Consider the following 230,686-nt stretch of genomic DNA (forward strand, 5'->3'; position numbering starts at 1 on the left):
TCTAGCGAATCACCGTGATTCAACGCCAATACCGCGCCATCATGCACTTGCCCAACGCGTTTGGGATCGCCACTGCCAATGATGATGCCTGCTGAGTTCATCACATTTACGTTGTGACCAATGATGGACATGGTTCGATCGACAATTTGCTGTGCTAGGGAGTGGTCGAGAATAACCATTTCGATTTTCCAGATTGACAATTTAATCATTCAATAAATCACAAATAGCCAACTGTCGCGATGATGCAGTTAAAAATAACTGAAGCAGCTCAAAGCATTACTCAATTAACCACACGATAAAAATGGATTAAACCCTCATTTTGAGCTGAGAGTTATATACTTAGAACAAAGGTCACCGATGCATTCGTCACTGTGCACCGATACCGCTCGTCTACCTACAGAGGAGGAAACAACATGGAATTACGTAATAAATCGGGTGAAGTCGCAAAAATTGCAGATAATCTCACTTTGAAGGAAATCACAGAAATGGGCTACACCGTAGATTTATGCGATGAAGCATTTGACCCCGGTGAGCATTGGAAAGCGGAAGGTAAAACGCAAGGTATGGGCGAGTACCCAGAGGAGTAAACGTCCTGACGGGCCAGCGCACAAAGCGCTCCATAAACAGAAAAACCGAGCGACTTAACGCTCGGTTTTTTACTTTTGAACTTCTTGAATAAACAAGCCCATCTCTTCAAGATAATTGCCGTTTGAGCATCCCCAATCGGTGACTTCAATCAGCTCGGTAACTAACTGTCCAGATTCATCATTTTGTACTCGCTGCACAAACGCTTCAAAGCGTTCTAACTGCGCCTGAGTTTTAATGCCATGCACAGCATATTCTACAAGCAAGCCGTTGTATGTCTGCCAGCGCTGTTCACCTGAAACATCACTGCTTAAAATTACGGAGCACTTTTGTTGAATGTTCTCAACCGCATCATTTCTTGGCGGCGTGACTGAAGAGCATCCAACCAAAATCGTACCTAGCGCCAATAGCGTAACTTTTGTCTTATTTATCATATCGTTTCCATATGTACTGCCGCGATATAGAAATATTATTACACATGACAAAGATCATCGAGAGCGCCTCGCAGATTAATTACCTGATGAACTGTAAAATCCGTGCCAGTCTTAACACTGCGCACTCCGAACTCATAACAACTCTTGCTAACTCATTAAAATGTAAACAAATAGTAAAATCACGTTTACGCAGTACACTACCAGCAAATTAATTTGTCCCTCCTTTATTATCAACAAGCGTGCAATAATTAGGGGTCTACTCCCAACCATTTGAAGGATCAAAATGACCGCAACGGATTATCTCAACGACCTCAATCAACGTTACCTCGCAATTCACCGCACCAAAGAAGATTTCTTTTGGGAAACTTACATGGGGATCAGCGATGACCATGATGGCTCGACGCAAGCACAAACCGCATGGACAAGCTTTTTAAGCAACGCCGAGCAAATTACTGCCATAAAACAACAGCTTGAAGCCGCGGAATCAATTACCGACCCACAAGAGAAACAGCAAACCATTACGGGTCTTTCTGGTTGGCTAGCGATGTTTGAATCTCACGCAATCGAGGGCGAAAAGGCACAAGCGTTGAAAAATCAGCTCATTGCCTTTGAAGCTGAGCTGTTCGAGAAAAAACAGAACCACGTACAAACGTTTACCGATGAAAACGGCGAGCAAGTGGAAGGTTCACTGCCAGTATTGAGCTCAACCATTCGCACCAACAATCATGAAGAAGTTCGCCAATCGGCTCATCAAGCGTTGTTGAACCTTGAACAATGGCTACTGCAAAACGGCTTTATAGAACTGATCAAACTGCGCAACCAGTTCGCTCGCTCACTTGGTTATGCGACCTTCTTTGATTACTCCGTGCAAAAAACGGAAAAGATGAGCTCTGAGCAGCTGTTTGAGATTTTGGAAGATTTCGAACAACGCACGCGAGATGCGCACCTAAACAGCTTAGAAAACTTGGCGAAAGAGAAAGGCGCAAGCGCGCTAACAGGCTTCAACTTTGTTTACTCGTTCGCGGGTGACGTCATGCGTGACCTTGACCCATACGTGCCGTTCTCAAAATCTCTGAGACGCTGGGTTGAGTCGTTTGGTCGTCTGAATATTGATTACTCTGGCGCGACGCTAACGCTGGATTTGTTAGACCGCAAAGGTAAGTACCCGAACGGGTTCTGCCACGGCCCTATCCCTTCATTCTACAATCAAGGCGAATGGGTCGCAGCACAGGTGAACTTCACCAGCAATGCCAAACCAGACCAAGTGGGCAGCGGCTACGATGGCATAAACACGCTGTTCCACGAAGGTGGTCACGCAGCACACTTTGCGAACGTAAAAATGAACGCGCCTTGTTTTTCGCAGGAGTTTGCGCCGACTTCAATGGCTTATGCAGAAACTCAGTCGATGTTCTGTGACAGCCTGTTAACCGATGCCGATTGGCTAAAACAATACGCATTGGATGATGAAGGGAATCCGGTTCCTGATGAGATCATTCAAGCGATGATCAACAGTCGTCAGCCATTCAAAGCTTATGAAGAACGTAGCATCTTGGTTGTGCCGTACTTTGAACGCGCGTTATATCAACTTAGCGATGACGAGTTAACGCCAGAGCGCATCACTAAGCTGGCTCGCGATTGTGAAAAACAGATCCTTGGTTTGGAATGCAGCCCTCGCCCACTGATGGCGATTCCACATTTGCTATCCGACGAAGCGGCTTGTGCATATCAAGGTTACCTACTCGCGCACATGGCGGTGTATCAGACCCGTGCATACTTCCTTGAGAAGTTTGGTTACCTGACGGATAACCCAGAAATTGGCCCACTGCTGGCAAAACACTACTGGCACGCAGGCAATCATTTGTCACACAACGAAACCATTTTCAGCCTGACTGGCGAGGGGTTCAATGCTAAGTACTTGGCAGATGTATGTAATCTATCGCCAGAGCAAGCGTGGGAAGTACAGCAGAAGAAAATCGACTTACTTGCAACACGAGAACGAGCACCAGTTGCTTCACTGAACGCGACGATTAAAGTCGTCGACGGCAGTAAAGAACTGGCAAGCAACGTCATCTCTGACGAACAAATGTGTGACGATTTTGAACGTTACATCGTAGAGACTTACGGTCGATAACACGCCAAGAGCCAGAAGCCACGCTTCTGGCTTTTTACTATTAAGGCACAACAAAAGGAAGCGCCATGCATCAACAAATCCTCAAGTTCTGGTTCGAAGAGCTAACGCCTCAAAACTGGTTTGAAAACGACCCAGAACTGGACAAACATATTGCGTCACGATTTGCCTCGGTACTAGAACAAGCAGCTCGCTGTGAGCTTTTTAGCTGGCGAGACAGCGTACAAGGGCGATTGGCCGAAATCATCGTGCTCGACCAGTTTTCACGGAATGTGTATCGCAACACCCCAAAAGCATTTGCACAAGACCCACTCGCATTAGCATTGGCTCAAGAAGCAATTCGGTTAGGACACGATCAAGAATTAGCGCCTGAGCAGCTAAGCTTTTTGTACATGCCGTTTATGCACAGCGAATCGCGCCTCATCCATGTCGAAGCTGAGAAATTGTTTCGCGCACCAGGGCTTGAAAATAACTACAATTTTGAGCTAAAACACAAAGCCATCATCGACCAATTTGGACGTTACCCACATCGCAACGCCATCTTGGGAAGAGAAAGCACACCTGAAGAGTTAGCATTTTTGCAGCAACCCGGTTCCAGCTTTTAACCATCAATAACAACGAGAACGTTGAATGAAATTAGACGCCATATTGTGGGATTACGATGGGACACTCGTAAACTCTGTACCGAAAAACATCGACATCACCAAAGCGATCTTATCCATCGTAGCCCCGCATTTAACTGGCGATAATTTACCGAAATATCTCCATTCAGAAGCCAACTATCACTACGCAAACCACGCGGCGAAAAACTGGCAAGAGCTCTACGTGGATTACTACGGCATGTCCCATGATGAAATGCTAAAAGCTGGTGGTTTATGGGCAGAGCATCAAGAGAAAAACCAAACACCAGTAACCCTGTTTGAAGGCATTGATGGCGTTATTAAAGAGTTTGCGCAGCTGCCTCACGGCATTTGCTCTCAAAACTCACAAAGCAATATTCATCGAGTGCTGTCCGACAACGGCATCAGCGCGCCGTTTAAATCCATCATCGGGTATGATGACGTCTCGAACGGACACCAAAAGCCCGATGCGTACAGTGGTATCAAATGCGTTGAGTCGATTTTTGGTCACGCAGAAAATAGACAGCTGATGTACATCGGTGACCATGAAGCCGACACGCAATTCGCACGCAACATCGAACAGCAGTTGGGTGGCCAAAGTAAAGTGATTGCCGTTGCAGCAGCGTACAGCGGCGCGATGCCAGAGCATTGGAGCGTGCAACCAGATTACGTGGCAAGAACGGTTGACGAGCTGTTTTCGATTATTGCTCAACACACGTAATTTTTGACTGCGGTTTAAGGCCAACACCTTGAATGCTGCCAGCACTCACCTTGCCCTTTCAGACATTGAAACAATTTTAGCCACTACACCGGAGGCCCCATGGTTACATGGCCATGTTTATTGAAACTCGATGGCGACGATGAACTTATCTATTTGCGTTCTCATGCCGATCTTGATTCCGAATGCGAAGCGCTCATTTTGGGGCCAGATGATTACGTAATTGACTCAAATGGCAACACGTTCGGGTTGCAATACAACGATTCGAACACCACCGTTTTACAACCGGAAGAACGCACTCTGTCCGTCGAGGAAGTTACGTCACTCATCCAGTCGCATGAGTTTAGTCTCGCACAAAGATGCATAATCAAAATTCACTTCACCTCGGTACAGCAAGCTATTGAGGCATTAGCCAATTAGCTCGAACTCCGCTCACATTGATTACATATAATTATTATTTTTATAATTTATGATAATTTCATGTAATTAAAATCGCACCATATACTCTCCCACATCGAAACAAAACAACGTTTAAGCACACATGTTGGGAGCAAACAAATGAAAATGAATCATGTCGGTATTATGGTCGGAGATATGGATAAAGCGGTTGAGTTTTACACGCAAGCGCTTGGTCTAAAAGTCGTTATGGGCAACACGAAAGTGATTGAAGAACGCGAAACCGCAATTGGCAGAATGTGTATTGCGGTCTTTGGTGAGGGCTTTAAAGGCTTCAACATTGCGCATCTAGTGACAAGCGATGGCATCGGACTTGAGTTATTTGAAATGAAAGAGCGTCATGCGCGCCATGAAGTGGATTTTTCTCGCATCGGTATCTTCCATTTCTGTTTGCAGACGGACGACTTTGAAGGTGCAATCAAGCGCACTGAAGCGTTTGGAGGCAAAGTTCGTATGGACATCATGCGTTACCACCCAGAAGACGATAACAAGCCTGCGAAAATGGTCTATCTAGAAGACCCATTCGGCAACCTGTTCGAGCTTTACTCGCACACTTATGAAGAAACTTACGCTTCTGAATACGAGTAATTGCATCAAGCAACACAACCGGGATCAATGCGTTATCGAACCCGGTTGTTCAAACCGTTTTACCAACCATTGTTACGACTCAATGCCTAACGACTTCATCAACGATTCAACGGTATTGTTAACCCACAATATCAACGGATCATTGCGGCGCTTTACGCTGTAAACGTAACCGAAGTTACCCTCTAATTTCGGCAGCGCATCATCAAATTCGATAAAAGAAAAACGCTTATCTAACTGATTGATCAAGTGACGCGAACAAGGAAACAGCACATCGCTATCCGCAACCAAATTCAAAATGGTGTTGATGTGCGTGGTACGCAGTTGAATTCTTGGGACAACTGAAAAAGGCTGTAATAAGCGCGAGATGTGATCTTCTTTTTCATTCCAATGTTGGATGATGTGAACCGCGTACGCGTACTCTGAAATGTCATCCAAATACATGCGTTTGCCACCATGCGGATGCGTCGCGCGACAGGCCAGAGCAAAGTCGTCCCGCCCGCCTTTTTTCTGAACCAGATGCTTCGGCAATTCCATAGGGAAATAGTTGATGCCAAAAGCGATTTCACCCGCATCGATTTTGTCTGGCGTGGTTTCCGTCCAGTCTTCGATCACCAAGTTCATAAACGGCGCTTCTTTGGCTAGCAGCTGAGTAAACGCGGCAGAAAACCATTGCGCAATGGACGAGTTGATCGCAACACGCAGAACACAGCTTTCGATCGCGGGATCAAAACTATGAGAAACATTCACTAGCTTGTCGATGTCGTTGATGATCCCAGAAAGCTGCGCTTTGATCTCTTCGGCTTTCGGCGTGAGCTCCATATTGGTGCCCTTACGCACTAAAATGTCGTCGTTAAACAAATCCCGAATTTTACGCAAGCTTCGACTCACAGCAGGCTGGCTGGTGCACAAACGCTCCGCAGCCGTTGTGGTGTTGCGTGTTTCAAGAATCACCGCAAGCACCTTGAGCAAATTGTAATCAAAGTTCATCAACGTTATCTCTTTAGCTTTTCTCAAAGCATATCACTTTTGATATAGACTAAATACTCACAATTCATTTCTGTAATAAACGGGTTAACGACTAAGCTTAGCTGGAAACATATCCTCACAAACAAATGGATGAAACCAGCCATGAAACAAAAATTACTCGTTACTCTATTGGGATTATCAGCGCTAGGAGCCAGCTCTGTATTTGCGGCTAACACCAATGTTGATCTTGCAGAAGATGCTTATATCTACGGCTACTCTATCGATGAAGCGTACAAGTTTTTCTATCACACGGCGGTAGAAAACAACTATCCACTGAACCGCTTTCAGAATATTCGTGCTCTAGCTGATGACTCTTACACCGCTCACCCAACCATTAATAACGATACGCTTCACCTTATGGGCTGGTTAGATGTTGCTGCAGAACCTGTCATTGTGAGCGTGCCTGATATGGATGAAGGCCGTTACTGGATCTTGCACACAATGGACATGGGCCACTACACCAACGCAGCGTTCAGTTCTCGTACTCGCGGCACAAAAGGCGGCCAGTTCATGTTTGCAGCACAAGATTGGCAAGGTGAAGTGCCAGCGTCTGTCGACGAAGTGGTTCGCGTAGACAGCAATCTTGTGAAGCTGATGGGTCGCATCATGGCAGTGAATGACGAAGACGCAAAAGTCGCGCTTAACTACATGGACCAATGGAACATTCGTACCCTATCGGAATATTTAGGTAAGAACGGGCCAAAACCAGTACAAAGAACGTATCCAGATCCAAAAAATTCAACATGGCTTGAACGCGTGAACTTCGTGCTATGTGATGGCTCGATGGGCAATGCAGACAAACAGTGGTTGGACAAATACCAATCTATCGGCGTTGAACCATGCAAAACTGACTTCACACCTGAGCAGCTAAAACTGGCAAAAGTTGGTGAGAAGAAAGGCATGGAACACCTCGTCGAACTTGCACCTAAAATGACAGATGCTCGTACGTTGCTTGGTACACGCGATACCTTGGGTGATGCGCCACGCGATATTTTTGCAGAAGGTACTTACCTTGGTCAGTGGGGTTTACCACCTATCGAAGCGTCTTACCGTAAATCAGATTTCGACAGCACTGGTCAAAAACTGGATGGTTCGAAGCATGATTACGTGATGCGCTTTAAAGCGCCGAACGTCAGCGAATTCTGGTCTGTTACTATTTACGGCAACGACAACCGTTTGATGGCGAAAAACGACCTAAACCGTCACAGCCGTGGCGACCGAACCATGGAAGCGGACAAAGACGATTACTACACCATTTACATGAGTGCGAACGAGAAAGGCCGAGCAGACGATCCAAACTTCTTGCCAGTACCTGAAAAACCGTTCTACGCCATCATGCGTTTTTACGGCGCAGACGATGCAATCCAAAGTGGTGAGTATCAAATGCCTGAAATCAAAGTAGTTAAATAATTCGTTTTAACGAACCACTACTCTGTCGCCTCCTTAGCTCGTAAGTGCGTTAAGGAGGCTTATTTCAAGGTGGGTGCCTAGGGCGAACATCTAGCCCAAAAATCAAAGAGACGCCCACTGAATCTAGTGATTATTTTTATTTAGGTATCGTATGGATTTTAATCTAATCCAAACCTTTTTAATTGTTGCTGAATATCAATCTTACTCTCGCGCCGCAGAGCACCTAGGGCTAACTCAGCCAGCGATTAGCGCATCCATGAAGCGTTTGGAAAAAGAAACCAACAAATCGTTATTTGTGAAGGATGGGCGACAAATCAAACTCACTTCTGTAGCGCATCAGTTGCTACCTAAATTTCATCAGGCGTTTGCGATGATCAATGATGCCATTTCCGATCAAAGCACTTTCCGCCTGAGCTGTAACGAAGCGCTGCTCCACCGCATCACACCAACCAACACGATCAGCATTTGCGCCGATACGGATTTACCTTCGTTATTGAACGATCTACGACTTAAACAGATCGATTTGATTATTAGCCCAACGACCATTCATGACCCATCATTTATCAGTGAGTCAATTTTTGAAGAGCCAATGGTGGTGATTTGTCGTCAAGATCACCCACGTATCGCAGGAAAAATCGAACAAGAACAGTTTTATTCTGAAAAGCACTGTCGGTATGTCGGAGACGAAGACTTCCCAGTTAGCAACACCGAAATTCACCAGCCAGGGCTGCAAGAGCGTGATGTGGAAATGATGACAACATCGCTCTCTGGCATGATGCTTTATGTGGCGAAACACGATTGCTTAGGCGTGCTTCCCCTGTCTTTGGCGCAGAAATGGCAATCGGCTTTGAATCTGCAAGTCATTCAAACTCCAATGTTTTCCGAGCCAGTCAGCTATAAACTGATTTTCCATAAACGAGATGAATCCAGCACTTCCCATCAATGTTTGCGAGCTTGGGCGCGTGACCAATTTGCTACAAGCCTAAACGCCTGACTCGGTCGCACATCAAGGCGTTTCGCCAAAAACTCTTTCTCTCTTCTTAAACGCACTCTTTATGACTAAATGCGCATATGTTAAAAATGGCTTAACGATCAATATGGACGTTCAGGTCGTATACTTTTCCATAACCGCACAAAAGGAGTGAAGCATGCCCACCAACAACCCAATCGCAATCCAAGCCCTTGATCATGTCGTGTTAAGAACGTGCAACCTCGACGCCATGTTGCATTTCTATCGAGATATTTTGGGCTGCCCTGTCGAGCGCGAAGTAATGGAGCTTGGTTTAACCCAGCTCAGGGCTGGTAACGCATTGATTGATGTGGTGACGGTGGACAGCGAGTTAGGGCAACTTGGCGGAAAGCCACCAGTTCAAAATGGTCGTAATATTGACCATTTTTGCCTGCAACTAGCGCCTTTTTCCGAAAATGAAATACTGGAATATCTGCGTTCGAACGGCATTGAAACCGAAGAGTTTGCGAAGCGGTATGGCGCACAAGGGTTCGGTAGATCACTCTATATACATGATCCGGAAGGAAATGTCGTCGAGTTAAAACCTCAAGTGATTGATGAGTAAGCTACACTTAACTGTGTTACTGACCATTTGTTTCTCATCATTGTAGAAGGCTCAAAAAAATGAACGCGATCTCGTTAGTCCAAGGCGACATTACCACCGCACATGTCGATGCCATCGTGAATGCAGCAAACCCGAGAATGCTCGGCGGAGGTGGCGTCGATGGTGCCATTCATCGCGCAGCAGGGCCTGCGCTTATCAATGCGTGTTATGCCGTTGATGATGTCGACGGTATTCGATGCCCGTTTGGTGACGCACGCATTACTGAGGCTGGCAATTTAAACGCGCGTTACGTCATTCATGCCGTTGGCCCGATTTACGATAAATTCGCCGATCCAAAAGCGGTGTTGGAATCTGCATATCAACGTTCGCTGGATCTCGCGCTCGACAAGCATTGCCAAAGTGTGGCACTGCCTGCGATTTCTTGCGGAGTGTATGGTTACCCGCCCCAAGAAGCAGCAGAAGTCGCGATGGCCGTTTGTCAAAGACCGGAATACGCGGCACTCGACATGCGCTTTTACTTGTTTAGTGAAGAGATGCTTTCGATTTGGCAACGCGCCCTGACCCAGCACTAAAATCTGTGTGACAAGAGACATAAAAAAACCGGACTGCCAATACAGTCCGGTTTGTCTTATTTATCAATGAATTATCGTTCGTTAAGCGCTACGAATGCTAGGTGGGTCATCCAAAGCGCCTAATGTGTGCGATCTAGTTTTTGAAGAATCCGTTGTACATCATGTACAAATGCGCCGCAGACCAAGAGAAGTTCGACGCACCTTGTACCGCGCCCGTCTCTGGGTTGTAGTTTTCACGAATTGGCATGTCACCCGTCATACCTTCTGCGTTGTTAAACAACTCATTCGCCATTGCAATCGCTTCTTCTTTGTAGCCGTAGTTTTCCATCGCACGGAAGCCAAAGTACACTTGGTCTAGCCACACACGACCACGCCAGTACACATCTTTACCGTAAGCAGGGTTGGTTTGCGATGCGGTAGGCAAAGGCACACCCGTTCCTTGGAATTTATCTGGCGTGTTGAACTCATCTTGATCACGCATTACCGCGATCACTTTATCGGCATGCTCTTGCGTTGCTGCACCATTAAACAGCGGCGACCAACCTTCAGGGCCACGTCCACGCTCTACAATCGGCAAACCCGCACAGCCATTTGCAAGAGGCGCAGGAGTAGTGCCATCTTCAGCCACATTTAAGTGAATGTCGTAGAAAAACCCTGTGCTTTCATCAAACATACATTGGTTAATGTACGTTTTGATTTTCTCGGCGCCGTTCAGGAATTCTTGCGCGCGGTCTTTACCTTCTACGCCATCGGACACCAACTTCGCCATTTCCGCTAAGTATTTGTTGTCTGAGTACATGTAAGAGGCTTGATCCACCGATTCTTGCAGCATAGAGAAGCCAAGCAGCTCACCTTCCGCTGCGTTATTGTTGGTGCGGTTTTCTGCAAAACGAACTTCCCAATCTTTCTTCGCTAGATCGAGTTTCGCTAAGTTTTCCGCTGACGTATTGCTGTACACCCACTCCTCGCCTTCCAGCTTGATGCTGTTATCAAAGCCGTACGCACTTGCCGCGTAGCGACCAAGTTGATCCACATTTCTGTCTGGATTGCTGATGTCTTCAGCTTGCGAGTTCATGTTGTGGATGTTGTAGATAAAGCCAAAGCGAGCTGCGTTATCCATGCCCGATTCCCAGCCCGCCGCTTCTTGTGCGCCGACGTGAATCGTCATGTAATCCACTTCATCGAGAATCTTATTGTAAGACGCCATGCCTTTTACTTTATAAGAATTACCGTTTTGCTCGATGATGTCTTCTGCAGGAATAATGGTCGTGAAGTTAGGATCGCGCGTTTCTACCCAAACGTACATCACGCCTTCTTCCGTGTTGTGTGCTGGGTCCACTGCCGCGCCGTATTCAGGCACACCATTTTGGTTGTGGTCGCGGTTGGATAGCCACCAATCGTGGTATGCCACCAACTTCGGATACATTTCATCAATGAATTTTTGCGCGTCTTCTGGGCGATCAAACTGGTTCACGAGAGCGTGATACACCTCCATCACAGACCATGCCGCCAACGATGGTTTCGTATTGCGTTCGTTCCAGTTTTCAGAGCCAGCACCACCACGACTAACAGGTTTGGTGTACGTCAATACATCCAGCAAGTAGCCTTTGTCTTGCGGACGAATCTTGTCATCAGCTTGAACTTGCTCTTGGAATACCGTGCGAATGTTGTCCATCGCAACATCTGGGTTGAAATGCGCCATCGCGTACGCTTGTTTCCACGAATCCCACGGCCATGTTAAGTTACCAGAGAACCAACGTGCAGTGACCGATGGCGTGACTGTCGCTTGTTCAATATCGCCCGCCGCAGAGCGCCAGTTACCGTTTAGGGTCTCCATCGCTTTTACCGCTACGCGAGCTTGGTCTGCTGTCGCTTCTTTGTTGATAAGACCATTCGCTAAATAGCCATCCCAACGCGCTTTCGACGCTTCCATGTATTGAGTTGGATTCGCCAATACATCTTGCAATTTCAACGATTCTGACTGCACTTCTTTCGCATTATGCAGGTTAGAATACGCCGTATAAACCGCCGATGTTTGCTCAGCTGGTAGGCTCATCTCCGCGGTAGAACTGAATGAGGTTTCGTTGGTGAACGTCTTCGTCGGTAGAGAACGAGTAATGCGGAACTCGGCATCGCGATCATTACGGATCGCCCAGTTGTCTTTCATCTCGCTAAAGTTAATTTTAATGCCGTTCTCGATGGTCGAAATCTGGCGCTTGTAATCTGGGTAGTACTGCGCAACGGTTTGGTCTTTGCGCGTCGACAGCGCGTATTTCACCAACTCGCCGTCCCACTCCAACGCCAAGTTCATATCACGATCAGTTTTGTTAGTGATGAGCGTTTCCACCAGCGAAGAGCGATCAGTTACGAAGCGCAGCACCATTTGCACGTGAATATCCTCCAAGTCCAACACCTGCACTAACGCACCTGGAATGGAATAGACTTTCGCTTCTGCGTTCGATAAGTCGTAAGTTTGGCCACTCACTTTGTCGGTCAACGTGAGCTTGTCGAACGTTTGGCCAGACATAAAATGCGCGTACTCTTGCGTCACTTGCATAATACCGCCGAAAGCGCCATAACCCGCCGCATCTTCAGGTAGCAAATGGCCATGCCACGCGCCGTTATCCGTCAACGCGTTGTACTTCAGGTTCGAATAACTGTCGTAATCACGCAGGTAAGTGGGATTACCAGTACGATCAATCACGTTAGTAAATTCCGAAGTTGGCGCCTGTGGTAAACGGATTTCAGTTTTATCATTGGAACCACATCCAACAAGCGAAATAGTAGCCCCGATCAGAATGGCAAGTGTGCTCTTTTTAAACATACTTTTTCCCTATTATTTACGTTATTTTTATATTCTCATTTATATAAATGAGTGTTTTTAGTGTGCAGAAGCCCGGCTCGCACTAAATAAGCACAAGCTTCCGATAATTATTCTTTTATTTTTCTTTAGCGATAGTGATGGCTTTTAATAAATCGCCATTAATATTCGGAATTGTGTCAGCCAAAAATATCTGATTACCAGGTGTAAAAGTGAGTAAAACGTTTTTTAGGCGTTGACTGTTTTCACTGGTTTTATTTTGAACATCAAACTCAATTAATTTGTTGTACACTTCATTTGCCAGTTTTTCTTCTTGTTCTTCGGTAATCGCAATGCGTCCAACACAGATTGGAGGTCGAATATCGTGGCTAAACACTTCTTCACGAAAGCGCTGTGCAAATAGCGTGTCTAAATTTGAACCTTCTTCAAAAATAAAGCGGCCTGTATCTTTAAATTGATAGTGTTTATCCCCTTTCAGTTCAATGTAATCCATCATTTCTAGTGCACGTAAATAGAGCGCAACGGAAGTATCACTCAGCTGGTATCTCCGAGCGATCTCTTCTAAAGGCCACTCAGGTCGACGCAAAAGATAAAGAAAATCAAATAAGTGAGGATATTGATGGAAAATCTCACTGTTGGTGTCGGTGATAAACTGTTCACTCTCTTGCTGCAGCTGCTTACCTCGCATGGATAACTCAACCAAATCCGTATCAAGATGCGTGGCGTACAACAAGATTTTATCTAAACCAACAGACGTATTGTGAAGCTGCCTTTTTATAGTAGAAAGCGGGATTCCAAGTCCAATAGAAAGCTCAGAATATCCAATGCCTTTTTCTTTTATTTTTTCTCGTAAAGCAGCAAGTAAATACGTTGCAGAATTATTCATCTAACAATGCCTGTATTTTATTTATTCAGCATCCATGATGATAAATTCAAGAGAGTCCTACTCTTGTGATTTTGGTCTCAATATTCTATCTTGTTGGCGTAAAACATGTCTTATCCATTAGATTTTTTACTTTTCTTTAACTGGATACATTTTACCCATCCAGAACAAGTTATAGCCATTGCTCTATGGGATTATCAAGATAATAGTCAGTATAATTGTTTTGAAGAGTAAAATTAAGATAGCAAAGATTTTTACTAAAACTTTTCTGATAAGAGCGCAAATTTTCAGATGAAAAGTATCAAAAAATGACACCAATCGATTTATAAAAGCGTGAGATCACAATTGGAAAGTGAATCTATGGCAATTTTTAATTTCAATGACCAGTAAAAACCTTGTTATATTCTGAAAATAACAAGGTTAATTTATAAAATAATTATTGAAGTAAGATCATGTTATTAAGTAAAAATTATATCTGGCTCACATATTTCTTTTTCTCGCCACCATTGTTTATTTATATGTTCTTGATGAACGTAAAAACTCTGCCCCGGCATTGGCGTCAGCAGCGTTATATGTTCTTTTTGACAATGGGTAAGCAAATCTAAAATCGGTTCGTCCCAGCGGTGAGTAAACAGTTCGTATGTAGCCCAATGTACTGGCAACAGTTTTTTCGCATTTAAATCGCGAAACGCTTGCACGGTATGATGAGCCTGCATGTGCCCCCAGTTTTCGACCGGATAACCTTGGCCTTTCACATCGGCAGCCACTTCCAAACAGGCAATGTCGATTGGCCCACATCGCTGTGCGATCTCAGAAAAGTGCGAATCGTAAGCTGAATCACCACTAAAATAGAGCGTCTCTTCTTTGCCTTTGATGACCCAAGAAGCCCACAAGGTCGAGTTTTTATCGAAATAAGTACGACCCGAATTATGGTTAGCGGGCGTACAAATCAGTTCGATTCCAGCATAGTGCACGCTATCCCACCAATCGAATTCCACGATGTTGTCTGCGCAAACGCCCCATTTTATCAGATGCTTGCCAACCCCTAAGGGAACATAAAACGTCACGGGTTTATCGGCGTAGAAACGTATGGTCGACGCTTCTAAATGGTCGTAATGATCGTGCGAAATCACGATAATTTCAGGAATCGGCAAACAATCTCTGGCGTGAGTATTGGGAATATTGCGTTCAAACCACGCTTTTGCGATGAACGGAGAAGCGTAATCAAATACCGGATCGGTCATAATTCGAATGCCATCGACCTCCACCAGCATAGTGGAATGGCCCAGCCAAGTAAGGCGCATCGATTCACTTCGCTGCGCAAACTGCGTGGGTTGAATTGGGGAATGTGGCAGATGTTCGTTAGGACTCAACGGTGTTCTACCACCAAGATAACTCCAACAAACCTGCCAGAACGATTGCGGACTAGGGACATTTGGCATCTCGTTTTTAACGCGGCCGTTTTCAAATTGAGGCGAGTGGTGAACACGGTGCGCCAACTGCGCATGGTAGGTTTGAGGCGGAATCAGTGAACTTGGCTTTTGTGTCTTTTGTTCACTCGTTAGGTATGTGCGCTTAAGTATCGTCTCAGACATATCGTAGTTTTGTCTCGCTTGCGAACGCTCAACAGTAGGTTTATTAAAACGTGCGTGTATGTCTATTTCGTGACCAAAATGAGGTGTAAGATGAAGATTCAGTTTCAATCAAACGTCTTCTATTTAAGGATACGGTTCTCAAACCTTCTGAATACTGAGTCGGTTTGAAAGGAGAAAACTATGGTGACTTGCAGCCAATACGATTTTATTGAAATCGCCTGTATGTTTAAGCTCCCTATCGAGATCACACTAAAAAATGGTGAAACTCATCAGGGCAACGCGTTCGACACAGGCTACGACATGCAGCGACAAGAGTGCTTGTTTTTAGATATGGATGGTGAGCACATCGCCTTCCCGACTGAACAATTAGTCGCAATGCGCGCGCTCAAAGCCAATCCGCATTTTGATGAAGTGACGTTTGAGTAAACGTCCTTCTTTCACTGATACCGTCCAATAAAAAACGCCTCTCAAGCTGACACAACTTGAGAGGCGTTCTCTGGCACAGTTCACCTGAACTTGTTGTTATTCACGCGACCGGATGAAAACCAGCATCGGCATCATGATCACGAACATCACTCCTACAAGCTGGAAAGTGTGTACAAACGCAACCATTTGCGATTGCTGCTGCAACATCTGTTGGTATTGGTCTAACGCAACCGGGTCGGTAATAGAAAGCCCCTGATTGGCCGCCCAGTCATGCAAGTTAGGATTATAAGGATTAATACCCTCTCCCAGCGCATGCCATTGCTGCTGACTATCACGATATTGGAACGTGGTGGCGATAGAGATACCAAACGAACTACCAATCGTACGGAACAAATTGTAAATACTTGCCGCCGCGACAGATTGCTCTTTCGGAATCGTTAAATACGCCAAGGTGGACAGCGTCGAGAAAGTTAAACCAAGCCCCATCCCCTGAATCATACTCGGCATCACAATCCAAAATGTATCGATCTGCAGTGAGTATTGCGTCATCAAATAACTACCAATCCCGATGCAGCTCAAGCCAAAGACTATTTTGATTCTGGGATCGAATTGCGGATTGAGTTTAATCACCAAAATTAACATCGCCGCTGACGCCAATCCACGCGGTGCCATTAATAAGCCAGTGGTTGAGACCGGATAATCCAGCAAACTTTCCAACAACATCGGTTGTTGAGTCGTCAGGCCAAACATCGCCATCGACACCACGGCAATCATCAATGACGAGACCATAAGGTTTCGGTCTTTAAGCAGCCATAATGGCGCTATTGGGCTTTTGGTTTTCCAGCTGCGATAAATCCACATCACCGACCCCATGACAGCGAGTAATATCGCGGTCTGGATCATGCGTGAGTTGAGCCAGTCTTCTTCGTTCCCTTTATCCAACACAAACTGCAACGCGCCCACACCTAACGCCATGTAACTGATGATCCACCAGTCAAAGTTAGGTTTAGATTTGTTGTAGATGTGGATATAACGATAAATCAAAGAGGTACAGATCAAACCGAATGGCAAGTTGATGTAAAAAATCCAACGCCAGTTGATGTTGTCGGTGATCACGCCACCCACAACTGGGCCCAAAATAGGACCAAGCAAAATGCCGATGGAGAAAATTGCCATCGCTTTGCCTTTTTGCTCATACGGATAAATCTGCACTAACGTCGACTGCGCCAATGGAATCACCGACGCGCCGAAAGCGCCTTGGATAATGCGAAATAGCACCATCTCTTCAAGCGACTGTGCTTGCCCACAAAGCGCACTGGCAATCACAAAACCGATCACGGCAACCAGCATGACTTTGCGTTCACCAAAGCGCGACACCCAGAAACTGGTCATCGGAATGAAGATCGCTTCCGCCATGCTGTAACCCGTCAGCACCCAAGTAATTTGGTCTGCTGTTGCACCCAACGCGCCCATCATGTGCGATAGCGACACGTTCGCAACGGTCATATCGATTAACACCATGATGGCAGAAAGCATCACGGCGACGGTGGCAATCCCCCGTTTGTCTGCCGTAATTTGATGACTCATTGCACGCTACTTTGCAAATCAATGGTGACTTCTGAGCTCGCACCCACGCGAAGTTGCGGCGCATCGGCCGGTACTTCTAATGCCAAACGTACAGGGAAACGCTGTTTGATTTTAACCCAGTTACCCGTTGCGTTTTCTGGTGGCATCAAGGAGAACGATGTACCACTCGCAGGCGACAGTTGTTCTACCGTTGCTTTCCACACCACGTCTGGGTACATATCAATCACCACATCCGCATGCATGCCAGGTTTAATATGAGTAAGATCGGTTTCTTTAAAGTTCGCGCGTACCCAATAGCTGTCTTTTAAAATCACAGGGAACAGCGTTTGACCCACGCTAACGACCGAGCCTACGTGCGTATTGATCTCACCAGCAATGCCATCCACTGGTGACGTAATGTCGGTGTAACTCAAGTTCAGCTCCGCTTGCGCTAACTGTGCTGCCGCTTGTTGAACAACCGCAGCCTCTGCGCCTTCTTCACCACGGTTCGCAATGGCTTTTTCTACCGTCGCGCGCGCTTGCTCTAGGCTCGCTTGGGCATTGGCAAGTTTGTTTTTCGCCGTATCTAAATCTTGGTCCGACGCCAGTTTGCGTTTCACTAGAGAATCCGTACGTTTGTACTCCACTTGCGCTTCTGTCAGGTTAGAGCGCGCCGCATCTAAGCCCGCCACAGCTTCAGTTACCTGCTTATCGGCAACGTCATGTTGCTGGACCGCCAATTGGTATGCTGCTTTTGCTTGCTTCACTGCCAACAAATATGGGCGTGAATCTATCTTCAGCAGTAGGTCACCTTTATTAACAGATTGGAAATCTTTGACATCCACAGAAACCACTTGGCCTTTTACCTGAGGCGCTACCGACAAAATTTTTGCCCTAACGTAGGCATCTTCCGTGCTTGGATGACTGTCTGAATACTGCCAAGACCAATACATCGCACCAAATGCGATAACACAGAGAGTAAAGAAGAGAGTTTTTACCAGCTTAGATCTGGAGGAAGAATGCTTCGCGATGTCGCCGCTCATTTATATTGTCCACTTGTTCAATTATGTGATCAGTGTAGGACTTTTCGATCTTCCGACAATAAAATGATCTGCAAGGTAAAGATCCAATTTTGCATGTTGCTAAGTGGAGTAAATGATGTGCAATCAAAACGAGGATAAAAAAGAGGGGCAGTCCCCGTAACCGCCCCCAAAGTCATGCCAATAATAGTAATGTGCGTGTAACTACTGGTTTTTCTTAGAACTTGTAACCGCCGCTGATCATAAATACCCAAGGGTTAATTTTGACGTCGGTTTTTTGCTTCGCTCCACCTGCTTTGTAAGTTGCTTCTGTTTCAATGTTTGCGTACCACGCAGCAGCGTTGAGGAACCATTGATCGTTGATCATGTAGTCCACACCAATATTCGCTGCTAGACCGAATGAGTCATCCAACTTAAGATCTGAAAGACCAGCGCCTTTACCCGTGCTATTGAAGCCCTCATCAAAGAACATGGTGTAGTTGAGACCTGCACCAACGTATGGACGGAACTTACTTTGTGGCTCGCCAAAGTAGTACTGCACCATAAGCGTTGGTGGAAGGTGTTTGGTGTCCGCGATATCACCAAGACCTAACAAGTCTGTTGAAATATCGTGGCTGAATGGTGTTGCTGCTAGAAGCTCTAGACTGATGTTATCTGTGAACATGTAGCCAAACGTCAAACCAAGCTGCGTATTTGAATCCACTTTCAATTCTTCTTGAGAACCAAGAATCTTATCGCTGCTGTCATTAGGAACGACAGACGCCGCACCAACACGAAGAACGAAGTCACCTTGTTTATGAGCGAAAACACTTGGTGACACGAGTGCAGCAACCACTGCTAGACTGCAGATTGTTTTTTTCATTTTTTATTTCCTTTTATAGGGCTTCGTTATGTCGTACCCAAAGGTGTGCCTGCTGACTGGCCTTAGATTTCAAGTAAACTCAGCGCCTTGAAGCACACGGGCATCTATATTTTTTGAGCTGCGCGCAATCTAGCACATAGAAACCCTACTATTTTGATGGAAATCAATTTGTGAAAAATATAGGTTTTTTGTATAGAGAAACGCCATACCGATCAACAAATTATGCAAATCGGATACAATTCTGTAATGCAAACTGTGCGTGTGAGAAGCCATGCCTACTCAAAAACACGAATCCTCTCGCTAGGGCTCGTAGCCAGCAAAAACTTTTTTCTTCCTCTACGTCTTCTATTTTCAAAAAACAACCCACTTAAAACGCTCGTTTGACCCCTTAAAATTGCGATTTGAGGGGTTTGTAAAACACTGAAATACAAGAAGTTATTTTTCTGGAAAATCAGTCACTTGGAGTGCTAGTCTGCTCGTAGCTAAGGAGAAGACATGTTAAAAACCGATCTCATTTTTGAACGAGAAAACTTTTCTCACCACGATTTTCAGAATGCCACCTTTAAAAACTGCCACTTTTATATGTGCAGTTTCGACCATGCCGATCTGCGCGATGCTAAGTTCATCGACTGTCGCTTTATCGAATCCAAAGCGCTAGAAGGGTGTAGTTTTCGCTTCGCGAACTTAAAAGACGCCAGCTTTACGAACTGTATGTTGGCGATGAGCCTGTTTAACGGCGCAAATTGTATGGGCTTGGAGCTGCGTAAGTGCGATCTCAAAGGGGCAAACTTCCAAGGTGCGAACTTTGCTAATCGCGTCAGTAACACCATGTTTTTCTGTTCTGCTTTTATTACTGGCTGCAACCTCACCTACTGTAACTTCGAGCGAGTGTTACTAGAAAAATGTGACCTCTTTGAAAACCGTTGGAACGGAGCGAACCTCGCGGGGGCAACTCTTAAAGGCTCGGATTTATCTCGCTGCGAATTCTCGCCAGAACAATGGGGAACCTTTAACGTTGAGCAATGTGATCTGACTCATGTCGAACTAGACGGGCTGGATGTTCGCCGCGTTTCTCTGTTTGGTGTTAAAATTTGTGATTGGCAACAAGAGCAATTGCTTGCGCCTTTTGGACTGATCATTATCTAAGGAAAGGCCATGAACCTGTTTAAAGACTTACCGAATAACCTCGACGAGGAAGTGTTCGAAGACCTGCTGACCCACAAAAACCTGCGTATAGAACGCATTGTCTCAACAGGGCAAACCTCGCCCAAAAGTGGCTGGTACGATCAAGAAGAACATGAATGGGTATTGGTTCTTAAAGGAACTGGAGAGCTGACTTTTGAATCAGGTGTAGTGACACGACTTGAGGCAGGCGATCACGTTACGATTCCAGCGCATACCAAACACAAAGTGAGCTGGACTGACCCAACGCAAGAAACCATTTGGTTGGCAGTGTTTTATCAATAAACACAAAACGATCTTAAATCGAAAAATAGGCGCTGAATTTGCTCGATACTACCAAGCCGTCACTGGCACTGTTTGATTTTGATGGCACCATCACCCGAGAGGATATGTTTAGCCTTTTCCTCCACTATTCTGCTTATGGCCTGCGCAAACGAGTAGGAAAGGTCGCTATCATGCCATTTTATGCGCTGTACAAACTCGGAGTGTTACCCGCTCGTCTTATGCGTCCGCTCAGCAGTTTTATTGCATTTTCAGGGAAAGAAACGCAGCAAATTGAAGCGATTGGCGCTCAGTTTGCCCATGAAGTGATCCCGCTGTACTTACGGCCAGAAGCGATGGAAAGGTTGACTTGGCATCAACACAGAGGCGATACCATTGTGGTGGTGTCGGCATCACTCAATGCGTATCTCAAGCCTTGGTGTGAAGCGAACGGTTACCACTTGCTGTGCAGTGAACTGATCTCAGAGCAGCCAAAACTGAGTGGCTTTTACCAGCAAGGTGATTGCAGTTTAGAAAGAAAAGTCTCGCGCGTTAAGGCGGCGTTTTCGCTCGACGAGTTTGAGTCTATTTATGCCTACGGTGATACACACGAAGACATTCCGATGCTCAAACTGGCAGACTACGCGATGCTCAACTGGAGCGAGTGGAGAGCAAGCGAATAACGATATGTGCTCTGATTTTCAAGACAACCACTCGACCAAAGTGGTCGTTTTAGACTGAAAAAACAAACCCTTCTCACATGAGAAGGGTTTTATTGATCAGGGCCCGAATAAATGACTTAACGCCATACCCCCCATTGACCCGTTGTGCCTGGTTCCTCACCAGACGTCCACCACTGAGCGGTCCATTCTTTACCGTTGTGCGTCACCACATCACCTTGGTCGTAAACGGCCGTCTTGTCCCATAAGTTGGTTGGTTCAACTGGTGGCGGTACATCCGCTTTGATCAGTGACAACGCATAACTGAAGTCTGCGCTTGGCGCTAATACTTGGTTCGCATTCACGTTCTTACTATCGAACATGTAGTGGTTCATCTCTTGATGCCAAATGCCCACATACCAATCGCCCGTTTGCTGCGCGTTAAATTGATCCGCAATTTCTGCCGCCCAAGTCGTCGTATTGTTTGCGCTGATTGGCAGTGAAATATCAACAATTTCATTGCCTGTCGCATTAAACGTACGGAAACGGATGGTGTCACCCGCTTCTACTGGTCCAAAACCTTGCTGAACAAAGTAGCCCAGAGATGTCAGATTATTACCCGGTTCGGTTGGATCAACGGGGTCAGTCGGCGGCGTCGTACCTGTTCCGTTTAACGTAATGTCACTACAGTTGTAGAAACCTTCACCAGCCACATCAATGCGCTGCCAACGAGTATAAAGCACTGCATCGCCCGAGCGCTCAGCTGGGAAAGTCACCTGAATACGGTAGCGTTTTTCCGCATCAACATACACATCACCTGCGGTGTCGATCAGCTCTAAATCACTCCAAGTAAGCGGTTTTGAATCATCATAGGTCGGCTTGGTGAGATAGAATTCCCAGTATGATGGGTTGTGCGGCGCCTTGCCGTAAAACACCAATTCAATCTGGTTATTTGCATCTGGCGTAACATTGGTGCGCTGCCAGTTTGGAGAAGGAATGTTCAAGCCTTTCTTAGCAGCATCGCCGGCAGAACACAGTTCGCCGTCACGGACTACGGCTTTAACATGCTCCATATCTCGGTAATTTGGTACGTTTGCTGCAATTTCACTGCGTTTCACAAACGGGTAAGCACCAGATTCTTCAAAAGCCGCTTTACACGCTTGGTTGGGGATCTCATTGGTCCAAAAACCACCGTCTAAATAACACGTATTCTGACGAGCACTTGGAAATTCTACCCAGCCGTGGGCGTTGACGTTAAATGAGCTCAATGCGGCAACAGCGCTTAAGCTCAAAAGAGGAAGTGTTACATGTAATTTCATCGTTCATCCTTAAATTTGCTGACTCGCCGCTCGTGAACACAAGCGGTTTAAGCAAAACTAGCAGGATGAGATTATTTCGAAGGTGAGAATAAAGGTGGAAATTGTAAGAGTGCCATCTGCTTTCCAGCATTTGTTGTGTACTTATCTCATACTCGACTGACTCTTTCGAGTCACTTCAAATTCATGTGCCACAAAACCATACCAATCTTGACCTACTAACGTTCGTCTTTCGGTGTGTCCATTACCACCATGGTTGTGATCGACTTAACGTGTTCGCACTCACCCAACACATCAGCGTGAAACGCTTTATAAGCGGCGAGATCTTGCGTTTCCACACGCAGCAAATACTCATTCGCGCCAGTGATGTTGTGACATTCCACCACCTCGTTTACAAAACGCACATGCTCTTCGAAACCCAGCTGCGCCTGCTTAGAGTGCGAGGCCAAACCAATCGACACATAAGCGACAAAACCTACGCCAAGTTGCTGATTATCCAGCACCGCTCGGTAGCCTTTGATCACGCCTTTACGCTCTAAATCTTGCACTCTGCGTAAGGTTGCAGACGGAGATAAACCAACGCGTTCCGACAGCTCCACATTGGAGATTCTTCCGTCTCGCTTGAGCACTTGCAATATTCTTTCGTCAAATCTATCCATGGTGATGTTTCATTGCTTATTTAGTTTCTAATCATCAAATAAAAGCACAATATTGACCTCAGTTCTACTTATAGTTGTTCTCAACTTATCGAGAACTGATTCAAGGAACAATCTATGGAATATCATCAACTGGGCGCTTTGGCGTTGTTCGCTTTTGTCTCCACTTTTACGCCGGGTCCCAATAACATTATGTTGATGACCTCAGGGGCAAATGTTGGCTTTAAACGCACCATTCCACACATGTTGGGCATTACCTTCGGTTTTGGTGCCATGCTAATTTTGGTGGGCATTGGCTTGATGAGCCTCTTCAACGCTTACCCGATTACTCACTCCATTTTGAAAGTATTGAGCTTGAGTTATTTGCTGTACTTGACGTACAAAATCGCCACGAGCGGCAAAACCGAAGCAAAACACGATTTTCGCCCAATGTCTTTTTTAGGGGCGGTGGCATTCCAGTGGGTGAACCCAAAAGGTTGGTCGATGGCGTTGACGGCCATTACGGTATACACCAGTGGCGGTTCTTGGCTTGAACTGACTTTTATCGCCGGTATCTTCTGTTTAGCTAACTTGCCATCGGTAACATTTTGGACCGCGGCAGGCATGCAACTTCAACGCTGGTTGACCACATCTAGGCGTGTAAAAGGGTTTAACTATGGGATGGCAGCGCTTTTACTGCTGTCGACTATCCCAATGATATAGAAGACAAAATAGCCGTAAAACCGTGATCTAATACAAAGTTCAGGTAGATACTGAATCAATAATCACAATCTAACGCCACTTTTGGACAATGCCAGGGTCATAGTAGCGAAGCAATGCGCTATTTATTAAAAGCACACTAATTATAAGCCACAGCTATTTTTAATGTTCGTTGCTTGCTCGCAGTAACTGCGATGAATCTATCACCCTGGCCAAAAGCTCATGAGCTTAAGGTCCTTTACACAAGGAGCGTTACACAATGCACACTCGCAAGCTTATTCTTGCTGCCACTTTTGGATTATTATTGGCGGGTTGCAGTCAAACATCCACCACAACCAATGCTGAAGTCATTCCACCCGAGTATCCAGTGGATTATTTCTTTAAAAACAGCGAAGTTTCTAGCTATCAAATCTCTCCTGCTGGTGACTACATCTCAATGATGAAGCCATGGCAAGACCGTAAGAACGTCTTTGTTTATCCCACAGATAATCCCGATCAGATAAAACGCGTCACATCCGTAACAGGGCGTGACATCGCATACTACTACTGGGTTGGCGAAGACACCGTAATTTACTCTCGTGATACGGGAGGAGATGAGAACTTTTATCTCGTGACGGTTAATGTCAAAACAGGCGAAGAGAAAACCATCACACCGACATCCGGTGTTGTGGCATACGTTATCGACACACTAGACAATCAACCCGATGACATTTTGATTTCGAGTAACGAGCGTAACCCGCAAGTCTTTGATGTTTATCGACATAATCTAAAAACAGGCGAAAATACTCTCGTCGCGCAAAACCCGGGCAATGTGCGCTCATGGGGTACCGATCACGATGGCAACATTCGTGTCATCACCACATCAGATGGTGTTAATACCTCCGTTTTATATCGCGATACGGTTGAAGATGAATTTAAGGCGCTAAAGAATCTCACTTTCAAAGAGAGCTTTAGCCCCATTTCATTCACGCCGGACAACAAAAACTTATATGTGGCATCACGAATTACGCGTGATAAATCAGCCATCGTTGAATACGATGTAAAAGCCAATAAAGAAATACGAGAAATCTTCTCTCACCCGGAAGTTGACGTGAATAGCGCTCACTACTCTGAAGCGCTTAATAAGCTGGTTTCAGTCTCTTACGTGACAGATAAAAACCACTATCACTTCTTAGATGATTCCTACCAACAAACCTTCGAGCGCCTCTCAGAGAAACTGCCAAATGTAGAAATTTCTGTAACCAGTGCGACGCGAGATGAAAGTAAAATGATTGTCGTCACCTACAGCGATGTCGATCGACCAAATTACTACTTCTACGATCGTAAAGCAGACAAATTGGAGAAATTGGCAGAAAACGCTCCATGGCATAAGCCAGAACATATGGCGAAGATGACGCCAATCCAATACACCGCTCGCGATGGAGAAACCATTCATGGGTACCTAACGCTGCCGAAGGGTCGAGAGGCCAAAGATCTACCTTTGCTTGTGCTCCCACACGGCGGTCCATGGGCTCGTGATCACTGGGGATTTCAGCCTGAGGTACAATTATTCGCTAACCGCGGTATCGCGGTGCTGCAAATGAACTTCAGGGGATCAACTGGTTATGGTCGCGAGTTTTGGGAGAAGTCGTTCAAGCAATGGGGACAATCCATGCAGGATGACATTACCGACGGTGTCAAATGGGCTACCGAACAAGGTTACGCACAAGATGGCAACGTATGTATTTATGGTGCCTCTTATGGCGGCTACGCAACTCTGGCGGGGGTGACATTCACTCCTGATTTATATAAGTGCGGAATCGACTACGTTGGCGTATCTAACTTATTTACCTTTATGGACTCCATTCCACCTTATTGGGCACCATTCCTTGCAATGTTACACGAGCAAGTAGGCAATCCGAATGATCCTGAAGACGCGAAAATGATGAAAGCCTACTCACCAGTGTTCCATGTCGACCAAATTAAGGCACCTTTATTGGTCCTACAAGGTGCACAAGATCCACGCGTGGTGAAGAGCGAGTCAGACCAAATCGTTGATGCACTGCGCGAACAAGGCGTCGAGGTCGAATACATCGTGAAGGAAAATGAGGGGCACGGATTCCGCTCTTTGGAGAACCGTCTTGATGGTTACCAAGCGATGGATAGATTCCTAAAAACACATTTACTTGAGCAGACTCAATAAGCCTTTACATCGTTAAGTTCGAAAGGGCATGTTGGCGTGCCCTTTCTTATTTTTTCTACGTATTTTGCTCGCCCCAGTCCTCAGTACCACTGCAATACTCCAATAATCCAGCTCAATTCACAGTGTAAATTTATATAAAGACACTACCCTCTTATGAGAGATCTTGATAACCTTAAATGAGAAAGAGAATAATTATCGAGTAGAGTCAAAGATGAAGAAGAAGCCTCAACCTAAAACGATTGTTGTCACAGATACAGAGACAATTACCCCAAATATGCAGCGTATTACTTTGCAAGGTGAAGCGCTAAGCCAGTTTCCACGCGACTGCGAAGGTAGCTACATCAAGCTATTGTTCAATGAGATGGGCGGTACCGATTTGAGCATGCTAAGCGACGATGACCGACCATTAATGCGAACCTATACTATTCGTCGTTTCCATCCGGAAATACACACCATCGAAATCGATTTTGTCCGCCATACAACACAAGATTTACAGTGTGGCTTTGCCGCGCGTTGGGCGATGGCCGCACAAAAAGGCGATACGATTAATATCGTAGGTCCAGGCAGTATCTCTAATTTGAATACCGAGGCTGACTGGTTCTTTATGGCCGCCGATATGACAGCACTTCCTGCTCTTTCAGCGAAAATTCGTACGCTACCAGAAGAGGCAAAAGGCTACGCCGTGATCAGTGTGATGTCTGCGGCAGACATCCAGCCTCTGCACGCACCAACTGGTATGGAGCTAATTTGGCTTACAGAAAGTCAAACCCTAGCAGAAGCGGTACGCGAACAAAAATGGCTAGATGGGGACGCCGCAGTATGGTGTGCCTGTGAGTTCGATTCAATGCGCGCGCTACGCCAATACTTCCGCAACGAGAAAGAAGTTGATCGTGAAAATATCTACATCAGTAGCTATTGGAAACAAGGCGTGTCGGAAGACGGGCACAAAGTGATTAAACGTGAAGACGCGGAATCCAATCAATAGTGGTTCATGTCTTTTCGATTCCAGCTCTCATCCCAATAAAAACGCCCAGCATCACCGGGCGTTTTTCATCATCATGTTTGACGTAATCAGTGTTTGTAAGACTCCGGCACGTCCGCAATGTAAATCGCAGGAACGCCTTCAAAGTCACTGGTAAACAACACACCATCATCGTTCGGTGTGAATGACGGATGCGGGTGAGTAATTTGGCGATCGCCATCCAACACATCCCAAGATGTGCTGTGCTTACACAGTTTTTGCGCCGATTTCGCTTTTGTGTTCAATACATACAAGAACGGGTCATTTTCGATGTTGTAGCTGTCCGCGTCTGCAACATCAACTGGCGCATCGCAACCATCACCAACCATCAAAGAACCATCGAAGTTACTCATAAGGTGAGAACAAGGTGGCATCACCATCACTTCTTCATTCTCTAATGTCTCTGGGTTGGCTTTGAAAATCACGCGATCAGTTTGACCTTTGAAGTAAGAAACGTACGCCATTGCGCTGCCATCTGGAATCCAGAACTCGTGCGTGCACGATTCACCTTCTGCGTGCTCTTTGATCTTACGAACGTTGCTGCCATCTTCATTGACCAGCCACATGCGCGCATCCACCAAATCATGCGGACCTTCATGACAGAAACCAACCGTTGAGTCATCAAACGGACGGTAAATTGGGTGACCTAGCCACGCAGTGTCTTGATGGATCACCTCCAACTCACCGGTTTCGATATCCACTTTAATTAGGCGGCAAGTTGGATTGGTGTGGTAGAACTCGGCAAACTTTTCCCACGAAGTCAGCGGTTGCCAATCACGTTTTAAAATCTCGATGCCAACTAACTTGGTACAGTCAGAATTTGCCACCCAAGTACCGTAGCCTTTCCACTCTTCATCGACCGTATAAATGACTTGTTCTTCCAGCGTCTCTAAATCGACTTTCATCAAATTCAGTTCGTTTTTCACGTAGAAAAATGCACGCTCATCCGTCGAAATGAAACCGCCAAAGGTGTTGTCACCTTTACCTTCCGTCAGTTGGACTGCTTGTTGCGTTTCAAGGTTAAGCAGGTAATAGTTGCGATTTCCGTCGAAATCACCTGCAAACAGCAGCTTTTTTCCATCCTGAGTAAAGCACTTCTGGTAAAAGTAGTTACGGTGACAAATCACGTCCGTTGGCGTTAATCGCGTCACTTTCACTTGGGTATCACTATCAACAAACGTTTCGAAGTTGAGAGTAATCACATCACCTTTAGCCATAATATATCTCCACAAAAGGGCTGCCCAAGCGAGGGCAGCCAAAACAAAAATTCAGATTATTGGGTCGTTGTCGCGGCTACTTTAGAGGGCTGCGTGTCTAGCTTGGCACTCTTCTTCAAGCCGTAGCCCACAGCAAAGACTGACGCTGCACAAGCAAGGAACAATAGGCGGCCCCATAGTGGGTTTGGAATCAACACCATCAGTGTTAAACCTGCGGCCATGTAGATAACCAGCGTACCCAATTTCGCGCGTTGCATGCGGTCAACAATGTCTTGGCCTTCTTCTGCAACACACTCGGTGTCCACATCTTTAAAGAATTCCGCCGTTGTCTCTTTGTGCGTGTCTGTTTCTTCTTTGTAGAACAGAGTCGATAAGCAGAAGAAACCAGCAGTAAAGACAAGGTGAGCAGCAATGGTGATCATTGTGCGCATTTCACCTGCTTCGCGGCGTGTTAGCTCATCCATACCGAACCAGCTACCAACAAATTCTGGAGTGAAGATTTTCACCACTGACCAAGAGACAAACATACCAACCACAACTGTTGCCCATGGTGCCCATTTCGGCGTTCTGCGAATGATGATGCCAAGGAACAATGGAACTAGGATTGGTGATTGAAGTAGCGTCGCCACTTGCATCATTAGATCAAACAAGCTTAGGTGCTTCAGTGAGTTGAAGAACTGAGCCATCATGATAACGAGGATGCCGTTCACCAAACATGCGATTTGACCAGCACGCAGTAGCTCTTTATCCGAAGCTTGGCCTTTACGCACAATGTTTGAGTAGAAGCTGCGAACGAAAATACCTGAGTTACGGTTTAGTGCAGAGTCCATCGAAGACATGGTCGCCGCAAACAGACCTGCCATGAGCAGACCAACGGTGCCTAGAGGCATTGTTTCACGAGCGAAGACAAGGTAAACCGCATCGCTTGCTTTCGCACCCAATGATGAGTATTGCGTTGCTGCATCTGGGTACAGGATTGCTGAAGCCCAAGGTGGGATGAACCAAATTACCGCGCCAAATAGCATCATCACAAGCGCCATCAGCGCAGCTTTACTTGCGTTTTTCGAGTCTTTCGCGTTAAGGAAACGGTAAGACTCCTGCATGTTGTTGATACTTTGCAGCTGTTTCACTACGAAGAAGATGAACGTACAAACTAACAGTAGTGGGTAGTTCATATCTGGGCCCATGATGAAGCCACCAGGGAAGTTCTCAACGATCTCGCCAGGGCCACCAACGACGTACAATGCAACTGCCGCACAAGCAATGGAGATAACCGCAACAACCAGCGTTTGAATAAAGTCCGACGCCACTACGCCCCACGCACCACTCAGCAATGAGATAGCCAATACCGCAAGGCCAGTCACCCAAATGGTAGTCACGATGTCGGCATTAAATACCGCAGAAGCAAACACACCCAAACCGTTTAGCCAAACACCCGCGTTAATCACACTTAACGGAATGATTACCCAAGTGAAAAACTGCTCGTTAGTGTTACCAAAGCGGCGTTTTACCCCTTCAGTCGGCGTATCGACACGCATTTGGCGGAAGCGGCGAGCAAAGTAGAAGTAAGCGAAAACGTACGCCACCATGTTGCCAACAAACACGGCCAATACCGCGAAGCCATCGTTAAACGCTTTACCCGCTGCACCGGTAAACGTCCATGCAGAGAACTGAGTCATAAATGCTGTGGCACCAACCATCCACCAAAGCATCTTACCGCCCCCGCGGAAATAGTCGCTGGTACTATTGCTTGCCATTTTTTTGAACAGCAAGCTGATTGCCACCATCAGGGCAAAGTAGCCTGCTATTACTAAGTAATCGTATTCCATAATAGAAACCTCGAAACGCTGTTTTAATTTAGATAAATTATATTTTCAAAAAACAAAACTAACTGAGACAAAAATCAAAACAACGGTTCATTTTTTATTTTTTGCGTTCAAACGTGATGAAGATCAATAGTGAGCGTCTTGTAAATAATTGCGGATCCATACTCGTCGTTGCTGCATTCCCTTAGTTAATCTTAGAACCAAAAAGAGATTGTCACTGACAAGTCGAAAAGCGTAAAAATGCGACCGTTGTAAGGTGAGTTTTGACGAAAAAAAGGGCTCCTGAGAGCCCGTGGTTACTCGTTAGTGAATAAGTTGCTTAAGCTGCATCGCCTCTTGCTTACCCGGAATGACTTGTTGGGTATCAATCACTGACGCTTGCTTTAATGGCGCGAGCATTTTGCTGTCGACCGCTTTGCCATCACTGGTGTAAGTCGTGCCATTTTCGACCAACGCATTGCCAGTCGATTTCGCACTGTTGATCACGTCGTCATATTTGCTGCTGACATGGAATCGGTAAGAACGGTTATTGGTGAACGTGCCTTGCTCAATCTCGCCGGAATATGGGCTCTTACGGAACAAGTAGTTGAAGCGCTTGTTATCAATCGACACGTTGTCGCTCAATACCAGTGCACCAGGGTTAAAGTTGTCCGTAAATCCGTCCATGTTGTTATTGAAAGACAAGCTGTTTTTCACCACATGTGGAACCGGAATCCCCTCGCCGCCTAGCTTGAAGCCGTTACCAATCGTGCCACCCTTGTTGGCAACATCGAGTGTGCGCCCGTTGCTGAACGAGATGGAATCCAAAATAGTCACCGCACCGTTTGCGCCATCTTCCACTTTGTTGAACAAGTCCCAACCGTCATCAATGTTGTGGTGAGACAAACAACGGATGAAAGTGTTGCCATCGCCGATACGCATCTTGGCCGCAAAACCGTCTGCGTTGATCTGCGAAGGATCCATGTTGTTGTAGCTTTCGCTTTCAATCACTTGGTTGTAACTTGCCCACAGTGCGCGGCCAATGTTTTCAGGAGAGGTGATCACGAAACCAGTATCTGGCGCGCCGTGTGTCACCATTTTTTCGAAGGTGTTGTGGCTACCATGAACAATGAACTGCGCACCCGCAACTTCAATACCTTGGTAATGCCAGTAATTTGCCTCGTGACGAAGTTCCGAAACAAAGCGAACATTGTCTCCTTCCGCACGTAGGTGCTTGAGCTTGTCGGCACTGCCACTCGCCGTCAGCGGGATCTCCATCCCTTGGTAGTCACCATCTTTCAAAATGATGGTGCCACCAGTAGGAAGCAGTTCTACTGCGGTAGCGAAATCAAGCGGTTTCGCTTGAGATCCATTGCCTTTGTCGCTGCCGTTTGGTGCAACATACAGCGTCATTGGGTCTGGCAGAGAAACAACGTCAACGCTGTAACGGTGCGCTTGTGTCTCTTTGTTTGGGGCGTCAATGGCGGTGAATCTCACTTCCATTTGATTCGCGCCGCTATCAAGTGTCAGCCACTGGCTGAACAACTCGCCCGCCGTCACGGTTTGCTTCGCAACCACTTTGCCATTGTGCAGAGCTTCAAATTCGCCCGAGTAGTTGGCACGAGCTTGAACCGGATACTCCTTGGTTGCAGAGCGAGGTGAAGAAGCGATTTGGAATACCAATTCTCCCTGCTTGGCCGCGTATTTTGGAGCGTCCACGGTATCCGCCGCAGCAAGCTGCAAATCGACATTGCTCACCGTCATTTTTGCATTGCGTGACGCAAAGAAGCCGACGTATTGCGAGTCTGAGTTTTGCATTTCAACGATATTGGCATTCGCGCCTTTTACCGCTTGCTCAACGAATTTTTCGCCATTACGGTAGCTGACTTTGAAACCATCATTGGTGCGTGTCAGCGTCATGCGGTAGGTTTCAGCCGTGCCGTAAGGCACCCCTTCCACATAATCGACACGGCTTAAACGGTTACCCGGCGTTCCCCAAGGTTGATAAACGCCTTCACGAAACGATGCGTTGATGTTGGTCATGCCACCGTTCGTGCGGGTGTGAGAACGCATTAGGTTCATCACCATGTTCGATGCAGACGGAAACTCTTCATGGCCCTCAGGTTGCGGCACTAAACGCTCGGCACCGAGGATGTCGCGCACCATCAAACCTGCGCCTTCTTGGCGGTTGGGTGTCGCGCCTGTTTCCGGGCCAAGCTGTTCAAGCACCACATCGGCACTGAGGGTAAAGTTCACATCGGTTGGTAGCTCGGTGTAGTAAAAGGTGAGTCCTTCATGCGAGTTGGCTAACTTGCCACCGCGGCTTTCAATGGTAAATGTGGACGCTAACTTGCCAGCAGCGACAGCCTCACCATTGACCGTCACTTGGTTCACGCCAACTTTTTCCGGCAAAATGGTTGAGCCAAAGTTCATGTCGGTCGATTGACCAAAAGTGATCGCTTTCCAAGTCAGGTCTTCGACCTTAATCTCAGCAGCGTGTGCGGCTGGGGCCAATATGGCCGCCAGACACAAGGCTAAAGTGTGTTTTTTCATGGTCACTTTTCCTTGTTAGAAGTTGTATTTCAAACCGACACGGAAACGAGGAACATATTCATCTTTAAACTCTGAGCCGTCACCCTTGTGCGTGATCGCCGCGATAGCGAAGAATGGAATCACGCCACTTTCTAACTTGGTGTATTCGCCTTTAAAGTCGATCAGCTGATCATGACCTTTGTCTTTCCAGCCACCTTCACCGCCATGAATATCTTTGTACTCCGCTTCTACGCCAAGCTTGCCCCATTCAAACTTACGGTTTGCGTAAAGGTTGAGCTGGTTGTAACGCGAGTCGTCCGTGTTTTTGTACCCATGACGAATACGCGCAGCGACATCCCACTCGTCATTGATTTTGTACGCGCCAGTCAAGTTGTACTTGAACACTGACGCACCCGATGGGCTGGCATCAATGTTAATGCCCGGCGTTAGAGAGAAATTGTCGGTCGCTTTCCAACGGTAGCTCACGCCAGTTTCATGGCCTGCATTGCCCATGTGACCATCTTTGTAGTTCCATTTTGCTTCCACGCTAAAACCGATTTGGTTGTCGAAACGGTGAGAAACGTAAATACGATCTCGATGTTCGTCACCATCACGATCAGGCACATATTCATGACGAATATCCACCGATGCGGCAGCCGCTAAACCAGAAGTCATTGCAAGTAAGAGTGCAGAAGTAAGGTATCTAACTTTCATTTTGAAACACCATTTTATTTTATAATAAATATTGTTTTAATATATTCATTATTACGTACTGATAAAGTTCTTATCGGTATTTTTGTGATCTTTAAAACGGTGTTTTAATTTTTTCGTGAGCTATGACACATGACTTTATTGGATTCGATGATCGTAATGATCTATCTGCTCTTTATTGGGATCGCTGCGTGGCTATTTCGCCGCTTTTCCACCTCGTCGAACGACTTCCTTCAAGGTGGAGGAACCATGATGTGGTGGATGGCTGGCGCGACCGCATTCATGACGCAATTTTCAGCGTGGACGTTTACGGGTGCCGCAGCCAAAGCGTATGAAGATGGCATCAGCGTGATGTTCATCTTTTGGGGAAATGCGTTGGGATTTTTCGTCGCGGCAGCATTTTTTGCGCGTCGCTATCGAAGGTTACGCGTAGAAACCGCCATGGAAGTGATTCGAGTGCGGTTTGGCCACACATCAGAACAGCTATTCACATGGTTAAGCTTTCCGCTGACTTTGATCGCCTGTGCTATTTGGATGAATGGATTGGCGTCTTTTTTCTCTGCTGTTTTTGCCATTGAGATGTCGACCACCATTCTCGCTATGGGGGTGGTCGTCACTTTGATCGCCGTGAGCGGAGGCGCGTGGACGGTGTCTGTGACGAATGTAATTCAATTAATTTTGCTGATCGCCATTACTCTAGTGATCGGCTATACCGCACTGCAACGCTTTGACTCACCAAGCGAAGTATTTGCGCACGCCACGCCAATTTATGGTGAACAGATCAGGATGCCGTCTCTGTTTGTGATGTGGGCGATCGCCATGCTGCTGCAACAAACCATGAGTAATAACCACACCTTGAGCTGCTATCGCTTTCTGACCACCGCCAACGATAAAGACGCCACCAAGGCCGCATTCGTTGCTGGTGTGCTGTTTGTTTTTGCCCCTGTACTGTGGTTTATGCCAGCGTGGTTCGTGGCAGCACAAAACATCGATTTACTGGCGATCTATCCTGCACTAGAGCAGAGTGCGAACAACGCCGCTTATCTTTACTACATCCAGCATTACATGCCTCAAGGTTTACTCGGATTGGTGATGGTGGCATTGGTGGCCGCGACCATTGCGCCGCTTTCATCAGCACACAACCGCAACGCTGGCATTGTGGTCAAAAGCCTCTACCAAGTGTGGTTCAACCCAAATGCGACCAGTCGCCAGCAGTTGATGGTTGGAAAAATTGCGACGATAGTATCTGGCGTATTAGCCACGGTCACAGCTTTGCTGCTGGCGTCTGTTGAGTCGTACAGCTTGTTCGACATGATGATTGTGTTCGCGGCGTTCATTCAGATGCCAATCAACATCCCATCTCTGCTTGCACTCGTCAGTTTGAAAACACCAAACTGGTCGGGGTGGGCCACCGTTATGGTCGGATGCGCAGTATCGCTCTTTATGATGTTTATCTTTGATGTACAGTGGCTCTCTTCCTCGCCATTAACGCCAAGAGAAAACAAAGACCTGTCCGTGGTCGCAACGCTTGCCGTTCATTTACTGGTGACGGGAGGATTCTTCCTGTCTACTCGGGTCTTTTATGCCAAAGAGCCACCATCAATCCAGCAAAGTCGCACCGCACTTTCGATTCAACTAACCACACCGATCAGCGACGAGGAGCTGTCCCCTATCAATCATAAGCAAGGACTTTATGTCGGCTCCATCACAGCGTTGGCGGGCATGTTACTGATTCTTGCCGGCGTCGTGTTAGTGGGCTCTTCTCAATCCATCTTTGTCGCAATTGGCTGCATTGTGTTGCTGTTTAGCTTGTTCCTACTACAACCTACCCAGCACTCTAAACGTGCTTGGCAGAAACAAAAAACTAAGTAAGTAAATGGGTAAGTAAACCGTATTGGGCGCGTTGTTTTGTGTCGCGCCTAGTGGAAAGCTGGCTTTTAACTCGCCAAAACTGCACATAAAAAAACGCCTACGGTGGAGCCGCAGGCGTTGGCAAATTGCTCAAAAGATCGTTCGACTATCTACGATAGTTCTCGGTGCTAACCGGGGTGAGGAATTATTCGATAATTCCCGCAACTTCACGAACCAGCTTCGCCAGTTCATCCCATTGCTCGTTGTCAATCAAATCGCCGGGTACCATCCAAGTACCACCACACGCTAAGACTGAAGAAATAGACAAGTAATCTTTAACATTGCTTGGGCTCACGCCACCGGTTGGCATGAATTTTACAGGGTAAACCGCAGATAATGCTTTTAGCATCGCGACGCCGCCTGACGGTTCTGCTGGGAAAAACTTCAGCGTACGCAGACCCATTTCCATTGCTTGTTCAACCAAGCTTGGGTTGTTGACACCAGGGACGATGGTCACGTTACGCTGTTGGCAGTATTTCACTGTAGTTGGGTTGAAACCTGGGCTCACAATAAAGTCCACGCCCGCATCAATCGCTTCATCCACTTGCGCGCTTGTCAGCACAGTTCCCGCGCCAATCAGCATCTCTGGGTACGCTTCGCGCATGTTTTTGATCGCTAAAGCGGCATCTTCAGTACGGAACGTCACTTCAGCACATGGCAGGCCATTTTCAATCAGCACCTGTGCCAATTTCACTGCCTTGCCTGCGTCTTTGATCGCGATAACAGGGACTACTTTAATTTCTGAAAGTTGTTGGTTCAGATCTTTCATTTCATCGTTCCTTAAATAGTTGGCATCGCTTGGCTTGGAATGATCGCGCCGCGATGTTGAATAACCGTGCCAGCCACTTTGTGGCCAGCAAGCGCAGACTCAGCAACGTCTCCGCCTAAAATTCGTTTTGCAAGATAACCCGCACTAAAAGAATCACCCGCCGCCGTGGTATCCACCACAGCATCAACCTTCAAGGCCGCAACGGTGTGTTGTTGATCTTGTGTTACAACAAAACAGTCGTCCGCGCCACGTTTCACGATGATCTCTTTCACGCCAAAGTTTTTCGTACGGCTGATCGCTTCATCTTCGTGCTTATCTCCCCACAGCATGACCTCGTCATCGAAGGTCAAAAATGCCATGTCGGTAACGCTGAGGATCTTTGAGTAAAAATCACGAGCTTGCTCGATGTTAGGCCAGAGCTTAGGGCGGAAGTTGTTATCGAATGCGATTTTCACACCTTCTTTACGGCACATTGTTAGCAGCTCAATCAACATCTGACGACAATCGTCCGAGATGATCGCCAAGCTAATACCACTCAGGTAGATCATTTGATGCTGACAAAGATCTTTCACCAACGACAGCAATGCTCGCTCACGCAACCAGTATTTTGCCGCCGCATCATTACGCCAGTAAAAGAAGCTACGCTCGCCATCTTCGGCGGTTTCAATCGCGTAAATGCCTGGCAATTTATCTTCAGAAAGGTAGACCATGTCCGTATTGATCCCCTCTTCACGCCATGCCGTTAGCATTTCACGACTAAACGGATCATGTCCTAATCCCGTCACATACGAAGTTTCGACCCCGTGTTGTTTGGTTAGACGAGAAAGATACACCGCGGTATTGAGCGTATCACCGCCAAAACCTTGCTGTAGCACGCCGTCATGTTTTTTAAGCTCCACCATACATTCGCCGATGATGGCGACACGACTGATTGGGTTCATGGGAAGTCTCCTCAGTATTTGATGTCGCCATTATTGCAATTACAAAACCAGTTAACAATAAAAATAAAACAACGGTTCATTTATTTCGTGAACTTGATCTATCTGCGTGCTTTCTCGGTCAGATTTTGTAGCCATGCAGAGAGCAATTGCGGCCACGCCGCGACAGGCAAACCTTGCGCATCGCGAATACCAAAACCGTGTTTACCTTGCTCAAACAAGTGCATTTCGGTCGCGATTTCGTGCTGGCGAAGTGCTTGCCAAAACACGATGCTGTTTTCCACGCTCACGGCAGTATCGTCACTGGCATGTAAAAGAAAACAAGGCGGCATGTCTGACGTCACCTGTTTTTCTAGCGAGAATCGGAGAAGGTCAGATTCACGTTCCAAATTAGCCAGTAACTCGGCACGCGAGCCCATGTGCGCAATGTCGGTGTTCATACTGATCACCGGGTACATCAAAGCGCAAAAATCGGGCTTGGCAGATACACGGTCCGCCTCATCTTGAAGAGGATAAATATCCAATGCGTGACTCGTCGCTAAGCTCGCTGCAACGTGTCCGCCAGCCGAGAAACCTAACACACCAATCGATGATAAATGAGACGCCAAAGGCAACTGACGCACCAAACGCATTGCTCGCTGCGCGTCCGCCAGTGGCGTCCAAGCTCCAAATTCATGCCCTTCATTTGGCATGCGATAGGTCATCACAAACACGGTAAAACCTGCTTGGTTCAACACGCGTGCGCTGTCCACCCCTTCTTTATCCACCGAGACTCGCTGATAACCGCCACCAGGCATCAATAAAATACCCATCCCGTTGGATTGCTCTGGTTCAAACACGACAATTTCGGGATGCGTGATCTCAAACACTGCGCGATCTGGTAACAGCTCGTTCGGATTTCTTTCTTGATAACTTTGCACCAGATGGGAGGGGATTTGAGGCTCAGACCACAAAGGCAAAACGAGATGCTCAGGAAACCAAGTCTGTAGTGAAGTAATCGGCGCAACGTGCATGGCATTCTCTCCGGCTTAAAAACAAAAAAAGCCAGCACAATGGCTGGCCTTAACCTATTTCCCGATAAAATGAGTGCTTAGTCTAGTAGCGACTTCACATATTCTGCAATTTCAGGTACTTGGCAGTGCGCGAAGAAACACTCTTGGAATTGCGTGCTGCCTACTGCAGTTTTCACTAGCTCTTGGTCGATAGCACGTAGACCTTCAACCACGTCTTTTGCTACCGCTGATTTCACGTTGTTTAGGATAGCTGCGTTCGCTTGCTGAGGTGCTGCTCGCTCAATTGGGTAACCTTCGCCGCGCTTGCCTGTGAACGCTTTTTCGAAGATGTAACGAACGTTCAATTCACCCGCCCAACCAAAACCTTTCGCAAATGCTAGAGAAATCGCGTTGCCGTTATTGATTTGGTTGAACAGGAACGCGTCTGATGGCTCTAGGCAGTAACCACAAACAACGCCAGGGTGTAGGTTGCAAGACATCAATGCACCTTGGCCAGTACCACAACCAGTTACCACGAAGTCCACAGCTTTTGAGTTCAGCAGAATGCTCGCCATGATACCTAGGTGAATGTAAGTTAGGTGATGGTCGTTTTCATCCGTCATACCAACGTTGAAAACATCGTGACCAAGGCCACCTGCTACTGAGTTAAGCTCGCCAGCCACCATTGCGTTTTTCGCTGCTTGGCTGTTTTCCATCATTAGTGCAATTTTCATGTGTTACTCCTGCGGAAACTCCGCATTCAAATTTCAATTCTTAAACAAAATCTTTGCGCATTGGGGTGAAAGTATCGATAAGTACACCCGCTTTCAGACAAACGCAGCCATGCTCAATGTTTGGCTCTTTGTACATAGTATCGCCCGTTTTGACGATTTTTTTCTCATCACCGATGGTGAATTCAAACTCACCAGAAAGCACGTAAGTCAGCTGCTCGTGCGGGTGTGAGTGCATCGCACCAATTGCACCTTCTTCAAAGTGCACTTCTACCGACATCATGTTGTCGCTGTGTGCCAGTACTTTGCGTGAAATCCCTTCGCCGAGATCTTCCATCGGAATGTCTTGGTTAAATACGAACATGGTTCACCTAATAACTTGATTGATTAATCATGGATTCTGATTGCTGACGATGTAAGCGATAAATCGTCAATAAATTCATCACGATCACGGTCATTTCTAACAGCGTTCCACCAATGGAACCCACCAGAATATTATTGGTTAGCCAGCAAGACGCGCCGAGCAAAAAGCCAATGCGCATCCTGATCCCTGACAAGCAGAACACCGAGTATGTACCAATCACCGTCCCGATAATCGGCCATAAATCACGCCATTGCTCTGCTACCCAAAAGCCACTGACTAAACTGATCACAATAAAGACAGCAGCGACTCGTTTCGACGAGACAAAAATCGCCGTGGTCGTTCTGAGCGCCGACAGCAATGCGCTCAGCGCAGAGACCATCGAACCCAGCAATAAAAAGTGGAGAAGATGATTGAGGTTAAAAATCAGCATCAAGATTTTTAGGTGCCTGTCATTCTTCTGGTAGAAGACGGAGAATCCCAAACCAAAACTAATAAACCCTAAAGCTTGCGCTAATATCGTGGTATCCACCATCACCTTCTCGCAACTCGATTAGCGCGCTAGCCAGCCACCATCTACTGCGATGGTGTAGCCGTTGATGTAATCCGCAGCTTTAGACGCTAGGAATACACAAGGGCCAGCTAGATCTTCTGGCGTACCCCAGCGAGCAGCAGGAATACGGTCTACGATTTCTTTGTTGCGCTGTTCATCGGCACGCAATGCCGCGGTGTTGTTGGTTGCCATGTAACCCGGAGCAATCGCGTTTACGTTGATGCCGTGGCTTGCCCATTCGTTCGCCATTAGGCGAGTCACACCCATTACGCCACTTTTAGACGCAGTGTAAGAAGGCACGCGAATACCGCCTTGGAAAGAAAGCATTGATGCGATGTTGATGATCTTGCCGCCTTCACCTTGCGCGATGAACTGTTTTGCAACCGCTTGAGACATAAAGAATACAGACTTCACGTTGATGTTCATTACGTCATCCCAATCTTGCTCAGAAAACTCGATGGCGTCGTTACGACGAATGATGCCCGCGTTGTTCACTAGGATATCAATGCGACCAAGTTCGGTTACTGCGCGGTCAACGATAGTTGGGATGTCGTCTAGTTTCATTAAGTTAGCGCGGATATCGACGAACTTACGGCCTTCAGCCTCTACTTTCTCAATCGTTTCTGTTGGTTCGCTGATGTTTACGCCAACAATGTCACAGCCCGCTTTTGCTAGACCAAGCGCCATACCTTGACCAAGACCAGTGTCACAACCAGTAACAATGGCCACTTTTCCCTCAAGGTTAAATGAATCAAGAATCATGTCGTTTTCCTCAATAGTAGGTAATGTCGTGATTTGGCGTCTTGGCCATGTCACTTTGTATGCATTCATCCTGACCCAAAAAGAAACTGTTTGCAATTTTTTTTGAAAAGGCGTTTTAAAAATATTGATTGCGATCTTGTTTTTCCGGATTCTTTAATTGCGCGGTTTCAAATTTTTGAAAAGGCATTTTAAAAATACTGGTTCTTAAATTTTTCAGCGATATAATGCAGAAAACTAAGAATGAAAGGGGCAACAATGGAAAAGTCGACTCAGCCTGAAGCGGTTTCGTCAGTACTTAAGGTTTTTCATATTCTTCAAGCACTTGGTGAACAGAAAGCCATCGGCGTTTCAGAGCTTTCACAACGTCTAATGATGTCGAAAGCGACTACTTACCGTTTTCTGCAAACCATGAAATCGCTCGGTTACGTGTCTCAAGAAGGCGAAGCGGATAAGTACTCTCTAACACTTAAGCTGTTCGAGTTGGGCGCAAAATCGCTTGAGTACGTCGATCTGATCGAACTGGCCGACAAAGAAATGCGCCACATTTCAGAACAAACCAACGAAGCCTTGCACCTTGGTGCGCTGGATGAAAATGCCATCATTTACATCCACAAAATCGACTCTGGCTACAACCTACGCATGCAATCGCGCATCGGTCGTCGCAATCCGCTCTACAGTACTGCGATTGGTAAAGTGCTGCTTTCTGAGCGCGATGAAAGCTTCGTTCGTGACGTATTGAGCGATGTCGAGTTCATTAAGCACACAGAAAAAACATTGGAAAACACCGATCAAGTGCTAGAAGAATTGGCGAAAGTGCGCGATTTCCACTATGCAGAAGATAACGAAGAGCAAGAACCAGGTCTTCGTTGTATCGCTGCGCCGATTTATGACCGCTTTGGTCAAATCATTGCTGGCTTGTCTATCTCATTCCCAACCATCCGTTTCGATGAAGAGAGAATGGAATATTACGTCGGCTTACTGCATCAAGCAGGTAAAAACATTTCTGAGCAATTGGGTTACCACGATTACCCGGCATAATCAGAAACAAGAGGCAGCCGCGAGGCTGCTTTTTTTGCCACTTAGAACAATGTTGAAACACCGGTTCATTTTAGAGGTAAACCATGGGCACATCCGTCACTCCAAACATCTTCGACTTTTTAATCAAAATTGACCCCTTTGATAAACTGCCAGAACCTGTGGTTGAAAGCATCGCCAACTCCGTCAAGGTCAAGTACCTCGTGAGGGGCGAAACCATCGGTTTTAGCGCCTTGTGCGATCAACGTTACCTCTACATCATCCGAACCGGCGCCATTGAACAGCGAACGCCTAACGGCGAACTGCGTGCGCGCCTTGGGCAAGATGACCAATTTGGTTTTACTTTCCTCGACCCACTCGAAAATGCCGAAGATGGTTACCAAGCGGAAGCGATTGAAGATTCATTGCTCTATTTGATCCCCCATTCTGAGCTAAAACTGGTCAGCGAAGAACACCCAGAATTTGCCGACTATTTTGCCGCCCAAGCCAATGTGCGCTTGAGTTCTGCGGTGAAGTACGTTTGTCGGAAAGAAGAAAAAGGGCTGTTCTTTCGTACTGTTGGCGAGATCGCCAGCGAAAACATTGCGATTGTCGATGTGAACGACTCTATCCGCAGTGTGGCGCAAACCATGTGCGGCAAACAACGCAGCTCCTGTGCCGTTGTGATGAAAGAAGGCGAGATTATTGGCTTAGTCACCGACCGAGATATGACGAAATCGGTCGTCGCGCAAGACATGGATACCAATCAGCCCATTGCCGACGTGATGACGCCAAACCCTGTGTTGATCGAAGACGATGCTAAAGTGATTCAAGCCATTTCCTTGATGCTGCAATACAACATTCGCTGTTTGCCCGTGGTACATGGCAAGCAAGTGAAAGGACTTCTAACGACAACACATTTAGTGCATAACCACCGCACGCAGTCTTTGTTCTTAATTGAGAAAATCAAATACGCGAGTTCACTCAATGCGCTGGCGGCTTTGAAAGAAGAACGTCAAACCATTTTCCAAGCGTTGGTGGAAAGCGGTGTGAGTGCGGAAATTCAAGGTCGAGTGATGTCGATGATCATGGACGCTTTCACGCGCCGCATCATCCAGCTCAATGAAGAACTGTTGGGCCCACCGTCGTGTGATTACGCGTGGTTGGTTGCAGGCTCTCACGCCCGTAACGAAGTGCACATGCTGTCGGACCAAGACAGTGCGATTGTGCTTTCCGATGACGCCACCGAAGAACATAAACTGTACTTCACTCACCTTGCTATGCGGGTGTGTAATGGTTTAGCGGCGTGCGGCTATCCACTTTGCGACGGCAAGTACATGGCAGCGTCACCAAAGTGGTGTCAGCCAATTCGTCGTTGGAAAGAGTACTATCAGAAATGGGTGGCCAGCCCAGAATACAACAAATTATTGAGCATTAGCGTATTCCTTGAAGTGCGTGCCATTCACGGCAACCGCGAGTTTGTCGACCAAATCCAACAACACTTGCATGATTGCATTCAAAAAAGCCCGAGCTTTATTCCGGCTTTGGTGCGCGACGCGATTGACACTCAGCCGCCACTTGGCATTTTCAACAATTTGGTGTTGGAAAAAGGTGGGGAAAACAGCAACACATTAAACATCAAAAAGTACGCCTTGAATCTGATCATCGATCTGGCGCGTATTTTCAGTCTTGCCGCTGGCGGCTCGTTAACTGGCACAGAAGAGCGTTTTCGCTACGCAGCCCAGCGCGGCACATTGTCGAAAGACAGTGTCGAAAACATCATTGGTGCGTATCGCTTTATTACTCAGGTACGTTTCCGTCATCAACTCAATGCGATTCTGGCGGGCACCACTCCAGACAACCACATCGCACCCGATGATTTCAGTAGCTTTGAGCGCAAGCACTTAAAAGATGCATTTAAGATCATCAGTGAGCTGCAAGATGTCGCGAAACTGAAGTTTGTGAAAGGGGCGTAACCATGATTAAACGTTGGTTTAAGCGGTGGGAAACGCCGCTCTCTCCTGAGCAAAAACGCCAAGCCATTCACGTTATTGACGATTGGCCAATGGTGCTGAAAGACTATCTTCAACGGCCTTTGGTGGATGACTCAACGACCTTGAAGGATTTGAGTTTTGTTGCGTTGGACTTTGAAACCACAGGCGTGGACGCACAAGGCGATAAAATCTTATCGATTGGCGTAGTTGACCTAACGCTGGACGGCATTGATATCGCCAGCTCCAAAGAGTGGTACATTTGTCATGGACAATTCATCAAACCAGAAACAGCGAAAATTAATGGCTTAACTCCGCAAGATCTCGCCAAAGGACTGCCATTGGATGAAGGGATGAATCGGTTGTTGGAACGCATCACAGGAAAAGTAGTGCTCGCCCACGGATGCTGCATTGAAAAAGCCTTCATTCACGCTTATTTTTCCTCTCGCTACCAAGTAGAGGATTTCCCCGCGTATTTTATCGACACTCTGCAAATCGAAAAGCAGTTTAGCTATGCAGGGAAAAGCGGCGTGCACAGCAGTTATCAGTTGGACGATTTGCGCCGCTACTATCACCTGCCGGGGTACTTATCGCACTCAGCCGCCAGTGATGCCTTGGCGTGCGCGGAATTGTTCTTGGTACAAAGTAAAAAACTGACCGCGCTTCCGGATGTCACGTTGCGTCAGTTGATGCGCTGATCACGCCAACTCTTGCGCCAAAAAGTCGATCAATAACCGCACTTTTGGCGACAAATTGCGACTTTGCGGATACAGCGCCCAAATGCCTTCGCGATCGTCGCGGTAATCGGTCAGTACTTCGACTAACTCACCACTGTCTAACGCTTCTTGAACGTAGTAATCCGGCAGCTGCACTAAACCAAGCCCGCGTTTCGCTGCGTCCACCAAAGCAAAACCGCTGTTGCATTTTATCCGTCCCGACACACGTAAAGATTTATCGCGTTTATTTTCCTTAAAGTGCCAATAGTCGACCGAGCCAACCAAGCATTGATGCCGTCCCAATTCCGACAACGTATGTGGCTCACCAAAACGCTCCAAGTACATCGGACTGGCACACACGTAGGTTTGACGTGAGGAAAGACGCTTGGCGATCATGCTGGAATCTTGCAAGCGGCCAAGACGAATCGCCACGTCCACACCTTGCTCAATCAAATCCAGCTTTTGGTTGGTCAGCACTAAATCAAGATCCACACGCGGGTACTTTTCCAAAAACTGATGCAAAAGCGGCGCGAGGTTCATTTCCCCATACGTCACAGGAGCCGTCACGCGCAGTAAACCGCGCGGTTCGGTCTGCATTTGCGTTACGGCAAGCTCGGCCAGTTCTAACCCTTCCACCAAATGTTTACACTGCTGGTAATAGAGTTGTCCGGCTTCAGACAGGGAGACTTTTCGCGTCGTGCGATGCAGCAATTTCACCGCAAGTCGTTCTTCAAGTGCCGATACCCGACGACTGATTTGTGCCACCGATGTTTTCAGCTTAGCTGCTGCTCCGGTAAAACTGTTGGTTTCCGCCACAGCAACAAATTCGCTGACCCCTTCCCAATTCGCCATGCTGTATTCCTGTCGACCTCTTTTAGACAAATAGTGATGAAAATGTTCTCGTCGCGCTACGCTTTGAAAACGTCAGAATTTTACGCGTCAGGCAACGGACGAAGATCGCCATACTGCGCATCAAGCTCAATGCCGAAGTATTCTTTCAATGCATCCAGGTAGGCTTGGCCCGGCTCTAACTCTAATTCTGTCTGCTCACCTTCGCTGGTGTATTTGAGTGTGTAGTTAAGCAATGTCACCAACCCACTTTCTGTTGCTTTCGCCGCGACTCTTGCGCTGGTAAAACGCGAGTGAGGAGAAGTGGAGGTAAAAAAGTTGCCACACGCGATATCACCCGCAAACACAAACTCTAAATCGAAGCTATAAAGGTTATTCCACGTGTCCGTTCCGTCCGTTGACAACACTTGAAGGAAGTAACCAAACTGGGCATCTTCAACAAAGCGGAAGGTTTGTAAATCCGTCTGAATCACTTGGTTGAGGATAAACGGCAATGGCGCGCGCGGCGTATTGGAGCCAAAGCCTACATCGACAATCCATGCTTGTTCATCCAGCGTCACCAACGTGATTTGATGGCTGCGACCTGTCGGCGTCCCCATCACGTGAACACGCCCAAGTAAGCTGCGCGCTTCAAACCCGAGGGTCTTGAGCACATCGAGCATTAAACCATTCAGTTCAAAGCAGTAGCCACCACGGGAGTGATACACGGTTTTTTGAATGATGTCTTCAATCTCAACAGAGATGCCACGCTGCAACGAAATATCAAAGTTCTCAAACGGCAGGCAACGGTGCTGCGCTACGTGAATCTTGTGCAATGACTCCAAATCGGCGGGTAACTCACTCGGCAAACCGAGCTTGGTTAAATAGGCGTTCAGATCCGTCTTATTCATAATCACTCTTACTTATCTGATGGGTTGATTGTTTTCTACTCTAGTCCCTCTACCTAACCTCAGGTCAATCGCCTTTTCCGTTTTCCCTTCTGTTTTGAGGAGGCATCACACTCTTGTTGTCCACTCACTTTAACATTATTACGTATATGTAAAAATCATTTTCAAAATGGACGGATTATCATTTTTATTGAAAGACCTAGAATGGACACCAACAAAACGACGCAGCGCAGGAAGCAAACCTTAACTACGCTTATTACGTCACTCCATATACTGAGAATATAAAGGAAAATCCAATGACTGTTGAAATCAAACCTGGTCAAACTCACATCAAATCCAAGGCAATGGTTGCATGGGCCGCTGGCGAACCACTGAAAATGGAAGAAGTGGATGTACAGCTTCCTAAAGCGGGTGAAGTGCTAGTGCGCATCGTCGCAACAGGTGTTTGTCATACTGATGCGTTCACTCTGTCAGGCGACGATCCAGAAGGCATCTTCCCTTCGATTCTTGGTCACGAAGGTGGCGGTATTGTTGAAATGGTTGGCGAAGGCGTTACCAGCGTTGAGGTTGGCGACCACGTAATTCCACTGTACACCGCAGAATGTGGCGAGTGTAAGTTCTGTAAATCGGGCAAAACCAACCTTTGTCAGGCAGTGCGTGAAACACAAGGTAAAGGTCTGATGCCAGATGGCACAAGCCGTTTTTCTATCAACGGTGAAACCATTTTCCACTACATGGGTTGTTCTACTTTCTCTGAGTACACGGTACTCCCTGAAATCTCGCTAGCGAAAGTAAACAAAGATGCACCACTTGAAGAAGTGTGTCTGTTAGGTTGTGGCGTAACAACTGGTATGGGCGCAGTTATGAATACGGCAAAAGTTGAAAAAGGCGATACGGTTGCGATATTCGGTCTGGGTGGTATCGGTCTTTCAGCGATCATCGGTGCACGCATGGTGGGTGCAAGCCGCATCATCGGTATCGATATCAACGAAAGCAAATTCGATCTTGCAAAACAGCTAGGCGCAACCGATGTGATTAACCCACAGAAATTCGACAAGCCTATCCAAGAAGTGATTGTTGAAATGACTGACGGTGGTGTTGACTACTCATTCGAATGTATAGGTAACGTAAACGTGATGCGTCAGGCACTTGAGTGTTGTCACAAAGGTTGGGGTGAGTCGGTGATCATCGGTGTTGCGGGTGCAGGTCAAGAAATCTCAACTCGTCCATTCCAGCTAGTAACTGGTCGTGTATGGCGTGGCTCGGCTTTCGGTGGTGTTAAAGGCCGCTCTGAGCTTCCAGAAATCGTAAACCGTTACATGGCTGGTGAGTTTGGCTTGCAAGAGTTCATTACTCATACAATGGGATTGGCTGACGTAAACAAAGCGTTTGATCTGATGCACGAAGGTAAGAGCATCCGTACTGTTATTCATATGGATCAATAATGCTACCTCAGGCTCTCCTTTTGGGGAGCCTGAATTCATTCTGTTGTTAGAGAGTTTATTCATGACCATTGAAAATGTAAGCCAGGCCAAAGTGTTTGGCGGTTGGCACAAACAATATACACACGAATCCAAAGCCCTAAACTGCACGATGCGCTTTGCGATTTTCTTACCACCGAATGCCACTAAATCGAACCCCGTACCCGCTTTGTACTGGTTGTCGGGCTTAACCTGCACCGATGAAAACTTTATGCAGAAAGCGGGCGCATTTCGTATGGCGGCCGAGCTTGGCATTGCGATCATTGCTCCGGACACGAGTCCAAGAGGCGAAGGTATCGCTGACGATGAAAACTATGACCTGGGTAAAGGAGCTGGCTTTTACCTTAATGCGACTCAAGCACCTTGGTCACTGCATTACTTCATGTACGATTACGTGACTAAAGAGTTACCAGAGATCATTGAAAGCAATTTCCCTGTCTCAGAAGTAAAATCCATTTCTGGTCACAGCATGGGAGGTCACGGAGCATTAACCATTGGTCTGAAAAACGCAGAACAATATCGCTCAATATCGGCGTTTAGCCCTATCTGTAACCCAGTCCAATGCCCTTGGGGACAAAAAGCCTTTACTGCTTACTTAGGCAAAGATATTGAGAGCTGGAAGCAATACGATGCAAGTGAGCTTCTCAAGCAAAAACCATCACCACTTCCTATTTTGGTTGATCAAGGTGATGCTGATGGCTTCCTTAACGAACAACTTAGGCCAGAAGCGCTGGTTGCTGCAGCAAAAGTTCATGATTCAAACCTGAACTTAAGAATGCAATCTGGTTATGACCATAGCTATTATTTCATCTCAAGCTTTATTGACGATCATCTCAACTTCCATGCGAAGTATTTGTTTGCCTAATTCATAGAAGTAACTTGATGAATTAAAAAATAAAGTCACCTACCTAGGTGGCTTTATTTTTGGTGCGTATTAACATACCAATCTTAAATAACATTGGAATAAAGATAGAGAACAATGTGAGGATGAAATCGGGTTTGCTTATACCTCAATCATTAACCCTTCTAATTCTCATTCACAATACAATTCATCGGTTGAAAATAGGACTAATTTCCATTAAAAATCTGCGAACTGACACGAATTCGTTATAGAGAGAAATAATAACGCATATTTCTGACCTTTTAATTAAGAAGTCACTTAATAACCTTGACGTACAGTAAACCGACAGTTACTTTTCAAACATAACATATTATAAAATCTCATCCGGTTGGCTCTATTATTACAATTACAAATAAAGTACCGCTAGCACCTTTGTCCTAGCTCAGCAAAAAGAATAAAACTCAAAGGGCATATGATGAAAAAGATAGTCGCGCTAGGTCTGTTTTTTGTTGCGCCATTCTTATCTGCAAGTACGATCGTATTTAGCAGTAGCCAACAACCTAGTGTCACATTAAAACTGGAAGAGATTCAATCTTTACCAACCACCAGCTACACAACCACGCTGCCTTGGATCCCTGCTTCTTCTGAATTTCTTGGGGTCAAACTTAGCACGCTCCTCACCCACGTCTATGGCAAAGTGCCAGAACAAGTTGATGTCAGTAGCTTGAATGACTATCACTCGACACTGTCTCGACAAGACATTCTTAGATACCAACCAATACTGGCTTACCAACAAGATCAACACTATATAAAAGTCAGGAATAAGGGGCCATTTTGGGTAATATACTCTCTTAGTCTCTATCCTGAGCTCAACTACAATAAATATCACGCGCAAATGGTCTGGCAAGTAAATGAGATGAAAGCAAAATAATAAGAATGAAGTTATCGGAACCCACCCATCAAAAGCAGAGAGCACCACAATACTCTACAACCAGTAAAATGTTGCTTGTGGTGTTTGCCACTTCTTTGCTTCTCGCAAATGTATTGCTTCTGCAGCAGACACGCGCACTGTCACAAAACTTTAATAATGAGCAAAAACAAGCGACCTGGTTTTTATTCCAACTCTCTAAAGAGCTTTCGGAACTTGTCGGAGAAGCGAGACGAGTCGATGAAAATGTATTAAATATCGAAGGTGCAGAGCTGCAATATGAATTGGCCTGGAGTAGATTCGATTTATTAATTAGTAGTAATGAAGCCTACACTTTTTTCTCTCGAAATAATATGCATCAGTATTTCATTGATCTTTTTGAGGAATTTCAGGGTCTGGAAGCGCAATTAGTTGAAGCAAGAACTGGCGATAGCCAAGCTGCGGCTCAATTTTATCGATCCACTCAAACACTGTACTTAAGCTTGGTCGATTTCGTTAATCAGAACTTTCGCCTAAGCAGCAAAGTCTATGAGGCACAGAAAGGAGAAACGCAACGGTTAATGCAAGCGCAGTATATGCTGTTTGCTACATTCGTTTTGTCGATCCTGTCTCTGACTTATTTCTTTTATCGTGAATCCCATTTCCATAGAAAACTGGCGCTCAGCGACCCACTGACTCATCTTGGAAATCGCAATGCACTATTTATCAACCTGAATGAGCTCACTCAAGAGAAAAGGCCTTTTTCTCTGTGGATTTTAGATTTAAATGGTTTTAAAAGCGTCAACGATACACACGGTCATCAAGTGGGAGATACCGTACTGCGTGAAATTGCTAGACGGCTTAAATCTATGGCGTTGAATGATTTTACCGTCTATCGCATGGGAGGCGATGAGTTCGCCGTCATCCTCGAAGGGGAGCATGTTGATGAAGAAGGCGTTCGTGAGCATATCAATGCGGTATTTGATGCGCCAATACTAAACTCCGACAACGTCGCAACACTATCAACCAGCATGGGCTTAGCCCAATACCCAAAAGACAGTAACAATGTTGACTTTCTTATCAGCATAGCGGATAAGCGCATGTACAAAATGAAATTTCAACGTTAAACGGTATTTATGATGAGAAAGTTCATGCAAATGCTGCTTCTACTGGCAGTCATTGCGGCAGGTGTGTTGGCTTGGGTATTTATTCCATCGCACGAAACCATCGGGCAAAAAACGCTTGAGCAGGCACTCAACGACGACTACAGCCTCGTTGGGCATCGAATCTACTCAACCGATCCGGATGCTGGCAACCGATTCGGCTACTTCGTATTGGCAACGGGACAGAGCATTGAAGAACAAGAGCCGTTTTTGGTCACTTCGGATCAGTTTATTCGCATGGAACAAACGGGTGATAACACCTTGTCTGTGACCGTCAATGGCCGTATCTACCAATACCACAACGACTTGTGGGTACCAAAATCGAATGGAAAGTTGCAGCACTTTTTGGTCAGCGCAACCGCTAAGTACGTGCGCTAAAAAACGGGAACATTACTACCCCCTCCCACCACACACACAAAAAAACAAAGCCCCGCATGCACTGCGGGGCTTTTTACGTTAACAAGAAAAGAACATCGAAAGGATGAGCGTTACTTCGCTAACACTTTCTCTTTAATCACTTTTAGTACCCCAGCCTCTTGGTTGCTTGGCGCAGAATAACGAGCGATTTTCTTAATCTCTTCATGCGCGTTAGCAACCGCGTACGAATGCTCACTGACTTGCAGCATTTCGAGGTCGTTGAGGTAATCACCAAACGTCATGGTTTCTGCCGGAGTAAAATTCATCGTCTCTTGAAGGTGCTGAATGGCCGCGCCTTTAGACGCCTCGGCATTCATCACATCCAGCCAAATTTTTGCGCTCACCACAACTTTATGCGTTGCGCCAAACTTCGCGTTCATGGTCGGGAACAGGAGCTCTTCCGAACCGTCAAAGTGACAAATTGCCACCTTAATAAACTCGTCTTCGACCTCAAGCAAATCCGGCACGTATTCACAGCGGTGGTAGTACTTTTGAAATTCTTCCAGCGATTGCTGATCATGCGTTTCGATGTACGCCGAGCGCTTGCCACACAATACGATGTTCGCCCCGTCAATTTCACGAGCCGCTTTCACAATCTCCGCCACTTCCGCTTTAGGAATGGTGCAACTGTAGAGCTCTTTGTCTTGGTACATCACCAAGGTGCCGTTTTCGGCCACATACAACACTCGATCTTTGATTGGCGCGAACGTGTCACGCAGGCTGTAATACTGACGACCAGACGCAGCGGAGAACAAAATACCTTGCTCTTCCAATTGCAAAAACAGATCGAAAAACTCTGGATCCAAACGACCGTATTGGTCAAGCAAAGTGCCGTCCATATCGGAAGCAATAAATTTGATGCGAACTTGTGACATTAACTAAAACTCTAAATGACGCTGCGAAAATATAATCCATGTAAGGTACAGGATCTTGTATGAATCTCAAGTCGGGATGACGACGCCTTTCGCGATTACCAAGGGTGCTGTTTAAAGTAATCTTCACTGTGATCGATGAAGGCTCTCACCGCAGGAGACAAGTGCTTACGCGATGAATAAAGCGCGTAAATGTTGAGATCATTTGGCTTCCAATCCGGCAACACTGACTCAAGCTGACCCGATTGCAGATAGATATTGCTCAAATAGGTTGGCAGCATCGAAATACCCATGCCTTGCAAAGCGCCATGCAATAACGCCGTGGCCTCATTGCTGGTTAGGCGACACTCAATTCCCACCGATTCGAACTGGTCGCCCTGAGACAAATGCCACACGTGACGCTCAAAGTTTTTGTAACCCAAACAGTCGTGTGAAGATAAATCTCGCGGATGCGCGATCGCGCGATGAGTTTGCAAGTATTGCGGCGATGCCACCAACACCGATTCACACACCGCAATCGGCTTACCAATCAAAGAAGGATCGGGATCTGACGCAATTCGGATTGCCAGATCGATGCGTTGCTCGGTTAGATCACTCACTGAATCTTGCAGATCTATGTCGATATGCACTTTGGGGTGCTTTTGCATAAAACTGTTTACTGCTGGGATCAACTGTGAGAACCCAAATGAAGTGCTAGACGCGAGACGGATTTTTCCGGACAGCTCACCATCAACGGCAATGTCCGACGTCAACGTATCGGCCTGTTTTAACCAACGCTCAATCTGAGGCAAGCTGCGTTCCCCTGCGGTGGTGAGCGACACCTTGCGCGTGGTGCGGTGCAACAAACGAGTTTGCAACCAGTTCTCCATCGCCTCTACATAACGAGTCACCATTGGCCGAGACATGTCTAACCGCTCTGCGGTCGCGGTAAAACTGCCAGAATACACCACATCCACAAATACTTTTGCTGCCGTTACTCTGTCCATATATTTGCTCGAAATAAGAAATAGTGATGCACATTATTGTGTATTTTTCCGAGCGTATCAATTTTCTAATATAGCTCCCGTTCCCAAGCCATCGTCGCTTGGCCCCAAATTCTTTAGGAGCTTATTATGAAAAAATTCACTTTGATTGCTGCATCCATTTTAATGGCAAGCCCTGTCCTAGCGGCAAACCACTCTCCCCTTACTCTTGAGGTTTACAACGCCGATGGTAACAGCTTCCACGTTAACTCAACCTTGGTATACGGTGAGACTGATGCCATGGTCATCGACACTGGCTTCACCAAAGCTGACGCGATGCGCATTGCCGCCAAAGTGTTGGACTCAGGCAAAACTCTTAAAACCATTTTCATCAGCCAAGCCGACCCAGATTACTACTTTGGCGCAGAGGCCTTACACCAACAGTTCCCTGATGCGCAGATCATCACAACGCCAGCGGTTCAAAAAATTATTAAAGAGAAGTTGGCTGGAAAGCTGGCGTACTGGGGACCAAAACTTGGCGCAAACGCACCGGTAAAACCAGTGATCCCTGTCGCGTACGACAAAGCATCATTGGAGCTAGAAGGCCATAAGATTGAAATCCGTGGTAACCATGGCACATCAGCACACCGCCCTTACCTATGGATTCCAGATAACAAAGCGATTCTGGGTAACGTAGCCGTGTACTCAAACGTGCATTTATGGATGGCAGATGCCGCTGACCAAACCGCTATCAATGCTTGGGAGCAGCAGCTTAGCGAGATGCTTGCGCTTAAACCTCAAGTGGTCATTCCTGGTCACATGAAAGCAGGCACAAAGCTGAACGCAGACACCATTCGCTACTCGCAACAATACTTGCAGGATTTTCAGCAAGCGAAAAAACACAGCAATAACAGTGCTCAACTCATTGACACCATGTCAGCGAAATACCCAGAAGCTCAATTGCCAATCGCGTTAGAAATCGGTGCGAAAGTGCATACTGGTGAAATGACATGGTAACCGTGCATTACTTCTTCGATCCCATGTGTGGTTGGTGCTACGGGGCATCACCACTCATCGAAGCCTTGATGGACACCTCTCAATTTAAGGTCGAGCTTCATCCCGGCGGCATGATCGAGAAACGCGCGATTGAGCCTGAATTTCGTCAGCACATCATCAACAGTGACGCTCGTATCGCAACCGAAACGGGAGCAACGTTTGGTGAGGCATATCTGCAACGCGTGAAAAGCGAAGATGCGTTTATTCTTGATTCTTATCTACCAACACAAGCGATCTTGAGTGCGGAGAAAATGGGGCTGAATCCATGGCACATTCTAAAGGCCATCCAATCCGCGCATTATCAGCTCGGGTTAAAAGTGAATGAAGCATCGACGCTCAAAGCCATTGCAGAATCGCTAGGTTTAGCAAACGATGCGTGGGAGCAAAACATGACGTTAAGCGAAGCCGAGCTAAACGAGAGAATTCGCTCTAGCCGACAGTTGATGCGCCAGTTACACGTTGGTGGTTATCCAACCCTGATTGCAGAAGTAAATGGCGAGTACCTGACCTTGCCGCACTCGACCTACTACGACAAACCGGCACAGTGGAAGCTTGCATTACGAAAACTGCAATAAGCTCTTCCCCACTCGCTCTTGTTCTTAAGCCAAGAGCGAGTGCCAACACCGACATGGCAATCCTGACTCAAACAGGTACAATCCTCGCTCGAATTTTTACTCGCGCGGATACCCACCATGCACTCGCCTGAACATTGTTTTACACGTTTTACTGCTGATACTTCTGACTATGAATTACCAACGCAGTTTACGTTTCCGTTCTACTACACGCCGCATCCTCTTTGCGTTATGGCCGCAAAGCAATTGCAACAGCACTTATTAGCGCAAACCGACTTCGAACACGATTTTGGTTTGGTTAATGAAGAAACGGGGCGAGGCAAAATGTTTGGCGTATTGCTGGTAAAAAGCCCTCAAGGCGAGCTCGGCTTTTTAAGTGCGTTTTCTGGCAAAATTGCCGACCAAAACTTGATTCCAAGATTTGTCCCTCCTGTGTACGACATGCTGACCGATGAAGGCTTCTTCCGCGCAGAAACGGATGCCATCAACGCCGCCAATGCGGAGTACAAAACCTGTGCTGCGAATCCGGAATTGGCAGATCTTAAAGCGCAAATCCAAGCCGACCGAGCCGCTTATCAGCAAGAAGAGCAAACACAGCGCCAAGTGATGATAGACGGCCGCGCCGCACGCAAACGACAGCGCCAACAGGGCGAGCAAACACTCAATGCCGATGACCTCAAAATCTTGTTGGATGAGTTGGGTAAACAAAGTGTCGCCGAGAAAAACGCTCTCAAATACTTAAAGCAAGCGTGGGATGAAAAGCTTGCAATCAAAGAAGCACGATTGGCCGAGTTAGAGCAGCAACTTGCTCACCTTAAAGAGCAGCGCAAGACGCTCTCCAACGCTTTACAGCACAAACTGCATAAACAATACCGCTTCCTAAACAGCCATGGCGAAACACGCGACTTGGTGGACATTTTTGCGGACACCACAAACCCAATACCACCAGCAGGTGCAGGGGAATGTGCTGCGCCAAAACTGCTCCAATACGCGTTTAAATACGGATTCAAACCGCTGGCGCTGGCAGAGTTTTGGTGGGGTGTTTCGCCAAAATCTGAAGTTCGCCAACACAAAAAATTCTACCCATCGTGCAACAGCAAATGTCAGCCGATTTTGGGCCATATGATACAAGGGCTGGATGTCGAACCTAACCCATTGGCGGAGAATTGGGCAGAAGACAAAGAACTAGAGATAATCTACCAAGACGACGCTATGGTCGTCGTCAACAAGCCATCGGGCTTACTTTCAGTGCCGGGTAAAACTATCAAGGACTCTGCTTATACGCGCTTACAAGCGATGTTCCCTGATGTGGAAGGGCCGTTTGTGATTCATCGCCTCGACATGGCGACCTCTGGCATTTTGGTGTTTGCCTTAACTAAGCGCGCGAACAAAAGCCTGCAAAAACAGTTTATGGCTCGCGGCGTACAAAAACGTTATATGGCACTGCTCGAAGGCGTATTGAACGAGCCGGAAGGGGAAATTTCACTGCCAATGCGTGGTGACCCAGATGACCGCCCACGTCAACTGGTGTGTTTTGAACACGGGAAACATGCAGAAACCTACTGGCAACTGATTGACGTCAAAGATGGACGCAGCAAGGTATACATGTATCCGAAAACCGGGCGAACTCACCAACTACGTGTACACAGTGCTCATCACATGGGGTTAAACATGCCGATGGTTGGTGATGGTTTATACGGCGAAAAAGCGAATCGCTTACACCTGCATGCTGAGATGCTAGAGCTGGATCATCCATACAGCAAAGAGCGCATGGTGTTCAGAGCTGAGTGCGAATTCTAACTTCTTCCAGATTTTAAAAACAAAAAGGCACTGACTATCAGTGCCTTTTTTGGTTTCTAACAACAGAATAAGCGTGATGCGTGATAAAGCAAACCGTTAGCTCACCTTAAACTTGGTCCACACCTGAGAGCGCCAACGTCTTGCCATGATGATACCACGCACCCATTCATCGAGTGCGATTGCCATCCAAGCTCCTAAAACGCCATAACCCAAGTGGATGCCAAAGATGTAAGAGAAAAGCACGCCTAGTCCCCACATACTCAAAATCCCCATTTGCACTGGGAACTTGATGTCACCCGCGCCTTTCAGCCCCGCGATAAAAATCAGGTTAAACACACGTCCGGCTTCGAGCAAAATTGAGCCCATGACTAACGAGCCTGCCAATGCGAGTATTTCCGGTTGATCGGTAAATACGCGCAGAATCTCTTCTCTAAACAGGTAAATCAGTGTGGTTGCCGCTGTTGATGCCACAAATCCCACTAAGAAGTAGATTTGTACGCGTTTTAAAATGCTGCTCACCCAACCTTTACCGATGTAGTAACCAGTCTGAATTTGCGCAGCCTGACCAATTGCCAACGCGAAAGCAAACGAGAAACGGGCAATGTTTTGTGCATAAGTGAAAGCCGCCAACGATGCCGTCCCCATTTGCACCACAAAGTACACAATGCAGATTTGCGCCACGTTATAAGACAGCACTTCACCCGCGTTCATGCCGCCGATTTTTAAGATTTTTTTGTAAATCTCTGCGGGCACTTGTTTCATGGTCGACATTGGTAGTTCAATGCTGCTGCGAGCGAGAATAAACCATAACATTAACGTACCGATGACTTGGCTGACGACAGTTGCTATTGCTACACCTTGCACACCATACACAGGTAAACCGAATGGCTGGTAAAGCGCAATGTAGTTACCAATGATGTTGAACACACCCGAGATCAAGTTCACCACCATTGGAGAGCGTGAATAGCCATGGCTACGCAGAATGGTCGTAAAAACAACGCCAATCGTAACGTTAAACGTCATCGCACCGCTGATCAGCAGATATTCACGTGCGTATTGCTCGACTTGTGCCTCCAAACCGTAATATGGGAGCAGGAATATCGCGCCAAGCACAGCAATCACACTCAATAGCACACCGATGATCACAGACAGCGCAATACTTGCAACGCCGACGCTCACAGACTCTTGCTCGCGCCCTGCGCCATTGTATTGGGCAATCAAAATCCCCGTTCCGCTGCTGACAAACGTCGAAACGATGATTAAGAAAAAGGTAATCTGCGTGATCACACCAACAGCGGATACCGCTTTGTCTGAGTATCCACTCAGCATGAACACGTCACTGGTTCCTAAAGCCGTCCGTAGCAAAATTTCGACAAGAATCGGCCAAGCTAACGCCACAATAGACATTCGCTGGTTGATGTTCTGGCTTTTAGGCATGTTTGTAACCTTTCCTACAACTAAAAACTGCCTCACAAAATGTGTGAAGCAGTTTGGAAAAAGAGTGACTCGAACGAAGCTCGATATGAGGTCGTGATTTAGCGCGGATTCTAGTCGCATATTGGTCACAACGACAACAATATTTCGCTCTGTTTCGGAAAAATATTTCTAATGCTTTTTCACAACGAAAAACTCATTGCCGGAACTTAGAGATCGTCGATTGACGAACAATGAGCTCAATCGGTAGAAGGCGCAGTTCATGCTACTCCCAACAGAGTTGAGTCAGGATAGATCCTGCAAATACGGCGGTGGAAATGCATTACTTTGAATTATAAATAGAACTATCTGAAGCCATAAAGATCCGCCATGGAAAAATTTATAAGCCTGTGTTGTGCTTTGAGCACTCTCACCAAACCACATTTCTAGGCCCATACTAAAAATGACTGACATCACATTTGGAAACTTTGTTGTTCTATTTATCGCTAAAATACCGCCTAGAATAAGCGTACACGTTAATTAAGTAAGGATACGTAATGTCGACATTGGCTGGAGCACGCTTAGAGGAAATGGCGGATATCCGCTCAACAAGAAAAAAGAAAATTGTCTTTTTATGCTCCAGTATCGCCGCGGCATGTTTAACTTATGGCTCCATTGCTCAATTGTTTGAGGATAATTGGGGATTAAGCTTTTTCCATGCTCTGTGTGCCTTAGCCTGTTTAGGTATCAGTTATGTGATAAAGGTTCAACGACATCATCAATATGCCGACCTATGGCTGAGTGCAGTCTTGATGTTCGAAGGGTTATTGCTACTTCTGTATAACGATGCCCCCTCAGGCAAACTGCTATGGCTATATCCCATTGTCGCCACTCTGGTGCTGATCAATGAGTTTAAAGTCGGTCTGCTGTTTAGTGGCACCTATATCTTACTGATCTTTTTTGGAGTCGTTTTTTTAGATCGGCTACCAACAGCCAGTGACATCATAGAACGACGATTTATGCTGACCCTAATAGCGACTGCATTTGTGTGCCACACATTCTCGTACTACTACACAAAAGTCCTCAACTACATTCAAACACTTTATCGTGAAGGGATTGAAGAGTTGGCGTATTTTGACCAACTCACAGGACTTGCCAACCGCTGGAGCTTTGAAACTTGGGCGCGTGCAAAGCTCGATGAGATCAACCATTCATCTGATGACAGTATCACTGCTCTGGTCTTCCTAGATATTGATAACTTCAAACATATTAACGACACCTACGGACACGATATTGGTGACCAAGTGCTTCAAGCCTTTGCAACTCGATTAAAAAACAATGTTCGCCATAAAGACAGAAAAACCGACAAACACGACTACTCCATCGCTCGATTTGCGGGCGACGAGTTTGTGCTCATGCTGTACGACATAAAGAGTAAAGATGACCTCGACAGCATTTTGAAGCGTATTGTGAATCTATTCCCAAAAGGCTACCGAAGCTACGATATGATTAACGAGTTAACGATGAGTGTGGGCGCTGCTATCTACAAACAAGATGCGAAGGATTTATCTGAATTGACTCGGTGCGCAGATAAAGCAATGTATGCGGCTAAACACACAGGGAAAAACCAATACGCGTATTACGAGCACTGCAATACCGAAGAGAAGTCAGCCTCTGAAACGCCGACTGTGTCAGAAGCTTGCTAACGGTTAAGCGAATACATGCATCACCCATAGCCCCAGCACCAGAAATACGATTAGCCACACAGCTTGCAGCACTCTGCTCGGCTTATCTTGCTGGCGACTGAATTGGCCTTTAAACGCACGGTCCTTCACTTTGCCCATTAAGCCTTTCCCTAGAGCACGTCGATAGAATTCACGTCTCTTATGGGCTGCATTGGCAACCTCGGTAAAACGATGTCTTTGCTCATTGGTGAGATCTTTGTCCTCATAACGAGGAGGGAGATCAGAATGCTTGCGTTGTACTGCCATCACTTCCTCCCTGGTCGATGGGTACATTTTTATTAAGTATATACCCAAATAACCAAAAGATGCGTTATAAGTGAAGCACATAGACGAAAAAACCACCCGAAGGTGGCTTTATCACAGGCAAAAAGTGCGCTTTAGAAATACTCACATAAATACGCGGTCGCGTCTTTCACTTGAAGCTCAAATGAGGAGTTCCCTTCCACTTCAAAAAACTCACCACTTTGGTAAGTCGTCCAATCACTTTCGCCGACACGCTTGACCACAAGCGCACCTTTTACAACCGTCATACGCTCAGGCGCTTGAGTGCCGAACGTGTATTCACCAGGAAGCATTACACCAACGCTAACGTCCTGATCATTCTGGTTAAAGCCTAGTGATTTTACACTACCTGCAAAATAGCTATTTTCCTTAATACTCATTATTGGTTTCCTTATCAAAAGTCCGCTCTTTTTTACCTTGTTTCTTCCTGTTACTCAAGCTCTGAAAGCCATTAAGCCAACGTTATAAAGCACATCCTTTGCTACTGAGCGAGGCCACCTTTTTCTAGGCTTAACCAGACGACGTAATTAGTGAGATAAAGTCGGTGAATTAGTTAACGCTAGCAAACAATAAAACCATCAATAAGAGTGTATCCGAATGTAAAAGTGGACATTAGATCATAATTTCTTAGTCTTAATAACGGGATTGTTTGTTTTTGAGAAGGAAGGTTTCCACCATATTAAAAAAGGGAAGAAAAGTAGACCAATGACGGACTCAGCTCGCCGAAGGCAGAAAACAAGACAGGAACCAAAACTTTCATTTTGGGCTCGCCACCAATCCAAAGTCCTCAAAAGCGCATTTGCCGTTTTCGGGGTGGGTCTTTTGACGTTTTTCAGCTATCAAATCCACCTATCCTATCAAGACCATATTGACCCGGAAAAAGTCTACGGCGAGTGGATTGAGATCGGCGCGCCACCCTACCAAACAGAACGTCTGACTTTCACAGAGGATGGGGTATATCGAAACCATCGACTCATCACGACAGAATTTGAATTCGATGGAAAGGTCATCACGTTGAACACTGGATTAGGAAAAACCGCGTACCAGATCTCGGGCTCTCACCTTTCACCTCAGATTCGCCGCATTGAGCCTCTTATTCCAGACCAACGATTCATCCGTAAGGGATTTGAGCATACCGTTCAAGGCTCAGAAACCGGAGCGGCTTCAAAACGTCGCGCTGCATTAAGTGAACATTTCAGCCGTGACTAGCACGTCTTCACGGCTATTTCTCCTTTCAATTCTCTTTCTATTTCGATGAAACAAAACCTTAATAAACAATGAAATAAGGTATTCATCGCATTTATCACACTCGCTACTGAGTAAACAATAATTTTAGTTTCTGCTGAGATTTTATAAATTATTGACTCAGTCTGACACTTTCTGTGTAACAGAGTGCGAGTTTTAGTTAAGTTCTCTCAAGTGCCTCGAAAACCGTCTTAATTTTTTTTGACGAAAAAAAACTCTCTGAAATGCTGAGTGTGATGCTTTTGCACATGGAGTAAATCCAATCATCTTATCTGGTGCAAGAGCAGCCTATGTTCTAGGTAGAACATGAATCCAAGGATTGAGAGAGAAGTTATGATTCGATTTAACCTATGTGCAGCTGGCGTTGCTTTAGCACTATCAGGTGCTGCAGTTGCGGCTCCAACCGCACCAAGTATCGATATGTACGGTTCCAACAACCTTCAGTTTTCTAAAATTGAACTCGCGATGGAAACCACGTCAGGCTACTACGACATGGTGAAATACCATGAGCAAGCGAAGATCACTGTTAAGTTTAACCAGTGGAGTGGCACGCCAGGTGATACTTACAACGTCTATTTTGATGGTGCAAAAGTAGCAACCGGCCCAATCACTGGTAGCCAAACAACAGCGACATTTGAATATGGTCAGGGCGGCCTATACCAAATGGAAATCGAGGCATGTGATGCGACAGGTTGTGCGAAAAGCGCACCAGCTGAAATCACGATTGCAGATACCGATGGTTCTCACTTGAAGCCACTGACGATGAACGTTGATCCAAACAACAAAACGTACAATACCGATCCAAGCGTCGTGATGGGTACGTATTTTGTTGAGTGGGGCATCTATGGTCGTGACTACACGGTCGATAACATGCCAGTCGACAACTTGACTCACATCCTTTACGGTTTTATCCCAATTTGTGGCCCAAATGAGTCTGTGAAGTCTGTTGGCGGCAACAGTTTCAATGCACTACAAACCGCTTGTACAGGCGTGCCTGACTACGAAGTCGTGATCCACGACCCTTGGGCCGCTTATCAGAAGAGCTTCCCACAAGCTGGTCATGAATACAGCACACCTATCAAGGGTAACTACGCAATGCTAATGGCATTGAAACAACGTAACCCTGATCTAAAAATCATCCCATCTATCGGTGGCTGGACGCTGTCTGACCCATTCTTCGATTTCGTAGACAAGAAAAACCGAGACACATTCGTCGCATCGGTTAAGAAGTTCCTGAAAACTTGGAAATTCTACGACGGTGTTGATATCGACTGGGAATTCCCAGGTGGCGGCGGTGCAGCCGCGGATAAGGGCGACCCTGTAAACGATGGCCCAGCTTACATCGCACTGATGCGTGAATTGCGCGTAATGCTTGATGAATTAGAAGCTGAGACTGGCCGTACTTACGAGCTAACGTCAGCTATCGGTGTCGGTTACGACAAGATTGAAGACGTAGACTATGCAGATGCGGTTCAATACATGGACTACATCTTCGCGATGACTTACGACTTCTATGGCGGTTGGAACAACGTTCCTGGTCACCAGACTGCGCTTTACTGTGGTTCATTCATGCGCCCTGGTCAGTGTGACGGTAGTGGCGTTGATGAGAACGGCGAACCGTACAAAGGTCCTGCTTACACAGCAGATAACGGCATCCAGCTTCTTCTTGCTCAAGGCGTTCCTGCGAACAAGCTAGTACTTGGTACAGCAATGTACGGTCGTGGCTGGGAAGGCGTCACTCCAGATACGCTAACCGATCCAAATGACCCAATGACAGGTACTGCTACAGGTAAACTGAAGGGCAGCACAGCGCAAGGTGTTTGGGAAGATGGCGTAATCGACTACAAAGGCATTAAGTCATTTATGCTAGGTGCCAACAACACTGGCATTAACGGTTTCGAGTACGGCTATGATGCACAAGCAGAAGCACCATGGGTGTGGAACCGCACAACGGGTGAGTTGATCACATTTGATGACCATCGCTCAGTGCTAGCAAAAGGTAACTACGCAAAGTCTCTAGGTCTTGCGGGTCTATTCTCTTGGGAAATCGACGCGGATAACGGTGACATTCTCAACGCAATGCACGAAGGTATGGCTGGCGGTGTAGTTCCTCAACCAAACCGTAAACCAACCGCAGCTGCTGGCGCAGATCAATCTGTAACTGGCCCAGCAAGTGTGGTTCTAGATGGTAGCCTATCGAAAGACTCTGACGGCACTATCGCGAGTTACGCGTGGGAACAAGTATCTGGCACTGCAGTGGTACTAGCAGGCGCCAACACTGCGAAAGCAAGCTTTGATGCAGCAGAAGTTACCGTTGAGGAGCAATTAACTTTCAAGCTAACGGTGACTGACAACGAAGGTGCAACGGCATCTGACCTTGTTGTAGTAACTGTGAAGCCAGCAGGTGTGGTTGACCCAGCGAACAATGCGCCAGTAGCGCAAGTTGTTGCTCCAGCAACAGCAAACGCTGGTGACGTTGTGGTTGTAGATGCGTCAGCCTCTAGCGATGCAGACAACGATACTCTTACTTTCAACTGGACGCTTCCTCAAGGTTTGAACGCAACGGTTGACGGTTCTAAAGTAACTTTCACTGCTGCTGAATACCCGCAAGACACTAGCCTAAGCTTTACCGTAAGTGTGAGCGACGGCAAAGCGTCTTCAACGGCAAGCGCAACTGTTGTTGTTGCACAGCATACCACCGATCCAAACCCAGGCACCTGTGACAACGCATGGGATGCAAGCGCAGTGTACACAGGCGGCAACCAAGTCACTCATGCAGGTAAAACTTGGGAAGCGAAATGGTGGACTCAGGGTGACGATCCTAGCCAATCTGGCGAATGGGGCGTATGGAAAGAAGTTGGCGTAGCTAACTGTAACTAAGCCCAACCTTGCAGACTTTCTGTAAAGTTAACGATGAAAGGACAGCTTCGGCTGTCCTTTTTTGTTTTTATCTCATAATGAGAAAAGCGATACCACTGACGAAAAACAGTCCGAGGTATTGCTTTCAAATCGAATTAGCCCAAAACGGATCGAGCCGATTAGTAAGAATGAAGATTACCAAGAACGATCGAGTAAACGGTCAAAACTACTGAAGACTTGTGCACACTTCATCACTCGGCCATGACCTTGACCTTGCGTTGTCACTAACTCAACATTTTCAATCTCTTCAGCGGCTTGTGCAGAGATACTGTACTTAGTGAACTTATCCTGCTCATCATGAACAATGATGGCTGGAGACGAGCGCTCAGCCAAACGCTTCAGCGGATCAATTGACTGTAATGGGTAACCAAATTGATCTTCAACTTCAGAAACTACGGCATTAAAAAGCTTCATCGAATAACCTGAACGCGCAATGCTACCGAATAGGTTCTCTACGTAATTCAATACCGGTGCAATAAGCAGTAAAGGCTTGTTTTCTAATTTGCTATGTCGGCACTCAAGAGCAGAAGCGGTGCCCATGCTGTGCCCAACTAGACCAACAATATCGTCTACCGTATCTAACACATCTTCTAACCCTTTGACAAAACCCGGAATGTGCCCATACTGCCCTTCACTCTCACCATGTGCTGGATGATCGTATGCCAAAGCGGTGAAACCTTTCGACGCAATATGTTCCATCAACGGATAAAACTGACTTGCGGTGCCAGACCAACCATGAGTTAACACCCAAATAGGTCCAGAGCCCAAAGTGTAGGTTTTGATAATGCCTGCATGTCCTTTAATTTCACCTTTGGCAAGTCCTTGAGGTTCGGTGTTTTTAGGTGCTGTGCGAGCAGGTGTCAGGAGCAACTTACGCGCGGTATTCTTTGCATGGGAAGGGGCCAGCGTATGGTGTAAACGCGTACTGATGTTCACCAAACTGCGCTTAATACTGAAACGTTGCGATGTATTAAAGTAAATTTTTTCACTCATGATTATGTCCTTAACTATCAGCTACGCACAAAAATAGAACGGTCGTGCTTTTTATGCTGATAAGAAAGAGCGAACTCAGCCGCTCTTTATGATTTTATGTCTACAAATCTGGAAAGCGAATAACTGGTATCAGTCTTTCCAGCGAGAAAATAAGTTGTCGATCCCTTGCCAAAACAGGCGCAAGCTTTCTTCCTCACCTTTAATTGAGTAAAAAACATGCGCACTCAAATAAAGACCGTATAAATCAAACGTTGCTTGGCGTGTATCTAAGTCTGCTTCAAATTCTTGCTTCTCTTTGCCTTTCGCTATTTGGATCTCCAAATAGCTCAGCCAAGTGTCTATGGATTTACGCAGTCCGGCCTGAAGTGGGCAATCTTTATCTGCCGTGTCATTCCAAGCGTCTAGAAACATACAACTTCCTTGAAATGCGTGGTTCCAAGTCATCCAAGAGTCGAGCAACCCTCGAATTTTACGTTCGATATTGCCATCCCCTGCTTCACGAACAGGCTCAATAACCCGAGCAGCGAACACTTTATTGGCGTGCTCCAATACCGATAGTTGTAAATTCAACTTCGAATTGAAGTGAGCAAACAGACCACTTTTCGACATACCGCATTGCTTGGCTAACTCACCAATCGTAAGACTTTCTAATCCGTCTTCGCTGGCGATCTCAAAAGCCCGTTGCAGAATAAACTCTTTTGTCACTTTTCCTTTTTGCATAATCTTATTTTTAGCACGATCGTTCTTTTTTGCAATCTAGAGTTAACTGGTCTAACCATACATTAGTGTCATTTTCGACTCGCTAATCATGTATTGAGTTGGTTAATAGGTTAATAATTAAGAAGTTTGAAGTAAGTCTTAAATTTAAACACAGCTTCAGTGTAAGCGCGAGTCTGTTGACTTTTTCTCGCATTAATTCAGCCACAACCTGCTACTTTCACCTAAGTTTTTTTTATTTAGGTAAGTAATGTAATGGCAAAGAAACAAAAAATAGCCAGCTTAGAGTTTGCGCGTATTATTGCGATGTTTGCAATTATAGGATTGCACTGCCAGATGGCCCTGACATACTGGCAATGGGATGGAATACCGTGGGTTGGTTATATGCTCAACCAATTGGCTCGTTTTGCTGTGCCACTGTTTTTTCTCATTTCTGGTTATCTTATCCAGCCCAAGTTAAGCCGCGCACCTATCGAAACACTAAAAAACTACGCCAAACCACTGATGAAGGTTTGGCTCATTTGGAGCGTGATCAGTTTATTGATGCCATTCCAGTGGCAAACTGTCGCTGAGGCGGGGTATCTCGCCGAAAGGCAGGGCTACTGGGGCTACTTAATGTCGACCCCGTTCAATTCACTCGTCGAAGGCGGGCTCGTTCACCTGTGGTTTATTCCAGCTCTGGTCATTGCCGTTGCCTTAATTGCCTTCCTCGTGCATATCAATATGGCTCAATTGGTACTGCCAACCGCCGTATTGCTATACATATACGGCGTGTTTGCTGGCAGTTATTCGACCATTACCGATCTGCCAGCGCCTTTCTTTACTCGTAATGGGCCGTTTTTCAGTACTTTGCTGGTAACACTGGGTTATCTAGCACGAGAAGAACAATGGCGATGGTCGCGAAACAATACGATTCGATGCATTCTTCTTGGTATGGCGCTGCATTTTGGTGAAGCTTATTGGCTAATGCAACACGAGGTCGCTTTTAATTCTCACGACTTCCTGTTTGGTACTGTTATCTGGGCCCTGGGTGTCTTCATGTGGCTGTTAGTCCACCCACATTTTGGCGATATGCCTTGGGTATTCAAACTATCTCCTAGCGTGTTAGGCATTTATGTTAGCCATCTGCTTGTGATAATTATAATGATGAATGTCGCTGGATTTATCGGGTTGCAACACCTCGCGAAAGACGCATTTATTTATCCTGCAACGATTGTCGCAACCATAATACTTGTGAAAGCAATTGAGGCTTCGCCGTTGAGAAAATGGCTGCTGCGCTAAATCCATTCAGCGCTCGATATAGCTAGCTCTAGCTCAAAAGGGTTAGAGCTAGCCAGTTAAAAATGAGATTTCTCTCTCACTGACCAATTTTTGACTTTCTAATCCTTCAGAATTTGCCGTCACTCACAAAAAACATTGTTCATTTCCTTTAAATTGGCTCGACTATTACAACATTGCTCATTAAACGGAGGCTGTATGTGGGCAGGTCAAGGACTCGTTCCTTTTTTAGAGATTAGCCATTGGTTAACTTACGGTTTGTATGCCGCTGTGGTTTTATTTGGCGCAGCAAGCATTGCGTCACTCAGAAAATAGTGGCGCACACTATCATTTCCTAACTCCTACTGTTAATTCGAGCTCTCTCACAACTAACTCATTAATTTGTGGCTAATATTTCTCCAACCAGACAAAGGAGAAATGTCTATGCCAATCTATCCAATTGTGGCTTTCTGCTGTTTGTTGTTCTCTAGCGCCACCTTTGCTGCCCCCACCAATGAACTGAACCTGGTTAATTCTGGTGTCGGTTACGCGGCTCTCATTATCTTTTCGATTGCTTACATACTGGTTATGTTGGAAGAGTATCTGAAAATGAGAAAATCCAAGCCTGTGCTGCTCGCTGCAGGGTTAATTTGGATTCTGATTGGCTACACCTTTGCTCAACACAACCAGCCAGAAATCGCCAAATCCGCACTAGAACACAACTTGTTGGAATACGCGGAACTGCTGCTGTTTTTGTTAGTAGCGATGACTTACATCAATGCTATGGAAGAGCGCAAACTCTTCGATGCCTTACAGGCGTGGATGGTCGGCAAAGGCTTTGGCTTCAAAAAGCTGTTTTGGCTGACGGGGTTTCTCGCCTTTATTATTTCACCGATTGCCGATAACTTAACCACAGCCCTCTTGATGTGCGCTGTGGTGATGAAAGTCTCTGGTGATAATCCTAGATTCGTGAATCTTGCCTGTATCAACATTGTTATCGCTGCCAACGCTGGCGGTGCATTCAGCCCGTTTGGTGACATTACGACCCTGATGGTGTGGCAAGCCGGGCATGTCAGCTTTGCTGAATTCATCCCGTTATTCGTCCCGTCACTGGTGAACTATTTGGTTCCTGCGTTTTTGATGTCACTCTTTGTTCCAAACACCAAACCGAATACGATTCACCAACACGTAGAACTGAAACGCGGCGCGAGACGTATTGTCGCACTATTCATTCTGACGATTGCCACCGCAGTCTCTTTCCACGCTTTGCTGCACTTCCCACCCGTTATGGGCATGATGATGGGCTTGGCCTACTTACAATTTTTCGGCTACTTCTTACGCCAAACACTCAAACATTCTTTGGCAAAAAAAGCGGCTATGGCAATTGCCAATGGCGACGATCACGCATTAAAACGCTTAGGTTCAGTCGTTCCGTTTGACGTGTTCCACCGTGTATCTCGAGCAGAATGGGATACCTTGCTGTTCTTCTACGGCGTAGTGATGTGTGTCGGCGGTTTGAGCTTACTTGGCTATCTCGAACTGGTTTCAAACGTCATGTACAACCAATGGAACCCTGTCTGGGCCAACGTGATGGTTGGTGTTCTATCTGCCATCGTCGATAACATTCCGGTTATGTTTGCTGTACTGACTATGGAACCAAGCATGTCGATGGGGAACTGGTTACTTGTCACATTGACTGCGGGTGTGGGGGGCAGCTTGCTTTCAATTGGCTCTGCGGCAGGTGTCGCATTAATGGGAGCCGCGCGTGGTCAATATACCTTCTTTGGCCATCTAAAATGGGCTCCCGTCATCGCCTTGGGTTATGCGGCCAGTATTGCAGTGCATTTGTGGATGAATAGCGGTTTATTTACCTAAAAGCACCGCGCGTCAGGCGCTTAACTTGCGATATAACCTAACGGTCAGATGGATGGTTAACGCCATCCATCACTTCGATAGTTCCCAATTCATATGGGTTGACGCCCTCTAAACAGCCGACATTATAGCCGTACTCACTCGGGTCAGAGCGACGCTGATGGTGCGTATAAATACCACATTCGCCACAGAATAAATACCACATTCGCCACAGAAAAAGTGCTTCGCTGTGCGAGTGTTAAATTGATACAGCTTCAAAACGTCTTCGCCTTGCACGATACGAATACCATTCAGAGGCACAGATGCCACAATCGCGCCGCGACGTCGACACATGGAGCAATCACATCGTCTCGGCTTCTCAATACCATTAGGTAATGCAAGTTCCAGCTCAACTTTTCCGCAGTGACAACTCAGTCGATGTAATGCGTTGATTTGGGTAGTGCCGACTTTCTTAATCATAACTTTTCCTTGTTGTTTTTCTACCTGTGTACATTATGTTAAACAGGCTAGCATCAGCACAATCTTGTCCAAAAACTCGACATTCATCACTTTTCGCGACATTTTATTGGCCGATTTGTTAGTTGCTATTTTGGCAACTGTTTATCTCGTTGGATGGACGTGTTGTCTCCGGCGCGGTTTTTAAACCAAGGAAAAAATTTTATGGATAAAGATCATAGCCTAAGAGAGAACCTCTTGGCTCTGATGCTCGGCAGTGCGTTAGTGTCGCTTGGGGTAATATTTTTCAGCAAAGTAGGATTGCTCACCGGAGGTACGGCTGGTTTGGCGATCTTCCTTACCAAAGTGAGTGACTTCAGCTTTGGTCAGATATTTTTCGCTCTCAACCTCCCTTTTTATATTTTGTCTGTAATGCGCATGGGATGGCGCTTCACCATTAATACTTTCATTGCGGTCTCGATTGTTTCTTTTGCGGTCGATCATCTGCACCATGTGATTGAAATTTCACGAATCGAACCTTTCTATGCAGCACTTCTAGGTGGTGGGTTAATTGGAATAGGTATGTTGGTGATTTTCCGTCACAAGATGAGTTTAGGCGGTTTTAACATTCTAGCGTTGTACCTTCAGGAACGTTTTGGAATTAGAGCGGGTAAAGTTCAGATGGCGCTCGATTGTGCCATCGTAGTGATGTCGCTGTTCATTGTGGATGCTCACCTTATCGCTCTATCCGTCCTAGGTGCCGTGGCGACAAATTTGATTTTGGCGATGAACCATAAACCAGGACGATACCAGGCAAAAGCGCAAATAGCTTAATCAACATCGTGTAATGAGTGAACTTACAAAATATGAGCCCCGAGCCATTCGCTCGGGGCTTTTTTATTCAACGTTGAGATCATGTCAACGAACTCGTTGTGCAGTATTGCTGCATCCCCACATCCACTTTAGCTTTATATTTCTGGCTAAGATGGAAGTGCACTTGCATCAGCAAATCATGCGCATGGAACAGCTCAAACGCGTCACCACCATTTTGCTGACAAATGGCTTCGCAGCGCTCGGCATGCTGCTTGGCTTGTCTGGCTTCACCCGCTTTGAGTAAACTCATCGCTAAGCGATACTCTGCACGTTCTTCTTGCATCCAACCACCCGCCACTTTCCAGTAATCCAACGCGAGCTTCGCCGCTTCTAGCATCCTCGATTTTTCCACATCCGTGCGCTCAGCCAGCGCTTCATACTGGCACGCCAAGTTGTTTGCTGTGATTGCGATAGAGCGCGCTAGCGGCCCTTCAGCATCTTGTGGTGTCATACCTAGCGCGGCTTTCTCCAGCCATTGGCTCGCCAGCTCAAGCTGAGCAAGTACAGAAAGCTCATTCGAAATCAGAGCGTAAACTCGGCGTTGGTCTTGCTCTGCTAACAACCCCACACAGTCAGTGCCATCAACGAAAAAGCGCGCAACGGCAATACTGCGTTGCAATGCCGAACTCTCGGCAACCTTGCGTTCATCAAAGCGCTCTAAACAAGCAAGAAACGGTTCTGGACGCTGGAGGTGCCCAATCGCGGTGTGCAGCATCAATGCAAATATTCGCTCGATGTGGTTAACGTTTTCCACCTCACTCAGAGCCGTTTCCAATTGAGCATAAGTTTGTTCGGGCCGTGTTTCGTGATGCTGCCAACACTCACTCATGAATGCATCAAAATCCGTTTTGAAAGGCATGTCCTTATTATCCTTTTTCTATTCGTATAACGAATATGAAACTCTACACTATCATTTCCCCTGTGCAGCACGCTTAATCACAATATGAGAATCGCCTCACTTAAAGCGGTGTACCTTGCTCCAACGCAAGTAAACGTTGCTTGCGCTCTACTCCACCAGCATACCCTGTCAATTTACCGCTTTTGCCAATAACGCGATGACAAGGTACCACGATAGAAATAGGGTTTTTTCCGTTTGCCAACCCAACAGCGCGCACAGCTTTAGGGTTGCCAATCGCGTTGGCGAGATCTTGATAGCTCCACGTCTCGCCGTATGGAATGGTCGTTAGTGCCTGCCAAACTTGATTTTGAAAATCCGTGCCTGTAGCCGCCAAAGGCAGCTCAAATTCATTACGTAGGCCAGAAAAATATTCATTCAACTGGGTAACAGCTTGGCGCAAAATCGGGTGTTGATCGTCTCGCGCTCCCAGTTCACTCGGCTTAGTGGTGCATGTTTCAAACCAAATGCCAAGCAAGCCCTCAGTGTTAGATTGGATGGTCACCGTTCCTAATGGGCTCGGCATTTCGGTATAAAATGTTTTCATGATTGATTCCATAAGTGAAACGTCGCGTAGCTTCCCCAAGGGGCCGCAGTGTGCGTATTCAGTGATGGGTAACGCTGCATCGCCTTTTTCACCACCAAGTCTTTATCTAAAAAGCAATCGGGTTGAGATTGCCCTCGCAGTTGAGCATAACTGACTGTCCAAGGTCCAATGCCTTTCAAGGCTAGCCACTTCTGGGGGTCGGCTTCTGAGTTGTCCTGCATGAACTGGGCAAAGCGCACTAGCGTCTCTTTACGGCTTTGCGGCATGCGCAAAAAGCTCACGTCGGTATTCGCTATCGCATCTGGTGTCGGGAAAAAGCGTTTTTCTGACTCTCCACTAAGTGTGGCCACCAATAAGTTAAGTTGACCAATCGCCGCTTTGACCGACACTTGTTGGCCTAAAATCGCTCGAACTCCAGCCTCCCATGCATTCCATACACCAGGAATCCGAATACCTTTACTCGACACAAGCCCCGGTGCAACATAATCCAAATGCTGCTCAACAGTACAAATATCAGCGTCAAGATCGAACATACGACGAATGTCAGACACCAAGTTTTGCAGCTTCGTTACATCTTCAATTTCAAACGCTAGCTCTAGGTACCCTTCACCTTTGGTCGCTTTAAACCATGCTTTACTGGTATCCAGACAAACGTTGCGCTGATAACTCTCATCACTCACCAGCTCAACCCCCTCAATCGCTCGTAAACGGTAGAAGTTCAGCATGTGCTGCCAATTCAATTCACCTCGATAAGGCAAGGCAATTCGATTGCTACCCATACCGTCAAACTCTTTGCGACGGACTTGAGAAGGCGTCAATTTGAGAAACTTTTGGAAAGCATCGTTAAAGCGGCGCGTACTGTTAAAACCTGACGCAAACCCCACGTCGGTGACCGACATAGAGCTGGAGTGAAGCAACTGTTTGGCGAACATTAGTTGCTGATATTGCGCATACTGCTTGGGTGACATCCCTAGATACTGCTCAAACAACATACGTAAGTAACGATCAGAAATCCCAACACGCTCTGCTAGCTCAGACACCGAATGGTGATGCAACTCCCCTCTATCAATTAACGAAATCGCCCGTTGAAAGGTCGTTTCTACGCCTTTCCATGCCCAAGAACCCGGCGCGCTATCAGGTCGACAGCGCAAACATGGACGGTACCCCGCTTGGAGAGCTTGCGCTTTATCGGTGAAGTACTCTACATTTTCTTCTTTAGGTAAATTAGCCGGACAAATTGGGCGACAAAATATCCCCGTTGTTTTCACTGCCACATAAAATCGCCCATCAAAACGGCTGTCTCGCGCGACCCGCGCCTTATGGCACTGCTCGAAAGTCAGTGAGGTATGGGGGTGAATAAACATAGTGCTTTCCTTGCTCATGCCTTTTGTCATTTATTGTTCATAGGCATCGTTCAATATAGTGTTATTGTAGCTTGCTTAAGCGCCTACCATTAGCCATTTTCGGAACTCAATATTGAGATTTATTGGCATTAGCGCTTTTGTACACTAAAGTTAGATTCAGAACATCACAACAACGTCGGCTAAAGGGAATTGGCATGGACTTACACACTTGCGTAATTGTACTAAGAAACCAAAAGGTTATTACCAGTAAATCCGTAGATCATTCAATTGGAATTATCGAACGAGACTCAGATAACGAGATCTCAGAAATTCAAATTAATGCCACGGATGGACGTAATATTCGAACCTATCACTACAACAATGTAGAGGAGTCACTAGAGAGCTTAATGAACCTCTGACGGTTTTCTTTAACACACCTTTCTCCCTTGTTAATAGCGAAAGCAATAGAGCACAGCAACCTGTGCTCTTTTTTTGTTTAACAGCAAAAATGTTTATCGAAAATAATGATGGAGCCTGATTTAAAACACGACAAAACTGGCATAAAAAAACTCATAAAAAACACTCAAGCAACTGATTAAAAATAACAAAAATCTGTTATTCAATTTTTTAGAACGAGTTTATCAAAATACTCCCGTTATTTTTATTCTCACCGCCACCTAAACTGTTCTCAACAGCACGGGAGCACACGCTTCCCACTCATTGAAAAGAGTCAGAGGACAGAATCATGAAAGCACTATTACAGAAAATTACCACATCAAACGCAGGTTACAGCGCACTATCACTTCGCGTTCCAATCGGCATTATCTTTATGGCGCACGGCGCACAAAAGCTGTTTGGCTGGTTTGGTGGCTACGGGCTAGAAGGCACAGGTCAGTGGATGGCATCTATCGGTTTAGGTCCTGGCGTGCTCATGGCGTTACTTGCGGGCAGCGCAGAGTTCTTTGGCGGCTTGTTCATTTTACTTGGTCTGCTAACTCGACCAGCAGCGGTTGCTTTGGCGTTCACGATGGTGGTAGCGATATTCTCCGTCCACTTTGAAAACGGTTTGTTCATGGCAAACAACGGTTACGAGTTTGGCTTAGCATTACTGGCAGCGAGCGTTTCTCTGGCGTTCTCTGGCGCAGGTAAAGCAGCATTAGATAACTTCTTAAACAAAAAGCTCTCTTAAGGAGGCTCTATGATTACGGTAAGACATGCAGCAGACCGAGGTCGAGCAAACTTTGGCTGGCTTGATAGCAAACATACGTTTTCTTTCGGTAGCTATTACGATCCACAACATATGGGCTTTTCTGAGCTGAGAGTCATTAATGACGATGTAGTCCAACCTGGCGCAGGTTTTGATACACATGGCCATCGTGATATGGAGATCATCAGCTATGTGCTGGAAGGTGTTATCGCGCACAAAGACAGCGAAGGTAACGTGAAAACATTACCTGCCGGGGAATTCCAACTCATGTCGGCAGGGAAAGGGATTTACCACAGTGAGTACAATGCGTCGAACCGCGACACGCTGCGCTTTCTACAAATTTGGATTCAGCCAAATACATTTGGAACCAAACCAGGTTATCAGCAAAAAGACTTTGGTCGCACGCCTGGATTAACAACTATCGCGACTCCAACAGGAGAAAACGGTACGCTACTTATTAAGCAAGATGCCACATTACATCAGTTAATTCTTGAACCAAATAGCGAACTTAACTTTGAGATAGAATCGGGTAGAAACTTATTCGTTCACCAAGTAACGGGGAGCCTTAGCATCGACAATACCACCTTGACGGCAGGCGACGGCGCGAAGATCGAACAGCAAAGTAAGGTTGTTTTGCGCAATACATCGAACGAGAGCACAACCGCCCTGCTATTTGACTTGCCATAACTATCGATTCATCGAGATAAAAAGAAAGCCGCCTGGATTTTCCAAGGCGGCTTTTTAATTTCTCTGACTTTTCACTCAACGCTATTCGTCGGAAGTGCCGGAACCAATTTGCTGAAAACTGTAAGCCGTCAGTGGATCAATCTCTTTGACAATTTCTTCCACTTGCTTAATCGCGTCTACAGACGAGCTAGCTTTACGATAGCTCAAATAAATAGGGCGACACCAATCTTCTACGCCAGACACCTTGTGAAGCTGCCCATTGGCGATAAATGGCTCTACCAGAGAGATGGGTAAGTAAGCGGCACCGCCCTTCTCCAAAATAAAGTCCAATGCTATACGCGCTGTTGACGTGCGCAGATACGGAGCCGGGATCTTAGGGTGACGTTCAGAATGTTCTGAGGAGAAACGCGTCCCCCAGTCAACGTACACGTATTTGTTTTCAAAAACGGTGTCTAAAGAATCTTTCTCGGTTGATACTAGAACGAGAACAACATCCGCCACTTTTTTACAGTTAAGCTCATCAGCTTTGATCTGATCGAACGCAAATGCCATATCTAACGTGCGCTCTAGCAAGCTACGACTGAGCATTTCCCGCCCCATCACTTCAGCCATGAAGCCATAGCCTCCAAATGAATCCGTGACGACACTTAAACAGTTCTGCAAGTAGGCGTCCCAAATATTTGGCGTACCACCTAACGTTAATTGCAGCGCTTTACCATCTTCAAGCGATAACTCTAGCTTCGCTTGTTGCAATGTGGTGACCATCACCTCTGCATAACTGATTAAGCGCTCACCTGCAGAGGTCAACTTTATGTTATTTCGATCACGAATAAACAATTGCGTATCGAAGTAACTTTCCAATTGTTTGATACGTGCGCTCACTGCAGCTTGGGTAATATAAAGATTCTCAGCGGCGCGTCCGAAGTGACGAACCCTTGCCAGCTCTAAAAATGTTCGAAAGACTTTTACATCCATAAACCATCTCCTGGTTAATATAAAACCAGATTAACAACTAATTAAAATCATGACGACAAAAAAGTTTTGTTTTTCTTTTGTTAGCTTTACGCCTAATTTTCGCCGTAGTTCACTACATTCATCAATAACGGTTACAGAGGCTGTTGACATGTCTGACACTGAATTCCGTCATGGCAAAAAACGTTTTTACGACAACGTAAAATTCCCACGCGGCTTTGCAAAGTCTGGCGATTTTACTCTCTCGGAAGAGGAAATCCTAACAATTTATGGGGATACTATGCTTGGCTTAGAGTCAGGCGAATTAACACCTGAAAATAGCGAAGAGAAACACTTCATCAAGGTGCTAGAAAACCCAGGCAAAGCAAAAACAAAACTTGAGCGTACGTGGCTAAAGTACACCCAACTTGCTCGTGGTCGCAAGCGCTTCCACACGCTAAATGGTCGTAATAAGCCTGACGCGACAGAAGATTACATTGAAGAGAGTTTGGTCGAAGACGATTAATAACCAAATAAACTAATTCTCGCCTTTTTCTAGCAGTAGGTAATAGGCGAAAGCTCGTTTGGTTTGACTGAGCGAGCAAAACAAGCTCATTTCTTCTCCTAAAGCCCAAGGGCGCGTTCTCCCAAGGGCTTTTTTAGTATTTAGTGCTAGTCTACTTGGCAAGCATTGCGATCTTTTTCAAAAAGCTCTCTTTCAAGTGCTCTTGGTCGTACTCCAATTGATAGGTATTGTGGAAGCCAACCTTTAGCTCAACACCATTCCCTCGTAAGAAAACGTTGTACCCGTCGTAATCGGAAAACGCTTCTACACCTTCATACATTTTGCCAAATTCGGTTGGTGTACCGTTGTTCATCACACATTCGTAAGCCTGTAGTACTTTGCTCGGATCTAACTCATTTTTCATACCGAATTCCTCACTGGTTTACACATTTCAATTATGGTTAAGGAATGAGCGTCGTGCCATGTCCATCCCATAATATTTGAAGTTCGTGTGCGGTTTCACACTCTGTAGGTTGTTAAAAAACAAGGTTAAGTGCGAAGACAGAACTTAATTTAGATCATAAATTTTATCTATCAATTCGTCAGTTTCATAATGCAATTTCTTTGTAAAAAATCGGCTTATAAAAGCATTTAGATATAAAAACAGTCGATAAAATCAACACTGGTTAAAGAAAAAGCAAAATTTTGACCTAAAACAATAGCAGTTCGTCATTACTTATTTTATAATGCGAATTAATGTTTCGGTACATCGTAAATTCCAATAACTAGGGGCACAAAATGAGACTTATCCCGTTAACTCGAGCAGCACAAGTAGGTAAGTGGGCAGCTGCGCATATCGCTAAGCGTATCAACGACTTTAAACCTACTGCTGAGCGTCCATTCGTTCTGGGTCTACCAACTGGTGGCACTCCTCTAGCAACCTACAAAGCCTTAATCGAGCTTTACCAAGCCGGCGAAGTGAGCTTCAAAAACGTCGTGACTTTCAACATGGATGAGTACATTGGCATCCCTGCGGATCACCCAGAGTCTTACCGCTCGTTCATGTACAACAACTTCTTTAATCACATTGATATCCAAGAAGAAAACATCAACCTACTGAATGGTAACACTGACGATCACGACGCAGAATGTAAGCGTTACGAAGACAAAATTAAGTCTTACGGTAAGATCAACCTGTTCATGGGCGGCGTGGGTAACGACGGTCACATCGCGTTCAACGAGCCAGCGTCATCTCTGTCTTCTCGTACTCGCATCAAGACACTGACTGAAGACACTCGCATTGCGAACTCTCGCTTCTTTGACGGCGATATCAACCAAGTGCCTAAATACGCACTGACTATCGGTGTGGGTACACTGCTAGACGCAGAAGAAGTGATGATTCTGGTAACAGGTCATAACAAAGCTCAAGCACTTGAAGCAGCAGTAGAAGGTTGTGTAAACCACCTATGGACGGTTTCTGCACTTCAACTTCACCCTAAAGCAGTGATCGTATGTGACGAGCCAGCTCAACAAGAACTGAAAGTGAAGACAGTGAAGTACTTCTCGGAGCTAGAAGCGGAAAACATCAAAGGTTTTTAATCCATAGGATGACAGCCTAGATGCACGCTAAAAATACGAAACCCGTGATTGATCACGGGTTTTTTCTTATCTGAACAGCGGGCTTAAGTCGTTAATAAGCTTTAATACCAAACTGACGAAGACGCTTAGGCAGCACTTCATCTAACTTGTCTAGTTCACTCGGTTCGACTTCGATAAGGTTAAAATGATGCTGCTCATACACAGTACGAATGGTCTCACGGTCAGCCTCAGCCATCTCCCCAGTATCACTTCCCCAAAACTGCAAATAGACTTTACCACCTGGCAAATAAAAGTCACTGGTGACATCTTGGTCAATCGGCAGCTGACGTTCATAAGCGTGCACCACACCAGCCAAGTACAGCCAGTTGTCGATGAGCAACTCCCCCTTAGAGCGCACGTAATGCCCATCTAATGTTCGGTGTTTGGCTTCAAACTTTTGGCGAAAGCTTGAGTACGATTTATCCGTGGAGTGTGACTCGGCATCTTGCCCTAAAAATTCAATGACAGACTGCTTAAGACGCTTATTACGCAGCACCACATCGTGCCATACGACAAAGGTATTTTGTGTCTCTTTATCGGTTCTTTGCTGGCCACCAGCGCGTATACCAGCTTCAGTGACACTCCAACCTTCTTCAGATTTGGCGATCCACCCCAACTCACTCAACAGTTGGTTCATGCGCTTCGCATTCAGTTTCAGCTTTTCACCCAGCTGCGTGGCGCTTAATGTTTTCCCTGAGCTGGAAGTCAGCTCAATATGTAAATTGGTCGGCCAGACGATGAACTGGCCAAATTTAGGGTGATCCACATATTCGCCGCCAAACTTGGCGCCTTCTTCCGTCAGAATCCATTTTTCGTCTTGACGAACAATGTAGCCAGCACGTTTGAGATCGGCAAACAACAGCTTGGCTTCAACCTTGCGCATTTTCGCTAATGCCGACGTCGATATTTTTTCAGACATGTGGGTACCTCATGCTGCTGTAGAACTGAACACTATGTCATCATAGTAACGTATTGATTTCACGGCTTGAAGTCAGAGAAACTAGATTTCGTGTTACAAATAACAAAGCCAATCTCAAGGGACTGGCTTTGTTAAGTTGAAAGAAGCGGGGGCTATTTAATAAAAGCAATGCAGCCTTGCAAAATCACTAAGTTCACAATGTCGATGAAGAATGCACCGACAATTGGTACTACCATAAATGCTTGTGGTGATGGACCATAACGACTCACGATAGAGCCCATATTCATGACCGCAGTCGGTGTGGCACCTAAACCGAAACCACAATGTCCACTGGCGATCACCGCGGCATCGTAATTACTGCCCATAATGCGGAATGTTACGTAATAAGTGAACACCGCGAGTACGGCAGACTGAATAGCAAGAATAATAAGGAATGGGATCGCAAGCTCAAAGATATTCCACAATTTCAAGCTCATCAGAGCCATGGCAAGGAACAGCGATAGCGAAACCGTACCAAGAATATCAACGGTTTCTAAATCAACCTTGCGCACCTTGGTCACTTCCATGATGTTGGTGATGACAACACCAATAAACAGCGCATAAACAAAATCTGGGATCATTAACCACTTGATGCCAAAACTGCTCACCCAACTCTCCAGATAGCTCGCGCCTGTCACGCAAAGCAAAATAATGGATAAGCTTTCTACAACTCTTTTCGCCGTGACACGATCTTCTTCATGTTCGTTATAGGTCACCAATTCAGGGAAACTCTGATGGCTTTGGTTGGTGCGTCCGTATTCCGATTCTAAGTTGTGCTTGTTGAGTAACTTTTGCGCGACAGGGCTGCCAATAATCCCGCCCATGACCAAGCCAAACGTAGCAGAAGCCATCGCCACTTCTAGGACATTGTGCAAACCATACATTTCTTGAAAAGTTTGCGACCACGCCGCACCAGTTCCATGTCCGCCAGAAAGCGTAATAGAGCCGGCGATCAACCCCATGAGTGGATCTAACCCCAATGCGGTTGCTAAGGATACGCCGACCGCATTTTGGATAAGAATGTAGACCGATGCCACAACAAGGAAGATGAAAACCTTCGCACCGCCTTTAATCAGTTGGGTGTAATTCGCGGCTAAGCCAACCGTCGCAAAAAACATCAGCATAAAGGTGTTTTGCAGTGGCAAATCAAATGATACATCCACACCATTTAAGTGCATCGTCGTGATCACGCAAGCCACGACTAGACCACCAACAATTGGCTCTGGGATATTGAATTTCTTTAAGGTTGGTAATTTGGTGTTAATGAACTGCCCTAAAAATAACACGCAAATTGCGACGAGAAACGACTCTTGTGGGCCGATAGATATTACCTGATTCATGAGACCTCTTTACTCTCCTCTTTCTCATTCATTGAGCAAGCGCTCAACGTGAGATAGGTGCCTAAGTCAATCAGATTGCCTCTCGAACCTTTTGTTTTCTAGGGTGTATTTGCCACAAATTCTCATCAAGTAAGAAATGGATGCACCCAAAATCCCACTGATTATCATTATATGAGAATACCAATACCAAGCTGGTGGTAAATACCTTGATTGGATTAGAAAAATAACACTTCTCAACTTATGAGAAGTGTCTAATTTATGTTCACAATAAAGTCTTCAAAATAGCTATCACATAGGTAGATATTTAGGGAAAGCGAAGGCTGGAACATACGCTTAATTTTAAATTATTACTTTCTCTCCGGCACACTAGGTATTATACCTATATATAACACCATTTCAGCCAAGAGATTCACTCATGACCAATTGGCATGATCGCCAACCGATTTTTCGACAGTTGGCTGACCAGATCACTCAACAAATACTGCAAGGTATCTGGCAAGAAGGCGATGCTCTACCCTCAGTTCGTAGCATCTCTGCGGATATGAAAATTAACCACCTCACCGTCATGAAAGGCTATCAATTGCTTGTTGATGAGGGGTTAGTAGAGAAAAAACGCGGTCAAGGTATGTTTGTCGCTTCAGGGGCAAAGCTCAAATTGCTCGCAGACGAGAAGGCACGTTTTCTTCAACAACAAATTCCGCAGATAGCCGGCACAATACAGCGTCTGGATATGTCACTCGACGAATTCATTCAACAACTAAAACCACACTTGAAAGGTGACCAATGAGCGCATTAGTCAGTGTAAAAAACGTCTCCAAGCAATATCAGCAACAAGGAGAAGCACTGCATGAAGTGAGTTTCGACCTACATGCAGGACAAGTACTTGGCTTACTCGGCCATAATGGCGCAGGTAAATCAACGCTTATTAATGCCCTACTCGGCGCACATGAATATCAAGGCACTGTTCGTATCAACGGATTTGAACCCATTATGCAACGCGACAAAATAATGCAGAGCTTGTCCTACATCTCGGATGTGAACGTTCTGCCAGATTGGATGACTGTCGCTCAACTGCTTAACTATACCGAAGGCGTGCATCCAGGGTTCAATCGCGTCCAAGCAGATACGCTGCTTCGTCAAACGGACATCAAACCTCGTGCGCGCATCAAATCTTTATCCAAAGGGATGAAGGTGCAATTGCACCTCGCGATTGTGATCGCGACCAACACCCAAATCCTCATATTGGATGAACCGACACTCGGGTTAGATCTCGTGTATCGTGATACGTTTTATCGTCACTTATTGGAATGGTTTCACGACGGCGAGCGCGTGTTGATCATCGCCAGTCATGAAGTATCAGAGATTGAGCACTTACTGACTGATGTGCTGATTCTCAAGCATGGCCGCCCTGTACTACAAACCTCGATGGACAGTATCAGTGAAGACTACTTTATCCTTGAGGCCAGCGACGAATACCGCACACAAATTGAAGCGATGAACCCACTCTCGTCACAAAAAGGGCTCGGTTCAACGAAATGGTTACTCACTGCCCAGTATGCCCAACAAGCAGAAACAATGGGGGCCATCCATGGGGTGAAGTTAGCGGATCTATTTTTAGCATTGCAGAAGGAGGCAGCGTAATGCGTTCAGTTGTCGCGATGTTGCAAAAAGAGTGGTTGGAAAACCCTCTTGTTTTACGTATTCCACTGTTTGTGTTGGCATGTGGACTTATTCTCTTTGTCAGTTTAATGAGCAACGACACTCTACAACACAATATGTTTTTCCAAATGAGCTTTGGTGGCGATGTCAGTGACATTCACAAAGAGCTTGGTGACGATGTAAACATGTTGATCACCGGCGGGGCGGGACTGCTGTCTATCTTATTAGCCGTTCAATACTTCCCGAGAACACTGCGCAAAGAACGCGCGGAGGGCAGTATTATGTTTTGGCGTAGTATGCCGGTCAGCGACATAAAAACTCACTTAGTGAAGCTAGGGTTTGGCTTATTGGTGATTCCGCTCGTTTGCTCGGCGCTTGTGCTCGCAGCAGATTTGATGTTGTGGTTGCTGAACATCTCTACCGATCACCAATTGGCTTTATTGTACCGCCAAGCCTCGTTAGGTTGCGTGCTGCTGCATTGGGGAGAGTTTTTAATCAGAATGTTGTTCGCCGGTATTCTACTGTTACCGCTGGCATTAACCGCAATGGCTATTTCTCAGAAAGTGAACTCACCACTGGTCATTTTGTTTATCGCCATTTATGCGCTGCGCTGGATGCCAATCGCACTATTTGGCTATTACGGCCTAGATCAGTTCTTCTCCGAAGTGCTTTACCTTCCACTGCACGCCATTGTTGCACCAAGCCCATTTAATGCAATTCCTCAAGCGGGTTGGTTAAACGTTGGCATTTACGCTTTCGTCGGCGTTCTTGGTTGGACAGCTAGTCTCAAGTTCAGCCGAACCATTCAATAATCCGTCGTTCGATAAACGGCCAAAATCGAGCCATAAAAAAACGGTCACAACCTGTGTTGTGACCGTTTTTATTTCGACCTCAGGAGATCATGAACTTAAATTTAACCAAGGAATGAAATGTAACCTTGTAAAATGATTAAGTTAACGATGTCGATAAAGAAAGCCCCCACAATTGGCACCACCATAAATGCCTGCGGCGACGGGCCAAATCGGTTAACGATAGAGCCCATGTTCATCACGGCTGTTGGGGTTGCCCCCAAGCCAAAACCACAGTGACCACCCGCAATAACCGCAGCGTCATAGTTGCGTCCCATCACTTTGAACGTAACGTAGTAAGTGAAGATAGCTAAGACCACAGACTGCACAGCCAAAATGACCAAGAATGGAATCGCTAAGTCAAAGATATTCCATAACTTCAAGCTCATTAATGCCATCGCCAAGAACAATGACAAAGAAACGGTACCGAGCATATCGACGGTTTCTGCGTCTAACTTACGAAGCTTGGTCACCTCTAAGAAGTTCGTGATGATCACACCAATGAACAGCGCATAAACAAAATCTGGAATCATCAACCATGAGATTTCATACGTGCTAACCCATTGCTCAACATACTTCGCCCCCGTAACACAGATCAGTAGGAAGAAGAGTTTCTCCACCACTTTTTTCGCCGTTACTTTATCTTCTTCGTATTCGTTGTAGGTCACCAACTCAGGGAATTTTTCGTGAGTTTTGGCATCCCGACCACCACGACCATACTCCGATTCAATGCTGTTTTTTTCTACGAGGCGCTGTGCCACTGGGCTACCAATGATACCGCCGATGATCAAACCAAAAGTGGCTGATGCCATCGCAATTTCCAAAACGTTATCCAATCCATACACGTCTTGGAAGGTTTGTGACCACGCAGCACCTGTACCATGGCCACCAGACAGAGTAATCGAGCCAGCAATTAACCCCATCAAAGGATCTAAACCGAGCGCCGCCGCGAGTGAAACGCCAACGCCGTTTTGTATGATGATGTAAAACGATGCGACAGCTAAGAAGATAAAAACCTTCGCACCTCCTTTCATCAACTGAGTGTAATTTGCGGCCAAACCAACCGTCGCAAAAAACATTAACATAAACGTATTTTGTAACGGCAAATCGAACTCCAAGTCGATGCCGTTGAAATGAAGAGCAGTAATCATGCAGGCCACAATAAGGCCACCTACAATCGGCTCAGGTATGTTGAACTTCTTTAAAATCGGTAGCTTAGCATTAATAAAATGCCCCAGGAAAAGCACACTGATTGCGACCAAGAAGGACTCCAGTGCACCTACAGATATTAAATGATTCATATCGCCTCTTATTATTGTTCTCTTCATCCTCCGTAATGATCGAGTGTTAATTTAACCTTCATTCAATAGCAAATGTTCTCGCTTTACTGTTTCGAAAATACTCAAAAGTTGGTGTAGATGCGCCTTAGGCTAGTTTAAGGGACGCTCCTTTAGCGATGTGTCAGTTTTCCGCTGTTAGCAAGCCCTTAAATGTGAAAGGAGCCGATATAGCTCCTTCAAATGCCCCCTCGCAATACCTGTGCGTGACTGCTTGGGGTATAGTGTTGTGAGTAAATTCTGGGTGACACTTTCTGAACCACGTTGGGCTCCCTTACTTAAACAGAATGTGTCAATTACTATCAAACAAAGTTCCTTCCCGTTGTAACCTCTAAACGCCGAGATCGCGTTCAAAACAATTGGGTTTGCTTGTTCCTGTCGTAGTTTTTCAACTCTGGCTCATGGTGTGTAAACGAGCCGAATCCAAGGAAACTCTCAAGCTGCAACAAACGTTTTCGTCACAACGGAGCCGGATTATAACATATTGCTGATAATTTTCTTCAATTCAGTGACATTCACCAATCCCATGATTTCATTCCATAATGATTAACTGCTGAATAGCATTTTTACAGACAAAAGAGCAAAGCCAATTCAGCTTAGCCTCACCAAAAAATAAACCTTAAAAGCCAATCACTTATCTATCGTCTCCTGAATAAAACGTGTTTTGATAGGCTTTTTGGAGGGCCCAGCAACCAAAATGTACGGTGTTGTCATGGTAGTCTTTCGAGGCTAACTACCCGATTCTGGGTGATAAAAACAATCCCAGTTATGCATCACACAAAAACATGTATAATTTTTATGTAAGTTATTCAAATAACAAGAGCCCTACATGAAAATTCATTCGCTTTTCCCTGTGCTATTACTCTGTGCCATCTCATCTGCCACTGCAGCGGAAAATATCCGTATTGAATATTCTCCCGTGGAAACAACCCATGAAAAAATCGCCCTGCAATCTATCCAAAACAGCGATGTAAACCCAATTTTTCTTGAGCTATCTCAGATCCACTTTCCATTTCGCAAACCACTCACACTGGTTTACGGCGGAGAAGATGGCCCAATGTACGATCCCGATACGCACACGATACACATTCCCTACACTTTTTATTTGGAATCACTCAATTACTTCTCCAATAACCAGTATGAAGAACGCCTTGGAAAATCCCCAAAAACAGGGGCGTTAGATACGTTATTACACACCTTGCTGCATGAAGCCGGGCATGCTTACATCGAAGATCAAAACATCCCTGTTCTCGGAAAAGAAGAAGATGCCGTCGATAATTTTGCCACGATCTTAATGATTGACTTCCTAGAAGATGGCGCAGAGATGGCCATTAGCGCCGCCGACATGTTCGCATTTGAGTCCGATGACAGACCGGACTACTACGACTTCGGTGAGTACATTGATGAGCACAGTTTTGATTTGCAACGCTACTTCTCTACCTTATGTTTGGTGTACGGCAGTGATCCGGAACAGTACAAGTCGCTTCTCGATGAAGTTGAAAAAGACTACCTACGAGATCGCAAAGACTTTTGCCAATACAACTACGAGAACATACGCGCGAATTGGAACCACTACCTGCAACATAATGAACCAAAAGAAAAATCGCCACGTAGAACTCAGTAAAACAAATAAAATAATAAGACGATCGCAATGACAAAACTCACCATATTTTATGACGGAACTTGCCCACTGTGCGCCAAAGAAATGTACGCACTTAAGCGACGAGATGTAAAACAAGCGATAAAAATCGTCGATATCTACAGCGATGACTTTTCTGATTACCCACAGATAGACGCGCAAAAAGCCAATACGATTTTGCATGCGCTGAATGACAACAATGAACTGATACTTGGTCTTGATGTGACTCACCGAGCATGGCAGTTGGTCGGTCGAGGTTGGCTATATGCTCCACTACGTTGGCCATTACTCAAGCCAATTGCCGACTGGCTTTACCTGCGTTTTGCCAACAATAGGTATCGTGTCTCATACTGGCTTACTGGTAGCTCCCGCTGCAACTCGGGCCAATGCTCTCGCTAATTGTGATCCTGCTTAAAAATGTGAGTCTCTCTCGTCCACGATCACCAACTTCCTGTACTTCTCACCCGCCAACTCGGTTAATCTGCAATCAGTACAAAAATAATTATTAACACTTTTATTTGGTAAAGCTATTGAAGTTTACCAATTTGTAACGCTGCGCCGAGACGTAAGGAAGTACCTATGAATCTAACGATAAGAAAGCGACTTTATATTCTTTCCATCATTCCCGTGTTAACGATTGCTTTGGGTATGATGTGGTTTACCTACCTCCAAACCAGTACCTACAACCAACAACAAATCAATCATACGCACACGACGATGATGGCGATGAAGAAAGCGGAACTGAAAAACTATGTGCAGATGGCTCATTCCGCACTCAAACCGTTATTGGATCGTAATGCCTCATTGCAAGAAGCTATTCCAGTGCTCAAAGAGCTAGAGTTCGGCCAATCAGGTTATATTTTTGCGTACGACTCAAAAGGCGTGCGTGTTGTTGTCGGCAAAAACAACAAAGGGGTTGGAGAAAACTTCTATAACCTTCAAGACAAAAAAGGCAACTACCTGATCCAAGACCTGTTGAAAAACGCCAAAACGGGTGACTTCACAACCTACTACTTCCCTATGTTAGGGCAAACCGAAGCATTACCAAAACTCAGCTACTCCATGTTCATTCCCAAGTGGGATATTATGATTGGCACAGGTTTTTATACTGATGATATCGATGCGATCATTACAGAGATGGAAAACACAGCAAACGATGAGCTAAACAATACCTTAGCCGCTATTGCTATGTTTTGTGTCTCTATTGCCGTTGTCGTGGCCATTTTTGCCGTACTCGTCAACCGTAGCATTATGCGCCCTATCGAACAGTTTGACAGCTCAATCCAATCTTTCGCGCAAGGTGATGCCGACTTAACCGCGCGTATGGAAGAATCTAGCGTGCCAGAATTTAAGCAGCTCGCGCATAACTTCAATATCTTCGTTGAGAGCTTGCAAGGAATTATTAAGAGCGTCAGCCATGTCGGACAAGAGGTAGTATCAGAAACGAACAACATGTCTCAACGCGCCTCACAAGTGGATGAATTGGCTTCTGGTCAACGTGAGGAAACGGAACAAGTCGCGACAGCAATGACAGAAATGACGGCCACCGCTCACGAAATCTCTGGCAATGCAAACCAAGCCGCCGATTCCGCTAAAAACGCCGATGACAACGCACAACAAGCGAAGCACATCGTAGACTCCGCCGCTAATTCCGTTGAAGCGCTAGCAAATGAGGTCTCTGAAGCAAGCACTGTAATTTCACGTCTAGAGAGTGACGTGCAGAACATCTCATCATCACTTGAAGTCATCCAAGATATTGCTGAACAAACCAACTTGCTTGCGCTAAATGCCGCCATTGAAGCGGCACGAGCGGGCGACCAAGGACGCGGATTCGCAGTTGTCGCGGATGAAGTGCGTAAGCTTGCAAGCCGCACTCAGGACAGCACAGGTGACATTCACAAGATGATCGATCAACTTAAAGCAGGATCGGATGCCGCAGTAAAAGCGATGGAATCTAGCCAAGCACGTGGCGAAGCGACAGTAGAGGAAGCACGTGCTGCATCGGTTGCGCTGCAAGATATTCAAGCAGCTATTGCGAATATCATGGACATGAACACGCTGATCGCTACCGCGACCGAAGAGCAAAGCCAAGTTGGACAAGAGATTTCACAACGCATCGAAGTCATTTCTCAGCAAAGTAGTCAATCGGCGCACCTTGCCAATCAAAATCGCTCGGGCAGCCAAAACCTCAATCACAAAGCCAACGAACTTTACGACTTGGTGGGACGCTTCACGGTTTAACTTCCTTAACCATACTTAATAGTAGAAACAGCGACGCCTTAACGTCGCTGTTTCTATTTCTGCTATCCTCAAGCGACTTAGCTATAATGCCGCCAACTAAGCACCCATAAGGGCAAAACCAGATGATTATCATGACCACCAATTTCGGTGACATCGAAATTGAATTGAATCTAGAACGAGCGCCAGTTAGCTCAAAGAACTTCAAAAAATACTGTGAAGATGGCTTTTACGACGGCACCATTTTCCACCGCGTTATCGACGGCTTTATGATCCAAGGTGGCGGTCACACCGAAGACATGGCAGAAAAGCCAACGCGCACACCGATTGCAAACGAAGCAAACCGTGGTCTAAAGAACCTTGTTGGCACTATCGCAATGGCGCGTACCGATGCACCGCACTCTGCAACGGCACAGTTCTTCATTAACTTGGAAGACAACGATTTCCTAGACCATACCGCAACCACCAACCTAGGCTGGGGTTACGCGGTATTTGGTAAAGTGACCGCAGGTATGGAAGTCGTAAACCGCATCGCGAAAGTGAAAACAACTTCTAAGCTTGGTCATGATGATGTGCCATGCGATCCAATCATTATCGAGAAAGTGACGATCAGCGAATAAGCCCATTCATCTCTTCGGAGAAGTCATCACTATAAAACGATAAAAGCGCCTAACGTCTTATGACTTAGGCGCTTTTTGTTTTTACAACTCAGCCTATTAGTTTGGCTTGTGCCGGAGTTATAGATAGAAAAGCTCGGCTTTTGCTCCAACCAAATCCAGCTCAGAGCCCTGAAAATCAGCCAGATATTCCGCGACAAGGTTGTACCCGACCCAATACCCCATGTACTTCGGCCAGCGGCTTTCATCACAGCCAAGAAAGTAAGCATCGAAGTTGTAATCTAAACTGGTCAGCTTGTCTTTCATCTCAGCATAGAAAGGACGCCAATCTTGATCTTTGATGTTCTCAAACAAGCTCGGAGTGACGCCACCATTCACCTTACGTTCGAAATGACAAGCTAACCCTTCCATAATCAGCACATCACCAAGTGCAACGCCATTCTCTCCCGCTCGCATACGGAACAGGTGATGCAACTCATGCGCTAACACCGCAGCCAGTTCTCTCTCAATAACGTTTTTAATATCAGCACGTTGAGTATCAAGCAGAATCTCTACACGATAGGCACTTAAGCAATAGCCACCAATCCCCGTCTGCGGTACGTCATTGCGATCAAACGGGCTAATGGTCAGGTCAACGTTACTTAAATCAAAGTAACTAGAAAGCTGTGAGCTCAGGTCATCAAGTTTCTGATGTAAATACTCAGCGAGTGGAGACAACTCTCCCGTCGCATTTAAGAGGGTGACGCGATAACTCATTTATCTTCCTTGATAATGTAGGTTAAGAGCAGCGAGTTTACATTGTAAAGAGTGAGCAGTTCTAGCGATTACATCCCTTTGAACAAACTTTGAGATGCACGGCTCACAGCGAGCTTGTTTTCCCCAATGTGAACAAACATTCTTCCAGAAAAGTCTTTGTTTACTTTGCTAATTTTGCACACTTGCACCACGCTTGAACGGTGCACTTGCCAGAACTGTTCTGGGTTAAGCTGCCCTATCAACTCTTTCAACGATGTGCGAATCAAATACTCCTGCACTTTACCTTGTCCTTGTTGGGCATACACAGAAACGTATTTTTCTTCCGCTTTGAAATACAGCACATCAGACGTGGCGATCAGATGAATATCTTCCCCTTGCGTTGCTTTGATCCACTGAAGATATTGCGGCGTTTGTGGCGCGGATAATTGTTGTAACTGTTCTAACAGGCTGTTCATCTGCACATTGCTGCTTTCTTGCTCTCGCTTAGCAAGGCGTGCTTTCACTCTTTCACACGTCGTCAGGAGGCGCTCATCCGAGATAGGCTTGAGCAAATAATCGGCGGCATTTTGCTCAAAAGCTTTGATGGCGTAATCATCGTACGCAGTGACAAACACAATCAAAGGTGGATTGGCGAGTTGATTGAGTTTTTGCGCTAGTGTCATGCCATCCAAAACTGGCATACGAATATCAAGAAACACAATGTCAGGTTGGTTGTGCTTAATAGCTTGCAACGCTTGTTCACCATCCGCGACTTTGGCTATTACCTCTAGCTCTGGCCACACTTCAGCTAGGCTTTTATCAAGATGACGCCTCAATAACGGTTCATCATCAGCAATAATGGCAGTAAACCCTGTATTCATTCCTTTCTTCCTTGCTTACGATTCCATTGGCCAGCTCAAGCGAACACAAACGCCACCCTGAGCAGACTCACTGATAACAACCTCTCCTTGCCCTGCGAACAAAGCTTCAACTCGCTGCTTGAGATTACTCAAACCCACGCCGGAGCCCATGTGCCCACTAACATGATTCAAGCCAACACCTGTGTCTCTAACTTCAATCTGCAAGTTCTGTTGTTCGCGCTTAATGAGCAAACTGACTTCGCCGCCTTCTCGCTTTGGCTCAATACCGTGAACAATGGCATTCTCCACCAAAGGTTGCAACATCATCGGTGGCAGTTCTGTTGTTCCTAAACCGTCTTCTACTTCAATTTTGTAGCTTAGACGTCCATCCAGACGTATCTTCTGAATACTCAAGTAGGCTTCAATTAAGGCAATTTCATTCTCAATCGTGGTGTGCTCTTCACGTGAGCTTTTTAGCGTCGCACGTAATAGTGCGGTAAGTTGATCCAACATCTGCTTGGCCTTATCAACGTCCTGGGACATCAACACGCTGATATTTGCCAAGGTATTAAATAGGAAATGCGGTTCAATCTGGCTTTGCATCTGTTTAAGCTGACTTAGCAACAGCGCACGTTCCTGCTCTGCCTTTTCACGCTTGATACTCTCTAATTCACGCTGAGCAATCGCTTCTTTCTCTCGTGAGTGAAAATAAAAGTAACACATGCCGCTGAATAACAAGCCCATCAGCAACACTGGCAGCATGCCCGAAATGCCGAAGTATTCACCGAGCCAAAACTGCGCATTAATGACGCCAAACAACAAACAGGCGGTCAGTGACAAAGCAATTTCTAGTCTACGAGGGATGCTAGGAAACAACTTGTCGACTAACCAAGAGAAGAACAAGGCGGAGTAACCAAAACCAAAGCTCACCAATACATGTACATAGTAAGGCCCCCCCCAAACAGACAATGTCATTACCGAGATAAACAAACAGAATAAAGTCGTGACAACCACACTGCGTAGCCATCCACTTTCTACCATTAACTTAGCTGAATACATTTAGAATTTCCCTTTGATGTTAAATACAATCATATGCTTATCATTGATTTGTGCGTAAGCAGATTGGTCGTCTCCGGTTAAAAAGCGTGCGGCAACTTCCACTTCTACACTTTGATCGCCGGTATCAATCCATTGGTAATTAAGCCACTGCGTGACAATCACACCGCCATCTTGTGGCGACAGCATCACATCCAACGTAGGGGTTACATCACTTAGCCAGCCCATATCCGCTTTACCGTTCCATGCAGCCCACGCTTCCACATCCCAACTCCAGTGCAGCATTACATTATGCTGAACGATATTGGCATGCTGAAACCCTTGGGCGTAGCTTGTCGGAAGTAGAGCGCTGCTAGCCAACAGAGAGTAGTTAGGTTCAGGGATCTGAGAGAGTAATTCACCACGTTCTATTGCTTGTTGCCATTCGCTTTTCGACCATGCTCGGCTGTCGTACCAATATTCAGCAATCACGTTGTGTCCGGCTTGGTTTGCCCAGTTCACCCCAACTAAAGCTTGGAATGCGCTTCCCTGCTCCTCAACTGAAACGGGTTGGTAAAGATCGTCTTGCTGAAACTGATAGCCGACACTTTGCTTTTGCCACAGCATTGATCCGTGCATGGCGATGGATTCATCCCACACGGCAATGGCACTGGCTCCAAGCAAACCTCGGCGCACATCATCGTAATAACCAATAAGTTGATACTCGGTGTCACCCACCAGCGCATAACGACGAATACCAACACCTTGTTGCTCTGCGGCTTGATCAAGTGCACTTTGGTCTTGTTGCCCCCAGCTTGAATCGGTCGCAATGACGGTCCATTCGCCTGCCATATCATAGTGTGAAAGTGAAAACACACCCGCACCCTCTTCTGCGACTAAGCCAACCGGGTTTTGTCGATACGGCTTAAACAGATCCAATGGTCGGTAGCCATAACCCACGCCCCAATCCACGCGCAACTTACCTAAGCTCACATCAAGTGTGGTATCACCGACTTGCCACTCCCCTAGCCAAGCAAGCTCACGAATCAGCAACTGGCTATCAGCTTCACTCCACCAGTCACTCTCACCTTGTTGATTGAGGTACAAACCTTGGCTATACAGAGCAAACAAGCCACTGAAGTTTTGATAGTTCACTTGCACATCCAGTAGCGCATTGAGTGAATCACGAGTACTGCCCTGCGCTTGTATAAATGCGCTATCACGCTGCTTGGCCGTTTCGTAACTGACAGCCCAATCCCACTCAAAACTCAGCTCATCATTGGCAAAAGCTGGGGCTGCCGCGCCCACACACAATGACGCAGCAATCAACAGACTGGTGCTTTTGTTAAGGTTAGGCTGGTGCGGTTTCATGTGACTTCCTTGCTCGTTTTCATGGTTCTATTTACGAAGCTCAGACTAAAGCTGAGTCGTATTGGCTTTCGGCAAATAACTTGGGTTGTAGAACTTGTTATCCAGCTGCCAAGGCACGATTTCTTGGTACTCGATAACGGTTTTTTTGCTCGGCTGAATGCTATCAAGCAAGGTCATCTCACTGACATAGTCTTCGCCATTGTCGGTTGCGCGTCCGTATTGCGCTTGCTTGGCGAGTTTGCCAGAGCGCAAGTAGAGATCGGCTTTGATTGGAAACGCATCTTGCTCAGACAACCACAAGTCGATCTTCTGATAGCTCGCCCCTTTGGTTTTCGCGGTTAAAGCAAGATGATAAGCCGCGACACTTTCTCCGTTCACCGAAACGGTTTCTGTCGCTATCCATTCACCTTGATAATCTTGGCTCCACGTCAGGGTTGAGATGTCGCCGATAGACGCTTCACCAAGCAGCTTCTGCATTGGCGTAATGCGAATCGGACGGCGGCTCTTAGGCATTTGCAGCCAGTAGTTGTCGCCCATCATCAGCATCTTTTGCCCAGCTTCGACTGCTGATTTGAACACCACCAACGATTCACGATTTGGACGCGTGTACACGTGGTAAAGACGGGTTTTATCTAACTCTTGGTCTTGATATAAGCGCACCAGTGACACCACTTTGGAGGAATCATCTTGCAAGCGGTAGCTGTCCGCCTTTTCAATCAATTGCGCAACTTGCTGTGCATCTAGCGCTGTTTCATTTGCACTGGCACTCAAGCTTGCAATGCCGCTAACCGTTAGCAGTGCAATTGGTAATAGTGATTTGAAATTAAACATAAATCAGAGCCTCCGTAATTGGCTTGTTCACCCCTTTGCGTGCCGAGAGAAACGCCGCAACCAAACAAATCATCAATACTGCGAATCCTGCGGCAGCCACCAGCTCCCAAGAGAAGTAAATCGTTAATGGGTAACCTTCTGTGCGTCCTGGCGGTGGCGGCATTTGCACATCCACGACCATCAGTAAAACGGTAACTAACGCAGTAAACAAAGCGCCGATTAAGCTGCCAATCACCGCAAGTAACCCTGCTTCGCGCAAGAACCCAGCAATGATTTCGCTAGGGTAGCTACCAAGTGCTGACAATGTGCCGATTTCACGTGTACGCTCGGTGACCGACATGGTCATGGTGTTGAACAGCGCAACAAAGACCACCAACGCCATTACTGCGCCCATGATGCCGAAGATACGGTCGTACAAACCTTTCACTTTGAGATAGAAGAACGCACGTTCTTGCCAAGGCGTAATCTCAATATCTTGATCACCAAAGTTCTGTTTTTGCTTACTCAGAACCGAAGCCACTTGTTGCTCGACTTGGCTCGTTAAACTGGTATCGAACAGAAAGACCGACAACGCGCTGACTTTGTCTGAACCGAGCAGCGATTGCGCGCTGTTGATGTGCACGTACAACTGGCGTTTATCAAGCTCTGGTACGCCGGTTGAATAGATGCCACGAACTTTGAAGTCATACGCGTTCAACGCACCGTCGGTTGTGGTCGCCAGCAAGGTAATCCAATCGCCAACGTGCACGCTTAAGTTGTTCGCCAAATCAACGCCAAGCATCACTTCTGGCTCTGCTGGGTCATAGCGCGATGCATGAATATTGGACAGCGTCTGCCCTTCACGCACATCCAAAAACGGTCCTTTCATATCGAATTCGCGCTCGTTCACACCAATGCCGATAAAGATCGAGGACTTGTTACCATTGGAAATCAACCCACTGAACTCAACTCGTGGCTGCACGCCTCGCACTTCGTTTAAGCCAATCAATTGCTTGGTGATGTCGTCTGCATGAGTTAAACCGTTACTCAGCGGCATCTCTTCTTCTTTCGCAAAGTAACCCGGCGTGGTTAACGTCAGATGCCCCGTGTCACGCGCCGTCGACTCTTTCAAACTGTCGTAGGTGTACAGACCAAAACCACCCGCACTGGTTAAGGCAAACACGGCAATGGCGATGATCAGCATCGACAACAAACTACGGCGGCGATTGCGTTGCAGGTTCAACCAAGCAAGGCGAACCGAAACAGGAATTAGCTTGCCCATGAAACCTCCTCCACACTTGCATGCGTTTGGGTAATCTTGCCATCCACCAATTCAATGGTGCGATCACAGCGGGATGCCATACGAGGGTCGTGTGTAGCGACAATAAAAGTGGTACCAAGCTCGTGTCCAAGTCCTTTCATAATGTCGATGACCTTGTTGGCAGTTTGGCTATCAAGACTTGCGGTTGGCTCATCAGCAATCACCAGCGCCGGTTTGTGCACTAAAGCACGAGCAATTGCCACGCGTTGTTGCTGACCGCCTGATAGGTTATCGGGCATGTGATGAATAAACTCGCCCAAACCAACGTGTTCTAGCATTTGTGTGGCGAGCTCGGTTTGTTCTGCTTTTGAAAAGCCGTTGAGATGCAGCGGATACGCCACGTTCTCTAACGCTGTCATCACGGGCACAAGATTGAATTTTTGGAACACAAAACCAAGCTTTTCACGGCGCATTTTCGCAGCTTGCATTTGTCCGGTTGGGTATGGGCTGCCTGCAAATGTCACCTGACCTTGGTATTGAGTATCCAGCATGCCAAGCACGTTAAGTAAGGTGCTTTTGCCTGAGCCAGACGGTCCGCATAATGCCACCATTTCGCCTGCAAATACTTCACCAGACACCTCTCGCAATGCATGCACGGTTTGGCTGCCAAGGGCGTAATCGCGACTAAGTTGATTAAAAACGATCATGACGCTCCCCCTAATACTTGGCTAGCAGCGCTTTCGCGGTTTGCGTTTCTAGATTGCTGTCACCTAATTGCTCCATTTGCGCTAACCATGTTTTGGCTTGTTGAACGTCTTCAGCGCGCAGTGCCGCTTCAATGGCGTAGCGATAAATCCAAGACGTTGCCGCAAAAGGTTGCTGACTAAAACTCGGTTCATCAAGCAGTGAAAGGTATAGCTCGTAGCCACGCTCAAAGTGATTGAACATGTCTGGCAGAGAGGTAAACGTAGTGGCTGCCATGGCGGTGGCTAATTGATATTCCGGCAAGCCTTGTAAACGTTGTTGTTCTTGAAGTGGTATTGGCTGATTCACCATTAGATCCAAACCTTTTTGGATAGTAGCAAGACCGCGCTCGGTGAACTTCATCTTGTTCCAAGGCATAAACGCTTCACGACCTTGCAACGTCTCAGCACTGCCCAAGTAAACCAAGGTCACGGGCGTTGCGCCCTGCTCTTCGAGTTGTTTGGATAGTTCGCCGTAAACGGTATCAACCAAACCAGAATCACCCTGCGCTGCTTGGTTGAATTGACTGAGTGTACGCTCGCTTGGGTTAGCCAGTACCAGATTGCTACTGAGTGCAAATGCGGCGATAAACGTACTTGCCAGTTTAAGAGCTTTGATTGAGCGAGATTGAGAAACCATCATGTACTGTCCTTAGTTGAACGTGATTTGATGGTTTCAGATTAAGGGAGAAGATCACACACTGCTTTTGCATGCGACCAATGGCAGTTATTTAGAATGAACGGTTGTTTGCTGCGATGAATGACATTCCATCCTTAAAGAGAGCATTTATCCCAGCTTGTTTGTAAGCGTCTGTCTTTCACTACAATAGGAATAAAAATACTGGCTTAAAACCTGCTTCTAGTGTATTTATCCATTCCACAGCTTTCCAAGCAGCTTACCCATAACAGACGACATCGACGCTCCTCTCATACACACCTTTGCATGATGTCTGTTATTTCCAAATAGGATTCTTAGCATCGGAATAGTTCGAACTCTCGAGTTCTGGTTGTTTTCGCGCTCGAACAGGGTGCGTTATTAGGTCGTAGAAAATGAATAAGCGTTTTTTCCCCAGGGTCGATTTGCCACTGCTGATGGCGATCATTCCGATCATGCTATTGAGTACACTAACACTTTGGAGTGCCAGTGGCTTTAATGAGGCCATGCTCTTCAAGCATTTAGCACGCTGCGGACTGACCTTGGTTTGTATATTGGTCATGTCATCGATTCCCGCCGCTAGCTATCAACGCTCAGCTCCATATCTCTACATCATTGCGGTTGCGCTGCTACTTGCTGTCGCTTTGTTTGGCGATAGCACTAATGGCTCTCAACGTTGGCTCGATATTGGCTTTTTTCGCTTTCAACCCTCGGAGCTAATCAAACTCTCGATTCCAATCATGATCGCGTGGATGCTACATATTGAAGGTGGCAGACCAGATAGTAGAAAAATCGCATTCTGCTTACTCATCACCATGATTCCTGCTGGGTTAATCGCGCTACAACCGGATTTAGACGGTGCAGTTTTTACCGTCATTTACGCCTTATTCGTTTTATTTTTAGCTGGCATGAGCTGGAAAATAATCGGTGGCTTTGTCGCGAGTATATTAACGTTGGCGCCTATTTTGTGGTTCTTCGTCATGGAAACGTATCAAAAAAGCCGCGTTACTCAGTTCTTGCACCCAGAGTCGGATCCGTTAGGTTCGGGCTACCAAATTATCCAATCTTTGATTGCGATAGGCTCCGGCGGAATGAAAGGCAAAGGTTGGATGAATGCTACGCAAGGAACACTTGGCTTTATTCCAGAAAGTCATACGGACTTTATTTTTTCGACTTATGCCGAGGAGTGGGGTTTTGTTGGTAGTTTAGTCTTGCTCGCACTGTACTTGTTTATTACCGCGCGCGTCATGTTGCTTGCATGTCAGTCTGACCACTTTTTTAGTCGGCTTGTGAGTGGTGCATTAGCGATGAGCTTTTTCCTGTATGCTTTTATCAATACAGGCATGGTGAGCGGCTTGTTGCCTGTAATGGGAAGCCCTTTGCCGTTCTTTAGTTACGGCGGCACGGCCATGCTGACGCAAGGCATCTGTTTTGGTGTGATCATGTCACTGTGTTATTCCAAATATCGCAACGCATAATGCTGCTAGCAAAAAGTACGATCAAAAAAGGCTTCCCTCGGGAAGCCTTTTTACAACGGTGGAAGCTAAGAAATTATAGCTCTGCGTTGTGGTAAACCTGCTGAACGTCGTCACAGTCATCTAGAAGATCTAAGAATTTCTGGAACTTCTCAGCATCTTCACCCGCTACTGGAGTGTGAGTTTGAGGAACGAAAGTGATTTCTTCCACATCGATCGTTAGATCTGGGAACGCACCATTTAGTGCTGTCTTCGTCTTGAAGAACTCTGTATGAGGAGCGAATACAGTGATCACACCGTCTTCTAGCTCAACGTCAGTTACGTCTACATCTTCCATCATTAGCGTTTCTAGGATGATTTCATCATCGTCGCCTTTGAACTGGAATACCGCTTGGTGATCGAACATGTGAGAAACTGAGCCCTCAACACCAATTTTCGCACCCACTTTAACAAAGCATTGGCGTACATCTTGGAAAGTACGGTTGCCGTTATCGGTCAGACAGTCAACGATAACACTAGTACCGCCAGGGCCGAAGCCTTCGTAGCGCGCTGGTTGGTAATCTTCACCACCGCCGCCACTCGCTTTGTCTAGTGCTTTGTCGATAACGTGCGCTGGTACCTGATCTTTTTTCGCTTTCGCGATCAGGTGGCGAAGAGACAAGTTCATGTCTGGGTCACTACCGCCGTTTTTCGCGCACATGTAAATTTCTTTACCGTATTTGGAATAAACTTTAATTTTCGCGCCTGCAGTTTTCGCCATAGAGGCTTTGCGCACTTCAAAACTTCTTCCCATCGGGATGTCTCTCTAAATTCAAATTTAATGCGAAGGATTTTAGCAAAAAGCGAAACCTTTTCAATTTCGCTTAGCAAAGGAATGGGGAGGTTACCTCATTCGCCACATAGTTTTATACCGTTGTCACGATTCGCGTTAAGCGACACCCATTACTCGTTTGTACTTTTCGACCGATTGCTGAAAAAACGCTTTTTCATCAGCATCGTTAATCTTGGACAACTGTTCTTCTATTGCTTCAGGACCAGATTTGGCCTCTCTGAGCTTCCAAACCAAAAACGACGCTTGTTTATCCAGTTCGATTTTGTTTTTTTCATCAGGCGGCAATAGGGATAGATTGAACGACATTTACAGCCTCAAGGTACTTTAAATACTAGCCGCGCACTATAGCATACAGAGTTACAATTGCAGAATAGAAACGCACTTAACTTGATCAATTTCAAGTTAACTATTTGGGACCCGCACTGATTTTCAGCGCTTTTGGTAAAAACTGCTCGAATATTTGATGCAACCGATCTTTGGTCACAGGTTTGGCGACAAACTCATTCATACCGACGTCAAAGCAATGTTGTTGATCTTCTTTAATAACATTGGCACTCAACGCAATAATGGGAACGTGTTTCCCCCACTCTCCCATTTGTCGAATACGCTCAGTAGTAATGAAGCCATCCATCACTGGCATTTGGCAATCCATAAACACCAAGTCAAAAGCTTGCTTCTCACATAGCTGAAGCGCTTCTTCACCATGATTTGCGACGCTCACTCGAACGCCGAGCTTTTCCAACATAATACGCACGACTTTCTGGTTTACGATGGTATCTTCAACAATCAATACCCAAGGTTGATTGTCATGCTGGAGGCTGGTTTCATTGTCTTCAACTTTTGGAAAAGTCAAAACATTAGGTCGTTCCGTGTAGGTAGACCGTGCTTTTACTACAACTGGAATCGAAAACTCAAAACAACTACCGAGCCCCAACTCACTTGTCAGCTGGATTTCTCCTCCCATTAAGTTCACCAACTGAGCACCAATCGCCAAACCAAGGCCGGTACCACCGTACTTTCTGGTTGTACTGCCATCGGCTTGTTGGAAACGTTCGAAGATCGCTTGTTGGTTCTCTTTCGCAATACCAATGCCAGAATCAACGACGCGAAATCGAATCATGGCGATATCATGCTCTTGACGTGTTAACTCAACAAGAAGCTTCACATGACCACGATCAGTAAATTTGATCGCGTTGCTCAACAAATTGTTCAATACCTGTTTTAAGCGTGCAGCATCACCTTGCACTTCCGCTGGCAAGTGAGGATCAATATCGCTAAGCAATTGCAGATTCTTCTGCTTGGCTTTGACGGCGTGTAAGCTGATCACATCATCCAAAATACGGCGCAGATCATAGCTCGCATTTTCTAATTCGACTTTACCTGCTTCGACTTTAGAAAAGTCGAGAATATCGTCGATGATCGTCATTAAAGAGTGAGAAGAACTATCGATGATCTCTACAAACTCTTTTTGCTGAGGATCGAGTTTGGTGTCACCCAGTAATGAAGCGACACCAATAATGCCATTCATCGGTGTTCGAATTTCATGGCTCATGGTGGCAAGAAATTCACTTTTTTTGCGGTTGGCGACTTCCGCTCTATCTCTTTCTTCTTCAAGTTCAGTCTGATGCTCACGGACTTTCTCAACGCTTCGGTTGTATTTCTCCGCCAACACGCTCACTTCATCAAAACACCAACGCTTTGGGAGCGTAACTTTGCTTGGGACCTTCCCGCCACTAAAATCGCTCACGGCGCCGGAAAGCAGTTGGAGAGGATTGACCAAGAGGCGGAAGGCGACCCAAAGCACGCCAATTATGAGCAATAGGATCTTGATCGCTTCTGTCGTGAGCAAGAAAAAAAATTGTTGCCAAAGATCTTCATAAATCGAGCTCAGATCCGCCTGAACAGTCAATGTCGCCAGATCATAGGTTTTATCACCAACACGATATTGCATCGGCCAACTTCTTTCTACGACATCCTCAGAAAGTGCGGTGCCCAGTTCGACGATAACTTCATCTTCATTAGCGATACGTAAATAATCCACAGAGGGCATGCGCATTGCGCCCTCTGCTTGAGTGAGTAACAGCTCCCTATCCTCCACCCATAAGCTGGCAGAAAAGCTCGATAAGTAACTGGATTCGACCTGCTTTAGCTCGACGTGCAAATGGGCTAAATCTTCGTTAAAAACTCGATATAAACTCACAGCGGAAATGATGACAGTAAAGATTAAACTCAACGTTAGCACCGCCAACATAAGTTGGTTGCCGATACTAAATCGACGTTGAGATCGCTCTTTTTCATCCATATGAAATCGCTCCGATAAACTTGCGCTACTCTAAATATAGCCACGCGCAAATAATAATCGAGGATACGATGAAAAGACTTCTACTTAGATTGGCTTTTAGTTTTATTGCGATAGGAACTTATGCTACTGCCGCTGAAGTGAACTATTACGTTATCGCCGACCAAGCAAGGCCATTTCAAATAGAACAACAGGGGCAAATGCATTCCGGGATTGTGACTGACATCGTCAGTGCCATTTTCGCTGAATCAGATTATCAGGTGAATTATCATACTTATCCGTTTAAACGAATGATCTCCATATTAGAAGAAGGTGGCGAACCAAACTGGCTAACTTACGGCAGCCCAAATTGGGGCAAGGTGCAATCAGAAAACTTGTCTGAAGAGCCCATTTACACTGTAAAACATGTATTGGTCTCTAGTAGTGAGAAACCGTTAGAGTTCAAGAATATGGACACCATGCATGGCCGATCTATCGTATTACTACTCGGTTTTGATTATCCGAATTTAATCCCATTCTTTGAGGATGGTAGTGTGAATGAAATACGCGTTAAAGATTATGATGCCGCATATCGAGTGATAACCCGAACACCAGGAGATACAGCCTTCGTCGAAATGGAATCACGCGTTATGTACAACTTAAAACGCCTCAATTTGTCGCTAGAAGATTTTCAGATCCAATCTTTCGACTCAGTTATCCCTGACTACTCGATCTATTTGGCCTTTTCGCCCCAAATGAAGCCAGAAACTCAGGACTACATCAATACACGTTTGGCTGAGTTAAAAATATCGGGTGAAATTGATGAGATCATTCAAAGATATCAATAAATGACCTAACGAACGAAAACGCCAACGATAGTATCGTTGGCGTTTTCATCTATTGAGACATAGATGATGCTTTACTTGGTGTGATTGACAAACTTAGGATCAAACATGTGCCCTAATTTACTCGCCTTAGTTTGCAAGTAGTGTTGATTGCTCGGATTATTACCTTCTTGCAAGGGCACACGCTCAATGACGTTGATATCAACCGCTTTTAACGCAGCCAGCTTACGTGGGTTGTTCGTCATTAGTCGCACCGCATCAATGCCCAAATGCTCTAACATCCCTTTACAGAACGCGTAATCACGCATATCGGCAGCAAAGCCCAAACGTTCATTGGCTTCTACAGTATCGGCGCCATCGTCCTGGAGGTGATAAGCTCGAATTTTATTAATCAAGCCAATACCACGTCCTTCTTGACGCAAATAAAGCAGTACACCACATCCCTCTTCGACAATATTTTGTAGCGCCCTGTTGAGCTGAAAACCACAGTCGCAACGCGTACTAAACAAGGCATCGCCAGTAAGGCACTCCGAATGCAACCGAATAAGCGGTGCAGCGCTGCTTGCAGGCTCTCCATACACGAGGGCAAGATGCTCTTTGTTCGTGGCAGTTTCAACGAAGCCATACATCATAAATGTGCCCCATTGGGTAGGCAATTTGGCTTTATCGATGAACTTCACGAGATTGTAGGGCTCGACATGTCTCAGCTCAGCCCGAACGTTCATCAGAATTTCTCCTAAATGATTTTCTCCTTTACCGTCTCCCCCATCCCCCCAAAAGGCATCTTTGTGAGAATGCTCTGTGAGACAAGCGTTACCCGTTCTCATTAACTGCTGCGCTAAAGGTGGATTTTGCAGAAACTTTTCTCTAACGATGAAAGCCATAACGGCCAACTTCATATCCTCCCAGTCACTTCTGACGAAATGTTCGTATTTTCGGCTTAAGGCGAATGCTTCATCGGGAGTGCTCGCGTGTTGAATTTTGCTTTGTAACTGCGCATCGAGGAACTTTTGGGCTTGATAATAATGTTCGCTGGTGGGCCAAGTTTGGGAGGATATATTGACTGGGGCATGGCAAAAATTGGAAAGAAAACCGTGGGGCTCATCGGGCTCATAAAAAAGGATTTGGTCAACCATACTCGCGCTCCTTGCTTTGTGGTCGCGATAATCAACAAAAAGCATATCGCTATTGATATATCTTTTAGTAACGCTAGGTAAGATTGTCAAACTTCTACATAGATGAAAATGAGTTTGGATCTAGAACTTTTTAGGTAAAAGAGAGGTGAATTAGAACGTTTGGATAAGAAAAATAAAGAGATGTGAGATGTTGTAGTAAGACGCAATGGCTAAAATGGAGCGAAAAATAAAAAGGGCAGCCCGACGACTACCCTATGGATTGCTATACCAAACTAGAGCAATCAGTGTATCAAGCCAAGCTCCCTTGCTTCTTCAATGGTCAATCCACTTTCACGGATTTCACGTAGCGCTTCAATGCGTCTTCTAGCTTCTGCTGATTTCACTGTTTTCTCAGGCTTCACAACGGCTTCTTCATCAGGTAATTCCCATTTGTGAGCGATGTTGGTCATCTCGTCATGGTCGATAGAATTAATGGACATATTTCCTCCGAACACACCATGTTTTCGATGCGTAATCTATAGCAAAACAGGAACGAGGTGGTAAGAAAAACAGTAGGGAAATGTGACCCCTCCCGCCCTTTCGTTAACTCCTTAATAGATCCATCATTTAAGTTTTGCCAAGGGGCAAATTTACGATTAAATTTGAGTAATTCCCCCTAAGAAAAGTGTGCTGATCCAGCTCTCAATTCTCGTCTTCCTTGACTTCATTAACAACGCCGGATACCACTTTTTATTTCGCCTAACTTTCGAGTCACTTCACTGATTCACCGCTTGCCACTTTCTAAAAATCATCACACCTGATAATGATAATGATTATCTTTTACATTGGTAAGGTATTTATATGGATGGTATTAACTTAAATCATGCATACCACAATAATCCGGTCATCCAGATCCGAGATTTATGCGTCGATTACATCACCGATAATGGTGATTTCAATGCGGTAAAATCCGTCAGCTTCGATATCGGCAAAGGAGAAGTATTTGGACTTGCTGGTGAATCGGGATGTGGCAAAAGCACGATCGCATTCTCGATCAATCGTCTCCATAAGCCGCCAGCGTTCATTTCTGGCGGTAAAATATTATTTGATGGCAAAGACATTCTTAGCCTCTCAGATTTTGAGCTAACCGCTCTGAGGTGGAGTGAAATCGCCATGGTGTTTCAAAGCGCGATGAACTCACTCAACCCTGTCTTAACGATCCAAGAGCAATTCGCAGACGTATTGCGTCATCACCAAGGACTCACCAACGCTCAAGCGAAAGATCGAGCAGAAAAACTATTGGACTTGGTCAATATTCCGCGAGAACGGTTAACGGAATACCCTCACCAATTTTCAGGTGGAATGCGTCAGCGCTTGGTGATTGCCATTGCTTTGTCTTTGAACCCTAAGCTGATCATTATGGATGAGCCCACAACCGCTTTAGATGTGGTGGTACAAAGGGAGATTTTACAACAAATCTATCAGCTTAGAGATGAATTTGGCTTCTCAGTACTCTTTATTACGCACGACTTGGCGCTGATGAGCCAATTGTGTGATCGCATTGCCATCATGCGGCATGGAGAAATCGTCGAAGTCAATCAGGCATACAAAATTCGCAATAATCCTCAACATCCCTACACACAAAAGCTATGGGCTTCTTTCCCAAACATCCACGACGTCCACAAACAACCAGAGCAACCAGGAGCGCAATCATGAATCAGCCTATCATCCAAATGAAAAACGTGATTAAAGAATTCAGAATAGGCGGTGGTTTAGCGAAAGAGGAAACCTTCCGTGCCCTCCAAGGCGTGAGCTTTGATCTGTATGCAGGAAAAACTCTGGCTTTGGTTGGAGAATCAGGCTGCGGTAAAAGTACGTGTGCTCGCTTGATCACTAAAGTCTATCCGGCAACAGAAGGCGAGATCCTTTTCAATGGCACTAATATCAATGAGATTACGTCACGCTCAGCGCTCCAAGAGTATCGCAGTAAAGTACAAATGGTGTTTCAAGATCCGTTTGGCTCACTCAATCCAACTCATACCATTCGCCATCATCTAACACGCCCTTTAAAGATTCATAAGCAAATCCAAAGCGAGCGTGACATTCCTGCCCGCTTGGAAGCGCTTTTAAAGCTGGTGGAACTACCTGAAGAGACATTAAATAAGTTTCCTCACGAGCTTAGTGGTGGACAACGTCAGCGAGTAAACTTAGCACGTGCTCTCGCCGTCGGTTCGCAAATCATTCTTGCGGATGAGCCAACATCGATGCTGGATGTCTCCATTCGCCTCGGGGTACTGAATCTAATGCAGCGCATGAAGCAAGAGCTAGGAATCGGCTTTTTGTACATTACTCATGATTTGGCGACCGCACACTACATCGCGGAAGAAACAGCTGTGATGTACAAAGGGCAAATCGTTGAATGGGGTGATACACACTCAATACTGAAGAATCCGCAGCACCCGTACACCAAACTATTGATTTCAGCCGTTCCCGATCCAGATCTTCCTTTTGGTAACTTAGTGAAAAGTGAGCCAAACTATTCGATAGATGCCGATGAAATTCGTAGTCGTAGCAGCATCATTGTCGACGAATTTGATCAAATAGGACCCAATCACTATGTAAAACAATGGACTGAGGCTGCGTAATGGAATTGAGGACTTGGCAAGATCAGATCGCCATGTGGTATGAACATCGGAAGCATGATCAAGTTGAAAACCTGGAAGCGATCTTATATCAAGCGCCCGACGGCGTGTTTGGCCCAGAACTGAACGAAGTTCAAAGCAAAGCGATTGCTTGCTGGCTAGACGGTTGTTTACGTGTGTTTCAACATGCTAGGTACCGAGATCCTAAAAAAGCGTATCAAACCTTGCTTTACACGAGCGTAAAGCTCGAGCAAGCGGCATGTCAGGTATCGACCGATATTCTGATCAAAGATTGGTGTTTAAAGCGACTTCAGCACCTTACCGTTTTAGCTTTAGAGTTTTGTAATCAGCAATGCGATCAAAATGAGTGGCAACAACAAGCACATAACCTGATCGAGTCGCATGTTGCTTTGATGCGATTTTTAAAATTGGAGATGTAGCTCAGTCTAATAAAATTGCGGGGTTATGGTACGAATAATAGAGGGCTGAAGTAGCCCTCTATTAAGGCGTAGATGCTGTTGGAGGCAGCTTCTACATTTTTCATGAAATCGTAGAAATCACTTCTACAAGACATATGATACCTCAAATACTATTACTTTTGTCAATAAAAAGTCAGGAGAATGAAATAATAAATAGTTTAAAACTCATTTCACACTCACTGATTGCACATATTAGGTTTATAATTAAAAAAACAGACTCATATCCACTAGTTTCATTACTAAATGATACAATCTCATTCAGTAATGAATTTATTTTTCTAAAAAGCCTAATAGTTCGCCTACAAAGTACAAAGATCCTCTAAGATAGGGGCTTATTGAAAAGGAAGTATAATAATTACAAGCTAGCTAAGTTTTTTAAATTATCATTTTATTTACAGTATAGAAGGTCAATTTCCATTCTCTAATAGTCTTCAATAACATTTTTAGTTTTACAGGCCTAAGCTTTCATTTGTATAACTCGAATCAACGATATATAAATATCGATATAGACAAGATTATGTGTTTTCATCCACCTTAGACTCGTTTACATGAAAAGTGAAATTATTATGTGTGATTATCACATACTTTTTAGGTTAATTCTTATTTTTAGGAGCATTAAAAATTCAATCATATAAAGATAACCAATACCAACTCTTAATATTTTCTGTTTATTTTTGTAATAAAAATCATTTTATCTAACTAAAACATACTTAGCCACATTGATATATTTATACTAATAGCTATATTTTTAAGAGATTTATTATCCACTATTTGATAGTAAGCTTCACCTTAAGTTATAAGTTTACTTTTAGAAGGTGCAACGAGTATTTATTGGCTATTTTCGTTCTATTTTTCACTTAACTCATTTGAAGTAATAATCTTATTTTTTATTAAATAAATATTATAGATTACAAAAAGTTTTATATACAATAGCAAAAGTTGGTTTTTGTTTTAATTGGAAATGCAGAAATAAAAAAAGCGAGTTTCCTGAGGAGAAACTCGCGAAGTCTATTCAGAATGAATGTAACAATATGAGCCAATCTATTAATCATCAGAAAGGACAAAAGGTTGTCTATTCGTGATAAATAATAGTCTCAAGCTTGGCTCCTAATGTCAGTGATTTGTTAGAGTTAAGTCTGTTTTTTATCATCGAAAGACATTGTTACATTTCAAATCAATACGCCACGCCTATTGCTTGATACACATCAAGCAACGCTTTTAAATCGCCATTTCATCCAGAGCGCGGAATACCATTTCATCCATGTGGCCATCGAAGATTTGACGGCACACCTTCCGACGTACCGCTAATCCAGCAATCAAGCGCTCAATGGTAAGATGCTTAATATCATTTTGAGTGTTAAACAGCTCGACGGTTTTGCTTAATGTCTCATAAGGAATTGGCTCATCCCCTACCCTTAGCCAATCAAGCTTCTCTATGTAATCAGAACACTCTTCTTTGATTGAGGCATATGAGTGCCCTGTCATCGCAGATAAAGCCGTTATACTGCGTTCTAGAGCCTCTGGTGAGGTATATTTAGATAAAGTAATGGTGATCTCGTCTGCATTGATCTCTACCAGGTGTTTTCTTTGCTTCACGCGGCGGCCTAAATTCCCTCTTGGAGATGGCGCTTTGCGTTGGATAGGCTCAAATTCGCCGTCTATGATGCCTGAGAGCTCTTCAAGCTGTTGTCGGGTAACCATCTCATTACGAAGTGGGTTTGGCAGCGTAGGCGCCATGTTACGCTTTCCTGCGTTGGTTGTTCGCGCACGTGAATAACGTAAGACTTCTTCCACATCGCATTTAATATCGATCTGGTAGTCCATAACTTTGTCATTCTCGATCACAGTTTCGATCGTCAGGTGATAACCCCACAAATTAACGACAAACAGCTCATCCGTTCCCTTACCATCCGATAAACGCTTCAGCTCTCGGATCAAATCCATCGAGAATCGTCGCCATTCGATGTTACGTGCCAGCTTCTGGTTTAATTCACTCAGCAGCATGCAGTCAGTATGACGACGCACCATGCGGCTACGAAAGAAAGAATACAGTTGGAATACCAAAGTATGTTGCTTCAAGATCTCTGGTGGGAACAAGAAGAAATAATCACGCGTTAATAGTTCTTCATAAAACGAAGGCTCCCAAACCAAAATGTACAAGTTTGGCTTGATACGAATTTCACCATCGCTTCCCTCTATAGGCGCTTCTTCAGACGCAGTGATGGTTCGAGCAAGAAAACGAAAACGATCACTTTTGAATCCTTCTGGCATGTTTTCACTTAGCCAACGACCAGTAAGTTCATGCAGCTGGAAATCGGTAAACTCAATACGATCAATACTGTCGCGAATAGAATCACGTGCTGGACCACTGTCTTTTTTGCCTCGAAGCGACAAAATATCAGTAATGTATAACGGCGTCTTGTTCGGCACGTGTGCTGCGTCGAGTTGATACTGATCTTTGTGATGATCATGGTATTGCACGGTCAACGTGAACAGAGCAAATAAGGTCATCAGATCATCCACAGTCATGATATTTTTGGATGATCGCGTTTCAATAACCGCTTTGGTACCAGAGATCGACACCATGGATTTCTGATAACTTTTTCGAGTTCTTGGTGGTGCAAGTGCTTGGTCAATGATCCCAGCCCAATTCGTTGGAGATACGACAAATTGATCGGTTTCATCTTTCATCGTTGGAGGGGTATTCAACCCATGTTCATTCAACAAACGCTTGTTCACTTGGGTTTGAGCCAATGCTTTTGAACGTTTTTGCTTTTCGTTTTGGCGTACTTTGTCTGTAACAAGACTTGTTGCACCCAACACTGAAATAAGCTGATTAGGATTAACAAACTTATGTAACATCGTCTTACCAGCAAGTCCTTCTTCAAACCGCACTGGAGTTTGAGTAAACAAACCAATGTTTACTGCTGCACGTAAGCGTTGTTGCAGAGCTGCACGAGTGAGTTGTCCGTCCGTTGCTTCCACAATCTCTGTGGTTGAAACCAATCCATCTTTGCTGCTGAAACCTCGCAATGAGATCAGATTAAGCAACTCTAAGATGCTTTTGGTCACCCCTTTGAAATGTTGGTACTGCTCTACCCAATCTGCAGAGGATTCATGTACCTCAAAAAGATGGCCATCCTTATGGCTTCTAGGTGCTTTAATCAGAATTTTTTCATCAGCCGTCATTTTAGATCCAGATCACACTAGCCGTAGTTGTGCTATGGTTCCGAAGAATAAAGAAAAACAGATCATAAATAAAGAAAAAAGATTGTTTTTTAAATAACTGATCTTTTTGATTAATCTGATCTTAATTGATTATATGATCTAATGATCTGGCTATCGTTTTCCCGCTAAGTGCATGTTCTATAAAGTGATTATTTTCATGCATGTCGGAACTATGATCATGTTAATTCTGAAACTATGATCAACAATAGCCTGAAAGCATGATCACATTTGCTCGTAAGCATGATCATTAAGTTTATGAAAAGATGATCAAAAGAGTCTTGAAACGATGATCATGATGTTTTTACAGGTTATCCACAGATGCTGTGTTTAATAATGATCTTAATGAGGATTTTATTGAGCATTGTCGATGTTATTGATACTCGGATCGATGATCAAGAGCTGAGATAGCTATCGTTCTGGAGACAATATTGATGATAAATTACTCATGTGATGAAAATGCATCCAAGTAGCTCTTATTCCGCAGTAAAACCTAGTTTCGGGCTATTCTTAGGAAGCATGATCATGAGAGTAAGATTTATCATAGTCACTTGAACAATTTCATTGTTCCGGCTTCTCTATCCACTAATTTCTTCTCCATCCCCCATTCTGACTGCATTCAACCGTAAATTAGAGACAAAAACTCATGCTTCCGAGAGATTCTATAGCTTGATCATATTTCCGATTGATGGATCTTATTTAATCCGCGAGTTTACACCCTCATCTACTCTATTTTTCCATGATCATGCTTTCGTATTTGTGTTTTATCATGGAAGCATGATCATAAGCATACCTTGATCATACTTCCATAAGAGCATCACTTGAACAGCCCTTTTTGGCTCGGATACATGATCAAGGTTGTTATTAGCGTTCATGTTGAAAGATTGCTTTCTATTTTTTGTTTAAATTAGGTTGGCCTAACACAATCCGTAATTTAGCTTAATAATATAATCGTTCCGGTAGAAAATTGATTTACATTGTAAATGAGTGACAGTGTAACACTTTTATTTTTAAGTTTAAGGTGTCCATTTATTCGAAGATTATTTAATTAAAAATAGTTATGTTTTTTACCATAAATCATAAAAGCGTCGATTTGAGTGTTTTTTTATGTGATGGTTATTCAAAATGTTCGTGCACCTTTTTGTTGTTTTTGGTCTTTACTGCTGTACAATTGCAAGCATAAATCCTTCCAACGGAATTTGGCATGAAAAGAGAAAAAACGATTGAAAACCTTCTTGAGTTGGCGGAGCTGACTCAGCAGGTTCAAGCTGACCGTATTGAAATTGTTTTAGAAGAGCGAAGCGATAACTACTTCCCACCAATGTCTAAGGCGATGATGGAAACCCGTTCAGGTTTAACTCGTCGTAAGCTCGATGACGCGATTGGTAAGATGGAAGCCGCTGGCCATCAATTTACTAAAAATAACGCGAATCATTATTCAATTACGTTAGAAGAAGCACATATGCTTATGGATGCGGCTGAAGTGCCTAAATTTCATGAGCGTAAGAAGAATTCAGGTAACAAACCTTGGATTATTAACGTGCAGAACCAGAAGGGTGGTACAGGTAAATCAATGACAGCGGTCCATTTAGCGGCATGTTTAGCGCTAAATTTGGATAAACGCTACCGTATTTGTTTAATCGACTTAGACCCACAAGGCTCGCTACGTTTATTCCTCAACCCACAAATCAGCATGGCAGAGCATGACAATATCTATTCTGCTGTAGACATTATGTTGGGTAATGTGCCTGATGGTGTAGAAATTGACAGTGAATTTTTGCGTAAAAACGTATTGCTGCCAACGCAATACCCGAACTTAAAGTCGATTTCAGCGTTTCCAGAAGACGCAATGTTTAATGCTGAAGCATGGCAAACGCTATCTGAAGACCCATCACTCGATATCGTTCGTCTGCTAAAAGAGCAACTGATTGATAAAATTGCTGATGACTTCGATATCATCATGATTGATACCGGCCCACACGTTGACCCACTAGTATGGAATGCGATGTATGCATCAAATGCGTTGTTAATCCCTTGTGCGGCTAAGCGTCTGGACTGGGCTTCAACAGTAAACTTCTTCCAGCATTTGCCTACGGTATATGAAATGTTTCCGGAAGACTGGAATGGTCTTGAGTTTGTTCGCTTGATGCCAACCATGTTTGAGGACGACAATAAGAAGCAAGTTTCTGTTTTAACTGAAATGAACTATCTTCTAGGTGACCAAGTTATGATGGCTACTATCCCTCGTAGCCGTGCGTTTGAAACCTGTGCCGATACCTACAGCACAGTATTTGATCTGACAGTAAGCGATTTTGAAGGCGGTAAGAAGACGCTAGCCACCGCACAAGATGCTGTTCATAAAAGCGCACTGGAATTAGAGCGTGTGCTGCATTCTAATTGGCCGTCATTGAATCAGGGGTAATAAGTAAATGGCTTTGAAAACGTCTGAATTAAACGCGAAATTATTTGGCAAAACGAATAAACGTCGTGTTGTGACTCCACAAGAGGCGCAAACCGCGGCAAAAGAAAAAGCTCAAACGATTGAGCTAGCTGTCGCAGGTGAAAACATTGTTCAGTTTGAACTTGTTCGTATTCCTGCAGAGAAAGTCGCGACAGAAACAACGGTGTTTGTTGATAACGCTCGTGAGCAATCGTTCTTAAACGAACATGCTTTATCTGATGTTTTAGTCACGCTCAAAGAGCGTGGCCAACAATATCCTGCTGTGGGTCGTCGCACTGACGATGGCAAAATTGAAGTGCTAGACGGTAGCCGTCGTCGCATGTCTTGTATCCTCGCTGAACAAGATTTTTTGGTTTATGTTGCTGATAACATCAATACTGACCATGCAAAGTTTTTGTCTGATGTGGCAAATGCTCACAAGCCGCTCTCTTTGTACGAAAAAGGTAAAGAGATGCAGGCTAAACTAGATAGTGGTGAAGCTGAAGATCAGAAAGCATTGGCGAAAATGTTCCAGTGTAGTGAAGCGTTAGTAAGTGGCGCTTTAAAAGCGGCGGCATTACCGTTAGAACTGCTTCAAGCGTATCCCAATGTCGGCGATCTTGGTCGTCCAACTATTGTGAAACTGCACAAACAGTTTTCAACGTTGACGCCAGAGCAGCAGCAAGAGCTGTTAGATAAGTGTCGCTCTAGCGAAGGCTTTTTATGGCAGCGAAGCACAGCTCAAGGCGTTGCTCGTCTGACAAAAGAAGTCACGGAAAGCATCGAAAACTGGATTGCTGAGCTTGCACCAGCAAAACCTGGCAAGAAGACCGAAAAAGTCGACTTAGTAAAAGGTCGAGCAAGCTACAGCCGAAAAGGTAGCAGTCTGGCGTTGAACTTGAAGAAAGTTGACGACAGCTTGATGGAAGAGATTCTTGCCTTTGTGCAAAACAAGCTGCAATAACAAAAGATGATTGAATCAACCGCCTCCGGGCGGTTTTTTTATATCTGAGAAGCGTCAAATTAAAGATGTGATACCATTGCGTCAGTTCAACGTTGGATAGACAAAATGCAGACACAATCTGATTTCCTTTCATCACTTCAACAACAAGCTCACCAATCTTTCCAAAGATTCGGCATCGTCATTCAAGGCGAGTCTTCTTGGCAAGATGCGTTGGTGTCAGAGTTCCATAAAACACAGATGTATCAACGTTGGTTTTGTGTCGGCGATTTTGGTTTGGAAAACGCATACAGTGTTTCGCCTAAACAAGGGCACATGTTGTTAGGCAGAGAGTGTGACGTTCTATTGTTTGATGCTCGAAATGGTTTTGACGCAAATAGCTTTACCGCCGCGCTTGGTTCATTGGTTGGCGGTGGTCTTCTTATTGTCATTACTGAGTCGCGACAACCTACGAATTTTGCTCAGCAATGGATGCACAAACAATGGGAGAAGCTCGTTGTTATTGAGCAAGACAAAGCATTGCCAACGGCTCCAGACATCAAGCAAGCAGAAAAAGAAAGCCACTACACGGAACAAGAACATGCCATTTCTCTAATTGAAAAGGTGGTAACTGGACATCGAAAGCGACCGTTAGTTTTGACCGCTGATCGTGGGCGCGGAAAAACAAGTGCCCTCGGCATTGCGTGTGCGAACTTATTACAGCAGAAGCCACTTAGAATCTTAATTACGGCACCATCTATAAAAGCTGTTGAGCCTGTTTACCAACATGCTTTGCGGTTACTTCCTAATGCGCAGCGTATTAGGAAGGACAGATTAGAATCAGGGCAGGGAGCCATTCAATTCATTGCTCCTGACGAACTTCTATCGAGCCGACCTGAATGTGATTTGTTACTTGTCGATGAAGCGGCTGCAATTCCAGTTCCTATGCTTAAAAGCATTACCGAACATTATCATCGACTCGTTTTTTCTACGACTATTCACGGTTATGAAGGTTGTGGCCGGGGCTTTACGATTAAATTTGTTGATTGGCTTCAGAAACAGCGTTCGGGAATGAAAACATGGCACATGACACAGCCCATCCGCTGGAGCATGAATGATGCGCTCGAATCATGGCTCTATGACGCGTTTTTGTTGGATGCGGAATTAACGCACCATCAACTTAACCAGGTCGACTCAATTCCCCTTTCTAAAGCCGATAAGAACGATTTGATATCGCAGCCTAGTTTGCTACGTGAGTGCTTCGCTCTTTTGGTTAATGCTCATTATCAGACCTCGCCGAATGATTTGATTCACCTTTTGCAAGACGACAACAGTCAGCTCTATTTTGCTAAGCAAGATAATGTGGTTGTGGGGGTAATATTAGCGGTCGAAGAGGGTGGGCTTGACGCCGAATTGGTTGAAGAAATTCAGCTTGGTAAGCGTCGTCCTAAAGGACACTTAGCCCCAGTTACGATTGCAAACCACCTAGGATTTCCGAATGTCGCGAAGTTATCGACGCTGCGAGTCATGAGAATTGCTGTTAATCCGGCATTGCAAGGAAGAGGCATCGGTCAAAAAATGCTGCAGAAACTTGAGCAAATGGCTGCTAAACACATTGCTTACTTATCCACGAGTTTCGGTGCGACTGAAGAATTGGTCCATTTTTGGCGACAATCGAACTTCCGTACAATTCGCTTAGGGTCAATGCGCGATGCTGCTAGCGGTTGTTATTCAGTCTTAATGGTCAAACCTTGTGATTCCCAACAGACGGCTTGGGTCGACCAATCTCAGGTGCTATTTGAAGAAATGTTGTCTAACAATGTGGCTGACGTCTATCCAAAATTGGAAGCCTCTATTTTTCGATCTCTATTACCGCAACCTTTGGGCATGAGTCCACTTCATCCCGCCAAGCTATTACTAATTGAATGTTATGCTGATGGTGGTAACAGTTATGAGTCCGTGTCTATCTGGCTTCAGCAGTGGTTACTTCATTTTGGATTAAATTTCGTTTCCGACTTGATGATCAGTAGGCTTTTTCTTAACCGTAGTTGGACTGAATGTGCTCAGCAATTTGGGCTACCTGGAAGAAAGCAAGTTGAGCAGCAGCTAAGGGACGAAGTAAAGCACATTTGGAACGATTTACACTGTAAACAATAAGGTGAGATTTACACTGTAAATGAAATTATTAGGAGCTGATTTTACACTGTAAATCCAGCTCCTTTTTATTTCAGTGTGTATTTTGATTGAGCTTTAGGTTAAATCGAAATGCTCTCTTAATATCTGTTTAACCGTTATTGATGGATTACTTTCTTTAGTGACGTGAGCCTTATAATAAGAAATGCGAGGTTTGTTCAGAAAACGGATTTGGGTAGACTGAAAGTGTTGATGGGAAGCAAAGTGGTAAGGGTATGTGGAAGCTGTGTCTTGAGTTATCTGAAGATAAGACCAAGGTGATAGCCCGTCTTCCGGGAGAAGTGGACCTCGGTGGTGAGCTAAATCAAAATGAATTAAACGAGCAGCTCGTCGCAATGAACGCAGAAAAGCTGTTTGTTGTAGAGGGGGAAGTCGTTAGATTCATTAACTGCGCCAAAGAACGTAAAGCCGAAGCTTACGAAGGCATCGTCATTGCAGAAAAACGCAACGCACAAGTTGAGGTCGAATTGTCGAATAATGACATGCTCGCCAGTATGAACGTTGTCGGTGCGTACGGAGGCCGAGGTTTACGTGGCCCCGAGATTGTTCAAGCTCTTGCTCAAGCGCGAGTTTCGAAAGGCATCAACAAACTGGCTTTGAAGAAAGTGTTGGTTGTCAGCACTCAGCTCAAACCTGGCGAAACTTTTTCTCAACCTGTAGCGGTTGGTAAGCAACCTATCAAAGGCAAAGACGCTCTTTTTACTCCTCTCGTTAAAGACATCACCAAACGCATCCTCAAACCCAAAGACGGCCAATCTGCTAGCGACAAAATTGATTTACGTAACCTCGGTGAAACTATCGCGGTTGACGTAGGCGATGAGGTGATGCGCCGCACGCCTGCGACCAAAGGTACGCCAGGTTTTACTGTTCAAGGGCGAGTGATTCCTCCACAAGCCGGGAAAGACAGCCCAATGAAGCCAGGCAAGGGCACCGAGATAAGCAAGCACGACCCAAACCTATTGATCGCATCGGTGTCCGGTACGCCTCTGATTAAAGACAAAACCATTGAAGTTGATAACGCACTCTGTCTCAATAGCGTTGGCGTGAATACAGGTCACGTGAAATTCAAAGGGAATGTGATTATCGGTGGCAACATTGAATCCGGAATGATTGTTAAAGCGACGGGCTCTATTACTGTAGGCGGCTTCATTGAATCGGCTGACGTACAAGCGCAAGACGACATTCAAGTTGGTAAAGGTATCATTGGCCACACCGTGAGTGATGGCCAGCCAAAGAGTTGTCACGTCAAAGCCAAAGGTTCGATTCGTGCCAGCTACGCCCAATATTGTGATTTGCAAGCCGGAGAAGATATTGAGTTGGCGGTGCACAGCATGAATAACGATATTGTTTGTGGGCGCAATCTGACGGTGCTGGATGCGAACGGTAGGAACGGCACGCTCAGCGGCGGAGATGCAAAAGTCGGTGACAAAGTGGTGTGTTTACAATTGGGCGTAGAAGGCGACACCGCCACTAAGGTAGAAGCGTTCGCGCGATATTCTGCATTTAAGGAGCGATTAGCAGAGCTCAAAGATCAATACAAACGTGCTCAAGAAGGAACGATGGATGTGATTCGTAAAGAGCTCGAATTTAAGAAACGTCCTAAAGCCGAACGTACCGACGAAGAACAAGCTCAGATTGATGTGATGAAAACACAAAACAACGAGCAGCTTGAAGCGATAAAGCAAAAGCTAGAACAAACGGAACATGACTTTGAAGTCGCGTTAGAAGAAAATATTGTCGAAGCCAAAGAGCGTGTCTTCACTCGCGTGACGGTGCAGTTTGGCGATGAGCAAGTAACGACAAAGCGCACTCATGGCGGTTGTTCGTTCCGTTTCAATCAATACGAAATTAAAGTCTCGGCGAACTTGGAAGAAGAGGACGTCGCTGCGGTTTAAGCTTTCTTACTCACTGAGCCCACACGTCGCAACAAGATGTGTGGGCTTTTTTATCTACAAATCGACAATGTGCTCTTGATAGTAGTCCGCAAGCGCACCGACTTGGTTGCTACACATTACTTTCATTGCTTGTTTAATGTGTTCTATTGGCCAGTTCCACCATTGGATATTGAGTAGAGTTTCAATCTCTTTATCGCTAAATCGTTGACGTACGACTTGGTTGTTTCCAACCACCACCGAATAAGGTTGCACGTCTTTCGTCACTATGGCGCGTGCTCCGATGACGGCTCCATCGCCGATGTTTAATCCGGGCATGATCATCGCCTCGCTGCCAATCCAAATATCGTTCCCCACCACCGTGTCTCCGGCACGCTCGAAACCGTCTTGTACGCCTTCTCCAAATTCTTCAGGAGAGAAGGGGAAGGTCGAAATCCAGTCAATGCGATGACCTTGATTTCCTGCCATCATAAAGGTGGCTCCAGAAGCGATGGAACAAAACTTGCCAATGATTAATTTGTCGATGCTATCGGGTTCTCTACTTTGCCATTCTTGAAGTGTGACGGGGTCACCCAACAAGTAGCGTACTGCTTGCTCTTCGAAGCTTTTTTGATGATAGAAGCCCGAGTAATAGCTGTAATCGCCAACGATGATATTGGGATTAGTGATGTGATCTTTAATGACTTGACCTTTTAACCACGTGTCGAAAACACTCATAACTCATCCTTTCAAATTTAGGTTGTACAGAGTTTAGAGGCTTTCTATTATTTCCAGTAGTTTGATTTTAGAGATTCAGAATTACTGTATGGAAATAAAATGGCTCAGCTACGTACCACTTTACGTCGCTTTGTGCGAGGAGCGAAGTATTGCTGGCGCAGCAAAGCGCCTGAATTGTTCGAATGCGCATGTAAGTCGGCAACTTAAACAGCTTGAAGACATATTGTCGGTGCAGCTTATTCAGCGAACTACGCGCCAGTTTAATTTGACCTACGATGGTTTGCGGTTTTATCAGCAGGTAAAGCAACTGCTCGAAGGCGCTGAGCAGATCAATGAGCAAGTCATGGCAAACGAGATCGTATCGGGAAAATTGAGAATAGCGGCGTCTGCTTCTTTCGGAGCCGCGTTACTCAGCCAAACATTGATCGAGTTTCGATTGCAACATCCACAAGTGAGCGTCGAAGTGATCTTCACAGAGACACCTCTCGACTTGATTGAGGCTGGGTTTGATATCGCATTCTACTTTACCGATAATCCTCCAGAGGGATACGTCGGCCATCAGCTACGCACTTTACACTGTAAACCAATCGCTCATCGCTCGTATTTAGCTGATAAACCAAATGTAAGTACGCCAGAGGAGCTTGGCGACTTGGAGCACATCCTTTATAAAAGTCGCGACTTGGTGTTAGATAAATGGACGTTTACGCATAAGCAAACTCAGCAGCAGTGCAGCATTGAGTTAGAAAGTACGCTGAGTTTTAATCTTGTCCAGTCCATGTTGGATGCTACTTTGGCTGGCTGTGGTGTTGCCATGTTAGATGAATTTGCACTGGCTAAACTCGACCCTGCACAAAAAGAACAACTCGTGAGTTTGCTGCCAGAATGGCAAACGGATGCGATTTTGCCGCTTTATCTGCTTTACCCAAAACGTGAGCACTTACCAAGAAGAACGCGAGCGTTCATTGATCACTTTAGGAACATATACTCTGTCGGCGAATAGCGACAATTGAGGAAGTAAAGGAATGCGAAAACACTGTATTGCGATTGGTGGTGGTGGCTGGATGATGGGAGAGCATCCGAGTCCGCTCGATCAATACATTTTGTCTTTGTCTGGTAAGGAGAATCCAAACATTTGTTTTCTACCGACAGCCACGGGAGACGCTGATGAAGTTATTGAACGTTTTTACGATGCGAAGCTTAGTGAAAACGTGACCCATTTTCCGCTGTTTAAGTTTGAAGCTGGTTGGAAAGAAACGCTATTTGAACAAGACATCATTTACGTCGGTGGCGGTAATACGCGTTCGATGTTGGCCATTTGGCGCGAATGGGGAATCGATAGAATACTCAAGCAGTGCTATGAACAAGGCATCATCATTTGTGGCATGAGCGCTGGTGCAATTTGTTGGTTTGAGTTTGCGGTGACAGACAGTGATCCCGAAGCATACCAAGTTATGCGTTGTCTTGGATTAATTGACGGTTTGGCTGCGGCGCATTTTTCCCATGTAGGTGAGAAGTTTGAGGTTTTCCAAGCCTTTGCTCGTTCTCAACCGAGCATCACTTGTTATGGCATTCACGATTATGCGGCATTGCACTTTGTAGATGGAAAATTGTTAGCTACTGTCACCAGCTTTCCTGATGCAGGCGTGTTGGTCAAAACAGGTAACGAAGAAAACATATTGCGAGGGTGAGCTTCTTCAAATCAGCATTAAAGGCAATAACTACTGACCGGACATAGAAGAAGCTCATGGATTCAGCTAACTTACATTAAGTATCGTGCTTACAGCTCGTAACGCAGACCTAAGTGGTAGTAGCTTTCGTCTGCGTGCGCACCGCCAAACGAGACTTCTTGTCCATTGCTGTAGCCACGCGAGCCGTTACGATCAACGTAGTTTGTGTAGATAGAAGAACGAGGCGTCAGTTTGTATTGCACTTCTAGCGTTGTATCTTTCAGCTCTAGCTCGTCACCATCACTGTTTTCTAAAGAACGATAACCAGCACGCAGTACCCATTTGTCATTTACACTGTAAACCGCCGTTAGTTCCATCACTTTGTCGGTACTGGTTTGTGAGTAATAACCCTCTAGTTCATCTTCCGAGTACAACGCACCCAACATCAAATCTCCTAGGTAGTAACGTGTACCTGCGCCCCAGAATGTGTAATCGGTGTCGTTGCTTTCACGTGCATCACCTTTATTTTTCTGCATCGCCACCACTGGTGCCAAGGTACCCAAATTCCCCATGTCTAGGGTATAACGCAGTGCAGCGTTGTAACCGTAGTCGAGCTCAGAAGTGTTATTTCCTAAAATGTACGCGACAGAAAAGTCGAAATTACCTAGGCTGTTTTGATATTGCAGCGTGCCATCTTGACGGAAAACTTGCGTCGCGGTTTTGTCTACTTTATTCGCTTGGCGCGCCATAGAAACATCGGAAGAGGCGAACACATCACCAATATCGGTAAACATAATCAACCCAGAAGCCACGCGACCACCAGTAATGCGACCATAATCTTTCGCATCAATACCCGCCCATACATAACGTGCGGTCAGAGACGGTTTGTCGTTTACTTGGTTTGCGTATTCAGCGGCACCCACTTGGTATTGCGCTTGGCCGATGATCGACGCGTACTCGTTGATGGTTTGTGAACCGTTTAAACCAATACGGCCATCAAACTCGCCATTTGCATCGCCGTGCTCATCATTTTTACTGGTGACATTGAAACCAAGACGAGAGTAAATATTTAAAACTGACCCATCTTCCGCTTGATACAGCTGTGCTGCCATTGCGTTTGATGCCATCAATGTAGGGAGAAGTAGAGTCAAAATGTGCTTTTTCATGATTAACGACCTTTCATTTCTATTGTTTTAGGTACGACAAAGCCCCTTCCGAGTAACGGAATAAGAAAAATTGTCGTGAAGTAGAGAGAGGGTGCGCCCTTGTTTGCCAAGGGCGCGAGCTAGTCCATTCCTATAGGGGAAGAATGATTTAGCTTAAATCGACGTCTTTGCAGCCAAAGAAGTAAGTCGCGAGGAAGCCGACGATGTAAGAGATAAGCAGGCCAGCAACAAACACCATCATGCCCGGGAAGATGCCATTTTCTGATGTCATGAGAGGAATCGCCACGATACCGGACGGGCCAAACACCGTATTAAGACCAACTGGTAAGCCAAGGTAAGAAACTAAACCGATAAAGAAGCCGCCCGCAGCGCCGCCAATACAAGCGGTAACGAATGGTTTTACGCGTGGTAATGTCACGCCGTAAATCAATGGTTCGCCAATGCCTAGAAGGCCAGGAATAATAGCGCCTTTAACTTGAGTGCGCAGTAGAGCGTCTTTTTTGGCTTTGAAATACAGCGCCATTGACGCGCCAACCTGACCGCCACCAGCCATCGCCAGGATAGGGAATAGCGAGTTAAAGCCCTGTGCTTCCATCAATGCAAAGTACACTGGAACAAAACCCTGGTGGATGCCAAATACCACAGAAATTAAGAACAAACCTGCCAAGATTGCAGCGCCTAATGGGTTATCGTTCAAGTTGAGGAACAACCAAGACATCCCTTTAAACAGCTCGCCGCCGATTGGCATGATGATCAAGAAGGTTACCGCACCCATGATCAACAGAGTGATAACGGACGTTAAGATCATGTCCAGATCATCTGGCATGTATTGACGAACCTTACGCTCGACTTGCGCACCGATGATCGCCGCCAAAAGTACGCCGATAATGTTGCCGCGCGGATCAATCGCAAAGCCGAAAAACTCGTTCATGCCAGAATAAATGCCGGATGTAGCCTCTGGGTTGTAACCCAGCACAAACAAAGAGGCGAGAATGGCACCATTAACACCAGAGCCGCCAAACGCTTGCTGCGCGTTGTAACCAATCAGAATACTTAAGAAAGCAAACAGACCCTTACCAAAGACTTTCATGTAGGCGATCAAATCCAACATAAACTGGCTTGGTGTCTGGTCGAGAACAAACATCTGTTCCAATAACGTCGCAAAACCTAGCAACAAACCAGCGGCAATAAAACCAGGGATCAACGGCGTAAAGATGGTGGCAAACTTGCTTAAAAAACGCTGAACCGCACTGGTTTGTTTGCTCTTCATCTGCTTTTTTTGCTCGGCAGCGACGGCAGAAAGATCTTGTTGCGGCATATCTGGTTCTTCACTGTCACCAGAGGTTAAGCTGTCGATCAATTGATTCATCATCTCAGCCGCTTGTTGAGCTTTTCCGGGACCGAGAATGATCTGAAACTGCTCATCGCTTTCCACCACACCCATTACGCCGGGAATTTGCTTGATAACAGACTGGTCAGCCAAGCCATTGTTGGCGAGCGATAAACGCAAACGCGTCATACAGTTACCACATTTGCTTACGTTGCTGCTGCCACCCACTGCGGACAGCAACTGCGATACTGTGTTTGAAGTTATTTTTGCCATAGGGTCTATCCTTCAGAACTCGGATTATTTAGTTATTATTTAGTGCTGCGCGAATAAAACCGTTGTGCGCGGCGAGGCGTGATTTGGCTTGTTCGGCATCCAAATCGGCCAAAATCATTAAGATGGCAGTTTTGCAGTGGCGAGCGCAGGCATTTAATGCTCGCTCTGCTTCTTCTTTTGATGCGCCAGTTGCTTCTACAACAATGTTGGTTTGGCGTTGGATGAGCTTGGCGTTAGTGGCCTCTACATCCACCATTAAGTTACCAAATACCTTACCGCTACGAATCATTGCGCCTGTCGTGAGCATGTTTAACACCAGTTTTTGTGCGGTGCCGGCTTTCATGCGAGAAGATCCAGTAACGACCTCTGCGCCAACAATCGGCAGAATCGCGATGTCGGCCGCTTTTGCCATGGCACATTCTGGATTACAGGCGATAGATGCGGTCGTAGCTCCGATGGATTTGGCGTACTCCAAACCACCTAGCACATAAGGCGTGCGGCCACTTGCAGCTATGCCTACAACCACGTCATGTTTGGTGAGGTGAAGCGCTTTTAAGTCGTCTTGACCCATTTTCACGTCGTCTTCTGCGTTTTCTACCGCTTTCAAAATCGCTTGGTGTCCACCAGCAATTAAGCCAATCACCATGTCTGGATGCGTGCCGTAGGTAGGAGGACACTCGCTCGCATCAAGAATCCCTAAGCGTCCTGATGTGCCAGCTCCCATGTAAACCAAACGGCCACCATTGGCGAACGCTTGAGTAATTGCATCAACCGTCTTTGCAATTTGTGGTAGCACTGCTTTGACCGCGAGCGCGACTTTTTGATCCTCTTCATTAATGACTTGCAGCATCTCGATGGTCGAAAGCGTATCAATCTCTGCACTGGCTGGATTACGGCTTTCTGTCACCAATCGGCTTAAATCAATTTTCATGTTTTACACTCTTCGTAATGTTCAATCTGAGGGCGATTCTATGGAATAAAATATTCTGTTTTGGTGATAAAAATCACACTTGAGGTTATTCTTTGTGCAGGAGAAATTTGGAATAATGAGAGAAAATATACGTCCATTACATCCGGTATAAACTGGCTTGGTTAGAATAATCATGGGGTTAAATCAAACTCCAATTATTTTTGTTTTGGAATAATTTATTTAAATTTTTTGAGGTTTTTGTTGTGTCAGTTATCAATAAGATAGTCGCGAGGCGTACTCAGCTTTCGCAAAGTGGTCGTTTGGTCGGCGATTGGATTGTTGAAAACGCAGAAAAGGCGGCGCAGCTCACCAGCCAAGAACTTGCGGCGCAAGTAAAAGTGAGTCAATCGAGCATTGTGAAATTTACTCAGCGTATTGGCTTTAAAGGCTACAGCGAGTTTAAGTTAGCTCTGAATGAAGAGATTGGCCGTAAGCATGCGATGCAGTCGACACCGTTGCACAGTGATATTTTGGCAGATGATCCCATCGCGGTTATTTCGCAGAAACTGGTGAAAGCAAAAACAGATGCTATGTTTCAAACCACCAATGCGCTGTCTTATGAAGCTTGTCACCAAGCGGTGAAATGGTTGAGCGAAGCGCGTCGAGTGCAAGTGGTCGGGATTGGGGGCTCAGCCCTGACCGCGAAGGATTTAAGCTTTAAACTGCTTAAACTCGGTATTACGGCGCTTTCCGAACAAGACAGCCACGTGCAGATTGCTGTTGCTCGTACCCTCTCTTCAGAAGATGTGCAGATAGCGATTTCGTATTCGGGCGAACGCAAAGAAATTCTCGTCGCGGCAGAAGCGGCAAAAGAGCAGGGCGCGAAGGTGATTGCGTTATCTGCTCCTGGGAGAAGTCGCTTGCGCGGTATTGCCGATGTTACGTTTGATACGATTGCAAATGAAACGGAACATCGCAGCTCATCCATTGCTTCGCGTACCGCGCAAAACGTGATCACCGATTTGCTGTTTATCATCTTGGTTCAGCAAAGAGACGAAAGTGCACGTCAGTTGATCAGCGATATCAGTACCGATATCAAGCAGATCCTCACATGAGCGCTTAACCAACAGCGAACTAAAGATCCGGATCGTGCATCAGTAAAGCAATAAAAGCGGATAGATGCTTTTCAATGGTGAGATCGGCAGAAATTGCCGGTAACTCCAACGTGATGCAAGGTAAATCACGTTCACTACACCAAGTGCCGAATGAGCCGGGTGTTTCGTAGTCGACATCGTCCACGATTGGCAGCTGAAACTGCTCGCCGAGCCATTTGGCAAGGTTGGAATGTTTGGGATCATCTACAAACGCAAGCGGTTCATGAAACGACACCACAAACTTTGGCTTGCGCAGTTCAATCAAGTTAATTAATGCGCTAACTTCTGGCTCTAGCTGGTTTTTAGTGCCAGTTTTCACTTTTACGTCTCGAACGGGTGTGTGAGAACTCCATCGATACACTGTGCCATGCTCAGTCCAATTTTGGGTTGGAAACGCGCGATTGAGGTCCACTTGGTTTGCATTTGCGCGTGTGCCTAGCTGGTTGCCGTCCGGATTCAGTGACAGAATCACATCATGTCGTAAGTTTTCAGCAGGCAAGCTTCTTAGCGCGCAGGACAAACCTGCAATCGAGGCCGTCTCATCCCCGTGAGTGCCTGCTAAAATCAAACCTCGCGAAGCACTTTCGACTTGTGCCGGAAAATACAGTAATGGCGCACCAAGCACGGATTGACCGTATATTGTTGGCCGAATTAAAAATGCCGCTCTTTCCGTTCTTGGAATTAGACTCACCGTAATCTCCTGATTGATGAAGTAGTATCAATATCTAAGCTAATTAAACCTAGCTAAACCGAACCGTTTAAACTCGTCAACGGTTGAAATGTTAATTGTGGCACTTGCTTCACAAGACGCGTTAGGAGAACGAAAAACGATATGGATTTTAAAAAACATTCAACGGCGTTGCTGATTTCCTCTTTATTCACCCCTTTTCTTGCTACATCGGTTGCTGCGGAGACCTTACCTAAAGGCATTCAACTTGCCGCAGAACAGCATTTAGTACGTGCGAATGACGCAGAGGCGGCGACGCTTGACCCAGCGAAAGCCGAAGGTCTGCCAGAAATGCATGTGATTCGTGACTTATTTGAAGGGCTTGTGATTCAAGATCGTGACGGAAACATCATTCCCGGTGTGGCAGAATCATGGGAAACCAACGACAACCAAACCTTTACTTTTCACTTGCGCAAAGACGCGAAATGGTCGAATGGCGAGCCTGTGACAGCGGATGATTTTGTCTATTCACTGCGCCGAGCGGTGGATCCGAAAACCGCTTCTCCAAATGTTTGGTATCTCAAACTCACCAAGATCAAAAACATCACCGATGTAGCAGAGGGCAAAAAGCCTTTGGACGATCTCGGTATCAAGGCAGTGGATAAATACACCCTACGTTTTGAGTTGGACAGTCAAGTGCCGTACTTTGTTGCTATGACTGGGCACACGTCCATGATGCCAGTGCATCAAGCGACAGTGGAAAACCGCGACAAGCCGTGGAGCGATCCAGACCAATTTGTTAGCAACGGTGCATTCACATTGGATAAGTGGGTCGTGAATGAGCGCATTGAACTGGTTAAGAGTCCAAGTTACTGGGACAGCGCAGATACGCATCTAAACAGAGTGACTTACATTCCGTTTGAAAACCAAAACGCGTCGATCAATCGTTATGCGGCAGGAGAGTTGGATATCACGTCAGATGTGCCGACTCATATGGCGCAGAAGCTTAAACAAGATTACAAGCAGGCTTACACGGTGGTGCCATTGTTGTGCACGTATTACTACGCGTTCAATACCACTCGTCCGCCATTTGATGATGTGCGAGTGCGTCAAGCGGTGTCGTACTCCATCATGCGCGATGTGATTACAAATGGTGTCACGCAAGTGGGCAACCTTCCTGCTTATACTTTTGCGCATCAGTACACCGCAGGGTTTGATGCGACGCCGCCTGAATACAGTAAGTGGAGTCAGCAACAACGTGACGAGAAAGCGCGTCAGTTGTTAAAAGAAGCGGGTTACAGCCAAGACAAGCCGCTCGATTTTAAATTGCTGTACAACACCAGTGAGGCAAACAAATCGATCGCGGTTGCGATAGCGTCGATGCTACAAAAAAATCTCGGTGCAAACGTGGAGTTAGAAAACCAAGAGTGGAAGTCGTACTTAGTGGCGCGTAAACAAGGCAATTTCGATGTGATGCGCGCTTCCTGGTGTGGTGATTACAATGAAGCGTCTACTTTCCTGAGCTTACTTCGCTCAGGTTCTTCGGGTAACTTTGCACGTTACAGCAATGCAGCGTACGACAACGCGATGAACAGTGCACTGGCTGCAACCGATGAGAAAGCGCGCCAAGGATTTTACGACCAAGCTGAACAGTTGCTGGCGACAGATATGCCTATCGCGCCAATCTATTACTACATGCAAGCACGTTTGGTTCGTCCAACCGTGGGTGGCTTTGCAAAGAATAACGTAGAAGGGCGCATCTACTCGAAAGATCTCTACATCAAGAAGTAGCGCTCAAAACAAGCGATAAATACGAAGCCCCGAAGATGTGTCTTACGGGGCTTCTTTTTATTGTTAGCGAGCGGAGAGCTTGTCCACTAGCATTGCGATTCGTTTGCCAAGATACTCCGCCGTTGCAACATCAGAGGCATGCAACTGACCACCTTCACCACCTTGTGCAACAATACCACCTTGTACACCATAACGATTCAGGTTTTGCTCCCCAGAATTGCTGATCTTATCCAACCCGACCCACATCATGCCGTGTTGGTTAGCGAGCGTTTGTAGATATTGTAATGTGCAAGATTGGTCGCCATTCATTGCTCCACCACTGGTAAAGCCAGCCGCGATTTTGCCCGCCCATTTTTGGTAATACCAAGATTCACTGCTTGCATCTGCAAATGCTTTAAACTGCGCTGCTACACCGCCCATGTAGGTCGGTGAGCCAAAGATAATCGCATCACACTCAGCAAGCTCATCCATTAAGTGAGGGTTCACAAAACGTCCCTCAATAATCTCACTGCCTTCAATTCGGTGAGAGAGGATTTCACATTCACCTTGCTGCTTAATGCCTTGTTGTTCAACGCCTGCAGCAATCGTGCGAGCAAGTTGGCCAGTAACGTCGGTTTTAGAGAAATAAATAATCGCAATTTTGGACACTATGGTTCCTTTTGTATTGTTGATTTTGAATCGTGCGAATAAGGCTAAAACCTCAAGATAAGTTGAGGTCAAGAAGAGATTTGAGATAGATAAAGTACGAATTGGTATCTAAAGAGCTTTCTTATAGGATAAGTCGACGGCATAACTACAGTGAATGCAATGATGGCGAATGTCGTGTATAAAAGCGTTAAAGGAAGACCTTAAAGATGTAGAAAACTCTCTTGGAAACAATGATAAAGGTACCGATACTAGTGATGATTAATAGGCGGAAAAATAGATTAAAATATGTAAACTCAGACCTGATCCAAGGCGGGAAAAGTACATTTCATCGTTTCTTAAGGCGAGGGATTATTATCATTATGGTAGGAGGCCTTTCTACAGCCTTTTCCACGGCATTTGCACACTTTATAGGGGGGGTGTTTGATGTGGATATGAATGTTCATCCAGAGAGCTTAGAAGAAAAAGTGCATGCACTACTTTTTGTTTCGGTCAGTCTTGTTTTTTACCTCTTTTCTGCCCTTATCTCGCTAAATATTAGTGGGTGGCTCATAATGAAGCTAAAAATATAAGCTTAACTAAAACCATGTCCTTGTATTTTAAGGAAGATGGAACTAGTGACGATTTTTTCTTTGCTTGCACCATCTCTATTTTTTGTATTTATTTAAGGTTCGTAAAGAAGAAGCTTACTTTGGTTAAAGTGGCGCTTTTGGTTTCGGCGATGTGTCATGTGTTTATCATGAAAGAATACAGCGGTGACCTTTCAGTTTATACGTTTTGTCTCTTCACTGTTGTTCTCCATTAACTTTGGGTTATTTGTGACTACCAAGTGATATTAAAAAGCCGATGTATCTACATCGGCTTTTTAGTGGGTTATTTCTTTCTGCGAGTATAAATCCGAGATTTTGCTTTACTTGGCTCTGGCTTGTTTTTCGCCAGCTTTAGTACCGCTTTTTGCAAAATCTGGTTGTTTGGGTAAGTGATCAAGTTACCGTTATCGTGCTTAATTAACACGTGAAACATACTGATTTCTTGAATCTCGCCGCTGATGTCTTCGTCTTTGTCTACGACTTTAATGCGATCGCCCACTCGGTATGGGAAGACAAAAAAGATCAAAAAGCTGGCAGTGATGTTGCTCAGAATTGACCATTGCGCGATAAACGCTACACCCAATACGGCGAAAATGGACGATAGGAACAATGACACATCACCATAGCCAATACCGGTGATAATGGCAAAAACAGACGCGGTTAAAAATAAAAGCACGACGTTAAAACAACGCTGAATAAAACTCAGGCGGGCCTTTTTTACACCTTTTGAGGTCGCTAAGTTTAAAATGGCTCGATTGACGATTCTCTTCAGAATGCGATAAGCAATCAGGACAATAATGCCCATTAAGACTTTGTACCCGAGAGAGCCAGCGGTGAAATACTGGCTCACTTGATCTAGATGGATCCAATCATTCATTTCTTCAACTCGACGATATTAAGAAAACCGCTGTTATAGCTGATTTTCTGATGTAAGTAATCACAAATTTTCTCTCTCCATTTTTCGTCTCTCTACCTAGGAATTTCGCCCTAGAACCTACGGAGAGTTGTAGAGTTTTATCAATAGTGTGCAGAGCTTTGCTTCTGTTTGCGCTCACCGCATATATTCAACCACAGTTGATGCGGTTTTAAAGTGTTTAATATTTGAGCTGTATCTCATATCCGGTATTGTATGAGGATAGGAGCGTATAAACGTGCTGAATATGATTTTTGTCCTGATAACCTAAGACGTGTTGAGTGAAATGGCTTGCTAGGATATCTATCAAATGGAAGAAGATGAAAAGGCGATTATGATGTTGGTAGTGATTGTGGGGCTAGTGCTCGTTTGGATAGCGCTTGAAGAGCTTAACTATCTTGGATTCTCAATAAAATAAGCCCCGTTAAACATGAGTCAAACGGGGCCTTTCTCTTTTGTAAATGCTAATTTCGGTTAGCTAACCGCACGTACTTTGCCTTGCTTCAGGTCATTCAGCACTTGCGCTTTAGGACCGTCAGCAATGATGCTGCCTTTCTCCATCACAATTACTCGATCAACGATGTCGAGCATCGACGTTTTATGCGTAATCAGTATCAATGTTTCGCTCGGTTTGAGCTGAGATAGCTGGTGCTTAATATGCATTTCAGAGCGGTTATCCATCGCGCTGGTCGGTTCATCCATGAGTAGGACAGGAGGACGGCCCAAAAATGCACGAGCGATCGTGACGGCTTGACGTTGACCACCAGAAAGCATCGCACCACCTTCACCTACTTGACGTTCTAAACCAGCTGGATCCGATTGTGTAAATGCGGTCACGCCTGCACGGTTTGCTGCATCAAGCACGTCTCGGTCATCGGTTAGTGGACGACCCAAGGTAATATTGTCGCGAATCGAACCGAAGAATAGATTCGAATCTTGAGGCACACAGCCGATGTTACGTCGAACATCAACGTGATGAAGCTGTGCAATATCAGTATCATCGATACGTACGTGCCCCTCTGTTGGCTTATACAAGCCCATAATCAAGCGCTCTAACGTTGTCTTACCCGAACCAATCCGACCGATTATCGCGACTTTTTCACCAGGATTTATCGTGAGAGAAATGTTACGTATAGACGCGACAGGAGAGTCTGGGTAATGAAACGTTACGCGATCAATTTCAATCTTACCTTGGATTATTGGGCGATGGATGTAGCGTTTCCCTTCTTCTTGCTCATCCGGCATTTCCATGACTTGATTGATAATCGTCATAGAAGACTTCGCCTGGTTGTAGCGCGTTGAGAGCAAAGACAACTGAACCAAAGGCCCTATGGCGCGACCACTCAACATGGTTGCGGCAATTAAGCCACCCATGGTGAGTTCGCCTTCTGCAATCAGATAAACACCGAGAATGATCATCCCAACGTTACTACTTTGCTGTACGAAGCCAGCCGCGTTCTGGATGCTGTCGGTAATGCGGCGGCTTTTGATGTTCCAGTTCGCCATGTGCGCCACCGCTTCTTCCCAACGGTATTGGAATTGGCTTTGCGCGCTGAGCATTTTTACGGTTTCTAGCCCCGCTAGACTCTCAATTAAGTTGGCGTATTTTTGCGATGCTAAGCGTGACCCCTCCTCTATAGAGCGACGTAGCGGTCCTTGAATCAGTAGTGAATGAACAATCAAAATGACCACGCCGACCATTGGAACATACACAAGATCGCCAGCCATTAGCCATATAATCACCAAGAACAGAATGGCAAAAGGCAGGTCAATTAGGGCACTGACGGTTGCAGACGTGAAGAATTCTCGAATAGATTCAAACTCTTGAAGATGGCGAGCGAATGCGCCGACCGAAGGCGGCTTGGACTCCATTCGGATGCCCATCACTTTGCTGAACAGTTTGGAGGAAATCAGAATGTCAGACTTCTTTCCTGCGACATCAATAAAGTAGTTTCTCAACGATTTGAGTATGAAATCGAATAGAAAGACAACAAAGATGCCGCTTGCCAATACCCATAAGGTTTCAAACGCGAGATTTGGTACCACTTTGTCGTACACCAAACGAGTGAACAGCGGGGCGGCAACGGCAAAGAGGTTGATGAGAAGTGAGGCGATTAAAACATCGCGGTAGATACGTTTTGACTGCCACAAGGTTGACCAAAACCAGTGACCTTCGTTGGTTTTGAGCACCTCGGGAGAGCGCTCATCGAAACGGAATTGTTTTTTAACTAAAAAGTAGCGACCAGTGTACTGCTCAAGTAGGTCTTCTAATGGAATGGAGATTGGCACCATTCCACTTTCTAAGGTGGTGACTTCGGCTTCGCGTGTCTCCGTGTTAATGCTGTTGAGAACGCATGAGTCACCGCCTTTAAGAACTAAGATTGCCGGCAGAATCAGGCTGGAGATGTTCTCCAGCTCTGCACGGTTTTCCTTGGCAACCAATCCGGCCCTTTCCGCTGCTCTTGGTAGCAAAAATGGAGTTAGCTTGCCGTCTGAAAGCGGAAGGCCATTGACCAGCGCTTCTGGCGAGTTAGCTAACCCATAGTAACGGCTAACGTAGATGAGCGAATTCAGTAAAGGGTCTTTCATCTGTGGTAAACCTTTTTATTCCTTGTCGACGATGAATCCTTGGAATACCTCAACAAAATGCTCGGTGAGGAAGTCCAACTGGATTTGAGTTTCAATACGCGACGCGATAGTCGTAATGCCTAGGTTATGGGCAGTACGAGAAATCGACGTTAGCGTGAATTTCTGTTTTTCGTCGTGTAAGTTGTGTGTGAATAGGTAATCGAGCTTCACATAGTTAGGACGGAACTCTTGGATGTACTCCAATGATTGGAAGTTACGTCCATAGTTATCTACGCCAAACTCAGCCCCGGATTGGCGAATGGCATTACATAACAGCGCCGTGTGGTGAGGCTGATCAATAAAACACTCCTCTGGAATTTCAAAGTGTAGCTTAGAGGCCACTTTTGCGTGTTTTTCCAACATGCTGGTGGTCCAGCGAATGAACGATGGCTGAGACAAGCTACTTTGCGCAATATTGATCGCGACAGGATCGGTTAGCTCGCCACTTTCCAACATCTTAATCATCGACTCAATAACGTATTGGTCGAAAATATTGGTGGCGTCTAGCTGCTCTAGTGCGAATAAATATTGGTTGGCACGGAACGTTTCGCCCTCTTTTTCGATGCTTGAGAACACTTCGTTATGGAACACTTTACCCCAAGTGTTCTTCGCTGCTTGGAAGCGGAATTTAACCCAATCGCTATGAATCGCTTCTTCAACCAGCGCTTTCCACTGCTGTTTACCCATTAAGTTAGAAGGTGTGTCACTGCCGATAAAGCCGTAAGCTTTGTCTGGTTGAGCTTTGGCTTTCGAGAGCGCATTATCCACCATAGATAAGATTTCAGAGCGCGTTTTTTGGTCTTTACTATGCGCAACACCTAAGGCTGCTTTTGGTTTGGCTAGACCGGTTGGATCAGTGTTCAACCCGTTAACGCAGTTCACGATGCTGTCCGCCAAAATGCGTAGTTCGCTTTCATCCATGTGTGGGAAAAGCAGGCCAAACTCATCACTAGATAGGCGTGCAATGGTAGCTCCCGGCACATCAATGGTGTTTTTCAGACGTTGAGACAGTTCTTTTACGTGGGCATCGGCGCGTTGGTAGTCTTTTGTCTCGTAAATGTCACCAATGTATTCTGCATGGAGTAGCGCGATACCCCCTTGCGTTTGCTCTGCAAGCCATTGGTCTATTTGGTTGATGTAGAACGAGCGATTACCCAGTTTGGAGATAGGGTCGAGGTAAGCTTGAGCACGCAGTCGTTGTGCCTCTTTCGCTTGCTCTTTGAATGACAGCTCAATTTGAGCAGACATCATGTTAATGCCATCTACCACCGCGATCAGATCTTTCGTTCTTGGACGAGCAAGTGGTTCACCAAATTGGTTATTAGCGATTTCATGCATTTTCTTCACGATGGCCGCTAATGGTTTTAGTGAGCGACGGAGGATGTACGAAATCGCAATTAAACCAGCCAGGAAAATGACACTGAATGCAGATAACAAACCAATAAAGCCTTGCCAGAGCTGCTCGTAAGCTGCTCCTGGGTGGCTAATGATTTCCACTTCAGCAAGTTGCATCCAACCACTGGTTACTACGCGCTTATCGTGAATGGCTTTGAATAGATTCATGTCGATAAACCATTGTGGCACCGTACTTGGTTTTACCGGGTAAGTGCGCACGATTTGGTAGTCAGAATCTAAAGCGGTAAGGCGAACAACCGAGTAGGTGCTGCCGTCAAACAGAGCATTAATCACGGATTCTACCGCGACTTTATCTTTGTCTTTAAGGTAAGGAGCCAATGCCAAACCTACGGTGTTAATGGTGTTGTTGACCTCTGAACGTTGCTGTTGTTCCAAGCTGTCTCGAGTCGTGTTGAATTGGATTACGAATACTGATGCCAACAAGAGTATAAAGACCGTAACCATTCCCACTACAAGCTTCTTATATAGGGTCATGTTTCTCACTCGTCATAGTTAATTTTAGGTTTATTTAACTGCAACTTACGTTCGCGCGAGCGTAAGTCATTCCAAAGGCTCAACCGTGATGCTTTCCCTGCCAGCTCTCCAGTGCTAGCAGAAGACTTCATCAACCACAGGTTTGTACCATTAAAACTGTATATCGGTAGCAAGTCGCTACGTTTAGAGGCTCGGACAATATCAGGGTTGATATTGTCGAGAATGAGCGGCTCAGAGCTTGGGGTTGGGTAGTAAGCTAATACCATGTGAAACTGATTCAGTTCGATGGCTTTTACGTAGATCAAACGCATCTTAGAATCTGGTATTCCTAGCTCGAGTAACGAGAAGTACTTGGCGATGGTGAAATCCTCACAATCCCCTGCATTACTCCCTAAAAATTCGAGTGGCGTAGCCCAATAATCTGTCTTTCCCCACAGTTTTATGTCGTCAACAAAATACAGCTGGTTAAAAAAGTCGTTGACGCCAGCGAGCTGTTCATGTGTCTCTAATTGTTTAAATAAGTCGAGGTTTTTTCGCCATGTATTTACGCGCAATCCCGCACGTTCGCCGTACACCGCTGTGACCGTATTGACCCATTGTTGTTCTTTACTGCTTAACGCACCAATTTGGAACGAAAAACAACTTAAACTGATTAATAATGTAACTTTACGCTTCAAATTGGATCGCATATTCGACTCATATCACAAGTATACTCTTCTAAAGGGTTCGTCAGTGAGAAACAAGTGCTTTTTATTTAATCACTTATCGCTCAATACTCGCCGTTGTGAGTACCTTGGTGTGATTTACTCCTTCAAGGCGTTCGTTTTGGCACTTAAAATCGGTTTAAGTAGATATTCCAAAACGGTTCGCTTCCCTGTGATGATATCGACCGATGCCGTCATTCCTGGAATGATTGGTAAATCTGCATCTTGACCAAAATTCGTTTTATCGGTGCGGACACGAACGATGTAAAAGCTATTTCCTTCTTCATCTTGGGTTGTATCTGCGCTGATGTGCTCCAATTCACCCTCTAAGCCTCCGTACTTAGTGAAGTCGTAAGCCGTAAACTTCACGATGGCGTGTAGGTCTGGGCGCAAAAATGCAATGTCTTTTGGCGCAATTTTCGCTTCTACTAATAACGTATCTTCAGTTGGTACAATTTCGACGATATCCATGCCTGGCTGGATAACACCCCCAACGGTGTTGATGTTCAGCGTTTTGATTTTGCCTGTGACTGGCGAGTTCACAACGGTTCGATTGACTCTATCTTCTAAACCCACTGCTGATTCAACCAAAGCAGATAACTGGTCTTGGGCGCTGTTGAGTTTCTCTTGCTGTTCAGAACGGAATTTGAGCGCAACATCAATGCGATTAAGCATGGATTCTCGAATCGCTGACTTTAACACCGGGATTTTGAGCTCACTGGAAGTCATTTCGCGGCGGGTGTCGTTGACTTGGCGTTGTAACTTGAGTAATTCAATACGAGGCACAACACCTTCATCAGCCAACGGTTTGGTGATGTCTAATTCTTTCTTCGCATATTGATAGCTTTGACGTAAGTTCCTTACTCGCGCTTCAATCTCTACTAAGTCCTGCTGCTTTTGCTGAACTTGTTGGTCAATCACCGAAAGTTGGTTGCGTAAATTGTCTAAATCTTCGCGGTATTCTGCTTTCTGGCGCTGAGTGAGTTTCGGCTGAGTTTCTTCTAAAGTTGGTGGAAAGGTCAGTTTGCCATAATCGAGTACTACGCTTTGGCGCCAGTTTTCCGTTTCAAAATCACGATTCACGGCAACACTGTTGATTGAAGCTGAGAGTTGCAGAACAGACGCAGTTAGGTTAGCAACTTGTTGTTCACGCTCACGAAAATCAGAGCGAAAGCGAGTGTCATCGATAAGAAGCAACTGCTGACCTTTTTCAACCAACTGACCTTCTTTGACTAAAATTTCTTTGACTAAGCCACCTTCTAAGTTTTGGACAACTTGAATCTGTGAAGAGGGAATGACTTTTCCCTGACCAACAGTGACCTGGTCGATTTCGGCCCAAGATGCCCAGCCTATTGCAGCAATAAAAAACAACACCATCACCCAGAGCATCAAACGTGCGCTGTTGGGGGTGTTGAGGAGCAATGCTGCAGTTTTGTCGTCAACAAAATCCAACTCTTCATTGTTGAGTTTGTTGTAGTTATCTCGGCTCATCACAGTCCCTGCTTATATAAATGCTGATTATCTTTTTGATCTTATTATTATTAACCGATCATGTCAGTATGCTCGGCGAATAAAAATATGAGACGAAGACCATTCTCTCTCCGAATGAGCGTTTTCAATGCTTCTCTAGCAAAAGAAAAGTGGAGATACCGTCAGAGTATGGCTATTGCGCCTTGAACTTGGTTTTATCCAACTGATGTTTTTTTAGTTTGTCGTACAAGGTTTTGCGTGATACCTGTAATTCTAGTTGAACCTCTTTGAGTCTGCCTCGGTGTCTTTGTAGTGCATCGAATAATAAGCAATATTCAAAGTATTCTGTGCGCTGAGTCATACTCTGAATTTCGATACTTTTTTCACTGTTCCAATCTTCCATTCGGAAGGTATCTGGCTTGAGTGCGCGAAGTTCTGCAAATTGGCGCAGCTGCTTAATATTTTCTGGCCATTCTAAATCGGTCAGATGTTTGACTTCTTCTAAGCTAATGTGTGGCGGTTGAAGCTGATAACGGCTCGCTGCGTGGCGTACAAAGTGCTTATATAAAGGTCCAATGTCTTCTTTTCTTTCATCGAGTGTCGGCAAGTGAATTAGACTAGCCAGGGCTTTGATAGACGGATCAACTTGGGTTGTTGCACCAAAAACACGCTCAAGTTTCGGGTGGTTAAATAAGCATTGCCATTGTTCATATGACACATGCTCAGCACTATGTAAGTACAAGCTGCAATGGCTTTTTCCTTCAATCAAGCGATGTATGGCTTTATCGAGAGCTTCTAATGAAAGCTCATAGAGATCCTCACCAGAAGCGGCGATTAACTCGCTGTCTGGCGTTGCATGTATGTCGTGGGCAAATTGTGCGGCGAGCCGGCGACCTGTGCCATCTTGACCAACAAAAATGATCGGCTGGTTCGTTGGTGCGCTGATCAAAGCTCGACGAATGCTCACCATGGCTTTACTGTGACCAATCATTTTCGGACCAACATGAGTTTGCATGTCGAGCTCTTTTTTAAGCCAGATGTTTTCCTGCAATAGATTCAACTTATCACCAGCGTTATTGAGCGACTTCATAAGTTGTTCCGTTGAAAAAGGCTTTTCGAGAAAGTCGTACGCGCCGCTTTTCATCGCATCTACCGCGGTTTTGACATCACCGTGTCCTGTGAGCACGATAAATTGGAAGTGATCGTTTTTGCTTCGCAACGTTCGCATGAACTCCAATCCATCCATCACGGGCATATGGATATCGGTGATGATGATCGCTGGCGTATTTGGGTCGATAACGCGCAAGGCTTCCACGGCGTTTGGTAAGCAGGTGACGTCTATCCCTTCAATAAGCAGTGCTTGAGCGACGGCATCACGAATATGTGGTTCATCATCAACAAAGAAAACGGGATTATTCATGGTTGTTTTCCACTTCTGGGTTGCGTTGGTTTTGGATAGCGATTGGCAGCGTCACGATAAAGGTCATGCCTCCTGCTTGTTGTTCCGTGTTCTGATGTTTATAAGCACTGAGTGAACCGTGATAGCTTTCTAAAATGCGTTTGGAGATGGTCAAACCTAATCCTAAGCCCTCTGGCTTAGTCGTAAAAAATGGGTCAAAGACTTTTGCTAAGGCTTCGTCCGACATGCCGGGCCCGTTGTCGGAAACAAGAATGTCACAGCTGTCATCATGACACTGAACGGCAATAGATATTTGCGGATCAATGCAGTAGTTTTCCATCGCTTGTGCAGCATTATGGAAGAGATTGATCAGAACTTGCTCTAACTCAACGCTGTGAATTGCTAGCTTCACATTATAATCGATAGCTGGGACTTTTAATGTCACCCCTTGTTTAATGAGTTTGTTGCTCAAAATGCTGGTGGCAGTATGCACTGCGTCGTGCAGTACCGCGATTTCATTGTGTGAATCGTGCGTGGCTTTCCGAGTGAAGACTTTTAAGCGTGCGATCACTTCCGAAATAGTGTCATTGAGTGTCAGCATTTTGCCCAAATTGTCGGCGACCATTGGGTATTTTTCCATTGCCAACAAACGCTGTGAGTTTTCGGTATAGGTTCTTAGTGCGGAAAGTGGTTGATTTATCTCATGATTAATACTGGCAGACAGCTCACCCAACAATGCCAATTTCGCGGCTTGCGTCAGTTCTTGTTGTGTTTGTTTAAGCTCTTGTTGGCTTTGTTCATATTGGCGGATGGTCTGGTGTAGCTTTTGGTTGGCTTCACTCAGCACTAGTGTCCGTTGCACTACTTTTTCTTCTAGGCTCACATTAAGGTCGGCTAGGCGTGCCTTGTTCACTAGTGTTTGGAACCACGCTAACGCAATCAGCGCAATGAGCGCATATAGAATCAGGAAGACGATATCAGCCTGTAAAACGGCGGCAAGGACGGTGTTGTGGTTTATCAAGGCAACGACGCGAAATCCTTTATCCAATACATGTGTCGCGTATGCGAGGTAATTGGGTGAGAGGAGCAATTGATTATCAGCAAACTCGGTGACGCCACTTTGCGCGGTAAGCTCACCAAAATACTCTGGTAAGGTATCGCCATACTGACGCGTTTCGGTAAGCTCGTTTATCGCACTCGGTGACAGCGGGAAAAGTGCACGATAGCGCCAGTTAGGCAAATTGCTCATAAACACGACATTGTGTTTATCCGTGATGAGTACGTCCGTCGTGGTTTGCGAAAGACGCTGTTCTAACTGCTCCAAATTCACTTTTACCGTGATCACGCCAACGACCTCATCATTTACCCAAAGCGGAGATGAGAAGAAGTACCCACGTTTATTTGAACGAACGCCTAACCCGACATATTGAGCAGGTTCACCGCGTCGCGCATTTTTAAAATAGGGACGATAGCTAAAGCTGGAACCAACAAACGTATCCTCTTGCTGAAAGTTACTTGAGGCAATGACCAACCCTGTGCGGTCATGAACGTAAATCGTATCGGCCAAACTTTGTTTCAACCAATCTGCTAACAATAGGTTGAGCTCGTGAGAGGGCGCTCCGCGTTCTACTGCTTTGAGTAATCTCGGATCGTGACTTAATAGGTTTGGTATCTGTTCAAACTTTGCCAGCTCGTAGTCGACTTCTTGCGACACTTGCGCTGCTTGTCTCTCTAGCTTTTGTTGCCACTGATCATGTTGGTATTGAGTTGCGTAATGATGAGTAAGCGCAAGCCCTGAAATGCCAACGGCACACAGTAGCAATAGAAAATGGCGTAGGGCTTTAGGGTTGAGTAAGTTCACGATCAGCTCACTGGTTTTTTGTGTCATGGTATCAAATGACACACTGTGATGCTGTGAGCGGCAACGATAACAGGCACAATGATGTCCTTGTATTTCCTCAGTATCGGGAGCACAATCGACAAAAACGAGTGAAGGAGTAAAGATGGAACTTGCTGATATTCGTCGTGAGTACACCAAAGGTGGGCTACGTCGTAAAGATTTGAAAGCTGATCCTATTGATCAATTTAATCTGTGGCTAGAGCAAGCAGTTGAAGCGGGTTTAACGGATCCGACTGCGATGACAGTTGCAACGGTTGATGAAAATGGCATGCCGTTTCAACGCATTGTTCTATTAAAAAACGTCGACAAAAATGGCTTTGTATTTTACACCAACCTAGGCAGTCGCAAGGCCCAGCAGCTTGAGCATAACAGCAATATTAGTTTGCACTTCCCTTGGCATCCGTTAGAGCGCCAGGTTCATATTACTGGTGTGGCGGAAAAGCTCACCGCAGTAGAAAATATGAAATACTTTACTTCTCGTCCAAAAGAGAGCCAATTAGCCGCAATCGCGAGCAAGCAAAGTAGCCGTATTTCTGCTCGAGGCGTATTAGAAGGTAAGTTTTTAGAGCTAAAACAGAAATTTGCTAAGGGTGAAATACCGGTTCCAACCTTCTGGGGTGGCTTTCGCGTAAAACCACAGAGTATTGAGTTTTGGCAGGGTGGTGAACATCGTCTTCATGATCGCTTTCTTTTCTCCCAACATGATGGAAGTTGGGACATTGACCGTCTTGCGCCATAAACTCTCGTGCCTCATGAATAAACAAACACCGCCCACTTGGGCGGTGTTTTTGTAGGTGGAAAGTGGCGCGAATTATCGCTCTCCATTCAACACTACCGATAATTGATGCTTAAGCAGAGTTTTGGGTACAACAGAGCCGTAGCCAGCTTCCATTGCTTTATCTATTAGTTCGTTCTTGCTGTTCGCTGCAAACTTATTACGTAAGCGTGCGACGTGACCTTCAACGGTTTTTGTTGATATACCCATGACCTGAGAGATGAATTGTGGCTTCTTGCCGTAGAGCAAGAGGAAAAGCGTTTCTTGCTCGCGACATGTGAGCTTCTCTGGTTTTGGCTGTAAGTCAGAGAAACGAAAGATGGATTGCTGATTAGGGTTGGTGCTGATTGCACGACAAACCCAATACCCGACTTCAATCACGGCGGTGTCGGTGAGTTCTCTTCCGTAGAAAATGGTCCCTACGATGTTACCATTGTCATCTCGCCACGGTGTTTTAGTAAAGATATGGGCTCGCCATCGGCCATCTGGATAAGGGTGGATATCAAGAATTTTGAGTGACTCACCAGTTTCGATAACGTGTTTATCTTGGCGTTGAAATTCTTGTGCACATTCAGTGGTTGGGCTCGCCATCTCAAAATCAGTTTTACCGACGCACTCCTCGGGCGACGTGTGTCCCAACAGTTCTGCGTATTCCTGGTTTACGTAGCGGAATACCGAATCTTTATCTTTGCATCCCCAACAACCTGGTAGCTGTTTAAGGAGGGATTGTTCTATGGTATCGACTGAAATATTCACAAAAGGACTCACTACATACTGCTTTTACCAATACAGAGACGTCCGTGTTGCGTTGTTAATATTGACATTGCCAAGTAGGCAGTCATGTTGCTAGAACACGTTCGTTGATTGGCGCTCAATCCAATTAAGTTCATGGTGTTCGATATTTTCGTCACACAGTGATAAACAACAACGAAATTGAACGAAGAATTTAATTGGGAAAATGGTCTGTTTCATTACAGATATGTGCGCTCACGGATGTCCGCCTGATGTTCGGCTTACAACTCGTATCGTCCTTGATCATGCTTCCTACAACTCAGTTGTAATTTAGTTGGCGTTCATATCACTCATCGAGAGGGAGAACGGCGCCTAAGTCATATGAGAGGGACAGTGAGACGAAAGCTATAATATCAGCTTATGCCATTGTTTTCATTGTTGAGAAGCGAAAAAAAAGCCAGCCTGAAGACGGGCTGGCAACACAAGATATAATCTTGTCGACGTGTAGAAGAGGTTCTAAATTACCTAGCGAGGGTCTGCTAAGTAAGTTAGAGGTATCAATGAGATACCGAGAGCTTTAGATCGTATGCATCTTAAAGCTCGAGGACTAATGTATTGAATCAGAAGCATATTAGTAAGGGGGGAAATCCCTCTATGTTGATTTCAAGATGTGGCTTTGATCTGTTTATGAGGCGATTTATCTATTTTGAACCGCAGTGTTCTACCAAATAACGGATTGTTCGGTAACAAGGATCTTTATATCTATTGGTTATGTATACGTAAGGTGCTTCTATCTATCCGTTTTTGTTAATAAAATTGGTTGCTCATTGACCGTAAGTTAACCTCGCATGATCATCGTTCCGGAACTATGATCATGTAAACGAACTTGATCATGCTGTTTTGATCTTGTGCGATTGAGTTGGGGAAAAGTTGCAACCCAACAAGGAAGGTATATGATGCCAAGACGTAAGCTGACCGTGTAAAGACGACTGTTTAAAATGAGTGATTCAGATAACCCCAAAGCCCCGCCATATCAAGAGATTATGCTGCCTAAGCCAGCAGAACTGATCACACTTCCGTCTTATATGGACTGCCATGATCATTCTTACACACAGATCGTGATTGGTTTAAAAGGACAAGCCGAATTTGAAGTGCGTGGACGAGGTAATCTTGTCGGTCCTGGCCAAGGTTGTGTGGTAACCGCATGCTCTGATCATGCTTTCGGTGGCGTCATTAATCAATCGGATATTTTGGTGCTGAATATGCCAAAACCGACAAATGATGATCCTGAAATGCTGCAGAAAATCAATAATCTAGAAAGAGATCATGTCTACTTTCAGTTAGACGGTCAAATTCAGAAGCTGATACAGATGTTGGTTCAGGAAATGCGAAACCATCCGGACGACCTGCTGTTAAGTCGCGCGTGCAACGACACCGTGATTGCATTAATGCAGCGCCATATCTCGGCATTTGAGACTAGCCGAAAAGAGTCACGCTTTGATTTGGAGGCGATTGATCGCTACATCGAGCAGCACCTTAGCCATAAGATCAGTGTGGCTCAGTTAGCGGGACGAGTGTTTCTTGGGGAAAGTCAGTTCCATTGCTTGTTTAAGGAGCAGATGGGGATTACACCTCATCAATATGTTCTCGGAAAGCGTATCGACATGGCTCGTGAATTAATCGAGCAAGGCCACCTTTCTTTAGGGCAAATTGCCGAATTCACTGGTTTCTCAAGCCAGAGTACGTTTACTCATACTTTTACTCGCTTACAGGGAATATCGCCATCCCGCTATAAAAAACAAGTTGGATAACAACGCGTATTTTTAGGTCAAATTAGCAGCAATCAGAACAAAACCATGCAATATGCATGGTTTTTTTGTGTTTTATTCACGTGACCTATCTCTCGTTTTGTTAAATTCTCTGTCCTTTGGTGTGACTGATATGCCACTTGATCCTACATTTTCTCTTAGAACGGACGCTTCACAAAAATCTTATTGATATTCTTGATATTTTGTTGTGATTGCAATGAAAAAATTAAAATTTACAACACAAAATATTACCTATTTGAATGTGACTATGTGGATGTTTTGTTATAAAAGCGAGTTTTTGGCAAAAATGTCGTAGTTTTTGACAAGTATTCTTATCGGCCTCAAAATACACTGCCAGCCATTGATAATCCTCGAAGCGGTTTTCGAGGAGTGAGATTGAGGAACACACATGTTTACAGCTACGAACGTGTTGACACCGGAATTTATCGGGCAGCCGCTTGATAAGTTGTGGTCACTGATCTCGCCATTGTATATGGTGGACGAGTCTCAATGGCTAGAGCAACTATTGCCACTAGCGACGCCGACAGAGGATGAAAAATCGGCGATCACTACCCAAACTACCCAACTTATCGAAGCCATTCGTGCCGATAAGAAGTCAATCCAGATGATTGATGCTCTATTGTTGGAATACAGCTTAGATACTCAAGAAGGTATCTTGCTGATGTGTCTTGCAGAAGCATTAATGCGCATCCCAGATGCCGCGACAGCAGATTCTTTGATTAAAGATAAGTTGAGCGTCGCAGACTGGAAATCTCACCTGAAAAACTCTGACTCTGTGTTTGTTAACGCATCAACATGGGGACTTATGCTAACAGGTAAAGTGGTTGGTCTTGGTGAGCAAGGCACCCAGAGCCCAGGTCAGGCTGTAAACCGTCTGGTAAATAAATTCTCTGAGCCTGTGATTCGTAAAGCCATGTATCAGGCAATGAAGATCATGGGTCATCAGTTTGTTCGTGGCCGTACGATCGAAGAAGCGCAAAAGAATGGTCGCCCAATGCGCGACAAAGGTTTCACCTACTCATTTGATATGTTAGGTGAGGCGGCGTTAACTACAGCGGACGCGAACAAGTACTTCAAAGATTACCTAATGGCGATCGAAGCGGTAGGTCGAGAAACTTACGGCAATGACACCAGTCCTGCGCCTTCGATTTCCATCAAGCTTTCTGCATTACACCCGCGCTACGAAGTCGCAAATGAAGAACGTGTAATGACAGAGTTGTATGACTCACTAATGCAGCTATTGAAACGTGCAATTGAAGTCGACGTTGCAATCACAATCGATGCAGAAGAAGCGGATCGCCTTGAGCTTTCTCTGAAGCTATTTGAGAAAGTGTACCGTAGCGATCTTGTGAAAGGTTGGGGCAAGTTTGGTTTGGTTATTCAAGCCTACTCAAAACGTGCTCTACCAGTCTTGGTGTGGCTAAACGCACTCGCAAAAGAGCAGGGTGACCTTATTCCGCTGCGTTTGGTTAAAGGCGCGTACTGGGACAGCGAAATCAAGTGGTCTCAACAAGCGGGTTACGCTAATTACCCGGTATACACTCGCAAAGAAGCGACGGACGTTGCGTACCTAGCTTGTGCTCGTTTCCTACTTAGCGAAGGTGTTCGCGGTAATATCTACCCGCAATTTGCAAGCCACAATGCCCACACGGTGACGGCAATCGCCGTTATGGCTGAGCACAAAGAGTACGAGTTCCAGCGTCTACATGGTATGGGTGACTCACTGTATAACCATGTTATGGAAATGTATGGTCAGCCAGTACGTATTTACGCTCCTGTCGGTAGCCATGCTGATCTTCTTCCGTACTTGGTTCGTCGTCTGCTTGAAAATGGCGCGAACAGCTCTTTTGTACATCGATTGGTTGATGCGCGTTGTCCGATTTACGAGTTGACTCATCACCCTGTTGATGTGTTGACGGGTTTTGACACGCTACACAACGACAAGATCCCATTACCTGCCGACATCTTCCCTGAGCGTAAGAACTCATACGGCGTCAACATTGATATCGACAGTGAGGCGAAGCCATTTGAAGCGCAAGTAGAAAGCTTCATGGACAATCAGTGGGTTGCAGGCCCGATGATCAATGGTGAGCGTTTTGCCGAAAGCATGATCAAGGAAAATGCGGCTGAGATCATCACCGCACCGTACGATCGCCGAATTGAAGTCGGCAAGGTGGCATTTGCAACACTTGATCATGTTTCCGCTGCAATTGATGCGGCGCAAACTGCTTTCTCTGATTGGAAAGGTGTTCCTGTTGAGCAAAAAGCGGCTTGTTTAGAAAAGCTTGCTGACTTAATGGAAGAAAATCTGGCTGAGCTGGTGGCGATTTGTCACAAAGAAGCGGGCAAGACGATTCACGATAGTATTGATGAAGTTCGTGAAGCAGTGGATTTCTGTCGTTATTACGCGAAACAAGCGCAAAACCTACAGCAATTTGAGCTAGAGGGTTTCGATGGTGTGAAACGCATTTCTAGCCGTGAAGGTCTTGGTGTGTTTGTGTGTATCAGCCCTTGGAACTTCCCGCTGGCTATCTTCCTTGGTCAGGTAACGGCAGCACTGATTGCAAGTAACACTGTGGTTGCAAAACCTGCTGAGCAAACAAGCTTAATCGCCGCTCGCGCTATTGAATTAATGCTTGATGCGGGTTTCCCAGCTGGTGTGATTCAGTTACTTACTGGTCGCGGCGCTGAGATTGGTCATGCACTGACTTCTCATGATGCCATTGCTGGTGTGGCATTCACTGGTTCAACGGCAACTGCGCAACGCATTAACGTCACGCTCGCAGAGCGCAGCGCGAAACCGGTTCCGTTTATTGCGGAAACAGGTGGTCAAAACGCGATGATCGTGGACAGTACTGCATTGCCAGAGCAGGTGGTGCGTGATGTGATTCGTTCGGCGTTTGCATCTGCCGGCCAGCGTTGTTCTGCCCTTCGTGTTCTATTTGTACAAGAAGATGTAGCAGACCGTATGATCAACCTGATTCAAGGTGCGATGAATGAGCTGCATGTTGGTTTACCTTACCTACACAAAACGGATGTTGGTCCGGTTATCGACAGCAATGCAAAACAAAAACTCCTTGCTCACCTTGAGCAAATGAGCAAAACACAGACTAAAGTCGCTCAGCTACAGCTGGATGAATCGTGCCAGCATGGTGACTTTGTCTCACCAAGTGCGTTTGAAATCTCGGGCATCGATGTGCTGAAAGAAGAACAATTTGGTCCAATCTTGCACATTGTTCGCTTTAAAGCGTCTGAATTACCGAACGTGGTTGCGCAGATCAATAAGACAGGTTTTGGCTTGACGATGGGTATCCATAGCCGTAACGAAACCACGTACCGTTGGATTGAGAAACACGCTCGAGTGGGTAACTGCTACATCAACCGAGACCAAGTTGGTGCTGTGGTTGGCGTACAGCCGTTTGGTGGTCAAGGCTTGTCGGGTACTGGTCCGAAAGCTGGTGGTCCACACTACCTATTCCGCTTTACTCAACATCTTCTTGCTCAAGCAGAAAACGCATAAGGAGTCGCATTATGGTTCATCAGATCACCTATTTTAAAGATGCATTCTCTGCGTGGGAGCAGTGGAATCTGACTGATTTTGATTACAAATGCGAGCATGTTCTGGCATTTAAATCTGCATTAGAAGGGCAGCAGTCTACCGTTGCCAAAGTGGTTTCTTACCACTTGCAACAAGCATCAACTCTTCTTGCAGAAACTCACCAGTTAGTTGGCCCTACAGGGGAAACTAACGAACTGTATGCCGCAGGACGCGGTGTGGCTTTGGTGATTTGTGAAAACAACATCGAGCCTGCTGATAATGCGTTATACAGTGCTTTTGCAATGATCACCTGTGCCTTAATTGCAGGCAACAGCGTGGTCGTTTGCAGTGACAATGCAGAGCTAAACCAACTGGTTAAGCAAGCTGTAGCGTTGGCAAACTTCCCATCTAACTTAGTCCAGGTTGTTGCGTACGATGCGTCTGCCCCGTTGCTTGAGAGCGATGTACGTAGTGTGGGTTATGTTGGGCGTTCACAGGTTGAGCATGCGCTCAATCTTCAACTAGCTAAGCGTGACGGTGCAATCGTCGGCTTAGTTTCTGAAACGGATTTAGAGTCACCGAAATTGGCTCATGATCCTCATCTCTCGTTGCGCTTCATTACCGAGCGCACTCGAACGATAAATATTACCGCGGTGGGTGGTAACGCGACTCTACTCGAGTTGGGGAACGAAACTCACTAACCTGACTTGTGATACCAATCTGGAGTAACTGGACTGAGAGCCGGTCCAGATTGGTTTCTTATACTCTGATGTATTGCTGAGACGGTAAAATATCAGGGCAGGCAAGGAAGGAAATAATTATAACGAGGACTATCTAATGATAGAAAATAGCTTTGCTATCACGTCCACTTTTGTGGCGTATTTACTGATTATGGTTGCTATTGGCGTTTACGCGTATAAGAGGACTTCCAATTCATCTGATTACTTCCTAGGTGGCCGTAGCCTAGGTCCGTGGCCTGCTGCATTATCTGCAGGTGCTTCAGACATGAGTGGTTGGTTGCTGCTAGGCTTGCCTGGCTATGCGTACGCTGCGGGTATCGAGGCCTTCTGGTTAGCCGGCGGTCTACTTCTTGGTACATGGGCAAACTGGCTCATCAGTGCAAAACGCCTACGTACCTACAGTATCCAAACTGACGCGTTAACGTTGCCAGAGTTCCTGTCACGTCGCTTCAACGATAAGTCGAAACTGATCCAGACAATCTCTGCGTTTTTCATTCTTCTATTTTTCCTTTTCTACACCAGCTCAGGTTTGGTCGCAGGGGGCAAACTGTTTGAGACGGTATTCGGTCTAGATTACACCTACGCTGTTATCATCGGTACGGTGTGTGTGGTTTCTTACACACTATTCGGTGGTTTCCTTGCGGTATCTTGGACTGACTTAGTGCAAGGCTTGCTAATGGCGGCTGCGCTAATGATTGTTCCTGTTGCAGTAATGGACGGTGGTCTAGGTCAGCTAACTTCTGATCTGCATGACATCAACCCAGAACTTGCAACGCTATGGAATGACGCCAAAGGCGAACCACTGTCTGCGATTGCTATCATCTCTTTAGCGGCATGGGGTCTTGGTTACTTTGGTCAGCCACACATCCTAGCGCGTTTTAAAGCGTCTCGTTCAAACAAAGATCTAACGACTGCACGTCGTATCGCTGTGATTTGGACTGCACTATCTATGGTTGGTGCAATGCTTGTTGGTCTTGTCGGTCTGGTTTGGGTTACGGGTCATCCGGGCACTCAACTAGAAGATGGCGAGAAGATCTTCATGTTATTGGTTAACGCAGTATTCCACCCTGTCGTTGCGGGTATGTTGTTAGCAGCAATCCTAGCGGCGGTAATGAGTACAGCAGACTCACAGCTTCTTGTTTCATCTTCAGCGCTTGCAGAAGATTTCTACAAGCAAGTATTCAAGCCAGAAGCCTCTTCTGAAGAAATCGTAATGATTGGCCGTATCGGCGTTATCGTGATTTCGCTTGTTGCGCTATTCCTAGCAATGACACCAGATAGTTCAGTACTTGGTCTTGTTTCTTACGCTTGGGCTGGCTTCGGTGCTGCATTTGGTCCTGCGGTTGTACTTAGCCTTTACTGGAGCGGTATGAACCGTAACGGCGCACTAGCAGGTATCCTTGTTGGTGGTATCACTATCGTAGTTTGGAAGCAGCTAACTGGCGGTTGGTTTGATGTGTACGAAATCGTACCGGGCATCATCTTCTCTACGCTTGCTATCGTTGTTATCAGCAAAGCGACAGGCGGTGCAGCGCAAGACGTATTAGACCAACATCAATCGTACGAGAAGAAACTAGTTGAACTAGACTAATTACTTCCTTTTACGAACACAAAGCCCGCTTATACAGCGGGCTTTGTTTTATCTGAACTTAATAAACGTTAATGGTGATTGCTTGAGGCCAGATTTTCACGTCGCTTTATTCGTTGTGAGTGTGTTAGTCACGACGAACTTTGGCGTAAATGACGGTGTTACTCAGCTCGCCAGAAGGCGCACGCCGAGCATTGCGTAGCTCACCTTCAAACTCATACCCACAGCGCTCAGCAACCGCACGACTTTTACGGTTGTTCGCATCGGCTAAAATCGCGATTCTTTTCGCGTCCAACGCTTCGAATGCATAGTTTTCAATCGCCGCTACCGCCTCAGAGATATAACCGTAGCCTACCGCGCGATCATCAAGCCAATAGCCAATCTCAAATGCCGGTATCTCTTGATCATGGATCATTAACCCAATGGCGCCGAGTAAACGATCGCTTTCCTTGTCGATTAGGTAGTAGCGCAACTCTTCTTCGAAGTTTTCAAAGTTTGCGATGGCTTTCTCTGTCCCTGCAATCATCGCTTCTAAAGTGAGCACGTGAGGTACCCATGGCAGGTAAACTTCAAGCGTTTTTTGGCTACGAACAACGGCCTGATGTGCTTCTTCTGCACGTTCCAAGCAAGCTGGGATGAGCTTTAAACGTTTGGTTTCCATGTCGAATCTCCTAGGCTTTTATACTCCAATCGTTTCGTAATGCAGGATTCAGAGCGTTATCACTAAAAATCATTTAAACAGAAACACTTAGAGACATCTAGCCTTCGCAACAACATTATTCACTTGGTTTGTAAGGGAGAAGCTGAGAGAATTGAGGCGTTATAAACATAAAATGGTTTAATATGAAACTTCTAGTAAGAAACTTAGCTCGTGAGACGACAGAGCAAGACATCCGTACTCTGTTCTCAAACTACGGCAAAGTTGAGCTTTGCACCGTCGTGCTTGATCAAGAAACGGGTTTATCAAAAGGGTTTGGTTTTGTGATCATGCCGGATGAAGCCGAAGCCGTTGCGGCGTTGGAGGCACTAAACCTGTCTTCAGTACACAAGAGCAAGATTCGTGTGAAAGTCGCACAAGACTAGTATTTTTGCCTTTCAAGGTGAAAGATAAAACCAGCTGAGAGGCTGGTTTTTTAGTGCCTTAATTTTGAGAGGTTGCTACGGTTACTTGAGGCGAAAATATTTGCTGGTATACGCAGACTTCTCGTTCTTTTCCCTGCATTTTGATGATGTGATTGTCGATATACGTCATGCCCAACTTTTGAATGACTGATTGGGATTGTCTGTTTTCGACCAAATGCATCGCTTTTAGGCCCGATAACTCAAAATGTGGTCTGGCAAATTGAATTAAAGCCATTGACGCTTCTTGAGCAAACCCATTACCCCAATAATCGACGCCAAGCCAATACCCTAATGTGCCGACTCCCTCGGAGATGTTTAGCAGACTAACAGCACCAATTAACGCTTCGTCTTGACGCAGGGTAATGGCATATATGACCCCACTACGTTGGTGATATAGGCCAACATGGCTCTTAATCCAAACTTGTGCCATCGGCTCTTCATAGGGATGAGGAATATTTGCCGTCATATCTGCAATGCTCTTGTCTCCTGCGAGTCGTGCGACTTTTTCGCTGTCTGTCGGATGAAATGGGCGAAGAATAAGCCTTTGTGTCGTGAGTGTTGGTTGAAGCGTCATCGTGCGTCCTTGAGATGCGTCAGTATCGTGGAAATTGCAGATTCACACTGTAAATCAGGCATGTTTAAACAACCAAGTAATGCCTGAATAGGAAATGTGAGTGAAAGCCATATTTAAAACGCCATAGAACTGTTCATTGCAGATTGAAATAGCGAGTAGCAACAATTGCTTATGTGTGATGTGTCGTATTATTACACACATAAGTGCGTTCGTTCATAATAATGGTACAAAAGTTGAGGTCTGACCAATGTCTCAATTTTTTGATACTTTCGTCCAATTTTTTGAAGATAGGACACAAAAAATTAAAGGGGCTTTTTTATTGTGGAATTATTTTGAACAAAATATGTCAATTGTCAGTAGTACTGAAAAACAGGGAGAAGAGAAATGCCGGATATATATTGCGCAGCTTGTAGAAAATCAACGCAACATAAAGTGATCATGAAGCGTTGCGAGCCACAGCCCGTTGATTCGTTGACAGGTAAAGTGGTGAGTTTTACACAGCTGATGGCGAAATTTGTATCAGGTGAACACTACTACGAGATGGAACCACAATACTACTGCCGATGCTGTAATCATCGTGCAATTGGAGAAGTGATTCCTCATCCTACCAGGCATACGTCGGCAGCTCTCTAATTCAGAGCGATAGCTATGATTAATAGCTAAACAGGGCGGCTTGTCCCGCACGCCAGATCTATAAAGGCGTATCACACGCTTTCAAATTTGCGACTCTACGGGAGCCGCTAGATTACTTTTGTTCTTCATACTCGGTTATGGAGAGAGCGGCAGTAATCGCAGCCCTTTCCTTCCTTAGTTATTTTCTAATTATTCTCTGCTGAATTTCACATGCTGTGCATTTGATGGTTTGCAATTGTTTAAGCAACGATTAATGTGATGCTTCCTGAGTGGTTACAAGGATGTGGTTAATGAGTTACCAATTGGACCGGATTGATTTACACATTTTGAGAGTGCTTCATTCAAGAGGCAGAATTCCAGTTGTTGAACTCGCAAAGCAGATCAACTTAACGACCTCGCCATGTTCTGACCGCGTGAAGCGGCTAGAAAAAGAGGGGTATATCAATGGCTACCATGCGGAGCTGAATGCGGAAAAATTAGGGTTGGATGTGCAAGTATTCATCCATATTCGCTTAGACCAAACCAGTTTTTCCATTTTTGAAAAGTTTGCGAAAGCCGTCGAATTGATGCCGGAAATTGAAGAGTGTTATTCGCTCTCTGGGGACTTCGATACCATGATAAAGGTTCGTGTTAAGAGTATGAAAGCGTATCAGGAGTTTATGTCGAGTAAGTTAGGCACGCTTCCGGGCGTAATCCAGACTCGCAGTGAAGTGGTAATTGAAGAACATAAAACAGGATTTGGCGTGAACCCGGAGCTCCTTGGTTAGGCGAGGCATGCGTTGAGCCCGTTATTTAGCGTGGCTTGGCATATTACTTTTTCAAGATCAAAAAAGGAGCCGAAGCTCCTTTTTGATAAATCGGTGAGCGACTATGCGCCGATAAAGGTGCTGATAACACCAATCAAACCACCAAATACGCCACCCCAAACGACTAGCCAGCCAAGGTGTTCTTTAATCATTTTTTGCACCATTTCTTTGACCAGTGCGGGTGTTAACTCGCTCAAGCGCTGATCAATGATGCCTTCAATGTTTTGCTTTATCTCATCCATCATAGCAGGAGATTCGAACTGCTCTTTCAGTGCTTCTTTGATGTTATCGCTCTTGCTCAACTCAATAATGGATTCTTGCATCTTTTCGACGAAAGGCTGCCGCATAGGTTGTAATGCCTCCGCGCCGCCAAACATCGCTAGCATGCCGCCAAATTGAGAGCCTTCGATCACTTCTACCAAAGAGTCAAACGCTGGGTTTAAATCCACTTTCTCAATCACAGGTTGAAGATCGATGTTTACACCGCCCGCCATTTCTTTGTTCAAGAATCGATCGATGTTCGCTTCGGTAAAGAACTGCTCCATCATCAAGTTTTTGATAGCCAGTTTAAACTCTTCAAATCGCGCGGGGATCACGCCAGAACCGTATAATCCAGGCACTTTTTCAAACAGCATGTGGATGGCAAGCCAGTTAGTGATGGCGCCTGAGAACGCAAACAGCCCCGCATACCAAAGGTAGTCGTTTTGTAATTGATGACCTCCAGCCATCAAAGCGATAGCGAGGACATTCGTTAGCAAACTTTTGTTCATAGTGACCAGTTATATGTGAATATCGGAATAAATAAGTGGGCCTGATTCTATACCTAAGTCACATTGAGATGCTAGGTTTTGCCGTGATGAGTGACCGTGTTGCGAAGGGATAAAAATGGATGTACAGAAAAACAAAACCCGACAATTACTGTCGGGCCACTGCTTTTTCTTAGAAAAACTAAGATTCTATTTTTAATTTTAGATGCGGTAGATCTTACAACAAAGTTGGCATTTCCATCTTTCTGAGTAGCCGAATAGCTTGTCAGCCCAACTTGGTTTGAGTTGTACGATCTGCATTGAACCACATTTACACATAAGCTAATTACCTTATTGTTAATCTAATAACTAAGCCATCTATTGAGTATAGCTGTTTCTCAAAAAGTGAAATGACAAATGAAGACGGCTCAAAACTCTGTATTGTGTTCATTGCAATGGATACGCAACGAGGCGGTATATTAGCAGAAAAAATGTGAGCTTTATCATGGAGGGTGTTTCATATATGAGAAACTATAATGGCTATATGAGTATAGGTTTATTAATAAAAATGAAAAACGGCGCTTCATGCGCCGTTTTTATTGGGTTTCTCGCTAATTAAGAAACGTGTTGATTTTCTAACTCTTCAGCGATAAATCCGCCAGTTTGATGCGCCCAAAGCTGGGCATAAATACCGTTGTTCGCGATGAGCTCTTGGTGAGAGCCTTGCTCAACAATACTGCCTTTATCTAGCACGATGAGGCGATCCATTTGTGCGATGGTCGACAATCGGTGCGCAATCGCAATAACGGTTTTTCCTTGCATTAACTCATTTAAGCTTTCCTGAATGGCTGCTTCGACTTCTGAATCCAGAGCCGATGTTGCTTCATCCAGTACCAGCAATGGTGCGTCTTTGAGTAGCACACGAGATATTGCGATACGCTGACGTTGGCCGCCAGACAGTTTCACACCACGTTCACCAACTTGCGCATCGTATCCGACGTTGCCAAATGGGTCGGTCAGTGTTTCGATAAACTCATGGGCATGCGCTTGCTTGGTGGCTTTCAACAAATCTTCTTCTGTCGCATCTGGGTTACCATACAAAATATTGTCGCGAATCGAGCGGTGCAGCAGAGAAGTATCTTGGGTCACCATACCGATCTTTGAACGCAAAGAGTCTTGTGTGACTTCTGAGATGTTCTGTCCATCGATCTTAATGCTGCCGTCTTCGACATCGTGGAAACGAAGTAACAAGTTCACCAAAGTTGATTTTCCGGCGCCGGAGCGCCCAACCAAGCCGACTTTCTCTCCTGGTTTGATGTTGAGATCGAGATGGCTAATCACGCCTTTGTTCTCACCGTAATGGAAGCTGACGTTATCAAAGTGAATGCCACCTTCAGTGACTACTAAGTCTTTTGCGCCTGGTTTATCTTTAATATCAATAGGCTTAGAGAGCGTTTTCATTCCATCGACTACGGTTCCCATATTTTCAAAGAGGGCGCCAACTTCCCACATGATCCACATCGACATACCATTTACGCGTAATGCAAGGCTAACAGCAATCGCAATCGCGCCAACGCTGATGGCACTATCCAACCACAGGTAAATCGATAAAGCAGCAACGGAAAAGACCAAAATATAGTTTGAGATCTCTACAGCAACGTCAAAGCCGGTCACTAGGCGCATTTGACGATAGACCGTATTCAAAAATCCCTTCATGCCTTGCTCAGCATATTGGGTTTCGCGCTGGCTATGAGAAAACAGTTTGACCGTCTGAATATTGGTATAGCTGTCGACGATGCGTCCTGTCATTGTCGAACGAGCATCGGCCTGCGCTGAAGCGACGTCTTTGAGCTTAGGAACGAAATAGATTTGGATAGCGATGTAAGCGAGCAGCCAGACGATCATTGGGATCATCAAACGCCAGTCTGCCGTCGCTAACATAATGATCATACTGGTGAAGTAAACCGTAACATAAACAAACACATCCATAGCTTTCATGACGGTTTCGCGCACAGCTAGTGACGTTTGCATGACTTTAGTTGCAACTCGGCCTGCAAAATCATCTTGATAGAAGTTTAAGCTTTGATTGAGCAAATACCGGTGTGCAAGCCAGCGGATAGACATTGGATAGTTGCCCAATAATGTTTGGTGAACGAGCAACGAATACACGATCACCAAAATGGGCATGACAACCAACAATAAGGTTCCGTAAAAAATCAAATCTGCTTTATTGTCTTGCAAGAACGTTTCTGGATTGCTGGTGGACAACCAATCAACCAATTGTCCCATCGCGCCAAACAACATAACTTCAACGACAGCAACAATCGTGGCCATCAAAGACATGATGATCAAAGGCTTTTCGTAGCCGCGGGTGTAATAACGTAAAAAAGCGAGCATCCCTGAAGGAGGCTGATCTGGTGTGGATTTGGGGAACGGCTCTGTAAAGCCTTCAAATCGTTTAAACATAACTCATCCTAAAGTTAAAACAGTGCCATTTGGGGTGGCTAAATCCATCGATTCACGCAGCTTTGGACGAAGCCGCGTGTATAAGGGTTTTTGGCTGCTCCTCGAGAAAGCAGACGGATTGACGAGAGGGGCGAAAAAATAGTCTAACCGATTGTGTTTTAAATGTAACTAGTTGGTTATGGGTGTGGTTGTCTATGGTTCTGATTCTTATGATGAATTCTTAGCATGTTCATCGCGATGCCATAAAACCTTAAACCTGCATAGTGACAATAAAATTTCGGGAGAAATAAGCTAAGTGCAGTGAAAATTACTTCTAGATAATTAAATTAATTGTGAAAACAGCAAAACTGAAGTTAACAATAAATTTACAATCTCCTCATTCTAGTGATAAGGAATGTATTGGATGCTATTACACGAATCAGTGACCCAATTTGCTAATGGGAAAGAAGAAAGCACGCAAAGTGCTCAGCGCCAAACCGCAAACTGCGTAGTGATGGTGCCACCGAAAGAGTTTCGTTTTAATGAAGAAACCGCACAAGATAATGAGTTCCAACATAAAGTGTCACTCAGCCAAGAAGAAGTCTCGCGTAGAGTGATGGCCGAGTTCGCGAGTATGGTAGCAACGCTGCGTCAAGAGGGCGTTCAAGTTGTTGAGTTTGATTATCCAGCTTCAGATGTTGCGACGCCAGATGCGGTATTTCCAAACAACTGGTTTAGCACTACGCCAGATGGCACGTTGTACACCTTTCCAATGGCCTGTGAAAACCGTCAAAAAGAAGTGCGTCCCGATGCGCTTGTGGCGGCACTAGCGCAAGCTGGGCGCGAAGTTCATCGACGTAGCAGCCTAACTGAATATCTTGATGAGCAAGCGTATTTAGAAAGCACGGGTGTGATGGTCTTTGACCACTTAAATAAAACGGTCTATGCCGCACTCTCACAACGTTGTGATCGTCTGGTTTTAGAAGATTACGCCGATCGCATTGGCTATGAACGAGTGATCTCTTTTCAAACTCGTTTGCCATCTGGTGCGCCTATTTATCACACTAATGTGATGATGGCGGTTGGCGAACAGTTTTGCGTGATTTGTGACGAAGTGATCCCAGAATTTGAGCGTCGTTTTGTCATGAAATCTCTCGCTAAAGATAAACAAGTGATCTCTATTTCGATTGAGCAAATGAACCAGTTCTGCGGCAACATTCTTCAGTTGGAAACCATCAATGGAGACAAAGTCATTGCGATGTCGCAATCGGCATACGATGCTTTCTCTCCAGCACAAAGAAATCAACTTTCGACGCACGGTAAATTGCTGCCATTCGATGTTTCTACCATAGAATCTATTGGTGGTGGCTCGGTTCGCTGTATGTTGGGTGAGGTATTTTTGCCTAGTCGACAAGCGGTGTTATAAACAATATTGCGCAGTTTTGCTTGCAAATGCAGGTGACGTTCATTCTCTCCCAAATAATAAAACCGTTAGCCTCGAGGCAGTACGAGGCTGACGGTTTCACTTTCTAACTTCTTCCTAGGATATTCCGAGCTTAACCCATACTCTCGCGCAAAGACTTGATGTCTTTGGATGGTGGCGCACCAAATAAACGGCTGTATTCACGGCTAAATTGAGAAGGGCTTTCGTAACCCACTTTAAACGTAGTCGCCATGGCATCGAGGTTTTCTGTCAGCATTAAACGCCGAGCTTCGCTGAGTCTTAATTTCTTTTGAAATTGCAGTGGCGTCATGGATGTCATAGAACGAAAGTGAGTATAAAACGCCGATTTACTCATGCCACTGTAGGCGGCTAACTCACTGACACTTAACGGCTTTACGAAATTATTCTTCAACCAATCAATGGCCTTCGCGATTTGATGGCTGTGACTTCCTGCAGTCACGATTTGATTAAGACGAGCGCCCTGTTCGGTGATTAACAGTCGATAAAAAATCTCTCGTTTAATGATCGGTGCTAAAATTTTGATGCTTTGTCCTTCATCCAGCAGCTCTATTAAACGCAGAAAGGCGTCAAGTAATGGCTCCGACAACTCTCCAACCGCTATGCCTTTTTGTGCTTCTTTGCTTTGATTAAACGTCAGCTCACTATCGACAATAAGTTGAGATATTTCAGTCAGATCCAGCTCCATAATCACCCCTAAATAAGGTTTATCTTCACTGGCTTCAATGATATTGGCGATAATCGGCAAGTCGACAGAGGAGATCAAAAAGTGGTTCGCATCGTAAACAAAGCTATCTTCACCCAACAACACGCGCTTTCTCCCTTGAGCAATTAAGCAAATACTTGGGTTGTGGGTGTAGCTTGTCGGTGGTGTTGGGGTTGCCCAGCGACTGAACCTTAATCCTGGAATTTCTGTGTCATATTGGTTCGCGCCATTTGCCCATTTCTCAATGTGCTTGGCAAGCTTTTCTATTGCACTGGCCAGGGTTGACGAAGTGTTTGACGGTACCTCTTGCATAAGTCAATGCTCTCCTCTGGTTGGCCTCAGGTTTGGTGTTAACGGCATGCGATTTCTGTCTTTGTAGTTAACGCTTTTTCGGAGTCAATTAAGCATAGTTATAACAGTTCATTTCTTTAAGTAAAGAATATTGGGCAAGTGTCTATTTCGAGGTTAAGCGATCGGAGATTGATCTTTCTGCTTGGTTTTTGAGCGGGTTAATTGTCTGTCATGAATTTTATTATTTAATAGTCAAGTGCTTATGTATTGATGAGTTTTTATTTCGTTTTTTCTAACCGGTCTCAAGTACGGTTGTCTTTTGTATTGGTTTGGAATATTGGGCAAGTATTAGCAATGAATAGGCTAACGGTCATCTATCAAAGCGCAATACAGTGAACCTATGGTTTGGTGAGTTGTAAGCACTCAAGAACACTATTTGGAGTCATGATGAATAACAAAAGCAATACTCAAATCCCTGACGTACTGCAAGCCGGTGTATTTCAAGGTCGAGGCATTTTCGAGTTTGGTGAAAAGAATGAAGCGTATGCGGATTACTTTACCGGTACGAGTTATCTGGCGTTGCTCAATCAGCCTGGTCTTATCGTGGCGAACGTAACGTTTGAACCAGGGTGTCGCAATTTTTGGCATATTCATCATGAAGGTGGGCAGATTCTGTTAGCGACAGGAGGGCGAGGTTGGTATCAAGAATTTGGCCAACCAGCACAAGAGTTGAATGTTGGCGATGTCGTGCATATTGCGCCAGGTACTAAGCATTGGCATGGCGCAGCTAAAGACAGTTGGTTCTCACATGTAGCAATAGAAATACCGGCTGAAGGCGCAAGTAATGAATGGTGCGAACCAGTCTCTGATCAAGAGTACATGCAACTAAAGTAGCCCGAGCTAAGTTTTCAGTGAGAAAAGGGAATATCGATGAGACAAGCATACCGTTTCAATCAGTGGGTGAGATGCGTTTTGGTGAGTGGTGTCTGGATGTTCCCCTGCATTGTAAACGCAGAAGTTAATAGCGCTGGATTGGAGGAAAATATGGTGAAAATTCGTTTTATTTTCGATGATTGCAGTGTTTCAGGCACATTGAAGAGCAGTGCGAGTACAGACGATTTTGTTCGTCAATTGCCTCTAACATTAGATCTACAAGACTACGCAAATACAGAGAAAATTGCTTACTTACCGAATAAGTTAACTCGCGAAGGCGCACCTTCTGGAACTCAATCAAAAGCGGGTGACATCTCTTACTACGCCCCTTGGGGAAATTTAGTTATCTTTTATAAAGACTTTGGTTACGCGTCTGGGTTTATTAAATTAGGTCAAATCGATGATGGGATTCATTGCTTTATTTCGAAAGAAACAAACCGTGTCACGATCGAAAAAGTCAATTAATGACCTAGTTAACAATGTGAATTATTAATGTAGAAATCAGAACGCTAATAAATATATTTCTAGAACTTCTATGGATTAGAACACCGTTACATAATGGAATTTTGATATGAAAGCATTAAACAAATCTGTTAAATCAATATTAATATTGGTGCTCACTATGGCAACACTATGCACAACGAATATCGCTTCAGCATCAGAAATATTCAGTGATAAAGAGCGAGCTATTATTCCTATTTCTGCTTTTACTGCGAGTGGTGAAATAGAAAAACTAACACAAAGCCTTAATGATGGGTTAGACGCAGGCCTAACGGTCAACGAGACAAAAGAAGTGCTGGCTCAGTTGTACGCGTATGCTGGATTTCCGCGCAGTTTGAATGGACTAGCAACATTTATGACGGTGTTGGAGGAACGTAAAAGCCGAGGTATTACCGATATCTTAGGGCGAGAATCAAGCGCGTTACCTAACGATAAAACCAGCTTAGAATTTGGCGCTGAAAACCAAACACAACTTGTTGGTGCAGAAGTAAAAGGCGCGCTATTCGATTTTTCTCCGCAAATTGATGAATACCTAAAAGCACATTTGTTTGGTGATATTTTTGAACGCGATGTGCTCACTTGGAAAGAGCGTGAAATTGCTACGATTGCAGCATTAGCAAATATGAACGGTGTTAATAGCCAATTAGCAGCTCACTATAATATCAGTATGAATAACAATGTTTCTATTCAAGAGTTAGAGGAATTTATTGTTGTATTAAGTGAGTGCTGTGGTGAAAGTGTGTCGAACAATGCTCAATCGGTCCTAAAAACAGTTTTGGAAAAATAAATATTATTTGGCCAATCATATCAATTAGAAAGGAATTCGTTTTATGAAAAATAAATCATCATTGCTTATTTGGTCTGTGCTGTTGTCGACGGGATTTATGCTTCCAATTGCTCAAGCAGCCGATGGTAACTCATCTTCGCAGCAAGTTTATCGCTCTGCTGATCAGAAATCGTTTCAAGGACCTGAAAACCTATTTACCGGGAAAGTTAACGTCGAGATGTTGTTTCCTGAAAACGAAGTTGCAAACTACAGCGCCGCCTATGTCACTTTTGATGCAGGAGCTCGAACCGCTTGGCATACTCACCCTGCAGGACAACACATGATCGTCACTTCCGGTACCGCACTTACAGGAACGCGTGATGGGCATGTAATTCGATTTGCTGCTGGTGATAGTGTTTGGTGTCCGCCTGATATCGACCATTGGCACGGTGCAACACCAAATGCGCCAATGACTCACCTAGTGGTTACGGCGTCAAAAGACGGTGAAAACGTTATCTGGAAAGAGCAGGTCACCGATGATCAGTATGCAGCAGGACAGCAATAACAAAGGCCACGTTTTTATAGCGAGCGCAGAGCTTTTACTCTGCGTTTTTTATTGTCTTGTTGGGCCAACCAAGCGCATTTCCCAATCTTCGACTTCGCCAGTTTCTAGGCGGCGCTCGACCAACTTGCCCCAAGACTCGACTAACGGCAGCTCAGACAGCTTAGTGAGTTCTTCTCTATTTAAACAGCCAGTGAAAACCGCACCCATGATGCGAGCCAATGGCCATTCTGGATAAGGTCTTTCGCACAGAATAATCTCGTCACCTGCACCGATATCGCCTTCTTCCAATACTCGGAAATACCAGCCTGTTCGAAGCGTATCTTGCAGTCTTCTCGCCATGTCGTGTTGGTCAAATCGTACGTTAAGTTTCCAACAAGGCATGCGACCTTGCGACACTTCCAGTAGTGTTGAGCCGATACGGATTTTATCTTTCAAGCAAATCGTGGATTCGGTGACGCCCTCGGAGCTGATGTTTTCGCCAAAGCCGCCAGCGGATTGGAAAATAGTTCTTTCGCCTAATTGTTGTTGCCAGATTGGGTAGTGCTCGCTTGGGTAAATATGAAGCGCTTTTTGAATGCCACCATGAAAGCGTGGATCGCCTTGCTCATCACTGATAAAACCAAGCTCTGTTGCGTGCTGGCGCTCGGGCAACACTTGTTTGTTGATTGCGCTTTGCGCTCCATGAGCATAAGGGACAGTTTTCCCTGCTAGCACAGCTTTTACGACGCCGATTTTCTTCATGTAACCTCCTTATTGTTTGAATGAGAGATAAAGTGTTTATCTTCATTCGCGATGCGGAGCATGATAGCCTAGTGAACTTGTGTCGGAGTAGGGATGAAAAGACAATCAACAATGCTAACTCGCCAAATTGATTCGAAGTCAGGCGTCATGACCTCCAATGAGATGATGGCCGCGAATCCCCATTCTCCTGTTTTGGTGAAAACCATCGACATGCCAAAAGGTTACATTGATGCGCTGCATCAACACACTTGGCATCAAATCATCTTTCCTATCAAAGGGTTATTGCAAACGCAAACGGAGCATTATCAGCATTTGGTTCCGCACACTTCTGCGTTATTTGTTCCTGCGGGTGTTCAACACGAGTCGGTTGCTGTGAGCAACACGATATTTGTTGGTATTTACCTCAACCCTGAGTTTGGTGCGACGTACGAGCCACAAGTGAGAACCATTGCTTTAACGCCGTTTTTAAATGAGCTTTTACAAGAGATCCGCAGACAGTGTGAAAATGAGGCAAGCCATGAAGAAGTGCTGCATTTGCTGGCGGTGTTGCATGATCAAATTTTGAAAAGCAACGTGCAGACATTTCAGTTATTACTGCCAAAAGACAGACGACTAAAACTGATTTTCGAGCACTTGACTGACGAGCCCGCGTTAAGCTGTTCGCTAAAAGAGTGGGGGGAGAAAATTGGGGCGTCTGAGCGCACTTTATCACGGTTGTTCGCCAAGGAATTCAACACTTCATTTCTGCTTTGGCGGCAACAAATTCGGCTGATTTACTCGCTTTCTTTGTTAGATGAAACGTTACCAATCCAAGCCATTGCAGACCGAGTGGGTTATCAAAACGATTCATCCTACATCAAAGCATTTAAAGCCTATTTTGATATGACGCCACAACAGTTTAGAGTGAACGGCGCATCGCGCAGGTAGAAATACAGAGCTTCGACTTCACTGAATGCTTTTGAGTAGAAGTCGCGATACTTCCTTTTTGAATTTCAATTACATGGTATGAATAACAATGGCACCAACGATAAATACTCGAGTGAACCAATTCTGCTTTGGTCAGCCAAAAACATCGCTGTCGTTGGAAAAAGTGCCCCTCAAACCGCTTGCTCAGGGCAAGGTTCGGGTGCGACTGGAAGCCACCAATATTAACCCAAGTGACTTGCTTTCCATTTATGGTGTTGGGCAATACCGCCGCGTTCACGTACCACCTCGCGTGCCGGGATTTGAAGCGGTTGGGCGTGTGGTGGAAGTTGGTGCTGTCGGTCAAACTGGCTTTCAAGTTGGGCAAAAAGTGTTGGTGGCGATGAGTGGTACTTGGCAATACTACATCGATGCTTCGCCCGAGAATCTTTTTCCGCTACCTGAAAGTTTGGATAACGGCTATGCCTGCCAGTTGTACATCAACGCGCTAACCGCGTGGGTTATCACCACGAAAGTGGCTAAGTTGAACAACGACGATATGGTGATCATCAATGCGGCGGGTTCGGCGATCGGTAAGATATTTGCCCAGCTTGCTCATTCACTGGGTTTTACACTGATTGCTGTGACTTCAAAGCCAGACGAGTATCCGTACGATACGACTCCAGTATTGGACGCGAAGCAAGACTTACACGTGCAACTGCAAACGCGCAAACTGCCACAACCAACGGCCGCTTTGGATGCGATAGGCGGTGAGGCTGGCACATATCTCATTCGTACCTTGAAAGAAAATGGCCAATACATCAACTACGGAACGTTGTCGTTAGCGCCTTATACGCCTGCGTTTTTTGAATCGATGAAGACCAACAACATCGACTTTAGCACCTTCTTTTTGCGGTATTGGGAAGAGTCGGTAGGTAAAGGCGGGAGAAAGGCGGTATTCGCTGAAATGTTAGACCACTTTATCGCCAACGATATAAAGTTAAGTGTAGCGTCTGAACTGCCGCTAGAGGATTTTCAAACTGCGATTGAAATGGTTGAGCAACGCTCATCGGCGGTGTCAGGAAAAATCATTTTGACGCTATGAATTACAGTGAGTCTGTTGAGAAAAGGGAGGATAAAATCCTCCCTTTTTTGATGGGTTATTTGTAATGATGGGACTATTTTAGATGGAAAATTTGTTCTGTTTCGAGCGATGTCATCGTACGTACTTGACGCCAAATGTAATAAAAAATACCGAACATCATTAACATGCTTGGAATTGCAATCATCGGGTAGCTGTAAAGCGTCATCTTACCCAACTCTTCATTAAAAGCAGCCGTGCCCGAAGGACTGGTCACGATCCAAGTCGCAAGGAAGTAGTTCATTGCGGATGAGAACGCAAAAGTACTCGCAAACAGATAGTTTGATGACATTAGACAACGTTCAAATGCCTCTGATTGACCGTTCTCTTTCAAGCGTTCGTTAATCAGCGATAAATTCAATACCGTGTCATTCAGTACTAACTTCTGCATCAGTGGATAGCGGGTAAACGTTGAGCCCAAAACCGCTAAACCGATCAGGCCAGGGATCAGGGCTTCTTTCAAGGCTAACCAACGTGTATCAAGCTCTAACAAGCCAATGCCGCCAGTTAATAAAACACTGATAAAGCCAAGTGCAGAAATAAAGTTAAATTTCTTGTTCCGGGCAAGGTCCATACCGCCGTAAATGATAGGAAATAGCAAAGCGACAACCAGCGCCATTGCTGTTCCTAGGTGTTCATCGCCGCTAAACTTCATCAAGATAAAGGAAGGGATGAATACGTTAAAAAGAATCTCGAATAGGGGATTCGGCTTTTTCGCCGTTGTGTTACTCATAATGTTTTACTGACTCTACTCTATGTCGGCTGTTATTGTACTTTGACGAGAAGTGTTCATCTAGTCGCGCTTGATGTAAAGCGTTAAAGCGCCGAGTTGTGTAACGACTTATGAAATAGACCGGAGCATAGCCAGTTAGTTGACATGATTGACTACTTTTTTGTGTCTTAATCGCGCTCCCTCTGCGAAATCATCTGATTGCGTGCTCTGAATAATCGAGTCGCCACGGTGTTGTGATTAAGCTCTAAGACTTGAGCAATTTCATTATGATTAAACCCGACTACGAGTTTTAAGACCAATGGCTCTCGGTATTTGGGTTCGAGAATCATCATTTGTTTTTGAAGCCAATCTTGTGCCATGTCGTGGTCACTGCCAGGGTAGTTTTTTGCCTGTATTACACACTCATCAATATCGACAAAATCGTACTGCTTTTTATCAAAGCGCCGAGCATTCTCACGACGCAAAATGGTGATGAGCCAAGGCTTCGCGGCATTGGGATCATTTAAGTTATCAAAGAATCGCCACGCTTTCAGAAAGGTTTCTTGCGCCAAATCTTCAGCAAGGTGGTGATCTTTGCACAGCCAATATGCGAGACGATAGATATCTTGGTATCGCTCCTTCGTCAGTGCTTCGTATCGTTTGTGTTTTTCCATAGCATTAAGATCAGAAGTGTAGAGCTGAGTAGCAAGGTAACCTCTGAAGCTCAAAGGTTACCTGCGGTTTCATTCTTGCTCGCTTAAAATGGCTGGGTAGAAAAACGTGAGTATTGAAGGGCGTCTGCGACTTCTTGAGCTTTAGATTCTGAAGTCATGAGATGCAGCAATTTAAGGGCGGCTTGATAGCTAACTAGGCTGCCGTTTGAGGTGATGACACCCTCATCAACAACAAAATTCTGGTCGACCTGTACATCAACTGCTGGATAGTCTTTTTGTAATCCGTTTTCACCTCCTGCCCATGTCGTCGCTTTCTTACCGTTTAACAGGCCAGCCTCGGCCAATAGATACGCACCAGAGCAATTACTTGCCATCCAATCTGCCGCCTTTGATGTGGTTTGAATAAAGTGAATGAGATCCTTGTTTTCGATTAGCGCATCCATGTCGTAGCTGGATGTTAAAACCAGCACGTCGAGCTCCGGCTGATCGCCAATCCAAGCATCCACACCAATTTTTAATCCCTCTTCAGTGGTGATGGTTTTCTGCTCAGAGACGGAAATAGTGAGCACTTCATAATCACTAAACCAAGTCAGCCGACTTGCGACACCAAAGACCTCTAAAGGCGCAGTAACATCAGAGGTCAATACGCCGTCATAAACCAGAATGCCAATGCGTTTATCCGCCGCATGTGCCGTTTGAAGCATCCCAAAGAATAGAACTAAGGTCGCTATCAATAGTTGTAGTGCATTCTTTAATCCATTTTTACCCATTGTTTTTTCCTCGCTAACAGAGCATCAAGTTATTGAGATTCATTATATTTGGGCTGATTGGTGATTGAAGAGCCACTTTGTCTTTACTAAAGTGAATAAAGTTCACGAATGGAATGCACGAGTTTTATGGATAAGATACGGTCCCTACGATTTTTTATTGCCACTTTAGAAGGTGGCAGTTTTGCTGCGGCCGCCAAAGCGTATGGCACAGACCCTTCTACGGTGAGTAAGGCTATCCATCGTCTTGAAAGCGACTTGGGAATACAGCTTTTCCAACGTTCTACGCGACAGATCCGTCTGACAGAAGCCGGTCGTCGATACGCAAATACCGCTAGGTTTGTACTGGACGAACTGACGGCGTGTGAGGATTCATTGAAAAGCCACAATGATGCGCTTTCAGGGCTGCTTAAGATTAACGTGCCAGTCTCCTACGGTCGCCTTTACATTCGCCCTTTATTAAAAGAGTTTTGTCGCCGCTACCCCAGCATCACTATCGATATTCATTACGATGACGCCTACGTTGATATTATTGAGCAAGGGATTGATGTGTCGATTAGATCTGGTGTCGTTCAGGACAGCCAGTTGATTGTGCGCCAGCTGAGTCCTATCGATTTTATTATTTGTGGCAGTCAGGATTACTTAGCGCGGCATGGTGTTCCGAGTGGCTCGGATGTATTCAATGACCATTCTTGGGTTCGTTTTCGTTTTAAACAAACGGGGAAACTGTTGCCGATTCGGATGCCAGAACCAGACGGTGCAAGTGAGTATAACCCCGAGAGAAATTTTATTGTAAACGACGGCGAATCCATGGCAGAGCTTTGCGCAGAAGGCTTAGGGTTAACTCAGATTCCTCACTTTATCGCGAGAGATTGGCTCAAAGCGGGGCGTTTAGTGCCGATATTTCCGAGTATGCGCCAAGCAGGAAATGGCGTGTATCTTCTCTATGCCAACCGGGAATATGTGCCTGCTCGAGTGAGGGTGTTCATCGATTTTATCACCCAAGCGATACAGGATATGGATGAAACGCCATTCCATACGTGGGCTGAAACGTTGCCGATTTACCAACCGAACCAAGGCGATTGAAAACTTCATGTGAGTCTTTGGTTAAAACACTCCAAGCCATATGGTGCTTTTATGGGTTTTTGTTAGGTTATTGGGCGTTATTATCGACAAGCGCAGTTTGCTCTTCGTCACTCATAAAGGAAAGACAATGCCAACTAAGATCTTAGTGCCAGTTATGGCTCTACTTCTCAGCGCATGTGGCGGCGACGGGGAGTCGTCAGCACCTGTAGACAGCGGCTCTCAAAACACAGGTTCCACATCGTTACAAGGCACATTTGCCGAGCAGATGCTCGCAGCGGTCAACAGTGCTCGCTCTACTACACAGCAGTGTGGGGCAACCACCATGCCACCTGTTGGAGCCCTGACTTGGAGCTACGATTTGGAAAGCGCCGCTTATCGACATTCAAGCGACATGGCGAACAGCGATTTCATGAGTCATACAGGCTCTGACGGCAGCAATATGTCAGATCGAGTCAACGCAACGGGCTATGCTTGGAGCGCTATTGGTGAGAATGTCGCCGTAGGGCAAAGTTCCATTAACGCCGTCGTTAATGCTTGGTTATCGAGCGAAGGTCACTGCCTAAATATCATGAGTGCGGATTTTGATCAGATGGGCGCGTCGCTTGTCGAAAATCACTCTGCAAGCTACGGGTATTACTGGACTCAGGTTTTTGCCAAACAGCGCTAATGCGATAAAGAAACCTGATAGATAAACTAAAATGCCAGCAGTAACCATCTGCTGGCGTTTTATTATTTACGTCTCTTTTAGCTTGTCAGGTTACGAAGTTTTGGGTCATCCGTCAGGTATTCAACAAATTCGATCTCAAAACCTGCAGGGTCAACAAAATACACATTCTTGCGGTATGGCTCATCAGCCCCAGGCTGGGCAATTGGGTAACCTGCATCGGTCAGCCTTTTGATGATGGCATCGACATTATTGGTTACATAAGCAAAATGCGCTAGTCCAACTTGATGGCCGCCCAACTCGCGGTTCTCACCTTCACCGTGGTCACTCATCGCAATGTATTGATACTCGTCGCCAAAGTGCAGCCAGTTTCTATGCTTGCCGCTCCATTCGCCTTTCCCCTCATCACGCACGTACCAATGTGGAAATGCAGTTTGATAAAACTTCAGCATTTCAGGGATGTTTTTCACGACTAAATTAATATGTTCTAGTTGGATCATGATGTGCTCCTTTTTGTCATTTCCTAGCCAACGATGAACATGCTAAAACCTCAAGTTAAGTCGAGGTAAAGGGCTTTTTTTAAATTTTTTAGGGTAGATGTCTTTGGAGCTTGGTACATGGAGAGATTCGGTGGGGTGGTACTTGAATCTGCGAGTTGGGTTAGGTGCTTGCAATCCTCTTTCATCTTTTGTTTGTTCGTGCTAATCATTTTCGAGCGAGTATTCAGAATCTATTTGCAGCGCTTTGTGATGCAAGCGGTGTGAAGTTAACTGTCCACGATTGCAGAACCAGTCCCTCCTCTTTGAGCCCGGAGTGTTGAGATCTTTAGAGTTTTATACAAGCGAAGGTTAGGTGGGGTTGGTGGTTTGAGGTTGAGAGGAGGATCATGTTCAGAACCCTCTAACCGTTGATGCTTCACGTGTATGTGTGTGAATTTCTTTCGTTCAAGCTTACGGTTAGTAGATTCCCAGTCTCACCTAGGTTCGCGGGAATGACGTGAAGAGAGCGCTAAACGAACAGCGTCATTCTGAATGAGCCTAAGCGAGTATTCAGAATCTATTCGCAGCGCGTTGTGATGCTGGTGGAGTGAACCGAATTATCCGTGATTGTAGAGCCATTCTCTCCAGTTTGAACTCGGAGTACATCCCCAAAAACCAAAAAAGCCAGCAGTTAGTACCTGCTGGCAAAGTCTTTGGGCTTCTAGTTTTTTGCTTTTATTTCTTGTTACTCATCGCTGTCACGGTGCCCCGATTGGTTTTCCGGGGAAGAAAACACCGCACCGTGCGCTTTGTGCTCAAGAAATTGGAGATTAACCTTGCTTACGGATTAGGTAGTCAAACGCGCCTAAGCTTGCTTTTGCACCTTCACCCATCGCAATGATGATCTGTTTGTAAGGAACCGTCGTAGCGTCACCGGCTGCGAAGACACCTTCTAGGCTGGTTTCACCACGGCTACCAACTTCAATTTCGCCGCGCTCAGAAAGCGCTACTTCTGAATCTTTCAGCCATTCTGTGTTTGGTACTAGACCGATTTGAACAAAGATACCTGACAGTTCAATCTCTTTGATTTCATCTGTGTTGCGGTCTTTGTACTTCAAGCTTGTTACGCGAGTACCGTCACCCACAACTTCAGTAGTTTGCGCCATCGTGATGATGTCTACGTTTGGTAGTGAGTTCGCTTTGTCGATAAGCACTTGGTCTGCGCGAAGTACGTCTGCGAATTCAAGAACCGTTACGTGTTCTACGATACCAGCAAGGTCGATAGCCGCTTCGATGCCTGAGTTACCACCACCGATAACCGCGGTTTTCTTGCCTTTGAATAGCGGGCCGTCACAGTGTGGGCAGTACGCGACGCCTTTGTTGCGGTACTCTTGCTCACCCGGAACGTTCATTTCACGCCAGCGTGCACCAGGGCTAAGGATGACACTCTTACTTTTCAGCGTTGCACCGCTTTCAAGTTGGATATGAATCAAGCCATCTTCTGTGTGTGCTGCGCCCATCAGTTTTTGCGCTTGTTGCTCAGTCACGACATCTACGTCATATTCTTTTAGGTGCTCTGCTAGGTCAGTCGCCAGTTTTGGACCTTCAGTACGCTTTACCGAGATAAAGTTCTCGATTGCCATGGTGTCCATCACCTGACCACCGAAGCGTTTAGCGACAACGCCAGTGCGAATACCTTTACGCGCTGCGTATAGTGCTGCTGCACTACCACCAGGGCCACCGCCGACAACTAGCACGTCGTATGGGTCTTTTTCGCTCAGTGCTTTTGCGGCTTTCTCGCTCGCTTCGTCATCCACTTTGTTTAGGATTTCAGTTAGAGACATACGGCCTTGACCGAATAGCTCACCGTTCACGAATACGCTTGGTACGGCCATGATGTCGCGTTGTTTCACTTCATCTTGGAAGAGTGCACCGTCGATCATGGTTGCTTTCACTTTCGGGTTGATTGCCGCCATCATGTTGAACGCTTGAACAACGTCTGGACAGTTTTGGCACGACAGTGAAATGAACACTTCAACTTCCAACTCTTTATCTAGCGCTGCGATTTGTTCAATCACTTCCGGCTCTAGTTTGATTGGATGACCACCAGAGTGCAGTAATGCCAATACCAGAGAGGTAAATTCGTGACCCATTGGTAGGCCAGCAAAGCGAAGTGCTGTGCCTTTTACTGGGTTCGTCACCGTCATCACTGGTTTACGTGCGCTTGCGTTGTCGTCACGTTCAACGGTGATAAAGTCGCTCATCTCTGCGATTTGGTTCGCCAGAGACAGAATGTCATTCGATGCTTTGCTTTCATCTAGACTAACCACTAGACGAACGTCTTCTTTTACATTAGCCAGATATTGTTTGAGTTGTTGTTGGATCGCTTGGTCTAACATAGTTGTTGTTACCTTAAATAAACAAAAGAGTGGTTACTCTGGATAAAATCAGTAGGGAGAGAGCAAACCAGGCAGAAGGTCGTCAAGGTATCTAACCTGGAATGCTCTCTAAGTTAAGCGTCAATTAGCATGTCAAATTGAGCTTAAATTCAGTGGCTTAGATTTTGCCTACTAGGTCTAGAGAAGGAGCTAGCGTCTCTTCGCCTTCTTTCCATTTTGCTGGGCAAACTTCGCCTGGGTGTGCTGCTACGTACTGAGCTGCTTTCACTTTGCGTAGTAGGTCTTCTGCGTCACGACCGATACCTTCAGCAGTGATTTCCATTGCTTGGATAGTACCTTCTGGGTCGATTAGGAACGTTGCACGGTCTGCAAGACCTTGACCTTCACGCATCACACCGAAGTTGTTTGTGATGTTGCCTGTTTGGTCGCCAAGCATGTAGTACTGGATCTTGCCGATGGTTTCTGAGCTATCGTGCCAAGCTTTGTGAGTGAAGTGTGTGTCTGTTGATACTGAGTACACTTCAACGCCGCGTTTTTGTAGCTCTTCGTAGTGGTCTGCTAGGTCACCTAGTTCTGTCGGACATACGAATGTGAAGTCTGCTGGGTAGAAGAAGAATACAGCCCATTTGCCTAGAACGTCTTGTTCTGTTACTTCAACGAATTCGCCGTTTTTGTATGCTGTAGCTGCAAATGGTTTGATCTTTGTATTAATCATTTTTACTTTCCTCAGAATGTTTTAGGGTGAGCAGTTCTTGCTTTCGGAAAGTATATTCGCATTGGATTGTGTTTAAGGAAAATCGCTTGTAACTATCCTATTGATAGTCATTTCCTATCTTTATTAATAGGGAAGCCCGATGTAAGTGAGTTTGCTTTGATAGGTTTTATTGAAGATGAAGGCCGAGTGGTAATAGAGAATACCGATGATGACCTTTAAGATATCGTCTGGCTAAGATCGAAAGAACCTGCATTTCGGCAGGCTCTTTCTAATAGGAAGTGGGGAAGCTGATGCTTTTATTTTTTAGTTCAGATTGTCGAGCACCTTGCCGCACAACTTCTTCAGCATGATCATTTCATCCAGCTCTAACGTGATTTTACACATCATGGCGTTTGGCACTGACTTGGCTTGCTCTTTGAGGTCACGACCTTGCTCTGTAAGGTTGAGTACGCGTACGCGCTCATCGGTGTCACTGCGACCACGTTCTACATAGCCTTTTGTTTCTAATCGTTTAAGCAGCGGCGTGAGCGTGCCTGAATCCAAATGCAGTTGAGAGCCCAGTTCTTTAACACTGGCACCGTCTTTCTCCCACAACACCATCATCACTAAGTATTGCGAATAAGTCAGATCAAGTTCGTCCAGCAAAGGGCGGTAAGCTCGGATCACCGCATTTGCTGCACTATAGAGCGGGAAGCAAACTTGGTTTTCGAGTAAGAGTTTATCGTCGTTGGTCATGGTGTTGTCGGTGTAACACTGGCTCATTGGCGTTGCCTACCTGCTCACAGAGAAAGAGAGTAACAAAATAAATTGTGCACAATATAGTTGCAAACGATCTTTACTTCGATATAAGATTGCAGGCAATTGAATTGTGTGCAACTTAAATTAAGAAGGACAATCGCATGACTACTCTATACAAAACTCAAGCTACTGCTTTGGCTGGTCGTAATGGTCAAGTAAAAACAGATGACGGTCTTCTCGATCTAGAGCTGTCATACCCGAAGGAAATGGGCGGCACAGGTGCGGCAACTAACCCTGAGCAGCTTTTCGCAGCGGGCTATTCAGCATGTTTTTCTAACGCTATTCTGCACGTAGCACGTGAAGGTAAAGTAAACCTGAAAAGTGCACCCGTAACAGCGGAAGTGGGCATTGGTCCGAACGATAACGGCGGCTTTGCACTAACAGTGAGCTTAGCGGTAGAGCTAGATATGCCACAAGAACAAGCATTAGAGCTAACGCGCATTGCACACCAAGTTTGCCCATACTCAAACGCCGTTCGTGGCAATATTGATGTTGCTGTTACAGTAAACGGCGAAGCGATCTAATCGATTTAGACATTATTTCTAATAGAAGGAAAGCCTGCGAACGTGCAGGCTTTTTTCGATTATTTGATGGCAGTGCAGAAGCTGACGTCTGCATGGTGCGTTTGTGGATCGTAGCTATGATAAAGTTCGAAGCAAGGTCGACAGTCGTTTTCAATACCAGATTCAACCACTTTGCTCATCAAATCATCCCATGCTTTAGGGTATTGGCTGAATTCGGTAATTTGCTGGCGCATCACCGCATATTGACCGCCGGGGAAGTCTTGCAGCTCAATGCCTTTTGGTACTTCGGTATCTTCTGGCACCATTAGACAGATGTCAGTACGACACTTCTCGTCTGGCGTGATTTCTGGGTTATCGTGATAAATGAAGATACAGGTATTACCCGCCAAACCTTTTATCCCTGCCCATTGATACAAGCGACCTGATGGCTCTTCATAGCCTTTGCCGTAAGGGCCGTTTACGCGAATGTAAGCCAGTTTTGCTTTATCAAAGTTTTGCGTTTCCATATTGTTGCTCCATGTTGTGAGTTCAGAGTCAGTATATGAATCGCTTAGGGTTCGTTCGTTTCCATTCTTGCGCAGTGCGTGTCCAATCTTGCTGTTTCGCGCGAGTTCAGAAAATTGCTGGTAGTTTTTACAGTCGCGAAAGGCGGTTGGTGTTACGCCATAATGCTGCTTAAACGCCTTAGCTAGGCTTTGCGAACTAGAAAAACCGTACTCTAACGCGATGTTCAGCACTGGTTGCTTTGATTTGAAAAGGTCGTCTGCTGCCGCCTCTAGCCGTAAACGTCGGATGAAGTCGGCTAATGTTTCGCCTTGTACCGCCTTGAAGGTACGGTGAAAGTGATAGGGAGAGAGGTTTGCTAGCGCTGCCACTTCGAGCAAATTGAGAGGATCGTTAAAGTGCTGTTCCAGATAGCGAATAACAGGAACGAGTCGTTGGTGATAATCGACACGCATGAGAGGGGCCACCCTTGTTTGATTTGCTCAAAGCGTACCGCAACGAAGCAAGGATTCAAGGCTAGTATCGAATAAATGCGTCGTAGTCATTTATTTCTGATTATGATGCATTCTGTTGCGGGTAGGAGATGGTTCTTAAGATGGCTTCTCAACGGTAATTGAAATCCGCTCAGAGCGCTTAATATCCCGTCAGCTCCATATAACCAGTCCCAGAATGAGAGCCCTCAATACGCACAGGGCCTTCCCAATAAGGCACAGAAAGGGGCATTTTCGCGTTCGGGTTGAGTGCAGAAACGGTAAGAGCAACTTGCTGGTTAGGAATCGACACTTGCCACTGGGTTGGATACTTTCGCCCTTGGATTTCTGTTTGCTTGGTCGCCTCTAACTGAATGTCTTTTTGTGGGATAGCGATGCCAGAACCATCTTGCTGCATCAGCCTTGCGCTGGCGTAACTGGCTGCTCCGGTTTTGGAATCCCGCAATTGGAACACCACCAAACTGGTGTCGTCACTCAACCTTAGGGCAAACCAGTCCCAGCCTTGTTGTGAGTCGAGTAAGAATTGCGAGCTCCACTCTCGGTCTATCCAACCTTTGCCGGATACTTGATGGGTTTCGCCGTCGATCGTGACCTCACCGGACACATCAATAAACGGTTGGCTGTAGTAATACGAAGCCACACTGCCATCGGCACTTTTGGTGCTGTAACCTTGTTCGCCTTGCTTTTGATAAGGCACGTGGCTGTTAAGCGTCAGCGAATAGCCAAATTGTTCGGAGTTTGCATTCAATGTGGCAGGGAAGAGATCGGTGGTTGAAGAAGTCCACTGCCAATCATCGAGATAAACCCGAAATGGTGAAGTGTCGACGCCAGCTAGAGAGGCTTGGTCACGTGACCATTTTTCATCAGCATAATGTTTGTCTTGCGTTGTAACCGCGCTGTGCGCCATGTAGATTTGCTGAGTTTGCCATTCGGTTTTCTTCACGTCATCTTCGCCCGTTGGCGGCGCAGCAGCAAAGCGAAATTGTGTCCATTGAACGCCAAGTGGATTGCCGTCTTCATCAATTAAGTTAGCGGTTAAGTACCACCATTCATGACGAAAGTTTGGGTGCGCTTGATGATCGGCAGGAAAGGTGAGTTCAACCCCTTTTTCCACGGGTGTGAATGGGTTGCTCTCGCTTTGTGTTTCTCCACTGCCTAGCAACGTGCCCATATTTTTTTGTTGGGGATCTTCACATCCGAACAGGAACAGACTGCTTATGAGTAGAGTAAGCTTGCTTGCCAATCGAACCATCACAACACCTCGCTTTGCAAACTGGACACGACAGGCTTACTGACCAATCGCCACAGCGGAATCAAGGTTGCAATCACCGCCACCAAGATGGTGATCGCCGCAATGCTGAGGGCATCACTCCAATTCCACAGATAATTTAAGCTCCAACCAAAAGCGCGCAAGGTGACGATGTCTGTCAGCACATAACCCACCATGGCTCCTAAAGGTAGGGCGATAACCAGAGTAAAACTGACCAGAGCGACGATCTGTCCGACCACCATGGTCATTAATTTACGACGGCTGACGCCAAGTGCATACAGTCTTGCAATGGCGGCTTTGCGCGCGTCAAGCAACATGAAGCAAGCACTGAACAAACCAATCACGGCGACCATCAAAGTCACGCCGTTGAGTGCGCGCGTAATGGCGAAGGTCTGCGAGAAAATATCCAACGCGATGGATTTGATTTGCGCCTGATCGTAGAGCTGACTTGGATGCAGATTCAATTGATCGCGCAGTTGCTCGTAGACGATTTGTGGGTCCCCCGAGACTTTAATGCCAAGGCTTGTTGGCAGGTCGGTAAAGCCACTCTCTTGCCATAATTTGGGTGCTAATAAGACTTCACCGTTAGGTGAGCCGTAATCGTGGAATATCGCACCCACAAGTAGGTTCTTATTTGGAACGGCATCAAGCGTGAGCTCGCTACCCAGTGATAAACTCAGTTTGACCGCAGTAGGTTCACTGATGGCGACTAATTCACCTTGGTAAAAACGTGACCAGAAGTTCTCCAAATGCGATTTGAACACCATGGTTTGCTCTAAGGTGTCTTTGTCTTTGGTGCCAAGCAAAATTGGTAAACCTTGCAGGTTATCGTCGACGTAGTATTGCTTGTAGACGGTCTCAACCTTGTCGAACTGCCCTAACGCGCGCTCTACATCAGCGATTTCTCCTTGCGCAGGGCTGACGTAAATATCGGCGTGTAGCCTTTGTTCTAACCACTGTTTTAAGGTGGATTCAAAGCTGCCAACTAGCGTGTTCATCCCCATATTGGCAGTAACGGCGAGTAGCAGTGCCATCATGGCGAGAGAAAGCGGAGAAATCAGCTCGCGCAGCTCAGCAAACAGATACTGCATCAAACCTGAAGCGGTGCGTTTTTCACACCAATTGGCTAATACGCTGAGTGTTTTGGGTAGATACAAAGGAATCGACACCACAAGTACGCCGAGCCACGCCATGGTGAAGCGGTGATGCTCACTCAGCCATAACCCTGCGAGTGCGAGAGTCGTCAACGCAGCACCTATCACGAACAATTGGTTTTCGTTAGAAGCTTCAGGCGCTTGATAAAAGCCGCCATGAGAGGAGAGCGGCTGGCGCACTCGCTGTTTAAAGTGCTGCCAACACGCCAACAGTGTGGCGGCTAGTGTGAGCAGCAGGGCTTGAGCCCACCATTGCCACTGCCAAGTACCGGGTAGAAGTGTTGCGCCGTAAAGCTGTTCTAAAGTCAGTGCGACGGTCGGATGCAACCAATGGCTGAGCTGCATGCCCAATACAAAACCGAGGGAAGCGCCGATGGTAACGAGAAGAGTGAGTTCAACTAACAGCGCAGAGAACACAATGCTTGGCGCGACACCCGTCTGTTGAATTTGTACTAACAGCCGATTGCGTTTAAGCAAGCTGTACTTAACGCCGTTGTATGCAATGAACAGCCCGACTAAAAAGGCGAGTAAGCTCATTGCCGTAAGGTTGAGGTGAAAGCTATCGGTCAGCGAACCAAGGTCTGTAGTTTGATTATTGGAAATCCATTGTCCTTGCTCACCAATGATGCTTTGCCAATTTGCTTGCGTGTCTTTATGCCCTTTATCACCCGAATGGAAAACCGCAATGTAACTGAGCTGTCCTTGTTTATTGAGCAGTTGCTGGGCAAAGCCAATGTCCATCAACATTCGGCTACCTAACTGCCATTCGTCTGGTAGCACCACCACTTGGGTTGGAATGTCGTCCAGAGTTAGGGTTTCTACCTCTCCTAAGTTTTGATGTTGAGATTGGCTCATCATCACGATGGGCTTGCCAGCCAAAAGCTCAGGTAAAGGCAAAGCACTGTCGAACAAAGACACGTTCTGTTGGTTTTCTGAAGAATAGCGCGAACGTGAAGAGATGGCGGCAATTAACTCGCTACCTTGTACTGACCAGCGACGCCCTTGTTTGTCTCTCACTCTCCCTTCGATTATAGGTAGCGCTGCACTGAGTCCGTTTTGTCTAAGGGTGAAGTAGAGCGATTCGGGCAGATAGTTTTGCCCTGCTGGTGGAATAATTAAGTTCTGAGCTTGTGCGCTAAGCTGCTCGGTAGACTCAGCATAACTGCGCTTGGCATTGAGGTTGATGGCTTGCACCGCAACAAACAAGGTCACAGCCAGTACGATACCGATCAGAATCGCAGCGGCTTGCAGCGGCGATTGTCGATAATGTGCCGCAAACAGATTCAGGGCGAGTCGCGTATGAGTGAATCTGGTGTTTGGTTGCCTAGCTTGCTTCATGATGTTGCTCATTTACATCGCGCTGATTTTGCGTCAGTCCGCTTTGCAAACGACCATCCTTCAAACGCCCATCTTTTAAACGTAATTGGGTTTGCATGAACTCGGCACACTCAGGGCTGTGGGTGACTAACAGCACCGCCGTATTGCCTTGGGTGGTGATTTCACTCAGTAGTTTCATCACTTCCAAGCCGGCTTTTTGGTCGAGGTTACCTGTGGGTTCATCGGCAAGCAGAAGTTTGGGTTTGTGGGCAAGTGCACGGGCAATCGCGACGCGTTGTTGTTGACCGCCTGAAAGAGCAGAAACATGCCTGTCGAGAAGCTGGCTGATGCCTAACGTTTCGACCAGATAATCGCACCAGTCATTCCATTTCTGTTGATTCAAATTGAGAGGAAAGGCGATGTTTTTCTTTACGTTAAGAGGTGTTAAGAGGTTGAATTGCTGAAAAATAACCCCGAGTTTTTGATGGCGAAATCGGCTCCATTGTGGGTCTTTCCAAGCCGCTGTGTTATCGCCATCTAACCACAACTCACCTTCGGAAAGTGGCTCAAAGCCAGCGATGATATTGAGTAAGGTACTTTTACCGCTACCACTTGCGCCCGTCAGCGCAACACTCGCTCCTGTGCTCAACGTGAAGTCGACCCCTTCCAACACGCGATGTGTCTCTTTGCCATCAACAAAGCTTTTGCTGGCGTGTTTGAGTGTGACAAGTGGGCTTTCCATTTCCTCTCCCTACAATCAAAAGGTGTCGTTTCTTTTGGCAATGGTTATTACAGTAAGTTCTATAGAAACTTTAGCCAACAATCAGATAAAAACAGCGATTTACATCGATTTCTTAATAACTTGTACTGAATAGAGGAGGGAATAGATTAATCGAGAAAGGGATATAACAGGCATTAAAAAAGCCCGAGTCAAACTCGAGCTTTCAAAGAAATTCAGCTTGGTCAGCTTATACGTAGTACGCTTCAACTTCGCCTTTAAGTTTGATCAGCATTGGGTTACCAAAACGGTCTTTTGCTTTAGGAGAAGCAATTTTCACCCAACCTTCGCTCACACAGTATTCTTCTACGTCTGTGCGCTCTTTGCCGTTAAAACGGATACCGATTTGGTGATCGAAACATTCTTTGATGAAGAATGGGCTACGTGGGTTACCTGCTAGGCGATCTGGTAGAGCTGGTTTAGCTGTATCTGTCATGTTTGTGACCTAAATTCCGTAAAAAGTGCGCCATTGTAGTCAGTGCACAGTGAGTGTTCAAGATATGTTGAGAGACTTAATACTAAAGCCTTTTGAAATAATGCAAAGTTTCCCGCTTTCAAAGTGTGGAATAAAAACACGGTCTCGTTGCTCAACGGTGTTTTGCTCTCGAAACTTCTCCTGCCACCCCTTATTTGGTTTTGAATCATGACTATACTCATTACTGGCAGTTCTAACCTTATTCATACAACTTAATGTCTCAGAGCATGCCACTAGTCGAGAAACGATTAACAAGGAAGGGTAAATGGAGACTGTTGAACAGGTTAATAAACGTCATTTATCGGATAGAGATACTACCTCTAGCACTTCTATTTTTCTTTGTATTCTAATCGTAGTGGCTGTAATCGCTCGGTTTTTTGTTGCGTTTAATTACGAAGTAAATTGGGACGAGTTTTATTACCTATCTTTTGTACATCGGTTTATTAACGGCGAGGTGATTAATAGTTTCCAAACCTTTCACATTCACTTCTTTACTTGGCTGAGTGGTGTATCAGATAACGATGTTGACCAGATCATTGTGGCGAGAGTCGTTATGGTCTTCTTTCAATTACTCACGGGATTTTATCTATACAAGTTATGTCGATTGTACTGCAGCAAATCGGCGGCACTTTTTGCGGTGCTTGCCTATTTTTCTTTTGTTTATAATGTTCGTATGGGGGCCAGTTTTCGTACTGATCCTATCGCGACATGTATGATCATGGCGGCGCTGTATTATGTGTTTAGTACAACATTTTCTTGGCGTGTATCCATTCTTGCTGGTGTCCTTACGGCTGTCGCCTTGCTCGTCACTTTAAAGACCGCTCTGTATATCCCGACTTTTATAGGCATAGTTTTAACCTCGCTTTATTGGTCGCGAAATCGTAAGCGTTATTTTAGGCAAGTTCTCATGTATGGAGTCGCAATACTGGTTGCCTTTGCGATGCTATACAGTTGGCATTACTTCTCTATACATGGAGCGAGTTCGGTTGGTGATGCAGGAACGATGTTCGGTGCTGCGGATAAGACACTAAACCAGCGCGAGCTTTTTCCTCGATTGTTTTACTTTGTTCATTCAGTTTCGACGAACTCATGGTATTGGTTAGCTCTTTTCATTGGTATTGGTACTGCTGTTTATGCGTGTTTTTCGCAAAAGCTATTAAGCCGTGAGTCATCGATTAAGTTTTTGTGCCTAAGTTTATTACTCTTCACTTTGCTCTTTTATCGCAACGCTTTCCCATACTATTACGCTTTTATGCTTGCTCCAGTGAGTGCTTTGTTTGCTGTGGCTTGGGTTGGTATCCAGAATTTCACTAACGCAAGAGTTGCACAATTTTTTAATTTTATTGTTCCCTGCTTGTTTGCGGTATCCATTGTGGTGAATGGTTTTGTTTTACCGATAAAAAGCAACTTGGCCTACCAGCGTCAGTTTCTTGATGAAATACATAAAATCTTTCCTCAGCCTGTTGCTTATATTGATCGATGCTCCATGGTTCCGACTTTTTCAAAACAAGGTTTTTTCATGAGTACGTGGGGTTACGAAGATTATATTGCGAGAAACATCCCCGTTATTCGCAATGCTATAGAGCAAGACAATCCAGCTTTTGTACTGGTTAATTCGCACTATTTAGATGTGTTTGGCCCTGACAAAACCGATAAAGGGCTATTAAGGCAAGATATTCAAGCGTTAAGGCAGAACTACATTCATCATTGGTCGCATCTGTATGTTGCAGGAAAGACGTTTGAACTGACGCCCAACTCTCTTAGTCGGGAAGTTAAGGTCAACATCGAGGGCGTATATACGCTTGAAGCTAGCAATAGTCTTCTGATTAATGGCAAGGTTTGGTTGGCAGGTCAAGCACGGTACTTGGCGCGGGGGGTCTATGAATTAGTGTCGAAAGAGCCAGGTAAAGTCGTTCTGCGTTGGGGAGATAACCTGTACCGACCTCGCAATCTTGAAGAGAAGCAGAGGTTATTTACCGGCTTCTAATACGCACAGTAATGTTGATTCAGAACATGAGGAGCAAGCATGAAGTTAATTGTTCAAATTCCGTGCTTTAACGAAGCGGACAATATTGCTGATGTTATTCGCTCAATACCAAAGCGCGTTGATGGTATCGCTAAGATAGATATTCTAATCATCGATGATGGTTCTACGGATGGTACTTCAGAAGTCGCACGCAAGTGTGGTGTTGAGCACATTATTACTAACCAGGGCAATAAGGGGCTAGCTTACTCATTTCGAAGAGGGATTGAGGAGTGCCTTCGTCTTCATGCTGATATCATTGTGAACACCGATGGCGATAATCAATATAATGGGGCCGATATTCCGCACTTGGTTAAGCCTATTATCGAGCACAAAGCAGAAATTGTTGTTGGTGACCGAGGAGGGTATAGCAATACACATTTCTCTGTATTTAAACGATGTTTACAAGTGTCGGGGAGCTTTATTATTGCCAAAGCGACGGGATTGGATGTTAAAGATGCTGTGAGTGGTTTTCGCGCAATATCGAGAAGTGCGGCACAACAACTTAATATCGTATCGGATTTTAGCTACACAATAGAAATGTTGATTCAAGCAAGTGCAAAAAGGATTGGTGTGGTTTCGGTGCCAATCCGAACTAATGAAAAAACGCGAGAGTCCCGTCTGTTTAAGAGCATTCCGCAGTTTCTAAAAATGTCGCTCTCTACCTTGGTCAGGGTTTATACCATGTATCGACCTCTGCAAGTGTTTTTGTTTATTGGCTCGGTGGCGATGATTTGTGGTGTGATTCCCATTATGCGATTCCTGTATTTCTTTTTAAATGGAGCGGGAGATGGCCATATTCAGTCATTGGTCTTGGGGTCAACGCTACTTATCTTGGGTTTCATCACTTTATTGATGGGGTTGGTGGCCGATCTAATAGGGTTCAATCGAAAGCTGACCGAAAAAGTATTGCACCGAATTGAGGTATTGGAAGAAAAGCTGGAGCATCAGGAAAAGTTGCCCACTTATCAGTTTGAAACCAAGCGAAAACGATCTGGAGAGTAATAGCGAGTTACCTCGATACTTTAAAGAAGTGAGTTATTTGATACGGCTTGCTTAGGCCTAAATAAACTCGAGATAGCGAAGAACAACATATCCCCTAGAACCGTGACGATTCTGGAAACAAGGACGGCAACTAAGAGTGTATCTTCAATACTCGGCGAATCTAGAAGTGTGATTAAAACAGCCTCTCGGACACCCAACCCTGCAGGAGAACCTGGGGTGGCAAACCCTATTAACCATGCGATGATGAAGTAACAAGATGTTTGTAAAAATGTCTCTAAAGTTGGAGTTAGATTGTCGTTTAGCGTAAAAAATATGAGTGAGAAAATGCCGCCCGATACCAAAAAAAAGCAGAGATAAAGCCCACAAGCTTTTAGGTAATTGCGACTGGCTATCAAGCTTAATATTGATCCGGTGATCACGATAAGTCCAGCGAATAAAGTCATCTCGTACCCCATTAAACTAGGGAAGTACTCATTCAGCAGAAAGACGCCAAACGAACCAGCCGCAATACCCATCAACCCTATTTCCCATAAGGTCGATTTCAGTAATACATTATTCTTAATTCCGTGTTGTACGCCAATTACTTGTCGGCTAGCGAATTGGAAAATGTTTCCAGGTAGATACTTAGCAATTTGAGATCCGCCAAACACCCAAATGGCAGTTGATGCAGACAAAGTATATTCACTGTTCGCGACTAAAAGTCGCCACGCCATAGAAAGAACATAATTGCCAAAGGCGTAGAGGCCTATGCAAAAAATAAATACCAGATAGGAGTAAGAGGGAATATCCTGAATATTCAGTTGCTGCGAGTATGTAGAGAGCTTGATTAATACAAAGGCGATGGAAAAAATAGTAATGATTCGCCCAACCCAGCGTAATATGAATTTACTCTTATTATGTTTCATGATTCACACGCTGGCATAAAACCATGGTCCAAGGAATGGGAGAGCGTACTTCGAGAATCTCAAAGTGTTGCTTGAGCAAAGTCAGAAAGGCATTCTTGGACCAGTGTTGGATATGTCCGGGAGTATTGCCCCAACTGTTTAAATATTTACCTCTTGCCATGTTTAACGCACACCACAACGGCTCTCTTGGCACACTAAAAATGTAATAGTCAGTATCGAGGTCTTGCAATGTTGCTAGTGCTTGCTCGGGATGCTCTAGGTGCTCCAAGACCTCACAACAAACAACAAGGTCAGCAGAATCAGTCTTTCTAGCAACGTCATACACACTTTTTTGTTCAAACAAAATGTCTTCCAAGTTGTGTGCTTGGGCATTGTCTCTTGCTAGTTGAATCACTTGTTGGGAGAAGTCACTCCCTTTCACACGGATCCCTTGTTGATGCCATTTAAGTGCCCAGACTCCTTCTCCGCAGCCGATCTCGTGTATCGACTTTGGTGTGACCATATCAACCAGTTGAGATAAATGATGATCGAAATTGCTCATCATTTTTCTGGCGATGGGGTTCTGAGTATTGTATTTGTCGTAATAGTTTCCGACAGGGATTCCCTGCTCTTCGATACCTTTAGATATTTTCATGGCGTACTCAAATAAATTATCTCGAATGGCCAGGAAGTACTTCTATTGATGATCTAGGTTCTTCAGCCAACCATCTGACTTACAAAGCGTTACGCTTCCCTCTAGTAGAGTGTAGGATAATTTATCGTTTTGTTTGCCTCGTTAGAAAAATTCTACAACCCCTTTAAATACTGCGCGTTGGCTGTTGGTTGAATCATGTCATTCAGCGTTTGGATGGCTAGTTCGCCGTGTTCTTCAAGTAGAGCTAAGAACGCGTCAATCAACTCAGGTTTGCTTGCTGAGACTTTCGTTTCGGACTGGATATCACGCAGATCGATCAACACATCGGTAAACAATTGCGGCAGATCGTGCAGCACTTGCAGGTTTAAGACGTTGTGCTCGCTGTAGATAGAGTTGTGGCTGCCTTTTTGTTTTTGCACCACGTAAGGATTGTCTTTTAAGTTGATGATAGACGTGCGTTTATCACAGCGTTTCAAACAACCTTTGTTGACCTTCACCTTACGGCATCCTTCGGTTTGTTGAAACAAACATTGGCGGCTCGTGAGTAGGGTATTTGGATGATAAATGCTGTAGAAGCTGCGCATGTTTTTCGGACGCTTGATATGGCGCATCTGCTTCATATTCAGCTCGTTAGAAACAAACGCGCCACTTGCCGCGAACTCGTCTTGAAGGCATTTAAACGCGTATGAGTTCACCGTGTTCATTTGTGGGCCTGCTACCCAGCCTAAGCTGAGCTCTTTTGCGATCATGCTGACGCCTGAGTTGTTGGTGATCGACAACTCAGGTTGGATGGTTTCCAAAAATACGCGCGCGGCTTGGTAGTCTTCGCCAATCAAAATGGCAGGGAACCAAGGTTTGAGCATTGGGTTGGCTTGGAACAACTCAATCATCGCGCTCAGTTCACCAGACAATCCCATTGGCAACTGATAGTAAACATCAATGTCTTGGTATTCGCACAGCATGGCTTCTTGTTCTGACGAGATCAGAACCGATAATTTTGGCGCACCTTGGCGAGGTTCTGGTTGAGGTAACGCTGGCAGAGTTGGCACATCAATCGACCCTTTCAAGCTGCTGCCGGATACTTGTGTCGAAGTGACATCGAACGACTTGGTTTGCTCTGCCACTTTCTCAATGATCGCGGTTTTGTCGTCGTAGAGTTTCTTTTTCACCGCTTGCACATCATCAGCAGACTGGCATTGATAAACCTTCGAAAAATGCTTTACAGCGTGGTCGCGCGGGTTGTCGATGTACATCGCCTTGCCGAAATCACCTTGCAAAAATGCGTTGGAGAAATCACGGTTGAACACCGTGTATAACTCGGTGGTGTCTTCAGAGAGTTCCAAACCCTCGCACAAGCGATCGATTTGCTGACGCCAATTGTCGACCACGGTATAGACGTAGTGCGATTTCTTGATTCGTCCTTCCACTTTTAATGAATACACGCCAGCATCGGCAAGCGCTTTCAAGTCCCCAAAGGTGGAGTTGTCTTTCATATTGAGTGGGTAGTTGTTGCCCGTTTTGGTCGTTTCGTACTGTTCGCGACAAGGTTGACTGCAACGTCCACGGTTACCTGATGCACCATTGCGAGCGGAACTGATATAGCAAATTCCGGAGAATCCGATGCAGTATGAGCCGTGGACAAACACTTCCATCATTACGTTGTGCTCGCGACCAAATTGCGCCAGATGTTTGATCTCATTGATGTTGAGCTCGCGAGATAAGTTTACTCGGCTCGCGGTGAGCTGGTTGAGAAAGAGGATTTGGCCTTCGTTATGCGTGTTCAGTTGCGTTGAAGCGTGCACATCCAAATCGGGAAAGTGATGTTTGAGAATGTAGGCCAGACCGAGATCTTGTACGATCACGCCATCGATTTTGGTGGTGTTCAGTTGGCTGAGCAAGCGAACAATCGCTGGAATTTCACTTTCTAAAATCAGCACATTCAACGTTAGGAAAATCTTACAGCTGTGCTGATGGGCCAACGTTAACACGCCATTTAAGTTATCTAAGGTGAGGTTGGTCGCTCGGTTACGAGCATTGAAGCGGTCGAGCCCACAGTAAATTGCATCGGCGCCAGCGGCAATGGCGGCTTTGATGGAATCTAAATCACCACCGGGTGCTAATAACTCAAATTGATCGCGTGTCACTACTTTTCTCTTTCTTACTAAAATAGGCTGCAAATGTTACGTATTTCACGCTTTTGATGCTCAGCTAGTTAACGCTTTATTAATCTGAATCAATTAATCCGTGTTACAAGGTCGACTCTTGAGTGGGTAGAGTGCAATTCGCGATAGCGGAATCTGACTTCTATAGTTTTCCTACACTTGGTTTTTCTATATTTACAGTTTTCGACTCAGGTAGAGAGGAAGGGACGACAAATGAAAAAAGTAATCATCGTGTTGGTCGTGGCGTTGGCGTCATTGAGTGCATTGGCTGGGGAGGGTGTGGTAACCGTTGCGAGCACGCATTCAGCAAAAGATACGGCGGATAAATTTGTCGCTATCGCGCAAGAAAAAGGGTTGAACGTCTTTGCGCGCATTAACCATCAAGAGAACGCCACGAAAGTCGATATGACGTTGCGACCAACCGAAGTTATCGTGTTTGGGAACCCTAAAGTGGGCACGCCACTGATGATCTGTGCGCAGGAAGTGGCGCTCGATTTACCCCAAAAAGTGTTGGTGTATGAAGATGCTGAAGGCAAAACGTGGTTAGCTTACAACGATCCGATGTATTTAAAACAGCGCCATCATATTGAAGGCTGCGACGAGGTATTGAACAAAATCAGCGGCGTGCTGGGCAATTTAACCAACGCGGCGGCGAAGTAGGGCTGGTTATTGGCTTCGCTTTTTTAACTCCGAAAACGAAAAAGCCAACCTCACAAGGAGGTTGGCAAATCTTACCTATATTGGGGGAGGTAAGATCAGGAGGTGGCGAGTACGCTGTGCACTTCTGACTTAATTGAGTCAGACTGCGTGCCGAAAATCGCTTGTAAACTGTCGCCAATCACTAATACATCTCGCGCGCCAAGTGCTTTTAGCTTAGCAACATCAACGTTAGCAATGTCTTTCACCGAGACACGCAGACGGGTGATACACGCATCGACTGACTTGATATTGGCTTTGCCGCCCAATGCAGCTACTACATCCACCGCAATTTCATCAGGTTGTCCGGCAATCTTCACTTCTGCAATGTCGGTTTCGCGACCCGGCGTTTTTAGATCCAACTTCACAATTAGGAAACGGAACAAGCCGTAGTACAACGTCGCCCAGATTGGACCGATGATGAAGAACATCCACGCGTTGGTCGACATTGGGTAGTAAAGGAAGAACTGGATCGCGCCGTGCGCAAAGTCCGTACTGTGTTTGATTTCCAAAAATGCGGTGATCGCAAACGCAATACCAGTTAGGAAAATATGGATCACGTACAGAACTGGTGCGACGAATAGGAAGGTAAATTCGATTGGCTCAGTGATACCAGTTAACCAAGAGGTCAACGCCGCAGACATCATCAAACCGCCGACGATTTTCTTACGCTCTGGAGACGCGCAGTGGTAAATCGCCAGTGCCGCTGCTGGTAGTGCCCACATGGAGTACATAAAGCCACCAGACAGATAACCTGCGGTTTTATCGCCTGCGAAGAAGCGAGTGAGCTCACCGGTAAACTCTTTGCCTGTTTCTGGGTCTACATAGCTGCCGACTTCAAAGAAGAACGGCGCATTCCAGATGTGGTGCAAACCAACCGGGAGCAATGAACGTTCGCCCGCGCCGTAAACCGCCCACGCGAGTACCGGGTTTTGGTACGCTGCCCAATGAGAGAATGCATCAAGAAGTTGTCCGACAGGTGGCCATGCAAACGCGAGAATCGCACCAACGACGATCGCCGATAGACCGGTGACAATGGGCACAAATCGCTTACCCGCGAAGAAGCCCAAATACTCCGGCAGTTTGATGTTGTAGAAGCGGTTGTACATGATTGCCGCGACCGCACCGATAAAGATACCGCCAAACACCCCGGTTTGCAGCGTCTCAACGCCCATGATGGTGGCGTCAGTTTCTAAGCCGCGCAAGCCAGTCACGATACCGAGCGATGCGTTCATAATAATTAGGCCAACTAAGCCAGCGAGCGCAGCCGCACCGTCATTGCCTTTTGATAACCCGAGCGCTACACCGACCGAAAACATCAACTGCATGTTGCCGAACACGCCCTCACCGGCGGCGAGCATCACTTTGTTGACCGCGTCTGGAATAAACGCAAACCCCGCGTTACCAATACCCAGCATCAAGCCAGCCACCGGTAACACCGCCACAGGCAGCATCAACGACCGCCCTATTTTTTGTAGTTGTCCAAATATACTTGCAAACATGGTTTCCTCCTGACGAATGCCAGTGTTGTAGGACCTGATTCCTTCAGGTCATGTTGTTTCACGTAAGGTCAGGATGATCATAGCGAGCAAGGCGGCGCCTAAGGTTACAAAAGGCAATCAGTTTGTAAGTGGCCGCTTACAAATCTCTTACACCGAGAAGTGAAAATTGCAATCGGCTCGATTGTGCATGGGCGTTTAAGAATGCATCATATTGGCCAGCGCCAAACTCAGGGGCAGGCACAGGGAAAGTAGGATGGAAAACAAGCAGATACTGGTCGTCGATGACAACCTAGACCTTCGCGAAGCGTTGTCAGATTACCTTGGCCGCGCTGGGTTTGAAGTGCTTTGCGCAGAAAACGGCGGCGTGATGTGGCAACTGCTCAACGATCACCATCCTGATTTGATCATCCTCGATATTATGATGCCCGGTGAAGACGGCTTTACCCTGTGCCAGAAACTGCGCAAAAACTCCGATATCCCGATCATCATGCTGACCGCCGTCACTGAAGAAGCCGACCGAGTCGCAGGGCTAGAAATGGGCGCTGACGACTACATCACCAAGTCATTCAGTCCGCGTGAACTGCTCGCACGCATCAAAACGATTCTGAGACGCAGCCAATCGACCGCCAATAGCAAACTGACGCGTAAAGTGCGTTTTGATGATTGGTTGTTAGATACCGTAACCCGGCAACTGACCCACGTCGCTAGCCGCGAAGTTAAGCAACTTAGTGGCGCGGATTTGTCGCTGCTCGGTTTGTTCGTCAACCACGCGCAATCAATATTGTCTCGCGATGACATTGCGCGCGAGATCTGGGGACGCGATGCCGACCCGTTTGAACGCGGCATTGACGTGCAGATCAGCCGCTTGCGTCATCACCTTGAAGATAAAGACCGCTCGCTGATCCTAACGGTGCGCAATAAAGGCTACATGCTGACCACGGACGTGCATTATGAGAATTAAACGCTGGACGGGCTCACTGGTCGTTCGTACCAGTGTATTCCTGTTGCTGGTGATCATTCTGGCGCAGGTATTATCCGGGATTATCTGGTATCAACACGCCAGCGAACGCGATAAAGAAGGCCTGACCACCACGGTCAAAAGCTTAGCACTGAGCGCTTCTTCCACCATCGCTTTCTTTCAAACCCTCCCTTCGGAATATCGCCACTTGGTGCTCAATCAACTACGCAACATGGGTGGTACGCGCTTTTTCGTCTCACTCAACAATCACCAGATTGATGTCGACCCACTGCCAGAGAGCGAGCGCAAAACGTTGGTCATCAACCAAGTTCGCGAGGTATTAGAAAGCGAGCTGAGCGGCATTCCTAATATCGAAGTGGAGTTCACCCAGCGCGACAAACTCAAAGTGTTCAACAACGAGCTACCTATCGATGAACTGCCACTATTGTGGGCGCATTATTCGCTTTCGTTTGGTGACCTCAATCCACCCATTCTGGTGATGCAGGTCGAAGTCGCGCAGAACGAATGGTTTTATCTCGCGGCGGTGCTACCCGCGCCTTACATCAACCTAGAGACTAACTATTTTGAGCTGCGCCAATGGCTGACGCTATTACTGTCCGCGCTAATGCTGCTGTTGTGTACCTGGTTTATCGTTCGTAAAGAAATTCAACCAATTCGAGAACTGGCAAAAGCCGCAACCCTGATGTCGAGCCGATTAGACGTGCCCGAAGTCTCTGAGCGCGGCAGTAACGAACTGAAAGCGGCGGTACGTGCGTTTAACAAGATGAATCGACGCATCGACAGCCACATTAAAGACCGCGAGATGCTGTTCAGCGCCATCTCCCACGATCTGAAAACGCCAATAGCCTGCCTAAAACTGCGGGCGGAAATGCTGGATGACGACGCCGACCGAGAACGCTTTATCCGCCTAAGTAACGACCTAGATTTGATGGTCAAAGGCGCATTGCAATGCATTAAAGAGACAGATATCCACGAGGAAATCGAGCCGATCAATTTCACCCAACTGATTCAGCACATTTCCTCCAATATCGCCGATGCGCCGGACACAATTCGCATCCACGGCGAAATCCGCACTCACTTTGCTGGTAAACCGTTAGCGATTAAGCGCTGCATTCAGAATCTGGTCGATAACGCGCTCAAATACGGCCATCAAGCGGACATTACGCTGAGTGAAAGCCCAGAGTCGATCCAGATTGAAATTGAAGATCACGGTGATGGTGTTGACGATTTATTACTTGAAAAGCTCTGCCAGCCATACTTCCGCGCTAGCAACGACAAAGAAGGCAGTGGGCTGGGGTTAACCATTTCACAGAGCATTGCAAAGGCTCACGGCGGCAGTTTGTCGCTGAGCCATTCTCAGTTTGGCGGCCTCTGCGCCACACTGACTTTCCCGAGAGATTGACTATGAACAAACTGGCATTCTTGTTCCCACTGTTGCTCGCCCCTTGCGTCGCTCACGCTGAGCCGCCACAAGGGGTAGAGTTTTTACATTGGTGGACTTCTGACGGCGAACAGCAAGCGCTACAAATACTCAAAGCTCAGCTAAAACAGCATGATATCGAGCTGCTGCAAAGCCCAGTGTTAGGCGGTGGTGGCGACAGCGCGATGACGGTACTGCAAGCTCGCGCGCTGGCGGGTAATCCACCAAGCTTCGCGCAAATCGAAGGGCCAAGTATTAAAGCGTGGGATGCCATCGGTATTTTGCACAACGTTAACGCGGTTGCCAATGAGCAACGCTGGGACGAGGTGCTCTACCCACTGTCTATCGAAATTAATAAAACACAAAGCGGCTATATCGCCCTGCCACTTACGCTGCACCGTTTGAACTGGTTGTGGGTCAACCACAAGCTGCTTAAACAGCTGAATCTGTCCGCGCCGAACAACTGGCAAGAGATGTTCGCTGCCATGGAGCTTGCTAAGCACAATGGCATCGTGCCGATCGCGGTCGGTGAGCAGCCTTGGCAAGTCGCCCAACTTTTCGAGAACTTAGTGATCTCCACTGGCGGCGTTGAGTTCTACACCAATGCAATGGTTAAACTAGAACGCGACAGCATCGACAGCGATACACTGCGCCAAGCGCTGACGCAATTTCGCCGCCTGAGTTTGTTGATAGACAACCAATTACCCGACAGTAAGTGGGATACGGCGACCCAAGCACTAGCCGACGGTCAGGCGCTGTTTCAAATCGGCGGTGATTGGATTTTGGGTGAGCTGCTCGCCAATCAAGTCTCGGTTCCGCAAGAGGTCGGCTGTTACCCAACGCCTGACAGCGATGGTGTATTCCTCTACAACATGGACAGCTTGGTGTTTATGTCGAGCAAGTCGTTTTCTTCCGAGGCGGCTCAGCAAACCGCAAGCGCGCTGGCAGACGTCGAGTTTCAAGCCAAGTTCAATAAGGTAAAAGGCTCGATTCCGGTGCGCACCGATATCGACATCAGCGATTTTAATCCATGTCAGGTCCAGTCATATCAAGACTTTCACTACGGCGTAAAACACAACCTCGCTGTGCCGAGTATGATTGATTCAATGGCGGTCAATCCAGTTGCTCAGCAAGCGATAAACTCGGAAATCTTCCGTTTTTACCGCAATCCCAAGATGGAACCCGACGAGCTGATAAAACGCATTATTGCGATTTCGAAAAGCGGTTAATGGCAATGAATCTGTGCCGAGATGGAATAAAAAAGCCCCAATGATTGGGGCTTGAGTAAAGCGAAGTATGCCGTTTAGAAATAGTGGAAGATCGGCGGTTCATGCATCAAGAAGTTTTGATGGGAGATGTTCCACGCATACGCGCCCGCTAAGGTAAACACAACGTAATCACCAATATCGACGTGGGCGACGTGTTGATTGCGTGCCAGCACATCTTTGGGCGTACAAAGCTGGCCGACAAAGGTCGCTTGTGCATGCTGAATTGGGTGAGAAATCTCATGGTGTTGCTCGCTTTTCAGGATGACGAATGGATGATCATGGCTCTGCGCTGCTGGCGTGCGGAAATGGTGAGTCCCCCCGCGTGCGATGACAAAGTTTTCGCCAAGATTTTGCTTAATATCCAGCACTTCCATCACGTAATAACCACATGCTGCCGTGATGAAACGTCCGCATTCAAAACGCAGTGTCCAGTCTTGCACTTGCTCTTTGGCGATGAGGAATTCCAACTTGTCGCAAAACTCCATCCACGGAAAGTGTTGCTCAGGGTTTTGGTAGTTAATCCCCATGCCTCCACCCAAGTTGATCATCAGCTCACCGAGTTCAAACTCTTGTTGCCACGCCTTCACGACCTGGAAATAGCGCTGCATTAACGCTAAGTGACGTTCAACATCGAGCTGATGCGACATCAAGTGAAAATGGAAGCCTTTGAGTGACACTTGCGGGAAATCGCGCAGCAACATCAAAGCATTACTCAGTTCGGACTCGTCCAAACCAAAAGGAGTTGGCTTGCCGCCCATCGCCAACTTGCTGAGCGTGATGTCGCCAATATCGATGTTCATACGCAAAAAGATCGAAGCAGGGCGGTTGAGGCGCTCGGTTAGTGCTCCAATGCGTTGCAGCTCGGTGAGGCTTTCGACATGAATTGCATCAACATCAAGCTCAATCGCTTGTTGCAATTCACTTGGCATTTTCCCCGGGCCGCCGAAGATCAATGGCTTATCGAGTTGTTGCTGGTGGAGGTGTGCCAGCTCCCCGCCAGACGCCGCTTCAAAACCATCGACATACGGCGCGAGCGTTTTGAGAATCGGGCCCGATGGATTGGCTTTGGCCGCGTAAAATAGCTCGACATTTTTCGGCAAAACGTGACGCAGTTGTTTGATGTGTTCTTCTAAGGCGTTTAGGTCATACAAGTACGCGCACAAGGGTTGATTTTGCTGCTGTGCGAGCGTGTGAATTTGCTGGCTAACGCGTGTTGGTAGAGCGAGTGAATTAGACATGTTGCGCTCCTTTTTCGTGTTGCTGCCAAGGCGCGGCGACTTGGGTATAGCCCGACTCCTTATCGGCTTTTTGCATCAAACGCGTGGTGAAATTATTTTTGCTTGGGAAGTGACCGCCATTCAGCAACGCTTCTAGTTCCGGCTGTTTTCCATTCACGGATTGCCAACGCACAATGGCACTTTGCACCGCATTCCACAGCGTTTGCTCTAGTGGCTCATCACCTTCTGCGATGAAGAAAATCGCTTCGCTGATGTTGTTGATAAAGGTGCAGTATCCGATGCGATTCCAGCCTTGTTCGCGACTGTAGTAAACCGATTGTCGCGCGCGTTCAGACAAATCAGTTAATGTTTCTGCTGGCCAGAACTCCGGCAGTAATTTAGTGCCTTCCAAATCACGAATCCAAACACAACACGGCATCTCTTGCTCAAAGCCAATCAAGGTGTTTTGCAAATGCGGCTCAAACGCCACACCGTGTTTGAAGTAGTAGTTAAACACACCCGGAATTAGGCCATGCAAATAGCGTTCAAACCACAGTGTCGCGATGTCGGAATAGCGATTTTGCGTAGTACGCGCTTTGTTTTTAAGGCGTTGAGCAATGCAACTGTTGCCGTTTTTGTCGTAAGCAAACAGAGCGCCAGCGAGGGTTGGTTTTAAGATGTCGACTTCGCTCAGCGAGAAATTTTCGCGATACAAAATCCCAAACGATTCGCGCGCTTTGGTGTTGTCGTCCCAATTACGCTCAGCGACACTTTCAAGATTTAACGTGGTGGCGTAAGGCTCTGTCATCACTTTAAATACAGGGTTGTGCAGCTGTTCGTTTTCTCGAATCGGTTTGAGAATCGACGTGAGCTGCACGGCGCTGTCGAGTTCGTACCACGCGTTTTTGCGCACGCAATTGGTTAATCGTACGTTGATGGAGAATTTCGCAAACCAGTCCATGTCAGGGTGGTAGAGGGTACGAACTGAAGAGGTCGGCTGCATCTTTTCACCACCTAAACCCAGTGGCGTGATCTTGCCTTGTTCAATGGCACGCTTCACGCTTGGATTACTCAAAATGGTGTAGCTTTCCCAAGGATGGCAAGGGTAGAGTGTCTTCCCATTGCTGGTGGCGTGTTGTGGCGCGAGCTGTTGTAGCATGCGCTGAGCAGGGTTAGCTTCTCCGTCGGAACTCAGCACATCAAGTAAGGACGTATCCACTTCAAACCAGTACAGCGGGACTTGCGCGCCGACTTCTGGAGAAAACGCCAAGAGATCATCCATGGTGACGCCCGAACGACTTTTCGGGGTCGGATGGAAAGTATGCCCCCAAATCAGAGACTGTTCCGAAGCGATAAATTCGTTGTGATGCGATTTGGGCGCGACGTTGAGAAACTGCTCGGTAACCAGCACGCTATTTTCCAGTTGTTCGATCAGCTCATGGTTAAACGGGATCGCCAATACCTGCTTGAGATAGTTAAGCAAAAGCGTAAGAGTTTGCGTGGCATCCAATTTTGCCCAACCAGATCCCGGCATTTTCGCCCAAGGCAGTTCTGCCAATTTGATTTTGCCCAGTTTACTCGCGTAGTGAATCGGCAAAACCAACACGCCATTTTGTTGAGACAGATGAACGGCTACCCGCTGTTTAGCGGAATAGTTGCGTTTTAACGTTTGGGGTAGAGATGTTGATTGGTAGTGCCATTCCACTTGTTGATTCGGTAGCGCAAATTCCCGTAAGTAACAATTAAGAACACCCATTATCGTGTTGAGTTGGGCTTTCTCACGATTGAGCTGCACATCATGCGCGCGCAACTCGCTAGTCTGAGAGGATTGAGTTTGTAACATGTTGATTTCCAAATTTTGAATGGAGAACCAGCGCGATCAAGGTGATTACGCTGACTATCGCAGAAAGTAGGAAAGGAACCTCAAGTAGCCCCAAGCTAGAAATGAAAGAAGCGCAAAATCCCGCCGCCACGCCACCCCATTTGGACATGGCATCAAAGCGAGAAAATACTTTGCCACTGAGTTTGCGATCCAGATTGCTCGCAAGATGCTGATGCAATCCGTGATAACAACACACCATCGCGATGCCGAAGATAATTCTCGCAGCAATGAGTGCGGTTTCGGACGCAATCAAATGCAAGGCAGAGCTCACGGCAAGCAATGCAAACCCGAGCCACAACGTGCGCAGCGGTTGATGGCGATTCAGCCCATCTGACAACACGTGGATTTTGCCTGCCAGCAACAGATAGACGCCATGCGGCAGTGCGTACAAAAAACCGATCCATGCGTGGTGAGTGATGCCATATTGCTGCACAAACGGCGAGAAATAAGGAAAGGTCACCACCATGGAAAACGCAAACCCGAACTGAGCAAAGAAGATCCAGCGAATGGCATGCATTGCGTTTTTCTGTGCAACCGGTTTTTCTTGCTGAGATTCTGAGTTTGGCTTTTCGAGGTTTTGGTCGGCGGTTTTATCCACTGGCAGTGTTAGCGTGATGCCCATCGCAATTAAAGGCAAAACGCATAACCAAAGGTACGCGTTGAGCGGGTTGGTCTCTGACAAGCTCCAGCCGAGCCCAATGGGCGCAACGATCAGCGCCAAGCGAGCAGATAGTTGGGTTTTATTGAGCGACTTGCCGAGTGTTTTGGCTTCTTTAATTTGACTAGATAAGTAGCTGTTCGAGGCGGCCATGGTGCCGCCAAAGGTTCCTTGAACAATAAGACCAAACACAAACATGGCGAGGTTGTCTGCCAAGCCGCACAGCGCAAAACCTGCTGCAAGGCCAAGTTGCGCACGCAAGAGTGAGCGGCGGCGACCGTAGCGATCGGCAAAGTTGCCCCAAAATCGCGCCGCCAACGCAGTACAAAACGTAGGTAGGATAAACAATACCCCTGCCCAGTCCGCATCAATGCTTGCGCCTAATGTTGGCAACACGACGGGTAGAAATAGCGGCATACCTAACGCGGCAAACGCAGCGATAAAGTGGCACAACAACACACTGTAGATGAGTTTGGTCATAATCGTTTAACGTACGCTTTTTTTGATGGCTTCTAAGTAGGCGCGCTGCGCTTCTTCGCTAGAAAGCAGTAAGAAGTTCGGGGCCGACAAACCATAGAACTTATTGATGTCACTCGCGCCGGAGGCTTCTTTCGAGAGCAAACTGCCAGAGCTCAACAAGTACTTGGCGTACAAATCAGGCGCCTCTTGCAGTAACTCGCGTGCCAGTTTTGTTTCTAACCCTTCGCCTTCCAATCGGTTGAGTTGCTCAGCAATGCTTTTGGCCACGATGGCGTAAAGCGATGCTGAAGAGGCAATGCCCTTTGTAGCCATGGCTTCTACAATCGCTGCGATATCCAGTTGTAATGTGATGGTGGTAAACATCTGACCGAGCGCCAATTCATTGTCGACTTTGATGCGTTGGTCGAGCAGTTCATCGCAATCCACTGGAATTGTTCCTGCGCCCTGTTTTTGGGCGGCATGCTCTGTTGCAAAGTGGAAGCGCTCTGGCCAAATTCGCGCCGCGTCGTTGTCTTTCATCGCGAGCGTCATTTTGCCCTGTTGATCAAATGCAACGATGGCGTTTTGCTGGTTGGACTCCAATGCGATGCCATAACGAAGCCACAAGGTGAGGTGCACTTGGCAAAGAAGGTCGACGTAATCTTGGAACCACGCCAGCGTATCTTGTTGATAGTACTGCTCTGCTAAGTGTTCTAAGAACAAGCGGTCGTCAGGCATTGGGCTTGCCAGTGCTGCAACCGGAACTAACGCTTTGTCTTCGCAATGAGTAAGTGGGTACTCACGTACGATGTACGCGAACGTTTTATCCTCGCCGACGTGTCCACCGTGTTTTTCGTTGCAATGGAACAAGCGACTGTTTAAGTCGGCGTCCGTTTGTTCAAGGTGGCTGAGTAGACGTTCAAACCAGTGGCCGTCATACAGTGTTGAAGGCTTGATTAAGCGAATGTTTTTCGTGCCTAGCGATCGCATGATCAGCGGAACTTTGATGTGAATGTGCGGCGCGTCGTTGACTACCACAGTACGAACGGAAAGCGTTGGCGTCACGTCTAGGTACGTAAACGGCGCTTCTATCATGCCGTCGGGTAAGGCTTCTAAAGAGCGAAGGGTGAGCGGATGCGCAGGGAACAGTACGTGGCTCAGTGCAAAATCAGCAGGAAGCCCGACTTGCTCCATTGTTGGCCAGCAATCAGGTTGTCCGCTGGTTAATGTCACCAGTGATTTTTCAATCGCAATCCAATGCAGAGCAAAGCTTTGTGCGAACTCGGGCGCGTACTTAGCAAGGTCTTCATCGCTCAGACCAAACTTCGCCCGCGCAGTTGGATAGTACGGGTGGTCAAGGTAAGAAGCGATCTGGTCGGCAAGCAGCAGTTTTTGATGCCAAGAACCAAGCTCGGATATTGGTTGAGAAATGTGGTCTGCGTGATGATGAAACGCTTGGTCACACAGTGCTTTGTGTTTCTCTGCGCATTCCAGTTCTTGAAGATACCCCGCCAACAATTCGTGAGAGCTCTCATGCGCCAGTGTCGTTAGTAGCGCAATCCACTCTTGATAATGCTGCTGATGCTCGACTTGGCCATTTTTCTCCACCCACCAACCTTGTGGTGTTTCGTCATTGGCATGACCGTAGCGCCAGTGCTGCATGTAATACGTTGGCGCAACAGGTAAATACAACGTGAAATCAGAGTTGGCAAATATCAGCCAGACTTGCTCGCCTTGAGGAACAATTACTCCTTTTGGCGCGTCGCTACTGAACTTGGCTTTCGACAAAATGCCAAACATGTCTTCGCGTAAGCAAGTGTCGATCAATCGTTGCGTTAGATACAAAGCGTTGTCGTTCATGCTGCCACCTCACGAGTCGGAGCGAGATCGAAATTGCTAAGCGCGTTCTGCAGCGCTTGGTCGAGGTTTCGCCCTGATGGTGAGACAATCGAAATTCGGGCGAGATAATCCTTATTGGAATAACTCTGTTGGAAGTGTTCTCCAGCGGTTTTTAGTACCTGTTGCTGGGTGATGATATCGTCATCGTGTTGGATGAACGACGTCGAACCTCCGTCGATCACACCACTGTGTTCCGCAACTACGTAGTGCACGTGCGCTGACCCATGAATTTGGTAATCGCCGTCCAATCTTCGACCCAGATGCAGACCCAAAATCGTGCTAAACCAGCCGAAGTGAGCGAGATTGTTGAGTAAGAATTCGCGGCCATCCCCAATGCTGCGATAGTTGATTTCCACCAGAACTGGGCCGTTTTCAGTGATAATAAATTCGCTGTGGCAAACACCAAAACCAACGCCAAACGCTTTCAGGTGAGCCACGCAAGCTTCTCGGTGAGCAATGCCGTTTGGTCCGTTCCAGTCTGCGGCCGTTTCGATAAAGTAAGGCGGCTCAGAGAGCGACACATCAAAACCGCCCACGGCGATAAGGCGCTCACCATCTCCTAAAGTTTCTAGCGTAACCAACGGCCCTTGAAGGAATTGCTCCACCAGAATGGCGGCGTTTGGGTGTTTTTGCCAAAACGCATCGCAGTATGCGTCGAGCTCGCTTTGGGAGTCACAGCGCTGCACATCTAAACTTGCCACGCCTTCTTTGGGTTTTGCCACGACAGGAAAGGCCATGCCTAATGCCACATTCGAATGGCGGTGCAGCAAACAGCTTTGTGTGTTGGGTAGGGCTTTTTCATTTAACACTTGTCGAGTTAAGTGTTTGTTTTTGGCTTTTAACGTGACAGACCAATCTTTGGATGGGAGGCCAAAAAATTGCGCGCAGATGGCGGTGGAAGTTTGTAAGTGATCACTATTGCTGAAAATAGCGTCTGGCTTTAATTCATGCTCCGTGATGGTTTCGATGAGTTCTAATGGGTTGAAGACATCACATTCTAGAATGGTATCCGGATTAAAGTGACTATCACGACTCGCCAGCTCTAAATGGCTGAGCTTATGGTCGGTGATAAGAACGACGTGAAGGTCCATCGCTTTAGCTGCAGGCACGAAGCCGTGAGTGACTGCATCGTTAACGACATGACTTACGATAATCATCGTAGATTTCATGAGCTTTCCTAATTTTCTAACATTTTCTTCTAACGTTGATAAAGTCGCTCACGGTCGTCTTCCAATGTGCCTCTCGCGAGACGGAGGGCAGAAGTTTTAGTGTTTATTGTTATTATGTTTGGTTTTTTTGTTGTTAGTTGTGTTTTTAGGGTAAATAAATATAGAGCATAAAATTAATATTGCAAATAGAAATAATATTTGTTCTTATTTCCATCCGTTGGCTTTATAACAACTAAACGGAATTATGGAATGAATAAATTATTGACCCTGACCCCCTTGGCGGTCGCGATTGGTTCTTCACTAGTAGCACCAAGCGCAGTGGCTTCAGAAGAGACGAACTCAACCTCATCAGCAACTGAAACGATTCAAGTCTTCGGTCATCAGTACGAAGGTTATGCTGAACACATGCCTCAATCAGGCACCAAAACCGATGTGGAATGGCTTGATGTGCCACAAGCGGTATCTGTAGTAACGAAAACAGAAATGCAAGACCGAGGCGCGGTGCGTTTAGTGGATGCGCTAGATGGGGTAGCCGGGGTCAATAACACCTTGGGCGAAGGCAGCCGCGATCAGTTCATGATCCGTGGTTTTGATTCACTCAACGATATGTACCGTGATGGCTTGCGAGATGACGGTACGTTGCAGTCTTACCGCAGCTTAGCGAACGTTGAACGCGTTGAAATTGTGAAAGGCCCTGCGGGTGCTTTGTATGGCCGCGGTTCGGCTGGGGGCATCATCAACTTGGTGACAAAACGCGCTAACGGTGAGAATTTTACTCACGTAAACGGCAGTGTAGGTAGCAACAACCAGTATGTTGGTCAGGTCGACAGCTCAATGGCGTTTTCAGATAAGGTCAACGGGCGTATTAACTTGGAATACCGTCAAGCCGACTCGTACGTTGATCATGTTGATTCAAACGATTTCTTCATTGCACCGACCATTCGTGTGTTACCAGCGGATGGTCACACCATTGATATTGACGTGGAATACGCCCATCAAGAACTAGTGCCATATCGTGGTGTGCCATCAAAAAATGGCAAGCCAGTTGATTTGCCAGTAAGCACTTACTTTGGCGGCACAAACGACTATCAGGAGTCAGACAGTCTCCGTATTGCGGTGGATTACGAATGGCGTCTGAATGATCAATGGGTATGGAACAACCGAGCGGCGTTCAACCATATAGAACTTGAGCAAAAAGGCACGCGTCAGGGCAAAGTGACGGGTAATGAAGTGTCTCAAACCGTCAACAACTTTGGTTACGATCCGCGTACTACGACCACTTTACAATCTGAGTTGGTTTGGGAAACCAGGGACAATCAATTGATGGTGGGTGCAGATTTCAACCAGATCGATATCGACCTAACGTTGGCAAGTGACAAAACGCTTCCTCCGCAAAATATCTACGACCCAGTCGTTGGTCCAACGACTGATCCGGGCTTTAAGCCATTTCGTGACAATACCACCACCACGACAGGTTTGTATGTGCAAGACGTCTATACGTGGGGCGACCTTTCTTTGATCGGTAACGTGCGTTACGACTCGATGGAGCTCGAACAACAAAAAGCGGGCTCAGATAAGGAAAAGTTGGATGATGACAAAGTCAGCTACCGTGCTGGTTTGGTATACCGCATCAATTACGACACCTCCGTTTACGCCAGTTTAGCGCGCTCTTGGCAGTTGCCGTACGCAGGCATCTACATCAATCCAAAGTTGGCGGAATTCTTCCATACAGACCTAAAAGAAGTGGGGGCGAAAGCGTACCTGCTGGATAACGCATTAATGTTGAATGCGGCACTGTTCCAGATCGACCAAGAGCAGCCACAAACCAACGTAGACGGCGATGTCATCGACAAAATTGAAGTACGTCACCAAGGCATTGAGCTAGAGGCTCGCGGTCAAATCACCAAACAGTGGGACATCTCTGTGGGTTACAGCTATTTGGATGCGGAAGACAAAGCCACAGGCAAAAAGCCGAACGATGTATCAGACCACTTGTTCTCTCTTTGGAGCACTTACCAATTGGATGACAACTGGCGTTTAGGCGGTGGTGTGAAGTACGTGGGCGATCGTTACGCAGGTAACGACGAAGCAGTCGCACTTGGCGATTACACAACGGTGGATTTGATGGCGGCGTACACCACTGGTCGTCACAAAATCCAAGCGAACGCTTACAACATTTTGGATGAGAAATACATTCTTGGCGCAACAAACGGCACGTCTGGCTTAAACCAGATTGGCTACGGCGCACCAGCCGAGTTCATGCTCAGCTATGGATATCAGTTCTAGGCTTGCTGTGCGTAGTTAGCGCCTGTTAGCCAATTTTTACCTCATATTGAGGATGTTTAGCCCCGAGAGCCTACGGGATGTATTCTGCCCGAGGCTCAATTTCTCGCAAAGGAGATCTTAATGTCTTACCAGAATTTGGATGGTAAAGTGCGTGTACGTGCTGGTTTGTCTACCACTTACAGTGTGCTCGCGATTGCTATCGCTTCTGCCACCTCCATGAGCGCAGTTGCCGCTCCTGCCGCAAAAAACGAAACCACCGTGATGGAAACGGTTGTTGTCACTGGCAGCGTGATTGGCAACTCTGACATTGAAGACGTCAAAGAGTACCCTGGTGCTCGAACCGTCATTACCCGTGATCAAATTGAGAAAACCGCAGCGGGTTCGATTGATAATGCGCTACAGCGCGTGCCGGGTATTAAAGTTCAGGATGAAAGCGGAACGGGCGTATTGCCTAACATTTCCGTACGTGGTTTGAAAGCAAGCCGTAGTGGTCATGCTCAGTTCTTGATGGATGGTGTGCCGCTAACGCTCGCGCCATACGGTCATACTGGTCAGTCTATCTTTCCTGCAACACTGTCAATGCTTGATCGTATTGACATTGTACGCGGCGGTGCCGCAGTGCAGTACGGTCCAAACAACGTCGGTGGTGTGATCAACCTAGTGACCAAACCGATTCCACACACTTGGCAAACTGAAATTAGCAACCGCCTTACCGTGTTTGACGGTGGTGATGCGCCGCTGAATGATTTTTACCTACGCACAGGTGGCTGGTTAAGCGACACATTCGCGCTGCAGTTGGAAGGTAACTTCCTAAAAGGCGAAAGCTTCCGTGAACATTCCGATACGGACGTGAAGAACTTTCAAGCTAAAGCACAGTGGCTACTGAGTGATGCTCAAGAGATTCAAGCATTCCTGCAACGTTACGATGCTGAAACGCAAATGCCGGGCGCACTTTCGCCACAAGATTACGAGCAAGATCGTCATCAATCGAAACGTCCTTACGATGATTATGAAGGTAAGTCGACGCGCTGGAGTGTTAAGTACATTCACGATTTGCCATTTGCCGACAGTGCCGAGCTAGAAGTGCTAACGTTTGGCCATAAGTCAGAGCGTCTTTTCAAGTGGGGCTTTAACAGCGCGGGTGGCCATTGGGCGGATCCGGCTCTGCCAGCGACGGACGTTCGTACCTCTCCACGTGAATTTACCGTGTATAGTATAGAGCCAAAAATGGCGATGTACTTTGGCGAAGGTAAATCCGTTACTCAAAACTGGATCGTGGGTACCCGTTATGTTAATGAAGACATTGACTACAAACTCACTCAGACTCCAATCGCCGGTGGTGCAACCAGCGTTCCGCGTGATTGGCATCTAGATACGGACGCGTTTGCTGGATACGTTAGCAACGAAATTGGTTTGTTCAATGATACATTGAAGGTAACGCCTGGGTTGCGTGTTGAGTCGGTTCGCATGACGTTTACCGATCGTGGTAAAAAACAAACGGCAGACAACACCGTGACGGAATGGTTGCCAGGTTTGACGGTGGCATACAACTTAACTGACCAGTGGGTGACGTATGCGAACGCGCAAAAATCACTTCGTGCGCCACAAATTGCCTACATCCGAGGTTTGGGTGAAGAAGGTAGCGAACTGGCTTGGAACTACGAAGTCGGCGCGCGTTACACCCAAGATGCGACCAGCTTTAACGCTGCACTTTATCGCATCGACTTTGAAGATCAATTGCAATGGCAAAGCTCAACGCAGACCTTCGATAACATCGGAAAAACACTTCACCAAGGCATAGAGCTTTCTGCTCGTTACGTGCCTGAAGCACTACCTGCACTGAGTTTAGGCGCAAGCTACAACTATCTAGACGCTACGCTTGAAGAAGAAGGCGCGAATAAAGGTAATCAACTGCCTTACACCTCTAAGCATCAGCTTGGTTGGGATGCAACCTACGCATTTTACGGCATGGACACCACGCTATCGGGCTTCTACTTCAGTGAATCGTATACCGATAACGCCAACACCAGTGCCGAAGATGCAACAGGCGCAACGGGTAAAGTACCATCTTACATGGTGTGGAATTTCAACTTGGGGACGGATTTATACAAAGACGACAAAGGCAAGTTACGCATGAATGTTGCGGTGAACAACTTGTTTGACGAGGAGTATTACTTCCGCGGGATTGATACAAGCCCAGTTGGTCGGTACCCAGCTCCGGGACGCTCTTACACACTGGATCTGAACTATCAGTTTTAAGCGTTTCGTTCACCGAGTTTGAAAAGAAAAGTCGCCAATTTACCTTGGCGACTTTGCCGATCTTAGGTACTGGAAAACTCTTAGCACTGGAAAAAAGCAAGATGAAAAATAAAAAACAATTTACGATCAAACACTTTTCAACCGTTTTGCTGATGCTACTGAGCTCAGCTTTGATGTCATTTAGCGCATTTTCTCAGGTGCGCAGCGTGCAAGATGAGCAAGGCACTTTTGAGCTAGAAGCGATACCTCAACGTATTGTGGTTTTAGAATTTTCGTTTGTCGATGCATTAGCGGCAGTCGATGTATCACCGGTAGGCGTCGCCGATGACAACGATGCCACACGAGTCATTCCTGCTGTTCGTGCCAAGGTTGAGCCTTGGCAATCGGTCGGCATGCGCTCGCAACCGAGTTTAGAGGCGATTGCGGTGCTCAAGCCGGATTTGATCATTGCTGATGCAGAACGTCATCGCGCGATTTATCAAGATTTGCAGCGAATTGCGCCAACTTTGCTGTTAAAAAGCCGTGGTGAGACATATCAAGAAAATCTCGAATCCGCACACAAAATCGGCGTGGCAATTGGCAAACATGCGAAAATGACACAACGAATTGAGCAGCACAAACAGACAATGGCGGAGTTCAAACAGCATTTTGCAACACAAGAAACCATACAGTTTGGTGTGGTTTCCGATAAAGGGATGTGGCTGCATAGTCCGGTTTCTTACGCTGGTGGCGTTTTGAGCACTCTAGGCATCCAAAGCCCTCTGGCTCCATCTGAGCAAAATGCGTATATCCCAACCAGCTTCGAACTTTTACTAAAAACCAACCCTGATTGGTTACTAGTTGGACTTTACTCTCAACCAAATGTCGTGGATGAATGGCGCAAAAATCCATTATTTAAGTTGCTAACTGCGGCGAAAAAGCAGCAACTGGTAGAAGTCTCTCCGGAATTGTGGTCATTAAATCGCGGCATGTTGGCGGCGGAAGAAATTGCCCGCAACCTTGAAGCGTTATTGGGGCGCTCATGAGTGCGTCGATAATCTCAGAAAGCCCGTCTTCGGTTAGCAAATCGCATTGGAAAGCGAGCTTGTTTGTCTGTGCTATGGCGTTGTGTACGCTGTCAGGCTATGCAGCCTCAATGATTGGCTGGTCCAACTTTTCTTTGAGCGTTAATGATCTGACAAGCTATTGGTTTGCGTTTGATGAGGGCAATATGCTGCATCAAATCCTCGCGACGCTGCGTGCGCCTCGTGCCCATGCTGGGTTATTGATTGGTGCTTCGCTTGCGGTATCCGGAGTGCTGATGCAAGGATTAACTCGTAACCCTTTGGCGTCGCCATCCATTCTCGGCATTAATGCCGGTGCGGCGTGTTTTATGGCCTTGGCGTCCATCGGCGTACCATTCTTTAGTCAATTGAACCCAATCATCAACGCAGTACTCGGCGCGCTACTAAGTGGTGGTGCGGTCATGTTGTTGGGCGGTTTTTTCTCCGCGCGTTCTCACCCATTGCGTTTAGTGCTAGCGGGCATTGCCATCAGTGCACTGCTGATAGGGTTAACTCGTGCGTCGGTAATTTTGGCGGATGACATGGCTTACAGCGTGTTGCATTGGTTAACGGGTTCACTCTCTGCGGTAGATTCTGAGCAGTGGCAGCAACTGTGGCCTTTTGCGACTTTAGGTTTGGTGCTCGCCATGGGCTTAGCGCGAAACTTAAATTTACTCGCGTTGGGGGACGAAGTTGCTGTTGGGCTAGGTGGTAACATTCGTCTTACGCGATTTATCAGTGGTTTAGCGGTTATGCTGTTGGCAGGAACTAGCGTAGCGATTGCTGGGCCAATTGGCTTTGTCGGGTTGTTAGTGCCGCACTTGGTACGCCCGATTGTTGGTCACAACTATCACATTCTCATTCCGGTTTCCGCCTTGTGTGGCGCGGCATTGGTGACGTGGTCAGATGTTTTATCACGAGCGATTGCCTTTCCGGCTGAAACGCCAGTGGGCGTGATTACCGCGCTGTTGGGCACACCTTGCTTTATCGCGATTGCAATGAGGAAATCATCATGATGAATCAAACCAAACTGTTTGCATTAGTTGGATTGTTGCTGATTGCGGCTTCTCTCACGCTGTTTGTTGGCGCGGCGAACATGTCGGCTCAACAGGTTTTTGCATTACTGTTTTCTTTCTCTGGCTCGGACTTTGTGATTCACCAATATCGATTACCGAGAATGTTGCTCGCCATTGGCGTGGGCGCTGGGTTGGGGCTGTCAGGCGTTTTAGTTCAAGGCGTCATCCGTAATCCACTTGCCTCACCAGATTTAATGGGGATAAGCGCCGGAGCAGGACTGGCGGCTACCGCTTGTTTGGTGCTGTATCCGAATGCGCCAGTGGCAATGTTGCCGATGGTCGCCATGGCGGGAGGCTTGCTTGCTGCTGGCTTTATTGCTGTGCTGGCTTACTGGTCGAAACCAACACCAGCACGTTTGGCGCTGATTGGTGTTGCTGTCAGCGCATTTTTAGCCAGCGGTATCGATTTTCTTCTGATTGTGCACCCTATCGAAATCAACACGGCGATGGTATGGCTAACCGGCAGTTTGTGGGGACGAAACTGGCAACAAGTGCCGTTTATTTGGAGTGCTCTATTGCTGCTACTGCCATTGGCGTTTTGGTTGGCATGGAGGTTAGATGTGATGGGACTGGGAGAAGAAAGCGCCACTACACTTGGCACGAAACCAAGACAGATCCAAATTCTTGCGTTGATTGCTGCCGTGCTATTGGCGAGCATCAGTGTGTCTGTGGCAGGCACGATCAGCTTTGTTGGCCTGCTTGCACCGCATCTTGCGCGTTTGCTGTTTGGTCACAACCACAAGTTATTGATTCCTGCTTCTGCAACCCTTGGCGCGCTGTTGGTGATTTGCGCCGATGGTCTAGCGAGAGGCTTACAGCCACCAATTGAGTTGCCAGCGGGTGTGCTGACTTCTGTTATTGGCGCACCATATTTCATTTTTCTTTTGTATCGTTATCGAGGTTGGTAAGCATGTTACGAACGCAGAATTTATCCGTCGCGTACGGCAAACAGACCATCATTCCGGATCTCTCTTTGTCGATTCCTCAAGGTAAAATTACCGCGCTTGTTGGCCCAAATGGTTGCGGTAAGTCGACACTATTAAAAACCTTGGTACGCATCAATAAACCAGCTTCTGGCGAAGTGTTGTATGACGATAAACCGCTAAGCAACTACGGCGATAAACGCTTGGCGCGTTCGTTGTCTTTGCTGCCGCAAATTCTTGTCAGCCCTGAAGGTATTACCGTCAGAAAACTGGTCGAATATGGCCGCTCGCCTTACCTCTCTCATTGGGGCAGGTTAAGTCAACAAGACAAAGCCTTAGTCGAGCAAGCAATGCAAGATACTGGCGTGATAGAGTTTGCTGACAAGCCAGTTGAATCTTTGTCTGGCGGTCAAAGGCAAAGGGCGTGGATTGCGATGGTAATGGCGCAAGATACCGACGTAGTGATGCTTGATGAGCCAACCACTTACTTGGATCTCTCTCACCAAGTTGAGCTGATGAAACTCATGAGGCAGATGAACGACAAAGGCAAAACAGTGGTCGTAGTGCTGCACGATCTAAACCAAGCGTGCCGTTACTGCGATCATTTGGTGGTGTTGGAAAAAGGTCAGTTAGTCACGCAGGGAACACCGCAAGAGGTACTGACAGAAAGCATGTTGGCATCGGTGTTTGATTTACAAGCGAGAGTATTTAACGATCCAATCTCAGGCACGCCGATGTGTGTGGCGGTGTAGGTCTTACGTCTTTCGAAAGCTATCTGCAATAAAAGCGTCGAGCCATAAAAATAAACCCCGCTAGTTATACATTTGCTAGCGGGGTTTGTTGTTTTTAAGTGCGTTCCTAGCGTGGCGTTTAAGCCAGTTTAAACGTCGCTACTTTCGAGTTGAGATCCTCGGCTTGTGATTTCAGCTCAGCAGATTGATTCATCGATTCTTCGGCACCAACCACCAAGTGATCAGTCACATCTTTAATTGACGTGACGTTTTGTGTGATTTCATTGGTTACGTGCGTTTGCTCTTCGGCTGCGGTCGCGATTTGCGTTGCCATATCGCTGATCAATGCAACGGCCGCGTTGATTTCATCCAGAGCCAGTGCTGCGCGATCGGCATCTTCCACTGATCCTTGGGCAAGTTGAGAGCTTGTATCCATGATGGTCACAGCGCGTTGTGTGGTCTGTTGCAAAGTCTCGATCGTCGAGCGAATCTCTTCGGTTGAGGTGTGTGTGCGTTGTGATAGCACGCGAACCTCGTCTGCAACAACGGCAAAACCGCGACCTTGCTCACCGGCGCGTGCCGCTTCAATCGCCGCATTCAGAGCCAGTAAGTTGGTTTGCTCTGCGATGTCTCGAATCGTTGATAGTACTGTAGAGATGTCTTGCGCGTGCTGGTTGAGCTCGCCGATGACAACGCTCGCTTGGTTGACTTCAGAAGACAAATTGTTGATGGACGATTTGGAGTTGATCACCAGTTCATGACCATTTTGTGTGCTCGCTGAAGAGTCTTGTGCGGCTTTGGCCGTCTGCTCTGCATGCGCTGCAATCTCTTGCGTTGCCGATGCCATTTCAGTCACAGCGGTCGCCACCATAGTGATTTCTTGTTGCTGATGGTTCAGATCGGAAACCGATTGATTCGCGCGAGTCGTGCTCAGCTCCGATTGTTGGCTCAGTTCTTCCGCTTGGTGACGAATGTGGCCAATAAGTTGCTGCAAACTTTCAACGAACTGGTTGAAATTTTCAGCCAGTTCACCAACTTCGTCACGGTTTTCTACTTTGATGCGTTGAGTCAGATCGCCGCTACCGTTGGCGATTTGCGCAAGCGCATTCGAAACGTTGTAGAGTGGACGGAACAATATGTTACATAGCAGGTTAAACAAAGCCACACAGATAACGACGACGATAGTGGTTGCGATGATTTGATCCCAAACAGCATCGTAAAGTGGGGCAACCAACGAGTTTTGATCTAACACTGTGACCGTTGTGAGTTTGGTGCCCTCAATATGGCGTGCGTAAACCACATATTCGGTGTTGTTAATCGAGACGCGACGCTCTGTGCCGGAACGTGCGGCAGAGGTAATATCGCTGTTGTTTAGGCCCAGCTTGCTAACAGGTTGATTCAGCAGCTTACCGTCGTTATGGGTGAAAATATTGCCCTGTTCATTGGCAATAAACATATAGCCTTCACCCGGCAGGATCACTTGGTTGAGGCTGTTTAAAATATCTCCAATTTCGACATCTGCACCCAGAACGACGGTTTGACCATGTAGTTGCAGGGCTTTACCGAGCGACACGACGTTGGCCCCCGTGGCCGCTGCGACGGTTGGGTTATCCATAAAGACTTTCGATGGATTGGCAATGGCGTTGGTGTACCAACCCCATTTACGAGGGTCATTATTACCTGGTGGTAAAACCACCCCATTAGCGTTGTCTTGTGAGCCGTCTGGGTAAGCGAGAAAGACGTTATCGAACGCGCCAGAGTCTCGGACTTGTTTCAAGTGCGTAACTAGAGAACGCTTTTCTGAATCGGAAGAGAGTGACGTCAGTGCTCGCTCTTTTGAGAGTAACCAGTCCTTTACGTATTGATTGTAAGATGCGCTGGTGCTTTCTAGTCGTTGCGCGACTTCGACATCCAGTCTGTTTAATGAATCTCGAAAAGACAGCCCTTCTACCAGCACTCCCCCGAGAATGATGGCCGCACTGGCAGAGATCGCCAGTTTGTTTTTTAATGATAGATTTTTGAACATAAAGCGAATAATAGATCTTTGAATAATAGTTGTTGTGTTTTTATTCTCATCAGGACTCACCGAGCCGTTGAATATGCAGCAGAAAGTCAGATTCGAATCTGTTCAATAATTATATTTTATTGCTCAAAATAAATACTGACTCCATGTCGCGATTTTGAGTTTTACATCAAATAAGAAAAAGGCTTTTAAGCTGTGTTATTTATCTATTTGTAAAGTAAGGATTTGTCTATTTTTGTAAATGATAATTGATTTCATTAAAAGGTGATTTACGTCACGTTTGAGTAGTAAATAATCCATTAAAAATGTGAAGGTCATCGAACGAGGATTATATTGATCGGCTTAATCATTGTTATGGGCAATAGTTATGCGCAGTATATTGTTAGTCCCCGCGTTATTACTGTCAGGGTGTGCTCTGACACAACAATCGACGCCGATTCAGCCTGACGCCAATTGGCATGTCGACCAGTTATCGAACGGTATGAAATACCATCTTTACCCAACAAAAGACCAAGAAGTATCGGTCCGTTTGGTTCTGAATGTCGGCTCATTCCAAGAAGAAACCAATCAAAAAGGTTACGCTCACTTTGTTGAGCACATGGCGTTTAATGGCAGCACGCATTTTACCGGCAACGACGTTGTTAAACTTTTCGAGCAATCTGGTGGTAGCTTTGGTGCCGATATCAACGCCTTTACCACTTATCAGCAAACTTCTTACCAACTTGATCTTGCCAATAATACAAAGCTGGAAGATGCCCTGAAGTGGATGAGAGATATCGGAAACGGACTTCAGTTTGCTCCTGAACAAGTAGAGAAAGAAAAAGGGGTGATCCTTGGTGAATGGCGACGTGCTAACCCGGATGATAAGTCCTTTTCTATGCATGCTTATCAAGCGTCGATTGAAGGCACTATGTATGGTGAACACGACCCAATTGGTACTCGCGAAGCGATTCAAAATGCCTCATCAAGCAAGCTAAAAGCGTTTTACGACAAGTGGTACCAACCACAAAATGCCGAGTTGGTTGTGACCGGTAATATCGACGTGGATTCACTGTCCAATATTATCAAAAACAAATTCTCGAACTGGGAAAGCACCTCGGATACCGTAATAGAGAAGCGCCGCGATATTCGAGTGAATAACCAAAACCGAATCTTGCCAAGTAACACGATGGAATCACCAAGCCTTCATTTAGTGATTGAGCGTGGTCTAAGTGGCAGCACTACGATTGAACAACAGCATCAAGTGTGGCGTGATGAAGTCGCAACTCAGCTAATTCAACAACGTCTGATTCGTGTACTTAATGATGCCGCTGAACCTTTTCAGTATGCTTATGCCCAGCCTTACTATTCCAACTACCAGCGCATGATGTCGGCAGGTATTTCGTTTGGGCCTGAGCGTCGTGAACAAATGCATCAAACTTTCATCAGCACGTTGGCGTCACTGAGAGATTATGGTGCGACCCAATCTGAGTTAGAGAGCATCATGTCAAATTGGCAAGGTGAGCTCGCAAATATTGATTCAGACTGGGACCAACGTAAGCCAAACAGTTATGCAGAAGCGCGCGTTTTCCAAATTGACCAAGGCAGTGTGAGTCAATCAAAAGAGAGTTACGCCCAGAGTTTGTCTGAATTCATCAACAACGAGAATCTAGAGAGCATTAACACGCAATTGAATGCCTTGCTGTCTGAGCAACCAATCTCTGTTATTGGGTTGGGGAAAAGTGAAACGTCAGCTCAGTTCAATGATGTATTTACCGATCTATACAGTGCCTACCTCCAAACTGGCGAAAAACCGTTAGAGATGTATGACAAAGTGGATGGATTCTTACAGCCTACTCAAGAAGGTACCATCACCAGCATGCGTCAGGAAGCGGGTGGCTTTCAAGTTTATACGCTATCAAACGGTGTCGAAGTGTGGTTCCAAAAAGATGCCAAAGCGGGTGGTCGAGCTTATATTTACTATGCGAGCCAAGGTGGTAAAGCCGCCGTTGATCCAGCGTTATATGCTGCGTATGAAATCGCTGCAACGACGGCGATACGCAGTGGGTTAGGGGCATTTTCTGGTTCAGAGTTAGACAGTTACTTACGCAAAAATAACATTGCGCTTAGCGCGATTCTTGATGCGACCAGTCACGGTTCACAAATTACCGCGCCAACAACGCATTTAACTTACGCGTTGAATGGACTATACAATCTAGCGACGGAGATTAAAGTCGACGAGCGCCAGATGGCGGCAGCGAAGCAAGAGTTTAAGCAGCAGAGCGGTGCTTTTTTTGAATCACCGATGGGAAAACTGATTCAAAAAGCAAACGGCAATTCTTATTTGCCGGGTAGTCGTCATCGTATAGTGTCCAGTGATGATGTTGAACAAGTGACTTCCGAGCAGATACTAGCGGTGCATGAGCAACTTTTCAAAACCAACGATGGTTTTAAGATGGTCATTGTGGCCAATGTCGAGCCGGAAGAAATTACGCCACTCTTGCGTAAGTATGTGGCCTCCATCGAGATGCAACCGAGTCGTTCGATTGATTACCATGTTGCGTTCAACACCGACGTGCCGGCGCGAACAGTCGTTGCGGATGGTCATGAACCTTCATCCTTGTATGTAATGCGTTTGACTAACACGAACGATTACCAACGTACGGCAAGGGATACGGTTATCGAAGATATTTTGCAACGTATCAGTAATGCGCGTGTCTTGGATATTGTGCGAGAAGAGTCTAGTCTCGATTACAGCCCAAATATTTACACCGTGACGCAAGATCGCGAACCAATCTCTGATTGGCTCTTGGAATCTCAAGTTGAGCCCGAAGACGTGGCAGTTTTAGATAGCAAGTTAGGCAAAATGTTTGATGACTTGGCTTCGAACATCACGCAAAAAGAGGTGGATACGGCAGCGAAGCAATTGGCGGTAGCGATGCAAGGATTAGATGATAACCCTGCTCAGCGCGCATGGTCGTATACTCGCTACTTAGTGCATGATTACGGCGTCGATGTGTTGCTTGACGTTGAGAAAGCGGCTAAGAGTGTGACGTTAGACGAAGTGAAAGCGCATGCGAAAGCGGCTTTTGGTCCGCAAGCAAAGCGCTCGGTGATGATTTTAAACCCGGCCGAATAATCACTGTAGTTTCTGACGAAGCTCGTGTCTCTAGTAATAAAAAAGACGGCGTGAAAGCCGTCTTTTTTATGCACTTTAACCAAAGAGTTTACGCTGATTTACGCGCAGGTCGCTTTTCATTGTTGGTATTGTTTTCTTTCGTGCTGGCGTTTTCTTGAGTCTTCCCTTTCAGTGTCACCACTTCTTTTTCAGGTAATTCGGCCGCCTCACCAAAGAATTTACCACCAGGTTCGATGCTGAGGTTATTACTCCAGATCCTCCCACTTACACGTCCCTTGGCAAGTACTTGAATGTGTTCTGCGTGACAGTTACCATCCATCATGCCATTGATGATCAGTTGTTTAGCGTAGATCTCACCGTTTACTCGGCCGCTTTCTGCAACGACGAGAGTGCCTTCTACATTAATTTGACCATCGACGATGCCATCAATCTGGACATCGTTTTCTACTTTGAGTTCTCCGCTAACAGCACAGCCTTTGGCGATGAGAGTTGAAGCTGCTGAGCTACTCGTTGTTCCACGGTTTTGATTAAAGATTCCCATCGTATTCTTCGCTCCTTAGTAAAAATGTCTTCGAAATCATTGAGGCTCCAATCGACAAATGGCTTCGGATTCAGTGCTCGCCCAACAAAACGCACCTCGTAGTGAAGGTGAGGGCCAGAAGAGAGCCCACTGTTGCCGGAAATTGCAATCAGTTGCCCTTTTTTGACGAACTGACCGCTTTTTACTTTGAACTTTTTCAAGTGCGAATAAGAACTCGAAAAACCGAAAGAATGTTGCAGCCTGAGGAAGTTACCAGAGCCTTTATTGCTGCGGCGGGTGACTTCCACAACCCCATCTGCTGGGGCATAAACCTTAGTACCGGTATTCACGGCAAAATCGAGCCCGCGATGCATCTTAGCGACTTTTGTCACAGGATGAATGCGCTTACCGAAGCGAGAAGAGAGCCGCGCTTTACCGACCGGAGACCCGCTTGGTATTTGGTTTAACAACACCATGCGAACGTTCGACGTAATCGCCGCCGCATCAAGTCGGGCATCCAAATTATCCGTGGTAGTATGTTCTCCAACTCCAAGGACTTTCTCTAACTCTCCCAAACGCTCCGAAACAAGTTGTACTCGCTCTTCTCGCTCTGAGAGATCACTTTCCAGCTCGGATTTTAATGCTTTCAGTGTGCTGAGCTCTTCACCCATAGTGCGCGAATGTTCTGTCAATTCAGCTTGTTTTAACGCGGCATTATCGACGCGAGTGTACAGGTGATGAATTAAGATCGCGGTTGCGGCCAGAGCAATGACAAAAAAGCATAAAAACGTTTTTAGATTGCGTTGCATCCTTTTACTGAAGTACCAATGTCTGGAGCCATTGATGGTTGATATAGAGATCGTCAACTGGTCTTTCATCGTCTTCTACTGCTCGTATCTGGTATACGTCTCGTCACTGAGTTAATGGGAATGTAAGGAAAACGAACGGGGACCGCTAGAGGCAAATTGGAAAGAAGTGTCAGGTCGTGAGGCGTTTTCAGATATTAGATAAAAGACTCAATAAAGATTTAATATCCTAGCGCTTTTGGTCGTAGTTACTCCAAATCGCTTTATTGAACTGAAGATTTTGATTTGTAAGGTGGTTATCCGAGAAATTAGATTGTGAATATTGCCAATAGCATCCTCACGCAATTCAACTTACTTCACGGTTTACCTTATAAATGTTGGATAATTTATCAAACCGACATTCATTATATCGATAACTTGTTTATGATAGCGGTCGATATAAAAGTGCTATTCAAAGGCTTTAAACCTAAGCGTGATCTTTCGCTTAGGAACACATAACTATGACAACGGAGTTGGTCGTGAAAAAACTACTATTGGCTACAGCAGTGGTCGCAGCTGCAGGGGGCGCTGGCTACCTGTACCAAAACAATACTACCCCGAGTGATTCAGTATCACTACTTTCGCAAGTTCCTGCGGATTCGCTCATGGTGACGTATCAGACGGAACCTTTTAATCATTATAAATACATGAATGCATTTGGCACGGCTAACCAAGGCTCGATTGCTGAACTTTTTGCCGATGAACCACTTTCTCCACAGCAACAGTTTGCCGTTAACTTGTTTGATGGATATCTGGAGAGCGCTGCATCGCCAGAAACGTTAAAAGCCTACTTAGGTACCGGAGAAAACATTAATCCTGTGTTGTACACAATCGGTATGGTACCAGTGTACAAATTGAAGATTGAAGATCCTGCCGCGTTATGGAAAACATTGGATCACGAAGAGCAGATGAGCGGTGCTAAGCACGAGCTGGTTAAACTCGGTGAAGTTGAGTTTCGTCGTTACGAGATGACAGATTCGGTTGACCCGCAAGATGGCATTGGCTTGGTTGTTGCCGTGGTTGACAACGTACTTACGTTAACGGTTGATATTCCGCAACTGGGTGTTCAAAACCCGCTTAAAATGGCATTGGGACTTGAGTCACCAAGTCAAAACATTGCGGAGAGTGGACGCCTAGCGGCGTTGCAGGCTAAATACGGCGAAAACAATAACTCTTTCGGTTACTTTGATCACCGTGAATTGGTTAAAGGTTTGACGACGAAAGATGGCAATATCTTTGCGCGTCAAGTCAGTATGCTGGATGCTATTGATCCTGAGCCGACTATTCAGGAGATGCGCTCACCAGCCTGTCATACTGAAATTACTCAAGTTGCAGAAAACTGGCCTCAATCCGTCGCATTTGCGGAATACAAGTTGAAAGGCGAGCAGGCATTCATTAAAGGTGCTTTTGTTGTTGAATCGAAAAATAAAGTGATTCTAGATGCGCTTAAGTCGATTCGTGGCGTTTTGGCAGAATCGAACAATGATAAGAGCTTCTTTAGCATGGCGCTTGGTTTAGACATTAATACGCTAGCGCCATCGATTGGTCAGATTTGGAGCGACTTGACTCAGCCTCAGTACCAATGTTCTTTATTGACACAAATGCAGCAAGAGATGGGTGGCCAAAACCCAGCCGCAGCTGTGAGCATGGGCTCCGGCATGGTTAACGGCCTGAAAGGATTAAGCCTGCAAATGTTTGATATCCACGTTGACACTAATGCTCAGCACGGTGAAGTATTTAGCCAGCTAGATGGTATGTTGTCTCTATCTGCCAATGATCCAATGATGCTGATTCAAACCGCGCAAATGTTTGTCCCTGAACTTGCTCAATTACAAATTCAGCCGGATAACCAGCCAGTTAATGTCAGTGACCTGCTAGAAATGCACACAGGCTTGAAGATGGATGTGTTTGCTCGCTTAAACGAAAACCATTTTACGCTCTACAGTGGTGAGAATGCCGAAGACGCGAGCAAAGAAGTGATGGCACAACCACTTTCTCCAAATGGCTTGTTCAGTTTTGACTTCGATTCAGAACGCATTTTGGAAGTGTTGGAAAGTGCGTCAGCCGTGACTGGTGAGCCGTTACCTGATGATGTTATGAAAAGCTTACAAGGCGAGCTTGTTGGTGGTATGACGATGGATGTAACAGATCAAGGTATTGGTTTTGAGTTTGATTACCGTGGTGCGACCAAACCCGTGACGGTTGCACAGCAGTAAAACATCGAGTAGAAAAAGGCGGCACTGTGCCGCCTTTATTTCATCGTCGAACTCAGGTTTGTTTACCATCGAGTCGGACATTCATCAAGACTATGACTGCAACCAAACAGGGTTACTCCAGGCCGTGCTGCCGTCTTTATCTTCGACTTCTAAACTTATCCATCCCTCTGTGTCGTTAGGTATAGGTAGCGACAGCTCTATGCGTTGAGTATCAACTTTCGGGTTAATCGTCAGGGTATTCAGCACTTTGCCGCCTTTACCGATCAATCGAATTTCTTTTAGACCATCGGCTGCAACGACGTGGATATCCCACGTATCGCCAGCTGTTGCTGTTTCACCAAACATAATGTTTTGCGGATAAAGAATAGGGCCTTGTGTTGCGTAGCCATGGCCGGCTTTAAGTGCTTGCGCAAACTTCGACGGCGTTAGCTCTCCATCGACTCTTGCCATCATTCGAATCTGCCCCGTGAGTTGGTTCCACGCATCGTGGGTGTCGGTTCCCGCTGTAAAGTACATTGCTTCACCCAGGTCCCAGAGTTTATGCGCTTTCTTCAACGTTGATTCATTGTCTACGCGCGCATTAAGCTCCATAAGGTCGAAGCGATCCGTTTTACCACCAGGGACTGCATTTTTAGCGATATTCGTAAAGTAGCCATAATCGTTGTATGGATGGTTCATCGGTACGACTTCAGCCCCCATCTCATGTACGGCGTTGAGTAACGTGTGAACGTCAGCAGTGCCAGGATCGACCTTTAGCTCGGCGCCATTATCGATAGGAAATGGGTTCATATGTCCCCATGATGGCGAAACTTCGATCGACGGGATGAAAGGCACGCCACGTTTCGCAGATAGTTCTGCAAACTTCTGGTGGTTAATGGTTGAGTCATGATCGCTAATGAAAGTCAGATCAAGATCCGTTGCCAATTGAGCACGCACAACAATTTCTGGCGGGGTAACGCCTTCCAACACGTTGCCATGATGGTGTAAATCTGCGCCATACCAATGCTGACGGTTAGGAAACGTCACTTGAGGCACTTCTACTCGTTGCTTCGTCGTTTTACCGGACGTTAGGGTTACGTCTAATGTTTGGGTTTTAGCTGTAAAACCTCCACCAGAGTTGATACCTAATTTGTATTGACCGGGTGCCAGTTTTAGCTCCGCATGACCTGCAGGCAGCAGATCGGTAAAGAAGGTGCGTTTACCCAAAAATTCAACCGGTGGCGCTTGACCTTCAAGGATGGTGATTCTCGCATCTTTGGCCAGACCTGATGTTGCCTCTTCAACTTGAAGTGAGAGAGTTGCTGGGCGTTTTAGAGACGTAAAATCGAGTGTTTGCTCGCTATTTCTCGCCACTTGAATCGATTGCAGCTCGCTGTTTGCGTGACCAGTCGCTGTGCCGTAGATTTGGTACTCACCCTCTGGCAGCGCTATGCTGTACTGGCCATCTTTGGCCAATGTCCAGGCATAGGGTTGTCCTTCTTTTTTGATCATCACGATGGCATCTTCAGGAACACGACCATTATCTGCGCGTAATTGGCCGTTGATGATGCCTGTCGCTTGTCCTAATCGGTCAGCTTCTGCCTTGACAATGGGGGCCATGTCTCCATTTGGAACCACTTGTAATCGGGATTGGAAAGTGCGGCTTTCACCTGCTTTCAAGGTATGCCCTAGGTACATGTCACGACCATTGTATTTGACGCGATCAAAATAAGGAGCATGAAGTGCAAAGGCCCAGTCTCGATCATAAGCGACCATGCGATCGGCGAGGGCATTGTCGGCCATGGATTCTTCTTTCCCTTCCAACCCCGGCACGGCAAATTGGTAGCCAGTGTCTGGCCAAATGGTGTGCCCTGATTCTAACGCGAGATCTTTTTTACCTTGGTTGGTCATGACCGTTTTAAGCGCAATTGAGTCAGATCCAGAAGCGAGCGTATACCACGTTGTGATATCAACGTTATCGAAGTTGCGGCTCACTTTGATGACCGCTTTATTGTCGCTGTCTTCGATAATTTCAATGGACTTGCGATCATTCGGCCATGCGGACCAGCTGTTAGGAATGAAGTCAGCAAAGGCAACACGGTCAAGGTCTACTTTGCCATTCTTTACTGCTGCCAAATCGACCAATGTTCCTCGCGGTACGCCCCATGGTGGTGCGGATTCAACAGCGAGAGCGAAGGCGACATGTTCGTTTTGAACGGTAATGTCTTGAGCGTGTGTAGCTTCGCCATCGGGGATCGTGGTCTTTCCTTGTGTGATACTCACTCCTGCATGCGCTGAAGTTCCAAGCAAAAGGCCAGAGATTAAAGTTGCCACTGCACTTTTTGAAAAATTATGCATGAAGACACTTCCTTTTTTTCATGATTTATTATGTGAGTTGTCGATGGCATTGTGCGTTAACTTGATTAGACGTTCAATTAAAAAGGCGAAAGAGATGAAGAGGTCAACTCGTTGCTATTATTGTTTTACAATTGACTTTTAAGTATTAAGTTTTGATTTTAAAAGTTTTTTTGTTGTTTGGTTTGTTTTTTCGTAGAGTAATAAAAATATTTAGAACACTAATTATTTTGGGAGAGATGTGAACGATTTTTGGCAGCATTGAGCAAACAAAATGATAACAATTACACTGTGTATGTGAGAAAAAAGGTCAAGATAGTTCTGAGAACGCATATAATATTTTGAGTTAAATTTGACTTTTTATTCTTTATGTTTGGATTTTTATCTTATCTCTGGCTAAAAGACCTCTAATAAAGATTGGAGCAAACATAGAGACAATATATTTTTTGAGTGAACTATATACGGTGGCAATATGTCGAAGACATATCAATTGATTGCTTGAGGTTTAGATGGGGTTGATTCGTAAATATAAACTGAGCGTAGTTTTATTTTTGAGCGGTGTGGCATGTTTAATTGTGTACCACGCTCAGGGCTCTTACGTAGATGAAAATGGCTTATTAGTAGAGTCATTTGGGTTTATCCCTTTGTTTTGGCTTTTTTTGGGGTTAGCCTTCGCCTCTTTTGTGGGCACTTTTTTCAAACACCGTAATCGTAATTAAAGAGCAAACGTGAAGTTTACTCCTTTATCTGAGGATGGGAGTATTGCTGATATTTTGGTAACTCTTTTCTTAGATTACTAAATGTTGCTCGTGCACTTTGTTTTGATAGTTTGTTGATTAGCCAGATTGGCAAAAGGCCTCCGGGGTCAGCAAACGCTTTGTAGTCAATGAGTGTCGTGCCATTAGTGAGCTTTTGTAATTCCCAAGTTGCATCAACCGAACGAATGCGAACATAGCCCTTTTGTTCAGCAAGATATGAGTCTGGTGCGCTTTTGATTTTTATCGTGAACCCGAGTTCATCGACCCAATATTTAGAGTAGGTGAGCATATCACGATTTTTTGCAGGCCATGGCGCCGTAAATTGGGTATAAACGATGTTTTCGGTGGCTGATATTTGATTCAAAACCCGGCTATGACTGGCATTGTCAATCCAGTTCGGGATATTATCACTATCTTCCAATAGCGTTAAAAATGCGCCATAGCTGGTGGGTGTGAACATCCGAGCACGAATCTCAACCAAACCGTCGGTATGCTCTCGAGAGTAGATAGTGATTCCGTTATCGTCACTATCAAATTGCCAGTACTCGTTGGCTTTCGCGGCGGTGCCAGCGGATATAAAAGTGGCGAGTAGTAGCGCGCCAATTCGTAAATGCAACATCATGTTAGTACCCGCCAACTTATCCTTAGTTAAAGCTTATACGATGTGTTCTTAATTATAAGGACAATAGTCAGTCTTTTCGTTACTGTTCTGAAGGTTGCTCTGCTCCAAAACCTCGTTGAATATTGGTGAGCGTTATTGCTGCAAACACCACAATAACGATTGATAGATGCCAGGCTTGGCTTAAACCAAGCTGTACCAATGTTAAGCTGACCAATGAGGATACGATCATTTGTCCACCTCCAGACATGGCTGCCGCAGCACCAGCCTGCTTTTTGTAGGGTTGCATTACCATGGCTTGCGCGCAAGGTAGGGCAATGCCGTTACCTAAGATCATTAATAGTTGTCCCAACATTAAATACAGCGGTTCTACCGGGCAGAAGAACAACCATATTGCCGCACTGAGATGCAGGAATGGACTACAAAGTAGCATTCTTTTGTTGCCGATAATTGGCCTTACTCGGTTACAAATCGTGGTGCCGCCTAACATACCTAAAGCGGGAATGATTGCCCACATTGCGTATTGATCGGATGTCATGCCAATTTGGTCTTGCATGATAAATGGCATCACGGACACGGTCGTTATCATCAGGCTGAAGTTTAACCAACTGATGCTGGCAAAACTCATAAAGTAACGTGACGTCACCAAGTCTCGATACTGGAAAAGCATGTTGCGTGGTGACGGAATAACAGATCGTTTTGCAATGGTTTCTGTAAACTTAAAGGCGATGACTACCCAAGCGAGTGAGACATAACCTAACAGTGAAATGAACACCATACTCCAACCAAAGTGGAAGTTGATAAAGCCGCCAATCACAGGCGCAATGAGTGGCGTGATCGAAGCTGCCATAGCGATATAAGACATGGCGACAGGGAGCTCATCACCGCTAAATCTATCCCGAGTCGATGCTCTCGCGAGTACCGCGCAGCACCCAGTTCCTAAGCCTTGTAGAAAACGCCCCATCACCATGCCTGTGAAGGTGTCACTGAGGAAAATGATCATTAATAGACCAGACATCGCGATGAGCAAACCCGTCAATAGTACTTTTTTTCGACCCAAAGCATCCGATACCGGACCGTAAATGAACTGAGAGGGACCAAAACCGAGTAAGTAAATACTCACAAGCAGTTGGGCTTGATCAAGGGAGATAGAAAAGTCTTTTGCGATCCATGGCAAAGAGGGCATAACAAGCCCCATGCTCAATTGGCCAACACTGATAATAAGACAGGCGAGTAAGATAGTGCGAAAGTCGATTGGGCGACTCATGATGGATCACCATCAGAATAACCTCTTTGCTTTCGTGTTCTGAGGCAGCCTTCATCATCCACTTCATTTAACTTAGATTTGACGCGTTTTACGGTAGATAGGCTGACATCACACTGCTCCGAAACACTCTTCAACGTATAGCCTTCTAACAGCAACGTTGCGATCTGTTGGTGTTTAGTTTTGTCTGCTGGGCGTCCGCGAAATTTCTGTTTCCACAAATCTGGTTGATCTTTAATGGCTTGCCGTCCTTGCTCTGCGGCAAACAGGCGATGTTCAGTCTGCACTTTTCCATATCCAGATAACACGGTGAGTAGCGTTTGAGTTTGAACAGAATCCGGTTCAAATGTGAGTGGTTCACAAACGGTTTTCAGTGTGACCCCTTTTGCTAGTAATACTTTTATTGTATTTAACGCCTGACTAAAATCTCGACCAAATGCCGTTAGCCACCAGAGCACAATCGTATCACCTGCTTTGACGATATTGAGTAGCTGTTGGAAAGCTTCTCGTTCTGCTGGAGGCATGCAACCGCGAACCTTATCCTCAAAATGTTGGGCGTCAGGCACGAACGCTTTTAGGACACCGAGGTGCTCTTGATAAGCTCGATTCTTTGGCGAGTAACGTGTGTAAAGATAAGTAGCCATATGGACTATACGCCTTTTTAATTTGGTTCATATACTGTAATGGCTCATAAATATACAGAGGTTCATTAATGCTTACAACACTAAATGGACCATTGAGGTTGAGCAAAAGCAAATAAAAAAGCCAACCGAATGGTTGGCTTTAGTCATTCAAGCTTTCGTTGTCTGCCGCTCGATTAGTTTCACTGGTACCATCATTTTGACCAAGCTACCGTTTTTAGTATTGATTTGGTCAACAATGATCTTCACGCATTCGCGAGCGAGACGACGAAAATCTTGGCGGAATGTGGTTAACTGATAACTCAACCACTCTGTCTGCGGAATATTGTCGAAACCAATGACTTGTAAGTCTTGCGGGATACTCAATCCGCATTCGATACGCGCAATATCCATAACAGCCATTGCAAGGTTGTCGGTCGCACAGAACACGGCTTCTGGTCGGTTTTTATCAGCGAGTATTTCGCGGATTTTGTCGAGTGAGCTAGCGTAATCATAAGTGGCTTCAACGATGCGTGGCGTATTACTAGTTAGGTCTTCAAATTCAGAGCAGAAGCCGCTTTGGCGCTCGTCGTTGGTAAAGGTTGGCACTTCACCCGTCAGGTAAACCGCGTTCTTCACGCCACTTTTGTGCAAAAGTTGCGCGGCTTGTTGGCCAGCTTCGTAGTTGTCACTGATAACGTAACTGCTCTTAGTGCCTTCTACGACGCGTGCATACTGAACGATAGGGATATTGAACTCTTCACACTCTTCATACAGTGATTTGTTGAAAGTAGCGGAAGCGGCAATGACACCATCTACACGGTATTGGAAGATGTTCGGGATTGAGTGGTTGTCTTCATCATCCACTTGCCATGGAATCAACACTGCTGAGTAGCCTTGCTTCTGCAATTCACTTGAAATCAATTGGAGTGTTTTCATGTGGATAGGGTAATCCGCATCGGGGAATACCAAACCGATCAACTTAGATTCGTTGGTGGTCAAGCTACGTGCAAAAGCATTTGGACGGTAGTTTAGGGCTTTCGCAGCTTCAAAGACCTTTTGCTTGGTCTTCTCTGACACTGAGCTGCCCGGAACAAACACACGCGATACAGTAGATTGAGAAACGCCAGCCAGTTTGGCAACGTCCTTCGATGTTACGGTTTGTTTTGCAGGATTCATGTGAGTTGATTCATAAGTCAGTTTAACTGTGACTAGGTTAACACAAATAGGTACGTACTCATAAAGAGAAATAAGCAAGATTTAGGCAAATAAAGGATTGGATTGTCTTTGGTGGCGCAATTTGGGTAGTACCCAAGTCACATTGCATGTTTTGCATACGAAAAAAGCCTTACCCAAGAAAGGTAAGGCTTGCTCTTATTTCCCATTTCCACTAAATCGAATAAGTTACGTAACCGGAATAACTTATCTCGTGGTTATCAGAAGTAGTAGCGAATACCTGCCGCGAATTGATCATCACGGTTTTCGAATTTGCTGCCATCGTACTGATCTTTACCTAGGTCGAACTGGTATTCAGTCCAAACTAGGAATTTGTTCTTCAGGAAGTGGTATTCAAGACCTGGAATCAGCAAGTTACGCTCGTAACCTTGTGTCTCGTCACCGCGATCTTCCATGTAGTTGTAGTTCAACGTTGGGCGTAGGCCGTTGTCGAAGTGGTAGTAAGTGTAGATTTCGCCACCTAGGGTATCGAACATTACGTCCGTACCGCCTTGGCTCACTGCTTCCCAGTTTTCGCCAACGTGGAAAGTCGCACCCGCGTAGAAGCCACCGTTGCTGTAGTTTGCGCCCAATAGCATGATGCGCATGTTGTCGCCGTTTTCTACGCCAACCACGCTTGCGTCTAGATCTGCAACTTCATTTTGATGGTAAGCCGCACCCAGTGTTACGCCATCAACCGGTTTGTAAGTGATCGACGCACCCATGCCGTTTTTCAATGAGGCTGTCGCATTGCTTGCTAGAGCGACATCTTCACTCGTGGTTTGGTAAGTAAAGCCGTAGCTCACTTTTTCATTGATGGAATTGCGGTAAGTAATTGAGTTTTCTGCACGACCAGCGCCGGATGCGATACCCCAGTCAGCTAGGTTGTAAACACCTGAGCCACGAGTACCGAATACACGACCTAAATCGGTGTACCATGCTACGTCGTAGAAGGTAGACCACTGCTTAGTACCCGCAGCAATCTTGCCGTATTTTTCGTGATCAACACCTGCGTATAGCAAGCGGTCGTAAATGTTGTCGCCGTTCGCGCCAGAGTTGTAGCCCCATTCCGCGTGACCGAAACCAGTCCAGCCGTTATCCAGACCCATTTGGCCTTTCAAACCGAAACGTGAGCTGCCGCTGTTCCATTCGCCATTGTCATCACCGCCACGGTCTTGGTAGCGAAGATCGAAACGGCCATCGATGGTTAGGCTGTCGCCAGCGTCATTAACAAAAGTGTGTGCAGCAAAGGCTGAGCTAGAAGTAAGCGCTGCTAAAATCACTGCTGAAAGGGTCGATTTTTTCATCATCAATCTCGTTATTCAGGGCGCAGAAAGCCACCGTGCGTTCATGCCCGTTGTGAATAAGGGTTCTATCTTGAGGTTGTGCCCCATCCTTGAGGCACGAGTTGGGAGCATGTCACCTGAACCGAGAGGGGATTCAGGCAACATAAAGGCGGGTTGACAATCCGCCCCTAGGACTTCTTATAGAGAAGGGTTTAGGATCTGTTGAGTACGCTCGAACACGTCTAGACCTTGCTGTTTTAGCCAGTAAGGAAGGTCGATCAGAACCCAGTTCTCAGATAGCTTGTCGCCGTCACGGTAGTAAACGTCAACCACTTGCATGTCTGCACGTACTTGACCACCTGTCATACCTAGGAAACCACCGATTGGTGTGTTAGATAGGTTTGGCCAGCCGAAGAAACAAGAGAAGTTACCTTCTGCGAAACGACATACGTGGCCGTTAAACTTCTTGTCTTTCAGGTTGTTACGGAACGGCAATTGGTGTTGCTGTTGGTAACGAGGGATTGTGTAAGACGCACCGATACCACATGGACCGTACCAGATCATGTCTTTAGACCAGCTCTTCTCAAGAACTTCTGGTGGGCAACCCATAGCGCCGCTGTCGTTCAGTGCAGATAGGTCATCAACCATCTTGTTCACTAGTGCTAGTGTTGCTACGCCTTCTTCTGGTGCTGCGTCTTCGAACAGTAGACCATCGTGATTACGAGGACCAGGGTATACGAAGTGCTTACCTGTTGATGGTGGTAGTGGGTAACAACCCGCTTGGTCCATCGCGCCTAGAAGGTCTAGGAATAGGCCAGTCTTGGTGATCTTGCCGTTTTCAACACAGTTAAATTCTGCGTAACGGATGTTCATGATTTTACCAGTTGGGCGCATGCCTAGGTATTCAGCGTCGAATAGACCCATGAAGTGACCCATGCTCATTACCCAGATCTCACCTGATGTTACTTCGTTCTCACCACCGATGAAGATGTCTTGACGACGCTGCATGCGAGTCATTGATTTCATCAAAGGAGCCCAGAAAACGTCAGCCGCTGCTTGAGCGCCTTGTTGCTCACGGAATGGGTAAACACCACGCCATAGGTAATCTTCTGAAGTGTGTGCTTTTAGTACTTCTGCCACGTTTTCGTGAGTTGCGTTTTCCATTGCGCTGAAGTATTCACGTACAACGCGTTTCGCTTCTTGATATTTAGACATAATAAACTCTCTTATTTGCTGTCGAGTCGGCTTTGGGAACAGGACTCGAAATTAAGTTTTTTCATCCGGCCGGGGAACCAGCCGGAGTTTTTGAAATTCAGTTACGCTTTTGCTGCTTCGGCTTTTTTGCTCTTATCGAACACACCGCCTTTTAGTGTCTCTGGCAGTGATAGCCATAGAAGACCAGCAAGGATCCATACGATTGGTGAACCCCACATTGCGGTTTGTAGGTCGGTACGCTCTTGGATGAAGATAAGTACCATTGGTGCCCACATACCGAGGATACGACCGCCGTGGAATAGCGCCGCGCCGTAGCTACGTAGGTGTGCTGGGAACAGTTCTGAGAAGTAACCACCCCATACTGCTGAAGAAGACAGACCGAAGTTGTAAATCAGACCGAGTAGAGCCAGCATGTTTAGGCCGCCAATCACCATGTCGCCAGGTGCAACAAAGAAGATTGAAACCATGATGCCCGCCAGGATGAAGCCAAATGCGTTCACCTTACGACCGAATTTGTCAGCCGCCCAACCCCAGAACCACGCACCAAACAGTGAACCAAATGCTGAGATAGAGAAGATGAGACCGATGGTTGCACCGTCGAACATACGTACATCACGTAGGTAAGTGGTTACGAAGCCACCAAAGAATTGGAAACCGTAGAAGTTGAGGCCAGCCAGTAATAGGCACGTTAGTGTGATCTTACGGTAAGGCTTGCTTAGCATTTCGCCCCAAGAGCCTTTTTTCGCTGGTGTATTTGATTCTTCTGCTTTTGCTTGCTCTTCTTCGCCGTAAGCGATCACTTTGCTGTCGCTAGGTAGTACAAAGATCATGACAACAGCTGCTGCCAATGGTGGGATACCACCTACAAGCATTAGGCTTTCCCATGGTGCATCAATGCTTGCAATAAATGCTGCATACGCACCCATTACCATCAGTGCTACAGAGAACATAGAAGACGCGAATGCCGTCAACTTACCACGTACCGTTGGCGTAAATAGACCGATCATCAGGCTCACTGCCACGGTGAAGTAACCACCCAGTGACAAACCAATGATGAAACGCATTGCTGCCCATGTTGTGTAGTCGGTGAACATCATATTGATGATCGTTGCGCCACCGTTTAGGGCTGTGATGGTAATAAGAGTGGATTTCTTACCAAATTTTGTTGCGAACCAAGCACAGCTCAATGCACCGATAAGTGCACCAACCGACTGCCATGTATAGAACTGGGCAGTGTCTGACAGGCTAATACCATCATACGCTTCAACGATGTATGGGCGTACGTAGTCAATAATTACAAAGTTATAACAATAAAAAAAGTAACCAACCAGTATCGCTAGATAGGCAGCTACCCTTTGAATCATAGGAACTTCGCTCATGTGTCTTTTGGCATTCATGACCGATAAACCTCTATTTCACTTAGGATTTGTTGCTATTCAAACTTAAAGAACACGATCTTATTGGGATCATCTTCGATTTCGTGTCGTGGTGAATCATAGTTTTTTTAAGGTCATTAGATCCGTGATCAATATCAATTTTAAAATGAATGCGTACCCAATTAGTGGTTTTTAGTGATGGGAGTCTCATTAAATCGGTCTTTTTGGCATTTTTGAATATATAACCGTCTATATTGGTGATTATAGTCACAGTTATGGCGGGATTATCGTTTAGATATGCTTTTTTAAAGTAATATCCAAGCACAAATAATTAGCACCCAGAATTATGGAAACTCTGAAATGGTTACGTACTCAAGTTTTGTGGTGATTGCGTTATACGTGTTAATCACCATACTAATCAGCTATTTAGTGAATAAGCGCTACAGCAATGGTGGCGACTTTTCCACGGGTGGAAAGCAATTTGGCTGGTTTACGGCGGGTGTTTCGATACTTGCGACTTACATTAGTGCGATGACGTTTGTAGGGATGCCTGGTTGGGTTTATAGCTCTGGCATGGAAGCGATGAGTATTCACCTTAACTATCCCATCGTTATCTTTTTTACTGTCATTTTCTTTGTGCCTGTCTTCTATAAGCTGGGTCTGACTTCGATTTATGAATACCTTGAGCACCGCTTTGGGGTGTATGCAAGAACCATCAACTCGATTGTGTTCATCGTGGTTCAATGTATCTCTGCGGGGGTGATTTTGTATGCCGTTGCGCTGATCTTAGTGCAAGTTCTGCCTATCAGTATTTCTGAAGCCATTATCTACATAAGTATTTTCACCGCTTGCTATACCTATGCGGGCGGGATTTCCACGGTTATCTGGACCGATATGTTGCAATCTGCAGTATTGGTTGCGGGCAGTATCGCTATCTTTGCCATTCTAATGACAGAGATTAATGCGGCAGATTATCTTTCTCGTGATCACTTGAATATCATCAACTTAGATTTTGATTTGGGCGTGGATACCACACTCTGGGCTGGCGTGGTTGCCGTGAGCTTTTTACATTTGAGTGTGTACGGTTCCAACCAATTGATCATCCAACGCACGTTAGCGACGAGATGTGAAAAAACGGCGCAGAAGTCAATGTTGTTGTGTGGTTACGGTGCTTTTTTCGTGTACTTATTCTTCGCGGTACTCGGTGTGCTTCTAAGTGTTTTCTATCAAGATCAATCGTTTGAAAACAGCAACGAAGTGATTTTGGATTTCGTTTTCAACCACACTAACCCAATCGTCGTTGGTTTGATCATTTCCGCATTGGCGGCGGCCGCAATGTCGACCTTGGATTCGACCTACAACTCAATGGCGACCGTCGCAACGTTCGATATCTACAAGCGTTTCGTTCGCAAAAGTGCCGATGATGAGCACTACGAAAAAGTCGCAAGAAAGATGAGTTTGCTTGCGGCGGCCATGGTGGTAGTGCCAGCTCTTCTAGCGGTATCGAATGAATCGGTACTCAAAACCATCGCTAGCCTGACTTCCATCTTCGTTGGTATCCGCTTGGGGTCATTCGTGCTTGGTTTATTCTGGGCTAAAGCCAATGAGAAAGGCGTGATCGTTGGCAGTATCATGAGTGTGATTGCGGTGTTTACTGCGATGTATCTCGACGTGGCTTGGCCGTGGTTCGCGCCAATTGGTACGTTCGTCTTCCTTTTGTTTGGTGTGTTAGTAAGCCGTCGTTGGGGCGCTGTGACTGCCGAGCAACAAACCTTTATCAATAATCAAAAACATCTTTTTGCAAAGCCAACCGCAAGCCATTACGGGTTGTTGGTGTTCGCTGTGGCGACCATCGCTGCTTGTATGGTTCTCCCTGATTGGCTTTATGCTGCATTGTCGTAATAGGTAAGTTTATGCTGTCCATCTTTGATATTTACAAGATTGGTGTGGGCCCTTCTAGCTCTCACACCAATGGTCCAATGATCGCGGGTTACCACTTCACTCGTTTGATTGAATCGAACTTGGCAAAAGTGGTTCGTATTCAAGTCGATTTATATGGCTCACTCTCGTTAACGGGGATTGGTCACCATACAGACCGTGCAACGATTTTGGGTCTGTTGGGTAACAAACCAGATACCATCAAAATCGCTTCTGCGAACAAAGCGATGCGCAAGGCGATTGAAGAGGGCATGATGTCTGTCGATGGCCGTCATGAAATCGAATTCAACTACAAAACGGACATGTTGTTCCATGAAGAGAACCTTCCTCTGCATGAGAATGGCATGACGATTACTGCGTTAGATGCGCATGGCAATCAGGTTGGGTTTGAAACTTACTACTCTATCGGTGGTGGGTTCATCGCAACGGCGGATGAACTGCAAAATGGCAGCGCGACTTCACCCGTAGAAGTTGAGTTTCCATTCTCCAGTGCGGACGAAATGTTGGCACAGGCAGAGAAGAACGGCATGAGCCTTGGCGGCATGATTCTGAAAAACGAACAAGCGTTTCAGGATATGGAAGCCATCAATCAACGTGCAGAACAGATCTGGCGTGTGATGACGCGTTGCATGGAGCGTGGTTTCGAGACAGAAGGTATCTTGGATGGCGGTTTGAATGTGACCCGCCGTGCGCCTAACTTGCTGAAGAAGCTTGAAGCAAATGCAGCGATTGAAAACGATCCAATGGAAATCATGGATTGGATTAACCTGTTTGCCTTTGCTGTGAGTGAAGAAAACGCCGCTGGTGGACAAGTCGTAACGTCACCAACCAATGGTGCGGCGGGTGTGATTCCGGCGGTATTGATGTACTACCATCGCTTCATCAAAGAGCTCGATACTAAACAGCTTAAAGACTTCCTTGCTGTATCCGGTGCGATTGGCATTTTGTACAAAACTAATGCGTCTATCTCGGGTGCCGAAGTTGGTTGTCAGGGCGAAGTTGGCGTGTCTTCTTCCATGGCGGCAGCTGGCTTGACCGCGCTACGTGGTGGCAGCAATGAGCAAATTTGTATTGCGGCCGAGATCGCCATGGAGCACTCACTAGGCATGACTTGTGACCCAATTGGTGGCTTAGTGCAAGTACCGTGTATTGAGCGTAATGCAATGGGTGCAATGAAAGCGATCAATGCATCTCGCATGGCACTAAAGCGTAATAGTAAATGTTTGATCTCGTTGGATAAGGTGATTGAAACCATGTACCAAACGGGCAAGGACATGAACAAGAAATACCGCGAGACGTCACTGGGTGGATTGGCTTTGATCCACCTAGCGCCGCCTTGCGAATAATGAGTTAGGCAAATCTAACCAACAAAAAAGCCTAAGCACTGAGATGCATCGGCTTTCCTTTTTTGGAGCGTTTATAATTTAGCTATGCGTTTGCTCACCATTTGGTGTTCTTTGGTTTGGTTGATAGTGCAAAATCACCATCGAGGTGGGTGACAGCAAGACTTCGCCTTCAGCATGCCCTGGGTTGAGGTTACGTACGTTTGTGTCGCAGATCGTTACCCATTCTTGCTTTCGCTCATTGGGGAGCTTAAAGCGCGCTGTAGCGTTAGTTTGGTTGATGAGATAGACCAGCTCTTGTCCTTCTTTACCGATGCCAAGGTGAAGTGCGACAGAGCTTAAACGGTTCCAATCATCATGCTCCATTAAGCGACCGTCTGTTCGGCGCCAGAAAATGCGGTTGTTATTGCGGTTTTCTCCACTGAAAGCTCGGATAAATGGCACCATGTATTGATTTCGGTTGGCGACCATTTGTGACATCCACGTTTTGAAATGTTGCTTACGCTCCGTTTCTCCCCAGTTAAGCCAACTGGTTTCGTTATCTTGGCAATAGGCATTATTGTTACCGCCTTGGGTGTGAGACAGCACGTCAGCAGTGAGGATGTGTGGGATTCCAAAAGCAAACAGCAAGCTGGCAATAAGGTTGCGTTTTTGCTTCTCACGCGTGGCGATGATCATCAGATTTTCTGTCTCGCCTTCGACACCGTAGTTTTCTGAGCGATTGTCACCGTGGCCGTCGCGATTTTCTTCGCCATTAGCTTCATTGTGTTTGTGCTTGTAAGACACTAAATCTTGCAGTGTGAAGCCATCGTGATACGTGATGTAATTCACCGTGAGTTTGTATGGCCAGTTCGCTGCACTATAAATGTCACGAGAGCCCATTAATCGAGTGGCAAACTCTTTTAAATAGCCTTGATCACCGCGCCAAAAACTGCGGGAAATATCACGCAGTTTGTCATTACATTCGTTCCAGCCAAATGGAAAGTTACCCACTTGGTAGCCATTTGGACCAATATCCCAAGGTTCGGCAATCAATTTGGTTTCACGCAAAATAGGGTCTTGTGCAACGGCTTTAAAGAAAGCTGCTTCTGAGTTGTAATCATCGCCCTGTCGACCTAACGTTGCAGCCAAGTCAAAACGGAAGCCATCGACTTTAAATTCGCTAACCCAGTAGCGCAATGTATCCATTACAAGGTTTAAAGCGGGTTGATAGGTGAGATCGACCGTGTTGCCACAACCAGTGTAATTTGCGAAGTGGTTGCCATGTTTGATGTAAAAACGGGAATCGAGCGCTTTCAGGTTGAAAGTTGTAGGCCCTTCCCCCCCCTCTGCGGTGTGGTTGTAAACTACGTCGAGAATCACTTCGATGCCGTTTTTGTGCAGTTCTCGAATCGTTGTTTTGAGCTCTGTGACGGCGTCTTTTTCTGCGTAGCGCGGATCGGGTACCATAAAGAGATAAGGGTTGTATCCCCAATAATTGACCTTTTCCATCTCTAGTAGGTGAGGCTCATGCATGCACGCAGCGACAGGTAGCAATTGCAGCGTGTTGATGTTTTGCTGTTCATAAAAGGCCAGCATTTCAGGTGACGCAAGACCTAAATAGCGCCCCTTCAGTTTGTCCTCAACTTCTGGGTGGAGTTGGGTAAGCCCTTTGACGTGTGTCTCAAACAACACCATCTCTTCTCTGGGTATACGCGGATGATCCGTATCTTGCCAGTCAAAATTATCTTCGATAACGATGCACTTCGGCATATCGAAACTTTTGGCTGGAGAGTAGGGAGGGTGGTAATGGAGGGCTTTATCAATTGACTTTGCGTAAGGGTCAGAAATTAATAGTGGCTCTTCCTTGTGGGAGACAAGGTAACCGTATTTTTGCCCCGGCTTAATATCCGGAATAAAAGTATGACGTATGCCAGCGTATTCATTCGGTAAATCATGAAGCGCGTAACTGCCATCGTCTGCAAACAGGGCGAGTTTTATGTCTTTATTCCCCGGAGCGTAAATAGAGAAGTTACAACCTTCTTTATTTACAGTTGCACCCAAGGGGTAAGGGCGAGAGAGAAGTCGTGTCATCGGAGATACTTTATTTAATATTTATTGCTACCTTTAGGAAACTATAAGTTAAAAACTTTGTCTTACTAAGGTCAACCACCCTAAATATAAAAATATTCATGTAATTTAATTACTTTATGTGACGGCTTAGAGTCAAAAATATGAAATGGCTATCACTTTGTAGCGGCTCAAAACCGAATAAACTTACTAATTCCTCCCTAGATTGGTGATCTGACTCGAAAAAACACCATTCGGTAAATTTTCTACTCCCTTCTCATCCCCCCTAAATTAGTTTGGGGCGGAGGAAGTCATCCTTGTACGCCTCGGGTAATCTCATAACTGTTGAAACAAACGGGGATTCGTTCCCATCTTACCTCTCTTTCTTTAGGTGTGTTTTTACTGCCTATATTCACCTAAAAGAGTGAGCAGGGAAGACAGAATTATAAATACCCTTAATGGAGTTAAGAATGAAAAAAGTAAGTGCAATTGCTGCTGCTGTGGCTGCAACTTTAGCTGCTGGTTCTGCGTTCGCAGTGGATTTCCACGGTTACATGCGTGCTGGCGTTGGCGTGAACGCTGACGGTGGTCAACAATTAACATTCGAAAAGAACAAGATCGGTCGTCTAGGTAATGAAAGCGATATCTACGGCGAGATTCAACTAGGTAAAGAAGTTTACAACAACAACGGCAAAACGTTCTACGTAGACTCTATGGTTGCAATGACTTCTAATGGTTCAAACGACTGGGAAAGCACTTCTGCTAACTGTGGTTTGGATAACGGCGAAGTGAAATGTGTTGACGATGCACAATTCGCACTACGTCAATTCAACGTTCAAGCTAAAGGCCTACTAAACTTTGCTCCAGAAGCAACACTTTGGGCTGGTAAGCGCTACTACCAACGTCACGACATTCATATCTCTGACTTCTACTACTGGAACATCTCTGGCGCGGGCGCTGGTGTTGAAGGTATCGAAGCTGGTCCAGGTAAAGTTTCTTTCGCTTGGGTTCGTAACGACCGTGGCGATATCGCAGATCCAGGTAACGATGGCGGCGATACAAACGTTAACACTCTAGACGTACGTTATGCAGGTCTTCCTCTATGGGACAACGGTTCTCTAGAAATGGGCTTGAACTACGCAATCCTTAACGAAACTGACGCTGCGCCAAACGGCACTAAAGATGCGAAAAACGGCGTAATGTTCACAGCAGAATTGACTCAAGGTCTAGACGCTGGTTTCAACAAAACAGTGCTTCAGTACGGTACTGAAGGCTACTCAAAAACAATGGCATTCTACGGCGACGGTAGCTGGTACGGCGCAGAAGCTGATAACGGTGCATCTGGTTACCGCCTAATCAACTGGGGTGTAATCGGCATGGGTGACAGCTGGGAAATGGGTCACCAGTTAGTTTACGGTGTTGGTGAAGACATGTGGGCTGGCCAAGACAAGTGGGAAACAATGTCTGTTGTAGTTCGTCCAATGTACAAATGGGATGACAACCACAAAACTATCTTC

General features: G+C 46.0%; 203 protein-coding genes and 1 pseudogene (2 of these 204 cut by a window edge). 97 read left to right on the top strand and 107 right to left on the bottom strand.

Annotated features, from left to right (window positions below):
- Positions 1–179, bottom strand: partial view of a sugar diacid recognition domain-containing protein gene (locus tag J8Z23_RS20860; RefSeq protein WP_434635319.1) — the start only. It extends 964 nt beyond the left edge of the window; the window shows 179 of its 1,143 coding nt (coding positions 1–179); it begins with the start codon at positions 177–179; the stop codon falls past the left edge of the window.
- Positions 180–413: 234 nt separating this feature from the next.
- Between J8Z23_RS20860 and J8Z23_RS20865 the strand changes: the two genes are divergently transcribed.
- The gene (locus J8Z23_RS20865) at positions 414–587 is read left to right on the top strand and encodes a hypothetical protein (protein WP_005391896.1); all 174 of its coding nucleotides are present in this window, start codon (positions 414–416) and stop codon (positions 585–587) included.
- A 69-nt stretch (positions 588–656) separates the two neighbouring features.
- On the opposite strand, the gene J8Z23_RS20870 is transcribed toward J8Z23_RS20865, so the two are convergent.
- Entirely contained in the window at positions 657–1,019 is a 363-nt protein-coding gene (locus tag J8Z23_RS20870) for a hypothetical protein (RefSeq protein ID WP_047009761.1), read from the bottom strand.
- A gap of 283 nt (positions 1,020–1,302) precedes the next feature.
- Here J8Z23_RS20870 and J8Z23_RS20875 point away from each other — a divergent pair, with 283 nt between their 5' ends.
- The 5 genes from J8Z23_RS20875 (at position 1,303) to J8Z23_RS20895 (ending at position 5,529) form a co-directional block, all read left to right on the top strand.
- Complete coding sequence (locus tag J8Z23_RS20875) at positions 1,303–3,150, top strand: M3 family metallopeptidase (protein ID WP_301658081.1); 1,848 nt, start codon at positions 1,303–1,305, stop codon at positions 3,148–3,150.
- 65 nt (positions 3,151–3,215) lie between these two features.
- Entirely contained in the window at positions 3,216–3,752 is a 537-nt protein-coding gene (locus J8Z23_RS20880; RefSeq protein WP_085344588.1) for a DUF924 family protein, read from the top strand.
- Between the two features lie 25 nt (positions 3,753–3,777).
- Positions 3,778–4,488, top strand: a complete 711-nt coding sequence (locus tag J8Z23_RS20885; protein ID WP_023584368.1) for an HAD family hydrolase — start codon at positions 3,778–3,780, stop codon at positions 4,486–4,488.
- A gap of 99 nt (positions 4,489–4,587) precedes the next feature.
- Entirely contained in the window at positions 4,588–4,905 is a 318-nt protein-coding gene (locus J8Z23_RS20890) for a DUF4144 domain-containing protein (RefSeq protein ID WP_133280869.1), read from the top strand.
- Between the two features lie 138 nt (positions 4,906–5,043).
- Entirely contained in the window at positions 5,044–5,529 is a 486-nt protein-coding gene (locus J8Z23_RS20895; protein WP_021452781.1) for a VOC family protein, read from the top strand.
- Positions 5,530–5,601: 72 nt separating this feature from the next.
- Here J8Z23_RS20895 and J8Z23_RS20900 read toward each other — a convergent pair whose 3' ends face one another.
- The gene (locus J8Z23_RS20900; RefSeq protein ID WP_029846112.1) at positions 5,602–6,516 is read right to left on the bottom strand and encodes a LysR family transcriptional regulator; all 915 of its coding nucleotides are present in this window, start codon (positions 6,514–6,516) and stop codon (positions 5,602–5,604) included.
- 141 nt (positions 6,517–6,657) lie between these two features.
- Here J8Z23_RS20900 and J8Z23_RS20905 point away from each other — a divergent pair, with 141 nt between their 5' ends.
- From J8Z23_RS20905 to J8Z23_RS20920, 4 genes are all read left to right on the top strand, one after another.
- Positions 6,658–7,965, top strand: coding sequence for a DUF1254 domain-containing protein (locus J8Z23_RS20905; RefSeq protein WP_434635320.1), 1,308 nt, complete (start codon positions 6,658–6,660; stop codon positions 7,963–7,965).
- A 151-nt stretch (positions 7,966–8,116) separates the two neighbouring features.
- Entirely contained in the window at positions 8,117–8,959 is an 843-nt protein-coding gene (locus tag J8Z23_RS20910; protein WP_434635321.1) for a LysR family transcriptional regulator, read from the top strand.
- Between the two features lie 154 nt (positions 8,960–9,113).
- Positions 9,114–9,539: a VOC family protein gene (locus J8Z23_RS20915; RefSeq protein WP_005391937.1), complete on the top strand. Its 426-nt coding sequence runs from the start codon at positions 9,114–9,116 to the stop codon at positions 9,537–9,539.
- 59 nt (positions 9,540–9,598) lie between these two features.
- Positions 9,599–10,111 (top strand): O-acetyl-ADP-ribose deacetylase, encoded by a 513-nt coding sequence (locus tag J8Z23_RS20920; protein ID WP_046875590.1) that lies wholly within the window; start codon positions 9,599–9,601, stop codon positions 10,109–10,111.
- A gap of 133 nt (positions 10,112–10,244) precedes the next feature.
- Here the strand turns inward: J8Z23_RS20920 and ygjK are convergent, their stop codons facing one another.
- The 3 genes from ygjK to J8Z23_RS20935 form a co-directional block, all read right to left on the bottom strand.
- Complete coding sequence (ygjK, locus tag J8Z23_RS20925) at positions 10,245–12,935, bottom strand: alpha-glucosidase (RefSeq protein ID WP_434635323.1); 2,691 nt, start codon at positions 12,933–12,935, stop codon at positions 10,245–10,247.
- A 115-nt stretch (positions 12,936–13,050) separates the two neighbouring features.
- Positions 13,051–13,818: a transcriptional regulator gene (locus J8Z23_RS20930; RefSeq protein ID WP_434635324.1), complete on the bottom strand. Its 768-nt coding sequence runs from the start codon at positions 13,816–13,818 to the stop codon at positions 13,051–13,053.
- Between the two features lie 455 nt (positions 13,819–14,273).
- On the bottom strand, positions 14,274–15,410 hold the full coding sequence (locus tag J8Z23_RS20935) for an MBL fold metallo-hydrolase (protein WP_434635840.1): 1,137 nt from the start codon (positions 15,408–15,410) through the stop codon (positions 14,274–14,276).
- A 180-nt stretch (positions 15,411–15,590) separates the two neighbouring features.
- Here J8Z23_RS20935 and J8Z23_RS20940 point away from each other — a divergent pair, with 180 nt between their 5' ends.
- Positions 15,591–15,836, top strand: coding sequence for a Rho-binding antiterminator (locus tag J8Z23_RS20940; RefSeq protein WP_020841653.1), 246 nt, complete (start codon positions 15,591–15,593; stop codon positions 15,834–15,836).
- 96 nt (positions 15,837–15,932) lie between these two features.
- Here the strand turns inward: J8Z23_RS20940 and J8Z23_RS20945 are convergent, their stop codons facing one another.
- From J8Z23_RS20945 to ompW, 3 genes are all read right to left on the bottom strand, one after another.
- Positions 15,933–17,423 carry an MDR family MFS transporter gene (locus J8Z23_RS20945; protein ID WP_434635325.1) on the bottom strand — a complete coding sequence of 497 codons (1,491 nt, stop codon included), beginning with the start codon at positions 17,421–17,423 and terminating at the stop codon, positions 15,933–15,935.
- Complete coding sequence (locus tag J8Z23_RS20950; protein WP_005482880.1) at positions 17,420–18,445, bottom strand: HlyD family secretion protein; 1,026 nt, start codon at positions 18,443–18,445, stop codon at positions 17,420–17,422. Before J8Z23_RS20950 ends, J8Z23_RS20945 begins: the two co-directional genes overlap by 4 nt.
- 214 nt (positions 18,446–18,659) lie before the next feature.
- Positions 18,660–19,304, bottom strand: coding sequence for an outer membrane protein OmpW (ompW, locus tag J8Z23_RS20955; protein ID WP_005391962.1), 645 nt, complete (start codon positions 19,302–19,304; stop codon positions 18,660–18,662).
- A gap of 495 nt (positions 19,305–19,799) precedes the next feature.
- On the opposite strand from ompW, the gene J8Z23_RS20960 reads away from it, so the two are divergent.
- Genes J8Z23_RS20960 through J8Z23_RS20970 form a run of 3 tightly spaced genes read left to right on the top strand, consistent with a single transcriptional unit; the run spans position 19,800 to position 21,430 of the window.
- Complete coding sequence (locus J8Z23_RS20960; RefSeq protein ID WP_005391967.1) at positions 19,800–20,450, top strand: Qnr family pentapeptide repeat protein; 651 nt, start codon at positions 19,800–19,802, stop codon at positions 20,448–20,450.
- Between the two features lie 9 nt (positions 20,451–20,459).
- Positions 20,460–20,771, top strand: a complete 312-nt coding sequence (locus J8Z23_RS20965) for a cupin domain-containing protein (protein ID WP_140073536.1) — start codon at positions 20,460–20,462, stop codon at positions 20,769–20,771.
- 38 nt (positions 20,772–20,809) lie between these two features.
- Positions 20,810–21,430 carry an HAD-IB family hydrolase gene (locus J8Z23_RS20970; RefSeq protein WP_140073535.1) on the top strand — a complete coding sequence of 207 codons (621 nt, stop codon included), beginning with the start codon at positions 20,810–20,812 and terminating at the stop codon, positions 21,428–21,430.
- 116 nt (positions 21,431–21,546) lie between these two features.
- On the opposite strand, the gene J8Z23_RS20975 is transcribed toward J8Z23_RS20970, so the two are convergent.
- Together J8Z23_RS20975 and J8Z23_RS20980 are read right to left on the bottom strand one after the other, a co-directional pair.
- Positions 21,547–22,725, bottom strand: coding sequence for a lytic polysaccharide monooxygenase (locus tag J8Z23_RS20975; RefSeq protein WP_434635326.1), 1,179 nt, complete (start codon positions 22,723–22,725; stop codon positions 21,547–21,549).
- A 215-nt stretch (positions 22,726–22,940) separates the two neighbouring features.
- The gene (locus tag J8Z23_RS20980; protein ID WP_005482841.1) at positions 22,941–23,381 is read right to left on the bottom strand and encodes an Lrp/AsnC family transcriptional regulator; all 441 of its coding nucleotides are present in this window, start codon (positions 23,379–23,381) and stop codon (positions 22,941–22,943) included.
- A 114-nt stretch (positions 23,382–23,495) separates the two neighbouring features.
- Between J8Z23_RS20980 and J8Z23_RS20985 the strand changes: the two genes are divergently transcribed.
- The 3 genes from J8Z23_RS20985 (at position 23,496) to J8Z23_RS20995 (ending at position 27,244) form a co-directional block, all read left to right on the top strand.
- The gene (locus J8Z23_RS20985) at positions 23,496–24,080 is read left to right on the top strand and encodes a LysE family translocator (protein ID WP_006740964.1); all 585 of its coding nucleotides are present in this window, start codon (positions 23,496–23,498) and stop codon (positions 24,078–24,080) included.
- A gap of 256 nt (positions 24,081–24,336) precedes the next feature.
- Positions 24,337–26,259, top strand: a complete 1,923-nt coding sequence (locus tag J8Z23_RS20990) for a prolyl oligopeptidase family serine peptidase (RefSeq protein WP_434635329.1) — start codon at positions 24,337–24,339, stop codon at positions 26,257–26,259.
- Positions 26,260–26,470: 211 nt separating this feature from the next.
- Complete coding sequence (locus tag J8Z23_RS20995) at positions 26,471–27,244, top strand: siderophore-interacting protein (protein WP_256964751.1); 774 nt, start codon at positions 26,471–26,473, stop codon at positions 27,242–27,244.
- A gap of 86 nt (positions 27,245–27,330) precedes the next feature.
- Here the strand turns inward: J8Z23_RS20995 and J8Z23_RS21000 are convergent, their stop codons facing one another.
- The 4 genes from J8Z23_RS21000 to J8Z23_RS21015 all read right to left on the bottom strand — a co-directional run bounded on the left by J8Z23_RS21000 (position 27,331) and on the right by J8Z23_RS21015 (position 33,548).
- Positions 27,331–28,497, bottom strand: a complete 1,167-nt coding sequence (locus tag J8Z23_RS21000; RefSeq protein WP_021450385.1) for an oligogalacturonate lyase family protein — start codon at positions 28,495–28,497, stop codon at positions 27,331–27,333.
- A 56-nt stretch (positions 28,498–28,553) separates the two neighbouring features.
- On the bottom strand, positions 28,554–30,326 hold the full coding sequence (locus J8Z23_RS21005) for a sodium:solute symporter family protein (RefSeq protein ID WP_005487072.1): 1,773 nt from the start codon (positions 30,324–30,326) through the stop codon (positions 28,554–28,556).
- 300 nt (positions 30,327–30,626) lie between these two features.
- Entirely contained in the window at positions 30,627–32,855 is a 2,229-nt protein-coding gene (locus J8Z23_RS21010; protein ID WP_434635330.1) for a right-handed parallel beta-helix repeat-containing protein, read from the bottom strand.
- A 15-nt stretch (positions 32,856–32,870) separates the two neighbouring features.
- On the bottom strand, positions 32,871–33,548 hold the full coding sequence (locus tag J8Z23_RS21015) for an oligogalacturonate-specific porin KdgM family protein (RefSeq protein ID WP_005482845.1): 678 nt from the start codon (positions 33,546–33,548) through the stop codon (positions 32,871–32,873).
- 129 nt (positions 33,549–33,677) lie between these two features.
- On the opposite strand from J8Z23_RS21015, the gene J8Z23_RS21020 reads away from it, so the two are divergent.
- Entirely contained in the window at positions 33,678–35,417 is a 1,740-nt protein-coding gene (locus J8Z23_RS21020) for a sodium:solute symporter family transporter (protein WP_434635331.1), read from the top strand.
- 184 nt (positions 35,418–35,601) lie between these two features.
- On the opposite strand, the gene J8Z23_RS21025 is transcribed toward J8Z23_RS21020, so the two are convergent.
- The 7 genes from J8Z23_RS21025 to kduD all read right to left on the bottom strand — a co-directional run bounded on the left by J8Z23_RS21025 (position 35,602) and on the right by kduD (position 40,562).
- On the bottom strand, positions 35,602–36,225 hold the full coding sequence (locus tag J8Z23_RS21025; protein ID WP_005460834.1) for a bifunctional 4-hydroxy-2-oxoglutarate aldolase/2-dehydro-3-deoxy-phosphogluconate aldolase: 624 nt from the start codon (positions 36,223–36,225) through the stop codon (positions 35,602–35,604).
- An 11-nt stretch (positions 36,226–36,236) separates the two neighbouring features.
- Complete coding sequence (locus J8Z23_RS21030; protein WP_005482884.1) at positions 36,237–37,166, bottom strand: sugar kinase; 930 nt, start codon at positions 37,164–37,166, stop codon at positions 36,237–36,239.
- Positions 37,167–37,264: 98 nt separating this feature from the next.
- On the bottom strand, positions 37,265–38,176 hold the full coding sequence (locus J8Z23_RS21035) for an alpha/beta hydrolase (RefSeq protein WP_140284922.1): 912 nt from the start codon (positions 38,174–38,176) through the stop codon (positions 37,265–37,267).
- 77 nt (positions 38,177–38,253) lie between these two features.
- Positions 38,254–38,889, bottom strand: coding sequence for an RpiB/LacA/LacB family sugar-phosphate isomerase (locus tag J8Z23_RS21040; RefSeq protein WP_005460779.1), 636 nt, complete (start codon positions 38,887–38,889; stop codon positions 38,254–38,256).
- Between the two features lie 40 nt (positions 38,890–38,929).
- Positions 38,930–39,250, bottom strand: coding sequence for a cupin domain-containing protein (locus tag J8Z23_RS21045; RefSeq protein WP_005467181.1), 321 nt, complete (start codon positions 39,248–39,250; stop codon positions 38,930–38,932).
- Between the two features lie 7 nt (positions 39,251–39,257).
- Positions 39,258–39,782: a YgjV family protein gene (locus J8Z23_RS21050; protein ID WP_005497706.1), complete on the bottom strand. Its 525-nt coding sequence runs from the start codon at positions 39,780–39,782 to the stop codon at positions 39,258–39,260.
- Positions 39,783–39,800: 18 nt separating this feature from the next.
- Positions 39,801–40,562 (bottom strand): 2-dehydro-3-deoxy-D-gluconate 5-dehydrogenase KduD, encoded by a 762-nt coding sequence (kduD, locus tag J8Z23_RS21055; RefSeq protein WP_005482916.1) that lies wholly within the window; start codon positions 40,560–40,562, stop codon positions 39,801–39,803.
- Between the two features lie 255 nt (positions 40,563–40,817).
- On the opposite strand from kduD, the gene kdgR reads away from it, so the two are divergent.
- The 3 genes from kdgR to J8Z23_RS21070 all read left to right on the top strand — a co-directional run bounded on the left by kdgR (position 40,818) and on the right by J8Z23_RS21070 (position 44,265).
- The gene (kdgR, locus tag J8Z23_RS21060; protein ID WP_005460804.1) at positions 40,818–41,600 is read left to right on the top strand and encodes a DNA-binding transcriptional regulator KdgR; all 783 of its coding nucleotides are present in this window, start codon (positions 40,818–40,820) and stop codon (positions 41,598–41,600) included.
- A gap of 83 nt (positions 41,601–41,683) precedes the next feature.
- Complete coding sequence (locus J8Z23_RS21065; RefSeq protein WP_434635332.1) at positions 41,684–43,552, top strand: DUF294 nucleotidyltransferase-like domain-containing protein; 1,869 nt, start codon at positions 41,684–41,686, stop codon at positions 43,550–43,552.
- Between the two features lie 2 nt (positions 43,553–43,554).
- On the top strand, positions 43,555–44,265 hold the full coding sequence (locus J8Z23_RS21070) for a 3'-5' exonuclease (protein WP_140252701.1): 711 nt from the start codon (positions 43,555–43,557) through the stop codon (positions 44,263–44,265).
- Here the strand turns inward: J8Z23_RS21070 and J8Z23_RS21075 are convergent, their stop codons facing one another.
- Together J8Z23_RS21075 and J8Z23_RS21080 are read right to left on the bottom strand one after the other, a co-directional pair.
- Positions 44,266–45,135: a LysR family transcriptional regulator gene (locus J8Z23_RS21075; RefSeq protein WP_005464972.1), complete on the bottom strand. Its 870-nt coding sequence runs from the start codon at positions 45,133–45,135 to the stop codon at positions 44,266–44,268.
- An 80-nt stretch (positions 45,136–45,215) separates the two neighbouring features.
- Positions 45,216–46,022, bottom strand: coding sequence for an arylamine N-acetyltransferase family protein (locus J8Z23_RS21080; protein WP_025501292.1), 807 nt, complete (start codon positions 46,020–46,022; stop codon positions 45,216–45,218).
- Positions 46,023–46,315: 293 nt separating this feature from the next.
- Here J8Z23_RS21080 and J8Z23_RS21085 point away from each other — a divergent pair, with 293 nt between their 5' ends.
- The 5 genes from J8Z23_RS21085 to J8Z23_RS21105 all read left to right on the top strand — a co-directional run bounded on the left by J8Z23_RS21085 (position 46,316) and on the right by J8Z23_RS21105 (position 50,789).
- Positions 46,316–47,464, top strand: a complete 1,149-nt coding sequence (locus tag J8Z23_RS21085) for an S-(hydroxymethyl)glutathione dehydrogenase/class III alcohol dehydrogenase (protein WP_005391984.1) — start codon at positions 46,316–46,318, stop codon at positions 47,462–47,464.
- A gap of 61 nt (positions 47,465–47,525) precedes the next feature.
- The gene (gene fghA / locus J8Z23_RS21090; protein ID WP_047009747.1) at positions 47,526–48,365 is read left to right on the top strand and encodes an S-formylglutathione hydrolase; all 840 of its coding nucleotides are present in this window, start codon (positions 47,526–47,528) and stop codon (positions 48,363–48,365) included.
- Positions 48,366–48,816: 451 nt separating this feature from the next.
- A complete protein-coding gene (locus J8Z23_RS21095) occupies positions 48,817–49,272 on the top strand; it encodes a hypothetical protein (protein WP_005391987.1) in 456 nt (151 codons plus the stop codon).
- 5 nt (positions 49,273–49,277) lie between these two features.
- Entirely contained in the window at positions 49,278–50,375 is a 1,098-nt protein-coding gene (locus J8Z23_RS21100; protein WP_109169350.1) for a GGDEF domain-containing protein, read from the top strand.
- A gap of 24 nt (positions 50,376–50,399) precedes the next feature.
- Positions 50,400–50,789, top strand: a complete 390-nt coding sequence (locus J8Z23_RS21105) for a hypothetical protein (RefSeq protein WP_366999525.1) — start codon at positions 50,400–50,402, stop codon at positions 50,787–50,789.
- Positions 50,790–50,899: 110 nt separating this feature from the next.
- Here the strand turns inward: J8Z23_RS21105 and J8Z23_RS21110 are convergent, their stop codons facing one another.
- Positions 50,900–51,703 (bottom strand): Cof-type HAD-IIB family hydrolase, encoded by an 804-nt coding sequence (locus tag J8Z23_RS21110; RefSeq protein WP_046875603.1) that lies wholly within the window; start codon positions 51,701–51,703, stop codon positions 50,900–50,902.
- Positions 51,704–51,798: 95 nt separating this feature from the next.
- The gene (locus tag J8Z23_RS21115) at positions 51,799–52,686 is read right to left on the bottom strand and encodes a LysR family transcriptional regulator (protein ID WP_434635333.1); all 888 of its coding nucleotides are present in this window, start codon (positions 52,684–52,686) and stop codon (positions 51,799–51,801) included.
- A gap of 126 nt (positions 52,687–52,812) precedes the next feature.
- Here J8Z23_RS21115 and J8Z23_RS21120 point away from each other — a divergent pair, with 126 nt between their 5' ends.
- From J8Z23_RS21120 to J8Z23_RS21130, 3 genes are all read left to right on the top strand, one after another.
- Positions 52,813–53,679, top strand: coding sequence for an MBL fold metallo-hydrolase (locus J8Z23_RS21120; protein WP_193447606.1), 867 nt, complete (start codon positions 52,813–52,815; stop codon positions 53,677–53,679).
- Positions 53,673–54,293 carry a DsbA family protein gene (locus J8Z23_RS21125; RefSeq protein ID WP_434635334.1) on the top strand — a complete coding sequence of 207 codons (621 nt, stop codon included), beginning with the start codon at positions 53,673–53,675 and terminating at the stop codon, positions 54,291–54,293. Before J8Z23_RS21120 ends, J8Z23_RS21125 begins: the two co-directional genes overlap by 7 nt.
- A 117-nt stretch (positions 54,294–54,410) precedes the next feature.
- Complete coding sequence (locus J8Z23_RS21130; protein ID WP_434635335.1) at positions 54,411–56,090, top strand: RluA family pseudouridine synthase; 1,680 nt, start codon at positions 54,411–54,413, stop codon at positions 56,088–56,090.
- 96 nt (positions 56,091–56,186) lie between these two features.
- Here the strand turns inward: J8Z23_RS21130 and J8Z23_RS21135 are convergent, their stop codons facing one another.
- A complete protein-coding gene (locus tag J8Z23_RS21135; protein WP_258686456.1) occupies positions 56,187–57,527 on the bottom strand; it encodes an MATE family efflux transporter in 1,341 nt (446 codons plus the stop codon).
- Positions 57,528–58,060: 533 nt separating this feature from the next.
- Here J8Z23_RS21135 and J8Z23_RS21140 point away from each other — a divergent pair.
- A complete protein-coding gene (locus J8Z23_RS21140) occupies positions 58,061–59,209 on the top strand; it encodes a GGDEF domain-containing protein (RefSeq protein WP_434635336.1) in 1,149 nt (382 codons plus the stop codon).
- A 3-nt stretch (positions 59,210–59,212) separates the two neighbouring features.
- Here J8Z23_RS21140 and J8Z23_RS21145 read toward each other — a convergent pair whose 3' ends face one another.
- Entirely contained in the window at positions 59,213–59,494 is a 282-nt protein-coding gene (locus J8Z23_RS21145) for a hypothetical protein (RefSeq protein WP_005392005.1), read from the bottom strand.
- A gap of 131 nt (positions 59,495–59,625) precedes the next feature.
- Positions 59,626–59,910, bottom strand: coding sequence for a pyrimidine/purine nucleoside phosphorylase (locus J8Z23_RS21150; RefSeq protein ID WP_005392006.1), 285 nt, complete (start codon positions 59,908–59,910; stop codon positions 59,626–59,628).
- 325 nt (positions 59,911–60,235) lie between these two features.
- Here J8Z23_RS21150 and J8Z23_RS21155 point away from each other — a divergent pair, with 325 nt between their 5' ends.
- Complete coding sequence (locus tag J8Z23_RS21155; RefSeq protein ID WP_272165724.1) at positions 60,236–60,739, top strand: DUF2850 domain-containing protein; 504 nt, start codon at positions 60,236–60,238, stop codon at positions 60,737–60,739.
- 369 nt (positions 60,740–61,108) lie between these two features.
- The gene (locus tag J8Z23_RS21160; RefSeq protein ID WP_164666004.1) at positions 61,109–63,655 is read left to right on the top strand and encodes a glycosyl hydrolase family 18 protein; all 2,547 of its coding nucleotides are present in this window, start codon (positions 61,109–61,111) and stop codon (positions 63,653–63,655) included.
- A gap of 174 nt (positions 63,656–63,829) precedes the next feature.
- On the opposite strand, the gene J8Z23_RS21165 is transcribed toward J8Z23_RS21160, so the two are convergent.
- Together J8Z23_RS21165 and J8Z23_RS21170 are read right to left on the bottom strand one after the other, a co-directional pair.
- Positions 63,830–64,687, bottom strand: coding sequence for an alpha/beta fold hydrolase (locus J8Z23_RS21165; protein ID WP_005392011.1), 858 nt, complete (start codon positions 64,685–64,687; stop codon positions 63,830–63,832).
- 129 nt (positions 64,688–64,816) lie between these two features.
- The gene (locus J8Z23_RS21170) at positions 64,817–65,407 is read right to left on the bottom strand and encodes a TetR/AcrR family transcriptional regulator (protein WP_434635337.1); all 591 of its coding nucleotides are present in this window, start codon (positions 65,405–65,407) and stop codon (positions 64,817–64,819) included.
- Positions 65,408–65,659: 252 nt separating this feature from the next.
- Here J8Z23_RS21170 and J8Z23_RS21175 point away from each other — a divergent pair, with 252 nt between their 5' ends.
- A complete protein-coding gene (locus J8Z23_RS21175; RefSeq protein ID WP_225461458.1) occupies positions 65,660–66,685 on the top strand; it encodes an acyltransferase in 1,026 nt (341 codons plus the stop codon).
- 420 nt (positions 66,686–67,105) lie between these two features.
- Positions 67,106–68,536, top strand: a complete 1,431-nt coding sequence (gene nhaD, locus J8Z23_RS21180; protein WP_005392020.1) for a sodium:proton antiporter NhaD — start codon at positions 67,106–67,108, stop codon at positions 68,534–68,536.
- Positions 68,537–68,573: 37 nt separating this feature from the next.
- Here the strand turns inward: nhaD and J8Z23_RS21185 are convergent.
- Positions 68,574–68,992 (bottom strand): annotated as a pseudogene (locus tag J8Z23_RS21185) (GFA family protein).
- 201 nt (positions 68,993–69,193) lie between these two features.
- Here J8Z23_RS21185 and J8Z23_RS21190 point away from each other — a divergent pair.
- Complete coding sequence (locus J8Z23_RS21190) at positions 69,194–69,802, top strand: YitT family protein (protein WP_434635338.1); 609 nt, start codon at positions 69,194–69,196, stop codon at positions 69,800–69,802.
- A gap of 79 nt (positions 69,803–69,881) precedes the next feature.
- Here J8Z23_RS21190 and J8Z23_RS21195 read toward each other — a convergent pair whose 3' ends face one another.
- The 3 genes from J8Z23_RS21195 to J8Z23_RS21205 all read right to left on the bottom strand — a co-directional run bounded on the left by J8Z23_RS21195 (position 69,882) and on the right by J8Z23_RS21205 (position 72,647).
- Entirely contained in the window at positions 69,882–70,700 is an 819-nt protein-coding gene (locus tag J8Z23_RS21195) for a hypothetical protein (RefSeq protein ID WP_434635339.1), read from the bottom strand.
- 100 nt (positions 70,701–70,800) lie between these two features.
- Positions 70,801–71,283: a methylated-DNA--[protein]-cysteine S-methyltransferase gene (locus J8Z23_RS21200; RefSeq protein ID WP_005392035.1), complete on the bottom strand. Its 483-nt coding sequence runs from the start codon at positions 71,281–71,283 to the stop codon at positions 70,801–70,803.
- Entirely contained in the window at positions 71,280–72,647 is a 1,368-nt protein-coding gene (locus tag J8Z23_RS21205; protein WP_434635340.1) for an AlkA N-terminal domain-containing protein, read from the bottom strand. Before J8Z23_RS21205 ends, J8Z23_RS21200 begins: the two co-directional genes overlap by 4 nt.
- Positions 72,648–72,841: 194 nt before the next feature.
- On the opposite strand from J8Z23_RS21205, the gene J8Z23_RS21210 reads away from it, so the two are divergent.
- The 3 genes from J8Z23_RS21210 to J8Z23_RS21220 all read left to right on the top strand — a co-directional run bounded on the left by J8Z23_RS21210 (position 72,842) and on the right by J8Z23_RS21220 (position 74,520).
- A complete protein-coding gene (locus J8Z23_RS21210; protein ID WP_017633816.1) occupies positions 72,842–73,045 on the top strand; it encodes a hypothetical protein in 204 nt (67 codons plus the stop codon).
- Positions 73,046–73,371: 326 nt separating this feature from the next.
- The gene (locus J8Z23_RS21215; RefSeq protein WP_005374434.1) at positions 73,372–73,815 is read left to right on the top strand and encodes a DoxX family protein; all 444 of its coding nucleotides are present in this window, start codon (positions 73,372–73,374) and stop codon (positions 73,813–73,815) included.
- Positions 73,816–73,824: 9 nt separating this feature from the next.
- Positions 73,825–74,520 (top strand): pirin family protein, encoded by a 696-nt coding sequence (locus tag J8Z23_RS21220; protein ID WP_005392038.1) that lies wholly within the window; start codon positions 73,825–73,827, stop codon positions 74,518–74,520.
- A gap of 81 nt (positions 74,521–74,601) precedes the next feature.
- Here the strand turns inward: J8Z23_RS21220 and J8Z23_RS21225 are convergent, their stop codons facing one another.
- Entirely contained in the window at positions 74,602–75,495 is an 894-nt protein-coding gene (locus J8Z23_RS21225; protein ID WP_005374436.1) for a LysR family transcriptional regulator, read from the bottom strand.
- A gap of 148 nt (positions 75,496–75,643) precedes the next feature.
- Here J8Z23_RS21225 and J8Z23_RS21230 point away from each other — a divergent pair, with 148 nt between their 5' ends.
- Positions 75,644–75,997 carry a DUF413 domain-containing protein gene (locus J8Z23_RS21230; RefSeq protein ID WP_005392041.1) on the top strand — a complete coding sequence of 118 codons (354 nt, stop codon included), beginning with the start codon at positions 75,644–75,646 and terminating at the stop codon, positions 75,995–75,997.
- 151 nt (positions 75,998–76,148) lie between these two features.
- Here the strand turns inward: J8Z23_RS21230 and J8Z23_RS21235 are convergent, their stop codons facing one another.
- On the bottom strand, positions 76,149–76,400 hold the full coding sequence (locus tag J8Z23_RS21235; protein ID WP_005392042.1) for a DUF3081 domain-containing protein: 252 nt from the start codon (positions 76,398–76,400) through the stop codon (positions 76,149–76,151).
- 374 nt (positions 76,401–76,774) lie between these two features.
- Here J8Z23_RS21235 and nagB point away from each other — a divergent pair, with 374 nt between their 5' ends.
- Entirely contained in the window at positions 76,775–77,575 is an 801-nt protein-coding gene (nagB, locus tag J8Z23_RS21240; protein WP_006740926.1) for a glucosamine-6-phosphate deaminase, read from the top strand.
- A gap of 91 nt (positions 77,576–77,666) precedes the next feature.
- Here the strand turns inward: nagB and J8Z23_RS21245 are convergent, their stop codons facing one another.
- Together J8Z23_RS21245 and gltS (J8Z23_RS21250) are read right to left on the bottom strand one after the other, a co-directional pair.
- Positions 77,667–78,533 carry a glycerol kinase gene (locus J8Z23_RS21245; RefSeq protein WP_139059720.1) on the bottom strand — a complete coding sequence of 289 codons (867 nt, stop codon included), beginning with the start codon at positions 78,531–78,533 and terminating at the stop codon, positions 77,667–77,669.
- A gap of 152 nt (positions 78,534–78,685) precedes the next feature.
- On the bottom strand, positions 78,686–79,912 hold the full coding sequence (gene gltS, locus J8Z23_RS21250; RefSeq protein ID WP_434635342.1) for a sodium/glutamate symporter: 1,227 nt from the start codon (positions 79,910–79,912) through the stop codon (positions 78,686–78,688).
- Positions 79,913–80,327: 415 nt separating this feature from the next.
- On the opposite strand from gltS (J8Z23_RS21250), the gene J8Z23_RS21255 reads away from it, so the two are divergent.
- The 3 genes from J8Z23_RS21255 to J8Z23_RS21265 are packed head-to-tail and all read left to right on the top strand — an operon-like array spanning position 80,328 to position 82,383.
- Positions 80,328–80,699 (top strand): GntR family transcriptional regulator, encoded by a 372-nt coding sequence (locus J8Z23_RS21255; RefSeq protein WP_085344466.1) that lies wholly within the window; start codon positions 80,328–80,330, stop codon positions 80,697–80,699.
- A complete protein-coding gene (locus J8Z23_RS21260; RefSeq protein ID WP_109169330.1) occupies positions 80,696–81,553 on the top strand; it encodes an ABC transporter ATP-binding protein in 858 nt (285 codons plus the stop codon). Before J8Z23_RS21255 ends, J8Z23_RS21260 begins: the two co-directional genes overlap by 4 nt.
- Positions 81,553–82,383, top strand: a complete 831-nt coding sequence (locus J8Z23_RS21265) for a hypothetical protein (RefSeq protein WP_434635343.1) — start codon at positions 81,553–81,555, stop codon at positions 82,381–82,383. Before J8Z23_RS21260 ends, J8Z23_RS21265 begins: the two co-directional genes overlap by 1 nt.
- A 101-nt stretch (positions 82,384–82,484) precedes the next feature.
- On the opposite strand, the gene gltS (J8Z23_RS21270) is transcribed toward J8Z23_RS21265, so the two are convergent.
- The gene (gltS, locus tag J8Z23_RS21270) at positions 82,485–83,720 is read right to left on the bottom strand and encodes a sodium/glutamate symporter (RefSeq protein WP_006740921.1); all 1,236 of its coding nucleotides are present in this window, start codon (positions 83,718–83,720) and stop codon (positions 82,485–82,487) included.
- 865 nt (positions 83,721–84,585) lie between these two features.
- Between gltS (J8Z23_RS21270) and J8Z23_RS21275 the strand changes: the two genes are divergently transcribed.
- From J8Z23_RS21275 to J8Z23_RS21290, 4 genes are all read left to right on the top strand, one after another.
- Complete coding sequence (locus J8Z23_RS21275; protein WP_145472474.1) at positions 84,586–85,380, top strand: DUF4344 domain-containing metallopeptidase; 795 nt, start codon at positions 84,586–84,588, stop codon at positions 85,378–85,380.
- Between the two features lie 27 nt (positions 85,381–85,407).
- Positions 85,408–85,794: a thiol-disulfide oxidoreductase DCC family protein gene (locus J8Z23_RS21280; protein WP_104972148.1), complete on the top strand. Its 387-nt coding sequence runs from the start codon at positions 85,408–85,410 to the stop codon at positions 85,792–85,794.
- A 180-nt stretch (positions 85,795–85,974) separates the two neighbouring features.
- Complete coding sequence (locus J8Z23_RS21285; protein ID WP_434635345.1) at positions 85,975–87,636, top strand: methyl-accepting chemotaxis protein; 1,662 nt, start codon at positions 85,975–85,977, stop codon at positions 87,634–87,636.
- A 122-nt stretch (positions 87,637–87,758) separates the two neighbouring features.
- Positions 87,759–88,253 (top strand): peptidylprolyl isomerase, encoded by a 495-nt coding sequence (locus J8Z23_RS21290; RefSeq protein ID WP_434635346.1) that lies wholly within the window; start codon positions 87,759–87,761, stop codon positions 88,251–88,253.
- A gap of 117 nt (positions 88,254–88,370) precedes the next feature.
- Here the strand turns inward: J8Z23_RS21290 and J8Z23_RS21295 are convergent, their stop codons facing one another.
- From J8Z23_RS21295 to J8Z23_RS21330, 8 genes are all read right to left on the bottom strand, one after another.
- Positions 88,371–89,006, bottom strand: coding sequence for a DUF2268 domain-containing putative Zn-dependent protease (locus tag J8Z23_RS21295; protein WP_434635348.1), 636 nt, complete (start codon positions 89,004–89,006; stop codon positions 88,371–88,373).
- A gap of 68 nt (positions 89,007–89,074) precedes the next feature.
- Complete coding sequence (locus tag J8Z23_RS21300; protein ID WP_395197144.1) at positions 89,075–89,866, bottom strand: LytR/AlgR family response regulator transcription factor; 792 nt, start codon at positions 89,864–89,866, stop codon at positions 89,075–89,077.
- Between the two features lie 15 nt (positions 89,867–89,881).
- Positions 89,882–90,904, bottom strand: a complete 1,023-nt coding sequence (locus J8Z23_RS21305; RefSeq protein ID WP_114322673.1) for a sensor histidine kinase — start codon at positions 90,902–90,904, stop codon at positions 89,882–89,884.
- Entirely contained in the window at positions 90,905–92,251 is a 1,347-nt protein-coding gene (locus J8Z23_RS21310) for a hypothetical protein (RefSeq protein WP_434635350.1), read from the bottom strand.
- 45 nt (positions 92,252–92,296) lie between these two features.
- Entirely contained in the window at positions 92,297–93,082 is a 786-nt protein-coding gene (locus J8Z23_RS21315; RefSeq protein ID WP_434635352.1) for an outer membrane lipoprotein-sorting protein, read from the bottom strand.
- The gene (locus tag J8Z23_RS21320; RefSeq protein WP_395208188.1) at positions 93,075–94,343 is read right to left on the bottom strand and encodes an ABC transporter permease; all 1,269 of its coding nucleotides are present in this window, start codon (positions 94,341–94,343) and stop codon (positions 93,075–93,077) included. The genes J8Z23_RS21315 and J8Z23_RS21320 overlap by 8 nt, the downstream gene beginning before the upstream one ends.
- On the bottom strand, positions 94,331–95,029 hold the full coding sequence (locus tag J8Z23_RS21325) for an ABC transporter ATP-binding protein (protein ID WP_182034304.1): 699 nt from the start codon (positions 95,027–95,029) through the stop codon (positions 94,331–94,333). The genes J8Z23_RS21320 and J8Z23_RS21325 overlap by 13 nt, the downstream gene beginning before the upstream one ends.
- A 10-nt stretch (positions 95,030–95,039) precedes the next feature.
- A complete protein-coding gene (locus J8Z23_RS21330) occupies positions 95,040–95,708 on the bottom strand; it encodes a hypothetical protein (protein ID WP_301575657.1) in 669 nt (222 codons plus the stop codon).
- Between the two features lie 407 nt (positions 95,709–96,115).
- Here J8Z23_RS21330 and rodA point away from each other — a divergent pair, with 407 nt between their 5' ends.
- Positions 96,116–97,198 carry a rod shape-determining protein RodA gene (rodA, locus tag J8Z23_RS21335; RefSeq protein ID WP_046875633.1) on the top strand — a complete coding sequence of 361 codons (1,083 nt, stop codon included), beginning with the start codon at positions 96,116–96,118 and terminating at the stop codon, positions 97,196–97,198.
- 73 nt (positions 97,199–97,271) lie between these two features.
- Here rodA and J8Z23_RS21340 read toward each other — a convergent pair whose 3' ends face one another.
- The 3 genes from J8Z23_RS21340 to J8Z23_RS21350 form a co-directional block, all read right to left on the bottom strand.
- Positions 97,272–97,988, bottom strand: coding sequence for a YebC/PmpR family DNA-binding transcriptional regulator (locus tag J8Z23_RS21340; RefSeq protein WP_005392082.1), 717 nt, complete (start codon positions 97,986–97,988; stop codon positions 97,272–97,274).
- 135 nt (positions 97,989–98,123) lie between these two features.
- Positions 98,124–98,333, bottom strand: coding sequence for a DUF3283 family protein (locus J8Z23_RS21345; RefSeq protein ID WP_005374484.1), 210 nt, complete (start codon positions 98,331–98,333; stop codon positions 98,124–98,126).
- Between the two features lie 100 nt (positions 98,334–98,433).
- A complete protein-coding gene (locus tag J8Z23_RS21350; protein ID WP_134646294.1) occupies positions 98,434–100,329 on the bottom strand; it encodes an ATP-binding protein in 1,896 nt (631 codons plus the stop codon).
- Positions 100,330–100,397: 68 nt separating this feature from the next.
- Here J8Z23_RS21350 and J8Z23_RS21355 point away from each other — a divergent pair, with 68 nt between their 5' ends.
- Positions 100,398–101,153: a transporter substrate-binding domain-containing protein gene (locus tag J8Z23_RS21355; RefSeq protein WP_434635354.1), complete on the top strand. Its 756-nt coding sequence runs from the start codon at positions 100,398–100,400 to the stop codon at positions 101,151–101,153.
- A 71-nt stretch (positions 101,154–101,224) separates the two neighbouring features.
- Here the strand turns inward: J8Z23_RS21355 and ribA are convergent, their stop codons facing one another.
- Entirely contained in the window at positions 101,225–102,286 is a 1,062-nt protein-coding gene (ribA, locus tag J8Z23_RS21360; protein ID WP_074190277.1) for a GTP cyclohydrolase II, read from the bottom strand.
- 281 nt (positions 102,287–102,567) lie between these two features.
- Positions 102,568–102,765 carry a PA3496 family putative envelope integrity protein gene (locus tag J8Z23_RS21365; RefSeq protein WP_005392088.1) on the bottom strand — a complete coding sequence of 66 codons (198 nt, stop codon included), beginning with the start codon at positions 102,763–102,765 and terminating at the stop codon, positions 102,568–102,570.
- Between the two features lie 361 nt (positions 102,766–103,126).
- Here J8Z23_RS21365 and J8Z23_RS21370 point away from each other — a divergent pair, with 361 nt between their 5' ends.
- Genes J8Z23_RS21370 through J8Z23_RS21380 form a run of 3 tightly spaced genes read left to right on the top strand, consistent with a single transcriptional unit; the run spans position 103,127 to position 105,347 of the window.
- The gene (locus tag J8Z23_RS21370) at positions 103,127–103,981 is read left to right on the top strand and encodes an ABC transporter ATP-binding protein (protein WP_434635356.1); all 855 of its coding nucleotides are present in this window, start codon (positions 103,127–103,129) and stop codon (positions 103,979–103,981) included.
- Entirely contained in the window at positions 103,978–104,910 is a 933-nt protein-coding gene (locus J8Z23_RS21375; RefSeq protein ID WP_145534050.1) for an ATP-binding cassette domain-containing protein, read from the top strand. Before J8Z23_RS21370 ends, J8Z23_RS21375 begins: the two co-directional genes overlap by 4 nt.
- The gene (locus tag J8Z23_RS21380; protein ID WP_434635357.1) at positions 104,910–105,347 is read left to right on the top strand and encodes a transcriptional regulator; all 438 of its coding nucleotides are present in this window, start codon (positions 104,910–104,912) and stop codon (positions 105,345–105,347) included. Before J8Z23_RS21375 ends, J8Z23_RS21380 begins: the two co-directional genes overlap by 1 nt.
- Before the next feature lie 1,257 nt (positions 105,348–106,604).
- Here the strand turns inward: J8Z23_RS21380 and J8Z23_RS21385 are convergent.
- Positions 106,605–108,575: a replication initiator protein RctB domain-containing protein gene (locus tag J8Z23_RS21385; RefSeq protein ID WP_301658962.1), complete on the bottom strand. Its 1,971-nt coding sequence runs from the start codon at positions 108,573–108,575 to the stop codon at positions 106,605–106,607.
- Positions 108,576–109,815: 1,240 nt separating this feature from the next.
- On the opposite strand from J8Z23_RS21385, the gene J8Z23_RS21390 reads away from it, so the two are divergent.
- From J8Z23_RS21390 to J8Z23_RS21405, 4 genes are all read left to right on the top strand, one after another.
- Positions 109,816–111,033 (top strand): AAA family ATPase, encoded by a 1,218-nt coding sequence (locus J8Z23_RS21390; protein WP_005374503.1) that lies wholly within the window; start codon positions 109,816–109,818, stop codon positions 111,031–111,033.
- A gap of 7 nt (positions 111,034–111,040) precedes the next feature.
- The gene (locus tag J8Z23_RS21395) at positions 111,041–112,015 is read left to right on the top strand and encodes a ParB/RepB/Spo0J family partition protein (protein ID WP_170902816.1); all 975 of its coding nucleotides are present in this window, start codon (positions 111,041–111,043) and stop codon (positions 112,013–112,015) included.
- A 105-nt stretch (positions 112,016–112,120) separates the two neighbouring features.
- Positions 112,121–114,148 (top strand): tRNA(Met) cytidine acetyltransferase TmcA, encoded by a 2,028-nt coding sequence (locus J8Z23_RS21400; RefSeq protein ID WP_434635359.1) that lies wholly within the window; start codon positions 112,121–112,123, stop codon positions 114,146–114,148.
- Positions 114,149–114,399: 251 nt separating this feature from the next.
- Positions 114,400–116,079: a FapA family protein gene (locus tag J8Z23_RS21405; RefSeq protein ID WP_434635360.1), complete on the top strand. Its 1,680-nt coding sequence runs from the start codon at positions 114,400–114,402 to the stop codon at positions 116,077–116,079.
- A gap of 54 nt (positions 116,080–116,133) precedes the next feature.
- Here J8Z23_RS21405 and catC read toward each other — a convergent pair whose 3' ends face one another.
- Positions 116,134–116,793 (bottom strand): type C chloramphenicol O-acetyltransferase, encoded by a 660-nt coding sequence (gene catC, locus J8Z23_RS21410; protein WP_434635361.1) that lies wholly within the window; start codon positions 116,791–116,793, stop codon positions 116,134–116,136.
- Positions 116,794–116,881: 88 nt separating this feature from the next.
- Here catC and J8Z23_RS21415 point away from each other — a divergent pair, with 88 nt between their 5' ends.
- On the top strand, positions 116,882–117,793 hold the full coding sequence (locus J8Z23_RS21415) for a LysR substrate-binding domain-containing protein (protein WP_434635362.1): 912 nt from the start codon (positions 116,882–116,884) through the stop codon (positions 117,791–117,793).
- Positions 117,794–117,815: 22 nt separating this feature from the next.
- Positions 117,816–118,481, top strand: coding sequence for a peptidase E (locus tag J8Z23_RS21420; RefSeq protein ID WP_218752883.1), 666 nt, complete (start codon positions 117,816–117,818; stop codon positions 118,479–118,481).
- 89 nt (positions 118,482–118,570) lie between these two features.
- Here the strand turns inward: J8Z23_RS21420 and J8Z23_RS21425 are convergent, their stop codons facing one another.
- The 3 genes from J8Z23_RS21425 to murQ all read right to left on the bottom strand — a co-directional run bounded on the left by J8Z23_RS21425 (position 118,571) and on the right by murQ (position 122,160).
- Positions 118,571–119,626, bottom strand: coding sequence for a porin (locus J8Z23_RS21425; RefSeq protein WP_017447106.1), 1,056 nt, complete (start codon positions 119,624–119,626; stop codon positions 118,571–118,573).
- 148 nt (positions 119,627–119,774) lie between these two features.
- Positions 119,775–121,229: a PTS N-acetylmuramic acid transporter subunit IIBC gene (gene murP, locus J8Z23_RS21430; RefSeq protein ID WP_005500182.1), complete on the bottom strand. Its 1,455-nt coding sequence runs from the start codon at positions 121,227–121,229 to the stop codon at positions 119,775–119,777.
- A 28-nt stretch (positions 121,230–121,257) separates the two neighbouring features.
- The gene (gene murQ, locus J8Z23_RS21435) at positions 121,258–122,160 is read right to left on the bottom strand and encodes an N-acetylmuramic acid 6-phosphate etherase (protein WP_188010499.1); all 903 of its coding nucleotides are present in this window, start codon (positions 122,158–122,160) and stop codon (positions 121,258–121,260) included.
- A 242-nt stretch (positions 122,161–122,402) separates the two neighbouring features.
- Here murQ and J8Z23_RS21440 point away from each other — a divergent pair, with 242 nt between their 5' ends.
- On the top strand, positions 122,403–123,254 hold the full coding sequence (locus tag J8Z23_RS21440; protein WP_025540278.1) for an SIS domain-containing protein: 852 nt from the start codon (positions 122,403–122,405) through the stop codon (positions 123,252–123,254).
- Positions 123,255–123,273: 19 nt separating this feature from the next.
- Here J8Z23_RS21440 and mpaA read toward each other — a convergent pair whose 3' ends face one another.
- Positions 123,274–123,984 (bottom strand): murein tripeptide amidase MpaA, encoded by a 711-nt coding sequence (gene mpaA, locus J8Z23_RS21445; RefSeq protein ID WP_434635364.1) that lies wholly within the window; start codon positions 123,982–123,984, stop codon positions 123,274–123,276.
- Positions 123,985–124,125: 141 nt separating this feature from the next.
- On the opposite strand from mpaA, the gene J8Z23_RS21450 reads away from it, so the two are divergent.
- Entirely contained in the window at positions 124,126–125,751 is a 1,626-nt protein-coding gene (locus J8Z23_RS21450; protein ID WP_134646268.1) for an ABC transporter substrate-binding protein, read from the top strand.
- Positions 125,752–125,814: 63 nt separating this feature from the next.
- Here J8Z23_RS21450 and J8Z23_RS21455 read toward each other — a convergent pair whose 3' ends face one another.
- On the bottom strand, positions 125,815–126,399 hold the full coding sequence (locus J8Z23_RS21455; RefSeq protein WP_006740891.1) for a flavodoxin family protein: 585 nt from the start codon (positions 126,397–126,399) through the stop codon (positions 125,815–125,817).
- Between the two features lie 230 nt (positions 126,400–126,629).
- Here J8Z23_RS21455 and J8Z23_RS21460 point away from each other — a divergent pair, with 230 nt between their 5' ends.
- Complete coding sequence (locus J8Z23_RS21460; protein WP_025627651.1) at positions 126,630–126,968, top strand: hypothetical protein; 339 nt, start codon at positions 126,630–126,632, stop codon at positions 126,966–126,968.
- 301 nt (positions 126,969–127,269) lie between these two features.
- Here J8Z23_RS21460 and J8Z23_RS21465 read toward each other — a convergent pair whose 3' ends face one another.
- The 7 genes from J8Z23_RS21465 to J8Z23_RS21495 form a co-directional block, all read right to left on the bottom strand.
- Entirely contained in the window at positions 127,270–127,863 is a 594-nt protein-coding gene (locus tag J8Z23_RS21465; RefSeq protein WP_012842403.1) for a mechanosensitive ion channel family protein, read from the bottom strand.
- 510 nt (positions 127,864–128,373) lie between these two features.
- Entirely contained in the window at positions 128,374–130,488 is a 2,115-nt protein-coding gene (locus J8Z23_RS21470) for a type I secretion system permease/ATPase (protein ID WP_256953214.1), read from the bottom strand.
- A 15-nt stretch (positions 130,489–130,503) separates the two neighbouring features.
- Positions 130,504–132,417, bottom strand: a complete 1,914-nt coding sequence (locus J8Z23_RS21475) for a bifunctional diguanylate cyclase/phosphodiesterase (protein ID WP_031780239.1) — start codon at positions 132,415–132,417, stop codon at positions 130,504–130,506.
- A 5-nt stretch (positions 132,418–132,422) separates the two neighbouring features.
- Positions 132,423–133,106 carry a transglutaminase-like cysteine peptidase gene (locus tag J8Z23_RS21480; RefSeq protein ID WP_005392134.1) on the bottom strand — a complete coding sequence of 228 codons (684 nt, stop codon included), beginning with the start codon at positions 133,104–133,106 and terminating at the stop codon, positions 132,423–132,425.
- Between the two features lie 114 nt (positions 133,107–133,220).
- Positions 133,221–134,612, bottom strand: coding sequence for an HlyD family type I secretion periplasmic adaptor subunit (locus J8Z23_RS21485; RefSeq protein ID WP_005392136.1), 1,392 nt, complete (start codon positions 134,610–134,612; stop codon positions 133,221–133,223).
- 172 nt (positions 134,613–134,784) lie between these two features.
- Positions 134,785–136,011: a sigma-54-dependent transcriptional regulator gene (locus tag J8Z23_RS21490; RefSeq protein WP_150917357.1), complete on the bottom strand. Its 1,227-nt coding sequence runs from the start codon at positions 136,009–136,011 to the stop codon at positions 134,785–134,787.
- Positions 136,004–137,878: a sensor histidine kinase gene (locus J8Z23_RS21495; RefSeq protein WP_434635841.1), complete on the bottom strand. Its 1,875-nt coding sequence runs from the start codon at positions 137,876–137,878 to the stop codon at positions 136,004–136,006. The genes J8Z23_RS21490 and J8Z23_RS21495 overlap by 8 nt, the downstream gene beginning before the upstream one ends.
- A gap of 115 nt (positions 137,879–137,993) precedes the next feature.
- Between J8Z23_RS21495 and pdxH the strand changes: the two genes are divergently transcribed.
- On the top strand, positions 137,994–138,629 hold the full coding sequence (gene pdxH / locus J8Z23_RS21500) for a pyridoxamine 5'-phosphate oxidase (protein WP_005392142.1): 636 nt from the start codon (positions 137,994–137,996) through the stop codon (positions 138,627–138,629).
- A gap of 72 nt (positions 138,630–138,701) precedes the next feature.
- On the opposite strand, the gene J8Z23_RS21505 is transcribed toward pdxH, so the two are convergent.
- Positions 138,702–139,421, bottom strand: a complete 720-nt coding sequence (locus J8Z23_RS21505; RefSeq protein WP_005392144.1) for a helix-turn-helix transcriptional regulator — start codon at positions 139,419–139,421, stop codon at positions 138,702–138,704.
- A 974-nt stretch (positions 139,422–140,395) separates the two neighbouring features.
- Here J8Z23_RS21505 and J8Z23_RS21510 point away from each other — a divergent pair.
- The 4 genes from J8Z23_RS21510 (at position 140,396) to putP (ending at position 147,095) form a co-directional block, all read left to right on the top strand.
- Positions 140,396–141,208, top strand: a complete 813-nt coding sequence (locus tag J8Z23_RS21510; RefSeq protein ID WP_006740882.1) for an AraC family transcriptional regulator — start codon at positions 140,396–140,398, stop codon at positions 141,206–141,208.
- Positions 141,209–141,614: 406 nt separating this feature from the next.
- Complete coding sequence (putA, locus tag J8Z23_RS21515; protein ID WP_434635365.1) at positions 141,615–144,746, top strand: bifunctional proline dehydrogenase/L-glutamate gamma-semialdehyde dehydrogenase PutA; 3,132 nt, start codon at positions 141,615–141,617, stop codon at positions 144,744–144,746.
- Positions 144,747–144,757: 11 nt separating this feature from the next.
- On the top strand, positions 144,758–145,465 hold the full coding sequence (locus tag J8Z23_RS21520) for a 1-pyrroline-5-carboxylate dehydrogenase (protein WP_006740880.1): 708 nt from the start codon (positions 144,758–144,760) through the stop codon (positions 145,463–145,465).
- Positions 145,466–145,601: 136 nt separating this feature from the next.
- On the top strand, positions 145,602–147,095 hold the full coding sequence (gene putP, locus J8Z23_RS21525) for a sodium/proline symporter PutP (protein WP_005392162.1): 1,494 nt from the start codon (positions 145,602–145,604) through the stop codon (positions 147,093–147,095).
- 124 nt (positions 147,096–147,219) lie between these two features.
- Here the strand turns inward: putP and J8Z23_RS21530 are convergent, their stop codons facing one another.
- Complete coding sequence (locus J8Z23_RS21530; protein WP_006740879.1) at positions 147,220–147,753, bottom strand: GNAT family N-acetyltransferase; 534 nt, start codon at positions 147,751–147,753, stop codon at positions 147,220–147,222.
- A gap of 182 nt (positions 147,754–147,935) precedes the next feature.
- On the opposite strand from J8Z23_RS21530, the gene J8Z23_RS21535 reads away from it, so the two are divergent.
- The gene (locus tag J8Z23_RS21535; RefSeq protein WP_005392166.1) at positions 147,936–148,175 is read left to right on the top strand and encodes an RNA recognition motif domain-containing protein; all 240 of its coding nucleotides are present in this window, start codon (positions 147,936–147,938) and stop codon (positions 148,173–148,175) included.
- Between the two features lie 58 nt (positions 148,176–148,233).
- Here the strand turns inward: J8Z23_RS21535 and J8Z23_RS21540 are convergent, their stop codons facing one another.
- A complete protein-coding gene (locus J8Z23_RS21540) occupies positions 148,234–148,788 on the bottom strand; it encodes a GNAT family N-acetyltransferase (RefSeq protein WP_395206950.1) in 555 nt (184 codons plus the stop codon).
- Between the two features lie 384 nt (positions 148,789–149,172).
- Between J8Z23_RS21540 and J8Z23_RS21545 the strand changes: the two genes are divergently transcribed.
- Positions 149,173–149,421, top strand: a complete 249-nt coding sequence (locus J8Z23_RS21545; RefSeq protein WP_012842405.1) for a hypothetical protein — start codon at positions 149,173–149,175, stop codon at positions 149,419–149,421.
- Positions 149,422–149,711: 290 nt separating this feature from the next.
- Positions 149,712–150,188: an Lrp/AsnC family transcriptional regulator gene (locus J8Z23_RS21550; protein ID WP_006740877.1), complete on the top strand. Its 477-nt coding sequence runs from the start codon at positions 149,712–149,714 to the stop codon at positions 150,186–150,188.
- Positions 150,189–150,289: 101 nt separating this feature from the next.
- Here the strand turns inward: J8Z23_RS21550 and J8Z23_RS21555 are convergent, their stop codons facing one another.
- Positions 150,290–150,997 carry a DUF445 domain-containing protein gene (locus J8Z23_RS21555; protein ID WP_005392172.1) on the bottom strand — a complete coding sequence of 236 codons (708 nt, stop codon included), beginning with the start codon at positions 150,995–150,997 and terminating at the stop codon, positions 150,290–150,292.
- A 591-nt stretch (positions 150,998–151,588) separates the two neighbouring features.
- Positions 151,589–153,439 carry an ABC transporter ATP-binding protein gene (locus tag J8Z23_RS21560; protein WP_005392176.1) on the bottom strand — a complete coding sequence of 617 codons (1,851 nt, stop codon included), beginning with the start codon at positions 153,437–153,439 and terminating at the stop codon, positions 151,589–151,591.
- A gap of 403 nt (positions 153,440–153,842) precedes the next feature.
- Here J8Z23_RS21560 and J8Z23_RS21565 point away from each other — a divergent pair, with 403 nt between their 5' ends.
- Positions 153,843–154,844: an arginine deiminase-related protein gene (locus J8Z23_RS21565; protein WP_046875656.1), complete on the top strand. Its 1,002-nt coding sequence runs from the start codon at positions 153,843–153,845 to the stop codon at positions 154,842–154,844.
- Between the two features lie 130 nt (positions 154,845–154,974).
- Here the strand turns inward: J8Z23_RS21565 and J8Z23_RS21570 are convergent, their stop codons facing one another.
- Positions 154,975–155,898: an AraC family transcriptional regulator gene (locus J8Z23_RS21570; RefSeq protein ID WP_005392187.1), complete on the bottom strand. Its 924-nt coding sequence runs from the start codon at positions 155,896–155,898 to the stop codon at positions 154,975–154,977.
- A gap of 423 nt (positions 155,899–156,321) precedes the next feature.
- On the opposite strand from J8Z23_RS21570, the gene J8Z23_RS21575 reads away from it, so the two are divergent.
- The 4 genes from J8Z23_RS21575 to J8Z23_RS21590 all read left to right on the top strand — a co-directional run bounded on the left by J8Z23_RS21575 (position 156,322) and on the right by J8Z23_RS21590 (position 158,642).
- Positions 156,322–156,771 carry a cupin domain-containing protein gene (locus tag J8Z23_RS21575; protein WP_086015559.1) on the top strand — a complete coding sequence of 150 codons (450 nt, stop codon included), beginning with the start codon at positions 156,322–156,324 and terminating at the stop codon, positions 156,769–156,771.
- A 150-nt stretch (positions 156,772–156,921) separates the two neighbouring features.
- Entirely contained in the window at positions 156,922–157,275 is a 354-nt protein-coding gene (locus J8Z23_RS21580) for a cyclophilin-like fold protein (RefSeq protein ID WP_434635366.1), read from the top strand.
- A 157-nt stretch (positions 157,276–157,432) separates the two neighbouring features.
- The gene (locus J8Z23_RS21585) at positions 157,433–158,098 is read left to right on the top strand and encodes a carboxymuconolactone decarboxylase family protein (RefSeq protein ID WP_258664599.1); all 666 of its coding nucleotides are present in this window, start codon (positions 157,433–157,435) and stop codon (positions 158,096–158,098) included.
- Between the two features lie 43 nt (positions 158,099–158,141).
- Complete coding sequence (locus J8Z23_RS21590) at positions 158,142–158,642, top strand: (R)-mandelonitrile lyase (protein WP_176319865.1); 501 nt, start codon at positions 158,142–158,144, stop codon at positions 158,640–158,642.
- Between the two features lie 48 nt (positions 158,643–158,690).
- Here J8Z23_RS21590 and J8Z23_RS21595 read toward each other — a convergent pair whose 3' ends face one another.
- Positions 158,691–159,383, bottom strand: a complete 693-nt coding sequence (locus tag J8Z23_RS21595) for an MOSC domain-containing protein (protein ID WP_301566946.1) — start codon at positions 159,381–159,383, stop codon at positions 158,691–158,693.
- Between the two features lie 111 nt (positions 159,384–159,494).
- Here J8Z23_RS21595 and J8Z23_RS21600 point away from each other — a divergent pair, with 111 nt between their 5' ends.
- Positions 159,495–160,310, top strand: coding sequence for an AraC family transcriptional regulator (locus J8Z23_RS21600; RefSeq protein ID WP_434635842.1), 816 nt, complete (start codon positions 159,495–159,497; stop codon positions 160,308–160,310).
- 88 nt (positions 160,311–160,398) lie between these two features.
- Positions 160,399–161,391, top strand: coding sequence for a zinc-dependent alcohol dehydrogenase family protein (locus J8Z23_RS21605; RefSeq protein ID WP_434635367.1), 993 nt, complete (start codon positions 160,399–160,401; stop codon positions 161,389–161,391).
- 73 nt (positions 161,392–161,464) lie between these two features.
- On the opposite strand, the gene J8Z23_RS21610 is transcribed toward J8Z23_RS21605, so the two are convergent.
- The 3 genes from J8Z23_RS21610 to J8Z23_RS21620 form a co-directional block, all read right to left on the bottom strand.
- A complete protein-coding gene (locus J8Z23_RS21610) occupies positions 161,465–162,160 on the bottom strand; it encodes a VC0807 family protein (RefSeq protein ID WP_104972112.1) in 696 nt (231 codons plus the stop codon).
- Positions 162,161–162,327: 167 nt separating this feature from the next.
- Complete coding sequence (locus J8Z23_RS21615; protein WP_375222644.1) at positions 162,328–162,813, bottom strand: sigma-70 family RNA polymerase sigma factor; 486 nt, start codon at positions 162,811–162,813, stop codon at positions 162,328–162,330.
- A gap of 83 nt (positions 162,814–162,896) precedes the next feature.
- Positions 162,897–163,583, bottom strand: coding sequence for a DJ-1/PfpI family protein (locus J8Z23_RS21620; protein WP_046875663.1), 687 nt, complete (start codon positions 163,581–163,583; stop codon positions 162,897–162,899).
- 126 nt (positions 163,584–163,709) lie between these two features.
- On the opposite strand from J8Z23_RS21620, the gene J8Z23_RS21625 reads away from it, so the two are divergent.
- Positions 163,710–164,666 (top strand): LysR family transcriptional regulator, encoded by a 957-nt coding sequence (locus J8Z23_RS21625; RefSeq protein WP_375222645.1) that lies wholly within the window; start codon positions 163,710–163,712, stop codon positions 164,664–164,666.
- Positions 164,667–164,793: 127 nt separating this feature from the next.
- Positions 164,794–165,333 carry a CAP domain-containing protein gene (locus tag J8Z23_RS21630; protein ID WP_434635368.1) on the top strand — a complete coding sequence of 180 codons (540 nt, stop codon included), beginning with the start codon at positions 164,794–164,796 and terminating at the stop codon, positions 165,331–165,333.
- 77 nt (positions 165,334–165,410) lie between these two features.
- Here J8Z23_RS21630 and J8Z23_RS21635 read toward each other — a convergent pair whose 3' ends face one another.
- The 4 genes from J8Z23_RS21635 to J8Z23_RS21650 all read right to left on the bottom strand — a co-directional run bounded on the left by J8Z23_RS21635 (position 165,411) and on the right by J8Z23_RS21650 (position 169,685).
- On the bottom strand, positions 165,411–165,830 hold the full coding sequence (locus J8Z23_RS21635) for a VOC family protein (RefSeq protein ID WP_395202750.1): 420 nt from the start codon (positions 165,828–165,830) through the stop codon (positions 165,411–165,413).
- Between the two features lie 809 nt (positions 165,831–166,639).
- Positions 166,640–168,208 carry an alkyl hydroperoxide reductase subunit F gene (ahpF, locus tag J8Z23_RS21640; protein ID WP_258586317.1) on the bottom strand — a complete coding sequence of 523 codons (1,569 nt, stop codon included), beginning with the start codon at positions 168,206–168,208 and terminating at the stop codon, positions 166,640–166,642.
- Positions 168,209–168,365: 157 nt separating this feature from the next.
- Positions 168,366–168,923, bottom strand: a complete 558-nt coding sequence (gene ahpC / locus J8Z23_RS21645; RefSeq protein ID WP_005395542.1) for an alkyl hydroperoxide reductase subunit C — start codon at positions 168,921–168,923, stop codon at positions 168,366–168,368.
- A gap of 303 nt (positions 168,924–169,226) precedes the next feature.
- Positions 169,227–169,685 carry a MarR family winged helix-turn-helix transcriptional regulator gene (locus tag J8Z23_RS21650; RefSeq protein ID WP_005395543.1) on the bottom strand — a complete coding sequence of 153 codons (459 nt, stop codon included), beginning with the start codon at positions 169,683–169,685 and terminating at the stop codon, positions 169,227–169,229.
- A 137-nt stretch (positions 169,686–169,822) separates the two neighbouring features.
- Between J8Z23_RS21650 and J8Z23_RS21655 the strand changes: the two genes are divergently transcribed.
- Positions 169,823–170,245, top strand: a complete 423-nt coding sequence (locus J8Z23_RS21655; RefSeq protein WP_005374640.1) for an organic hydroperoxide resistance protein — start codon at positions 169,823–169,825, stop codon at positions 170,243–170,245.
- A gap of 59 nt (positions 170,246–170,304) precedes the next feature.
- Here the strand turns inward: J8Z23_RS21655 and J8Z23_RS21660 are convergent, their stop codons facing one another.
- The 5 genes from J8Z23_RS21660 to J8Z23_RS21680 form a co-directional block, all read right to left on the bottom strand.
- Positions 170,305–171,204, bottom strand: a complete 900-nt coding sequence (locus J8Z23_RS21660; protein ID WP_434635371.1) for an AraC family transcriptional regulator — start codon at positions 171,202–171,204, stop codon at positions 170,305–170,307.
- Between the two features lie 178 nt (positions 171,205–171,382).
- Positions 171,383–172,492, bottom strand: a complete 1,110-nt coding sequence (locus J8Z23_RS21665) for a lipocalin-like domain-containing protein (RefSeq protein WP_434635372.1) — start codon at positions 172,490–172,492, stop codon at positions 171,383–171,385.
- The gene (locus J8Z23_RS21670; protein WP_434635373.1) at positions 172,492–175,002 is read right to left on the bottom strand and encodes an ABC transporter permease; all 2,511 of its coding nucleotides are present in this window, start codon (positions 175,000–175,002) and stop codon (positions 172,492–172,494) included. The genes J8Z23_RS21665 and J8Z23_RS21670 overlap by 1 nt, the downstream gene beginning before the upstream one ends.
- Complete coding sequence (locus tag J8Z23_RS21675) at positions 174,989–175,723, bottom strand: ABC transporter ATP-binding protein (RefSeq protein ID WP_434635374.1); 735 nt, start codon at positions 175,721–175,723, stop codon at positions 174,989–174,991. Before J8Z23_RS21675 ends, J8Z23_RS21670 begins: the two co-directional genes overlap by 14 nt.
- Before the next feature lie 226 nt (positions 175,724–175,949).
- Positions 175,950–176,195 (bottom strand): DUF3297 family protein, encoded by a 246-nt coding sequence (locus J8Z23_RS21680; RefSeq protein WP_005383498.1) that lies wholly within the window; start codon positions 176,193–176,195, stop codon positions 175,950–175,952.
- 304 nt (positions 176,196–176,499) lie between these two features.
- Here J8Z23_RS21680 and J8Z23_RS21685 point away from each other — a divergent pair, with 304 nt between their 5' ends.
- The gene (locus J8Z23_RS21685; RefSeq protein WP_167427827.1) at positions 176,500–178,221 is read left to right on the top strand and encodes an ArnT family glycosyltransferase; all 1,722 of its coding nucleotides are present in this window, start codon (positions 176,500–176,502) and stop codon (positions 178,219–178,221) included.
- A gap of 39 nt (positions 178,222–178,260) precedes the next feature.
- Positions 178,261–179,262 (top strand): glycosyltransferase family 2 protein, encoded by a 1,002-nt coding sequence (locus tag J8Z23_RS21690; protein WP_256899251.1) that lies wholly within the window; start codon positions 178,261–178,263, stop codon positions 179,260–179,262.
- Between the two features lie 20 nt (positions 179,263–179,282).
- On the opposite strand, the gene J8Z23_RS21695 is transcribed toward J8Z23_RS21690, so the two are convergent.
- The 3 genes from J8Z23_RS21695 to J8Z23_RS21705 all read right to left on the bottom strand — a co-directional run bounded on the left by J8Z23_RS21695 (position 179,283) and on the right by J8Z23_RS21705 (position 182,945).
- Complete coding sequence (locus tag J8Z23_RS21695) at positions 179,283–180,167, bottom strand: hypothetical protein (RefSeq protein ID WP_301658940.1); 885 nt, start codon at positions 180,165–180,167, stop codon at positions 179,283–179,285.
- A complete protein-coding gene (locus J8Z23_RS21700; protein WP_047009674.1) occupies positions 180,157–180,801 on the bottom strand; it encodes a class I SAM-dependent methyltransferase in 645 nt (214 codons plus the stop codon). The genes J8Z23_RS21695 and J8Z23_RS21700 overlap by 11 nt, the downstream gene beginning before the upstream one ends.
- A gap of 152 nt (positions 180,802–180,953) precedes the next feature.
- A complete protein-coding gene (locus J8Z23_RS21705; RefSeq protein WP_301658939.1) occupies positions 180,954–182,945 on the bottom strand; it encodes a U32 family peptidase in 1,992 nt (663 codons plus the stop codon).
- Positions 182,946–183,176: 231 nt separating this feature from the next.
- On the opposite strand from J8Z23_RS21705, the gene J8Z23_RS21710 reads away from it, so the two are divergent.
- Complete coding sequence (locus J8Z23_RS21710; protein WP_301658938.1) at positions 183,177–183,623, top strand: DUF302 domain-containing protein; 447 nt, start codon at positions 183,177–183,179, stop codon at positions 183,621–183,623.
- 95 nt (positions 183,624–183,718) lie between these two features.
- Here the strand turns inward: J8Z23_RS21710 and ptsG are convergent, their stop codons facing one another.
- On the bottom strand, positions 183,719–185,161 hold the full coding sequence (gene ptsG, locus J8Z23_RS21715) for a glucose-specific PTS transporter subunit IIBC (RefSeq protein ID WP_301609845.1): 1,443 nt from the start codon (positions 185,159–185,161) through the stop codon (positions 183,719–183,721).
- Between the two features lie 253 nt (positions 185,162–185,414).
- On the opposite strand from ptsG, the gene J8Z23_RS21720 reads away from it, so the two are divergent.
- Genes J8Z23_RS21720 through J8Z23_RS21730 form a run of 3 tightly spaced genes read left to right on the top strand, consistent with a single transcriptional unit; the run spans position 185,415 to position 188,789 of the window.
- The gene (locus tag J8Z23_RS21720) at positions 185,415–186,122 is read left to right on the top strand and encodes a response regulator (RefSeq protein ID WP_005383484.1); all 708 of its coding nucleotides are present in this window, start codon (positions 185,415–185,417) and stop codon (positions 186,120–186,122) included.
- Positions 186,112–187,542 (top strand): ATP-binding protein, encoded by a 1,431-nt coding sequence (locus J8Z23_RS21725; protein ID WP_069528122.1) that lies wholly within the window; start codon positions 186,112–186,114, stop codon positions 187,540–187,542. Before J8Z23_RS21720 ends, J8Z23_RS21725 begins: the two co-directional genes overlap by 11 nt.
- 2 nt (positions 187,543–187,544) lie before the next feature.
- On the top strand, positions 187,545–188,789 hold the full coding sequence (locus J8Z23_RS21730; RefSeq protein ID WP_301609844.1) for an ABC transporter substrate-binding protein: 1,245 nt from the start codon (positions 187,545–187,547) through the stop codon (positions 188,787–188,789).
- A 74-nt stretch (positions 188,790–188,863) separates the two neighbouring features.
- Here the strand turns inward: J8Z23_RS21730 and J8Z23_RS21735 are convergent, their stop codons facing one another.
- The 5 genes from J8Z23_RS21735 to J8Z23_RS21755 are packed head-to-tail and all read right to left on the bottom strand — an operon-like array spanning position 188,864 to position 196,112.
- Positions 188,864–190,066: a type III PLP-dependent enzyme gene (locus tag J8Z23_RS21735; protein WP_301609843.1), complete on the bottom strand. Its 1,203-nt coding sequence runs from the start codon at positions 190,064–190,066 to the stop codon at positions 188,864–188,866.
- Positions 190,059–191,888, bottom strand: coding sequence for an IucA/IucC family protein (locus J8Z23_RS21740; RefSeq protein WP_281516414.1), 1,830 nt, complete (start codon positions 191,886–191,888; stop codon positions 190,059–190,061). The genes J8Z23_RS21735 and J8Z23_RS21740 overlap by 8 nt, the downstream gene beginning before the upstream one ends.
- Positions 191,860–193,065 carry an MFS transporter gene (locus J8Z23_RS21745; RefSeq protein WP_253651931.1) on the bottom strand — a complete coding sequence of 402 codons (1,206 nt, stop codon included), beginning with the start codon at positions 193,063–193,065 and terminating at the stop codon, positions 191,860–191,862. Before J8Z23_RS21745 ends, J8Z23_RS21740 begins: the two co-directional genes overlap by 29 nt.
- A 6-nt stretch (positions 193,066–193,071) precedes the next feature.
- On the bottom strand, positions 193,072–194,904 hold the full coding sequence (locus J8Z23_RS21750) for an IucA/IucC family protein (RefSeq protein WP_301658937.1): 1,833 nt from the start codon (positions 194,902–194,904) through the stop codon (positions 193,072–193,074).
- Positions 194,901–196,112: an ATP-grasp domain-containing protein gene (locus J8Z23_RS21755; protein ID WP_301658936.1), complete on the bottom strand. Its 1,212-nt coding sequence runs from the start codon at positions 196,110–196,112 to the stop codon at positions 194,901–194,903. Before J8Z23_RS21755 ends, J8Z23_RS21750 begins: the two co-directional genes overlap by 4 nt.
- Before the next feature lie 249 nt (positions 196,113–196,361).
- On the opposite strand from J8Z23_RS21755, the gene J8Z23_RS21760 reads away from it, so the two are divergent.
- From J8Z23_RS21760 to fecE, 6 genes are all read left to right on the top strand, one after another.
- The gene (locus J8Z23_RS21760; protein ID WP_301658935.1) at positions 196,362–198,398 is read left to right on the top strand and encodes a TonB-dependent receptor; all 2,037 of its coding nucleotides are present in this window, start codon (positions 196,362–196,364) and stop codon (positions 198,396–198,398) included.
- A gap of 120 nt (positions 198,399–198,518) precedes the next feature.
- Positions 198,519–200,657 carry a TonB-dependent siderophore vibrioferrin receptor PvuA gene (pvuA, locus tag J8Z23_RS21765; protein ID WP_434635377.1) on the top strand — a complete coding sequence of 713 codons (2,139 nt, stop codon included), beginning with the start codon at positions 198,519–198,521 and terminating at the stop codon, positions 200,655–200,657.
- Positions 200,658–200,758: 101 nt separating this feature from the next.
- Entirely contained in the window at positions 200,759–201,682 is a 924-nt protein-coding gene (locus J8Z23_RS21770; protein ID WP_434635378.1) for a Fe(3+) dicitrate ABC transporter substrate-binding protein FecB, read from the top strand.
- 74 nt (positions 201,683–201,756) lie between these two features.
- Entirely contained in the window at positions 201,757–202,716 is a 960-nt protein-coding gene (locus J8Z23_RS21775) for a FecCD family ABC transporter permease (protein WP_434635843.1), read from the top strand.
- Positions 202,713–203,684 carry a FecCD family ABC transporter permease gene (locus J8Z23_RS21780; RefSeq protein ID WP_150917453.1) on the top strand — a complete coding sequence of 324 codons (972 nt, stop codon included), beginning with the start codon at positions 202,713–202,715 and terminating at the stop codon, positions 203,682–203,684. Before J8Z23_RS21775 ends, J8Z23_RS21780 begins: the two co-directional genes overlap by 4 nt.
- Before the next feature lie 2 nt (positions 203,685–203,686).
- Positions 203,687–204,451, top strand: a complete 765-nt coding sequence (gene fecE / locus J8Z23_RS21785; protein WP_025443091.1) for a Fe(3+) dicitrate ABC transporter ATP-binding protein FecE — start codon at positions 203,687–203,689, stop codon at positions 204,449–204,451.
- 118 nt (positions 204,452–204,569) lie between these two features.
- Here fecE and J8Z23_RS21790 read toward each other — a convergent pair whose 3' ends face one another.
- Positions 204,570–206,456, bottom strand: coding sequence for a methyl-accepting chemotaxis protein (locus tag J8Z23_RS21790; protein ID WP_053808230.1), 1,887 nt, complete (start codon positions 206,454–206,456; stop codon positions 204,570–204,572).
- Positions 206,457–206,820: 364 nt separating this feature from the next.
- On the opposite strand from J8Z23_RS21790, the gene J8Z23_RS21795 reads away from it, so the two are divergent.
- Positions 206,821–209,571: a M16 family metallopeptidase gene (locus J8Z23_RS21795; RefSeq protein WP_434635379.1), complete on the top strand. Its 2,751-nt coding sequence runs from the start codon at positions 206,821–206,823 to the stop codon at positions 209,569–209,571.
- Between the two features lie 88 nt (positions 209,572–209,659).
- Here J8Z23_RS21795 and J8Z23_RS21800 read toward each other — a convergent pair whose 3' ends face one another.
- A complete protein-coding gene (locus J8Z23_RS21800) occupies positions 209,660–210,112 on the bottom strand; it encodes a bactofilin family protein (RefSeq protein ID WP_074190324.1) in 453 nt (150 codons plus the stop codon).
- Entirely contained in the window at positions 210,016–210,969 is a 954-nt protein-coding gene (locus tag J8Z23_RS21805; protein ID WP_005395595.1) for a M23 family metallopeptidase, read from the bottom strand. Before J8Z23_RS21805 ends, J8Z23_RS21800 begins: the two co-directional genes overlap by 97 nt.
- Positions 210,970–211,397: 428 nt before the next feature.
- Here J8Z23_RS21805 and J8Z23_RS21810 point away from each other — a divergent pair, with 428 nt between their 5' ends.
- A complete protein-coding gene (locus J8Z23_RS21810) occupies positions 211,398–213,152 on the top strand; it encodes a hypothetical protein (RefSeq protein WP_434635380.1) in 1,755 nt (584 codons plus the stop codon).
- A gap of 90 nt (positions 213,153–213,242) precedes the next feature.
- Here the strand turns inward: J8Z23_RS21810 and J8Z23_RS21815 are convergent, their stop codons facing one another.
- Positions 213,243–215,489, bottom strand: coding sequence for a CehA/McbA family metallohydrolase (locus J8Z23_RS21815; protein ID WP_434635381.1), 2,247 nt, complete (start codon positions 215,487–215,489; stop codon positions 213,243–213,245).
- Between the two features lie 506 nt (positions 215,490–215,995).
- On the opposite strand from J8Z23_RS21815, the gene J8Z23_RS21820 reads away from it, so the two are divergent.
- Complete coding sequence (locus J8Z23_RS21820; protein WP_434635382.1) at positions 215,996–216,205, top strand: DUF3955 domain-containing protein; 210 nt, start codon at positions 215,996–215,998, stop codon at positions 216,203–216,205.
- Between the two features lie 16 nt (positions 216,206–216,221).
- On the opposite strand, the gene J8Z23_RS21825 is transcribed toward J8Z23_RS21820, so the two are convergent.
- From J8Z23_RS21825 to J8Z23_RS21855, 7 genes are all read right to left on the bottom strand, one after another.
- The gene (locus tag J8Z23_RS21825) at positions 216,222–216,866 is read right to left on the bottom strand and encodes an START domain-containing protein (protein WP_174856113.1); all 645 of its coding nucleotides are present in this window, start codon (positions 216,864–216,866) and stop codon (positions 216,222–216,224) included.
- A gap of 79 nt (positions 216,867–216,945) precedes the next feature.
- A complete protein-coding gene (locus J8Z23_RS21830) occupies positions 216,946–218,130 on the bottom strand; it encodes a multidrug effflux MFS transporter (RefSeq protein ID WP_434635383.1) in 1,185 nt (394 codons plus the stop codon).
- Entirely contained in the window at positions 218,127–218,771 is a 645-nt protein-coding gene (locus tag J8Z23_RS21835) for a recombinase family protein (protein WP_109169267.1), read from the bottom strand. The genes J8Z23_RS21830 and J8Z23_RS21835 overlap by 4 nt, the downstream gene beginning before the upstream one ends.
- Positions 218,772–218,918: 147 nt before the next feature.
- Positions 218,919–219,926, bottom strand: coding sequence for a LacI family DNA-binding transcriptional regulator (locus J8Z23_RS21840; RefSeq protein ID WP_074190328.1), 1,008 nt, complete (start codon positions 219,924–219,926; stop codon positions 218,919–218,921).
- A 257-nt stretch (positions 219,927–220,183) separates the two neighbouring features.
- Positions 220,184–221,269 (bottom strand): porin, encoded by a 1,086-nt coding sequence (locus J8Z23_RS21845; RefSeq protein ID WP_434635844.1) that lies wholly within the window; start codon positions 221,267–221,269, stop codon positions 220,184–220,186.
- Between the two features lie 177 nt (positions 221,270–221,446).
- Positions 221,447–222,463 carry a nuclear transport factor 2 family protein gene (locus J8Z23_RS21850; protein ID WP_434635384.1) on the bottom strand — a complete coding sequence of 339 codons (1,017 nt, stop codon included), beginning with the start codon at positions 222,461–222,463 and terminating at the stop codon, positions 221,447–221,449.
- Between the two features lie 101 nt (positions 222,464–222,564).
- On the bottom strand, positions 222,565–223,860 hold the full coding sequence (locus tag J8Z23_RS21855) for an MFS transporter (RefSeq protein ID WP_434635385.1): 1,296 nt from the start codon (positions 223,858–223,860) through the stop codon (positions 222,565–222,567).
- A gap of 339 nt (positions 223,861–224,199) precedes the next feature.
- Here J8Z23_RS21855 and J8Z23_RS21860 point away from each other — a divergent pair, with 339 nt between their 5' ends.
- Together J8Z23_RS21860 and J8Z23_RS21865 are read left to right on the top strand one after the other, a co-directional pair.
- Positions 224,200–225,741, top strand: coding sequence for a sodium:solute symporter (locus J8Z23_RS21860; protein ID WP_434635386.1), 1,542 nt, complete (start codon positions 224,200–224,202; stop codon positions 225,739–225,741).
- A gap of 11 nt (positions 225,742–225,752) precedes the next feature.
- Positions 225,753–227,123, top strand: coding sequence for an L-serine ammonia-lyase (locus tag J8Z23_RS21865; protein WP_045484172.1), 1,371 nt, complete (start codon positions 225,753–225,755; stop codon positions 227,121–227,123).
- 78 nt (positions 227,124–227,201) lie between these two features.
- Here the strand turns inward: J8Z23_RS21865 and glgX are convergent, their stop codons facing one another.
- Positions 227,202–229,193, bottom strand: coding sequence for a glycogen debranching protein GlgX (glgX, locus tag J8Z23_RS21870; protein ID WP_434635387.1), 1,992 nt, complete (start codon positions 229,191–229,193; stop codon positions 227,202–227,204).
- A 446-nt stretch (positions 229,194–229,639) separates the two neighbouring features.
- Between glgX and J8Z23_RS21875 the strand changes: the two genes are divergently transcribed.
- A protein-coding gene (locus tag J8Z23_RS21875) for a maltoporin (protein ID WP_006740823.1) crosses the window boundary here: on the top strand, positions 229,640–230,686 show its 5' portion. 225 nt of this gene lie beyond the right edge of the window; 1,047 of the gene's 1,272 nt are visible here — the first part of the coding sequence; the start codon lies at positions 229,640–229,642; its stop codon lies beyond the right edge, outside the window.

Source organism: Vibrio sp. SCSIO 43086 (genome assembly GCF_051132235.1).
Lineage (GTDB): Bacteria > Pseudomonadota > Gammaproteobacteria > Enterobacterales > Vibrionaceae > Vibrio > Vibrio diabolicus.

Coding starts and splice junctions, on each gene's coding strand:
- J8Z23_RS21610 (WP_104972112.1), bottom strand. CDS start 162,160: ATGAGTAACACAACGGCGAAAAAGCCGAATCCCCTATTCGAGATTCTT.
- J8Z23_RS20885 (WP_023584368.1), top strand. CDS start 3,778: ATGAAATTAGACGCCATATTGTGGGATTACGATGGGACACTCGTAAAC.
- J8Z23_RS21030 (WP_005482884.1), bottom strand. CDS start 37,166: ATGAACCCAATCAGTCGTGTCGCCATCATCGGCGAATGTATGGTGGAG.
- J8Z23_RS21450 (WP_134646268.1), top strand. CDS start 124,126: ATGGATTTTAAAAAACATTCAACGGCGTTGCTGATTTCCTCTTTATTC.
- J8Z23_RS21345 (WP_005374484.1), bottom strand. CDS start 98,333: ATGTCGTTCAATCTATCCCTATTGCCGCCTGATGAAAAAAACAAAATC.
- ribA (WP_074190277.1), bottom strand. CDS start 102,286: ATGGTTGACCAAATCCTTTTTTATGAGCCCGATGAGCCCCACGGTTTT.
- J8Z23_RS21615 (WP_375222644.1), bottom strand. CDS start 162,813: ATGGAAAAACACAAACGATACGAAGCACTGACGAAGGAGCGATACCAA.
- fghA (WP_047009747.1), top strand. CDS start 47,526: ATGACCATTGAAAATGTAAGCCAGGCCAAAGTGTTTGGCGGTTGGCAC.
- J8Z23_RS21285 (WP_434635345.1), top strand. CDS start 85,975: ATGAATCTAACGATAAGAAAGCGACTTTATATTCTTTCCATCATTCCC.
- J8Z23_RS21850 (WP_434635384.1), bottom strand. CDS start 222,463: ATGTCTAAATATCAAGAAGCGAAACGCGTTGTACGTGAATACTTCAGC.
- J8Z23_RS21020 (WP_434635331.1), top strand. CDS start 33,678: ATGACTTTATTGGATTCGATGATCGTAATGATCTATCTGCTCTTTATT.
- J8Z23_RS20950 (WP_005482880.1), bottom strand. CDS start 18,445: ATGAGCGGCGACATCGCGAAGCATTCTTCCTCCAGATCTAAGCTGGTA.
- J8Z23_RS20865 (WP_005391896.1), top strand. CDS start 414: ATGGAATTACGTAATAAATCGGGTGAAGTCGCAAAAATTGCAGATAAT.
- J8Z23_RS20975 (WP_434635326.1), bottom strand. CDS start 22,725: ATGAAATTACATGTAACACTTCCTCTTTTGAGCTTAAGCGCTGTTGCC.
- J8Z23_RS20945 (WP_434635325.1), bottom strand. CDS start 17,423: ATGAGTCATCAAATTACGGCAGACAAACGGGGGATTGCCACCGTCGCC.
- pdxH (WP_005392142.1), top strand. CDS start 137,994: ATGGAACTTGCTGATATTCGTCGTGAGTACACCAAAGGTGGGCTACGT.
- J8Z23_RS21255 (WP_085344466.1), top strand. CDS start 80,328: ATGACCAATTGGCATGATCGCCAACCGATTTTTCGACAGTTGGCTGAC.
- J8Z23_RS21465 (WP_012842403.1), bottom strand. CDS start 127,863: ATGAATGATTGGATCCATCTAGATCAAGTGAGCCAGTATTTCACCGCT.
- nhaD (WP_005392020.1), top strand. CDS start 67,106: ATGCCAATCTATCCAATTGTGGCTTTCTGCTGTTTGTTGTTCTCTAGC.
- J8Z23_RS21280 (WP_104972148.1), top strand. CDS start 85,408: ATGACAAAACTCACCATATTTTATGACGGAACTTGCCCACTGTGCGCC.
- J8Z23_RS21315 (WP_434635352.1), bottom strand. CDS start 93,082: ATGTTTAATTTCAAATCACTATTACCAATTGCACTGCTAACGGTTAGC.
- J8Z23_RS21160 (WP_164666004.1), top strand. CDS start 61,109: ATGATTCGATTTAACCTATGTGCAGCTGGCGTTGCTTTAGCACTATCA.
- J8Z23_RS21670 (WP_434635373.1), bottom strand. CDS start 175,002: ATGAAGCAAGCTAGGCAACCAAACACCAGATTCACTCATACGCGACTC.
- J8Z23_RS21290 (WP_434635346.1), top strand. CDS start 87,759: ATGATTATCATGACCACCAATTTCGGTGACATCGAAATTGAATTGAAT.
- J8Z23_RS21300 (WP_395197144.1), bottom strand. CDS start 89,866: ATGAATACAGGGTTTACTGCCATTATTGCTGATGATGAACCGTTATTG.
- J8Z23_RS21420 (WP_218752883.1), top strand. CDS start 117,816: ATGCGAAAACACTGTATTGCGATTGGTGGTGGTGGCTGGATGATGGGA.
- J8Z23_RS21190 (WP_434635338.1), top strand. CDS start 69,194: ATGGATAAAGATCATAGCCTAAGAGAGAACCTCTTGGCTCTGATGCTC.
- J8Z23_RS21050 (WP_005497706.1), bottom strand. CDS start 39,782: ATGGTGGATACCACGATATTAGCGCAAGCTTTAGGGTTTATTAGTTTT.
- J8Z23_RS20890 (WP_133280869.1), top strand. CDS start 4,588: ATGGTTACATGGCCATGTTTATTGAAACTCGATGGCGACGATGAACTT.
- J8Z23_RS21480 (WP_005392134.1), bottom strand. CDS start 133,106: ATGCGATCCAATTTGAAGCGTAAAGTTACATTATTAATCAGTTTAAGT.
- rodA (WP_046875633.1), top strand. CDS start 96,116: ATGAATAAGCGTTTTTTCCCCAGGGTCGATTTGCCACTGCTGATGGCG.
- J8Z23_RS21235 (WP_005392042.1), bottom strand. CDS start 76,400: ATGAAAAATGAGTTAGATCCGAGCAAAGTACTACAGGCTTACGAATGT.
- gltS (WP_006740921.1), bottom strand. CDS start 83,720: ATGAATCATTTAATATCTGTAGGTGCACTGGAGTCCTTCTTGGTCGCA.
- J8Z23_RS21215 (WP_005374434.1), top strand. CDS start 73,372: ATGAAAGCACTATTACAGAAAATTACCACATCAAACGCAGGTTACAGC.
- J8Z23_RS21730 (WP_301609844.1), top strand. CDS start 187,545: ATGAACAAACTGGCATTCTTGTTCCCACTGTTGCTCGCCCCTTGCGTC.
- J8Z23_RS21660 (WP_434635371.1), bottom strand. CDS start 171,204: ATGCGTGTCGATTATCACCAACGACTCGTTCCTGTTATTCGCTATCTG.
- J8Z23_RS21625 (WP_375222645.1), top strand. CDS start 163,710: ATGGATAAGATACGGTCCCTACGATTTTTTATTGCCACTTTAGAAGGT.
- J8Z23_RS20880 (WP_085344588.1), top strand. CDS start 3,216: ATGCATCAACAAATCCTCAAGTTCTGGTTCGAAGAGCTAACGCCTCAA.
- J8Z23_RS21605 (WP_434635367.1), top strand. CDS start 160,399: ATGGCACCAACGATAAATACTCGAGTGAACCAATTCTGCTTTGGTCAG.
- J8Z23_RS21830 (WP_434635383.1), bottom strand. CDS start 218,130: ATGAGTCGCCCAATCGACTTTCGCACTATCTTACTCGCCTGTCTTATT.
- J8Z23_RS21035 (WP_140284922.1), bottom strand. CDS start 38,176: ATGCACGTTGCGCCGATTACTTCACTACAGACTTGGTTTCCTGAGCAT.
- J8Z23_RS21045 (WP_005467181.1), bottom strand. CDS start 39,250: ATGTTCGTATTTAACCAAGACATTCCGATGGAAGATCTCGGCGAAGGG.
- J8Z23_RS21495 (WP_434635841.1), bottom strand. CDS start 137,878: ATGACACAAAAAACCAGTGAGCTGATCGTGAACTTACTCAACCCTAAA.
- J8Z23_RS20940 (WP_020841653.1), top strand. CDS start 15,591: ATGGTGACTTGCAGCCAATACGATTTTATTGAAATCGCCTGTATGTTT.
- J8Z23_RS21390 (WP_005374503.1), top strand. CDS start 109,816: ATGAAAAGAGAAAAAACGATTGAAAACCTTCTTGAGTTGGCGGAGCTG.
- J8Z23_RS21110 (WP_046875603.1), bottom strand. CDS start 51,703: ATGTCACAAGTTCGCATCAAATTTATTGCTTCCGATATGGACGGCACT.
- J8Z23_RS21555 (WP_005392172.1), bottom strand. CDS start 150,997: ATGAACAAAAGTTTGCTAACGAATGTCCTCGCTATCGCTTTGATGGCT.
- putP (WP_005392162.1), top strand. CDS start 145,602: ATGATAGAAAATAGCTTTGCTATCACGTCCACTTTTGTGGCGTATTTA.
- J8Z23_RS20935 (WP_434635840.1), bottom strand. CDS start 15,410: ATGTCTGAGACGATACTTAAGCGCACATACCTAACGAGTGAACAAAAG.
- J8Z23_RS21105 (WP_366999525.1), top strand. CDS start 50,400: ATGCAAATGCTGCTTCTACTGGCAGTCATTGCGGCAGGTGTGTTGGCT.
- J8Z23_RS21385 (WP_301658962.1), bottom strand. CDS start 108,575: ATGACGGCTGATGAAAAAATTCTGATTAAAGCACCTAGAAGCCATAAG.
- J8Z23_RS20985 (WP_006740964.1), top strand. CDS start 23,496: ATGGAATATCATCAACTGGGCGCTTTGGCGTTGTTCGCTTTTGTCTCC.
- J8Z23_RS21650 (WP_005395543.1), bottom strand. CDS start 169,685: ATGAGCCAGTGTTACACCGACAACACCATGACCAACGACGATAAACTC.
- ompW (WP_005391962.1), bottom strand. CDS start 19,304: ATGAAAAAAACAATCTGCAGTCTAGCAGTGGTTGCTGCACTCGTGTCA.
- kdgR (WP_005460804.1), top strand. CDS start 40,818: ATGGAAAAGTCGACTCAGCCTGAAGCGGTTTCGTCAGTACTTAAGGTT.
- J8Z23_RS20870 (WP_047009761.1), bottom strand. CDS start 1,019: ATGATAAATAAGACAAAAGTTACGCTATTGGCGCTAGGTACGATTTTG.
- J8Z23_RS21835 (WP_109169267.1), bottom strand. CDS start 218,771: ATGGCTACTTATCTTTACACACGTTACTCGCCAAAGAATCGAGCTTAT.
- J8Z23_RS21725 (WP_069528122.1), top strand. CDS start 186,112: ATGAGAATTAAACGCTGGACGGGCTCACTGGTCGTTCGTACCAGTGTA.
- J8Z23_RS21350 (WP_134646294.1), bottom strand. CDS start 100,329: ATGGATGAAAAAGAGCGATCTCAACGTCGATTTAGTATCGGCAACCAA.
- J8Z23_RS21155 (WP_272165724.1), top strand. CDS start 60,236: ATGACGGACTCAGCTCGCCGAAGGCAGAAAACAAGACAGGAACCAAAA.
- kduD (WP_005482916.1), bottom strand. CDS start 40,562: ATGATTCTTGATTCATTTAACCTTGAGGGAAAAGTGGCCATTGTTACT.
- J8Z23_RS21380 (WP_434635357.1), top strand. CDS start 104,910: ATGGAATTGAGGACTTGGCAAGATCAGATCGCCATGTGGTATGAACAT.
- J8Z23_RS21800 (WP_074190324.1), bottom strand. CDS start 210,112: ATGGGAATCTTTAATCAAAACCGTGGAACAACGAGTAGCTCAGCAGCT.
- J8Z23_RS20960 (WP_005391967.1), top strand. CDS start 19,800: ATGTTAAAAACCGATCTCATTTTTGAACGAGAAAACTTTTCTCACCAC.
- J8Z23_RS21790 (WP_053808230.1), bottom strand. CDS start 206,456: ATGTTCAAAAATCTATCATTAAAAAACAAACTGGCGATCTCTGCCAGT.
- J8Z23_RS21675 (WP_434635374.1), bottom strand. CDS start 175,723: ATGGAAAGCCCACTTGTCACACTCAAACACGCCAGCAAAAGCTTTGTT.
- J8Z23_RS21005 (WP_005487072.1), bottom strand. CDS start 30,326: ATGGAATACGATTACTTAGTAATAGCAGGCTACTTTGCCCTGATGGTG.
- ptsG (WP_301609845.1), bottom strand. CDS start 185,161: ATGTTTGCAAGTATATTTGGACAACTACAAAAAATAGGGCGGTCGTTG.
- J8Z23_RS21150 (WP_005392006.1), bottom strand. CDS start 59,910: ATGAGTATTAAGGAAAATAGCTATTTTGCAGGTAGTGTAAAATCACTA.
- J8Z23_RS21585 (WP_258664599.1), top strand. CDS start 157,433: ATGGCAACACTATGCACAACGAATATCGCTTCAGCATCAGAAATATTC.
- J8Z23_RS21095 (WP_005391987.1), top strand. CDS start 48,817: ATGAAAAAGATAGTCGCGCTAGGTCTGTTTTTTGTTGCGCCATTCTTA.
- J8Z23_RS21210 (WP_017633816.1), top strand. CDS start 72,842: ATGGACTTACACACTTGCGTAATTGTACTAAGAAACCAAAAGGTTATT.
- J8Z23_RS21260 (WP_109169330.1), top strand. CDS start 80,696: ATGAGCGCATTAGTCAGTGTAAAAAACGTCTCCAAGCAATATCAGCAA.
- J8Z23_RS21770 (WP_434635378.1), top strand. CDS start 200,759: ATGAAAAATAAAAAACAATTTACGATCAAACACTTTTCAACCGTTTTG.
- J8Z23_RS21635 (WP_395202750.1), bottom strand. CDS start 165,830: ATGATCCAACTAGAACATATTAATTTAGTCGTGAAAAACATCCCTGAA.
- J8Z23_RS21015 (WP_005482845.1), bottom strand. CDS start 33,548: ATGAAAGTTAGATACCTTACTTCTGCACTCTTACTTGCAATGACTTCT.
- J8Z23_RS21560 (WP_005392176.1), bottom strand. CDS start 153,439: ATGTTTAAACGATTTGAAGGCTTTACAGAGCCGTTCCCCAAATCCACA.
- J8Z23_RS21845 (WP_434635844.1), bottom strand. CDS start 221,269: ATGAAAAAATCGACCCTTTCAGCAGTGATTTTAGCAGCGCTTACTTCT.
- J8Z23_RS21620 (WP_046875663.1), bottom strand. CDS start 163,583: ATGGGTAAAAATGGATTAAAGAATGCACTACAACTATTGATAGCGACC.
- J8Z23_RS21865 (WP_045484172.1), top strand. CDS start 225,753: ATGCTGTCCATCTTTGATATTTACAAGATTGGTGTGGGCCCTTCTAGC.
- J8Z23_RS21175 (WP_225461458.1), top strand. CDS start 65,660: ATGGCAAAGAAACAAAAAATAGCCAGCTTAGAGTTTGCGCGTATTATT.
- J8Z23_RS20875 (WP_301658081.1), top strand. CDS start 1,303: ATGACCGCAACGGATTATCTCAACGACCTCAATCAACGTTACCTCGCA.
- J8Z23_RS20965 (WP_140073536.1), top strand. CDS start 20,460: ATGAACCTGTTTAAAGACTTACCGAATAACCTCGACGAGGAAGTGTTC.
- J8Z23_RS21070 (WP_140252701.1), top strand. CDS start 43,555: ATGATTAAACGTTGGTTTAAGCGGTGGGAAACGCCGCTCTCTCCTGAG.
- nagB (WP_006740926.1), top strand. CDS start 76,775: ATGAGACTTATCCCGTTAACTCGAGCAGCACAAGTAGGTAAGTGGGCA.
- J8Z23_RS21600 (WP_434635842.1), top strand. CDS start 159,495: ATGCTAACTCGCCAAATTGATTCGAAGTCAGGCGTCATGACCTCCAAT.
- ahpC (WP_005395542.1), bottom strand. CDS start 168,923: ATGATTAATACAAAGATCAAACCATTTGCAGCTACAGCATACAAAAAC.
- J8Z23_RS21230 (WP_005392041.1), top strand. CDS start 75,644: ATGTCTGACACTGAATTCCGTCATGGCAAAAAACGTTTTTACGACAAC.
- J8Z23_RS21775 (WP_434635843.1), top strand. CDS start 201,757: ATGGCGTTGTGTACGCTGTCAGGCTATGCAGCCTCAATGATTGGCTGG.
- J8Z23_RS21080 (WP_025501292.1), bottom strand. CDS start 46,022: ATGAATAAGACGGATCTGAACGCCTATTTAACCAAGCTCGGTTTGCCG.
- J8Z23_RS21085 (WP_005391984.1), top strand. CDS start 46,316: ATGACTGTTGAAATCAAACCTGGTCAAACTCACATCAAATCCAAGGCA.
- J8Z23_RS21760 (WP_301658935.1), top strand. CDS start 196,362: ATGAATAAATTATTGACCCTGACCCCCTTGGCGGTCGCGATTGGTTCT.
- ahpF (WP_258586317.1), bottom strand. CDS start 168,208: ATGTTAGACCAAGCGATCCAACAACAACTCAAACAATATCTGGCTAAT.
- J8Z23_RS21820 (WP_434635382.1), top strand. CDS start 215,996: ATGGGGTTGATTCGTAAATATAAACTGAGCGTAGTTTTATTTTTGAGC.
- J8Z23_RS21735 (WP_301609843.1), bottom strand. CDS start 190,066: ATGTCTAATTCACTCGCTCTACCAACACGCGTTAGCCAGCAAATTCAC.
- J8Z23_RS21570 (WP_005392187.1), bottom strand. CDS start 155,898: ATGCAAGAGGTACCGTCAAACACTTCGTCAACCCTGGCCAGTGCAATA.
- J8Z23_RS21745 (WP_253651931.1), bottom strand. CDS start 193,065: ATGACCAAACTCATCTACAGTGTGTTGTTGTGCCACTTTATCGCTGCG.
- J8Z23_RS21000 (WP_021450385.1), bottom strand. CDS start 28,497: ATGGCTAAAGGTGATGTGATTACTCTCAACTTCGAAACGTTTGTTGAT.
- J8Z23_RS21405 (WP_434635360.1), top strand. CDS start 114,400: ATGTGGAAGCTGTGTCTTGAGTTATCTGAAGATAAGACCAAGGTGATA.
- pvuA (WP_434635377.1), top strand. CDS start 198,519: ATGTCTTACCAGAATTTGGATGGTAAAGTGCGTGTACGTGCTGGTTTG.
- catC (WP_434635361.1), bottom strand. CDS start 116,793: ATGAGTGTTTTCGACACGTGGTTAAAAGGTCAAGTCATTAAAGATCAC.
- J8Z23_RS21590 (WP_176319865.1), top strand. CDS start 158,142: ATGAAAAATAAATCATCATTGCTTATTTGGTCTGTGCTGTTGTCGACG.
- J8Z23_RS21540 (WP_395206950.1), bottom strand. CDS start 148,788: ATGACGCTTCAACCAACACTCACGACACAAAGGCTTATTCTTCGCCCA.
- glgX (WP_434635387.1), bottom strand. CDS start 229,193: ATGACACGACTTCTCTCTCGCCCTTACCCCTTGGGTGCAACTGTAAAT.
- J8Z23_RS21810 (WP_434635380.1), top strand. CDS start 211,398: ATGACAACGGAGTTGGTCGTGAAAAAACTACTATTGGCTACAGCAGTG.
- J8Z23_RS21550 (WP_006740877.1), top strand. CDS start 149,712: ATGAGTTACCAATTGGACCGGATTGATTTACACATTTTGAGAGTGCTT.
- J8Z23_RS21275 (WP_145472474.1), top strand. CDS start 84,586: ATGAAAATTCATTCGCTTTTCCCTGTGCTATTACTCTGTGCCATCTCA.
- J8Z23_RS20915 (WP_005391937.1), top strand. CDS start 9,114: ATGCCCACCAACAACCCAATCGCAATCCAAGCCCTTGATCATGTCGTG.
- J8Z23_RS21295 (WP_434635348.1), bottom strand. CDS start 89,006: ATGAGTTATCGCGTCACCCTCTTAAATGCGACGGGAGAGTTGTCTCCA.
- J8Z23_RS20910 (WP_434635321.1), top strand. CDS start 8,117: ATGGATTTTAATCTAATCCAAACCTTTTTAATTGTTGCTGAATATCAA.
- J8Z23_RS21425 (WP_017447106.1), bottom strand. CDS start 119,626: ATGAAAAAGCACATTTTGACTCTACTTCTCCCTACATTGATGGCATCA.
- J8Z23_RS21205 (WP_434635340.1), bottom strand. CDS start 72,647: ATGTTTATTCACCCCCATACCTCACTGACTTTCGAGCAGTGCCATAAG.
- J8Z23_RS21010 (WP_434635330.1), bottom strand. CDS start 32,855: ATGAAAAAACACACTTTAGCCTTGTGTCTGGCGGCCATATTGGCCCCA.
- J8Z23_RS21325 (WP_182034304.1), bottom strand. CDS start 95,029: ATGATCGTTTTTAATCAACTTAGTCGCGATTACGCCCTTGGCAGCCAA.
- J8Z23_RS20995 (WP_256964751.1), top strand. CDS start 26,471: ATGAAGAAGAAGCCTCAACCTAAAACGATTGTTGTCACAGATACAGAG.
- J8Z23_RS21310 (WP_434635350.1), bottom strand. CDS start 92,251: ATGAAACCGCACCAGCCTAACCTTAACAAAAGCACCAGTCTGTTGATT.
- J8Z23_RS21075 (WP_005464972.1), bottom strand. CDS start 45,135: ATGGCGAATTGGGAAGGGGTCAGCGAATTTGTTGCTGTGGCGGAAACC.
- fecE (WP_025443091.1), top strand. CDS start 203,687: ATGTTACGAACGCAGAATTTATCCGTCGCGTACGGCAAACAGACCATC.
- J8Z23_RS21170 (WP_434635337.1), bottom strand. CDS start 65,407: ATGCAAAAAGGAAAAGTGACAAAAGAGTTTATTCTGCAACGGGCTTTT.
- J8Z23_RS21330 (WP_301575657.1), bottom strand. CDS start 95,708: ATGATGGTTTCTCAATCTCGCTCAATCAAAGCTCTTAAACTGGCAAGT.
- J8Z23_RS21370 (WP_434635356.1), top strand. CDS start 103,127: ATGGATGGTATTAACTTAAATCATGCATACCACAATAATCCGGTCATC.
- J8Z23_RS21595 (WP_301566946.1), bottom strand. CDS start 159,383: ATGAAGAAAATCGGCGTCGTAAAAGCTGTGCTAGCAGGGAAAACTGTC.
- murP (WP_005500182.1), bottom strand. CDS start 121,229: ATGGCAAAAATAACTTCAAACACAGTATCGCAGTTGCTGTCCGCAGTG.
- J8Z23_RS21655 (WP_005374640.1), top strand. CDS start 169,823: ATGACTACTCTATACAAAACTCAAGCTACTGCTTTGGCTGGTCGTAAT.
- J8Z23_RS21695 (WP_301658940.1), bottom strand. CDS start 180,167: ATGAAACATAATAAGAGTAAATTCATATTACGCTGGGTTGGGCGAATC.
- J8Z23_RS21220 (WP_005392038.1), top strand. CDS start 73,825: ATGATTACGGTAAGACATGCAGCAGACCGAGGTCGAGCAAACTTTGGC.
- J8Z23_RS21140 (WP_434635336.1), top strand. CDS start 58,061: ATGTCGACATTGGCTGGAGCACGCTTAGAGGAAATGGCGGATATCCGC.
- J8Z23_RS21100 (WP_109169350.1), top strand. CDS start 49,278: ATGAAGTTATCGGAACCCACCCATCAAAAGCAGAGAGCACCACAATAC.
- J8Z23_RS21530 (WP_006740879.1), bottom strand. CDS start 147,753: ATGGAAACCAAACGTTTAAAGCTCATCCCAGCTTGCTTGGAACGTGCA.
- J8Z23_RS21320 (WP_395208188.1), bottom strand. CDS start 94,343: ATGGGCAAGCTAATTCCTGTTTCGGTTCGCCTTGCTTGGTTGAACCTG.
- J8Z23_RS21815 (WP_434635381.1), bottom strand. CDS start 215,489: ATGCATAATTTTTCAAAAAGTGCAGTGGCAACTTTAATCTCTGGCCTT.
- J8Z23_RS20895 (WP_021452781.1), top strand. CDS start 5,044: ATGAAAATGAATCATGTCGGTATTATGGTCGGAGATATGGATAAAGCG.
- J8Z23_RS21510 (WP_006740882.1), top strand. CDS start 140,396: ATGAGTGATTCAGATAACCCCAAAGCCCCGCCATATCAAGAGATTATG.
- J8Z23_RS20980 (WP_005482841.1), bottom strand. CDS start 23,381: ATGGATAGATTTGACGAAAGAATATTGCAAGTGCTCAAGCGAGACGGA.
- J8Z23_RS21115 (WP_434635333.1), bottom strand. CDS start 52,686: ATGGACAGAGTAACGGCAGCAAAAGTATTTGTGGATGTGGTGTATTCT.
- J8Z23_RS20905 (WP_434635320.1), top strand. CDS start 6,658: ATGAAACAAAAATTACTCGTTACTCTATTGGGATTATCAGCGCTAGGA.
- J8Z23_RS21665 (WP_434635372.1), bottom strand. CDS start 172,492: ATGGTTCGATTGGCAAGCAAGCTTACTCTACTCATAAGCAGTCTGTTC.
- J8Z23_RS21575 (WP_086015559.1), top strand. CDS start 156,322: ATGATGAATAACAAAAGCAATACTCAAATCCCTGACGTACTGCAAGCC.
- J8Z23_RS21040 (WP_005460779.1), bottom strand. CDS start 38,889: ATGAAAATTGCACTAATGATGGAAAACAGCCAAGCAGCGAAAAACGCA.
- J8Z23_RS20920 (WP_046875590.1), top strand. CDS start 9,599: ATGAACGCGATCTCGTTAGTCCAAGGCGACATTACCACCGCACATGTC.
- J8Z23_RS21680 (WP_005383498.1), bottom strand. CDS start 176,195: ATGACAGATACAGCTAAACCAGCTCTACCAGATCGCCTAGCAGGTAAC.
- J8Z23_RS21265 (WP_434635343.1), top strand. CDS start 81,553: ATGCGTTCAGTTGTCGCGATGTTGCAAAAAGAGTGGTTGGAAAACCCT.
- J8Z23_RS21535 (WP_005392166.1), top strand. CDS start 147,936: ATGAAACTTCTAGTAAGAAACTTAGCTCGTGAGACGACAGAGCAAGAC.
- J8Z23_RS21460 (WP_025627651.1), top strand. CDS start 126,630: ATGATAAAGGTACCGATACTAGTGATGATTAATAGGCGGAAAAATAGA.
- J8Z23_RS21415 (WP_434635362.1), top strand. CDS start 116,882: ATGGAAATAAAATGGCTCAGCTACGTACCACTTTACGTCGCTTTGTGC.
- putA (WP_434635365.1), top strand. CDS start 141,615: ATGTTTACAGCTACGAACGTGTTGACACCGGAATTTATCGGGCAGCCG.
- J8Z23_RS21580 (WP_434635366.1), top strand. CDS start 156,922: ATGGTGAAAATTCGTTTTATTTTCGATGATTGCAGTGTTTCAGGCACA.
- J8Z23_RS21755 (WP_301658936.1), bottom strand. CDS start 196,112: ATGAAATCTACGATGATTATCGTAAGTCATGTCGTTAACGATGCAGTC.
- J8Z23_RS21135 (WP_258686456.1), bottom strand. CDS start 57,527: ATGCCTAAAAGCCAGAACATCAACCAGCGAATGTCTATTGTGGCGTTA.
- J8Z23_RS21470 (WP_256953214.1), bottom strand. CDS start 130,488: ATGAAAGACCCTTTACTGAATTCGCTCATCTACGTTAGCCGTTACTAT.
- J8Z23_RS21355 (WP_434635354.1), top strand. CDS start 100,398: ATGAAAAGACTTCTACTTAGATTGGCTTTTAGTTTTATTGCGATAGGA.
- J8Z23_RS21490 (WP_150917357.1), bottom strand. CDS start 136,011: ATGAATAATCCCGTTTTCTTTGTTGATGATGAACCACATATTCGTGAT.
- J8Z23_RS21195 (WP_434635339.1), bottom strand. CDS start 70,700: ATGCCTTTCAAAACGGATTTTGATGCATTCATGAGTGAGTGTTGGCAG.
- J8Z23_RS20930 (WP_434635324.1), bottom strand. CDS start 13,818: ATGAATAATTCTGCAACGTATTTACTTGCTGCTTTACGAGAAAAAATA.
- J8Z23_RS21630 (WP_434635368.1), top strand. CDS start 164,794: ATGCCAACTAAGATCTTAGTGCCAGTTATGGCTCTACTTCTCAGCGCA.
- J8Z23_RS20900 (WP_029846112.1), bottom strand. CDS start 6,516: ATGAACTTTGATTACAATTTGCTCAAGGTGCTTGCGGTGATTCTTGAA.
- J8Z23_RS21840 (WP_074190328.1), bottom strand. CDS start 219,926: ATGAATCCTGCAAAACAAACCGTAACATCGAAGGACGTTGCCAAACTG.
- J8Z23_RS21780 (WP_150917453.1), top strand. CDS start 202,713: ATGATGAATCAAACCAAACTGTTTGCATTAGTTGGATTGTTGCTGATT.
- J8Z23_RS21025 (WP_005460834.1), bottom strand. CDS start 36,225: ATGAAAGATCTGAACCAACAACTTTCAGAAATTAAAGTAGTCCCTGTT.
- J8Z23_RS21710 (WP_301658938.1), top strand. CDS start 183,177: ATGAAAAAAGTAATCATCGTGTTGGTCGTGGCGTTGGCGTCATTGAGT.
- J8Z23_RS21855 (WP_434635385.1), bottom strand. CDS start 223,860: ATGAATGCCAAAAGACACATGAGCGAAGTTCCTATGATTCAAAGGGTA.
- J8Z23_RS21065 (WP_434635332.1), top strand. CDS start 41,684: ATGGGCACATCCGTCACTCCAAACATCTTCGACTTTTTAATCAAAATT.
- J8Z23_RS21565 (WP_046875656.1), top strand. CDS start 153,843: ATGCTATTACACGAATCAGTGACCCAATTTGCTAATGGGAAAGAAGAA.
- J8Z23_RS21165 (WP_005392011.1), bottom strand. CDS start 64,687: ATGAGTGAAAAAATTTACTTTAATACATCGCAACGTTTCAGTATTAAG.
- J8Z23_RS21475 (WP_031780239.1), bottom strand. CDS start 132,417: ATGACCCTATATAAGAAGCTTGTAGTGGGAATGGTTACGGTCTTTATA.
- J8Z23_RS20990 (WP_434635329.1), top strand. CDS start 24,337: ATGCACACTCGCAAGCTTATTCTTGCTGCCACTTTTGGATTATTATTG.
- J8Z23_RS21485 (WP_005392136.1), bottom strand. CDS start 134,612: ATGAGCCGAGATAACTACAACAAACTCAACAATGAAGAGTTGGATTTT.
- J8Z23_RS21375 (WP_145534050.1), top strand. CDS start 103,978: ATGAATCAGCCTATCATCCAAATGAAAAACGTGATTAAAGAATTCAGA.
- murQ (WP_188010499.1), bottom strand. CDS start 122,160: ATGAAAATTGATTTAAGCCGATTGGTGACAGAAAGCCGTAATCCAGCC.
- J8Z23_RS21225 (WP_005374436.1), bottom strand. CDS start 75,495: ATGGATGTAAAAGTCTTTCGAACATTTTTAGAGCTGGCAAGGGTTCGT.
- J8Z23_RS21545 (WP_012842405.1), top strand. CDS start 149,173: ATGCCGGATATATATTGCGCAGCTTGTAGAAAATCAACGCAACATAAA.
- J8Z23_RS21520 (WP_006740880.1), top strand. CDS start 144,758: ATGGTTCATCAGATCACCTATTTTAAAGATGCATTCTCTGCGTGGGAG.
- J8Z23_RS21750 (WP_301658937.1), bottom strand. CDS start 194,904: ATGAACGACAACGCTTTGTATCTAACGCAACGATTGATCGACACTTGC.
- J8Z23_RS21795 (WP_434635379.1), top strand. CDS start 206,821: ATGCGCAGTATATTGTTAGTCCCCGCGTTATTACTGTCAGGGTGTGCT.
- J8Z23_RS21740 (WP_281516414.1), bottom strand. CDS start 191,888: ATGTTACAAACTCAATCCTCTCAGACTAGCGAGTTGCGCGCGCATGAT.
- J8Z23_RS21305 (WP_114322673.1), bottom strand. CDS start 90,904: ATGTATTCAGCTAAGTTAATGGTAGAAAGTGGATGGCTACGCAGTGTG.
- J8Z23_RS21860 (WP_434635386.1), top strand. CDS start 224,200: ATGGTTACGTACTCAAGTTTTGTGGTGATTGCGTTATACGTGTTAATC.
- J8Z23_RS21340 (WP_005392082.1), bottom strand. CDS start 97,988: ATGGGAAGAAGTTTTGAAGTGCGCAAAGCCTCTATGGCGAAAACTGCA.
- ygjK (WP_434635323.1), bottom strand. CDS start 12,935: ATGTTTAAAAAGAGCACACTTGCCATTCTGATCGGGGCTACTATTTCG.
- J8Z23_RS21245 (WP_139059720.1), bottom strand. CDS start 78,533: ATGTCTGAAAAAATATCGACGTCGGCATTAGCGAAAATGCGCAAGGTT.
- J8Z23_RS21700 (WP_047009674.1), bottom strand. CDS start 180,801: ATGAAAATATCTAAAGGTATCGAAGAGCAGGGAATCCCTGTCGGAAAC.
- J8Z23_RS21720 (WP_005383484.1), top strand. CDS start 185,415: ATGGAAAACAAGCAGATACTGGTCGTCGATGACAACCTAGACCTTCGC.
- J8Z23_RS21145 (WP_005392005.1), bottom strand. CDS start 59,494: ATGGCAGTACAACGCAAGCATTCTGATCTCCCTCCTCGTTATGAGGAC.
- J8Z23_RS21125 (WP_434635334.1), top strand. CDS start 53,673: ATGGTAACCGTGCATTACTTCTTCGATCCCATGTGTGGTTGGTGCTAC.
- J8Z23_RS21690 (WP_256899251.1), top strand. CDS start 178,261: ATGAAGTTAATTGTTCAAATTCCGTGCTTTAACGAAGCGGACAATATT.
- gltS (WP_434635342.1), bottom strand. CDS start 79,912: ATGAATCAGGTAATATCTATCGGCCCACAAGAGTCGTTTCTCGTCGCA.
- J8Z23_RS21395 (WP_170902816.1), top strand. CDS start 111,041: ATGGCTTTGAAAACGTCTGAATTAAACGCGAAATTATTTGGCAAAACG.
- J8Z23_RS21685 (WP_167427827.1), top strand. CDS start 176,500: ATGGAGACTGTTGAACAGGTTAATAAACGTCATTTATCGGATAGAGAT.
- J8Z23_RS21825 (WP_174856113.1), bottom strand. CDS start 216,866: ATGATGTTGCATTTACGAATTGGCGCGCTACTACTCGCCACTTTTATA.
- J8Z23_RS21120 (WP_193447606.1), top strand. CDS start 52,813: ATGAAAAAATTCACTTTGATTGCTGCATCCATTTTAATGGCAAGCCCT.
- J8Z23_RS21365 (WP_005392088.1), bottom strand. CDS start 102,765: ATGTCCATTAATTCTATCGACCATGACGAGATGACCAACATCGCTCAC.
- J8Z23_RS21130 (WP_434635335.1), top strand. CDS start 54,411: ATGCACTCGCCTGAACATTGTTTTACACGTTTTACTGCTGATACTTCT.
- J8Z23_RS21400 (WP_434635359.1), top strand. CDS start 112,121: ATGCAGACACAATCTGATTTCCTTTCATCACTTCAACAACAAGCTCAC.
- J8Z23_RS21200 (WP_005392035.1), bottom strand. CDS start 71,283: ATGAAAACATTTTATACCGAAATGCCGAGCCCATTAGGAACGGTGACC.
- J8Z23_RS21805 (WP_005395595.1), bottom strand. CDS start 210,969: ATGAAAGACCAGTTGACGATCTCTATATCAACCATCAATGGCTCCAGA.